The sequence below is a fragment of the Cryobacterium arcticum genome (assembly GCF_001679725.1).
In the GTDB taxonomy this organism is placed as follows: domain Bacteria; phylum Actinomycetota; class Actinomycetes; order Actinomycetales; family Microbacteriaceae; genus Cryobacterium; species Cryobacterium arcticum_A.
This window is the reverse complement of the sequence record NZ_CP016282.1, coordinates 3,827,799-4,049,187: the sequence shown is the minus strand read 5'-3', so window position 1 is coordinate 4,049,187 and position 221,389 is coordinate 3,827,799. Positions and strand designations below refer to the sequence as shown.

228 protein-coding genes, 3 tRNA genes and 2 pseudogenes (2 of these 233 only partly in view) are annotated in these 221,389 nt (G+C 67.9%); 85 read left to right on the top strand and 148 right to left on the bottom strand.

Going from position 1 to position 221,389, the window contains the following annotated elements; translation table 11 throughout:
* From PA27867_RS18570 to PA27867_RS18560, 3 genes are all read right to left on the bottom strand, one after another.
* Positions 1-567, bottom strand: partial view of an endonuclease/exonuclease/phosphatase family protein gene (locus PA27867_RS18570; RefSeq protein ID WP_066598530.1) — the 5' portion only. It extends 312 nt beyond the left edge of the window; only the first 567 of its 879 coding nucleotides appear in the window; it begins with the start codon at positions 565-567; its stop codon lies beyond the left edge, outside the window.
* A 294-nt stretch (positions 568-861) separates the two neighbouring features.
* Positions 862-1,917 (bottom strand): LLM class flavin-dependent oxidoreductase, encoded by a 1,056-nt coding sequence (locus PA27867_RS18565; RefSeq protein WP_066598529.1) that lies wholly within the window; start codon positions 1,915-1,917, stop codon positions 862-864.
* 46 nt (positions 1,918-1,963) lie between these two features.
* Positions 1,964-2,614: an NADPH-dependent F420 reductase gene (locus tag PA27867_RS18560; protein WP_066598528.1), complete on the bottom strand. Its 651-nt coding sequence runs from the start codon at positions 2,612-2,614 to the stop codon at positions 1,964-1,966.
* Between the two features lie 126 nt (positions 2,615-2,740).
* Here PA27867_RS18560 and PA27867_RS18555 point away from each other — a divergent pair, with 126 nt between their 5' ends.
* Positions 2,741-3,178, top strand: coding sequence for a winged helix-turn-helix transcriptional regulator (locus tag PA27867_RS18555; protein WP_084021310.1), 438 nt, complete (start codon positions 2,741-2,743; stop codon positions 3,176-3,178).
* 353 nt (positions 3,179-3,531) lie between these two features.
* Here the strand turns inward: PA27867_RS18555 and PA27867_RS18550 are convergent, their stop codons facing one another.
* The gene (locus PA27867_RS18550) at positions 3,532-3,954 is read right to left on the bottom strand and encodes a MauE/DoxX family redox-associated membrane protein (protein ID WP_066598527.1); all 423 of its coding nucleotides are present in this window, start codon (positions 3,952-3,954) and stop codon (positions 3,532-3,534) included.
* Between the two features lie 52 nt (positions 3,955-4,006).
* Positions 4,007-4,765, bottom strand: coding sequence for a hypothetical protein (locus tag PA27867_RS18545; RefSeq protein ID WP_157109297.1), 759 nt, complete (start codon positions 4,763-4,765; stop codon positions 4,007-4,009).
* Positions 4,766-5,186: 421 nt separating this feature from the next.
* Here PA27867_RS18545 and PA27867_RS18540 point away from each other — a divergent pair, with 421 nt between their 5' ends.
* Positions 5,187-6,083 carry a glycine betaine ABC transporter substrate-binding protein gene (locus tag PA27867_RS18540; RefSeq protein WP_084021309.1) on the top strand — a complete coding sequence of 299 codons (897 nt, stop codon included), beginning with the start codon at positions 5,187-5,189 and terminating at the stop codon, positions 6,081-6,083.
* A gap of 112 nt (positions 6,084-6,195) precedes the next feature.
* On the opposite strand, the gene PA27867_RS18535 is transcribed toward PA27867_RS18540, so the two are convergent.
* The 11 genes from PA27867_RS18535 to PA27867_RS18485 all read right to left on the bottom strand — a co-directional run bounded on the left by PA27867_RS18535 (position 6,196) and on the right by PA27867_RS18485 (position 24,038).
* Positions 6,196-12,882 carry an Ig-like domain-containing protein gene (locus PA27867_RS18535; protein WP_066598524.1) on the bottom strand — a complete coding sequence of 2,229 codons (6,687 nt, stop codon included), beginning with the start codon at positions 12,880-12,882 and terminating at the stop codon, positions 6,196-6,198.
* A 164-nt stretch (positions 12,883-13,046) separates the two neighbouring features.
* Positions 13,047-13,973, bottom strand: a complete 927-nt coding sequence (locus PA27867_RS18530; protein ID WP_236900765.1) for a carbohydrate kinase family protein — start codon at positions 13,971-13,973, stop codon at positions 13,047-13,049.
* Entirely contained in the window at positions 13,970-14,983 is a 1,014-nt protein-coding gene (locus tag PA27867_RS18525; protein ID WP_066598523.1) for a glycosyl hydrolase family 32, read from the bottom strand. Before PA27867_RS18525 ends, PA27867_RS18530 begins: the two co-directional genes overlap by 4 nt.
* A gap of 8 nt (positions 14,984-14,991) precedes the next feature.
* Positions 14,992-15,783 (bottom strand): carbohydrate ABC transporter permease, encoded by a 792-nt coding sequence (locus PA27867_RS18520; RefSeq protein WP_420480701.1) that lies wholly within the window; start codon positions 15,781-15,783, stop codon positions 14,992-14,994.
* Between the two features lie 176 nt (positions 15,784-15,959).
* A complete protein-coding gene (locus tag PA27867_RS18515) occupies positions 15,960-16,913 on the bottom strand; it encodes a carbohydrate ABC transporter permease (RefSeq protein ID WP_066598522.1) in 954 nt (317 codons plus the stop codon).
* A 57-nt stretch (positions 16,914-16,970) separates the two neighbouring features.
* Positions 16,971-18,206, bottom strand: a complete 1,236-nt coding sequence (locus PA27867_RS18510; protein ID WP_236900764.1) for a sugar ABC transporter substrate-binding protein — start codon at positions 18,204-18,206, stop codon at positions 16,971-16,973.
* Between the two features lie 167 nt (positions 18,207-18,373).
* Positions 18,374-19,393 carry a LacI family DNA-binding transcriptional regulator gene (locus PA27867_RS18505; RefSeq protein WP_066598521.1) on the bottom strand — a complete coding sequence of 340 codons (1,020 nt, stop codon included), beginning with the start codon at positions 19,391-19,393 and terminating at the stop codon, positions 18,374-18,376.
* Between the two features lie 262 nt (positions 19,394-19,655).
* Positions 19,656-20,459 carry an HIRAN domain-containing protein gene (locus tag PA27867_RS18500; RefSeq protein WP_066598520.1) on the bottom strand — a complete coding sequence of 268 codons (804 nt, stop codon included), beginning with the start codon at positions 20,457-20,459 and terminating at the stop codon, positions 19,656-19,658.
* A gap of 1 nt (position 20,460) precedes the next feature.
* A complete protein-coding gene (locus PA27867_RS20820; RefSeq protein ID WP_157109295.1) occupies positions 20,461-21,378 on the bottom strand; it encodes a hypothetical protein in 918 nt (305 codons plus the stop codon).
* Between the two features lie 194 nt (positions 21,379-21,572).
* Positions 21,573-23,072, bottom strand: a complete 1,500-nt coding sequence (locus tag PA27867_RS18490) for a toll/interleukin-1 receptor domain-containing protein (protein ID WP_167550870.1) — start codon at positions 23,070-23,072, stop codon at positions 21,573-21,575.
* 99 nt (positions 23,073-23,171) lie between these two features.
* Positions 23,172-24,038, bottom strand: coding sequence for an AraC family transcriptional regulator (locus tag PA27867_RS18485; protein ID WP_066598517.1), 867 nt, complete (start codon positions 24,036-24,038; stop codon positions 23,172-23,174).
* A gap of 90 nt (positions 24,039-24,128) precedes the next feature.
* Between PA27867_RS18485 and PA27867_RS18480 the strand changes: the two genes are divergently transcribed.
* The 5 genes from PA27867_RS18480 (at position 24,129) to PA27867_RS18460 (ending at position 32,223) form a co-directional block, all read left to right on the top strand.
* Positions 24,129-27,533 (top strand): DUF5107 domain-containing protein, encoded by a 3,405-nt coding sequence (locus tag PA27867_RS18480; protein WP_066598516.1) that lies wholly within the window; start codon positions 24,129-24,131, stop codon positions 27,531-27,533.
* A gap of 35 nt (positions 27,534-27,568) precedes the next feature.
* On the top strand, positions 27,569-28,612 hold the full coding sequence (locus tag PA27867_RS18475) for a substrate-binding domain-containing protein (RefSeq protein WP_208857275.1): 1,044 nt from the start codon (positions 27,569-27,571) through the stop codon (positions 28,610-28,612).
* Between the two features lie 152 nt (positions 28,613-28,764).
* The gene (locus tag PA27867_RS18470; protein WP_066598515.1) at positions 28,765-30,336 is read left to right on the top strand and encodes a sugar ABC transporter ATP-binding protein; all 1,572 of its coding nucleotides are present in this window, start codon (positions 28,765-28,767) and stop codon (positions 30,334-30,336) included.
* Between the two features lie 26 nt (positions 30,337-30,362).
* Positions 30,363-31,400: an ABC transporter permease gene (locus tag PA27867_RS18465; protein WP_198418635.1), complete on the top strand. Its 1,038-nt coding sequence runs from the start codon at positions 30,363-30,365 to the stop codon at positions 31,398-31,400.
* 10 nt (positions 31,401-31,410) lie between these two features.
* The gene (locus PA27867_RS18460; RefSeq protein WP_066598514.1) at positions 31,411-32,223 is read left to right on the top strand and encodes a hypothetical protein; all 813 of its coding nucleotides are present in this window, start codon (positions 31,411-31,413) and stop codon (positions 32,221-32,223) included.
* Between the two features lie 19 nt (positions 32,224-32,242).
* Here the strand turns inward: PA27867_RS18460 and PA27867_RS18455 are convergent, their stop codons facing one another.
* Positions 32,243-32,890 (bottom strand): class I SAM-dependent methyltransferase, encoded by a 648-nt coding sequence (locus PA27867_RS18455; protein ID WP_066598513.1) that lies wholly within the window; start codon positions 32,888-32,890, stop codon positions 32,243-32,245.
* Between the two features lie 196 nt (positions 32,891-33,086).
* On the opposite strand from PA27867_RS18455, the gene PA27867_RS18450 reads away from it, so the two are divergent.
* The 3 genes from PA27867_RS18450 to PA27867_RS18440 are packed head-to-tail and all read left to right on the top strand — an operon-like array spanning position 33,087 to position 35,333.
* Positions 33,087-33,638 (top strand): dihydrofolate reductase family protein, encoded by a 552-nt coding sequence (locus tag PA27867_RS18450; protein WP_066598512.1) that lies wholly within the window; start codon positions 33,087-33,089, stop codon positions 33,636-33,638.
* A 44-nt stretch (positions 33,639-33,682) separates the two neighbouring features.
* Positions 33,683-34,216 (top strand): NUDIX domain-containing protein, encoded by a 534-nt coding sequence (locus tag PA27867_RS18445; protein ID WP_066598511.1) that lies wholly within the window; start codon positions 33,683-33,685, stop codon positions 34,214-34,216.
* 4 nt (positions 34,217-34,220) lie between these two features.
* Complete coding sequence (locus PA27867_RS18440) at positions 34,221-35,333, top strand: hypothetical protein (RefSeq protein WP_066598510.1); 1,113 nt, start codon at positions 34,221-34,223, stop codon at positions 35,331-35,333.
* Between the two features lie 115 nt (positions 35,334-35,448).
* Here PA27867_RS18440 and PA27867_RS18435 read toward each other — a convergent pair whose 3' ends face one another.
* The 8 genes from PA27867_RS18435 to PA27867_RS18400 all read right to left on the bottom strand — a co-directional run bounded on the left by PA27867_RS18435 (position 35,449) and on the right by PA27867_RS18400 (position 44,237).
* Entirely contained in the window at positions 35,449-37,236 is a 1,788-nt protein-coding gene (locus PA27867_RS18435; RefSeq protein ID WP_084021306.1) for an HNH endonuclease signature motif containing protein, read from the bottom strand.
* A gap of 114 nt (positions 37,237-37,350) precedes the next feature.
* The gene (locus PA27867_RS18430) at positions 37,351-37,896 is read right to left on the bottom strand and encodes a nitroreductase family protein (RefSeq protein ID WP_066598508.1); all 546 of its coding nucleotides are present in this window, start codon (positions 37,894-37,896) and stop codon (positions 37,351-37,353) included.
* Between the two features lie 123 nt (positions 37,897-38,019).
* The gene (locus PA27867_RS18425) at positions 38,020-39,195 is read right to left on the bottom strand and encodes an alcohol dehydrogenase catalytic domain-containing protein (RefSeq protein WP_066598507.1); all 1,176 of its coding nucleotides are present in this window, start codon (positions 39,193-39,195) and stop codon (positions 38,020-38,022) included.
* Positions 39,196-39,372: 177 nt separating this feature from the next.
* Complete coding sequence (locus PA27867_RS18420) at positions 39,373-40,656, bottom strand: GNAT family N-acetyltransferase (RefSeq protein ID WP_066598506.1); 1,284 nt, start codon at positions 40,654-40,656, stop codon at positions 39,373-39,375.
* A gap of 59 nt (positions 40,657-40,715) precedes the next feature.
* Complete coding sequence (locus PA27867_RS18415; RefSeq protein ID WP_066598505.1) at positions 40,716-41,942, bottom strand: ABC transporter permease; 1,227 nt, start codon at positions 41,940-41,942, stop codon at positions 40,716-40,718.
* Positions 41,939-42,628 carry an ABC transporter ATP-binding protein gene (locus tag PA27867_RS18410; RefSeq protein WP_066598504.1) on the bottom strand — a complete coding sequence of 230 codons (690 nt, stop codon included), beginning with the start codon at positions 42,626-42,628 and terminating at the stop codon, positions 41,939-41,941. Before PA27867_RS18410 ends, PA27867_RS18415 begins: the two co-directional genes overlap by 4 nt.
* Positions 42,625-43,749, bottom strand: a complete 1,125-nt coding sequence (locus PA27867_RS18405) for a peptidoglycan-binding protein (protein WP_066598503.1) — start codon at positions 43,747-43,749, stop codon at positions 42,625-42,627. Before PA27867_RS18405 ends, PA27867_RS18410 begins: the two co-directional genes overlap by 4 nt.
* Positions 43,746-44,237, bottom strand: a complete 492-nt coding sequence (locus PA27867_RS18400; RefSeq protein WP_066598502.1) for a hypothetical protein — start codon at positions 44,235-44,237, stop codon at positions 43,746-43,748. Before PA27867_RS18400 ends, PA27867_RS18405 begins: the two co-directional genes overlap by 4 nt.
* Before the next feature lie 324 nt (positions 44,238-44,561).
* Here PA27867_RS18400 and PA27867_RS18395 point away from each other — a divergent pair, with 324 nt between their 5' ends.
* Positions 44,562-45,281, top strand: a complete 720-nt coding sequence (locus PA27867_RS18395) for a hypothetical protein (RefSeq protein WP_066598501.1) — start codon at positions 44,562-44,564, stop codon at positions 45,279-45,281.
* Here the strand turns inward: PA27867_RS18395 and PA27867_RS18390 are convergent.
* Both PA27867_RS18390 and PA27867_RS18385 read right to left on the bottom strand, forming a co-directional pair.
* On the bottom strand, positions 45,236-46,108 hold the full coding sequence (locus tag PA27867_RS18390; RefSeq protein WP_066598500.1) for a helix-turn-helix transcriptional regulator: 873 nt from the start codon (positions 46,106-46,108) through the stop codon (positions 45,236-45,238). The two genes, PA27867_RS18395 and PA27867_RS18390, sit on opposite strands and share 46 nt — an antisense overlap.
* Positions 46,109-46,266: 158 nt before the next feature.
* A complete protein-coding gene (locus tag PA27867_RS18385; RefSeq protein ID WP_066598499.1) occupies positions 46,267-47,190 on the bottom strand; it encodes a 5'-3' exonuclease in 924 nt (307 codons plus the stop codon).
* Positions 47,191-47,395: 205 nt separating this feature from the next.
* Between PA27867_RS18385 and PA27867_RS18380 the strand changes: the two genes are divergently transcribed.
* On the top strand, positions 47,396-50,374 hold the full coding sequence (locus PA27867_RS18380) for an esterase-like activity of phytase family protein (protein ID WP_084021305.1): 2,979 nt from the start codon (positions 47,396-47,398) through the stop codon (positions 50,372-50,374).
* A gap of 114 nt (positions 50,375-50,488) precedes the next feature.
* Here the strand turns inward: PA27867_RS18380 and arr are convergent, their stop codons facing one another.
* Positions 50,489-50,917, bottom strand: a complete 429-nt coding sequence (gene arr, locus PA27867_RS18375) for an NAD(+)--rifampin ADP-ribosyltransferase (protein WP_066598497.1) — start codon at positions 50,915-50,917, stop codon at positions 50,489-50,491.
* Between the two features lie 98 nt (positions 50,918-51,015).
* On the opposite strand from arr, the gene PA27867_RS18370 reads away from it, so the two are divergent.
* Together PA27867_RS18370 and PA27867_RS18365 are read left to right on the top strand one after the other, a co-directional pair.
* Positions 51,016-51,939, top strand: a complete 924-nt coding sequence (locus PA27867_RS18370; RefSeq protein WP_066598496.1) for an ABC transporter ATP-binding protein — start codon at positions 51,016-51,018, stop codon at positions 51,937-51,939.
* Positions 51,939-53,180, top strand: a complete 1,242-nt coding sequence (locus PA27867_RS18365) for an ABC transporter permease (protein ID WP_066598495.1) — start codon at positions 51,939-51,941, stop codon at positions 53,178-53,180. The genes PA27867_RS18370 and PA27867_RS18365 overlap by 1 nt, the downstream gene beginning before the upstream one ends.
* Positions 53,181-53,226: 46 nt before the next feature.
* On the opposite strand, the gene PA27867_RS18360 is transcribed toward PA27867_RS18365, so the two are convergent.
* Positions 53,227-54,366, bottom strand: coding sequence for a pyridoxal phosphate-dependent aminotransferase (locus PA27867_RS18360; protein WP_066598494.1), 1,140 nt, complete (start codon positions 54,364-54,366; stop codon positions 53,227-53,229).
* 120 nt (positions 54,367-54,486) lie between these two features.
* On the opposite strand from PA27867_RS18360, the gene PA27867_RS18355 reads away from it, so the two are divergent.
* The 4 genes from PA27867_RS18355 to PA27867_RS18340 all read left to right on the top strand — a co-directional run bounded on the left by PA27867_RS18355 (position 54,487) and on the right by PA27867_RS18340 (position 57,148).
* A complete protein-coding gene (locus PA27867_RS18355) occupies positions 54,487-54,984 on the top strand; it encodes a DUF6328 family protein (protein WP_066598493.1) in 498 nt (165 codons plus the stop codon).
* 108 nt (positions 54,985-55,092) lie between these two features.
* Positions 55,093-55,983: a hypothetical protein gene (locus tag PA27867_RS18350; RefSeq protein WP_066598492.1), complete on the top strand. Its 891-nt coding sequence runs from the start codon at positions 55,093-55,095 to the stop codon at positions 55,981-55,983.
* Between the two features lie 126 nt (positions 55,984-56,109).
* On the top strand, positions 56,110-56,484 hold the full coding sequence (locus PA27867_RS18345) for a thioredoxin family protein (RefSeq protein WP_066598491.1): 375 nt from the start codon (positions 56,110-56,112) through the stop codon (positions 56,482-56,484).
* Between the two features lie 16 nt (positions 56,485-56,500).
* Positions 56,501-57,148, top strand: coding sequence for a GPP34 family phosphoprotein (locus PA27867_RS18340; RefSeq protein ID WP_066598490.1), 648 nt, complete (start codon positions 56,501-56,503; stop codon positions 57,146-57,148).
* Between the two features lie 83 nt (positions 57,149-57,231).
* Here the strand turns inward: PA27867_RS18340 and PA27867_RS18335 are convergent, their stop codons facing one another.
* From PA27867_RS18335 to PA27867_RS18325, 3 genes are all read right to left on the bottom strand, one after another.
* Positions 57,232-57,471, bottom strand: coding sequence for a hypothetical protein (locus PA27867_RS18335; protein ID WP_157109294.1), 240 nt, complete (start codon positions 57,469-57,471; stop codon positions 57,232-57,234).
* 107 nt (positions 57,472-57,578) lie between these two features.
* Positions 57,579-58,355, bottom strand: coding sequence for an SDR family oxidoreductase (locus PA27867_RS18330; RefSeq protein WP_066598488.1), 777 nt, complete (start codon positions 58,353-58,355; stop codon positions 57,579-57,581).
* Between the two features lie 119 nt (positions 58,356-58,474).
* On the bottom strand, positions 58,475-59,755 hold the full coding sequence (locus tag PA27867_RS18325; RefSeq protein WP_084021304.1) for an MFS transporter: 1,281 nt from the start codon (positions 59,753-59,755) through the stop codon (positions 58,475-58,477).
* Positions 59,756-59,900: 145 nt separating this feature from the next.
* On the opposite strand from PA27867_RS18325, the gene PA27867_RS18320 reads away from it, so the two are divergent.
* Complete coding sequence (locus PA27867_RS18320; protein WP_066598487.1) at positions 59,901-60,758, top strand: LysR family transcriptional regulator; 858 nt, start codon at positions 59,901-59,903, stop codon at positions 60,756-60,758.
* Positions 60,759-60,862: 104 nt separating this feature from the next.
* Here PA27867_RS18320 and PA27867_RS18315 read toward each other — a convergent pair whose 3' ends face one another.
* Both PA27867_RS18315 and PA27867_RS18310 read right to left on the bottom strand, forming a co-directional pair.
* A complete protein-coding gene (locus tag PA27867_RS18315; RefSeq protein ID WP_066598486.1) occupies positions 60,863-61,123 on the bottom strand; it encodes a GlsB/YeaQ/YmgE family stress response membrane protein in 261 nt (86 codons plus the stop codon).
* Between the two features lie 86 nt (positions 61,124-61,209).
* The gene (locus tag PA27867_RS18310; protein WP_157109293.1) at positions 61,210-61,536 is read right to left on the bottom strand and encodes a hypothetical protein; all 327 of its coding nucleotides are present in this window, start codon (positions 61,534-61,536) and stop codon (positions 61,210-61,212) included.
* Between the two features lie 153 nt (positions 61,537-61,689).
* Here PA27867_RS18310 and PA27867_RS18305 point away from each other — a divergent pair, with 153 nt between their 5' ends.
* From PA27867_RS18305 to PA27867_RS18280, 6 genes are all read left to right on the top strand, one after another.
* Positions 61,690-62,238: a MarR family winged helix-turn-helix transcriptional regulator gene (locus PA27867_RS18305; protein WP_066598484.1), complete on the top strand. Its 549-nt coding sequence runs from the start codon at positions 61,690-61,692 to the stop codon at positions 62,236-62,238.
* A 22-nt stretch (positions 62,239-62,260) separates the two neighbouring features.
* A complete protein-coding gene (locus PA27867_RS18300; protein ID WP_066598483.1) occupies positions 62,261-62,764 on the top strand; it encodes a MarR family winged helix-turn-helix transcriptional regulator in 504 nt (167 codons plus the stop codon).
* Positions 62,765-62,863: 99 nt separating this feature from the next.
* Entirely contained in the window at positions 62,864-64,048 is a 1,185-nt protein-coding gene (locus PA27867_RS18295; RefSeq protein WP_066598482.1) for a CAP domain-containing protein, read from the top strand.
* Between the two features lie 215 nt (positions 64,049-64,263).
* A complete protein-coding gene (locus PA27867_RS18290) occupies positions 64,264-64,950 on the top strand; it encodes a response regulator transcription factor (RefSeq protein ID WP_066598481.1) in 687 nt (228 codons plus the stop codon).
* Positions 64,947-66,065, top strand: coding sequence for a sensor histidine kinase (locus PA27867_RS18285; protein ID WP_208857272.1), 1,119 nt, complete (start codon positions 64,947-64,949; stop codon positions 66,063-66,065). The genes PA27867_RS18290 and PA27867_RS18285 overlap by 4 nt, the downstream gene beginning before the upstream one ends.
* A gap of 137 nt (positions 66,066-66,202) precedes the next feature.
* Entirely contained in the window at positions 66,203-66,781 is a 579-nt protein-coding gene (locus tag PA27867_RS18280) for a M15 family metallopeptidase (RefSeq protein WP_236900762.1), read from the top strand.
* A gap of 31 nt (positions 66,782-66,812) precedes the next feature.
* On the opposite strand, the gene PA27867_RS18275 is transcribed toward PA27867_RS18280, so the two are convergent.
* The gene (locus tag PA27867_RS18275) at positions 66,813-67,631 is read right to left on the bottom strand and encodes an SDR family oxidoreductase (RefSeq protein WP_066598479.1); all 819 of its coding nucleotides are present in this window, start codon (positions 67,629-67,631) and stop codon (positions 66,813-66,815) included.
* Between the two features lie 134 nt (positions 67,632-67,765).
* Here PA27867_RS18275 and PA27867_RS18270 point away from each other — a divergent pair, with 134 nt between their 5' ends.
* On the top strand, positions 67,766-68,122 hold the full coding sequence (locus PA27867_RS18270) for a hypothetical protein (protein ID WP_066598478.1): 357 nt from the start codon (positions 67,766-67,768) through the stop codon (positions 68,120-68,122).
* 47 nt (positions 68,123-68,169) lie between these two features.
* Complete coding sequence (locus PA27867_RS18265; protein WP_236900761.1) at positions 68,170-68,955, top strand: aminoglycoside phosphotransferase family protein; 786 nt, start codon at positions 68,170-68,172, stop codon at positions 68,953-68,955.
* Between the two features lie 103 nt (positions 68,956-69,058).
* Here PA27867_RS18265 and PA27867_RS20815 read toward each other — a convergent pair.
* The 7 genes from PA27867_RS20815 to PA27867_RS18235 all read right to left on the bottom strand — a co-directional run bounded on the left by PA27867_RS20815 (position 69,059) and on the right by PA27867_RS18235 (position 74,917).
* A tRNA-Gly gene (locus PA27867_RS20815) sits at positions 69,059-69,157 on the bottom strand.
* 166 nt (positions 69,158-69,323) lie between these two features.
* Entirely contained in the window at positions 69,324-70,883 is a 1,560-nt protein-coding gene (locus PA27867_RS18260) for an SGNH/GDSL hydrolase family protein (RefSeq protein ID WP_066598477.1), read from the bottom strand.
* Positions 70,883-71,578 carry a hypothetical protein gene (locus PA27867_RS18255; protein ID WP_066598476.1) on the bottom strand — a complete coding sequence of 232 codons (696 nt, stop codon included), beginning with the start codon at positions 71,576-71,578 and terminating at the stop codon, positions 70,883-70,885. The genes PA27867_RS18260 and PA27867_RS18255 overlap by 1 nt, the downstream gene beginning before the upstream one ends.
* An 18-nt stretch (positions 71,579-71,596) precedes the next feature.
* Positions 71,597-71,821 (bottom strand): hypothetical protein, encoded by a 225-nt coding sequence (locus PA27867_RS18250; RefSeq protein WP_066598475.1) that lies wholly within the window; start codon positions 71,819-71,821, stop codon positions 71,597-71,599.
* Positions 71,822-71,823: 2 nt separating this feature from the next.
* A complete protein-coding gene (locus tag PA27867_RS18245; protein ID WP_066598474.1) occupies positions 71,824-72,237 on the bottom strand; it encodes a hypothetical protein in 414 nt (137 codons plus the stop codon).
* Between the two features lie 121 nt (positions 72,238-72,358).
* Complete coding sequence (locus tag PA27867_RS18240) at positions 72,359-73,099, bottom strand: M23 family metallopeptidase (RefSeq protein ID WP_066598473.1); 741 nt, start codon at positions 73,097-73,099, stop codon at positions 72,359-72,361.
* Between the two features lie 54 nt (positions 73,100-73,153).
* Complete coding sequence (locus PA27867_RS18235; protein ID WP_167550869.1) at positions 73,154-74,917, bottom strand: SGNH/GDSL hydrolase family protein; 1,764 nt, start codon at positions 74,915-74,917, stop codon at positions 73,154-73,156.
* Here PA27867_RS18235 and PA27867_RS20995 point away from each other — a divergent pair.
* Positions 74,916-75,347, top strand: coding sequence for a DUF732 domain-containing protein (locus tag PA27867_RS20995; RefSeq protein WP_066598471.1), 432 nt, complete (start codon positions 74,916-74,918; stop codon positions 75,345-75,347). The genes PA27867_RS18235 and PA27867_RS20995 overlap by 2 nt on opposite strands.
* Here PA27867_RS20995 and PA27867_RS18225 read toward each other — a convergent pair.
* From PA27867_RS18225 to PA27867_RS18205, 5 genes are all read right to left on the bottom strand, one after another.
* The gene (locus PA27867_RS18225) at positions 75,344-76,078 is read right to left on the bottom strand and encodes a hypothetical protein (protein WP_066598470.1); all 735 of its coding nucleotides are present in this window, start codon (positions 76,076-76,078) and stop codon (positions 75,344-75,346) included. The two genes, PA27867_RS20995 and PA27867_RS18225, sit on opposite strands and share 4 nt — an antisense overlap.
* Positions 76,078-77,229 carry a hypothetical protein gene (locus PA27867_RS18220; protein ID WP_066598469.1) on the bottom strand — a complete coding sequence of 384 codons (1,152 nt, stop codon included), beginning with the start codon at positions 77,227-77,229 and terminating at the stop codon, positions 76,078-76,080. The genes PA27867_RS18225 and PA27867_RS18220 overlap by 1 nt, the downstream gene beginning before the upstream one ends.
* Positions 77,226-78,005, bottom strand: coding sequence for a hypothetical protein (locus PA27867_RS18215; RefSeq protein ID WP_066598468.1), 780 nt, complete (start codon positions 78,003-78,005; stop codon positions 77,226-77,228). The genes PA27867_RS18220 and PA27867_RS18215 overlap by 4 nt, the downstream gene beginning before the upstream one ends.
* The gene (locus PA27867_RS18210; RefSeq protein ID WP_066598467.1) at positions 77,998-80,871 is read right to left on the bottom strand and encodes a phage tail tape measure protein; all 2,874 of its coding nucleotides are present in this window, start codon (positions 80,869-80,871) and stop codon (positions 77,998-78,000) included. The genes PA27867_RS18215 and PA27867_RS18210 overlap by 8 nt, the downstream gene beginning before the upstream one ends.
* Positions 80,872-81,063: 192 nt before the next feature.
* Positions 81,064-81,588, bottom strand: a complete 525-nt coding sequence (locus PA27867_RS18205; protein ID WP_066598466.1) for a hypothetical protein — start codon at positions 81,586-81,588, stop codon at positions 81,064-81,066.
* An 85-nt stretch (positions 81,589-81,673) separates the two neighbouring features.
* Here PA27867_RS18205 and PA27867_RS18200 point away from each other — a divergent pair, with 85 nt between their 5' ends.
* The 3 genes from PA27867_RS18200 to PA27867_RS18190 are packed head-to-tail and all read left to right on the top strand — an operon-like array spanning position 81,674 to position 82,304.
* The gene (locus tag PA27867_RS18200; RefSeq protein ID WP_066598465.1) at positions 81,674-81,856 is read left to right on the top strand and encodes a hypothetical protein; all 183 of its coding nucleotides are present in this window, start codon (positions 81,674-81,676) and stop codon (positions 81,854-81,856) included.
* On the top strand, positions 81,853-82,116 hold the full coding sequence (locus tag PA27867_RS18195; protein ID WP_066598464.1) for a hypothetical protein: 264 nt from the start codon (positions 81,853-81,855) through the stop codon (positions 82,114-82,116). Before PA27867_RS18200 ends, PA27867_RS18195 begins: the two co-directional genes overlap by 4 nt.
* Positions 82,113-82,304 (top strand): hypothetical protein, encoded by a 192-nt coding sequence (locus PA27867_RS18190; RefSeq protein WP_066598463.1) that lies wholly within the window; start codon positions 82,113-82,115, stop codon positions 82,302-82,304. Before PA27867_RS18195 ends, PA27867_RS18190 begins: the two co-directional genes overlap by 4 nt.
* A 46-nt stretch (positions 82,305-82,350) precedes the next feature.
* Here the strand turns inward: PA27867_RS18190 and PA27867_RS18185 are convergent, their stop codons facing one another.
* The 48 genes and pseudogenes from PA27867_RS18185 to PA27867_RS17955 all read right to left on the bottom strand — a co-directional run bounded on the left by PA27867_RS18185 (position 82,351) and on the right by PA27867_RS17955 (position 109,075).
* The gene (locus PA27867_RS18185) at positions 82,351-83,100 is read right to left on the bottom strand and encodes a hypothetical protein (protein WP_066598462.1); all 750 of its coding nucleotides are present in this window, start codon (positions 83,098-83,100) and stop codon (positions 82,351-82,353) included.
* Positions 83,101-83,201: 101 nt separating this feature from the next.
* A complete protein-coding gene (locus PA27867_RS18180) occupies positions 83,202-83,636 on the bottom strand; it encodes a hypothetical protein (protein WP_066598461.1) in 435 nt (144 codons plus the stop codon).
* Positions 83,629-84,021: a hypothetical protein gene (locus tag PA27867_RS18175; protein ID WP_066598460.1), complete on the bottom strand. Its 393-nt coding sequence runs from the start codon at positions 84,019-84,021 to the stop codon at positions 83,629-83,631. The genes PA27867_RS18180 and PA27867_RS18175 overlap by 8 nt, the downstream gene beginning before the upstream one ends.
* Before the next feature lie 9 nt (positions 84,022-84,030).
* A complete protein-coding gene (locus PA27867_RS18170; protein ID WP_066598459.1) occupies positions 84,031-84,372 on the bottom strand; it encodes a hypothetical protein in 342 nt (113 codons plus the stop codon).
* A gap of 9 nt (positions 84,373-84,381) precedes the next feature.
* A complete protein-coding gene (locus PA27867_RS18165; RefSeq protein WP_066598458.1) occupies positions 84,382-84,801 on the bottom strand; it encodes a hypothetical protein in 420 nt (139 codons plus the stop codon).
* A gap of 2 nt (positions 84,802-84,803) precedes the next feature.
* On the bottom strand, positions 84,804-85,109 hold the full coding sequence (locus PA27867_RS18160; RefSeq protein ID WP_066598457.1) for a hypothetical protein: 306 nt from the start codon (positions 85,107-85,109) through the stop codon (positions 84,804-84,806).
* 32 nt (positions 85,110-85,141) lie between these two features.
* Positions 85,142-85,214 (bottom strand) — tRNA-Trp (locus PA27867_RS18155).
* 50 nt (positions 85,215-85,264) lie between these two features.
* The gene (locus PA27867_RS18150) at positions 85,265-86,458 is read right to left on the bottom strand and encodes an SU10 major capsid protein (RefSeq protein WP_066598456.1); all 1,194 of its coding nucleotides are present in this window, start codon (positions 86,456-86,458) and stop codon (positions 85,265-85,267) included.
* A 9-nt stretch (positions 86,459-86,467) separates the two neighbouring features.
* On the bottom strand, positions 86,468-87,226 hold the full coding sequence (locus PA27867_RS18145) for a hypothetical protein (RefSeq protein ID WP_066598455.1): 759 nt from the start codon (positions 87,224-87,226) through the stop codon (positions 86,468-86,470).
* 333 nt (positions 87,227-87,559) lie between these two features.
* Positions 87,560-88,309 (bottom strand): HNH endonuclease, encoded by a 750-nt coding sequence (locus PA27867_RS18140; RefSeq protein ID WP_157109291.1) that lies wholly within the window; start codon positions 88,307-88,309, stop codon positions 87,560-87,562.
* A 78-nt stretch (positions 88,310-88,387) separates the two neighbouring features.
* Positions 88,388-89,602, bottom strand: a complete 1,215-nt coding sequence (locus PA27867_RS18135; RefSeq protein WP_066598453.1) for a phage minor capsid protein — start codon at positions 89,600-89,602, stop codon at positions 88,388-88,390.
* Positions 89,603-89,616: 14 nt separating this feature from the next.
* Complete coding sequence (locus tag PA27867_RS20990; protein WP_167550868.1) at positions 89,617-89,793, bottom strand: ribbon-helix-helix protein, CopG family; 177 nt, start codon at positions 89,791-89,793, stop codon at positions 89,617-89,619.
* Positions 89,794-89,932: 139 nt separating this feature from the next.
* Positions 89,933-90,460, bottom strand: a complete 528-nt coding sequence (locus PA27867_RS18125) for a DNA N-6-adenine-methyltransferase (RefSeq protein WP_066598451.1) — start codon at positions 90,458-90,460, stop codon at positions 89,933-89,935.
* A 68-nt stretch (positions 90,461-90,528) separates the two neighbouring features.
* A complete protein-coding gene (locus tag PA27867_RS18120; RefSeq protein WP_066598450.1) occupies positions 90,529-92,178 on the bottom strand; it encodes a phage portal protein in 1,650 nt (549 codons plus the stop codon).
* A gap of 21 nt (positions 92,179-92,199) precedes the next feature.
* Complete coding sequence (locus PA27867_RS18115; RefSeq protein WP_066598449.1) at positions 92,200-93,486, bottom strand: PBSX family phage terminase large subunit; 1,287 nt, start codon at positions 93,484-93,486, stop codon at positions 92,200-92,202.
* Positions 93,476-93,961 (bottom strand): hypothetical protein, encoded by a 486-nt coding sequence (locus tag PA27867_RS18110; protein WP_066598448.1) that lies wholly within the window; start codon positions 93,959-93,961, stop codon positions 93,476-93,478. Before PA27867_RS18110 ends, PA27867_RS18115 begins: the two co-directional genes overlap by 11 nt.
* Positions 93,962-94,197: 236 nt before the next feature.
* A complete protein-coding gene (locus tag PA27867_RS18105) occupies positions 94,198-94,476 on the bottom strand; it encodes a hypothetical protein (protein ID WP_066598447.1) in 279 nt (92 codons plus the stop codon).
* 246 nt (positions 94,477-94,722) lie between these two features.
* Entirely contained in the window at positions 94,723-94,956 is a 234-nt protein-coding gene (locus tag PA27867_RS18100) for a hypothetical protein (protein ID WP_066598446.1), read from the bottom strand.
* A 267-nt stretch (positions 94,957-95,223) separates the two neighbouring features.
* The gene (locus PA27867_RS18095; RefSeq protein ID WP_066598445.1) at positions 95,224-95,868 is read right to left on the bottom strand and encodes a DUF7341 domain-containing protein; all 645 of its coding nucleotides are present in this window, start codon (positions 95,866-95,868) and stop codon (positions 95,224-95,226) included.
* The gene (locus PA27867_RS18090) at positions 95,865-96,248 is read right to left on the bottom strand and encodes a hypothetical protein (protein WP_066598444.1); all 384 of its coding nucleotides are present in this window, start codon (positions 96,246-96,248) and stop codon (positions 95,865-95,867) included. Before PA27867_RS18090 ends, PA27867_RS18095 begins: the two co-directional genes overlap by 4 nt.
* Entirely contained in the window at positions 96,245-96,442 is a 198-nt protein-coding gene (locus PA27867_RS18085; protein WP_066598443.1) for a hypothetical protein, read from the bottom strand. The genes PA27867_RS18090 and PA27867_RS18085 overlap by 4 nt, the downstream gene beginning before the upstream one ends.
* A complete protein-coding gene (locus PA27867_RS18080) occupies positions 96,435-96,869 on the bottom strand; it encodes a hypothetical protein (protein ID WP_066598442.1) in 435 nt (144 codons plus the stop codon). The genes PA27867_RS18085 and PA27867_RS18080 overlap by 8 nt, the downstream gene beginning before the upstream one ends.
* Positions 96,866-97,243, bottom strand: coding sequence for a hypothetical protein (locus PA27867_RS18075; protein ID WP_066598441.1), 378 nt, complete (start codon positions 97,241-97,243; stop codon positions 96,866-96,868). Before PA27867_RS18075 ends, PA27867_RS18080 begins: the two co-directional genes overlap by 4 nt.
* Entirely contained in the window at positions 97,240-97,629 is a 390-nt protein-coding gene (locus tag PA27867_RS18070) for a hypothetical protein (protein ID WP_066598440.1), read from the bottom strand. Before PA27867_RS18070 ends, PA27867_RS18075 begins: the two co-directional genes overlap by 4 nt.
* Entirely contained in the window at positions 97,626-97,838 is a 213-nt protein-coding gene (locus PA27867_RS18065; protein ID WP_066598439.1) for a hypothetical protein, read from the bottom strand. Before PA27867_RS18065 ends, PA27867_RS18070 begins: the two co-directional genes overlap by 4 nt.
* Positions 97,838-97,999: a hypothetical protein gene (locus tag PA27867_RS18060; RefSeq protein WP_157109290.1), complete on the bottom strand. Its 162-nt coding sequence runs from the start codon at positions 97,997-97,999 to the stop codon at positions 97,838-97,840. Before PA27867_RS18060 ends, PA27867_RS18065 begins: the two co-directional genes overlap by 1 nt.
* Before the next feature lie 71 nt (positions 98,000-98,070).
* Positions 98,071-98,628 (bottom strand): HNH endonuclease signature motif containing protein, encoded by a 558-nt coding sequence (locus PA27867_RS18055; protein WP_167550867.1) that lies wholly within the window; start codon positions 98,626-98,628, stop codon positions 98,071-98,073.
* A 121-nt stretch (positions 98,629-98,749) separates the two neighbouring features.
* Entirely contained in the window at positions 98,750-99,280 is a 531-nt protein-coding gene (locus PA27867_RS18050; RefSeq protein ID WP_066598436.1) for a single-stranded DNA-binding protein, read from the bottom strand.
* A 2-nt stretch (positions 99,281-99,282) separates the two neighbouring features.
* Entirely contained in the window at positions 99,283-99,597 is a 315-nt protein-coding gene (locus PA27867_RS18045; protein WP_066598435.1) for a hypothetical protein, read from the bottom strand.
* Complete coding sequence (locus PA27867_RS18040) at positions 99,594-99,884, bottom strand: hypothetical protein (RefSeq protein ID WP_157109289.1); 291 nt, start codon at positions 99,882-99,884, stop codon at positions 99,594-99,596. The genes PA27867_RS18045 and PA27867_RS18040 overlap by 4 nt, the downstream gene beginning before the upstream one ends.
* A 10-nt stretch (positions 99,885-99,894) precedes the next feature.
* Positions 99,895-100,692, bottom strand: coding sequence for a hypothetical protein (locus PA27867_RS18035; protein WP_066598433.1), 798 nt, complete (start codon positions 100,690-100,692; stop codon positions 99,895-99,897).
* Between the two features lie 103 nt (positions 100,693-100,795).
* Positions 100,796-101,461 (bottom strand): site-specific DNA-methyltransferase, encoded by a 666-nt coding sequence (locus tag PA27867_RS18030; RefSeq protein ID WP_208857271.1) that lies wholly within the window; start codon positions 101,459-101,461, stop codon positions 100,796-100,798.
* 323 nt (positions 101,462-101,784) lie between these two features.
* The gene (locus PA27867_RS21255; protein ID WP_066598431.1) at positions 101,785-102,006 is read right to left on the bottom strand and encodes a hypothetical protein; all 222 of its coding nucleotides are present in this window, start codon (positions 102,004-102,006) and stop codon (positions 101,785-101,787) included.
* 36 nt (positions 102,007-102,042) lie between these two features.
* Positions 102,043-102,219, bottom strand: a pseudogene (locus PA27867_RS21405) (HNH endonuclease); the annotation flags it as partial.
* Between the two features lie 263 nt (positions 102,220-102,482).
* Entirely contained in the window at positions 102,483-102,950 is a 468-nt protein-coding gene (locus tag PA27867_RS18015) for a hypothetical protein (RefSeq protein ID WP_066598429.1), read from the bottom strand.
* Positions 102,934-103,251: a hypothetical protein gene (locus tag PA27867_RS18010; RefSeq protein WP_066598428.1), complete on the bottom strand. Its 318-nt coding sequence runs from the start codon at positions 103,249-103,251 to the stop codon at positions 102,934-102,936. Before PA27867_RS18010 ends, PA27867_RS18015 begins: the two co-directional genes overlap by 17 nt.
* Entirely contained in the window at positions 103,248-103,715 is a 468-nt protein-coding gene (locus PA27867_RS18005) for a hypothetical protein (RefSeq protein WP_066598427.1), read from the bottom strand. The genes PA27867_RS18010 and PA27867_RS18005 overlap by 4 nt, the downstream gene beginning before the upstream one ends.
* A complete protein-coding gene (locus tag PA27867_RS18000; protein ID WP_066598426.1) occupies positions 103,708-104,589 on the bottom strand; it encodes a hypothetical protein in 882 nt (293 codons plus the stop codon). Before PA27867_RS18000 ends, PA27867_RS18005 begins: the two co-directional genes overlap by 8 nt.
* On the bottom strand, positions 104,589-105,179 hold the full coding sequence (locus PA27867_RS17995) for a hypothetical protein (RefSeq protein WP_066598425.1): 591 nt from the start codon (positions 105,177-105,179) through the stop codon (positions 104,589-104,591). Before PA27867_RS17995 ends, PA27867_RS18000 begins: the two co-directional genes overlap by 1 nt.
* Positions 105,180-105,264: 85 nt before the next feature.
* The gene (locus tag PA27867_RS21140) at positions 105,265-105,678 is read right to left on the bottom strand and encodes a hypothetical protein (RefSeq protein ID WP_066598424.1); all 414 of its coding nucleotides are present in this window, start codon (positions 105,676-105,678) and stop codon (positions 105,265-105,267) included.
* Positions 105,675-105,974: a hypothetical protein gene (locus tag PA27867_RS17985; RefSeq protein ID WP_066598423.1), complete on the bottom strand. Its 300-nt coding sequence runs from the start codon at positions 105,972-105,974 to the stop codon at positions 105,675-105,677. The genes PA27867_RS21140 and PA27867_RS17985 overlap by 4 nt, the downstream gene beginning before the upstream one ends.
* A 2-nt stretch (positions 105,975-105,976) precedes the next feature.
* Entirely contained in the window at positions 105,977-106,666 is a 690-nt protein-coding gene (locus tag PA27867_RS17980) for a hypothetical protein (protein WP_066598422.1), read from the bottom strand.
* Positions 106,663-106,827 (bottom strand): hypothetical protein, encoded by a 165-nt coding sequence (locus tag PA27867_RS20810; RefSeq protein WP_157109288.1) that lies wholly within the window; start codon positions 106,825-106,827, stop codon positions 106,663-106,665. Before PA27867_RS20810 ends, PA27867_RS17980 begins: the two co-directional genes overlap by 4 nt.
* A complete protein-coding gene (locus tag PA27867_RS17975; protein ID WP_066598421.1) occupies positions 106,827-107,147 on the bottom strand; it encodes a hypothetical protein in 321 nt (106 codons plus the stop codon). The genes PA27867_RS20810 and PA27867_RS17975 overlap by 1 nt, the downstream gene beginning before the upstream one ends.
* Positions 107,144-107,599: a hypothetical protein gene (locus PA27867_RS17970; protein ID WP_157109287.1), complete on the bottom strand. Its 456-nt coding sequence runs from the start codon at positions 107,597-107,599 to the stop codon at positions 107,144-107,146. The genes PA27867_RS17975 and PA27867_RS17970 overlap by 4 nt, the downstream gene beginning before the upstream one ends.
* Before the next feature lie 123 nt (positions 107,600-107,722).
* Positions 107,723-108,172 carry a hypothetical protein gene (locus PA27867_RS17965; protein ID WP_066598419.1) on the bottom strand — a complete coding sequence of 150 codons (450 nt, stop codon included), beginning with the start codon at positions 108,170-108,172 and terminating at the stop codon, positions 107,723-107,725.
* Positions 108,173-108,605: 433 nt separating this feature from the next.
* The gene (locus tag PA27867_RS17960; protein ID WP_066598418.1) at positions 108,606-108,812 is read right to left on the bottom strand and encodes a helix-turn-helix transcriptional regulator; all 207 of its coding nucleotides are present in this window, start codon (positions 108,810-108,812) and stop codon (positions 108,606-108,608) included.
* Positions 108,812-109,075, bottom strand: a complete 264-nt coding sequence (locus tag PA27867_RS17955; RefSeq protein ID WP_066598417.1) for a helix-turn-helix domain-containing protein — start codon at positions 109,073-109,075, stop codon at positions 108,812-108,814. The genes PA27867_RS17960 and PA27867_RS17955 overlap by 1 nt, the downstream gene beginning before the upstream one ends.
* A gap of 154 nt (positions 109,076-109,229) precedes the next feature.
* Between PA27867_RS17955 and PA27867_RS17950 the strand changes: the two genes are divergently transcribed.
* The 3 genes from PA27867_RS17950 to PA27867_RS17940 are packed head-to-tail and all read left to right on the top strand — an operon-like array spanning position 109,230 to position 110,906.
* A complete protein-coding gene (locus PA27867_RS17950; RefSeq protein WP_066598416.1) occupies positions 109,230-109,583 on the top strand; it encodes a helix-turn-helix domain-containing protein in 354 nt (117 codons plus the stop codon).
* Positions 109,580-109,765: a hypothetical protein gene (locus tag PA27867_RS17945; protein WP_066598415.1), complete on the top strand. Its 186-nt coding sequence runs from the start codon at positions 109,580-109,582 to the stop codon at positions 109,763-109,765. Before PA27867_RS17950 ends, PA27867_RS17945 begins: the two co-directional genes overlap by 4 nt.
* 55 nt (positions 109,766-109,820) lie before the next feature.
* Positions 109,821-110,906 carry a tyrosine-type recombinase/integrase gene (locus tag PA27867_RS17940; RefSeq protein WP_167550866.1) on the top strand — a complete coding sequence of 362 codons (1,086 nt, stop codon included), beginning with the start codon at positions 109,821-109,823 and terminating at the stop codon, positions 110,904-110,906.
* A 63-nt stretch (positions 110,907-110,969) separates the two neighbouring features.
* Here the strand turns inward: PA27867_RS17940 and PA27867_RS17935 are convergent.
* Positions 110,970-111,043: transfer RNA gene (locus PA27867_RS17935), tRNA-Gly, on the bottom strand.
* 69 nt (positions 111,044-111,112) lie between these two features.
* Between PA27867_RS17935 and dcd the strand changes: the two genes are divergently transcribed.
* On the top strand, positions 111,113-111,718 hold the full coding sequence (dcd, locus tag PA27867_RS17930; RefSeq protein WP_066598413.1) for a dCTP deaminase: 606 nt from the start codon (positions 111,113-111,115) through the stop codon (positions 111,716-111,718).
* Between the two features lie 134 nt (positions 111,719-111,852).
* A complete protein-coding gene (locus tag PA27867_RS17925; protein WP_066598412.1) occupies positions 111,853-112,374 on the top strand; it encodes a hypothetical protein in 522 nt (173 codons plus the stop codon).
* Between the two features lie 6 nt (positions 112,375-112,380).
* Here the strand turns inward: PA27867_RS17925 and PA27867_RS21250 are convergent, their stop codons facing one another.
* The gene (locus PA27867_RS21250; protein ID WP_066598411.1) at positions 112,381-113,535 is read right to left on the bottom strand and encodes a haloacid dehalogenase type II; all 1,155 of its coding nucleotides are present in this window, start codon (positions 113,533-113,535) and stop codon (positions 112,381-112,383) included.
* A 300-nt stretch (positions 113,536-113,835) separates the two neighbouring features.
* Between PA27867_RS21250 and nrdD the strand changes: the two genes are divergently transcribed.
* The 5 genes from nrdD (at position 113,836) to heR (ending at position 120,176) form a co-directional block, all read left to right on the top strand.
* A complete protein-coding gene (gene nrdD, locus PA27867_RS17915) occupies positions 113,836-116,085 on the top strand; it encodes an anaerobic ribonucleoside-triphosphate reductase (protein WP_236900760.1) in 2,250 nt (749 codons plus the stop codon).
* 9 nt (positions 116,086-116,094) lie between these two features.
* Complete coding sequence (gene nrdG / locus PA27867_RS17910) at positions 116,095-116,697, top strand: anaerobic ribonucleoside-triphosphate reductase activating protein (protein WP_066598410.1); 603 nt, start codon at positions 116,095-116,097, stop codon at positions 116,695-116,697.
* Positions 116,698-116,831: 134 nt separating this feature from the next.
* Positions 116,832-118,121: an endo-1,4-beta-xylanase gene (locus PA27867_RS17905; protein ID WP_157109286.1), complete on the top strand. Its 1,290-nt coding sequence runs from the start codon at positions 116,832-116,834 to the stop codon at positions 118,119-118,121.
* A gap of 174 nt (positions 118,122-118,295) precedes the next feature.
* Complete coding sequence (locus PA27867_RS17900; RefSeq protein WP_066598409.1) at positions 118,296-119,306, top strand: TerC family protein; 1,011 nt, start codon at positions 118,296-118,298, stop codon at positions 119,304-119,306.
* A 66-nt stretch (positions 119,307-119,372) separates the two neighbouring features.
* Positions 119,373-120,176: a heliorhodopsin HeR gene (heR, locus tag PA27867_RS17895; RefSeq protein ID WP_066598408.1), complete on the top strand. Its 804-nt coding sequence runs from the start codon at positions 119,373-119,375 to the stop codon at positions 120,174-120,176.
* A 23-nt stretch (positions 120,177-120,199) separates the two neighbouring features.
* On the opposite strand, the gene PA27867_RS17890 is transcribed toward heR, so the two are convergent.
* The gene (locus PA27867_RS17890) at positions 120,200-121,018 is read right to left on the bottom strand and encodes an SDR family oxidoreductase (protein ID WP_066598407.1); all 819 of its coding nucleotides are present in this window, start codon (positions 121,016-121,018) and stop codon (positions 120,200-120,202) included.
* Positions 121,019-121,124: 106 nt separating this feature from the next.
* Here PA27867_RS17890 and PA27867_RS17885 point away from each other — a divergent pair, with 106 nt between their 5' ends.
* Positions 121,125-121,736 carry a TetR family transcriptional regulator gene (locus PA27867_RS17885; RefSeq protein ID WP_066598406.1) on the top strand — a complete coding sequence of 204 codons (612 nt, stop codon included), beginning with the start codon at positions 121,125-121,127 and terminating at the stop codon, positions 121,734-121,736.
* A gap of 57 nt (positions 121,737-121,793) precedes the next feature.
* Here PA27867_RS17885 and PA27867_RS17880 read toward each other — a convergent pair whose 3' ends face one another.
* From PA27867_RS17880 to PA27867_RS17870, 3 genes are all read right to left on the bottom strand, one after another.
* The gene (locus tag PA27867_RS17880; RefSeq protein WP_420480679.1) at positions 121,794-123,272 is read right to left on the bottom strand and encodes an MFS transporter; all 1,479 of its coding nucleotides are present in this window, start codon (positions 123,270-123,272) and stop codon (positions 121,794-121,796) included.
* Positions 123,273-123,458: 186 nt separating this feature from the next.
* Positions 123,459-124,232 carry an isocitrate lyase/PEP mutase family protein gene (locus tag PA27867_RS17875; RefSeq protein WP_066598405.1) on the bottom strand — a complete coding sequence of 258 codons (774 nt, stop codon included), beginning with the start codon at positions 124,230-124,232 and terminating at the stop codon, positions 123,459-123,461.
* Between the two features lie 81 nt (positions 124,233-124,313).
* Positions 124,314-124,982, bottom strand: coding sequence for a GntR family transcriptional regulator (locus PA27867_RS17870; protein WP_066598404.1), 669 nt, complete (start codon positions 124,980-124,982; stop codon positions 124,314-124,316).
* Between the two features lie 344 nt (positions 124,983-125,326).
* On the opposite strand from PA27867_RS17870, the gene PA27867_RS17865 reads away from it, so the two are divergent.
* Genes PA27867_RS17865 through PA27867_RS17850 form a run of 4 tightly spaced genes read left to right on the top strand, consistent with a single transcriptional unit; the run spans position 125,327 to position 130,697 of the window.
* Entirely contained in the window at positions 125,327-126,490 is a 1,164-nt protein-coding gene (locus tag PA27867_RS17865) for an NRAMP family divalent metal transporter (protein ID WP_236900932.1), read from the top strand.
* A gap of 28 nt (positions 126,491-126,518) precedes the next feature.
* Entirely contained in the window at positions 126,519-127,304 is a 786-nt protein-coding gene (locus PA27867_RS17860) for a LamB/YcsF family protein (protein WP_066598402.1), read from the top strand.
* A 13-nt stretch (positions 127,305-127,317) separates the two neighbouring features.
* Positions 127,318-128,958 (top strand): 5-oxoprolinase/urea amidolyase family protein, encoded by a 1,641-nt coding sequence (locus PA27867_RS17855; RefSeq protein ID WP_066600289.1) that lies wholly within the window; start codon positions 127,318-127,320, stop codon positions 128,956-128,958.
* A complete protein-coding gene (locus PA27867_RS17850; protein WP_066598401.1) occupies positions 128,955-130,697 on the top strand; it encodes an acetyl/propionyl/methylcrotonyl-CoA carboxylase subunit alpha in 1,743 nt (580 codons plus the stop codon). The genes PA27867_RS17855 and PA27867_RS17850 overlap by 4 nt, the downstream gene beginning before the upstream one ends.
* Positions 130,698-130,795: 98 nt before the next feature.
* On the opposite strand, the gene PA27867_RS17845 is transcribed toward PA27867_RS17850, so the two are convergent.
* The 5 genes from PA27867_RS17845 to PA27867_RS17825 all read right to left on the bottom strand — a co-directional run bounded on the left by PA27867_RS17845 (position 130,796) and on the right by PA27867_RS17825 (position 134,387).
* Positions 130,796-131,248: a VOC family protein gene (locus tag PA27867_RS17845; RefSeq protein WP_066598400.1), complete on the bottom strand. Its 453-nt coding sequence runs from the start codon at positions 131,246-131,248 to the stop codon at positions 130,796-130,798.
* Between the two features lie 88 nt (positions 131,249-131,336).
* On the bottom strand, positions 131,337-131,675 hold the full coding sequence (locus tag PA27867_RS17840) for a nuclear transport factor 2 family protein (RefSeq protein WP_066598399.1): 339 nt from the start codon (positions 131,673-131,675) through the stop codon (positions 131,337-131,339).
* A 37-nt stretch (positions 131,676-131,712) separates the two neighbouring features.
* The gene (locus tag PA27867_RS17835) at positions 131,713-132,555 is read right to left on the bottom strand and encodes an SDR family oxidoreductase (protein ID WP_084021296.1); all 843 of its coding nucleotides are present in this window, start codon (positions 132,553-132,555) and stop codon (positions 131,713-131,715) included.
* A gap of 72 nt (positions 132,556-132,627) precedes the next feature.
* A complete protein-coding gene (locus tag PA27867_RS17830) occupies positions 132,628-133,443 on the bottom strand; it encodes a MerR family transcriptional regulator (protein WP_066598398.1) in 816 nt (271 codons plus the stop codon).
* 53 nt (positions 133,444-133,496) lie between these two features.
* Positions 133,497-134,387 (bottom strand): aldo/keto reductase, encoded by an 891-nt coding sequence (locus PA27867_RS17825; RefSeq protein WP_066598397.1) that lies wholly within the window; start codon positions 134,385-134,387, stop codon positions 133,497-133,499.
* 158 nt (positions 134,388-134,545) lie between these two features.
* Here PA27867_RS17825 and PA27867_RS17820 point away from each other — a divergent pair, with 158 nt between their 5' ends.
* Entirely contained in the window at positions 134,546-136,507 is a 1,962-nt protein-coding gene (locus PA27867_RS17820) for a glycosyltransferase family 2 protein (protein ID WP_066598396.1), read from the top strand.
* Between the two features lie 3 nt (positions 136,508-136,510).
* On the opposite strand, the gene PA27867_RS17815 is transcribed toward PA27867_RS17820, so the two are convergent.
* Positions 136,511-137,113: a TetR/AcrR family transcriptional regulator gene (locus PA27867_RS17815; RefSeq protein WP_066598395.1), complete on the bottom strand. Its 603-nt coding sequence runs from the start codon at positions 137,111-137,113 to the stop codon at positions 136,511-136,513.
* Positions 137,114-137,146: 33 nt separating this feature from the next.
* Here PA27867_RS17815 and PA27867_RS17810 point away from each other — a divergent pair, with 33 nt between their 5' ends.
* The 4 genes from PA27867_RS17810 to PA27867_RS17795 all read left to right on the top strand — a co-directional run bounded on the left by PA27867_RS17810 (position 137,147) and on the right by PA27867_RS17795 (position 140,491).
* Complete coding sequence (locus PA27867_RS17810; protein ID WP_084021295.1) at positions 137,147-138,151, top strand: DMT family transporter; 1,005 nt, start codon at positions 137,147-137,149, stop codon at positions 138,149-138,151.
* A 66-nt stretch (positions 138,152-138,217) separates the two neighbouring features.
* Positions 138,218-139,342, top strand: a complete 1,125-nt coding sequence (locus PA27867_RS17805) for a DNA alkylation repair protein (RefSeq protein WP_066598393.1) — start codon at positions 138,218-138,220, stop codon at positions 139,340-139,342.
* A gap of 55 nt (positions 139,343-139,397) precedes the next feature.
* Entirely contained in the window at positions 139,398-139,985 is a 588-nt protein-coding gene (locus tag PA27867_RS17800; protein WP_066598392.1) for a TetR/AcrR family transcriptional regulator, read from the top strand.
* Positions 139,986-139,996: 11 nt separating this feature from the next.
* On the top strand, positions 139,997-140,491 hold the full coding sequence (locus tag PA27867_RS17795) for an FBP domain-containing protein (RefSeq protein ID WP_066598391.1): 495 nt from the start codon (positions 139,997-139,999) through the stop codon (positions 140,489-140,491).
* A 10-nt stretch (positions 140,492-140,501) separates the two neighbouring features.
* Here PA27867_RS17795 and PA27867_RS17790 read toward each other — a convergent pair whose 3' ends face one another.
* From PA27867_RS17790 to PA27867_RS17780, 3 genes are all read right to left on the bottom strand, one after another.
* Positions 140,502-141,587, bottom strand: coding sequence for a carboxylate-amine ligase (locus PA27867_RS17790; protein ID WP_066598390.1), 1,086 nt, complete (start codon positions 141,585-141,587; stop codon positions 140,502-140,504).
* Positions 141,588-141,740: 153 nt separating this feature from the next.
* The gene (locus tag PA27867_RS17785; protein WP_066598389.1) at positions 141,741-142,541 is read right to left on the bottom strand and encodes an isocitrate lyase/PEP mutase family protein; all 801 of its coding nucleotides are present in this window, start codon (positions 142,539-142,541) and stop codon (positions 141,741-141,743) included.
* An 84-nt stretch (positions 142,542-142,625) separates the two neighbouring features.
* On the bottom strand, positions 142,626-143,276 hold the full coding sequence (locus PA27867_RS17780) for a DNA-3-methyladenine glycosylase (protein ID WP_066598388.1): 651 nt from the start codon (positions 143,274-143,276) through the stop codon (positions 142,626-142,628).
* 127 nt (positions 143,277-143,403) lie between these two features.
* On the opposite strand from PA27867_RS17780, the gene PA27867_RS17775 reads away from it, so the two are divergent.
* From PA27867_RS17775 to PA27867_RS17765, 3 genes are all read left to right on the top strand, one after another.
* The gene (locus PA27867_RS17775; RefSeq protein ID WP_066598387.1) at positions 143,404-143,670 is read left to right on the top strand and encodes a hypothetical protein; all 267 of its coding nucleotides are present in this window, start codon (positions 143,404-143,406) and stop codon (positions 143,668-143,670) included.
* A gap of 410 nt (positions 143,671-144,080) precedes the next feature.
* Positions 144,081-144,383 (top strand): hypothetical protein, encoded by a 303-nt coding sequence (locus PA27867_RS17770; RefSeq protein ID WP_066598386.1) that lies wholly within the window; start codon positions 144,081-144,083, stop codon positions 144,381-144,383.
* 4 nt (positions 144,384-144,387) lie between these two features.
* Positions 144,388-144,933, top strand: coding sequence for a hypothetical protein (locus PA27867_RS17765; protein ID WP_157109285.1), 546 nt, complete (start codon positions 144,388-144,390; stop codon positions 144,931-144,933).
* Positions 144,934-144,957: 24 nt separating this feature from the next.
* Here the strand turns inward: PA27867_RS17765 and PA27867_RS17760 are convergent, their stop codons facing one another.
* The 3 genes from PA27867_RS17760 to PA27867_RS17750 form a co-directional block, all read right to left on the bottom strand.
* Positions 144,958-146,280 carry an MFS transporter gene (locus tag PA27867_RS17760; RefSeq protein ID WP_066598384.1) on the bottom strand — a complete coding sequence of 441 codons (1,323 nt, stop codon included), beginning with the start codon at positions 146,278-146,280 and terminating at the stop codon, positions 144,958-144,960.
* A 75-nt stretch (positions 146,281-146,355) separates the two neighbouring features.
* On the bottom strand, positions 146,356-146,859 hold the full coding sequence (locus PA27867_RS17755; RefSeq protein ID WP_066598383.1) for a GNAT family N-acetyltransferase: 504 nt from the start codon (positions 146,857-146,859) through the stop codon (positions 146,356-146,358).
* A 9-nt stretch (positions 146,860-146,868) separates the two neighbouring features.
* Complete coding sequence (locus tag PA27867_RS17750) at positions 146,869-147,333, bottom strand: VOC family protein (protein WP_066598382.1); 465 nt, start codon at positions 147,331-147,333, stop codon at positions 146,869-146,871.
* A 101-nt stretch (positions 147,334-147,434) separates the two neighbouring features.
* Here PA27867_RS17750 and PA27867_RS17745 point away from each other — a divergent pair, with 101 nt between their 5' ends.
* The 4 genes from PA27867_RS17745 (at position 147,435) to PA27867_RS17730 (ending at position 150,134) form a co-directional block, all read left to right on the top strand.
* A complete protein-coding gene (locus PA27867_RS17745; RefSeq protein ID WP_066598381.1) occupies positions 147,435-148,439 on the top strand; it encodes a helix-turn-helix transcriptional regulator in 1,005 nt (334 codons plus the stop codon).
* A 156-nt stretch (positions 148,440-148,595) separates the two neighbouring features.
* Positions 148,596-149,102 (top strand): hypothetical protein, encoded by a 507-nt coding sequence (locus tag PA27867_RS17740; protein WP_157109284.1) that lies wholly within the window; start codon positions 148,596-148,598, stop codon positions 149,100-149,102.
* Positions 149,103-149,115: 13 nt separating this feature from the next.
* The gene (locus tag PA27867_RS17735) at positions 149,116-149,373 is read left to right on the top strand and encodes a hypothetical protein (RefSeq protein ID WP_066598379.1); all 258 of its coding nucleotides are present in this window, start codon (positions 149,116-149,118) and stop codon (positions 149,371-149,373) included.
* 137 nt (positions 149,374-149,510) lie between these two features.
* Positions 149,511-150,134 (top strand): hypothetical protein, encoded by a 624-nt coding sequence (locus PA27867_RS17730; protein ID WP_066598378.1) that lies wholly within the window; start codon positions 149,511-149,513, stop codon positions 150,132-150,134.
* A 138-nt stretch (positions 150,135-150,272) separates the two neighbouring features.
* Here the strand turns inward: PA27867_RS17730 and PA27867_RS17725 are convergent, their stop codons facing one another.
* Positions 150,273-151,175: a LysR family transcriptional regulator gene (locus tag PA27867_RS17725; RefSeq protein ID WP_066598377.1), complete on the bottom strand. Its 903-nt coding sequence runs from the start codon at positions 151,173-151,175 to the stop codon at positions 150,273-150,275.
* 72 nt (positions 151,176-151,247) lie between these two features.
* Between PA27867_RS17725 and PA27867_RS17720 the strand changes: the two genes are divergently transcribed.
* Together PA27867_RS17720 and PA27867_RS17715 are read left to right on the top strand one after the other, a co-directional pair.
* Positions 151,248-152,186, top strand: a complete 939-nt coding sequence (locus PA27867_RS17720) for a DMT family transporter (protein ID WP_066598376.1) — start codon at positions 151,248-151,250, stop codon at positions 152,184-152,186.
* A gap of 81 nt (positions 152,187-152,267) precedes the next feature.
* Positions 152,268-153,056 (top strand): hypothetical protein, encoded by a 789-nt coding sequence (locus PA27867_RS17715; protein ID WP_157109283.1) that lies wholly within the window; start codon positions 152,268-152,270, stop codon positions 153,054-153,056.
* 101 nt (positions 153,057-153,157) lie between these two features.
* Here the strand turns inward: PA27867_RS17715 and PA27867_RS17710 are convergent, their stop codons facing one another.
* From PA27867_RS17710 to PA27867_RS17700, 3 genes are all read right to left on the bottom strand, one after another.
* Complete coding sequence (locus PA27867_RS17710; protein WP_066598374.1) at positions 153,158-153,532, bottom strand: hypothetical protein; 375 nt, start codon at positions 153,530-153,532, stop codon at positions 153,158-153,160.
* Positions 153,533-153,760: 228 nt separating this feature from the next.
* Complete coding sequence (locus PA27867_RS17705) at positions 153,761-154,297, bottom strand: DUF1697 domain-containing protein (protein ID WP_066598373.1); 537 nt, start codon at positions 154,295-154,297, stop codon at positions 153,761-153,763.
* 223 nt (positions 154,298-154,520) lie between these two features.
* On the bottom strand, positions 154,521-154,997 hold the full coding sequence (locus PA27867_RS17700) for a MarR family winged helix-turn-helix transcriptional regulator (RefSeq protein WP_066598372.1): 477 nt from the start codon (positions 154,995-154,997) through the stop codon (positions 154,521-154,523).
* Positions 154,998-155,059: 62 nt separating this feature from the next.
* On the opposite strand from PA27867_RS17700, the gene PA27867_RS17695 reads away from it, so the two are divergent.
* Complete coding sequence (locus PA27867_RS17695) at positions 155,060-156,328, top strand: multidrug effflux MFS transporter (RefSeq protein ID WP_066598371.1); 1,269 nt, start codon at positions 155,060-155,062, stop codon at positions 156,326-156,328.
* A 102-nt stretch (positions 156,329-156,430) separates the two neighbouring features.
* On the opposite strand, the gene PA27867_RS17690 is transcribed toward PA27867_RS17695, so the two are convergent.
* The 5 genes and pseudogenes from PA27867_RS17690 to PA27867_RS17670 all read right to left on the bottom strand — a co-directional run bounded on the left by PA27867_RS17690 (position 156,431) and on the right by PA27867_RS17670 (position 160,671).
* The gene (locus tag PA27867_RS17690; RefSeq protein ID WP_236900758.1) at positions 156,431-157,396 is read right to left on the bottom strand and encodes a sugar kinase; all 966 of its coding nucleotides are present in this window, start codon (positions 157,394-157,396) and stop codon (positions 156,431-156,433) included.
* Positions 157,389-157,628 (bottom strand): annotated as a pseudogene (locus PA27867_RS17685) (keto-deoxy-phosphogluconate aldolase); the annotation flags it as partial. The gene PA27867_RS17690 and the pseudogene PA27867_RS17685, both read right to left, overlap by 8 nt.
* Before the next feature lie 81 nt (positions 157,629-157,709).
* Entirely contained in the window at positions 157,710-158,246 is a 537-nt protein-coding gene (locus PA27867_RS17680) for a 2'-5' RNA ligase family protein (RefSeq protein ID WP_157109282.1), read from the bottom strand.
* 53 nt (positions 158,247-158,299) lie between these two features.
* Positions 158,300-159,904 carry a sensor histidine kinase gene (locus PA27867_RS17675; RefSeq protein WP_066598368.1) on the bottom strand — a complete coding sequence of 535 codons (1,605 nt, stop codon included), beginning with the start codon at positions 159,902-159,904 and terminating at the stop codon, positions 158,300-158,302.
* The gene (locus PA27867_RS17670; protein ID WP_269465870.1) at positions 159,901-160,671 is read right to left on the bottom strand and encodes a response regulator transcription factor; all 771 of its coding nucleotides are present in this window, start codon (positions 160,669-160,671) and stop codon (positions 159,901-159,903) included. The genes PA27867_RS17675 and PA27867_RS17670 overlap by 4 nt, the downstream gene beginning before the upstream one ends.
* A 217-nt stretch (positions 160,672-160,888) precedes the next feature.
* On the opposite strand from PA27867_RS17670, the gene dnaK reads away from it, so the two are divergent.
* The 5 genes from dnaK to PA27867_RS17645 all read left to right on the top strand — a co-directional run bounded on the left by dnaK (position 160,889) and on the right by PA27867_RS17645 (position 166,570).
* Positions 160,889-162,754 carry a molecular chaperone DnaK gene (gene dnaK / locus PA27867_RS17665; protein WP_066598367.1) on the top strand — a complete coding sequence of 622 codons (1,866 nt, stop codon included), beginning with the start codon at positions 160,889-160,891 and terminating at the stop codon, positions 162,752-162,754.
* Complete coding sequence (locus PA27867_RS17660; RefSeq protein ID WP_066598366.1) at positions 162,754-163,440, top strand: nucleotide exchange factor GrpE; 687 nt, start codon at positions 162,754-162,756, stop codon at positions 163,438-163,440. Before dnaK ends, PA27867_RS17660 begins: the two co-directional genes overlap by 1 nt.
* Positions 163,433-164,446, top strand: a complete 1,014-nt coding sequence (locus PA27867_RS17655; RefSeq protein WP_066598365.1) for a DnaJ C-terminal domain-containing protein — start codon at positions 163,433-163,435, stop codon at positions 164,444-164,446. The genes PA27867_RS17660 and PA27867_RS17655 overlap by 8 nt, the downstream gene beginning before the upstream one ends.
* A 9-nt stretch (positions 164,447-164,455) precedes the next feature.
* Positions 164,456-164,869: a heat shock protein transcriptional repressor HspR gene (locus tag PA27867_RS17650; protein ID WP_066598364.1), complete on the top strand. Its 414-nt coding sequence runs from the start codon at positions 164,456-164,458 to the stop codon at positions 164,867-164,869.
* A gap of 765 nt (positions 164,870-165,634) precedes the next feature.
* Positions 165,635-166,570: a LysR family transcriptional regulator gene (locus PA27867_RS17645; protein WP_084021293.1), complete on the top strand. Its 936-nt coding sequence runs from the start codon at positions 165,635-165,637 to the stop codon at positions 166,568-166,570.
* A 14-nt stretch (positions 166,571-166,584) separates the two neighbouring features.
* On the opposite strand, the gene PA27867_RS17640 is transcribed toward PA27867_RS17645, so the two are convergent.
* The 7 genes from PA27867_RS17640 to PA27867_RS17610 all read right to left on the bottom strand — a co-directional run bounded on the left by PA27867_RS17640 (position 166,585) and on the right by PA27867_RS17610 (position 172,647).
* On the bottom strand, positions 166,585-166,887 hold the full coding sequence (locus PA27867_RS17640) for a putative quinol monooxygenase (protein ID WP_066598363.1): 303 nt from the start codon (positions 166,885-166,887) through the stop codon (positions 166,585-166,587).
* 94 nt (positions 166,888-166,981) lie between these two features.
* Positions 166,982-167,842: an aldo/keto reductase gene (locus PA27867_RS17635; protein ID WP_066598362.1), complete on the bottom strand. Its 861-nt coding sequence runs from the start codon at positions 167,840-167,842 to the stop codon at positions 166,982-166,984.
* 28 nt (positions 167,843-167,870) lie between these two features.
* On the bottom strand, positions 167,871-168,872 hold the full coding sequence (locus PA27867_RS17630) for an NAD-dependent epimerase/dehydratase family protein (protein ID WP_236900757.1): 1,002 nt from the start codon (positions 168,870-168,872) through the stop codon (positions 167,871-167,873).
* Positions 168,869-169,840: an aldo/keto reductase gene (locus tag PA27867_RS17625; RefSeq protein ID WP_066598360.1), complete on the bottom strand. Its 972-nt coding sequence runs from the start codon at positions 169,838-169,840 to the stop codon at positions 168,869-168,871. The genes PA27867_RS17630 and PA27867_RS17625 overlap by 4 nt, the downstream gene beginning before the upstream one ends.
* A 116-nt stretch (positions 169,841-169,956) precedes the next feature.
* Positions 169,957-170,928: a hypothetical protein gene (locus PA27867_RS17620; RefSeq protein ID WP_066598359.1), complete on the bottom strand. Its 972-nt coding sequence runs from the start codon at positions 170,926-170,928 to the stop codon at positions 169,957-169,959.
* Positions 170,929-171,082: 154 nt separating this feature from the next.
* Positions 171,083-172,015, bottom strand: a complete 933-nt coding sequence (locus PA27867_RS17615; protein WP_066598358.1) for a carbohydrate kinase family protein — start codon at positions 172,013-172,015, stop codon at positions 171,083-171,085.
* Positions 172,016-172,083: 68 nt separating this feature from the next.
* Positions 172,084-172,647, bottom strand: a complete 564-nt coding sequence (locus PA27867_RS17610) for a dihydrofolate reductase family protein (RefSeq protein WP_066598357.1) — start codon at positions 172,645-172,647, stop codon at positions 172,084-172,086.
* A gap of 227 nt (positions 172,648-172,874) precedes the next feature.
* Between PA27867_RS17610 and PA27867_RS17605 the strand changes: the two genes are divergently transcribed.
* The 3 genes from PA27867_RS17605 to PA27867_RS17595 all read left to right on the top strand — a co-directional run bounded on the left by PA27867_RS17605 (position 172,875) and on the right by PA27867_RS17595 (position 177,161).
* Positions 172,875-174,152 carry an NtaA/DmoA family FMN-dependent monooxygenase gene (locus PA27867_RS17605; protein WP_208857270.1) on the top strand — a complete coding sequence of 426 codons (1,278 nt, stop codon included), beginning with the start codon at positions 172,875-172,877 and terminating at the stop codon, positions 174,150-174,152.
* A complete protein-coding gene (locus PA27867_RS17600) occupies positions 174,153-175,454 on the top strand; it encodes an NtaA/DmoA family FMN-dependent monooxygenase (RefSeq protein ID WP_066598355.1) in 1,302 nt (433 codons plus the stop codon).
* 120 nt (positions 175,455-175,574) lie between these two features.
* The gene (locus PA27867_RS17595; protein ID WP_066598354.1) at positions 175,575-177,161 is read left to right on the top strand and encodes a carboxylesterase/lipase family protein; all 1,587 of its coding nucleotides are present in this window, start codon (positions 175,575-175,577) and stop codon (positions 177,159-177,161) included.
* A 662-nt stretch (positions 177,162-177,823) separates the two neighbouring features.
* On the opposite strand, the gene PA27867_RS17590 is transcribed toward PA27867_RS17595, so the two are convergent.
* From PA27867_RS17590 to PA27867_RS17560, 7 genes are all read right to left on the bottom strand, one after another.
* The gene (locus PA27867_RS17590; RefSeq protein WP_066598353.1) at positions 177,824-178,735 is read right to left on the bottom strand and encodes an ABC transporter permease; all 912 of its coding nucleotides are present in this window, start codon (positions 178,733-178,735) and stop codon (positions 177,824-177,826) included.
* Positions 178,735-179,775 (bottom strand): ABC transporter permease, encoded by a 1,041-nt coding sequence (locus tag PA27867_RS17585; RefSeq protein ID WP_167550865.1) that lies wholly within the window; start codon positions 179,773-179,775, stop codon positions 178,735-178,737. The genes PA27867_RS17590 and PA27867_RS17585 overlap by 1 nt, the downstream gene beginning before the upstream one ends.
* Complete coding sequence (locus PA27867_RS17580; protein ID WP_066598352.1) at positions 179,768-180,586, bottom strand: ABC transporter ATP-binding protein; 819 nt, start codon at positions 180,584-180,586, stop codon at positions 179,768-179,770. The genes PA27867_RS17585 and PA27867_RS17580 overlap by 8 nt, the downstream gene beginning before the upstream one ends.
* Positions 180,583-181,455 carry an ABC transporter ATP-binding protein gene (locus PA27867_RS17575; protein ID WP_066598351.1) on the bottom strand — a complete coding sequence of 291 codons (873 nt, stop codon included), beginning with the start codon at positions 181,453-181,455 and terminating at the stop codon, positions 180,583-180,585. The genes PA27867_RS17580 and PA27867_RS17575 overlap by 4 nt, the downstream gene beginning before the upstream one ends.
* A gap of 50 nt (positions 181,456-181,505) precedes the next feature.
* Entirely contained in the window at positions 181,506-183,143 is a 1,638-nt protein-coding gene (locus PA27867_RS17570) for an ABC transporter substrate-binding protein (protein ID WP_066598350.1), read from the bottom strand.
* Positions 183,144-183,366: 223 nt separating this feature from the next.
* Entirely contained in the window at positions 183,367-184,005 is a 639-nt protein-coding gene (locus tag PA27867_RS17565; protein ID WP_066598349.1) for a UTRA domain-containing protein, read from the bottom strand.
* Positions 184,002-184,883: a GntR family transcriptional regulator gene (locus PA27867_RS17560; protein ID WP_157109281.1), complete on the bottom strand. Its 882-nt coding sequence runs from the start codon at positions 184,881-184,883 to the stop codon at positions 184,002-184,004. The genes PA27867_RS17565 and PA27867_RS17560 overlap by 4 nt, the downstream gene beginning before the upstream one ends.
* A gap of 262 nt (positions 184,884-185,145) precedes the next feature.
* Here PA27867_RS17560 and PA27867_RS17555 point away from each other — a divergent pair, with 262 nt between their 5' ends.
* Positions 185,146-186,438 (top strand): NtaA/DmoA family FMN-dependent monooxygenase, encoded by a 1,293-nt coding sequence (locus PA27867_RS17555; RefSeq protein ID WP_066598347.1) that lies wholly within the window; start codon positions 185,146-185,148, stop codon positions 186,436-186,438.
* A gap of 12 nt (positions 186,439-186,450) precedes the next feature.
* A complete protein-coding gene (locus PA27867_RS17550) occupies positions 186,451-187,734 on the top strand; it encodes an NtaA/DmoA family FMN-dependent monooxygenase (protein WP_066598346.1) in 1,284 nt (427 codons plus the stop codon).
* 843 nt (positions 187,735-188,577) lie between these two features.
* Here the strand turns inward: PA27867_RS17550 and PA27867_RS17545 are convergent.
* Entirely contained in the window at positions 188,578-189,216 is a 639-nt protein-coding gene (locus PA27867_RS17545) for a polysaccharide deacetylase family protein (RefSeq protein WP_066598345.1), read from the bottom strand.
* Between the two features lie 131 nt (positions 189,217-189,347).
* On the opposite strand from PA27867_RS17545, the gene PA27867_RS17540 reads away from it, so the two are divergent.
* The 3 genes from PA27867_RS17540 to PA27867_RS17530 all read left to right on the top strand — a co-directional run bounded on the left by PA27867_RS17540 (position 189,348) and on the right by PA27867_RS17530 (position 191,986).
* Positions 189,348-190,655: an NtaA/DmoA family FMN-dependent monooxygenase gene (locus PA27867_RS17540; RefSeq protein ID WP_066598344.1), complete on the top strand. Its 1,308-nt coding sequence runs from the start codon at positions 189,348-189,350 to the stop codon at positions 190,653-190,655.
* A gap of 129 nt (positions 190,656-190,784) precedes the next feature.
* Positions 190,785-191,441 carry a hypothetical protein gene (locus PA27867_RS17535; protein ID WP_066598343.1) on the top strand — a complete coding sequence of 219 codons (657 nt, stop codon included), beginning with the start codon at positions 190,785-190,787 and terminating at the stop codon, positions 191,439-191,441.
* Between the two features lie 167 nt (positions 191,442-191,608).
* A complete protein-coding gene (locus PA27867_RS17530; protein ID WP_066598342.1) occupies positions 191,609-191,986 on the top strand; it encodes a cupin domain-containing protein in 378 nt (125 codons plus the stop codon).
* Between the two features lie 100 nt (positions 191,987-192,086).
* On the opposite strand, the gene PA27867_RS17525 is transcribed toward PA27867_RS17530, so the two are convergent.
* The 3 genes from PA27867_RS17525 to PA27867_RS17515 all read right to left on the bottom strand — a co-directional run bounded on the left by PA27867_RS17525 (position 192,087) and on the right by PA27867_RS17515 (position 196,922).
* Positions 192,087-192,587 (bottom strand): glutathione peroxidase, encoded by a 501-nt coding sequence (locus tag PA27867_RS17525; RefSeq protein ID WP_066598341.1) that lies wholly within the window; start codon positions 192,585-192,587, stop codon positions 192,087-192,089.
* A gap of 120 nt (positions 192,588-192,707) precedes the next feature.
* Entirely contained in the window at positions 192,708-193,556 is an 849-nt protein-coding gene (locus tag PA27867_RS17520) for a DUF1206 domain-containing protein (RefSeq protein WP_066598340.1), read from the bottom strand.
* A 3-nt stretch (positions 193,557-193,559) separates the two neighbouring features.
* Positions 193,560-196,922, bottom strand: a complete 3,363-nt coding sequence (locus tag PA27867_RS17515; protein WP_066598339.1) for a DEAD/DEAH box helicase — start codon at positions 196,920-196,922, stop codon at positions 193,560-193,562.
* Between the two features lie 112 nt (positions 196,923-197,034).
* Between PA27867_RS17515 and PA27867_RS17510 the strand changes: the two genes are divergently transcribed.
* Entirely contained in the window at positions 197,035-198,192 is a 1,158-nt protein-coding gene (locus tag PA27867_RS17510) for a class I SAM-dependent methyltransferase (RefSeq protein ID WP_066598338.1), read from the top strand.
* A gap of 314 nt (positions 198,193-198,506) precedes the next feature.
* On the opposite strand, the gene PA27867_RS17505 is transcribed toward PA27867_RS17510, so the two are convergent.
* Together PA27867_RS17505 and PA27867_RS17500 are read right to left on the bottom strand one after the other, a co-directional pair.
* Positions 198,507-199,118: a histidine phosphatase family protein gene (locus PA27867_RS17505; RefSeq protein ID WP_066598337.1), complete on the bottom strand. Its 612-nt coding sequence runs from the start codon at positions 199,116-199,118 to the stop codon at positions 198,507-198,509.
* A 47-nt stretch (positions 199,119-199,165) separates the two neighbouring features.
* A complete protein-coding gene (locus PA27867_RS17500) occupies positions 199,166-200,479 on the bottom strand; it encodes a glycosyltransferase 87 family protein (protein WP_066598336.1) in 1,314 nt (437 codons plus the stop codon).
* Positions 200,480-200,857: 378 nt separating this feature from the next.
* Between PA27867_RS17500 and PA27867_RS17495 the strand changes: the two genes are divergently transcribed.
* Both PA27867_RS17495 and PA27867_RS17490 read left to right on the top strand, forming a co-directional pair.
* Positions 200,858-203,125: a fibronectin type III domain-containing protein gene (locus PA27867_RS17495; protein WP_084021289.1), complete on the top strand. Its 2,268-nt coding sequence runs from the start codon at positions 200,858-200,860 to the stop codon at positions 203,123-203,125.
* A 71-nt stretch (positions 203,126-203,196) separates the two neighbouring features.
* Entirely contained in the window at positions 203,197-207,372 is a 4,176-nt protein-coding gene (locus PA27867_RS17490) for a metallophosphoesterase (protein ID WP_066598334.1), read from the top strand.
* 81 nt (positions 207,373-207,453) lie between these two features.
* Here PA27867_RS17490 and PA27867_RS17485 read toward each other — a convergent pair whose 3' ends face one another.
* Genes PA27867_RS17485 through PA27867_RS17470 form a run of 4 tightly spaced genes read right to left on the bottom strand, consistent with a single transcriptional unit; the run spans position 207,454 to position 213,420 of the window.
* Positions 207,454-208,995, bottom strand: a complete 1,542-nt coding sequence (locus PA27867_RS17485; protein WP_066598333.1) for an APC family permease — start codon at positions 208,993-208,995, stop codon at positions 207,454-207,456.
* Between the two features lie 35 nt (positions 208,996-209,030).
* A complete protein-coding gene (locus PA27867_RS17480; RefSeq protein WP_066598332.1) occupies positions 209,031-209,903 on the bottom strand; it encodes a universal stress protein in 873 nt (290 codons plus the stop codon).
* On the bottom strand, positions 209,900-211,981 hold the full coding sequence (locus tag PA27867_RS17475) for a primary-amine oxidase (RefSeq protein WP_157109280.1): 2,082 nt from the start codon (positions 211,979-211,981) through the stop codon (positions 209,900-209,902). The genes PA27867_RS17480 and PA27867_RS17475 overlap by 4 nt, the downstream gene beginning before the upstream one ends.
* A complete protein-coding gene (locus PA27867_RS17470) occupies positions 211,978-213,420 on the bottom strand; it encodes an aminobutyraldehyde dehydrogenase (RefSeq protein WP_066598331.1) in 1,443 nt (480 codons plus the stop codon). Before PA27867_RS17470 ends, PA27867_RS17475 begins: the two co-directional genes overlap by 4 nt.
* 249 nt (positions 213,421-213,669) lie before the next feature.
* Between PA27867_RS17470 and PA27867_RS17465 the strand changes: the two genes are divergently transcribed.
* The 8 genes from PA27867_RS17465 to PA27867_RS17430 all read left to right on the top strand — a co-directional run bounded on the left by PA27867_RS17465 (position 213,670) and on the right by PA27867_RS17430 (position 220,838).
* Positions 213,670-215,049 carry an LLM class flavin-dependent oxidoreductase gene (locus PA27867_RS17465; protein ID WP_066598330.1) on the top strand — a complete coding sequence of 460 codons (1,380 nt, stop codon included), beginning with the start codon at positions 213,670-213,672 and terminating at the stop codon, positions 215,047-215,049.
* A gap of 37 nt (positions 215,050-215,086) precedes the next feature.
* A complete protein-coding gene (locus PA27867_RS17460) occupies positions 215,087-216,109 on the top strand; it encodes a methionine ABC transporter ATP-binding protein (protein ID WP_066598329.1) in 1,023 nt (340 codons plus the stop codon).
* On the top strand, positions 216,106-216,870 hold the full coding sequence (locus tag PA27867_RS17455) for a methionine ABC transporter permease (protein WP_157109279.1): 765 nt from the start codon (positions 216,106-216,108) through the stop codon (positions 216,868-216,870). The genes PA27867_RS17460 and PA27867_RS17455 overlap by 4 nt, the downstream gene beginning before the upstream one ends.
* Before the next feature lie 243 nt (positions 216,871-217,113).
* The gene (locus PA27867_RS17450; RefSeq protein WP_066598328.1) at positions 217,114-218,025 is read left to right on the top strand and encodes a MetQ/NlpA family ABC transporter substrate-binding protein; all 912 of its coding nucleotides are present in this window, start codon (positions 217,114-217,116) and stop codon (positions 218,023-218,025) included.
* A gap of 214 nt (positions 218,026-218,239) precedes the next feature.
* Positions 218,240-219,232, top strand: coding sequence for an intradiol ring-cleavage dioxygenase (locus PA27867_RS17445; protein ID WP_066598327.1), 993 nt, complete (start codon positions 218,240-218,242; stop codon positions 219,230-219,232).
* Positions 219,233-219,274: 42 nt separating this feature from the next.
* A complete protein-coding gene (gene tatA / locus PA27867_RS17440; RefSeq protein ID WP_066600270.1) occupies positions 219,275-219,508 on the top strand; it encodes a twin-arginine translocase TatA/TatE family subunit in 234 nt (77 codons plus the stop codon).
* 44 nt (positions 219,509-219,552) lie between these two features.
* On the top strand, positions 219,553-220,311 hold the full coding sequence (gene tatC, locus PA27867_RS17435; protein WP_066600268.1) for a twin-arginine translocase subunit TatC: 759 nt from the start codon (positions 219,553-219,555) through the stop codon (positions 220,309-220,311).
* A 41-nt stretch (positions 220,312-220,352) separates the two neighbouring features.
* Positions 220,353-220,838, top strand: a complete 486-nt coding sequence (locus PA27867_RS17430) for a hypothetical protein (RefSeq protein ID WP_066598326.1) — start codon at positions 220,353-220,355, stop codon at positions 220,836-220,838.
* On the opposite strand, the gene PA27867_RS17425 is transcribed toward PA27867_RS17430, so the two are convergent.
* The gene (locus tag PA27867_RS17425) at positions 220,822-221,250 is read right to left on the bottom strand and encodes a hypothetical protein (RefSeq protein ID WP_066598325.1); all 429 of its coding nucleotides are present in this window, start codon (positions 221,248-221,250) and stop codon (positions 220,822-220,824) included. The two genes, PA27867_RS17430 and PA27867_RS17425, sit on opposite strands and share 17 nt — an antisense overlap.
* Positions 221,251-221,382: 132 nt before the next feature.
* Positions 221,383-221,389, bottom strand: the 3' end of a protein-coding gene (locus tag PA27867_RS17420) for an SDR family NAD(P)-dependent oxidoreductase (protein ID WP_066600265.1). 746 nt of this gene lie beyond the right edge of the window; 7 of the gene's 753 nt are visible here — the last part of the coding sequence; its start codon lies off the right edge, out of view; its stop codon occupies positions 221,383-221,385.

Genomic DNA, 221,389 nt, shown 5'->3' with positions numbered 1-221,389 from the left:
GTCGCCGGTCACCGCGACAGTGGTGGCGGGGTCGAGGCGGTACGCGTCGCGCACCAGGGTGAGAATGAACCCGGCCGAGCGCAGCCGGGAGCGGCGGGAGAGGTGGTCGAAGTGCGTGTTGACCGCCAGCACGGAGGCCCCGGTGGCGGTGTCGGTGAACGAGGCCGCCACCGCGACCCGTCGGGTGAGGTTGCCCCAGGATCGGGAGCCGTACTCGTGCGGCGTGTCCGAGAGGGCGTGCTGCCGCCAGCCGGTGAGCCGCAGCCGCGTGGCGTCGTAGAAGATCGGGTTGTGCTCGTCGTGTCCGGCGGGGTGCCGGCCGCGGCCGACCCAGTCATAGCCGGCGCCGAGGGCGTCGGAGAGGAACTCGACCTGGTCGGGCAGTGCCTCCTGCACGCCGATCAGGCTGGGCTGCTCGGCCGCGAGCAGGCGCCGCACCAGTGCCTTGCGGGTATCCCACCGGTCGGGACTGCCCGGTCGCAGGGTGGGCAGCCGGCGACGGATGTTGAAGGTCATCACGTGCAGATCGGGTGCGTTCACCCTGCCGATCAGCGCTGCATCCGCCATGCACTCAGCGTACGCGCGCCCTGCCGCGACCGCACGACGCGCCGTCGCTCGGACCTGGTCGCGCCCACTTGGGTCAACGTTGACTATCCCCGCGTCGTCGGTCGTGCTTGTCGAGACCTCGCAACCCGGTCTCGGGTTCGTCCCCCCGTCGTCGGTCGAGCTTGTCGAGACCTCGCAACCCGGTCTCGGGTTCGTCCCCACGTCGTCGGTCGAGCCTGTCGAGACCCGGTGACCCGGCCTGCCCGACGGATGCCGCGCACGGGATCTCGACAAGCTCGATCAGCGAGTAACTGCCTACTTCGCGGCGAGCAGCCGGGCCACGCGAGGCTTCACCTCGGTGGCCAGCAGCGTGAGCGACTCCAGCAGGTGCTCGTGCGGCAGGCCGCCGAGGTCGCCCTGCAGGAAGTGCCGCATGTGACCGAGGTAGCCGTGCAGGTGCACGATCCGCTCGGCGACGTCGTCGGGGTCGCCCACGTAGTACGCGCCCGGTGCGTGGCTCTGGGCCAGGTACTGCCGGCGGTCGGGTGCACCCCAGCCGCGCAGTCGGCCCATCTCCACGTTGAGGTTGTGCCAGCCCGGGTAGAACCGGTCCAGCGCCTCCTGCTTCGTCGGCGCGACCAGGCCGAACGTGGCCACCGACACCTTGATGTTCTCGGCATTGACGCCCTCGGTGTGCCCGGCCTGCGCGGCCGAACGCCGGTACAGCTCGGTCAGCGGAGCGAACCGGTGCGGCTCACCGCCGATGATGCCGTACGACACCGGTAGGCCGAGCTTGCCGGCCCGGGCCGACGATGCCGCGTTGCCGCCCGTGGCCAGCCAGATCGGCAGCCGGCCCGCGACCGGTCGGGGCACGACGGCCAACTCGTCGAGCGTCGGGCGCACGGTGCCCGACCAGCTCACCGTCTCGGTGGGGCTGTTGTTGATGGTCATCAGCAGGTCGAGCTTCTCCGCGTAGAGCCGGTCGTAGTCGGCCAGGTCGTAGCCGAACAGTGGGAACGTCTCGACGGATGAGCCCCGACCCGCGGTGATCTCCACCCGGCCGCCGCCGGAGATAGCGTCGGCGGTGGCGAGCTGCTGGAACACCCGCACCGGGTCATCCGTGCTGATGATGCTGGCCGCACTGCCCAGGATGATCTGGCTGGTGGCCGCTGCTGCCGCGGCGATCACGGCGCCGGGGGAGGACGCGGGCATGCTCACGGTGTGGTGCTCGCCGATGCCGAAGTAGTCCAGTCCGGCCCGGTCGGCGACCACGATGGCGTCGAAGAGGTTGCGGATGCCCTCTGCCGTGCTGCGCGGGCTGCCGTCGGGGTTCAACGGGGTGTCGCCGAAGCTGTAGGCGCCGATTTCCATGGGTCTGTCCTCTTGTCTGTGCTGGAGCGGGTCTGGTGGATGCCTGTTAGGCGGCTTCGGTCTCCTGCGCGGCCAGCTCGAGCTCGGCGGTGAGCTCGGCCGCGGTGTGCCGGCCGCCGAACACCGGCGAACCGGGCTCGAACGCCACGCCGGCCTCGAGCGGACCGGCGTACACGGCGTCGAAGCCGAAGCGCTCGATGACCTCGGCCACGACGGATGCGGCATCCGCGTCACCGGCGATGGCCAACGCGTGCCGGTCGGCCGCGCCGGCGGGCCGGGCATCGGTCTCCAGGTCGTGGTACCCGATGTGGTTGAGGGTCTTCACCAGGCGGGCGCCGGCGAAGTACTCGGCGACTACCTCGCTGCTGCCGCGCGGGTCGCCCGCGAACTCGTCGAGCTGTCCGTCGATGGGCTGCCAGTAGTTCATGGTGTCGAGCACAAGGCGGCCGGCCAGGGTGGTCGGGTCGACCGAGCGGAACTTGTGCATCGGCACGGCGAGCACCACCAGGTCGGAGGTGGCGGCCACCTCGGCGGCGGTCATCGCCACGGCGCCGGGGGTGACGATGTCGACGATCAGCTGGATGTCTTCGGCCGGGCCGGAACCGGCGATGTGCACCGCGTAGCCGGAGGCCAGGGCGGTGCGGGCGATGGCGGAGCCGACGCGGCCCGCTCCGAGGATGCCGATCGTGGTGACCATGGGGGCCTTTCTGCAGGAACGCTGGCGCCCGAGTGCGAACGCCGATATTCAACGATGGCAAACCTCGCGACCAAGCGCCAACCGGTGGTAAGCTGCTAATCATTAGTTAGTGAGCAGGGGATCAAAATGAGCCAGACCGTAAACCGCTCCGTCGAAGGCAGTGTTCTCAAAGGCAGTGTTCTCAACGGCAGTGTTGCCAACGACCGTGTTGCCAACGACAGTGTCAGCGACTCGACCTTCGCCCTCGACGAGGAAGAGTGCCGCCGGTTTCAGATCTCCGTGGAGCTGGCCGGCCGCAAGTGGAGCGCCGCGATCCTCATGGCCGGCGCCCGCGGAGCCCGCCGGTTCTCCGAGTACCGCGCCCTCGTGGAGGGCATCTCCGACCGGCTGCTCGCCGCCCGGCTCAAGGAGCTGGAGCAGGAGGGCCTGATCGAACGCGATGTGCAGCCCACCACCCCGGTGTCGATCAGCTACAACCTGACCCCGTCCGGCCTCCAGCTGATCTCGCTGCTGCACCCGCTCGTCACCTGGAGCCGCACCCGCCAGGGCGTAGGGGCGCCATAGATTCGCAGGTTGTGTCGCCTGGTTTCGACAAGCTCAACCAACGTGTGGGCGGGACTATCTCGTCGGTCGAGCTTGTCGAGACCCCGTGAGCCGACCTCGATGCGCAGGCTGTGTCGCCTGGTTTCGACAGGCTCAACCAGCGTGCGGGCGGGACTATCTCGTCGGTCGAGCTTGTCGAGACCCCGTGAGCCGACCTCGATGCGCAGGTTGTGTCTCCTGGTTTCGGCAGGCTCAACCAGCGTGTGGGCGGGACCATCTCGTCGGTCGAGCTTGTCGAGACCCCGTGAGCTAGTGTGCGATTCGCAGGTTGGGTCTCCTAGTTTCGACAGGCTCAACCAGCGAGGCTTCCGCCGCTACTTCGAGCGCCGCACCAGAGCCGCCGTCGACCACAGCGCCCAGGCCACCAGCAGCGGCTGGCCGAACAGGCGGCCGATCCGCTTGGCGTCGGTGTCCAGCCCGAACGCATCCTTGTGGTGCACGGCCTGCGCGATGTTGCCGGGGAAGATCGCGGTGAAGAACGTGGCCGCGAGCAGTCCCACCTTGCCGCGCAGGCTGGTCGGGGCGAACAGCAGCGCGCTGCCGAGTGAGATCTCGGCCACGCCGGAGAGCAACACCGTGGTGTCTTCCTTCAGCGGCACGAACTCGGGCACCTGGGCGCGAAAGTCCTCCCGCGCAAAGGTGAGGTGACTCGTGCCCGCCAAGACGAGAATCGCGCCGAGCGCGATCCGGCCCGCGGTGCGTGCCTTGGATGCGGGCGGGTTGCGTCGGTTCGTCATGGGGGCTCCCTGTCGAGAGGTCGGATTGGGTCTATGGGCGGACGGGATGCGGCTAGCGGATGCCTGCGATGCGCTCCAGGCCGGCCCGCAGGATGAGCTCCTCGGGGTCGGCGAGCAGATGGTGGTTGAGGTAGAGCCCCTCCAGCCACTCGAGTACCTCGGCCTCGGGCAGCCCGACGGCGTCCCAGTCCACCCCGGGCCGGGCGAGCACGGCGGGCTGGCCGCTGGTCGGGTCGGTCCAGGCGGAGGCCAGGGGCAGGTCGGGTTCGTCGTGCTCGGCGTTCCAGAGCAGCGCGATCGGGTGGTTGGGTCCGTCGATGTGGTCGTGGCCCACGTGCCCGGCGCCGAGCCACGGCAGCATCAGCTGTTCGCCCTCGAGCTCGAGGTCCACGACCTCCAGCTGCACGGGTTCCTCCGGGCTGGTGGCGTAGACGGTGAGGCCCAGGGCGCTCCACTCGGCGGCCTCGGCGGCATCCATGGTGAGTTCTTCGAGCAGTTCGCTCACGTGGTTCACGAACGGCACGGCCCACGCCAGCAGCTTCGCGGTGTCGGCGCGCGGCCACGGGCTGATGTCGCTGTCGACGCCGTCGGCGTTGTGGAAGTGGTGCTCGATGCCGCGCTCGGTGACGTCGAAGTGCAGCTCGCCCTCTTCGAAGCCGATGTAGACCGCGGCGCCGTCTTCCAGCCACTGCGCATCCAGCACCGGGTACGCGAAGCGGGGCGGCAGGGGAGGCGCCACCAGGGGAAGCACGCCCAGGTTGAGCACCGCGCAGAACTGCGTGTTGGGCAGGCGAAGGCTGGGGTCTGACACCGGTCTCATCTCCGTGAATCGTGGCGGGCGGATGCCCATCCATCCAAGTATGGAGCAGGTCGCCGACGCCGCAGGATGCGGGGGGGCCGCCAATCCATGGCCTCCCGCCTGTAGCGGCAGTCGCACCATTGGTCGAATTCGCGTCGCCGCTGCGGGCCTGACTACGGTTGCACAGGTCGAAATGGCCAACACAGCTAGGACGCGAGTGCAGGACGGGGCCTCACAGCCCCGCGCCTGAACGCGTACGGTGCGGTGGCAATCGGAGCCATTCGGGCCCCGAATCGGGACCCTCCCCACGCGTGACCGGGGGAGCGGCCCACGCGATCCACCCGTCCACGAAGAGAGCACCGCGCCCGGGCTTGCCCGCGGGGTGCTTTCTCGGCCGCACGCACCCGTGCGGCCAGAAACGGACACCAATCACATGAAGTCACGACATATTGCCGCGCTCTCCATCGCCGCTGTCGGCAGCTTGGTTCTTGCCGGATGCAGCGCCGACTCCGGCTCCGACGGCTCAGCAGGGGCTGACGGCGAAGCGAAGGACCTCTCCATCGCCGTCGTCTACGGCTGGGACGAAGGCATCGCCGTCTCCGTTCTCTGGGAGGCGATCCTCGAGGAGAAGGGCTACGACGTCACCCTCGACTACGCCGACATCGGGCCAGCCTTCGCCGGGCTCTCCACCGGAGACTTCGACGTCTTCATGGACTCCTGGCTGCCCAACACCCACGCCGCCTACCTCGACCAGTACGGCGACGACATCACCGAGCTGGGCGTGTGGAACTCCGAGGGCCGCAACACCATCGCGGTGAACGCGGATGCCCCGATCGACTCGCTCGAGGAACTCGCCGAGAACGCCGACCTCTTCGACAACCGCATCGTGGGCACCGACCCCGGCGCGGGCCTGACCAAGATGACCGAGGAGAACGCGATCCCGCAGTACGGGCTGGAGGACATGGACTTCGTCATCTCGTCGTCGCCGGCCATGCTCACCCAGTTGAAGGCCGCGACGGATGCCGGCGAGAACATCGTTGTCACCCTGTGGCAGCCGCACTGGGCCTACGACTCCTTCGACCTGAAGAACCTCGACGACCCCAAGGGCGCCATGGGCGGCAGCGAGGACATGACCAGCTTCTCGCGGCTGGACTTCGAGAAGGACTCTCCGCAGGCGGCCGAGTGGCTCTCGGACTTCGAGATCGACTTGCCGACGCTGACCTCGCTCGAGTCGGCCCTGCTGGTGGACTACACCGGTGACGACTATGACAAGCCCGTCGCTGCCTGGATCGAAGAGAACCGCGAGTGGGTCGACAGCCTCACCCCGTAACAGTCGCGGGGCGATGAGCGGTGCCCCGCACAGTGTGTCACCGCACCTCGTATGGGCCACCGCGCCCGCTATAGCGGGCGCGGTCACCTGTAAGAGGTGCGGTGAGCGCTGCTCAGTAGCCTGAGGTGTACTTCTTGGCACCCTCCGACAGGCAGGACCCGACCACGTCGGGCAGGTCGCTGTAGTTCTGGATGCTGTTGCTGGCGTAGTTGCCGATGTTCGTGGCGAAGGCGGTGGCCACCTTGTTGCGTTTGGCCAGGGTGTTGAGACCGACCTCCGCGCCCGCATCCACCGACGATTCCAGGTACCGGCTCAGCTGGCCGGTGATGTCCGACCCCGTGAACGCCGGCGGCGGCGGCAGCACCTTCACAGGCGTCTTCGACGAACCGCTGGACCACTTCTGCATACACGTCGACATCAGTTTGATCATCTCCACCTGTTTGTCGATGATCTCGGCGCCCTTATCCAGCGCGTCGAGAACCTTGCCCTGAACGCCCACTGAGTGCAACGCCGTTGTGACGCCCTTCAGTGCCAAGGAGATCCCCTGCACGATGGCAAGCTTGGACAGGAGCGCTTCGGTCAGGAGAGTCACCACAAGGCTCATCCCACGCTGCACAGCATTCGTCATGGTGTTGACAAAACGCACGCCCTGGCTCGGCCTGTCGATGTGCGCGGCCACACTGCGATCCTCCGATGCGACCACCCACGCTGTGAAGTCCGAGGTCTGGGCGGCGCCGGTCCACCCGTTGAATGTCTCCAACTCATCGATTTCCGTCTGCATCTGCACGACGCTGCCACGAAGGAACCGGTTGGACCCTCCGCCGGGGCAGTTGCTGGGCGTGACGAACCAGGCGTCACTGAGGTTCACGGTCTGGCAACGCACCTTCAGTCGCAACGGCAGACCTGCCGAAGCGATTAGATTGCCCTGAGCGTCGAGCGTGACCTGAGGCGCAGCGCCGTCGGAGTTCTTGATCAGGGTGTAGCTGTAGTTGCCCGAGCTGGAGAGTCCGATTCCGACTTGCCGGCCGGGCTGGGACCAGCCGGGCGGGCACCCGCCGTTGTCACCCACGTTCTGATAGATGTCGCCGGAGAACTCGTTCGTGGCGTCCTTGTCGTCGACCTCATAGACCTCCAGTTGTAAGGGGGCACAGTATTCAGCGCGAAAGTTCAATTGCTGCAGCACCGGGCTCAGGTGTACGCCCCAATCAGACTGGGAATACCAGCGGCCGTCTGCGGCCGGGGTGAACTCCTTGGCCACCTCGGGGTACCGGTCCGGCCAGGGGAGCGCGTCTATCGAGAAGATCCGGGAGAGGTTGGGTGCGTCGGGAAGAGGGTCGGCCTGGATCCACCCGGTTTGCTGCCTCGGGCTCATCTCGCCTTCCGGGCAGAGATCGGCCGGCTGCAGTTCCACGATCACAAAGGTGCCACCCTGCGGGTTCTTCACCGGCAATTTGCAGTCCGAGGCGTACCAATCAGCGGTGATGGTGAACCCCGGGTCAACATCGGCGAGGCTGATGACCGGACCTGTCCTGCCGCCTTGCACGCCCTGTCGGGTCACCGGTTCGCCTCTGTTGGTGCCCCAGTTCACGACGGAACTGCCACTCTTTCCGAAGCCGATGCTGGAGTATTCCGTCGATACGGCGATGCTCCCGGACTGAACGAGCCAGACCGACTCCGTGCGTTGCACCGAGATGCCCTGAACATAATCGCTGGATGTGGACTTGTTGCCTCCGCAACCCACCTCGGTCGACCCGTCGTCGCGCGTCAGGGCCAGGCTGACTCCCGAGACTGCTTCGCGGGCGGCAGAAACCCAATTGCCGTCACTCGTCCTGTAGTCATCAGTCGCATGGCTCTGGCCGATCTGGGCGTTCGTGACGCTTGTGATCTGCACACAGCGGATGGCCGCGAACTGGGCTCCGAGGAGGAGTGATTTGTCGACCGTCACAGAGAGGGTGGAGGTGGCGCGCTTGAGTTTCTCCGAGCCCACGATATGCAGCGGAAAGCTGGGGAACACGAGGTCACAGCGGGTGGAGGCAGGATTGGCACAATGCCCGCCCGCCTCGCCGATCGACTCCAGGAATGTATCGGCATCCGCGGTCGCCCGCAGCGTCACCCGGGTGCCCGGCACAAATCCGAGGTCACCGGAGGCGGTGGTGCAGGCGCCCGATGACGGCTGGTAGTCGAGAGAGGTGTACGGCCGTTGGGACGAGTCGACGACGAGGGTGCCGCCCTCGTTCTTTTCGATACTCACGGCCAGGCACTCATGCACCTTGAAGGTGGCCGTCACGCTCCGGTCCTGGTCCATGACCACATGGGCCCAGTGTTCGCTCCCGTCCGTCATGTCTGCACCGTCGAGGTCCACCAGCTCGAGACTCAATCCGCTCCCGGGCACAGCGGCGTTGGCGATAGGGGAGCTCGGGATGGGGTAGCCGGCGAAGAGCCGCACGTCGGTTCCCGCCGCGTAGCGGGGCTTGCCCGCGGCCTGGGCGGCCAGTTCCTCGCTGGTGGGTGTCTTCGGGTCTGCGCAGTTGGGCGGGGTCAGGGACGTCAGCTTGCCGGCCTGAAACGTGTCAGCGGCGGCGGGGCTGAGCGTGAGCGTGAAGCAGATCGGTTTGTACTCGAGGCTGAAGCTCATCCGGTAGTCGTTTCCCACGGGGAGCGTGTAACCGTTGGTGCCGGGGACTGTCCGGATGTAGTTGTCGCCGGCGGCCAACCCTGTCACCACATAGTTCTGCGGAGGAGTATCCGGGGTCACGGTGATGACGCTGCCCGCGGTCACGCCGGGCCGACCGTTGCGCTCGCAGGTTGTGGCCCCGGTCAGGTCGATGGTTCCTCCGCTCACCGTGGGGTGGAAACAGCCCTGGGGGACGACCGTGCCCACGTACCGGGAGACCGACGGTGCGTCATCCGTCGACGTGAAGGCGATGGAATAGCCGACGGCGGTGCTGTATGCCCCGGACTTCCGCTCGGGGATCTTCAGCACGCAGCTGCCATCGACAGGGCGATCTTCGCAGGAGGCATCGCCGATGCGGGCAGTGACCAGACCGGCGGGGTCCGCGCCGTAGGTGGTGGTGTTCCAGCTGACCGTGACGCTGGAGCCGTCCAGCCAGAGGTCGGGGGTCGGGGAGTAGCTGACGTCGAGATTGCTCCAGCGAGCCGCAGCTTGGATGTCGAAGCGGCCCTGGCTGGCCTCGTAGTTGGCATCGCCGAAATAGGTGGCCAGTAGCGTGTTCGTGCCGGCGCGAATGGCCGCGCCCGGCAGGATGCATGGGGTCACCGGGGTGGCGGTGCACGAGAGCCCGGACCCGGAGATGCGCACGGTGCCGGACGGGGCGACGAGGGCAGCTGTCGGGTTCGTCACCGGGAGGATGTTGGCGCCCACCTGGAGGTCTCGTCCGGCCGCCTCGAGCCCGGTCGTATTGATGTGCACACTGGTCGCGCGACGGGCAACATCGAGACCGTTCCGGGCGTCAGCGTCGGCGATGTTCACGTCGTCGCCGGCGAGGTGTGCGGTGACTGTGTAGGAGCCCGCGTACCCCATTGGCAGACGGAAGGATCCTGACAGCGGCCCGGTGTCTGAGGAACGGGAGATGGTCACGACGTGGGAAAGTTCTGGAAGGGCCTCGCCGTACAGGTTCTTCCCCGTCAGGTTCACCTGCACGGACGCATTCCGCAGGCTGCTGCTGAACCCGGCGGGCAGGTAGGCAGTCACCTCGGTCGTGAGGTACTCGCCCACGACGGTGCCGGTGCCGGGAACCACGATCAGCTCGGTGACGGGCGGCGGGACGGTGAGGTCCAGGGCTGGGCTCCGGATCGGCCAGTTCCACACTCCGTAGGTGGCACTGGCCCGCAGCGTCAGGATGCCGCCGTGCTCGGGGGCCTGCAGCTGCACGCTGCCCCGCAACCCCTCCGGGCTGGTGACCAGCACCACTGAGAGGCCATTGACCGTCACCGTCGTTCCACTGGCCAACCCCGTGGTGGTGCGCCCCGGCAAGGTATGCGCGGTCACGACCACGTCGATGGGCTTGCCGGGCAGAATCTGGTCGGCCGGGGTCGTGGTGGTGACCCGCAGATCGGGCACGAGTGCCGGCAACACATCGATGCGCAGGGGATCGCTGGTGGTGCTGGGCAGCGCGGTGCCGGCAACATAGGTCACCTCGACCGTCAGATCGTGGGCGCCGGGCGCAGGGAGCATCACTGACAGCGAGCCCTTCCCGTTGGCATCCAAGGTGACCACGCCGACGGGGCCGGATGAGTCCTGGCTCTGGTCGGTCACGGTTACGCTCTTGATGCTCGTCAGCGGAACGCCGTCCACCGCGACATCCACGCTGAAGGCTTCGCCGGAGAGCGGCTCGGTGATCGGTGCGGTGACGGTGATCTTCGGTTTGTAGGCCTCCGCCACCTGGTACAGGTCGATGTCCAGCGGGGCGAACCAGCTGTCTCCCGAATAGCGCGCGGTGTACCAGGCGGAACCGGGGACCGGTTTCACCGAGGTGGTCAGAACGCCGTCCACCAGTGTGCCCAGCCCGGCGACCCCTCCGTAGTAGTCGTACAGCACGACAGTGCCGGTGGGCTTGGGCAGGCCGGCTGCGCCCCCGTAGACGATCTCGAGCTGGGTGTCGGTGAGCGTCAGATCGCCGAACCACCGCGGCATCCACGAGGCGCTGGACAATTCGACGGTGCGGCTCACCGCTGAGCTGCTCGAGGATCCGAAGATGCGGGGCGTGGCCGTGTCGGTGTACGCCGCGGTGATGGTGAGCGGGGAGAGGGAGCTCGGCGTGAACGTGGCGGTGGCCATGCCGTTCGACCCAACGGGCGCTGGGGTCTGCGGGCTGCCGTTCACGGTGAAAATCACCTCGCCCGGCACGGATGCTCCGCCGGAATTCGTGGAGGCGACCGTGGCCTCGAGAGTGAGCGGTCGGCCCACCAGAGCCTTGGTCGGCGCTTCGCTGGGGCCGGTCACGGTGAGTGCGACGGTGGTGGGCGCTTCGGAAACACGGATCGAGTATTCATCGGTGCCCGCGGAGGTGCTGTTGGCGGTGGCGAGGACCTCGGCGCGGTACTTGTGAGCGCCCGGTGACAGCACCCGGGTGAGGTCCATGGAAACCGTGGCCGCGCCATCCGTCACCGTGAATTCGACCCGGGCGACCTCGGGGCTGGTGGAGTAGACGCCGTCGCGCACAACCAGGGTGCGGGGGCCGTCGACCTCTGTGGTCACGGCGGCGCTGAGAGTGTGGCTCTCGCCCCACACGATCTCGTTGCCGGAGGACGGGTTCGCGGTGATGCGCAGGGACGTGAACGCGGCCTGCATGTCGACATCGGCGGTGGTTTCGGAGCCCAGGAATCCGGCGCCGGGAACGAAGACGAAACGCAACTGGAGCGGCCCGGCGTTCAGGCTGCTCGTGGGCACGTAGAGGCCGTACTGGGTTGATGCGAGGGCTGTGCTGATGAGCAGGGTGGTGCCGTCGTAGACCTCAACGTCGCCGGTCAGGCCGGTGGCGGTGGGGTTGTCGGGGGTGGAGACGGTCAGGGTGAATGGCATGGCAGCGCCCACGCGACTGTCGCTCTGCAGGGTGGCCGTGATCTCGGTGCGTTGGGCGGCCGGGTCCGCGCTCGCCGACAGGGGAGAGACGAGGGTGGAGCACACGGCGACCGCCAGGGCCATGGAGAGGATGCGCAACGCGGGGAAAACCCTGGCGAATAGACCTCCGCCGGCGCCGCGCTCGCTGGCAGGCCCGGCGGGGTGTGCGGTGGGAGCTGACAGGACGCGGGTCGAAGTGAGCCGGTGCGCGATCCGGAACACCGGGGCCGGGTTCGGCGTCGGGGTCAGCGTTGTGCGGACGACGGGACGGGCCGATGCTGGGCCGCTTGCCGCGAGGGCAGCGCCGTCGGAGTTCGGCGGGACGGTCGTGGCAATGACCGCTCCCGCGAACGCCAACTGAGCGCTGGTGAAGACGACGAGGAGCAGGAAGCTGAGAAGGGCTTCCGGTGACACCTCACCGGCAGATTCACCGTTTTTCACGGCTGCGGCTGCGGCGGCCCCAACCAGGCCCAGAGCCACCGTCACCGAGCCGACCACGAGCGTGAGCAGCGCGAGAGACCGTTTGCGGGTGCGCACGATGAGTGTCGCGCTCTGGAGTAGGGCCCGCACCGATCTTGGACGGGACAGGCTGGCCGGCACGACAGCGATCATGAGGCTGACGGCGGCCACCAGCGGAAGGAAGGGGATTGCGCAGACGAGGGCGCGCCGAACGCCGCCTGAGGTGCGCGAGCGAGTCGTCACCGCGTTCGGGGTGTCGCCGTCGGGGGCCGTGCCGGCCGGAGTGCGCATACGTCGCCAGTGTCTGAACTGCAGCACGAGTGCGCTGACGAGCGCGATCAGGGTGAGGGGCAACCAGCCCACGACCGCGACGAGAGCGGCGACAGTCAGCACGAGCAGGGCCGCGACCAGGCGGGGCGCGACGAGGATCGCCCGCTTCAGCGCCGAGAGCACACGGAGCCGGTCACCGGTCTGAGCGGATGCGTGCAGGAACGCTATGGACAGCACTCCGAGCACGGCGGCCAGGATCGCGGCGCCGTAAACGATGACGTTGACCCCAGCGCCCTCGATGAGTGCGCCCGTGGCGGTGTCGGACAGGTTCTCGCCGCCGATGAGTGCCAGCACGAGCAGGGCCACCAGCGCGCTACCGAACGCGATGATCATGGCGAGTGCCGCGAGGCCCGCGGTGCGGCCCAGGATGACGGGAGAAAGGCTCCGCCGGATGCGATCGCGCAGGTTGGCAGGGGAGGGTGCGCTCATGTCGGGCCTATCGGTAGGGCAGAGCGCGGGGGAAAAATCGCTCGGAGATGACGATCAACGGCTCGGCGCACGCGCCGTTGCACGGGAGATTCCCAGCAGAAGTTCAGCGATCATGACCCTAACGTATGCGGAGGCATACAGATGTTAATTTTTGGTTGCCGCTTTTAGGCGGCGTCGAGCTCCCTCCGGGTGGGCGGGTCGGCGCCGGGGCGGGAGACCGTGATGGCCGCCGCATCCGCGCTTTTCCGCATGATCTGCTCGAGCAGCCCGAGGGGCAGCTCGCGCAGGGCGTCGCGGCGGTCGGCACCCACCAGGTCGGCTTCGAGCAGCCCGTCGATGAGCGCTCCCATGAAGGTGTCGCCGGCGCCGACGGTATCGACCACGGTCACGAGCGGGGCCACGATCGACACCCGGCCAGCGTGAGTGAGCGCGAACGCACCGTTGCCGCCGAGGGTGACCACGACAACGGATGGCCCGGCCGCCAGCCACGCGGCCGCCGCGTCGGTCAGGCTCAGGTCGGGCTGCAGCCAGCGCAGGTCCTCATCGCTGACCTTCACCACATCGGCCAACCCCACGAGATGATCCACTTGGGCGCGTGCCGCGTCGGCGTCGTCGATCAGCGCCGGGCGCACGTTCGGGTCGAAGCTGATCGTGGCCGTCGAGCGCCGGTCCGACACCAGGCGGGCCACTTCGGTGGCGCCCGGCTCGATTACCGTCGCGACCGACCCGATGTGCACCAGATCCGCCGCGCCGGCCAGCGACGCATCCACCGACCAGGCCAGGTCGAACTCGTAGCTCGCGGCGCCGGTCGCATCCAGCACCGCGGTGGCCGTGGACGTCGACCCGGCCGCGCTCGCCGTGACCCGCACGTGCGATTCCTCCAGCCAGCTGCGCACCAGGCGGCCGCGGTCGTCGTCGCCCAGATGCGTGAGCAGCTGCGGATGCCGACCCAACCGCCCCAGCGTCAGGGCCACGTTGGCCGGGCTGCCGCCGGGTGCCTCGTGCCGGGAGCCGTCGGCTCGCTGCACGAGGTCCACCAGCGCCTCGCCCACCACGAGCACCTGGCGCCCGGACGCATCGCCCCCGGTCACAGCGCTGCTGCGGCGAGAGCGTCGTCGGCGACGGCGGTAGCAGCGATAGCGGCACCGGCGACAGGCCGGTGCACCAGCCCGAGCACCGGATCCGCCGTGACCGGGATCGGGTCGCTCAGCGTGCCGACGAACTCGCCGTCGACGATGTTGATGAAGCCGAGCAGCACCCAGCCGCCGTCGGCGTCCCGCAGCAGCCGGGAGGCGTAGAGGTCGGTGCGGTCGAACAGCACCGAGCCGGTGAAGTCCACCTGCTCGAGCCGGGCATCCACGGCCACGCTGTAGACGCCGCCCGCCTCGCCCGCGGCCTGGCGTTCAGGGGAGAGCTCGGAGACGCCGCAGCAGAACAGCAACACCGGCACGCCGTCGACGATCTCGAACTGGAACACCTCGAGCTGGCCGAAGCCCTGGCCGGGCTGGCTGAGCGGCGGCTGCACCGTCCACTCACGGAGGTCGGGGCTGGTGGCGTGACCGAGCACGCCGCGCACCCGCGGGTCGCCGGAAGAAGAACGGGCCGTGATCAGCATCTGCCAGGTGCTCTCGCCGGGGAAGCGGAACACCCACGGGTCGCGCCAGGCCTCGTCGTGCCAGACCGACAGGTCGAGCTTCTCGTAGTAGGCGGGGTCGGCTTCCACGAGCGGTTCGGTCGACACCTTGGTCCAGGTGAGCAGGTCGGCCGAGGTGGCCGCGCCCACCCGCTGCACCATGGTGTCTTCGGCGCGGGAGGTGCCGGTGTAGAACATCCACCAGAGGCCGTCGTCGTCCTGCACCACCGAGCCGGTCCAGGTGGTGCCGTCGTCGAAGGCGGGCGCATCCGAAATAATGAGCGCGTCTTGCACGACCGTCCAGTTGGTGAGGTCGGTGCTCACGGCGTGGCCGACGATCGGATGCCGGTGCCGGCGGTCCGGGTCACCCAGGGCCTTGCTGGCGTGTAGGTAGAAGGCGTGTGTGACGCCGTCGACCTGGACGTACCAGGAGTCCCAGATCCACTTATCGGGCAGTTGGAGCGACATAACCGGGCCTAACCTTTCACACCGCTGGACGCGATGCTGTTGACGAATGAGCGTTGGAACGCGATGAACAGGGCCACCACGGGCAGGGTGATCAGCGTGGAGTACGCCATCACCTCACCCCAGGAGACGTTGAGCTGGAAGAAGTACTGCACGCCCACCATCACCGGGCGCAGCTCCTCGGTTTGCACCACCATGAGTGGCCAGAGGTAGGAGTTCCAGGCGGGCAGGAAGGTGAGGATGGCGACGGTGGCGATGGCCGGGCCGGAGAGCGGCATGACCACCTGGCGGTAGATGCGGAACCAGCCGGCGCCGTCCATGCGGGCGGCTTCGTCGAGCTCCTTGGGGATCGACTCGAAGTACTGGTGGAAGAGGTAGATCGAGAAGGCGTTGGCGATGAACGGGATGATCTGCACCTGGTAGGTGTCGATCCAGCCCTTGGTGAAGAGGAAGCCGAACTCGGTCAGTTCGAACGAGGGCAGCTGATTCACCCACCACACCAGCGGCAGCGCGAGGGTCTCGAACGGCACGATGAGTGTGGCGATGATGAGGGTGAGGATGACGGTCTTGCCGCGCACGCGCATCCGGCTGAGGGCGAACGCCGCGAGGCTGTTCACCAGGATGCCGGCGACCACGGTGATCGCCGAGATGCCGATGGAGTTGACCAGGAACCGGGCGGCGGGCACCCGGTCGAACACGGCCGCGTAGTTGTCCATCGAGATGTTGCCGATGGGCAGGAACGCCGCGATCGAGGAGAGGTCGCCGAAGATCTGCTGGTCGGGCTTCAGCGAAGACACGAACATGAACAGGATCGGGAAGAGGAACAGCACGGTGAGGGCAATGCGGAGGATCCAACCGCCGACGCCGATCACACGCTTCTTCTTGGCCGTCTTGCGGCCCACCACTGAATGCGGGGCGGATGCCGGGTCGGCTGTGCCGGTGGCCACTTGCGCGACGGCCACGTTGGAGATCGCCATGATCAGGCCTTCTCTCTGCTGAGGAAGCGCTGCACGACCGAGATCAGCAGCACGATGACGAAGAACACGAGGGAGATCGCCGAGGCGTAGCCGGTCTCCTGCTGGGCGAAGCCGCTGCGCACGGCCTCGTAGACCACGGTGGTGGTGGAGTTGAGCGGGCCGCCCTGGGTCATCACGCTGATCTGGGTGAACAGGCTGAGTGCCTGGATGGTGATGGTCACCAGGATCAGGCTGCGTGTGGCCGTGAGGCCGGGCCAGGTGATGTACCGGAAGCGCTGCCAGCCGGTGACGCCGTCGAGGTCGGCGGCTTCGTAGAGGTCGGCGGGGATGGTCTGCAGTCCGGAGAGCCAGATGATCATGTGGAAGCCCACGCCCTGCCAGACCGACATGAGGATGATCGCCGGCATCGAGGTGGAGGTGTCGTTAAGCCAGTCGGGCCCGGTGACCAGGCCCAGGGTGACCCGTTCGATGATCACGTTGATCAGGCCGTCCTGGCGGTACATGAACAGCCAGAGCAGCGAGACGACGACCATGGAGGTGACCACCGGCAGGAAGTAGACGGTGCGGAAGAACGTGGTGCCGCGCACCTTCTTGTTCACCAGGATCGCCATGACGAGGGCGAGGCCGGCCTGCAGCGGGACGACCACCACGGCGAAGTAGCCCACGTTGAGCAGCGCGCGGAAAAACGCGGCATCCGCGAACAGCCGCACGAAGTTGTCGAGACCCACGAACACCGCCGGGTAGGGCGAGATGAGCCGGGCGTTGGTGAAGGCGAGCCCGAATGCAAGGATCGCCGGGACGAAGATGAACAGGGCCAGCAGCAGTACCGCGGGGGCCAGCATGGCCAGCCCGGCGACGTTCTCGGTCTTGCTGGTGCGGTCCCGTTTAGGCCGGCGAGGCCGGGCCGGGCCGCCGGCGGCGCGAGCCGCCGGGGGTCGTTCGATCGTGCTGGTCATGAGAGTCTCCCTGTGCGAGGGCGGGGGTGCGGCTCGGAGCCGCACCCCCGCGGTCGACTACTTCTGCGTGTAGCCGCCGTTGGACTTGATGTTGGCGTCGATGGCCTTGACCGCCGAGTCGAGGGTGCCCTGCGGGTCACCGCCGTTGATGATGTCCTGCGTGGCCTTGGTGAACTCCGTTGCGATGAACGGGTAGGCCGGGGTCTCGGGGCGCAGCACCGCGCTCTGGGCGGAGAACTCGCGGAAGATGGCGAGGTTGCCGCCCTCCTCGAAGCCGGGCACCAGGGCGGCGGCGGCATCCGTGGCGGGGATGGTGGCGGTGGCCACCGCGACCGCGGCGATGTTCTCGGGGGAGAGCGAGTAGGAGAGGTAGTCCATGGCTGCTTCGGGGTCGGCGCAGCCGGTGGTCACGCCCCACTGCCAGGAGCCGCCGCCGATCTTGGTGCCTTCGCCGAGGTCGACGGAGGGCATCACGGCCAGGTCGTCGCCGATGGCGGCGGCGTTGTTGGCTGCGGCCCAGCTGCCGCCGTACTGGATGGCGGTGACGTTGTTCTGGAAGTCGAGGGCGGAGTCGGCGCCGCTCTTGGTGGCGATGTAGCCGTCGGTGGCGAGGGACTGCATCCACTCGGCCCACTTGAGGGCTTCGGGTCCGTTGAGCGCGCCGTCGGCCGACTGGTAGTCGTCGCGGTTGATCAGGTCGCCGCCGAAGGACTGCAGCAGAGGGGAGAACGCGTAGGGGTACCACTCGCCCACGTCGCCGGTGCCGATGTCGAGCGGGTTCTTCCAGGTGCCGGTGGCCTTGAGCTTCGCGAGCGCGTCGTCGAACTCTTCCTGGGTCCAGGGCTGGTCGATGGTGGCCTGGCGGATGCCGTTCTCGGCGAGCACCGACTTGCGGGCGAACATCGCCAGCGCCACGTCGTAGTAGCCCACCGAGTAGGTCTCGCCGTTCCAGATGCCCAGCGTGCTGGGCAGGTTCTCGTCCAGGTCAACGCTGAGGTCGAGCGGGGTGAGGTACTTGGCCCAGGCCCAGTTGGGCACGTTGGGGCCGTCGATGTCGACGATGCAGGGCAGCTTGCCGGATGCGGCGGCCGCGATCACCGAGTCGTTGTAGGAGGCCTGCGGGAACGCCTGCAGCTTCACCGTGGTCTTGTCCTGGCTCTTGTTGTAGCCGTCCACGATGGCCTGCACGGCGGCGAGTTCTTCGGTGTTGCCGCCGTTGTGGGTCCAAATGGTCAGTTCGCCGTTCTTGCCGTCGGAGCCGCTGGCGGCGGTGCCGTTTGCGCAGCCGGCCATGCTGGCAACGAGACTCGTGGCAAGTAAACTCGCAACGATCAGGCGCTTCTTTGCGTGTCTCATCTTCATTCCTTCTTTATCGGTTGGGTGGGGTGTCTCGGCGAGGGGTGCCGATCGTCGTGACCGTTCCAGCGGTCGCGAAGTGTGGAGGTGGGCTCGTCGCCGCGTTAGCGCGGAGGCGGGCCGACTGACTGCCGGTGAACGAGCGGGCAGGGCATCCGTATCTGCTGCGGTGCCGAGTCGGCGTCGCCGGCGAGTTCGGCGGCGAGCCGTTCCACGGCCCAGCGGCCCATCTCGTAGTGCGGCAGGGCGATGGACGTGAGCCCCGGCAGCAGCGCGTCGGCCAGGAGTTCGAAGTTGTCGACGCTGACGATGCTTAAGTTTTCGGGGATGCTCAGGCCCGCCAGCTGCGCGGCCTGGTAGGCGCCCATCGCCATCCGGTCGTTGAAGCAGAACAGCGCGGTGGGCCGGTCGACCAGGGCCAGCAGCTGGCCGGCGGCATCCCGGCCCGGGCCGGTGGTGGACTCGGTGGTGGTGACCAGGGTCTCGTCGAAGGCGATGCCGTTCTCGGCGAGCACGGCCTTGTAGCCGGCGAGGCGGCCGTGGGTGGCGGGGATGTCGTCGATGTTGTTCAGGTAGCCGATGCGGCGGTGTCCGGCGGCGACGAGGTGCTGCACGGCGGTGCGGGCGGCGCCTTCTTCGTCGGGCACCACCGAGGAGAGGTCGGCCCGGTCGCTGTATGCGTCGAGCAGCACGATGGGTACGCCGGTGAGGGCCTCGGGCAGCTTGACCGCCTGGTGGTACATGCGGGCGTAGATGATGCCGTCGACGCTGTGCTGCAGCAGGGCGTCGATGCCGCGGCTTTCGAGGCGGTCGTCGCGGCTGGTGTTGACGATCATCAGCACCTGGTCGTTGGCGGCGGCGGCTTCCTGGGCGCCGAGCAGAACGCGGCCGGCGTAGGGGGTGGTGGAGATCTCGTCGCTGATGAAGCCGATGATCTGCGAGCGCTTGCTGCGGAGTCCGCTGGCGAGTCGGTTGGGCGTGTAGTTGAGGCCCTCGGCCACTGAGCGGACGCGTTCCCGGGTGGCGTCGCTGAGCTGTCCGCCGCCGCTGAGCGAGTGCGACACGGTCGTCACGGAGACGCCGGCCGCGGCCGCGACCTCTCGAATACCCACACGCTTGCTCATCGTTGAACCCATTCCCAAAAACGTTTTTGTTGATGTGGGTGAGAGCTTACATAAACGTTTTTGTGAAAGTCAAGTGTCCATTCACCCGTGTCTAGGGAAGACTATGTTCAGAGCGCAGAATCACTTGCCGTGTGTTGCCCGGCTCAAGGCATTGCACCGGGCGCTGCGGGGTGAGGAGCTAGCTCCGGATCGGCACCGTGACGGCGCCACGGAGTTCTTGATGTGCGCTTCTGAGGTGGAGCGGGGCTTTCTTCAGCTCGCCCTAAGCGGCGGTCCTCCACGAAGGGCCACTGAAGAACGAGAAGTCGCTGTCTGCGTTGATCGTCAATCGAGCCATCAATCGAATGTGCCAGGGGGCGTCCGGACCGTTTACCCGTTCAACTTCCACTGCGACGACAGCGTCGTCGCCGAGCAAAGCGATGTCCTCACAGAGAACATGGGGAAGGTAGCCGAGCGGCGTCGTCGATCCATCCACCACTAGGGAGGCCGATGAATGGTAGGTATTTGTGGGCTCGGGGAGCAACGAAAGTGGGTCCCCAGGCTGCAGTCTTCCGAGTGCTGCCTCAACTTCGGACTGAGTCAGGTGAAACTCCATTCCATCGGCCGTCACTGCTTTGGCCCAAAGATGACGAATTCCATTAACGAGGAATGAGCAGGAAATCACTTCACCATCCCGAACGGGCATGGGGAAGAACTGTAAAGTGTCTCCTTCGCGACGGCCTCCAGAACGCGCAATCTGTTCCCAAGGTGTTGTGTCGGCCGGGAGGCCCAACTGCTCGACATGTCTGCTGAAGTCAGCTCTTTGGGGGTCGAGTGCGCGCTGGGCAAACAGCGAGAAGAGGTTGGCCGACGTGTAGCGCCGCCGGATGTCTGGAAACCCGAATAGAGGCTGGAACGACGCAATGTCGCTGACCCGTTCTAGGTAGACGAATGAGTAGACGGCACTCTCGAGAGCGAGGATTCCGATGGGCTCGATTTCACGCGAATCAGGGTCCTGCCATAGCACCACGAGCCGGCGCCCGGCGTCTTCGACGTTAGGTTGGTTGGCCGTGACGTCGGTGACCATGCTAGATGCACTCATCGCGAAGCCTCTCAAGGTTGGTAGTCAGTAGATCAATTGCAAACGTACTCGCAGCGTCTGACATTCCACCGCATTGCTCGACCACAGCTCTCGTATTTTCGAGATCGATCTCGTGCAGCCGCGTGATCCAGAAGTCTTTGGTCTCTTTTGAGACAAGGGACAGGGCGTCAGCGGCCAAAGCAGTCAGCGACTGGATCGGCGCGCCCAGAACATGCTCAAAGCGCCACGCTGTTCCTCGTTTGGCCCAGTCTTGCACGTTGCCAGCAGCGCCGGAGGAGTATCCAGTTCGTTTCTTGTCGGTCAGGTTGAATCCAAGGGACCCTGCATGGTCATATGAGCCACTGAGTCTGTAGCTCATTCCAGGTTTCCTGGGCTGGAGTATCGACCAGTTCTCGTCATGGCGATCGCGGTTGGCGATCCACGCGTCCAGAAGTAGATAACCGCAGAGCACATCTTTTGCTTGAAAGTGAGAGGGAAACGTGCTGCCGGGTGGTGTGCCGTACGATTCGAGCACGGCGAAGATGTTTCTAATTGAGTGCCCTGGGCGCCCTGGGGTATTGCCGCGCACGTAGCCGACCACGCCGTGGACTTCCATGGCGAGAAAGCCGGGATGCATGTCGTAGTCTTCGGGGGTCAACTTCAATGAAATCGATCCCTCGACGCCACCACGAACGGCTAGTTCTACTTGTGCGCACGGTACTCCCAGACCGAGCCCGAGCAACGAAGAGACCTTCTCTGCCCAATCTTCCCCTTGCCGATTGCCGTTCTTAATAGTGACGGGCTTATACAGCCACCGACTGCCTTCGTCGTCGCTCAGCCAAGACTTTGCGTCGGCTCCACCAGCCTCGGTGTTCACAACCTCCCAATTAGAGACGTCAACACGCTGGCTTCGGTGATCGGACATGCCTTCACCCTAGGGGAGGGCACCATCACGATCGCACTGGGGGCTCAGGCGTTCCTCTTGGGCAACTTAGTTGGAGTCGTGGTTCCTCGTTGAATTATGTCGACGGCAAAGGGACGCCAACGGAGTCTGTAGCCAATCTGGATCCGCATGCCCCACAAGTAAGGCTTCAATTGCGATTCAGTCAGCGCCGTGTCTCACCAGTGTTGGCTTCGGACCCGGGCGGCGGTTGTTTTAACAGACTCGAGAGCTGCCGTCGCCCGTTCAACGCTGCCCCCAAACAGGCCGTCTAGGATTGGCCGCCATGCTTCGCCCTGACTGATGACATCTGCCAGCATCTGCGCCTCAACTGGCATGTCAACGTGCCTGTGTCTCCAGGTGTACCTCCCGTAGCCACCGGCCCACCCGGTCGCACGGTCGTGTTGAGCTGCGGCATCCGCTACCAATGCGTCAAGGAGAACCTCCGCCCGGTCGAAAACGTCGGAATAGTCACGTTGGTCCGGTAGCTCGTCCCGGAACAAGTCACGGAGCAAAGTATGGAGATGATCTGAGATGGGGGTGAGGCGCCCACCCACCGCTTTGGAGACGAGACCTTCGATAAGGGCTGGAAGGACCTCTGTACCGTCATCCGCCATGGCGAGAGCTGATGCAATCGGCTCCACATCTTGCGCAACCGATCGAACATTCGTGTATTGAACGAGCGGAATGGATTCCCTGGAGTTGTACTGATCTCGAATGGTTGGCGTGACGACTAGTCCAAGAATCGGCACATAGTTGTCGCGAGAGGTGCTCGCAATCGAAGACACGTACAAAAGGACCAAGGCAGGGTATGCGCGAAGGTTTATTAGTGCGGCATTCCCGTTTCCACGAACAATCTGCGAGGTGAACTGGCGCATGAAGCGCTCCCACGCGGGGTTGTGCTGAACCTGCCCGTAGCTGGCAGCAAGCCGGACTAAGTCAAGTGCTGGCTCTAGCTCCTTTTCGTAGTTGCGAAGCTGGGCCAGCCAGACGTCGGCGAATGGGGCCCAATTTACGTCGGGAGTGGTGCTCGGGTAGTTGTCTTCATTTGACAGGCGAGTCCTGATCTCTGTTGCGATGGAGGACATGAAATCTTCCAAAGCAATGTCGGCAGCTGGATCCCGCAGCAGTTGTTTAAGCACTTCTGCCCTGGAGCGCCCGTCGGAAGTTGCCTTCTTCGCTTCGGCTACTGCCTCGGTTGCGATCGTGGGGCTCGATGGCGGGTTCGTCACTCTCCCCACCGCCTGCGAGAGTCGAACAGTTTGGACAGTTTTGTTCGGCCCGAACAGGTCCGTACGTTGAATTGTGGAGTCGAGCGTCCTTCCGCCTCCAAGGTCGAACTCTGGCACGGCGCAGTCGTCAAAGCGGACGGTAAAGAGCCACGATGTTTTCGGACGCCTCTGCCGATATTCATCGACCGCTAGTGTCAGCTCCTCGTATTGGTAGGACTTTTCGCGAGTCTCGCCAGCAGCTGAAAAACAGGCAATGAAAGCGATGCTGTCGGACTTTATCGCGGCACGAATCTTCGCCTGCCAGTCCTCTCCCGGCCAAAGGTCACGGGTGTCACGCCACACCTGAATCCCAGCAGCCTCCAGCGCCTCCTGGAGTTCGTCAACATGGACTTTGTCCTCGTGTATGTAGGACAGAAACGCGTGCCGCTGTGAAAGTGGAAGTTGCATAGTCGCGAGTATGGCAGCATCGTGGCGGTCCGCACCGTACCGCATCGGGTTCAAAGTTGAGGGCGTTTGCGACGGAGGCCTGGACCGATCACGCCGCTTTTACCCCTTCCGCTGTCCCCGATACCCGAACGGCGTCACCCCGTGCACCTTTTTGAACTGGCGGGCGAAGTAGAAGCTGTCGGGGTAGCCGGTGGCGGCGGCAACCGCGGCGATGGACTGGTCGGTGGTGTCCAGGAGTTCGCGGGCCCGGGCCATCCGGAGCTGGGTTTGGTATTGCAGGGCGGGGTAGCCGATGCGGCTCTTGAAGAGGGCGGCGAAGTGGGAGCCGCTCAGCCGCGACATGGCGGCGAGCTCGGCGACGCTCACGTGGTCGTCGATGTGGGTGCGCAGGTATTCTGCGGCGCGGTCGATGGCGGCATAGCGGCCGTCGCCGGTGGAGCGGTCGGAGGCGAGCAGGGCCATCAGGTGCCAGGCGGCGCCGGCAGCGGCGAGCAGGCTCGCGGTGGTGGTGTCGCGCTCCATCCACTGCAGCACCTCGGCAATCAGCGCCACCACCCGGTACACGTCCGACGGGGTGCGGATCGGCGCATCCGGGGTCATGCCGGCGGCGGTGAGAAACTCCGGCAGGTCGCGGCCGGTCACGTGCAGCCACCACAGCGTCCACGGGGTGTCTTCGTTCGAGCCGTATGAGTGCGGATGCCCCGGCGGGAGGATGATCACCTGGCCGGCGGTGACCGGGAACCGGCCGGCCGGGGTTTCGCACCATCCGCCGCCCTTGGCGCAGACGATGATCACCGCCTGCGAGATCGGGGTGGTGCGCACCCGGCCGTGCGAGTGCGCCTCGGGAAAGTAGCCGCAGTCGGTCACCACCAGGTGGGAGGTGCCGGGCTGCTGCAGGGCCTCCCGCACCCGGGGGCGGGGGAGCACGAGCATGCGCTGGCCTGGGAAACCATCGGCGATCGTCATCCGCTCAGTGTGACGGAAAATCAGCGTTTCGTCCAGAAAGCCCGGATAAATCTCCTACGTATCCGCAAAAGTGCCTCGTAATGTTGCACCATGCTCAAAGCCGAGAACGACTTCCCCGCGACGCCTGACCGCGTGATTCCGCCGATTGACGGCGAAACCTCGGTCACCGATGGGGAGTCGACGATTGAGCTTCCGCCGGTTCCGGCGGAGTTCGCCGGCGACAAGGTCGCGGCCTGGTCCGAGCCCCTGATCATCGATACCTACCTCCCGGTCGAACCGGAGGACTACCCCGCCTTCCTGGAGAACCGGGTCTACCAGGGTTCCTCGGGCAAGGTCTACCCGCTGCCGTTCCACGAACGCATCGAGCAGGAGAAGCGCCCGTACGCCTGGGACGCCATCCACCTCGAGAACGAGTGGGTGCGCCTGGTGATCCTGCCGCAGCTCGGCGGCCGCATCCACATCGGCTACGACAAGGTGGCCGACTACGACTTCTTCTACCGCAACAACGTGATCAAGCCCGCCCTGGTGGGCCTGGCCGGCCCGTGGATCTCGGGCGGCGTCGAGTTCAACTGGCCGCAGCACCACCGGCCCGGCACGTTCCTGCCCACCGACTGGGAGATCGAACACGAGACCGACGGCGCCATCACTGTCTGGTGCAGCGACCACGACCCGATGAACCGGATGAAGGGCATGCACGGCATCCGCCTGCGCCCCGACAGCTCGGTGGTGGAGGCCCGCGTGCGGCTCTACAACCGCACCGACGCCACCCAGACCTTCCTCTGGTGGGCCAACGTGGCCGCCGCCGTGAACGACGACTACCAGTCCTTCTTCCCCACCGACGTGGAGTTCGTCGCTGACCACGCCAAGCGCGCCGTCGCCACCTTCCCCGCCGTCGACGGCCACTACTACGGTGTCGACTACCCCGCCCAGGTCACCGCCGACCGCCCCGACGGCGACCGGCTCGACTGGTACCGCAACATCCCGGTGCCTACCTCTTATATGGTCGTGGCCACCCAAGACGACTTCTTCGGCGGCTACGACCACGGCCTCGAGGCCGGCTTCGTCTACTGGGCCGACCACACCGTGGCACCGGGCAAGAAGCAGTGGACCTGGGGCAACGCCGAGTTCGGCTGGGCCTGGGACCGCAACCTCACCGACGGCGACGGCCCCTACGTGGAGCTGATGGCCGGCGCGTTCACCGACAACCAGCCCGACTTCAGCTTCATCGCCCCCGGCGAGACCAAGACCTTCAGCCAGTTCTGGTACCCGATCACCCGCATCGGCGCCGCCCACCAGGCCTCCCGCGACGCCGCCGTGCGCCTCGACGTCACCGCTGATGCGGACGCTGGCACCACCGTGGTGATCGGCGTGGCCGCCACCCGGGTCGTCGCCGGCGCCACCATCGAGCTGACGGATGCCGGCGGCCGCGTCGTCTTCACCGCCTCCGCCGATCTCGCCCCCGGCCAGGCCTACCGGCAGGAGCTGAGCCGCGACGGCGGCTACCGCCCCAGCGAACTCACCCTCACCGTGCGTGATGGCGACACCGTGCTCGTCACCTGGACCCCGCGTGATCCCGCCGAGGACACCGTGACCCCCGCCCCGGCCACCGAACCGGCCGACCCCGCGAGCATCGCCTCGATCGACGAACTCTTCTATACCGGGCAGTACCTCGACCAGTACCGGCACGCCACCCGCGCGCCCGAGCCGTACTGGGAAGAGGCCCTGCGCCGCGACCCCGGCGACGTGCGCTGCAATGTGGCCCTGGCCGCCCGGCGGGAACGCGCCGGCCGGCACGCCGACGCCGAGACGCACCTGCGCACCGCTATCGACCGGCTGCTCGCCCGGGTGCCCAACCCCGCCGACGGCGAGGCGCACTACCGGCTCGGCATCACCCTCGTGCACCAGGGCCGCGACGCCGAGGCGAAGGACTACCTGGCCAAGGCCACCTGGAACGACGCCTGGCGGGTGCCCGCCGGCCACGCCCTGGCCCGGCTGCACGCCCGCGCCGGCGACCTCGCCGCCAGCCGCGCCGCGCTGCTCGAACTGCTGCGCCACAACCCCGAACACCTGCAGGCCAACGCGCTGCTCGCCCTCACCCTGCGCGGCAGCGGTGCCGTCGCCGAAGCTGACCGGGTGCTCGCCGAACAGCTGGCCCGCGACCCACTCGACCAATGGACCCGGCACCTGGCCGGCCTCGAGCTCACCACCGACGCACCCACCCTGCTCGACGTGGCCCTGGAGTACGCCGAGACCGGGCACACCGACACCGCGATCGAGCTGCTGGCCACCGCCGTGTGCGCCTCCACCGACACCGCGCTCGGCCAGGTGCAGGTGGCCCCCCTCGCGCACTACCACCGCGCCCGGCTGCTCGACGCGGCCGGCCGCCCCGACCAGGCCGCCGCCGCCCGGCAGGATGCCCGTGCCGCCGACGCCCGGCACTGCCTGCCCTCCCGGCTCGCCGACGTGGCCGCGCTCGAGGCCGCCCTCGCCGCCGACGGCACCGACGCCCGCGCCGCCGCGCTGCTGGGCTCCTGGTACTACGACAAGAAGCGCTACACCGACGCCATCACCGTGTGGCAGGCCGCCGCCGAGCACGCTCCGGATGCCGCCACCGCAGCGCTCGTGCACCGCAACCTGGGTATCGCCGCCTACAACGTGCAGCGCGACCCGGCCGCCGCCCTCGAGCACTTCCAGACCGCCGTGGGCCACGCCCCACAGGACGCCAAGCTGCTCTACGAATACGACCAGCTACTCGCCCGCACCGGCGCCACCCCGGTCGACCGGCTCGACCGGCTCGAGGAACACCGGCAGCTGGCCGGCCGCCGCGACGACCTCACCGTCGTGCACGCCGGCCTGCTCACCGCCGTCGACCGGGCCGGCGAGGCACGCGAGCTCATGCTCGGCCGGGTGTTCCAGCCCTGGGAGGGCGGCGAAGGCCAGGTGCTCCTGGCCTGGCAGAACGCCTGCACCGCCCTGGCCGAGCAGGCCCTCGCCACCGGGGACCCGGCCGCCGCGCTGGAGCACGTGCACGCGGCGATCACGCCGCCGGAATCGCTCGGCGAGGCGCGGCATCCGCTCGCCAACTCGGCCGATCTGCACTGGCTGCTCGGCGAGGCCCTGCTTGCCGCGGGCGACGACGAGGGCGCCCGCGCGGCCTGGACCGCGGCCGCACACGCCACCGGCGATTTCATCGACATGACCACCCGCCGGTTCAGCGAACAGACACTGTTCTCGATTCGTGCCCTGCGCCGTCTCGGCGACCACGGTGCGGCGGTTACGCTCGTTGGCGAATTCGACGACTACCTCGTCGAACTTGCGGCGACGCCCGCCCGCGTCGACTACTTCGCGACATCGCTGCCAGCGATGCTGCTCTTCCACGACGATCCCCAGAGCGTGCACGACACCTACGTGCACACCCTGCGCACCAGATTGGGCGAACTCACCGCGAGTTCAACCGCTTCGGCCGCCTCGGCGGCCGCCCCTCACCGGCAGTGACGCTGATGAGCAACCTAGGGAAGAAGGAACACAGCATGAACGTAATCAGTAGGAGCTCAACCCGGCAGCGACGCCGCATGGGCGCTCTTGCCGTCGCGGTGATCGCGATCGTGGGGCTCAGCGCCTGTTCGTCGGGCATGGAGACCAACGAGGGCCCGGCCGCGGCCGGACCCAAGAGCGGCAAGCTCACCATCGCGTACCTGCAGAAGCAGGGCGACCAGCAGTACTTCGTCGACCAGGCCGACGGCGCCAAGGCCGCCGCAGCCGAGCTCGGCGACGTGGACATCAAGGTGGTGAACCTCGGCACCGACTCGAACAAGGCCATCAGCGAGCTCGATTCCGTAATCGCCCAGAAGGTGGACGGCATCGTCATCGTGGTGCCCGACCAGCAGATCGGCCCGCAGGTGATCGAGGCCGCCAAGGCCGCCGGCATCCCGCTGATGGCGTCGGACGACATCATCGCCGACGCCAGTGGCGCCGAGGCCCCGTTCTCCGGCTTCGACGGCACCTCGATGGGCGAACTCGTCGGTGGCGAGGCCGCCCGCCTCTACGCCGAGGCCGGCTGGACCGCCGCTGACACCCGCATCATCTCCGCGTACAAGCAGGACCTCACCGCGTGCACCCAGCGCGTCGAGGGCGCCGCTGCGTCGTTCGGTGAGGCCGTGTCTGACATGCCCGAGGTCGTCGACATCGGTACCGACAACTCCGCCACGGATGCCCAGAACAAGGCCGGCGCCATCATCACCGCCAACGCCGGCGTGAAGAACTGGGTCGTCTGGGGCTGCAACGACGAGAGCGAGACCGGCGTCGTGACCGCGTTGCAGAACTCCGGTGTGGCACCGGCCAACATCATCGGCGTGGGCCTGGGCGCGTACCTCACCTGCAAGGACTGGGCCGCTGGTCAGGACACCGGCAACAAGGCGTCGCTGTTCATCTCCGGCGCCGAGGTGGGCAAGGCCGCCATCAACTCGATGGTGGGCCTGCTGCGCGACGGCACCGCCCTGCCGCCCGTGTCGATCGCCAACACCGAGATCGTGAACGCCGACAACTGGGAAGAGAAGGGCGTGGTCTGCACCTAGGCCGACCTGCTCCGCTCGATTGAGCAACCGTATGTGAGTCACGGGGCGGGGACGATCCGTCGCCCCCGCCCCGCGCTCGTCGCTTCACCCCCGTTTCACCCCGGCTTTCCCCGCACCTCAGCCACCCGGCTACCCGAAAGGCACATCCAGCCATGGTCAAGACACCTGCACCGGCGGCATCCGGCATCGACCCGGCACCGCCCGGCACCGTGATGCTCAGCGCCGCGGGCATCGAGAAGAGCTTCGGCCCGGTGCGCGCGCTGCAGGGCGTGCAACTCGAACTGCGCGCCGGCGAGGTCACCGCGCTGATGGGGGAGAACGGCGCCGGCAAGTCCACCCTGCTCAAGATCCTCACCGGTGACCTGCAGCCGGATGCCGGCACCCTCACTCTGGCCGGCACCAAGGTGCGCTTCACCGATCCCCGGCAGTCCCGGCTCGCCGGCCTCCGCGTGATCGCCCAGGAACCCGAGGTGCTGCTGCACGTTTCGGTGGCCGAGAACATCTATGTGGGGGCGCTCGGCCGTCAGGGCCTCATGTTCAGCCGGGCGGCCCTGTTCGCCCGCGCCGACCGGGACCTGCGCCGCTACGGCTTCGAGAAGGTGATCCGCCCGGAGACCCTGGGCAGCGCCCTCTCGCCCGCGCAACGCCAGATCGTGGAGATCATGCGGGCGCTGGTAGACAGCCCCTCGGTGATCTGCTTCGACGAACCCACCTCCTCGCTCGGCGATGAGGAAGTCGTGATCCTGTTCAAGCTCATCCGCCAGCTGCGGGATGAGGGCGTGGCCATCGGTTACGTCTCGCACCGCATGCAGGAGATCTTCGAGCTCTCCGACAACATCACCGTGCTGCGCGACGGCAAGTTCGTAGGCACCAAGGTCACCGCAGACACCAACCACGACGACCTGGTGCGGATGATGGTGGGCCGCGACCTGTCCCAGTTCTTCCACCGTGACCCTGTCGTGCCGGGGGAGACCGTGCTCGAGCTGCGCGGAGTCACCAATAGCCACGTCACCGACATCCACCTCGAGGTGAAGGCCGGCGAGGTCGTCGGTGTCTCCGGGCTCGTCGGCGCCGGCCGCAGCGAACTCATGAAGACCATCGTCGGCGACCTCCGCGTCGACAGCGGCGAGCTGCTGATGGGCGGCACCATTATGAGCTTCAAGGCCCCGGCGGATGCGATCGCCGCCGGCATCGGCTTCGCCCCCGAGGAGCGCAAGGCCGAGGCCCTGCTGCTCAAGCGGTCGGTGCGCGACAACGTGGCGCTCGCCCGGTTGCGCAGCCTGAGCCGCTGGATCTTCGTGAAGTCCGCCGACGAGAAGGCGCTCGCCGCCGAGTACATCGCGCGGCTGGGCATCCGTACTCCCTCCAGTGAACAGCTGGTGGGCAACCTCTCCGGCGGCAACCAGCAGAAGGTGGTGCTGGCGCGGTGGCTTGCCACGCATCCGCGCCTGCTGGTGCTCGACGAACCCACCCGCGGGGTGGACGTGGGCGCCAAGTCGGAGATCTACGCGATCATCGACGAACTCGCCCAGGCCGGTGTGGCCGTGCTCGTGGTCTCCAGTGAGCTGCCCGAGGTGATCGGGCTCTCCGACCGCATCTACGTGATGGCCGGCGGCCGGATCACCGGTGAACTCGCCCGCGACCACGTCACCGAAGAGCAGATCCTGGCGCTCGCCATGGACGAAGCAGCCGCCGACTCCGATCTCAGCACCTCCCTCTCATGAGCCGCCCCCTGGAAAGGAGCACTCCGGTGCCCACAACACAGTCCACCGCGACACTGCGGTCGCAGCCTCCCATCGAGACCGGCGCCCGGCCGGGCGTGTTCCGGCGGGTGCTGGAGGTCGTGGGAGTGCAGAACATCTCCCTGCTCATGGCCATCGCCCTGGTCGTGGCCGTCATCGGCAGCCAGAACGCGCTGTTCTTCACCGTCGGCAACCTGCGCGTGATCGGCACGGCCATCGCGATCTCGGGCCTGCTCGCCGTGGTGCAGACCATCGTGATCATCATGGGCGCCCTCGACATCTCGGTCGGGTCGATCGCCGGCCTCACCTCGGTGTCGTCGGCCATGATCTTCACCGCCACCGGGCCGTTCCTGGGCGTGGTCGGTGCGGTGGGCATCGGGATGCTCTGCGGCCTGCTCAACGGCTGCATCATCGTGTTCGGCCGGGTCAACCCGGTGATCGCGACGCTGGCCACCCTCGCCGCCTACAAGGGTGTGGCGCAGCTGATTTCCGACGGCCGCGCCCAGGGTTACACCGGCGCCGACGGCTTCTTCGTCTTCCTCGCTCGTGGCTCGATCCTCGGTGTGCCGACGCTGATCCTGGTGCTCGTGATCATCGCCCTGCTCGCCCACGTGGTGCTGCGCTACACGAGCATCGGTCGCAACATCTACGCCGTCGGTGGCAACGACATCGCCTCTCGTCTGGCCGGCATCAACATCAACCGCTACCTCATCGGTGTCTACGTGGCCACGGGTGCTGTGGCGGCCATCGCCGGGGTGCTCATCACCGCCCGCACCGGGTCGGGGCAGCCGGTTTCCGGTTCGGAAGGCCTCGAGCTCGAGGCCATCACCGCGGCTGCGCTGGGTGGTGCGGCCCTGAAGGGCGGCAAGGGCACCATCGCCGGCACCATCCTCGCGGTGATCCTGCTCGGCATCCTCACCAACGGCATGACGTTGCTCGGCGTCAACTCGTTCTGGCAGAACGTGGCCAAGGGCGCCCTGCTGGTGCTGGCGGTGGTCATCCAGCAGCTGCGCTCGGGCGAACGCCGCATCGGCCTGCCCGGTTGATGCTCCTCTGATGCTCACGGTGCGCGGCGGCGGCCTTGCCGCTCAGGTCGACGTCGCCGACGGCGCCCGCATCACCAGTCTCATCTCCGGCGGTCGGGAGTGGCTCGCCCCTGGCGGCCCCCGGTCGCCGGGGGTGTTCGTACAGCCCGGGAGCGGCGGCTGGGACGACGTGGTTCCCACCGTCGCGGCGTGTACTCTGCCCGCCGGCACTGCGTTTCCGGGCACAGTGCTCGCCGACCACGGCGACGCCTGGCAGACCGAGTGGACGCTCGACTCCAGCGATGACACCCACCTGCAGACCAGTGTGCGGCTGCCCAGCCTGCCGATCACCCTCACCCGTCGCATCGAGGCCCTCGCGTCGGGCCTCCGGCTGTCGTGGGAGGCGAGAACCGACGGGCCCGGCCCGGTGCCGCTGGCCTGGTGCGCGCATCCGCTCTTCGCCGCGGATGCCGGTACCCGGATTGTGCCGGCGAAGCCGGAATCCGCGCTCATCGAGGAGTACCCGCGCGACCGGGTGCCGCGCGACTGGCCGGACGCCGTGGGTTCTGCGGCGGTCAAGGCCTTCGCCGCGGAACCGCAGTCGACCGCCTCGGTCGTGCACGGCAACGGCGACAGCCTCACCCTCGGCTGGGACCCGATGTTGCTGCCCTATCTCGGGCTGTATTGGGACGGCGGGGAGTTCACCAGCACGCCCGTCGTGGCGATCGAGCCGTCGACCGCGTTCGGCGACTCGGCGGCCCTCGCCATAAACGAGGGCCGCATCCGCATGCTCGAGCCCGGCCGACCGTTCAGCTGGTGGCTGCACGTGTCCGTTACTCGTTGACGACGGTGTCGACGACTGGTTAGACGGCTGAGCGGCGGGTGGCGCGCACCACGACATCCTGCAGCTGCATCCCGTGACCGCCCATCGAGCGGGTGTGGGTTTCGCCAGCGTCGACGGTCCAGAGGCCGGCATCGAAGCCGGCGATGATGTCCGCGAGGGTGACGGTGGCCTCGTGCGGCGGGTGATGGCCGTGCTCGGCCGGGGACGTGCCTGAGCCAGTGTGCGGTGCAGGAGCCGGTTCGTGCAGGTGCCCGACGATGAGGAGGGTTCCTCCGGGCGCCACCCAGTTGGCGATGTGGTCGTAGAACGCGAGCTGGGGCATCGCCGGATGCGCGTAGTTGGTCATGACCAGATCCCAGCGGTCCGTCGGGGTCCAGTGGGTCAGATCCGCCTCGAGCCAGGTCACCGAGCCCGACAGGTCTGCCTCGTGCGTGCGCTCGGCGGCCACGGCCAGAGCGGCAGCGGAGATGTCGGCTCCCGTGACCTGCCACCCGTCGGCGGCCAGCGCCAGCGCCTCGGCGCCCGTGCCGCAGCCGGCATCCAGCGCTCGGCCACGGGGCAGATCGTGGGTCTGAGCGAGCACGTACGGATTCGCGGGCGTGCTGCCGCCGAGCGGGGAGGCCTGGTCCCAGTGCTCTTCCCAGTAGGCCTTGTCGAACGAGTGCATAGTTGCGGGTCTCCTTCTTGGTCGGCCGCGCATCCGGGGCAGTGCGGTCTTGGCCGAGCATGGCAGAGCAATGCGCGAGAGGCGAGTTGGCTTGCCAACTTGGCAAGATCGGATGTCTTGGGGCCCGGGATGTCTTGTCTCCCGCGCTGTTCGATGGGAGGGTGAAGCGATCAGCCTCGCCGAATTGGAGTCCGTTATGCGCAAACTCACTGCAGGCCTCTTCTACTCCGTTGACGGAGTGGTGGAGGCGCCGAACCTCTGGCAGTTCGACAGCTTCGATGCCGAGATGGGCGAGGAGATGGGCGCGGTGATGAGTCGCGTCGACACGGTCTTGCTGGGGCGAACGGGCTACCAGGAGTGGTCGGGCTACTGGCCGAGCGCCGGCGCCGACGATCCGTTCGGCGGTTTCATCAACCCGGTTAAGAAGTTCGTCGCGTCCCGCACACTCACCGGCGATCTCGAGTGGCAGAACTCCCGGCTGATGGATGCGCCGCTGGAAGACTTCGTCACCGCGCTCAAGCAGACCGAGGGCGGCGAGATCAGCGTCATGGCCAGCATCTCTCTGGTGCGGCAACTGCTGTTCGCCGGGCTGCTGGACTCGCTGACCCTCATGATGCACCCGGTGATCGCGGGGCAGGGCCGGCATCTCTTCGAACCCACCGACCCCGTCACCCGGCTCAGCCTGCAGAACTCCCGGGTGACCAGCGCGGGTAACACCATCCTCAGTTACGGGCTGCGTTCCGAGTAGCGCGCCAGCGGGGCGTGGTTGGATGGGACCGAAAGGCGGTGCCCATGATCGAAGCCCTGTCAACGCGGGAGGCTTATCGCAATGCCTGGATGACCGTGCGCGAGGATGTCGTGCGCCGGGAGGACGGCTCGACGGGCCTCTACGGGGTGGTGGACAAGCCCGACTTCGCCATTGTCGTGCCGTATTCCGACGGGGGCTTCTGGCTGGTGGAGCAGTTCCGCTACCCGGTGATGCGCCGGGCGTGGGAGTTTCCGCAGGGCTCGTGGCCGGCCGACAAGGGCGGGAGCCAGGAAGACCTGGCCCGGGCCGAGCTGCAGGAGGAGACCGGGTTGCGGGCCGCGGATGTGCGCCATCTCGCGCACTTCTACAGCGCTTACGGCCACAGCAGCCAGGGCTGCGACCTCTACCTGGCCACCTCGCTCGCCGAGGGCGCCCCGGAGCGTGAAAGCACCGAGCAGGACATGGTGCACCGTTGGTTCAGCGAGGCCGACTTCGTGCGCATGATCCGCGAGGGCGAGATCGTGGATGCGGCGACGATCGCCGCTTACACCTACGTGGTGCTCGACCGGCAGGCCTGAGTCCATGGGGCTGAGCGCCGCCGACCTGCTGACCGGGCCCCGCGGGCGGCGGCTGTGCCTTGAGTTGGCGCTCAGCCAGCCCACCACCGAGAGTGTGGCCACCGAGGCGCTCCGGACGGCCGCGTTCTACGCTGCCTACGACCTCGACCCGGGGCGCGGGTCGTCCGTCGTGCTGTTCGGACCGGGAGTGGATGAGCTGTCCGGGCCGCCGCCCGCGCCCTCGCCTCAGGAGGTGGCACGGTTGCTCGATGACGTGCCGTTGCCCTCCTGTGACGAACGCACCCTGTTGCTTGCGCTCCAGACTGCCGTGGACCGGGCGTTGTATTGGCAAGAGCCCGACGGCGAGGATGTGCTGGCCGGTTCGCCGGAGATGCGCGCGGGGCTCGCGCGAGTGGCTGCATCCGTTGCCGCTGCGCCCGGTGCCGCCTGGTGGTCGGATCCCGTGGACCGGCGCGAGCAGTGGGCGGTCAGCTTTGTGGATACAACCGGCTCGGCACCACTGCCTGTGCGCACCGCCCGGGAGGCGCTCGGGGCGTGGGAGACCGCTCAGACTGAGGAGGAATCGCTGGCGCAGCGGGACTGGCCGGCGGATCCCACGGCGAATTTCGGTGGGCCCTGGTGGTCGAAACCGCCTAACGCGCTGACGAAATCGACCCGGATGCTGCCCGGTGGTACTCCCGTGGGGCTGCAGTTCGTCGAGGACAGCCTTGGCTGGGAGGACGCCACGACCGAGCGGGTGCGTGTGCCCGACGGCGCCCGGGTCTACGAAATTGACGGCCCCGACGCGTGGGCAGAGCTGAACCGTCGCTATCCACTGCAGGTCACGGCAGCCCGACGGCAGGTCTGGTACCTCACGACGGGGCGTGCGGGCACATGGGTTCTCCCCAACTGGGCGCAGGTGCAGCGCGACTTCGATGCCGTACACCTGTCGGTCGCCGGTTACCTTGCCACGGCCGGTGTCGCCATTCCCATCGACGACAAGCGGTCAACCGTACTCGCCGGGTGGGATCCGGACGCGACCCATTGGCTGTGTGATGTCACTCACGACGAGGCAACCCGTCAAGAGTGGCGCCACCCGCGGAATGCCGACGCGTGGGAGCTTTCGAGGAGCGAGTAATCGCACCGCGAGCTTTCGCGAAAGCGGTCTTTCGGTCACCTCACGATTCTGAGCTGACCACTTGGCCGCTCTCGCGACCTCATGTTCACGTTGCCGCGCTCACGTTCAGCCCCCGTCAGAACGGTGGGTTTTCGGGGACCGGGGTGATGGGGCGCCGGATGGGTTGGTGGCGGGGTTGCAGGTAGCTGTCGTCGGCGGGGCGTGTCCGGGTTTTCGGGCCGGTGGGTGGCGGCAGGGGCCGGGGTGGTGCCACGGGGTTGGCGGGGTCGGTGCGGTAGCTGCGTTGTCCGGGTGAGGTCCAGAGCAGGATTCCGCCGGGTTCTTGGGTGACTCGCCATTGGGAGAGGTGTTTGATGCGGTGGTGGGGTTCGCAGAGGTGGGCGAGGTTGTCGCTGTCGGTGGTGCCTCCGTCGGCCCAGGGGTCGGTGTGGTCGACGTCGCTCTTGACGGCGGGGCGGGAGCAGCCGGGGAAGCGGCAGGTTTCGTCGCGTATCCGCAGCCATTTGCCCATGGCTTTGGTTTTTTTGTACTGGGTTTTGCCCAGGGAGAGCACCACCCCGGATTCCGGGTGGGTGAGCAGCCGGGTGAAGCCTGGTGCGTTGCCGGCGATCTCGCGGGCGGTTTCGGGGGAGATCGGTCCGTAGCCTTCGAGGGTGGCGGGTTCATCGTCCAGGCCGAGGAGGGTGAGGACGGGAACGGTGATCATGACCTTGCCGCGGATTCCGGCGCCCATTCCGTCGGGGGTGATGCCGTCCAACAGCAGGGCGCGGGTGATGTCGGCGCGCAACTGGTCGAGCGTGCGGCGCTTTTCCTCCTCGTCCCTCATCGCGGCCGTGCCCAACCCGAAGCCCGTGCCGGCACCCGGGCCGAAGCTCTCGCCAGCTCCGGCGGCGGCTGTTGCTGTCGCATCCGCTGCGGCGTGGTCGTCGGTCTTTTTCAGGCTCACGGCCATCGAGTCGATGCGCTCGAAGGCGGCTTTGGTGTCGTGGGCGGTGCCGTACCAGTGCAGCCAGCCCATCCCGTCGGGTGCGGCTTCCCAGTAACTGCGGCGGTCGGCGAAAGCGTTCCTGTTACGGATCGCGATCGATTCCGGATGCGTCCGCTCCCGCACCCGGCGGGCCTTGTCGTTGAACCGGCCCACAGGGAGGACCTTCGCGGCCGGGAGGACCGCTTCCACGAACGCGGCCTGGTCCTCGTCGGGGAGGGTGCGCATCTGGTCCAGGAGCACGGTCGCGTGGCGGTAGCTGATCTCACCGGCGGAGAGGGCCTGGAACGCGGCAGGGGTCGAGAGTAACCAGAGGGACTGGTCGAGCAGCCGTTCCACGGCCCGTTCGGCGAGCTTGAGCAGGCACGCGAGTTCGCTCACGATGGTGCGGCGGGCCACCTCCCCGTCTTCCCACCGGGAGTACGCGGCGGCGCGGGCCTGGTACGTGGTCATGGTGGCCGTGTTCCGGTCGGCCGCCCGGATGGCGTCCGGGTCGTTATGCAGGCGGGAGGACACCTGCGGGTCCTCGCTCCAGCACTGCAGGTCAGCGAGGTGCTCGGCCTGCCGGGCTTGCGCTTGGGCGATGAGGCGGGCGTCGGCCGCGACCAGTTCGGTGCGGCGGGTCAACTCGCTGCGCACGAACTCGTCCCGAGCCTCGTTGGGCATGTAGGGGTCGTCCTCGTCGGGCTCAGCTGGTTCGTTGGGTGGCGTGGGCTCGACGGGCTCGGCTGGGTCGGTGGCCCCGGCGGTCTCGGCGGGCGGGGCCGAAGTGGTGCCGTGACCCAGCGCGTCGGGTGGTGTTGGTGTGACGTTGTCGGTCGGGGTTGCAGCGGTGGGGGTGGTGCCAGGTGGAGCGGACTCCGGAGAGTAGTCGTCATCGTCCGGAGTGGGCGGTGGTGCCTGGTCTGGGCTACTCATGGTGAGATCGTCTCACCTACCACTGACATTCCGGCGGCCCACAGGCTCACCCGACACACGCATCCGCGAACTGCGAGTTGAGCCGCCAAAAAACGCGTCTGATCGGTGCTTAAGTCACAGTTCCTTGGAGGGGCGCTGGGGGACTGCGGTAGTCAGCAGCGTCTGGGTCGGGAGCCGGCCGGTCGGCAGGGCGCGGGTGCCCGTGACGGTGGCTCCGGGGTAGCCGAGGGAGATCGCGTGCCGGGGCAGCCATCCGCTATCGAGGTGCAGCAGCCGGGACGCCGCCGCCACATTGGGGTCGGGGTAGAGCGTGGCCAGGCAGCTCCCCAGGCCCAACGCCGTTGCCGCCAGGATGACGGTCTGGGTCACTTTGCCGAGGTCGAACTCGGTGTCTTGAAAGCCGTTGTCGGCCGAGAGGAGCACCAGTGCGCAGGGTGCCGACGCCAGGTGTTGGGCGTACGCGCCGCAGCGGCCGAGCTCCTCCAGCGTGGGGCGGTCGGAGACGGCCACAAATCGCCACGGCTGCCGGTTGCGGGCCGACCCCGTCCAGCGGGCCACTTCGACGATCTGCTCCACGAGCTCGGGCTCCACCGGGCGACTAGAAAACGAGCGCACCGAAGCCTGGGCGGTCAGGGAGCGGAGCAGCGCCAAGGAGTCCATGCTCCCAGCCTTCCATTACCTGCGCCCAGCGGATGCGCCGGACCGCCTCAACGTGCCGAGCCAACCAGAATGCCGAGCGGCCCCGGAAATCCGGGGCCGCTCGGCATGAGGGGAAACGCTCCGTTAGGGCTTCAGCACGACCTTGATGCAGCCGTCGTCCTTGGCGCTGAAGGTCTCGTACATCTCCGGCGCCCGGTCCAGCGGCACCTTGTGGGTGACGAGGTCCTCCACACCGAGCGGGTCGGTGGGGTCCTCGACCAGGGGGAGCAAGTCGTCGATCCAGCGCTGCACGTTGCACTGGCCCATCCGCAGCTGGATCTGCTTGTCGAACATGTTCATCAGGGGCATCGGGTCGGCCACCCCCGAGTACACGCCGCTCACCGAGACGGTTCCACCGCGACGCACGAGGTCGAGTGCCATGTGCAGGGCGGCGAGGCGGTCGACGCCCACCGTGGTGAAGACCTTCTTGGCCACCTTGTCGGGCAGCAGTCCCGCGGCGTACTGGGTGAACGCCGCGCCGGGGTTGCCGTGCGCTTCCATGCCCACGGCGTCGACCACGGAGTCGGGGCCGCGGCCATCGGTCGCGTCGCGCAGGGTGGTGACGAGGTCGTCGGCGAGGTCGAAGACCTCCACGCCGTAGCGCGCCGCCATTTCACGGCGCTCCGGTACCGGGTCGACACCGAGCACCCGGAAGCCCAGGTGACGGCCGATGCGGCTGGCGAACTGGCCGACCGGACCGAGGCCGATCACGGCGAGAGTACCGCCCGCCGGCACATCCGCGTACTGCACACCCTGCCAGGCGGTGGGCAGGATGTCGCTGAGGAAGAGGTAGCGCTCATCGGGCAGGTCGGCGCCCACCTTCACGGCGTTGAAGTCCGCGAACGGCACCCGCAGCTTCTCGGCCTGGCCGCCAGGAACGGAGCCGTAGAGCTCGCTGAATCCGTAGAGGCTCGCGCCGGTGCCGGAATCGCGGTTCTGGGTGGTCTCGCACTGGGAGGTGAGGCCCTGGTTGCACATGAAGCAGTCGCCGCACGCGATCACGAAGGGGATGACGACCCGGTCGCCCACGCTCAGCTTGCTGACATCGCCGCCCACCTGCTCCACGACACCCATAGTCTCGTGGCCGAGCACGTCATCCTGAGCCAGGAACGGACCCATCACGTTGAACAGGTGCAGGTCTGAGCCGCAGATGGCGGCGGAGGTGACGCGGATGACCACATCCGTGGGCTTCTGGATGACGGGATCGGCGACGGTCTTGACCTCGACCTTTTTAGTGTTCTGCCAGGTAAGTGCTTTCACGGGGTCCTCTTCTTGGTGCGTTCGGGCCGGATTGTCAGGCGTGCCCGGATGGGGCGAATCTGACCAGCCTTATGCAGCAGGAGAGGGATTTCAAGCAACCTGGAAGTATCTCCAGGCTTGCGGTGGAAGCGTGACGAATCCCGGATTTCTCCGTCTCACCAGCGCCGCAGCGTCGTTCTAGAAGTGCGTCAGGCAGTGCGCCGGGCGCTCGAGGGCGAAGAGCCTCGCGGCCAGGAACGCCGCGCCCTCGGTATGCTCCTGCACCCGGCCCGCCGCCGCCAGCGAGACCGGGTTCACCGCGCCCAGGTAGATCGACGAGAGGGCGGTGATGTCCAGTTCGAGGTCGGGTGCCGCGGCGGATGCGCTCACCTGTGCGGATCCATCGCGCACCTCGACCGAGAACGTGCCCGCGGTGAGCCCCAGGCCATCGGCGACCCGGAGCACCAGCGTGCCGTCGGCGGCGAAGGCGCGCGCTTCCAGCGCCTGGCGCACATCGAGGATACGCAACCAGAGCAGGTCCCGGGGGTTGGCCGCGGCGACGCAGCGCGAGTCGGTCAGGGCCCAGGTGAGCGGGTTGTCCACCGGCGCCTCGTTCCAGGTGACGCGCTCCACCAGGTCGATGGCCGCCAGATACTGCCAGAGCTCCAGGTAGGCGGCCGGGGTCGCCGCCACCAGGTCAACGATCTCCATGGTTGCCGGCGTCTTGTCCCAGCCGCCGAATCGGTAGGACACGTAGCCGTCGACTGTGCCATCAAGCGCATAGTGCAGCGCCGCCTTCACCTTGGCGTCGGGGCCGCCCTCGCGGCTCGACGCCCCGGCGGCCAGCTGACGGTAGAACTCCTGCCGACCGATGGATCCCGGCTGTTCGTTGTGCAGTCGGGCGAAGACCTGCGGGGCCAGCTCGAGGAGCACCTTGGGGTCGGCGACCTCCACGGTTCCCACCGGAGTGTGGTTGAGCTGGAACTTCGCGGAGGTGTCGACCGTGATGCTCTGCTCCGCGGTGGCCACGCCGAAGCCGAACCGACCGTAGATCGAGGCTTCCGACGCGGTAAGTGCGGCGATCGCGATGCCGTTGCCCTTGGCCAGGGTGAGGTCCTCGGTCATCATGCGGCGGAGCAGCCCGCGACGCCGGTGCGACGTGCGCACCGTCACGCCGGTGATCAGATGCGCATCCAGCAACCGGCCGAAGCCGATGTTGAGTGTGCTCGGCTGGGACCCGAACGTGGCCACCGGTACCTCGCTGCCCAGCGAATACGGGGCCGGCTGCCCGGTTTGGTAGGCCCCCGTATAGACGGCGCCGTCCACACGGCTCCTGGCGATGGACTCCTGAACGCGCTCGTCGGTGCTGCGCTCCTCATGGAAGCCGAACGACACCGCGCTATCCCAGGCTGTCGCTTCGGGGTATCCGGGCTCGCCGGGTGCTGCCGGCTCGAACCGACGGATCTCGTACTCTGCGTTCATCGGGGACATGCATCCGAGTGTACGGAACCCCGTCTCGTCAGGCCCAGGGGGAGGGTGGGTCAGCTGTTCAGAGCGGCCGTCGGCGGGGTTCGGGCAGCACGGATGGCCGGGTAGAGCCCCGCGACGGCACCGACCACGAGAGTGGATGCGGCACCGACGATCAGCACCAGCGGCGGCACGACCGGTGGCCAGCCGCTCGCCAGGGCGACACCCCAGGTCACGAGGTACCCGATTCCGGCGCCGGCGACCCCGCCCATCGCGGAAAGCACGAGGGCTTCGGTGAGGAACTGCAGCCTGATGTGACGGCGGGTGGCGCCGAGGGCACGCCGGAGGCCGATCTCACGTCGTCGTTCGATGACCGAGATGACCATGGTGTTGGCCACCCCGATGGCGCCCACGAGCAGCGCAATCGAGCCGATGCCGACCAGCATGCCGGTGAAGCTCTCGTCGACGGCGTTTATGGCGGCGAGGGCATCCGAGGGACGTGACACCGCCACGGCCGCCGGGGCGGCCGGTTGCACCGCAGGGCCGATGAGCGTGCGCACCTGCTCGACGGCGGAGTCATCCACTCGTTGGTAGAGCTTCGTGGGGTTGCCCGCAAACGCGTGCTCGACAGTGGCGACCGGTACGCCGATGAGGGCTGCGACATCCAGCTCGGGCGCGAGCGGAACGGGATCGAGGATGCCGACGACCATGGCGTTCTGCCCACCGAGCCAGACGAGAGTGCCGGGTTCGGTGACGCCGAGACGCATGGCCGCGGTGGCGCCCAGCACCGTGGTGGGGAACGCGGCGGTGGTGCGATTCAACCAGCCCCCGGCCCGCACGCTGCCGGCGACGGTGTCGAGAAGATTCAGTTCGGCGGCGGTGACCGTGAGCCCGCCGGTGCGGTCGGGATCGCTGTACGAGCTGCGGTACACGTGCACGTCCGGCAGATCGGCGATAGCGGAGGTGTCCTCGATGCCGGGCAGCCGGGCGAGGCGGTCGGTGGCATTCACTGGCAGCGGGATCGGGTCGCCCGACGACGGAGGGGCGACGGTGGCGGTCAAAAGGTTGGTGCCGAGGGCGGCGAGCCGGGCGTTCAGGCCCGCCTGGCTGGAGGCGGAGATGCCGAGAACGGCCACCATGGCGGCGACACCGATGGCGATCCCCAACGCCGAGAGGATGGCGCGCGCCGGCTTGGCGCGCAGCCCTGACGAGCCGAGGGCGAGCAGGTCGTCCGGGCGCAGCCGGGAGGGGGCGGTGGCCGGCGGTTGGTGGGTGGACCGGCGAAGGCGTGACGCGCTCATACGAGGGCTCCAGAACTGGAATCGGAAAGGACAACGCCATCGCGGATCGCTACCCGTCGAGGCAGGCGAGCCGCGAGAGCCACGTCATGGGTGATCACGACGATGCTGGTGCCCAGGGCGTGAAGGGAATGCAGGAGCTCAACGATGCTCTCGCCGGAACCGGAGTCGAGGTTGCCGGTGGGCTCGTCGGCCAGCAGGAGCGGCGGATCGCCGATCACCGCTCGGGCGATCGCCACGCGTTGCCGTTCACCGCCGGACAGCTGGTGCGGCAGATGCGTGAGCCGGTGGCTCAACCCCACCCGGTCGAGTGCAATGCGGGCGCGCTCCCGGCGTTCTGCGCGAGGGGTGCCCGTATAGAGGAGGCCATCGGCGACATTCTCCAGAGCGGTGACTCCGTCCCGCAGGTGGAACTGTTGGAAGACGAACCCGATGCGCCGCGAGCGCAGCGCGGAAAGCTCGGCGTCGGAGAGGGTGCCGGTGTCCAGGCCGCCGATACGGATGCTGCCCGCGGTGGGCCGGTCAAGGGTGCCGATGAGGTTGAGCAGCGTCGACTTGCCCGACCCGCTGGCCCCGACGATGGCGACGAACTCACCCTCATCAATGGTCAGGCTCACGCCCGCGAGGGCCGTGACGGGTGGGGAACCGTAGCTGCGAACCACATCCGTGAGCTGGATCAGCGCCGTCATCGCGCTGGCACCACGACGGACAGCCCGGCGACGATCTTCGCGCCGGAGATTTCCACCAGCCCCGATGCGAACGCGCCCACCGTGACGGGGATGAGCGTGCGTTCGGCTTCGGGATTCTTGCGGGGCAGCTCGACGGCGAACTGGGTGTCGCTGATCGGAACGAGGGCATCCACCGGAACCGTGAGCACATCGTCTGTCACCGCGCCGGCAAAGCTCACGGTGACACCGGACAGGGCCAGGTCGGCCACCGCGGGCTGATCGGCCACCGTGATGCGCACGGGCACGACGATGCTGCTGCCCGAGCCGTCGGCATCCGGCTTGTTCACCGGCGCGGCGACGGACTCGACGAGGCCGTCGGCGGTCACCCCGGTCGGCAGGGACACGGTGACGGTGCCCCCGACGACGGCCACCTGCCGGTCGGACGACTTGACGTTGACCTCGACGACCAGTTGCCGGCTGGTGGCCCGGTACAGCGAGGAACCGGCGTCCACCTGCGCGCCGACGCGGCTGTCGACGGCGTCGACCCGCAGATCCTGGTCCGAGATCAGGATCATGGACCGCTCCAGCGTGCCGGTGCGCTCCACGCCGAGGGACTTCTGCCAGGCGCGGATGGCGACGGTGGTGTCCCAGGTGAAACGGTTGTCCGGTTCGCCGCTGAAGACACCCAGGGTGCGGAGGTTCTGCTCCAACTGGCGCACGTCCTCCCCGTCGGACATATCCGAGGAGAAGTCGCGCCAAGCCGGCACGGTCCCGGAGAGCATGATGACCGGCCGGGTATCCACTCGGTAGACGACCGCACCGACGCTGAGAGTCGTACCCGGAGCGGGCAGTTCCGTGACCACCCCGGCCAGTCCGGACGTGATCGGCACAGTGCTTGCGTACTGCACGGTGCCGGCGACCTTCGTCTCGGATGCGACGCTACCGGTGGTGACCTCTGCCGTGGACACCGTGAGCGGTGGAGGAGCTGGTTCCTCCTGGCCGGGAGCCCAGACGGCGTATCCGGCGATAAGGGCCGCGAGGGTGACGCCGGCGCTTGCAATTCCCCAGCGGCGCCTGCCGCGGCGAGTCGTCACCGGCTCGTGCGGCACAGGAGTGCCCTCAGCATCGGACGAGTCGTTCACAGCGTCGGATCCGTGCAGGCTGCCGTGACCTCGGCGGAGGCATCTTCGGGCACGACGAAGGCCTGGCCGCTGACGGGCTCAGCAACATCGAACCCGACCTCACGGAAGCAGTCCGCCCACTTGAGGTACATGCTGAGGACTTCGGCGTCGCTCATCGTCGTTGCGGGGACGGGCGGATCGCCGATCTCGCGCATGCAGGTGGAGGCGGCCTCGTTGATCTCGGGGCTGCTCTCCTGGATTCCCTGACCGGGCTGCGGATCCTTGACGTCCAACCCCTTGTCGCGCAGGCACTGCGCGAGCTTGAGGTCGTAGGCGTCACGGGCGGCCTGGAACTCCGCATCGCTGACCGATGCGCCGTCCCCACCGGATGCGCTGGTGGGACCGCTGGTTTCGGCCGGCGCGGCGCATCCCGCGAGGGTAACCAGGATCGCTGCCGTGGCCGCGAGGCCGGCCAGAGAACGGGACAGAGGGGTGAGGAGCAGTTTCATGGGGTGTCCTTCTGTTGAGCAGTGCTGTTGGGAGGTGGCGTTGGGAAGTGGCGTTCACAACGCCGGTACACACCAGCCAACCGGTGCCGCTGTTGCGGCACCGTAGAGGGTTTTTGAGACGCTCCCGATATGTCTCCCGCAGTGTCTCGCGAGGGGGAGGGTAGCGGCTGAGGCGCCGGATGGGGGTAGTCGTGAGTCGGTCGACTAACAGCTGGCCGATCTTCTGGCGTGAGCGCCGCCGAGGTAGAAGAGTCATTCCCGTTCCCGGGAAGCGATGAACCAGTTCCGGGGAGCGACCGCACATCGAATTGGTTAGGACACGTCATGCACACCGACACGAACACGATGACACCGACGCATTCCCCGGCACGCTCGTCGACGCACACCCCGACGAAGGGCCGCCGCCGCCTCGCCGCCGCCGCGGGCATCGCCGGGCTGGTGCTGGCCGGCGCCCTGGTTCCCGCCACCGCGGCCTCGGCCGATGACCGATTCGGCCCCGACAACCTCAACCGCGTCTGCAACGGCGACGCCGGCATGTACACGAGCGGGATAACCGGCGACTGCACCTTCGAGGTGCAGAGCGAATCCGGAGAGCGCGTCGACTGGTTGCGCTACGGCGAACCGGTCAGCAACTGCAACGAGGGAACCACCACCGCGATCAGCTCACAGGTCGGCGATGTGCGTTCCTTCGCCGAGACGTGGAAGTCCGGCGGCGGTGTGAGCCTGGAGATCAAGGACGTGCTCACCATCGAGGGCGGCGCTGAGTACTCGCAGACCCGCACCACCACCAGCGAACGCCGCGATACGGTGACCGCCAATCCGGGCCGGAAGACCGCCGTCACGCTCGGGACCGGGTTCGCCGAGCAGACCGGACGCATCCGCGTGGATGTCGACACGTGGGACAACGGGGCGCGCTGGGGACCGCGCTGGACCGGCACCAAGGCGTACTACATCGATGACGTGCACCGCACGGTGCCCACCGGTTACACCGAGAAGGGTCAGGACGAGGTCGGCTGCGACAGCGACTTCCGGGTTCCCGCCTGATCTGACGCCGGCAGAGCCCGGGGTGCTCGGGGCGCGGATCGCGCTACGAGCACCCCTTTCACGAACGCCAGCGCCACCAGCGCCGTGCGGTTGGGCGTCTTCCAGGCCCGCATGATGCGGGACAGGTGCCAGCCCACGGCCTGGCGGCTGTAGCTGGTGGCCCGGGCGATGTGGTCGTTCGAGTGCCCGTAGGCGGCGAGGGTCAGCATCCGCGCTTCGGCGTCGCTGAGGTCGGGGTCGGCTGCTACCAGTTCGATCGAACCGCCGTCGAGAGCCGTGACGGATGCGCGCGGCGGGCCGGTGACGGATGCCGCCGGCACTGGAGTGGGTGTCGATGCCGGCGCCGGCTCGGGCACAAGGTGTCCCTTGGTCGCGCGAGCGTCGCTCCACGCCTCCACCCAGCAGCTGCCCAGTTCGTGGGCTACTCGGGTGGCCCTGGCCATGGCGAGCACGGTCTGGCGGGGATCGGCCGGCGCGGTCTCATGCATGAAGGCGGCGAACACGCGCAGCGCCGGCAACGCCCCGCGGAGGATCACCGACAACTGCACATCCGTGTCGCTGGCCGACCCCGCCGCCACCGCGCGCAGAGCGCGCAGGCACTCGGCCGGAAGCGGCTCACCGGACTCGACAGAGTGCAGCGCCGCGGGCAGCACCAGCGGCACGATTTCTGCATAACAGCGCTGCAGCCAGGCCTGCCCGTCGTCCCGAACGTCGCTGAACGACGGGTTCTGCAGCAACCGGGCGAAGTCGTCGACCCGATCGGGAAGGCCGAGACCGAGGTGTTCAGGCGCGGCAGCGAGGGCCGATGCGCTCGTTCTGGTGGTCATCGTGTGTCCTCCCGACGGCAGGAACCGCACATCTGCCGTGTAGAGAACCCTAGGCCACCGCCGTGAACGCTCGGCCGGAATTCCTTCTCGCCCAGGGCCTTCGACACCTCCGCGAACTGCGAGAGAAGTCCCGAGAATCCCGGAACTCCCGGCCCACGTCAGAGTTCGCGGGCGGCGAGGGCCTCTTGGGCTCGGGTGAGGGAGGAACCCAGGCCCCAGCGGGTGTCGAGGCGCTCGAGGTCGGCCAGCTGCTCGGGCGTTGCCGGGCGGATGCGGGCGTCGAACGCCGGCAGCTGCAGGTCGCGCACCACATTCACCACCTTCGGCGCCACGAGCAGGTAGTCGGCGGCAGCCACGATCTTCGCCCGCACGGACGCGCTGAGCTTCACGTCGGGATCGGCCGCGGCCGCGACGATGCCGTCGAGGTCGCCGAACTCGGCCAGTAGCGTCGCCGCGGTCTTCTCGCCCACCCCGGCCACACCGGGCAGCCCATCGGAGGCGTCGCCGCGCATGGCCGCGAAGTCCGCGTACTGCGCCGGGGTGACCCCGGTCTTGGCCGTCAACGACGCATCCGTGAGGATCTCCAGCCGGGCCATGCCACGGCCGGTGTAGATCACCCGCACGTCACGGCTGTCGTCGACGAGCTGGAACAGGTCGCGGTCTCCGGTGACCACATCCACCGGGATGTCGGAGTGCGAGGCCAGGGTACCGATCACGTCGTCGGCCTCGTGGTGCGCGGCGCCGACCACCGGGATGCCGAGAGCGGCGAGCACCTCACGGATGACCGGCACCTGCGGGCTGAGCAGGTCGGGCACGGTCTCGATCGCGGTGTCGGCATCCGTCGCCGGTTCGGCGGCCACCCGGTGGGTCTTGTAGGTGGGGATCAGATCGACCCGCCACTGCGGGCGCCAGTCGTCGTCCCAGCACGCCACGATCTCGGTGGGCCGGAATTCGGTGGTGAGCCGGGCGATCATGTCGAGCAACCCGCGCACGGCGTTCACGGGCTCGCCGCCCGGCGCGACAACGGTGTCGGGCACCCCGTGGAAGGCACGGAAATAGAGGGCGGCGGTGTCGAGCAGCATCCGGCGTGCGGGTTGAGTGGTCACGGCAGGAATCCTGCCACATCGAACAGTGCACCGGAATAGCCGCTGCGCAGACCCGTTTGCCTGTCGTACATCTTGCCGTCGCCTCGCGGACCCTTCCGGGTCACCCCGACGTTCCCGGCGACCAGCACGCTCGACGAGTACCTGTGAACTCGCACAGGTAACGCTCGCGACAAGGGAACCCATGACTTTTTCGAGACCAGCCCGCCGCATCACCTTCATCGCGGCGGCGGCTGTCATGGCCAGCTGCGTGGTCGTCGCCCCGGCGCTCGCCGCGGCCCCTGCGCCCACGACCTCGGCGTTCCACCGCACCGCCACCTACCCGGTCTACCTCAACGCGCCCGCCGGCGTCAGCCCGGCCGACACCACCGCCGCCGAGATCTCCGGCGTCACCGACGATGGCAAGACCGTCATCTACACGGATGCCCCGGGCAAGCGCATCGGCTTCCTCGACATCTCCGACGTGAACAAGCCCGTCGGCGCCGGCAGCATCTCCCTGGCCGACCTCGGCCACGCCGACGACCAGCCCACCTCCGTGGCCGTCTACGGCGACTACGTGCTCGTGGTCATCGACGAGAGCGGCGGCGACTTCGTCTCGCCCTCCGGCCGGCTCGACGTGATCCGCATCAGCGACCGCACCCTGGTCACCAGCCTCGACCTGGCCGGCCAGCCCGACTCGATCGCCATCAGCAAAGACCACGCCTACGCGGCCATCGCGATCGAGAACCAGCGCGACGAGTCGGCCACCCCCGCCGGCGGCAAGAAGGGCGACCTGCCCCAGCTGCCCGCCGGGTTCGTTCAGGTGATCGACCTCAACGCCGACCCCACCACCTGGGTGACCACCCCGGTGCCTTTCGTGGCCTCCGACGGCACGGCACTGCCCTCGTTCACGGCGGCCGGCCTCGACTCGCCCACCGACCCCGAGCCCGAGTACGTCACCATCAACAGCGCCAACCAGCTGGCCGTCACCCTGCAGGAGAACAACGGCATCGTGCTCGTCGACCTGCCCAGCCGGGCCATCACCAAGGTCTTCAGCGCCGGCACCGCCACGGTCACCGGGATCGACACCAAGAAGGACAAGGTGATCAACCTCACCGGCTCGATCACCAACGTTCCGCGCGAACCCGACTCCATCGCCTGGGTGGACGACACCCACCTGGCCACCGCCAACGAGGGCGACTGGAAGGGCGGCAGCCGAGGCTGGACCATCTTCGACGCCAGCACGGGCGCCGTGGCCTGGGATGCCGGCAACTCCTTCGAGCACCTCGCCGTGGCCGGCGGCCTGTACGCCGACAGCCGTGCCGACAAGAAGGGCAGCGAACCCGAGGGCCTGATGGTCTCCACCATCGACGGCACCCGCTACGGATTCGTCGCCTCCGAGCGCAGCAACTTCGTGGCCGTCTACGACCTCACCGACCCGGTGAACCCGGTCTACCAGCAGATGGTCTTCGCCACCAACGGGCCCGAGGGCCTGTTGGCCGTGCCCAGCCGCAACCTGCTCGTCGCCTCGAGCGAGACCGACGACGCGAGCGTCGGCGTGCGCGCATCCGTCGCCCTGTACGAGCTCGGCGACGGCGGCAGCACGGCGGGCCAGCCGAGCATCGTCTCCGACGACGTCGCGGGCCTGCCGATCGGCTGGGTCGCGCTCGGCGCGCTGAGCGCCAAGCCCGGCGACACCGAGCGAATCTACACGGCCAGCGATTCGGCCCTCTCGCCCAGCACCATCTTCACGGTCGACGTCACAAAAACCCCCGCGCGCATCGACTCCAGCCTGGTCGTCACCGAGAACGGCAAGCCGGCCGTCTTCGACATCGAGGGCCTGCACGCCCGCGAGCAGGGCGGCTTCTGGCTCGCCGCCGAGGGCGTCACCGGTGCCGGCAACCTGCTGTATCGCACGGATGCCGCCGGTGCCGTTCAGGAGACCGTGGCCCTGCCGGCCGACATCTCCGCGCACATCTCCAAGTGGGGCTACGAAGGCGTCACCGCGACGACGGATGCGGCCGGGCACGAAGAGCTCTACGTCGCGATCCAGCGCCCGCTGTGGACCGACCCCGCGGATCCCACCGCCACGGTGGACGGCAATGGTGTGACCCGCATCGGCCGGTACGACGTGACCGAGAAGACCTGGACCTGGTTCGGTTACCAGCTGGAGGCCGACGCCGGCGGAACCGACTGGATGGGCCTGTCCGAGATCGTGGCCGTGGACGAGAACACCCTCGCCGTGATCGAGCGGGACAAGCTCAACGGCCCCGCCGCCGCCGTCAAGCGCATCTACACCGTGGCCCTGCCGGCCACGGATCCCGCCCCCGGCGTGCTGCCGATCCTGCGCAAGAAGCTGGCCTACGACGTGCTGCCCGACCTCCAGGCCACCAACGGCTGGACCCAGGAGAAGCTCGAGGGCCTCACCATCGGCGCCGACAAGAACGTCTACGCGGTCACCGACAACGACGGCCTGAAGGACGCCACGGGCGAGACCGTGTTCCTCAAGCTGGGCACCGCGGCCGATGTCTTCGGTCTCGTGGCACCGACGCCGGACCCGACGCCGACCGGCACGCCGACAGCCCCGCCCACGACCGGGCCGACCGTTCCGCCGACTGCGGAGCCGACCGCTACGCCGACGACCGAGCCGACCGCGACCCCGACCGCCACGCCGACGACCCAGCCGACCGCGACCCCGACCCCGACCCCGACGGCAACTCCGACGGTGTCGCCGACCCCCACCCCGACCGGCACGGCCGTACCGTCCCCGGCCCCGACCAACACCGGCAGCGCACCGTCCGTCGTGCTGGGCGACGCCGACCTGCGGGTCACCGCGGGCAGTGCCGTCGGCATCTCCGGGCGCGGCTTCGCGGCCAATACCGCACTCACGGTGGCGCTGTACTCCACCCCGGTGCGGCTCGCCACGATCACGAGCGCTGCGGATGGCTCCTACGCCACCCAGGTCACCATCCCGGCGAGCACGGAAGCCGGCGCGCACCGCATCGTCGTGACCGCCGCCAACGGTGACAGCGCCGAGATCGCCTTCACGGTGGTCGCGGCGGGCTCAGGGTCCACCCTGGCCAGCACCGGCGTCGGATTCGTCACCCCGATGCTGGGCGGCGCCCTGGCGCTGCTGGCCGCGGGAGCCGGCGCCCTGTTCCTGCGTCGCCGCCAGCAGGCCTAACGCCGCACGCTGCGCCGCACGCTATAGCGCTCACCGCGGATGAGCTGCCCGAATACACCGGGCAGCTCGTCCGCGAAGGAGCGCGGGAGCACCTTGGCCGTTACGGTCGGGGAGTCAGTCGTAGATGACCGCGCCGCCGTTGCGCTCGAGCGCGGCGAGGCCGTCCCGCATCGCCTGCAGCTGAGCAGGTGTGTGCCCCACCCAGTCCGTGAGCTCGCCGATCACCTTCACGGGCTCGCGGGTGCGGTACGACCGGGTCGGGTTGCCGGGAAACTTCTTGTCGGTCACATTGGGGTCGTCTTCGACGGCGCCGAGCGGTTCGACGATATAGATGTGGCCGCGGCCCTCGCCGGCGGCCAGTTCGGCGCCCCAGGTCGCCGCATCCAGGGTCCCGGTCACGTAGACGTGGTTTGCGGTTCGCCCCACGCCGAAGTTCGACTGCCGGCCGGGCAGCAACAGGTCACCCACCGCCAGCTGTGCCTTGGTGCCGTGGAACAGCGCACCGGACTCGTGCACCTCGAACGGTATCGGTTCACCACTCATGATTCCCCTTCCTGGTTGACGTGCGGAAGTCTAAACCGCACCAGCGTCGGCTCGCACGCTCGTGTCGGCCGCAACCACCACAGCGTTAGGGTGTGGGCATGACGCTTCAAGAAGAGCCTCTTGTTCACATCGAGCATTTTCGGATGGACTTCGCCAGCACCACTGTCATCGAGGACCTCTCCTTCGATGTGCGACGCGGCGAGACGTTCGGGTTTCTCGGCTCCAACGGGTCGGGAAAGACGACCACCCTGCGAGCCCTGCTCGGAATCTATCTCCCCAGTGCGGGGGTGCTGCACATCGACGGCCGCCCGTTCACCCCGGAGGCCGGCAGCCGGCTGGGCTATCTCCCCGAGGAACGCGGACTCTATAAGAAGGAGTCCGTCATCGCTGTCATGTCGTACTTCGGCGCCCTCAAAGGTCTGAGCAAGAAGGCGGCGACCGCCTGGTCGATGGACTACCTCGAACGGGTCGGTCTGGCCGACAAGGCCAAGACCCGGGTCGACAAGCTCTCGGGCGGGCAGCAGCAGAAGGTGCAGCTGGGCGTCACGATCATGAACGACCCTGAACTGCTCATCCTCGACGAACCCACCAAGGGGTTCGACCCGGTCAACCGGCGGCTGCTCATGGACATCATCGAGGAACAGAAACGCAATGGCGCCACCGTGCTCATGGTCACGCACCAGATGGAGGAGGTGGAGCGTCTCTGCGACCGCGTGATCCTGCTCAAGAACGGACGCGCGGAGGCCTACGGCACCATCCCCGAGGTGCAGAACCAGTACGGCGGAACCATGATCCGCATGAGCTACTCCGGTGACATCCCGCCCTCGACGCACTACGAGGTCAGCACCCGGGACCGCAACTATGCCGAACTCACCCTCACCGACAGCACCGACGAAGCCCTCATCCTGCGCGACCTGGTCGACGCCGGAGTGCTGGTGCGCAGCTTCGCCACCAGCAAGCTCTCACTGGACGAGATCTTCGTGAGCGTCTACGGCGAACAGAACGAAATGGCGGCACGCTGATGGCACGGCACAACCTGCGCACGGTCATCGGATTCGAGGTCGGCCGCACGCTCAGCAAGCGGCGGTTCTGGATCACCACCCTGCTGGTGCCGGTCGGCATCGCCATTGTGATGACCCTCATGATCATCGGCAACACCTCGGCCGAGAGCACGAGGGATGCCCAAGCCGACGCCGCGATCACGTTCACCTACAGCGATGCATCCGGCTATGTCGACCCGGCCGTGGCGTCGAAGATGGGCGGCACGGCCGTGACGGATGACGCCGCCGCGATCGCCGCCGTGAAGGCGGGCACCGAAGACGCCCACTTCGTGTACCCGGCCGACCCGAGCACCGCCGCCGTGCAGGTGTCCGGCGTCGACAAGGGACTCTTCGGCAACGGCGCCTACGACGCCGTGGCCAAACAGCTGCTCGTCCTGAGCGCGCAGAACGAGATCGGGGATCCGGCGTTGGCCGAACTGGCCCGGGGCAACGTCTCGGTGGACGCCACCACCTACAACGACGGGGAGAAGGCCGCCGGCTTCATGGGCGTGATCCCGCCGCTGATCTACGTCGTGGTCTTCTTCCTCGTGTTCACCCTGCTCTCGAACCAGATGCTCACGAGCACCCTGGAGGAGAAGGAGAACCGGGTCACCGAGATGATCCTCACCACCCTCAACCCCACCACGCTGATCACGGGCAAGATCATCTCGCTGTTCATCGTGGGGTTCACCCAGGTGCTCGTGTTCCTGGCCCCCGTCGCCATCGCCTACGCCTTCTTCCGCGACTCGCTCAACATCCCGGAGCTTGACTTCTCGGCGCTGACCTTCGACCCGGCGCAGATGATCGTGGGAGCGTTGCTGGCCATCGGCGGGTTCGCCCTGTTCACCGGCACGCTGGTGGCCATCGGGGCGATCATGCCCACGGCCAAAGACGCCGGCAGCCTGTCGGCCGTGCTGATCCTCCTGCTGATCATGCCGTTGTACGCGGTCTCCTCGATCGTCTCGAGCCCGCACAGCTTCGTGGTGCAGATCTTCACCTACTTCCCGTATTCGGCGCCGCTCACCGCGATGCTGCGGAACGCATTCGGCACCCTCAACGGGTGGGAGGCGGCCGTCATCATCGTCGAGTTGTTCCTGCTCGCCGCAGTCGTGCTCCAGCTGGCCGTGCGGCTCTTCCGGTACGGGTCGATTCAGTACACCAGCCGGGTGTCGCTGAAGACTGTGTTCGCCCGCACCCGCGCCGACGTGGCACCGACCGTCTGATCGCCAACGTAGTGGGGCGGGCTGCGCGGATGCCCCGCTCCGCTGCTTAGACGGCGGGCAACCGGGACAGCGCGGTGAGCAGCGGCTTCCGCTGGCCGGCGGCGCAGATCCGGATCCAGCCCTCTCCGCCGGCGCCGAAAGCCGAACCGGGCGCCACGGCCACCCGTTGGCTGAGCAGGAACTCCTCGGCCCACTGGGCGACGTTTCCATTGGAGCAGTACGAGACGTTGACCCAGAGGTAGAACGCCCCGTCCGGACGGTAGTACTCGATGCCGCGGGCATCCAGGGCCGCCCCGGCTGCCGCGAGGTTTTTACGGTAGTGCTCCCGCGCATCCGCTATCGCCGACTGGTCGCCCTCGATCGCGGCCAGGGCGGCGAGCTGTGCCGGGGTGTTCACACAGCTCACGATCGCCTCCTGCGCGGCGCGGAAGGTGCCCGCCACGCCGGGCGGGGTCACCAGGTAGCCGATCCGGCCGCCGGTGAGGCCGTACGTCTTGGAGAGCGAGTAGACGCTGAACACCCGGTCGTTCGGGTCCAGGCTCGCCACGCTCGTGTAGCCGCCATGGAAGGTGAAGTACTCGTAGACCTCGTCGCTGATCACCCAGAGGTCGTGCCGGGCGGCGAAGTCGAGCAGTTCCCGCAGCACCTCCGGCTCGAAGACCACGCCGAGCGGGTTGGACGGGCTGTTGATCAGCAGCACGCGGGTGCGCGGGCCCACCCGCTGCTCGAGGTCGTCGATGCGGGGCCGGAAGGCGTGCTCGGCAGTGAGCCGGTAGGGCACGGGAACGGCGCCGACGAGCCGGGACGCCATGGCGAAGGTGGCGTAACCCGGGTCGGGAATGAGGATCTCGTCGCCGGCGTCGAGGGTGAGGAGCATCGCCATGTGCAGGGCCTGCGAGCCGCCGGCCGTGATGTGCACCTGATCTTCGTCGACCGCGTACCCGTTGAATTCGCCGAGCTTGCTCACGATGGCGGACCGCAACAGCAGCAGGCCACTGTTCGGGGTGTAGTTGGTGGCGTCGTTCTGCCACGCTCGGGCGCCCGCGTCGAGAATGTGCGGCGCCACGCGTTCCTCGGGTTCGCCCACACTGAGCTGGATCACGTCGGGCAGGTCGGCGGCGAGCTCGAAGATGCGGCGGATGCCCGACCCGGGAACCGACCGCGCCGTGGACGAAAGTTGGGGCATGACAACTCCAAACTCTGGCCGGGGCCGTGGGTGCGGGCCCTGGGTATGGTGGATTCGACCGGGTGGGGTCACGTATATTCTCCCAAACCCGCCAAGCCCCGGCTCCGGAAAGGCTCACCGATGACCGATTCCCCGCTTCCGGACGAGCCCGACGCGGACCACGACGGCCGCGACGAAACGCTCACCGAACGGTTGGACCGCAACTGGAACGAGTTGCTGCAGGAACTGCGCGTCATCCAGACCGGCACCCAGATCCTCACGGGCTTCCTGCTGGCCGCGGTGTTCCAGTCCCGGTTCGACGAGCTCGACGACTTCCAGCGCGATACCTACCTCGTGCTCGTGGTCACCTCCATCCTCACCACCCTGGTGGGGCTGGCGCCCGTGAGCCTGCACCGGGTGCTGTTCCGCCGGCAGGCCAAGGGCACGATCGTGCGGTACACCAACCGCTTCGTGGAGGTCACGCTGGCCGGGGTCGCCATCACGGTCGCCGGCATCGGGCTGTTGATCTTCGACCTGGTGCTCGGCCGGGCCTGGGGCATCGCCTTCGCCGGGTTCATCTTCATGGTGGTGCTGGTGATCTGGATCGTCGTGCCACGCCTCATCCGTCGCGGCATTTAGCGCACCGTTGGTCCCCGGACGCGCCGCACACCGAATCCAAGGCCGGTTGGGGGAAATCCCTCAGGTGGAGCCGGGAAACTGGGGACTCGTCAACTTGAGGGGCTTTCCATGAGCAATTTCCAGCGCATTCTGAACATGGCATCGAAAGCACTCGGCACGTCCGGCCAGTCGACCGCGAACGGCAACGGCAACGCCGACTGGCGGGACGTGGTGCGCGCCGCCGCCGACAAGGTCACCGGGGACACCCGGCCCGACGGTGCGGCGAGCGGTTCCAGTGCGCCGGCGGGCTCCGCTGTGCGACCGGGTACCGGTGCGCCGGCGGCCTCAGCCGCGCGCCCGGCAGCCGGCCGTCCGGCATCCGCGCCCCAGCCGGCCGCGCAGCGTCCGGCCAACCCGGAGGATGCCGCGGCCGTCGCCCGGTACGAGTACCTGCTCAAGACGGCGCAGCCGGAACAGCTCGAGCAGGTGCACCGCGACGCCTTCGCCCGCCTCACACCCGCGCAACGCGAACAGGTGAACGCGCAGCTCACGGCCGAGCTGCCGGCGACGGAACGGCCCGCCTCGGCCGAACCCGCCGACCTCGCCCGCGCCGCCGCCCGCGGTGAGGCCCACAACCCCGGATTCCTGCGCTCGCTGTTCTCGAAGCCGGCCGGTCGCGGCGGAGCCGGTGCGCTCGCCGGGGCGGGCCTCGGCGCTGTCGCCGGCGCCGGAGTGGGCGCCGCCGGTGGACTCCTCGCGGCCGTGGCCGGTGGCGCCGTGCTCAGCAGCGTGGCCGCACCCATCCTGGAGCAGGCCGCCGGACTGGGCGTGGACTTCGAGAACCTGACCGGTGGCCTCGGCGACGTCACCGCGGGCGCCGAAGAGTACGTCGGCGGCCTCGGCGAGCAGGTGACCGACCTCGGCTCCAATCTCGATACCTCGGGTTTGTCAGACGCCGTGTCGAACTTCGAGATTCCGGGACTCTCCGACCTCGGCCGGCTGTTCGGCCGCGAAAGCTAGGCCCAGGCCGGCCCACAGGGCCCCGCGCCAAGCTGAGGAGTGACCGAGAGGCGGAATAGCCGCGGGGCGGAGGCGTTGCATCCAGTACCGCGGTGATGCCGAATTCGCTGTGGCAGGAAGCCCGCAATGCACACAGCTCCACGCCCGCTCACCGCGGACCCAGCCGTGCACTTCGAGCTGTTCTCCACCTCGTTCTGCGGCGCCTGCCGCACCACCCGGATGGCCCTGGACCGGGTCCTCCAACTCGTCCCGGGATCGACCCTGGCCGAATTCGATGTGGCCGGCGACTCGCAACGCGCAGAGTCGCTGAACATCGAGCACACCCCGACGACCATCATCCGTGCCGCCGACGGCCGCGAAGTGTTCCGTGCCGCCGGGGTGCCCTCGCTACCCCAACTTCTGGTGGCCACGGCCCGCGCCCGCGAAGCGACGCAGCCCGGCCCGGCCGCCGAACCATCCCCGACTTCCCTGATCGACGGCGCTCAGACCACCACACGATGATCAGAGGAGCCCACCCGTGCCCAACTGCGACCTGAATACCCGTGCCGATGTCACGACCACAACATTGAGCTTGCCCGAAGAACTGCAGCTGGCGCTGCCGCCCCTCACCGGACACCTCCGCTTCGGAGCGATGGACCTCGCCGTCGCCGCGATCATCGACCTCGCCCTGCGCGGCCGGCTCGTGGCCAAGAAGTCCCGCTTCGGCCAGCCCTCGAGCGCCGCCCTCACCGTGGTGGATGGGTCACCGACGGGCAACCTGCCGCTCGACGCGGCGTTGGAGGCGTTTGTGGCCCGCGGGAAGCCGTGGAAGGTGTACTTCGCCGTGACCGACCTGTGGGCATCCGTCTCTGAGGCGACCACCGCCAGCCTGGTCGACCGGGGTGTCTTCGTCGTCCACGGCACCCCGCGTGGCCGCGACGGCCACCTCGAGCCCGTCGACGTGTACCTGCGGGAAGAAGCCGTAGCCCGCCTGGAGCGGGAACCGTCGCCGGATGACCCGCGCGCGGCCATGCTGCTCGACATCCGCCGGCACTCGGCCTGGGGCTGGAGCCCGAAAGGCGGGCTGCGCAGGCCTCCGGTGCTCGGCGACTACCCGGAGAACGTCGCCATCACCGCCCGGGGCGCCCTGAGCGCGCTGTACATCGCCACCGGCTCCGCCGTCTAAGGAAGCCCGCCCGTGCGCCGTGAGGCGGGCAAGGCAATGCCGCGGTAACGCGGAGCAGGCAGCTCAGCCCACTGCTGCTGTCGCTACTGCTCGGAGAACTTGTTGGGCTTGAGCCCGGCGATGCGGTGCGCGTGCTCGCGGAGGACCTCGTCGGTCATCTCGTGGCCGCCATCGGCGAGACGTTCCCGCAGCGCATCCAGAACCTCGGCCTCATCGTGGCCGGCCAGGTCGGCCTCGTGCTGCACCAGGATGCCCGCCACCATGTCGTCACCGGTGAAGCTGTGCTGGTCCTGAATCGGTTCGTCCTGGGTGTCGCCGCTCATGCTGTCCTCCATTGGAACTCGTCTGCCTATTCTGCCCCACGACGGGGGTCATCGTCGCCACAAGGGGCAGGACGGCCGTCAGCGGACCGGATGCGCCGCCGCGCCGCTCACCAGACCGTGTCGGAGCGGGTCAGCGCGTCGTAGCCTCCGTCGATGAAGACGATCTGGCCGGTCACATGGGAGTTGCCCTCGCCGAGCAGCCAGCAGAGGAGATCGGCGACCTTCTCCGGCTCCACCGGCCCGTTCAGCGGCATCGGCACCATCTCCAGCAGGGCGGCGACGGACTCCGGCGTGGCCATCAGGTCGCGGGTCATCGGCGTGATCACCACGCCGGGGCCGACCCCGTTCAGCGCGATGCCCGCGCCGGCCCAGTCCGCCGACGCGGCGGTGCGCCGCAGCCATCGGGACAGGGCCTGCTTAGAGGACGCGTAGATCTGGTGGGCATCCGCGCCGGCAGCCAGCACCTCGGCCAGCGCCAGGGCGCCGGCTTCGTCGCCGGCCAGCATCAGCTCCACCAGGGCGGTATCGGCCGGCTGCAGTGAGGAGATCGAAGAGACGGCAACGGCCCGTGGCGCCGGGGACGTGGCCAGCAACGGCCGGGCGCCGACGAGGGTGCCGATGGCGCCGAAGTAGTTCACCGCCACGGTTGCCGCAATGGGAGCGGCCAGGCCGGCGATCGCCGCGACACCGTCGAGGCTGCCGCCGCTCAGCTCGCCGGCCCGAGCGATGAGTTCCTCCCGCCCTGCGGCGGTGGACAGGTCCACCTGGATGTCGGCGTCGTGGAGGTCGGCGCCGATGACGCGGTCGCCCTGGCTGCGGAGGCGTTCGGCGGTGGCCTGGCCGATGCCGGAAGCGGCGCCGGTGACGAGATACGTGCGGGACATGTGGGCTCCTTGGCTCCCCCGCTCAGGATGCTCGCCGGGGGCGGGCGATGGCCCCGACCTGCCCCTCGATCGTAACCAGGATCGGGAATCCGGCAACGGTCGCCGTGAACGGCTTCGGGTCAGTTCCAGTGCCGCGGAGCGAGCAGCGGCAGCGCCGTCGCCAGCGCCAGGGCGATGATCATGGCGGCGAACCCGACGAGCGCCGCGGCGAGGCTCACCGTGAGCGTGGCCACCCCGATTCCCACCACGGGCAGGGTGAGGCCCACATATCCGATCAGGAAGATGCCCGCGAGCACCTCGCCCCGGTTCGCCGACGAAGCCAGCGAACCGGCCACGGCCAAGGCCGCCTTGAAGAGGATGCCGGCACCTGCGCCGGCGACCACGCCGCCGAGTACGAACAGCAGGACGTTGCCCGCCGCCACCACCACGGCGGCGACCCCGGCGAGGCCGACCGTGAAGAGCACGGTGCCCACCAGGATCTGGGTGCGCGGCGTCAGGCTCCGCACGGCGACCTGGGAGAGCGCGGCGGCCGCAAAGGTGCCGAACACGACGAGCCCAGCCACGGCATGGGAACTGATCTGCAGCCGGCCGGAGACGAAACTCGGTGCGAGGGAGGTGAACAGACCGAGCACCGCGAAGGCCACGAACGCGAGGCCGCCGGCGAGCAGGAACCGCCCGGTGTGTGCGGGCACGCTCACCCGCTGTGGCCGGTACCGTGGCGCCACCGCCGGCCGATTGGCCGTCTCGGGCACCAGCAAAATGCCGACGAAGGCGAGGGCGAGCAGCACGAGGAACACGACATACGGCGTGACGAGAGGCTCGGGTGCGAACTGGGCGAGGAGGCCCGACCCGAGGGCGCCCACGCCGAAGCCGCCGAGATTGGCCATGCCCGAGACGATCTGCCCGCGGGTGGGGTCGGCGGAGGAGCGTGCGGTGAGGTGCAGGTCCACGATGTGAGCCGTCGCGGTGGCGGTCAGCATCCCGATGCCGAGGCCGGAGACGACGCGAGCCGTGATCAACCCCGCCAGTTCGGGCCAGGCGATGAACATGACGGCCGACACGATCTCGAGCGCGAGGGCGACGAGCAGCAGGCGGCGCCGACCGACGGTGTCGCCCAGGTGCCCAGCCAGGAAGAGGCTGACCACCACGCCGACCGCGTACGCGGCGAAGGCGATCGTGATGGCGAAGGTGGAGAAGCCATCCCGCACCTGATACAGCGACCAGAGCGGCGTGGGCACCGTGCTGTAGGCCATCACGATCAGGAACGCGACCGCGGCGATCCAGAACCCGGTTCCGTGGCTGACCCGGCCGTTGCGCGGCCCGGCGGACGGCGCCTGGCCCGAGGGTGCGGCGGCCGTGGCGGGAGCACTGGGGGCGTTCAAGCCGGAGAGTGTGTTCATCGGAGGGCCTTTCAGACGGAGCCGAGATGTGGCAGTGATGTCGATGCCACGTCTGATCCAAGCGTCTCTGGGCTCCGGATAGTCCTCGATTCCGGTGATGATCGGAGATAAGGTGTATCTCAAGATCAGATGACCAAGGGGTGCTGTGGAGCTCAAGCAGCTGGAGTACTTCGTGGCCGCGGCCGAGGAGCTCAGCTTCACTCGCGCCGCGCGGCGGAGCCATGTGGTGCAGTCCGCGATCAGCACGCAGATCAAGGCCCTCGAGACCGAGCTCGGGGTGTCGTTGTTCGAACGCTCCACGCAGAAGATCAGCCTGACCCAGGATGGCGAGCTGCTGTTGGAGCGGGCCCGCGGCATCCTGAGATCGGTCGACGAAACCCGGGAGCTGCTCGCGCCCGATCGGGCCGAGATTCGCGGGCGCCTCGCCATCGGCGTCACACAGGGCGCCTGGCGGGGGATGATCGCCGCCCTCACGTCGTATCGCGCCGCCCACCCCGCCGTGCGGATCGAACTGCGTCAGGCCCCGATCATGGACCTGTTCGCCGCGGTGAGCGAGGGCGCGCTCGACGTGGCCGTCGTGCCGTTGCGGCGCGCCAAGGAACCGGGGTTGCTCGTGCGCGAGCTGCACAGCGAGGTGCTCACGGCGGCGGTCGGGCCGATGCATCCGCTGGCGGGGCGCGAGTCAGTGTCGCTGGCCGAACTCGCGGGGATCGATCTGGTGGGATTCACCTCGACCTGGGCGCTGCGGGCCATGACGGACCGGGGATTCGAGCGTGCGCGGGTGGCGCCGCACCTGGCCTACGAGGTGAACGATGTGAACACGGCGGCGGACATCGTGCTCAGCGGGCTGGCCGCAGTGGTGCTGACCACCCACCTCGCCGACCGATTCGAGAACCTCGTGCACGTGCCGCTGGTCGAGACCATTGAGTGGCGGGTGGGCGTCATCGCCTCGGAACGCCGGTGCACACTGGCCGCGGCGGCCTTCATGGACGTACTGGCCTGACCCATCGGACCCGGACAGGCCGGCAGTTCGGCATGGCGGTTAACTGACGCGGCACCGACCCCTGAGGGGCCGGTGCCGTGACGTACTGAGTAGTGCGGTGCTGCCTAGCGGCGGCGTCCGGTGAGCGCGCCGTAGATCACGAGCACGATGATCGAGCCACCGATGGCCAGGAGCCAGGTCTGCAGCGAGAAGAAGTCCTGCAGCGGTGCGTTGAAGAGCAGACCGCCGAGGAACCCGCCGAGCAGTGCGCCGACAACGCCGAGCACGAGGGTGACGACCCAGCCGCCGCCGTCCTTGCCGGGGAGGATGAGCTTGGCGATGGCGCCGGCGAGGAGGCCGAGAAGAAGGAATCCGAAGAAGCCCATGAGTGTGTCTGCTTTCTGATCTTTGGTGCGATGAAGGGTGGTGCGGTAAACGGTGATGCTGTGAAGGTGGTGCGGGTTGGGACGAGTTAGGCGGCGATGGAGTCGCGCAGGTAGACCGGACGCGGCTCCCGTCGGAAGAACGAGCGCGGCGGCACCGAGGTGGGCGCGTCGATGTAGCGGGCCAGCGCGGCCTGGGCGGCGGGGATGCTGCTGGTCTCGGCCACGACGGATCCCGTGCTGCTGCGAACGGTGAAGTGTCCGTCGACGAACTCGACCATCCCGGCGTGCTCGCCGTTCGCCGCGGCGACCCAGAGGTTGCCTTCGGGGTTATACCAGGCGATCTCGGCGGTCGGGACAGCCGTGGGAACAGCCATCGGGGCATCCGTGCGTGGCCTGGTGTTGATAAGCGTCATTACTTTCCCCTTTAGCTAGATGGTCTATTAGTTCGGCTGTCTAGTAATAATTTACACGAAGGAAAAAGAAATGCAAATAACACTCACCTTCGCCTCCTTCATGCCATCGGGGACACCTGTACGACAAGTTGTTAGATGAACTAGTATTTATAGATGGCATATTCGGTTCAGGACGCGGGAACGCATTACTGGTACTCCGACGACGCCCAGCGCGAGCGGAGCGTGGCCGTGCTCGAGGCCATGAGAACGTATCGGGCGGCGGAATCCGCCATGCGCAGCCGCACCCAACGCGCCATGGGTCTCGGTGAGAACGACCTGCTGGCGCTGCGTTACCTCATCACGGCGAAGCAGGACGGCCGCTCCATCGGTCCGAAGGAATTGACCACCTACCTGGGCATCTCCAGCGCCTCGACCACGGTGTTGATCGACCGCCTCGAAAAAGCCGGTCAGGTGCGGCGCGAGCACAGCCCGTTTGACCGCCGGGCGCTGATCCTGATTCCCACCGCTACGACGGATGCCGAAATCCAGGCCGCACTGGGCGACGTGCCCGAGCGAATGGTTGAGGTGGCCAATCGGCTGGACCCCGCTCAGGCCAAGGTTGTCGTGGACTTCCTGCAGAACATGCGAGCGGCGGTGGACGAAATCGACGCGCACGTCGACTCCGACGTACCGCCTGCCCGGTCGGCATCCGCTCAGCCCTAACGGACCGTAATAAACTTTCTGCATGGAAAATGTCCCCCACCAACCGGACGGTCTGACCGGTCCGGTTAGTGCGCCACATGCCGACGAGGTGATCGCGACCCTGTTGGACTACCGACTGGCAGAAGAAGCAATGCGCCGGCGCACCCGCGACTCCATGCGGATGGGCACGACGGACCTCCAGGCGCTCCGGTTTCTCATCAAGGCGCAGGGCGAACAACGAATCGTGTCGGGTCGCAACCTCGCCGACCACCTCGGTATGACGAGCGCGTCCGTGACCGCTCTGCTCGACCGGCTCACCAAGAGCGGCCATGTGCAGCGCACCCCACACCCCACCAACCGCCGCAGCAACATGATCACCGCCACACCGGGTTCCGACGAAGAGGTGCGCCAGACCCTGGGCGCCATGCACTCCCGCATGATCGAGGCGGCCCGGGCACTCAGCCCGGACGACGCGGCCCTCGTGCGACAGTTCCTCGAGTCGATGACGGCCGCCGTCGACAGCGTCGACGTGGTCAACGCGCCCTAGCCGGGTTCCCGCCGATTCCTGGCGTGGCCGACCCGTACTGTGTCATGCTCGGGGGCCCGGTGCCGCGATGGTGTCCAGGCGCGAAGCCCTTGGAGAATCATGCGCACCAGACTCACGCTGAAGCTCGGCGCCGTGCTCGTTGCCCTGTCGGTTCTTGCCGGGGGAGTGGGAGCGGCGAACGCGGCCCCCGCCGACGAACGGTCCGCGGTGGTGCGCCTCACCAACGAGACCCGCACACGGGACGGCGGCATCCCGCTCGTCGAGAGCGACGAACTCAACCGGGTGGCTCAGGCCTGGGCCGACGAGATGGCCGTGTCGGGCTACCGGCACAGCGACAACACCTGGCGCTCGGATCGCCTGACGCAAGGCTGGGACACCAACGGCGAGAACATCGCCCAGGGCTACCGCGACGCCAGCCAGGTGATGGCGGGGTGGATCGCCTCCAGCGGCCACTACGCGAACATCATGAACGACCGCTACACGCGCATCGGCGTGGGCTACAACCCCAGCCAGAAGCTCTGGGTGCAGATCTTCGCCGGCTACCCCGCCGACCGCACCGCGACCCCTCCCGCCCCCGCTGGAGACACCGCGGCGGCCGACGCTGTCACGCTCGCCAAGGTCGTCTACGACTCGACGATCTTCGAGATCGTGCCCGGCGCCGACGGCAGTGAAACGGCCGTCCCCTTGAGCTTTGCGAAGTGGCGCGACGTCTACAGACTCCGCACGCCGACACCGGCGTCGACCGACTTCGTGAAGTATCCGTGGTCGCCGACCGTATACGCGGTGACGTTCTGGCCCGGCGGCGAGAGCAAGTGGATGTGGACGCCGCTGTCCTTCCCGCAGTGGCTCACCGCCGGCCAACCGGCCCCGCGCGCCGCGGGGTGGATCAAGGACAGTTACTACTACCAGTGGGGCACCTCGGCGGAGATCTTCGTGGAAGGTGCCGACGGCGTGAACCACAAGCTCAGCTACGGCGAGTGGGCCGCTTCCGGCTTCCGCACCCAGGTGCAGCGAAGCAACGAGGGCTATCTCAAGCTGAGCTGGGCTCCCGAGTTCGCCCGCATGCTCGACCTCGGCACAGGCGCCGGCCGCCCGCTCGGTTACGCCGAATGGCAGGCGGAGGCCTTTCCCACACCCCGGTCGGTGCAGCGGATGCCCGGAGACACCTTCTACTCCTACCGCGGCAACTCCACGATCTGGTACGCCGGCCCCGGCATGAACCGCCCCGTCACCGTGCAGGAGTGGCAGGCCGCCGGATCTCCCGCTCCCGCCGTGCGGGGCTGACCCCTCCCGACTACGAACGTGTCGCCATCGCCTGGGCGATCCTTTTGCAGTGCCGGTGAGACCACGATTCGGGACTCGAGGTTGACCGGGCACTCGTTAATGCGCAGCGCCCGGACGGCGTCGCCGGGCCGCGCTCCTCATCGGCCTCGCCGTCCCAGCCTCAACCGGCGCGCCCGCATACGCTGACGATAACCTCCGCTGCCTACGATGAGGGGATGCGCGTACTGATCGTCGAAGACGAGCCCTATCTGGCCGAGGCCATCCGCGATGGTCTTCGGCTGGAGGCCATTGCCTCGGACATGGTCGGCGACGGCGACACCGCGCTCGAATACCTGGCGGTGAATGAGTACGACGCCGTCATCCTCGATCGGGACATTCCCGGCACCCACGGCGACGACGTCGCCCGCTGGATCATCACGACCGGGCTGCCCTGCCGCATCCTCATGCTGACCGCGGCGGACCTGCTCGACGAGAAGATCCGCGGCTTCGAGATCGGCGCCGACGACTACGTCACCAAGCCGTTCGAACTACGTGAACTCGTCATGCGCCTGCGGGCGCTGGGCCGGCGCCCGGCCGAGGGGGCGCCTCCCGTGCAGGAGTATGCCGGGCTCAGACTCGACACCTTTCGGCGGGAGGTCTACCGCGACGGACGCTACGTGGCCCTCACCCGCAAACAGTTCGCCGTTCTCGAGGTTCTCCTGGCCGCCCGCGGCGGAGTGATCAGCGCCGAGACACTGCTCGAACGGGCCTGGGACGAGAACGCCGACCCGTTCACGAACGCGGTGCGCATCACCATCTCGTCGCTGCGCAAGCGGCTCGGCGACCCCTGGCTCATCCACACCGTCGCCGGTGTCGGCTACCGGCTCGACACCGCGGAAGCCGCCGCTCAGGAGCACTTGTGAGCGCCCGGCTCCGCCTCACCCTGAGCTATGCCGGGTTCCTGCTGGTCGCGGGCATCGCCCTCATGGCGCTCGTTTTTTACATCCTCCGGTTCGTGCCCGACGGCAACATCGACAACGGCGGGCCGTTCGTGCCCAATCGCGGCGACCTGCTCGCCGCGCTCTGGCCGCGCACCTGGCAGGTGCTCGTGGTGCTCCTGGTGATCGGATTCGGCGGCGGCTGGCTCCTGGCCGGCCGGATGCTGCGCCCGCTTCAGCAGATCAACGGGGTCGCCCGACGCGTCGCCGCGGGCTCGTTCGACCACCGGGTGCACCTGGGCGGCCCGCACGACGAATTCCATGAACTCGCCGACACCTTCGACTCGATGCTCGACCGGCTGCAGACCTCATTCGACAACCAGCGCCGGTTCGCCGCGAACGCCGCGCACGAGCTGCGCACCCCCTACGCGATCGAACGGTCGATGCTCGACGTCGCGCTGGCCGACCCGGCCGGCCTGGACATCGAGAAGCTGCTGCGCCGGCTGGACGAGACGAACCGGCGCGGTATCGAGGTGGTGGAGGCGCTGCTGTCCCTCGCGACCATCGACGAGGGCCGCGCGATCGCCCGAACCCCGCTCGACCTGGCCGAGATCGCGGGCGACGTGATCCGGGAACTCCGTCCCCTGGCCGACGAAGCCGGGGTCACCATCACGAGTGAGCTCGGTGAGGGGGACTTCGACGGCAGCGGCACGCTCGTGCGCCAGCTCACGGCCAACCTGATCCTCAACGGCATCCGCCACAACACGGCGCCGACCGGCTGGCTCGAGGTGCGCACCGAGACCGTGGCGGACGGGGCCGTGCAGCTCACGGTGAGCAACTCCGGCCCGGTCGTGGCCGCCGAGATGCTCGGAACCCTCACCGAGCCGTTCGTTCGTGGGGTCGCCCGCGTCGGTACCCGCTCAGCCGGGCCGGGCCGCGCGCCGGTGGGCAGCGGCCTCGGCCTCGCCCTCGTCGCCCGGGTGGTCGACGTGCACGACGCGGTGCTCGACATCGCGGCGCGCCCCTCCGGCGGACTGACCGTGACGGTCCGGTTCCCCGGCCCCACTGCTACGACCGCCGCCATAACCGCGGGCGGTTGACCGGCGCTGCTGTCTAGTGGTGCTGTCCGGCGTGGCTGACCGGCGGTGTATCGGGAGCGTATGCGCTTTCCGCAACGCTGCGGCAACGGCCGCGCTGGTGGACTGATGTCTCCGATCGATAAGAAGGAGACGCATCCGTGTCGAAGACGAAAACACTCACGATTCTGAGCCTGGTGCTGGTCGGCGCCTTGGCGGCCGGAGGGGCGGTTCTGGCCGCACTGCCGCGCGATGGCGCATCCGCCAGCGGGGTGCTTCGGAGCGCGGACCCCCACGTGATGGGTGCCGCGGACGGCCTGATCGAGGAGGGCGAGGCCGTGTCGCCCTTTGCCGACGATCTGCCCGCGATCGCCAACCTCGACCCCGATCTGCGCGCGGCCATGCAGAATGCCGCTCGCGACGCCATCGCCGACGACATCGACTTCGTCGTCACCAGCGGATGGCGGAGCGCCGCGTACCAGCAGTCCCTGCTCGACGCCGCGGTGATCGAGTACGGCAGCCTGGAGGCGGCGGGGCAGTTCGTGCTGTCGCCCGAGCAGTCCAGGCACGTCACCGGCGAGGCCGTCGACATCGGGCGAACGGATGCGGACAGCTGGCTGAGCCAACACGGCGCCGACTACGGGCTCTGCCAGATCTACGCCAACGAGATGTGGCACTTCGAACTTGCGACGGAGCCGGGTGGGGACTGCCCCGAGCAACTGCCGAACGCCGCCGGCTAGCGTTGTCCGACAGTGGCGCCCGCCCGAGTGCTCAGTTGCCGTGAGCCTCGATCGAGACCGGCTGCCATTCATTCCACGTGGACAGACGGGATTCGTAGTCCTTCGTCGCAATCGCGAGGGGTGCGCGCCCGAAGAAGATGCGCAGGGGCGGTGTCTCGGCGTCGACGACCTTGAGGATCGCGCTCCGGGTGGCCGTGGGGTCGCCGGGGTCCATGGCGGACGGGCGACTCGCGGCGGCCTTCCGTACTTCGGCGTACTCCGGCAGCTCTTCGCTGTGTGAGGCGGACGGCCCAGACCAGTCGGTGGAGAACCCGCCGGGTTCCACCAGCGTCACGTGGATGCCGAAACCCGCGACTTCCTGGGCGAGCGCCTGAGAGAGGCCCTCGAGCGCCCACTTGGATGCGTGATAGATCCCCACGGAGGGGAAGGCGCTGATGCCGCCGATGCTGGACACCTGGATGATGTGCCCGGAACCCTGCTCACGCATGATGGGGACCGCGGCCTGGGTGACCCAGAGCGCACCGAACAGATTGGTTTCAAGCTGGGCACGCGCCTCGCCCTCTGCCAGTTCTTCCACCATGCCGAAATGGCCATAGCCGGCATTGTTGACAACAACGTCGAGCCGCCCGAAGTGCTCGGCGGCCCGCTGCACGGCCGCGAAATCGGCGTCCCTGTCGGTCACGTCCAGGCGCAGCGCTAGGAAGGTCTCGGGGTACGTGTCCCGCAGGTCGTCAAGCGTTTCCAGCTTTCGTGCGGTGCCGGCGACGGAGTCCCCGCGCTCCAAGGCTGCTTCCGCCCATTCGCGGCCGAAGCCCTTCGATGCTCCGGTGATGAACCAGGTTTTGCCCATGGCATGTTCCTTTCGATCGCGTGTCTTGTGGGAAACGCCCTTTCGTGGCGGGGAATTCCTGGCTGAATGGTCGCTCAGAGAACGGATGCGGGCAGCGGTCTGGAGTTCTCCTCCGCCTGCTAGCGTCGGGGAGCATGTTGCCCGAGCACTGGATCGAACACCGCCGCGAGGATCGCGAGCCGGTGGGCTGGATCGTGCCCGAGGGCGACGGCTTCCGCCCGGTGGATCGCCTGGGTCGTTGGGTGACTGCGGAACCGGTCGACTGGCTGGAGGCCGAGGAGACCCTGGAGGAGCTGGGAATCGGTTTCCTGGCCGATCGGTACCTGTTGCGGCTGCCGGACGGCACTGAACGACCTGTGCGCATCAGCGAAGCGAGCGGCGACGGGATCACCGTGGTGGCCGACGAGTATGGTGCCGCGTCCGCGGTGGGCGCCAACAGCGACCGCTACCAGCTGCCCTTTCCCGCGCCGGACGAGCTCCGCCCCGCGTGAGCCGGCTCGCCCGTGCCCGGTTCGGGCCGGTCGCGTAGCCTGTGCGGATGGACTCTGTGCGGATGAACCACGTGCCGATGAACCCTGTGCCGATGACCCCTGAGCCTTCGACCACCGTTCTGGCTGGCGGCAACATGAACGAGGTCCACCGCGACGGCGACACTGTGCTGCGCACCGGCGGCCCGTGGACCCCGACCGTGCACGCCTACCTCGACTACCTCGCTATGGCGGGTGTCGACTGGGCGCCGAGGCCGCTTGGGGTGGACGGCGACCGCGAGCGGTTGACCTTCATCGACGGTGACGTTCCGGTGTACCCGCTGCCCGACTGGGTGTGGGCGGAGAACGTGCTCACCGAGGGCGCCCAGTTCCTCCGCCAGTTGCACGATGCGAGCATCGGCTTCGCCTTGGACGACCGCATCTGGCAGTCGCGCGCGAAGGTGCCCAGCGAGGTGATCTGCCACAACGATTTCGCCCCGCACAATCTCGCGTTCACGGATGGCCACCTCACCGGCGCGATCGACTTCGACATGTGCTCACCCGGACCGCGCCTCTGGGACATCGCGTACTTCGCCACGCGGGCCGTGCCGCTCACCGGGGTGACCCCGCCGAACGCTCCCGGCATGGAGCACGCCCGGCGGCGCACCCAGCTGATCCTCGACGCCTACGGGTCGGACGCGTCGTGGGCGGATGTGCTGCGAGTCGCGATCATCCGCCTGCACGACCTGGCCGACATGTCGAGGCTGAAGGCCGACGAGCTGGGCAAGCCACACCTGCTGGATGAGGCCGAGGGGTACGCGAGCGACGCCGCGTTCCTTCGTGCCTGGAACGGCTGAGTGCGCGGCACGAACCCGAGTTCGCTCGAAACAGCGTGTAAATCGCTGATTGCGCGAAAAATCCGGTCCAACGCAATGGCTGGCGGGGCACGCATCCTAGATCTGGAGCGGATGACGGGAATCGAACCCGCGCTATCAGCTTGGGAAGCTGAAGTTCTGGCGTGCCGCATGCCGCAACCGTCTGAAATCTGCCACAACCTGCACATTCCCTTGCGTGACCGTCCGCAATCTGCCGTGGTTTGTGGCGGCCTGCCGCCCAAAACAGCGAGTAAGTAGCGAGCGAGGACGCAGAAAAGCCCCGGCCACCCTCCGAAGAGAGTGGCCGGGGCCGGTGAATCGATGATGCAATCTGGGTCAGGTTGACGGGCTTAGGAGGCGCGCACGAGCAGGACGCCGAGCATGTAGACCGTGTCCGGGTTGTTGTCGAGAGCGCTACCCAGTCCCAGCCGCTCGATCTTGAGCAGGTTGCCCCAGCCAAACTGGTAATCGGTGGCCGAGTAGGGCTTGCGCGCAAGCTGATCAGTCATGATGAGCTTCGCGTATGTCGACCATGTTCCAAGCAGGGTGGCGTTCTGTGTCGATTCGGCTCCTACAATCCAGCTACCCGTTACGCTCACTGAGTTTTCGAGTTGCAGGTCAGATGGGCCGATCATCTGCCTGCGCGTGGACGGCCTCCACGTAACGGTGCGGTTCGACCCAGAGGCATAACCGAGTGCCGTCGTCCACACCACGTACACATCCATCGTCTGCCAGTGCGAGGGCGGCGTGCACGAAGCGACGACGGACTGATCCAAGTCTGTCGCGAAACCCCATGCACCCGCCTGTCCGTTTACCACCGAGTAGGCAGGTATGCCCGTCAGGGCATCGAACGCCTTGGCAGGGATGAACATCTTCGACTCGCGCGGGACGACCGCCACCGGCGTGTTCTTAGCGGAGGTGCGAAATGCAGACCAGAGCAGATCGAAGATGACCGAGTAACCTGCCGCGTTGGGGTGGAGCCCATCACTGACCAGCCACTGGGTGGCGTAGTCCGGGTTCGCGAGGAACGTGTCTAGGGCATTTACCAGGCCCAACCCCTCGGACGCGGACAGTGCTTTCACGACCCGCGCCCTGACCAGATCATTGGCGTAGTCGTTGTTGTACGAGTCCCCGGATGCTCGTCGCGGCGACTGTGCGAGGTTGATGATGCCCGCACGCGGGAAGAAGTCTTGCAGTGTGCGGACGAGGGTCAGGTGGACTTTTCGATATTCCGTCGTCATGCCTGCCGAGTTGTGCCCGTGGTCAATGATGATGAGATCGGGGAAGCTGCTCGGGATGCCGGTCATGGGGAACATCGTGGCGAATCGGGCAACTGTCGTCGTGGGGTAGCTCGCGTTCGCACCTGAGCGTGAAGCGTTGTATACATCAAGGATGTACGGGCCGACCGTGATCGACGTTCCTGCTCCTGCCGCGGTCGCGTTCGCGCTGATCGTCACTTTCGTTGCAGAGATGTACGCCGAAATTCTGGCACCTGCGGGGATGTTCGTCCCGGCAATGGCCCGGCCGACATCGGTGGGCTTGAACGCCACGGTTGCAGACTCAATGGTTGGACTTGCGCCGATCGTAATGCCGTCCGACACCGACCGGGAGTTGACACCCGCCTGAACGGTTGTGATCGCGGGATAGGTCTGCGAGGTGTCGTCCCACTCACGGAAGAGAACGCGGAGAGCCGGGTACTTGGCTGCGAGGGACTGCGCGATCCTCAGCGGGGTCTGTACGACCGTTCCGGTGATGGTGTCCACGAACGTCGAGTCGCCGACGAAAACCAGCGTTCCGCCCTCGACGCCGGTGGCAAGCTTGTCCATCAGGATTGCGGCGTGAGCGCGGGTCGCGTCGTCTATCTTCTTGCCAGCGTCAGCCTTTGCCATGCCGAGCGTTACAACGTCCATCAGTTTGCTCCCGTCACGTTGCCGTTGGCATCGTAGGTGAATGTGCGCGTGGTCCCGGAGCGGGTCTGCGTTTTAACCGTGCCGTCCGTGTTGTACGTGAACGTGGTGAGCACGCCGTTCTCCGTGGTCGATGCCACCGAGCTGTCACCGTTGTAGGTCACGATGAGGGTCGGGTTCGATGCGACAAACGTGGCGGTTAGTTGCTCCTCGGTGGGCACCCTCGCAGCGGCGTCGATAGCCTCCTGCCGGGCGCTGGCCGCGTCCGCAGCGCTCTGCCCAGCAGCGCTAGCCGATCCAGCCGCTGAGGCTGCTACGAGGACGACAGCCCGCCCAGCCTCCTCGACCTGCACAAGGATCTCAGCCACGGACGGCGGGATCTCAGGGAGGGGCAGAAGAGTGGACACGTCCACCCGGTAGCCCGCGATGAGATCCGCCAGGCCGATCGGGCCAGTGGGCGGGGTGACGGCCCACGATTCAGTGAGGCCGCGCACACCCCGGGGCACCAGGAGGATCGCACCACCAACCGGCGCCGCACCCAGGGTGATCTCCCCGTCAGCAAGACGGTACTCGGCCGCCCGAGCCTGATCAATCTGGCCGTCGATGGGAGTGAGCGCCCAGACTTGCATGAACCCGGACAGGGGCAGGCTTCCACCGAGGGCGAGAATGTCGGCCGCGGTGATGGTGACAACGGTCATATGGGGGGCTCCTGGTGCTTAGGCCGAGTGGTCGCCGGTGGGCGTCGGGGTATTGGGGAATCGCCATACACTGAACGCGGTGAGGACGGCGAGGCCGACTGTGGCGTAGATCGCCCACTCGGTGGGGATCAGGGACGACCCCACAGTGAGCGCGCCACCGACACACGCGGCGACGAACTTGGCGTAAGCCTGCGCCTCGGCGATCTTGGCCTTGATCTTGGCGATGTTGGATTCGGCGGACATAGCTACTCCTTCGTGCCGGGTGTACCGGCGATGGTGGATTCGAGGTGCTTGGAGAGGCGTTCCCGGTCTTCGCGGGCCGCCTTCGTGTGTTCGAGGTCGGCGTCTGCGAGCCGGCCGATGTCGCGCTGGAGCCCGCGCTGGGATGCCTTCACGTCGTCGATGCTGCGCGCCTGCTCGGCCTGCTTGCCCTGGATCCCTTCGAGGGCGAGCATCACCGCATCGTGTCGGGTATCGGACTCTTCGCGGAGGTTGGTGGTGTGCGAGTTCTGCACCTGCTCTTTGGTGGCCGCGGAGTCATCGGCGGCAGATTTTGCGTGGCCGATGGCCTTGTTCACTCGGACCCCGAGGTATGCGAGCAGGGCTGAGATGACTGTTCCGCCGGTGATGATGGCGGCGACGGTCACGGAGTCGCTCAAAAGATTCTCCGCGGGCAGGGGGTGATGTCGAGTAGCGTCATGGCTACTCCCTTCGTGTCAATGCATGGAGGGGGAGCCCCCGGCCGGTCCTTTGGAGATCAGCCGGGGGTGCTTGCAGGTTCTAGAACTCGCCCCCCGCCAGGGCTACCTCGATGTCCCAGTGCGCCTTGTCGAGGGTGACGAAGTTCGCAGGGTTGCCCTCGTTTGGCGGAATCACCACGCTGAGGTTGGGGTAGAGCTTGGCGTAGGCCTGCACGGACTCGCGGTGGAGGGTGTAGTCCTCGCGCGAGCCGAACAGCCGGACGCCGGCGCCGAAGCGGCCGATCTTTCCATCCCAGCGGCGGTAATACTTGACATCCATCTCGACTCCTCGTCGTCGTGCCGGGTTGACCGGCGTGGGTAGTGCGGTGGCGTTGCTGGTGGCCGAGGCCACGGAGGCTCCGAGCGCGGCGCTGATGTAGGGCCAGGGGTCCTTGGTCGTTCCCATCCACGGCATGCTGCTCGCGTTGGAAACGGTGAGGTGCACGTGGGCGCCGTCTGACAGGGTGCCCGTGTTGCCGAGCGGACCGACCGGATCGCCCAGGGCCACATCCGCGCCGATGCCGAGGGGCGATTGGGACTTCATGTGCGAGTAGCCGAACCACTCGCCGCGGGCGTAGGTCACGAGCACCCAGCCGAGCGCCCCCTGCCACTCGTTGCGGACGACGACACCAGCGCGGAACGCCGGGATCTGTGTACCGGCCGGCCAACCGTTGACGTCGAAGCCGCGGTGCCCGGTGGGTCCGTAGTACTTCGAGTTGGGCAGGATGCCGAACGCGCCCCCGCGGTGGGCAGGAGCGTAGAACTCTTGCATGGTGGGCATGTCTCTCCTTCAATGGGGAACGGGAGCCCCGAAGGACTCCCGTTCAGATGTGGGTTACGACGGGCTGAGGAAGTTCGCCATGAAGTCGGCGTACATCGCGTGGCCCTTGTTGTTCGGGTGGTTGCCGTCGAACCAGACGTCGGTCGTATCGCCGTCCTTTGCGTGCACGCGCAGGGTCATGTCAGCGACCAGCGTGTTTCCGTCCGTGGCCGCGAGCTCGTACATCGCAGTCACGAACCCCTGCCATGAGGCCGTCCGATCGCCCGACGCCCCGTACGGCATGAGTACAATCGGCTGCCAGGATGCGAACGAGCGGACAATGGTTAGCAGGTTGGTCATCGCCGCCTTGTACTCAGCTGCCGTCTTGTCCTGCGCCTGATCGTTCACGCCGAGCGCGAGGATGAACACTTGCGGCTCAACCGTCTTATACGCGGCGGGCCAGTTCGAAACCGTGTTGGCCGAGCCTGCCGCCCACTGGTCGGAGCGCCATCCGGAGTGGCCGCCGTCGTGCACCGTGATGCCCGTGGCCTGATCGCCGTCGCACTCGATCACGCCGTCGATGAACGATGAGGTGCCGCCCGTGAGTACGAGGGTATGCGCACCGGACGAACCCAGCGAGATGCCCGTCACCACGCCATCCTTCGCCGTAGCGGAGGTCTGACTGACGGTGACCGCCGCGCCGCCGTCAAGCGAGTAGGTGAACGAGGTGAACGTCGGGGCGGTCGGGTACATGATCCACGCGTAGCTACCCTTGAGCGCGAAGGTGGCCGTCTTGCCGCCGGCAATGTCAACCACACTGCGCTTCAGCCCGTAGTCCGTCGACCCCACCGTCACCCCGGCGCTGAGTGTGCAGGGCCATGTGAACGAGGCAAAGTCGCCCGTGTACTTCGCGCCGATGTAACCGCGCCCACCAGGGGACCCGGCCACGGGGAACTTGTTACGCAGGTTCGCGGCGAGCTTCGTCACCCACCGCTTCTCGATGGCAGTTGCGCCGTAGCCCTCAACGATGGAGTCACCGATCACTGCCACCTTCGCCGTGGTGTTGTCCCGGTTCGCCAAAGCTGCATACCAGGGCTGGAGGACTGTCGCGGCGTTCTGGTTGTGCGTACCGTCACGGGTGAGAGCGAGAACGTTCGCGGGGATAGCCGGCTTCGCGAAGAGTTCGTCGAGAGCACCCCGGGTATCCGAGGTGGGATTCTCCACGTAGCCTGCCGCAGCGGTATCGTTCGCTACGGCGTTCACTCCGTCGAGTCCCCGCGGGCCTCCAGGCCCCTCGGGGCCCTCAGGGCCGACGATGTTGCCGAGGTATTCGATCTGGTTGTTCATGTTCATCCTCTTCGCATCTCCGGTCGTTGTGTTCACCCAGACCCAGCCCACGGGCCAGGGAGACGGCTCTGATCCCTGCCAGAAGACCTGGGCGGGGTTCCATGTGGCGAGGTCATCTCGCATGCCCGCGATCTCGCCGCCGCCAGCGCGGGCGAAGAAGGTGAAGAGGTCCATGCTGCTGTAGCCCTGGATGGGGTCCAGCCACTCGGCTCGGGCGATGTACCGGCCGTTGCCTTCGCCCAAAAGCTCGTCCGAGGGCTGCAATGCGACGAAGAACGTGCCGTCGTAGAGGATCGTGGCGGGGACAGGCTTTCGTACAACGAGATAGCGACCGCTCGTCGCCTCGTTCTCAAGGCGAAACGTCAGCTGCGGGGCACTGGCGGTGATCGGGTTCAACCCGGCATCAGCCAGGGTGCCTGTGTATGTGGCGGTAGCCATGTGCCCTCCAAGGGGGTGATCGTAAAGTGTGCGTGTGGTATAGGCTTCGGCCATGTTCAAGATCGGGAAGCTCGCAGGATTCGCAGCGGTTGCAGTGCTCGCGTTGAGCGGGTGCAGCGCTGCGGGTGCGGGTGCGGGTGCGGATGTCGCGCGGAGCGAGGCGCCCGAGGTGGCGGCGATCACTGCGCCCACGGAATCTGCCACGCCTGTCGCCGAATCCGGGGAGGCCGAAGATGGCGAGGCGCGGTTCCTGCGCTCCATGCACAACGGGTCAGTGGCCGACCTGCTGGGCGCTACTGACCCGGAACTGCTTGCGGCGGGGCATCTGGCGTGTGCTCAGATGACAAATGGAACGGCCATCGATAGCGTCGACGTAATCCAGGGTGACGTTCCAGGCGAACAAAACCCGGGCTGGACCGACCGATCACTAGCCGGGATCGCCAGCGAAACCTTGTGCGTCGAGTTTGATCAGACCGCCAACTAGCCTGTTGCCTTGAACAGCCGCCCGGCCGAATCGATGTAGACGTTCGCGGCGTTGGCGCTCTCCGTCAGCCCACTAGCAAACGTCGCGCCGTCCGTAACCCGCACCGCCCGTGAACCCGAAACTAACTGCGCGCTGTTGGTGCTGGCCTCCACATATGGCGACCCACTGCTCACCATCCGCGCGCCGGTAGATGTGCCCTCTAGTGAGGCTCCGCTGCCGAAGTACAGAGCGGGGAGCCCGTTCGGGCCGACACCGAGTGTGATCGGTGCCGAGCCGGCTATCGTGATCTCTCCCCCTGGGCCAACAACTACGTCTCCGGTTAGGAGGACATTGCCAAGGATCTTGAGCAGACCAGCCATGTCAACATCGCCGGTGAAGTCGGACGCGCCGACCACATGGAGCGGCCCTTGCTGAGTCGTGTCCCCCTCGAACCGCGTGGTGCCGCGCGAGGTGAATGCCCCAGTGAAGAGTGCCGTGCCCGACGAGATCAGGTTGCCCGTCATCGTCGTAGCACCCTCGAGCAGGAACGCGCCGACCACCTTGAGCGTGCCGGTGACGATCAGCCAGCCCGACACCTTCTGCGAGCCCTTGACCAGCAGTGACTCGTTGCCGTTGAACTCCGTGTGCCCGTCCGTGACGGACGTGCTCCGGAGAGTCGGCGTCGTGCCCAGGTTGCGGGTCTTGACGGCCTGATCCTTCTCTGCGTTGCGGCCCAGAATGTCTCGCTGCATCAGGCGCCGCCGATCAGTTGGAATCCAGGGGTAAATGTGTCGCCCACGTCGCCATCGAGTGTGACGAGCTCGTGGCGCGACCACCCGTCAGCCATCAGCGGGTCTCCGGCGGAGTGGAGCATGAGGATGTCGCCCATGCGGAACGCGTTGACGTTCGGGGCGATGACGCCCTGCGAGTCGCGCAGTCCGCCTGTGAGCATCGTCGCCGTCCACTGTTCGGTCGCGTCGGTGTACGTTGCGAGGTCGGCGTCAGCGTGAGACTGCAGCGCCTCCGTGCCGTCCTCCTTGCCCTTGTACTGCTCCTGCCCCTCAAGGGCGACGCTCGCGGTGACCGTGCGCGCCGTCTTGACCGGCAGCAGCATCTCGCTGCCGATGCCGATGGCGAACGACACGTTGCGCATCTTCACGCCATCGATGTCGAGGTTCACGTCCTTCACCGCGGGGGTGTCGGAGTCGAGGTCGAACCACCACGTGTTGCCGGCTAGCCTCGGGTTACCGACGCGCAGGTTGATGTAGAACCAGCCCCCGTCCGGGTCCTGCTTGGGCTCCAGGTCCACGTCGGGGCCGTTGGGCATCGTCTGGACTTCCTGCAGCGCGTCCTCGACGGTGGTGAAGTTCCAGTCGTTGAACTTGCGGGTGAACGGGCCCGACTGGTCCCCGGCGGTGCTATTCAGCGCCAGGCCGGTCTCGGCGCGGATGGGCAGCCCGTAGTTGGATGATGCCCCTTGCGTACCAGACCAGACGATCCAGGGAATCATCGACCGCAGCGACCGGTTGGTCAGGTCGAGGATGTTGTCCACGGTGTCGCCCGAGTAGCCGTTGGTGCCGAACGTATACCGGCGGGCCAGGATGGCGCGGAAGTCCACGTGTCGGACCGTCCACTCCTTCCGTGTGCGGTTGTACTTGGCGCCGATGATGATGCCCCAGTAGATCGGGACACCGTTCCAGGAGGTGACGATCGACACGTCCCACGGCTTGCACGTTGAGCGCCAGTCGTAGCCGGGCGAGTTCGAGTCGCCCAGTTGGAACACGGTGGTCTTCTGACCGGCCGCGATTCCCAGCGCCCGCCCCCAACCCGATGCTGAGGGCTGGTAGACGGACACGATGGGCTGACCGGTCGCGGTGTTGACGAACTCGTGGGTGAACGTCATGCGTAGGTGTCCCTCCCGGAGTAGCCGAACGTGCCCGAACCGCTGACCGGCACACAGGTCATCTCGGCTTTCCACCCGCCAGGGATGGCCCACTGGTCGAAGCGGTCGACACCGTTGAAGAGCACCTCCCCGTTGATGCGGAGGAGGCGGGCGCCGAGGTCGATGGTGTGCGGCTGGTCACCGCTGACTGCACGGCTGACGATGATCGCCTTGCCGTCCGGGCCGTTGATGCGGTAGCCGCTGGGCATGTTCCCCGCGATGACGAGGACTACCGAGCCCTCATGGTTCCCGCGATTGATGGCGGTGAGCGTGGCGCCGGTCGCCACGGTGTCGCCGTTGAGCCCGCCGAACTGCTCACCCTTCGGGCAGTACAGCAGCAGCGAGAACGTCGCCTCCGGGAACTCCCCTTGCGGGGTGAACTTCGGTGCCGTGGTGACCTTCGCCGGCGCGAACCGGCTATCACCGAACTGCTTGACCACGAGAGGCTGCAACGGCTTGCCCTGCACACTGCGCAGCGCATCCCGCATCTGACCCAGGTCGCCGAGGTTCTTCGCCAGGGCGTACCCGCGGATGACCGGGGAACGGGATGACAGGGTGCCCTCGAGGTCGTAGTACCCGGAAGCTCCGGGGATCTTGATCTCTTCGACCTCGAGGTCCACGCCGTCTGTCCAGTCGCTCATCTCGGTGATGTGCCAGCCGTACGCGTTCGCATCCCCGCCGCCGAACATGCGCAGCGGGCCGTACGTGACGTCTAGGCCCTCGAGTGGATCAGCCATTTGCGCCCCTTAGAACTGCTTGAACTTCGTCACGCACGAGCGCGCCGATCCGGGCAAGGTCACCGCTAGCACCGTTGATGTTGACGTCGCCGGCCCAGGTCACGCCGCCCATTGGGACAGCCGCGGTGGAGCCTGCACGACCGCCACCTGCGAACGACTGGGCGCCGCTGGGGACAAGCTGGTAGCCGAACTCAGACGCCGCCTGAGCGAGGATCTGAGTGGACCGTCCGCGCTTCTCAGCAGCCGCGGGGATGTACCACTCCCCACCCGTCTCCGGTTCCGCCCAGACGCGCATCGTGCCCGCGCGGGCGAACTGTGCGACGTGGTTCTCACGGCCGCCGTTGGCGTAGAAGTTGACCTTCCCGCCGTCCGCCTTCGCGAGCACGCCGAGCCCATTGCCTGCCGTGCCGCTCGCGCGACCGGGGCTGAGTGCGTCCCGGACCGACCATGCGGCAGAGCGCAGAGCAGCGAGCTTCGCCTCGGCGTCCTGCGTATTGATGTACGCAGCCCACTCCGTCTCGGACGGAATCTTGAGGATCTTGTCCGCGAGATCCTGGGCAGCCTGACCGCTGATGCCCAGGTCGCCGATCCGGTCGAGCAGCGCTTGACGGCTTCCGTCGAGCGATGCCTTGTAGTCGGAGTAGCTGCCGCCCGAGTCGACGATTGCCTGGCCGGCGTCGAGCGCTGCCTGGGCGATATCGTCGAGCGCGGACTCGTTGGCCCGGCCTGCCTCGGTGGTGGTGTCGAGGGTCTGGCCGTTGTCGATGAGCGACTGATCGAAGCTGTCGTAGGCCTCCTCAAGCGCCCGGGCGGCCTCTCGTGCGTCGAGGTGCTGCCCGTTGAGCGCGTCGAGTTCCTTCGCGAGGTCAGTGATCGACGACACGACACCATCGACGGCATCCTCAACGGCCACGTAGGCGGGAGTCGCCTTGTCAGCCTCACCGGTGGACCCGGCCATGGCTTCCTTGTGCTCCTGCCACTTCACCCGTGCGTCCGCGAGCTCGCCCGAGGTGCTGGCGATGACCGCTTCGACGCTGTTGAACGAGTTGCTGAGCTGGCCGCTCTGGATGCCACTCTTCTCAGCTTCCGCACGGTGCTGGGCAAGGATGCCCGAGACCTCCTTGACGGCCTTTCCTTCGCCGAGTGCGGCGTCGGTCAGGGTGCCGAGGCTGATGCCGAGGAGCTTCGCGGTCTTCGCGGCGCCCGTCTTTTCCAGGTTAGAGATGACGGCCTCACGGGTGTTCTTCGTGAACGCGCCGGTGTTCTCGTCGAGCGAGTCGGTAAGGGTCTGCATCCGTGCGGCAGCGTCGGCCTGCTGGGCGCCGAACGCACCGAGGACGAGCACTGCGGCGGTGATCGCGACACCGATGAGGCCCGCGGCCGCCGCGGTCCCCTTCATGGTGGTGTTGAGCGCGCCGATGGCCGTGCGGAACTCGACGATCTTCGGCACAGCGAGCAGCGCCGTGCCACCGAAGAGCAGCACAGCAGCCGTGCCCACGCCGATCGCGAGAGCCGTACCCTGTGCGCTCTCATCGAGGGAGCCGTACCAGTCGGTGAGGCCGGTGATGATCTGCACCATGTCGCGCAGTACACCGTTGGCCTGCCCGCCGGTCTTGATGAGGATCGAGTCGAAGGACCCGCCGAGTCGCTCGAGGTCGCCCGTCAGGTTGTCGGTCTTCTTCGCGGCCTGCTCGGCGGCGTAGCCCTGGTCGTTGACGTTGTCGGTCCAGGTCTTCACGCCGGAAGCACCGGCCTTGTAGAGGATGCCTGCAGCGCTGGCAGCCTCAGCGCCGAAGATGGCACCGAGGGCTGCGGAGCGCGTCTGCTCGTCGAGCCCACCGAGGCCCTGTTTGAGCTGCTCGGCTGCACCCTGCATGCCGATGAAGTTGCCCTGGGCGTCGAACACGTTGATGCCGTAGGTCTTCATGGCCTCGGCGCCCTTGGCGACCGGGGAGGTGAGCGAGGAGATGACCGAGCGGAGGCCCGTGCCGGCCTTCTCGCCGAGGAGACCGTTTGCGGCCAGCAGTGCCAGCGTGCCCACGGTATCTTCGAGGGGGATGTTCAGCCGCGCGAAGGAGACGCCCACGTAGCCGAGGCCGAGTGATAGGTCTTCGACGGAACCCTGAGCCTTGCCAGCGCCCGCGGCGAGGAGGTCGGCAACATGCCCGGCCTGGTCACCCTTGAGCCCGAACACTGTGAGCGTCGTGGCGGCGATTTCAGCGGCCCGGGCTACAGCGAGTTCACCCGCGGCCGCGAGGGCCAGAGAGCCCTTCAGGCCGCCGCCGAGGATGTCGTTGACCGACACTCCCGCCTTGGCGAGTTCCGTCTGTGCGTCTGCGGCTTCCTTCGCCGAGTAGATCGACGCGGCACCCTGCTCGATGGCGGATGCTTTGAGCTTGTCCTGCTGCTCCTTGGTCGCCATGGTCGCGGCGGCCGTCTTCGAGGTGGCCTCGTCGAACTTGGCGTAGGTGCCGACCGTGAGCGCTGCCACGGCGGCAAACGCTGCACCGACACCGAGGGCTGCAGTGCCGAGGGTCTTCGCTGCGTCGTCCGATTCACGCTTGAGGCGTTCGACCTCCTGGGCTGCGGCCTTGACCTTTGCTGCCGCTGCTGCTGCCTCAGCCGCCAGGCGCTTTGTGGCCTGCGCCGCCGACTCGACTGGCGCTTTCGACTCCTTCGACGACTTGGAGGTCTTGTCGATCTCCTTGCTCAGGGGTGCGACCTTCTGGGCCGACTCCTGCGCGGTCTTGCCAACCTGAGCTACTGATTTCTCAGCGGAGTCCAGGTCCCTCTTGAAGACTTCCGTCCCCAGAGCTTGAATGCGGAACCCGATCGAGCCCGCTTCGAATGTTGCGCTTCCGGACAAGGGCCATCACCTCTTTCTGGAGCCATGACGACTCGTCGGAGTCGAGCAGGCGGTTGATGGCTGAACGGACGTAATGCCACGTCCTCGTGTCGAGGGCGCGGTCGAGGTCCGTGATGAGTCCGTGCTGAGCAAGGTCGAGTTCGACCTCGCCGAAAAGCTGGGGTAGTGCGAGCCCGTACAGCTCGACCGCGGTCAGGCTTGCGGCTTGGCGGGCTTCGGCTTCTTGGGCGCCTGCCGCTTGTTTGCTGGCAGCCTGTCGCGCGTCGTAGTAGGCCTGGCGGTAGGCAGGGTAGGTACCTGTGACTGGATCAGGGTCTCCAAGACCCCACTGGGCGCGGTCTGCGTTGGTAAGATCCCCAAAGTCAGGGCCAGGAGCTCCAGCGCTTTTTTTGCGCCCGTGAGTCCTTCACCCCCCGAGATGTAGGCGTTGACGCCGTGCATGCCGAGGACGGTCTGCCAGTAGAACGCGGGCAGGAGGATGTCCTGGGATTCGTTCAGGGATAGCTCGGTCTGCACGCGCTCGTAGACCTCCGCGCCAACTGCGCGCTGCAGCAAAGGTTCCATGCCCTCGGCGGGCAACGCGCCGATGGAGATGCGCAGGAACTCGTCTGTGAGAGCCTTGCCGTCACGCCCTCCGAGGGGTTCGATGATGAAGTCTTCTTCGATGCCGCCGAGGTGGAGGTGAAGGTTCCGGCCGTTGAGTGATGCGGTGATCATGAGCTTTTCTCCCTGCAGAGGTTGGTGTATATACATATTGCGGATTGTGTGCTACCTTGGTGCATATACACCAAGGAGATAAAACATGAAGCGCTCGACCATCCAGCAGGCCCCGTCCAACTCGGACAACACGATGAAGTTCTCTCTCGAATACGCCCACGAATGGTGGATGCGCTTCGGGGAGTCGTGCCCGATCAGCGGTGACGCCATCGCCCGCCGAAACGGGACCATGCTCGGCTCGTCCTTCTGGGCCGGAGTCGAAGCGTGAGCGCCGACGTGGTGACCATTGAGCGGGTGGACAAGCGCGCTTTCGAGAAGGCCTTCAAAAACGGAGAGCGAGTCGCGATCGTCAAAGACCCGAACTACTGGAAGTTCCCCTGGGACAACCAGATCGGCGGAACCCACCAGGTGCCCGGCCCGGTCGGCTTCACAAACGACCGCCTGACCCTCGAAGACATCTACTCGGATGGGCCGTCGCGCCCGGGCGAGGCCTTCCGCTACTGGGTGGTCGCTGAGGAGGAGGCATGACTGGGTGGTCCGACACTGCCAAGATGAAGCCCATGCCCAACAAGCCCAAGACCCCCCTGCGCGCCATCCGCATCTCAGACGAGGTGTGGGTGGCCGCTCAGGAGCGAGCGCTGGAAGATGGGCGCACGGTCTCGGACGTGGTTCGCGAAGCGCTCGTGAAGTACGGGAAGAAGCCCCGCAAGAGGTGAGTGGTGGGCGGCTGGCTCTCGTCAGCCGCCCATGTGGCGCTAGTGGTCAGGCCCCACGCGTATATGCGTAGGCAGTCGAGGCGCCGACCGCGTTGGTGACGATGATCGGAGCCGAGCCAGCGGAGCCGGCCGGGACCTCGAGCACGACGATGTTCGGCTCGCCGGGGATCTGCGAGATGGATGTCGCCGCGATGCCGCCGATGGTGGCCGCCGTGATCGCGCTGACGTTGTACCCGCGGCAGTACACATTGGCCGAGGCCACAGCGTTCAGCGGGAGCGCCGACGCGATGACCGGGATGCCCGAGCCGTTGATGGGCGACGTGATCTGGCGCACGACACCATCGGAGGTGAGCGTGAACTTGTACCCGCCCTTGTCGGCGAACCCGGTGGCGAGGTCGGCCACCTCGACGGTGAAGCTGCCCTCGATGGCTCCCAGTGCGGGGTCCTTCGCGTCGAACAGCTGGAAGTCGGCGAGGTTGCTGGACCCGCTGGCCTTGGCGACGTTGAGCAGGTCAATGAGCCACGCCTGGGCGATGGCCCCGGTGTTGTCTCGAACGGCCTCGGCGTCGAAGGTGATCACCCAGTTGTCGCCCAGCTTGCGCTCGGACGTGCGGCCCTTGTTGCCGTAGTTCTCGCGCTGGGCGGTGATCTTGGTGGGCACGGCGGTGACGTTGTTGAGGTCGCCGGTGATGTTGGCGAACGTGCCGCTGCGCTTGAACTGCAGGATCTTCTCGTGCGCGAGCGCGAGGGTTCCTGCGGTCTGGACGGTCGTGTCATACAGGGTCGGATCGGCCACGTGGGACTCCTTAGATTGTGGGCGAGGCCCAGGTGGGCCGTGGGTCTGGCGGGTCGCCAGGAAGCGCCACCGGGTGGGTGACGCTGGATTGTGGGGGTGGGTTACAGGCCGCGGCGGCCCATGAATGAGAAGGTCTGGAACCCGCCGTTGCGGCCGGAAGAATCGGCGCTGAGCGGCAGGTATGAGTACAGCGAGCACCATGCGATGTGCAGTCCCGGAGGCGTGTTCTGCTGCTGGTCGAGGATCAGGTTCAGGCCAGCGGCGAGGTTCTCCGCGTCGATGCCCGATCCCTTGATGCGGGACTCGATCTGCACGCGATAGAGCATGTCGGCGCGGCCGGTGGATACTGAGGCGAGGGAACGCAGCACCAGGGCGTTGTCCGATCCCGCGACGGTGGGCATGTTGCCGGTGGTGTAGATGCCTCGCTCACCGCTGACGTACGGCGCGGTGGGCTTGTACACGCCCATGCCCTGGTCGTGGATGTACTGGGCCAGGGCTCGCCGCAGGGTGACGTTGGGGGAAATTGGATCAACCACGTCCTGCCTCCATTGCGATTATCTTGCCGAGCTCGTCTTTGTTCTCTTCGGCTGGGCCGGAGAAGTAGTGCGAGGTTCGGTTGTTCTGGAAGTCGGAGTTGCCGGGGTAGCGGCGGCCGAGGGAGTCGACGAGCGCGCCGTCTTCATGCCATCGCTGGGCATACGGGGTATCCGCGATGACTCCGGCGTCTTCGCCAGGGTTGTCGGCGTGGACCGCGGCAATGCTCCCAACGAGCGTGCCTTCGTCGTCCATCGGCGCACGCGCAGCCGACAGCTTGACGAGTTCCTCGGCGGCCATGTTCTGCCCGCGCACGAACCCCGCCAGGATGCCGTCTGTGATTCTGGGGAAGTGGCTGGACAGGTCTACGTCAATGCGAACGCCCATCGTCGCCTCCTACAGGTAGAGCTCGACGTGCGAGGGTGTGCGCGGGTAGGAGTAGAACGCTGACGAGAGCACATCCGCTGTGCGTTCCCGCGGGGTGCCCTTGTAGACGGTGACCTGCGAGCCGGGCAGCACGTCGTCGTCGGTGAGGATGACGATGAACTCGCTGCTCGTGACCTCGGCGCCGGCGGTGGAGGACGTTGAGCGCCGATCCACGATCAGCTTCGACTTCTGCTCGACGTACGCGGGCCGGGAGAGCACCGGAGCAGCCCAGACTGGCCCCTCTGCGCCCTCGCCGGTCAGCCGGGTGATGTCGATGCGGTGGGGGAGGTGTCGTGCGCGCAGACGAGCCACAGGGACCTCCTACGTGTGCGAGATGATGGCGGTCAGGAGGCCCGCGTTGCTGAGGATGGCGACGGCCTTCTCACCGATGCGGGTGGTGAGCTTGTCGCGCGGGCTCGCGGCCGTCTGGTTCGACGACGTGGTGCCGAGCGACACAGAGCCGATCTTCACCGCGCCCTGCTGGGCTTCGGCGCCGGTCGGGTCGTCCGTGATCTCCCAGTGCTCGACGATGGCGACCGTGGCCTCGGTGAAGGCGTCGGACACGTCGGCGTCGGTGGGGTACCCGTCGCTGTCCACGTTGAACCGGGAGAGACTGGTCAGCCCCTCGACCTCAATGGACGCGGACCGGAGCCGCTTGCCGAGCTTGATGGGGTCACCATCGAAGGGCTCCTCGGCGAGGTTGCCGTAGTCGGCGCTGGTCGCGTAGACGCGCTGGGCCATGGTTAGGCCTTCCGGGTGCGGCGGGGCTTGGGGAGCGTGAACTCCTCGTAGACGCGCGGCTCGCCCTCGACCGCATCGGGCAGCGGCGGGAGCGGGTCCACGGTGCTGTTCTCGTCGCCGAGCCACACCTCGAACATCCCATCGGCGTCGGGGGTCAGCTCGACCGTGTAGCCGTGCTGAACCAGCGCGGCCGAGAGGATCGGCTTGTCGCTCAGGTCGACCTCGGCCACACCATCGGTGAACTCGATGCCGCCGAGACGATCCGTGACGATGCCGACCTGGGGCTGGGGGTGGAGTACGCGGGCCATGATGTGCCTCCTCGGCGTGGTGGATGGGGTTGCGAAGTGAGCAGGAGTCGAACCTGCGACCGGCGGGTTTGGAATCCGCAGCTCTGGCCTCTGAGCTATCACTCCAAGTGCCGGCCCCGAAGCGGTGGAAGACGCCTCGGGACCAGCAGGTATTGCTAGGCGAACACGGGCAGGCCACGCAGCTGGGCGTGAGCCTTCTCGTTGCCGTACTCCAGGCCGATCTCGCCGTAGATCTGGGTCCGGTCAGCAGCGCCGACCTTCGCCAGGGGCTCCTCGAAGAAGTGGCCCTTGCCGTCGACCTCGAGGAAGAACGGCGCGAGCTGCTCCAGCGAGACGATCGCGAGAGCATCCTGGGGCAGCTGACGGTCGAGCATGATGTTCAGCGTGCCGAAGTCAGTCTCGATGGTCGTCAGGTTCACCCCGCCGACGTTGCGGGTGCCGGCCATGGGGTTGGCCTTGCCGTACGCGGCCGCGTAGGTCGCGGTCAGGTTGCGCTTCTGCGAGGAGTTCACGGCGATGGTGGCCGAAACCACGTCGCCGAGTCCGCCGTTGTCGTACGCCTTCTGGAACAGCGTGTTGTACGTGTCCAGCGTCGGGGCGGCCGAGGACACCGGGATGACCTTGACGCCGGTCGCGGTGCCGATGATGATGGCAGCGCCGCCCACGGTCGCAGCGACCTTGAACGACACGGTGGTGGCGACCGACTGCACGAAGTACACGCGGCCGATGACCACGGCGCCCGAAGCACCACGGCTGGTGAAGATCACCTTGTCGCCGACGCTCAGCGAGTGAGTGCCGGTGATGGTGTCCGTCGCCGCGGTGGCGAGGATCTCCGCGTTGCCGTAGATGACACGGTTAGTGGCGATCGCCTGGAGCAGGCCGCGAGTCTTCCGCACGGTCGTGTTGTCGACCGGCTTCTGGTACTCGCCGTTCCAGAACGCGTGGTTCACGTCCTTGGCGATGGCCTTGAGCTCGAGCAGCACCTGGTGGTCGTGCTCGCTCGTGACCGGGTTCTCGCCGGCGACGCCCGCGGTGGTCGTCTTCTGCGGGGTGGCCTGCTTGGTGTAGCTGGTCTCCACTGCGGAGTGGTGGATCTCGGCGATGTTGGTCGCGTTCGCGCGGACGCGAGCCTGACCCTGGGGTGCGTTGGCACCTTCGAGAGCGACGTTCTGGTCGCTGTCACGGAGGTCCTCAAACTGCCACTCCTTCTCCACGGTCTTGACGGACACGCCGCCAGTGAGACCGCCGATTGCGGAGAGCAGCGGGGTGGATTCGGGGGTGACCTGGAACAGTTCACCGACGAAGTTGGGCAGGTTGTAGGTCGTACTCTGACCAGTGATACCGGGCATGTGTGCTCCTTATGAGCGTTTGGCGTCGGCGATGCGGCGCTTGAGAGTGATGGAGAGTTGCATGTCGCCGGCCTTCGTCGCTGCAGCGAGCTGCTTCTCGAGGTCGGGGACCTGCCCACCCTGGTGATCCGTGCTGCCTGAGCTCGGCGGGGTGGTCTTAAGCGCTGCGTTCGCCTGGATTGCAGCTTTGATTTTGGCCGTGATGGCCGCTTCATCGGTCGGTTCTACCGAGGCGATGGAAGTCTTGAAGTCCTCGTTGGCGAGGAGGAGGCGTGCGGATCCGCCGAGGCCGTGGGATAGGATGGCGACGGCGGTGGAGAGCTGGCCGGCCTTGACCGACGCCTGCGCCTTGGTGAGGTCGCCGTCCTTCTCGGTGATCTTCGACGTCAGGTCGGTGACCTTGGCCGCGAGCTTCACCGGGTCGGTTTCCTCCTGCTCGCCGCCGCCGAGGAGCTTGGCGAACTGGGCCAGCGTGTCCTTCTGCGCCTTGTCGGCTGCAGCCTGGATCGCGGCGTCCGTCTTGGTCTTCGCGGCGGCAGCGTCGGCGCGCAGGTTCTCGACGAGGCGGAAGGCGCGCTCAGGGTCGAAGTTCTCCTTCGTCCACGGTGCGTTGTCGCCGCCCTGGTCGTTCTGCTGCTGCTGGCCGCCCTCGTCGCCGCCCTCGCCTTCGCCGTAGCGGATGCCCATGAGGGCGTGGCGGGTGCGGCCGATGACCGCGAGGCCGTCGATGTCGGCGCGGACGGGGATGGTGCTGGTCTTGATGTTCACTGTGTGCTCCTCTGCGCCACCTGGACGCTGTTGGATGAAGCACCGGCCCTGCGCCGATGCGAACCCACCCCGCCCTGTGCAGGCAGAGCGGGGTGAGTGTGTTGGTCGTCGAGGTGGGTCGGAATCTGACCTCAGCGAGCTAATTGCATACTGAGTATTTGATTTAGTCCACGGGTTGACACGTGTGCTACTCGGAATTCCTTTGTAGGAATCCACAGCGCGACATCCGAGAGGGCCAGATTCCGACCCATCTCGACGAGTCAGCGGCCGTCAGCCGCGGGGCACGCAAAAGCCCCGCAGAGCGAACTGCGGGGCTTGTTGGTGGGGGATTGGTCAGGCGGCGAGGTTGAGCTTCACGAGGGCAGGCACTGTGACGCCGGGGGATTCCCACGTCGCCTTCTTGCTGCTGTTGCAGCTAGTGCAAGCTGGCCTCAGGTTCGATGGCCAGTTCGATCCACCCTTGCTCAGCGGCTTCACATGGTCGATGCCCTGCCATGCGGCACCGCACATCCAGCACTTGCCGCCGTAGTAGGCGACGCGAGCGGCTACCTGCGCGATCGTCGAGTGTCCGGGGGCATCCCGCTTGAGCGCCTTCCGCCTACTGGTCAGCACGCGCACCCTGTCGCGGTTCGCCAGCTTCCATGCAAGCGTCACAGCAGCCGTCTCGGCGAGGTGGGCACGCCTGTAGGCGCGGTCACTTGCACTCTTGGTCGCTTTCCGGTGAGGCTGGTCGCGAGCGGCCTTGAGCTTGTCCGGGTTAGCCCGCACCCATGCAGTTGCGGCGGCGATCGAGGCTTCCCGGTTGGCCGCGTACCAGGATGCGTGGTGAGCGCGTTCCTCTTCGAGGTGGTTCGCCCGGTAGTCGCGGTCGTGCTGCGCCTTCGCGCCCGGGTTGGCGGCGTACCATGCCTTCTGGTCTTCCCGGCGCTTGTCCATGTTCAGGAGGCGCCATGCGGCGAATGCGGCCGACCTGCACGCTTTGCACTGGGATTCGTGACCGTCTTTGCGCTGCCGGTTCTTGCTGTACGCATCCAGGGACTTGGACTCGCCACACTTCGTGCAGGACTTGGTACTGTTGGCCATGTCGGCCACCGCCTCAATCGGTAGGTCGAAAGGCCTCCTCGGTGCTACAACACCTTGGGGGCCGCTTGTACTTCTAGGCTACCGCCCATCTGCGAACGACAGGGCCTCGCGCGCCGAATTCCTTTTTCTGCCGGTGAGGTTGAGGTGTTCTCGAAGTTGGGCCTGCTTGGCCCGGATCTTCGCCTTAGCGCGCTGTGCAGTCACCGGGTCGCCCGCAGCGGCCTGCTTGCGCTTGGCAGCGCGAATGTCGACCTCGAGCTCGCGCTGCCTTGTGCGTGCCCACTCGGCCTTCGGGTCGTACTCGAACCCGGCTTGCGGGATCGACAGGCCGGGCAGGTACGCGGTGAACTTGTGCGAGCAGTTCGGGTGCATGAGGCCTGCGTTGCGCGCGCCATCCGTGGTCCCGGCGATGTTGACCGTGACCTCGGTGTCCTGCGTGGCGTGCGGCAGGATGACCGTGCCCGTCGTGCCGTCCGTGGAGAGGATCTTGCCGACCCACGGTGCACACTTCGCACACGACGAGTCACTGCCCTGCACGGTGACGAGGTTGATGCCCGACTGCTGCATCCGCCACACGCCGGCATCGTTGAACGCCCGTGCGACGGTGGTGCGGCCGGCCATCTCGGCGTACGTACCGATGCGCCAGTTGCGTCCGCCCCGGTCGGTGAAGCCTTGGATGCCCTCGGAGAGGAACTGCTGCACGTTGGCGTTCTGCGCCTGGAGCTTCGTCTGCACACCGAGGAGCACGTTGGACGAGTTCATGGCGACGATGCGCTGGAACGCATCGACGGGCAGTCGGGTGATCCTCTGGTTCAGGATCTCAAGGCTGGACTGGAGCGAAAGCTGTGTAGCCGCTGTCGCCTGTGTGGCCGTGCCGTTCAGTGTGGTCCGTGCGGGCAGCCTGCGGGCCATGGAGAGCCGTGCAGCAGCCTCCGCTTCCCCCTGGGTGGTAGCGGCGCTGATAACGTCCCTGGCGAGGTTTTCCGCCCTGAGCGCATCCGCCGTGGTGAGCGCCAGGAGTCGAAGCTCGCGGAGTGAGCGCGCCCGGTGACCGTCAAGCTCAGCGAGCGCCCGGTTGCGGTCGATCGCGTACCGAAGACCGGCGACCCGATCCGACCCGGCAGCGACCGCCGCGTTGAGCTTGGCCTGCAGCTCCACATCCCGGTACGCCCGGACTGCGACAGCCCGGAGCAGCGTGTCCTCGGCGGTTTGGTACCTCTCGGCCAGGGTGCGGCCGAGGTCGGAAATGAGGTCTTCGGCGCTGATGTTGGGGTCCGGGGCGAAAAGAGCCATCCGGACCCCCGATGCTATTGCGCCTTCGTAGCGCGGTTGGTGGCGCTCCTGCGAGCGTTGTACCGTTCGAGTGCCTCGCGTACGACCTCGCTGACCGTGCGGCCTTCAGCAGCCGCGTTTTGCTGAGCGGCTTCCCATAGCTCGTCCGAGATGCGGATGGAACGCAGCGGGGTCTTGGGCTTGTTGGGCATGGCCTTCATTGTCGCAGGCGTGAAGACCTCGAAGGCCGCCACTAGACGTCGTCCCTTCGGTCGTCCTTGTACATGAGCATCGACACCAGCGCTCCCACCGCGAGTCCGACCAGGATCGCGGCTGGGATGTCGTAGGCGCTCATACCATGGCCCCCATCTGATCGCGACCCCAAATGAGGAGCGCGCAGCCGAACGGTGGGCGCTCATTCGGCCCGATCTCCGTCTGGCCCGCCTTGATGAACCGGAGACGACCCGGCAGGAACTCGACGGTCAGCGGTGAGTTGGGCCGGTCGCGGAAGGGTTCCACGAGCTCCTGCCACCACTTCTGCTCGACACGGTTGGCGGGGAGCAGCATGACGATTCCGCGCGTCTCCGGGTACTCGGTCCACGCCTTGTCCACCCACGAGTACAGATCAGAGTAGGGCGGGTTGCACCAGACGCGCTCACCGGTCCACGGCTGCATGAGCCCGTCGTCGGCGCGGGTGAAGTAGCGCTCGCACTTCGCGTTGTGCGCGGCAGCGGCGGCATCGAGCGTGAAGCCGCCGAACCGCTCGTTCCACGGGTCGAAGTTGATCGGGTGCGTGCCGCGATCGTCCACTTCGTCCAGCGCGCCGCGCTTGCCGATCTGCTGGGGATGATTCGACGCCTTGAATCCAACTACGCTCACTGTGATCTCCTTTGGTGTATATACACCAAGCTAGCACGGATGCTGCCTCGATGCATATACACCGCGAGTCAATCTGTAACGTCGGGTGCAGCGGGGTTAGCCTCGTCCAGTGGCCCAGTGATGAGCGTGGGATCAGCCTCGGGCCCCATGCCGCGCTCCTCCTGGATCAGCTTGACCTCTTCGTCGACCTTGCCCTCATCCCAGTCAGGACGGACGTCCATGACCTTCTGACGGGTCGAAGCAGCACCGGCTACGTCGAGAAGGCCGACGATGCGGGCGATCTTCTCCGGGTCCATCTGCGACACCGGGGCGAACGTCACATCGGGCAGCTCGTCGTAGAACTTGCCGCCCTCAGCGGGGAACACGGTGCCGTCGATGGCGAGAGCCACCTGGGCGAGCCGTGCGAGCGCCGGCTTGAGGTAGAGCGCCTTCTGGTCGCGGGTGGCCTCCGACTCGGTGTAGTCGGCGGTGACCTCCGTGGCCGTCTTCGCGCCCTGCTCGGCCTTCAGGCCGAGGTGGGCGGGGGAGATGCCGCACTCGTTGGCGATCTCGTGCTTGATGGCCGCGATCGCTGCGAGGTGCTCTTCGTAGCGGATGTCGAACTGCGAGATGGTCAGCTGCGAACTCAGCGAGTCGCTGGACTTGCCCAACGCCTCCAGGCCCGAGTAAACGGTCCGTTCGATGTCGAGCTTGCCGCCCTTGCCGCGCCCCATGTTCTCGAGGTACGCCTCGGGGGCGGTGATGCGGCCCTTGCCCAGGTCGAAGTCGATGTCCAACGAGGACCACCACTTGTCGATCTTGTCGAACAGCGGCTCCTTGCCCGCGAAGTCCGACCGGCCCAGGTTGGCGAGCACACCCATGCGGCGCCACTCGATCTGAGGCAGGTTCGGGTAGTAGACCACCGCGAGCTCGTCGACACCGGTGGCGACGATGACCGTCTCGTCCCACGAGGTGGGGTCTTCGATCGCCATGTCAAGCTCGCCCTGTGTGCGCAGGCCGTTGTAGTGCGCTGTCTCCGCGAGGGAGCCCAGCGGCACCACAGGGCCGAGGGTCTTCGTGCCGCCCTTGTGCAGGGTGAACGAGATGAAGCCGCGGTCGTGCCGCTCGAGCAGCCGGAACACGTCATTGCCGTGCACGTGCTCGGTCCACAGGGTGACGCTGGTGAGGATGCCGTCCTGGAACTCGGGGATGGCACAGTCGGCCGCATAGCTGCGGATGCGCACGTGCGAGCGCAGGCGGGCGTTCCAGGTGACAGCGAGGAACCCACCGCCGAGCGCCGCAGCCTGCTCGGTAGACTTGAGCAGTTCGGCCTTGGTCTCGTCGGACTGCATGATGACGTCGAGGCGCGCCTGGCCGGGGTGAACCCACGGCTTGTCCTTGTCCACCACCACGTCGTCGGGCTTGCCGTAGGCGATCTTCACACCCTCGCCGACGAGCAGCGTGGCCGAGAGCCGGGCGAGCACAGCGGGCACACCAACGTGCATGCGCGCACGATCCTCGCCCTCGACGACGGGCTGGCCCACCCACATCTTCGCGAGGTTGCCGAGCACGCCGCCCTTGTACGCACGACCCTTGACGGTGTGCGTGGCCGTGCCGACGCCGGCGTAGAGCTTCTGCAGGAACTCCATATCACCTGCCCACCAGGCGTCGTGCTCGCTGTAGCGGGCCGCGGCGAGGTCGAACGGGGCGGGCGGGAACTGGTCTGATTCGGAGGCCATGTGTACTCCGTTCAGAGTGGGTTAGGCGGCGAGCTTCACGTGTTGGCGCCAGATGGATTCGGTGGTCTGCAGGGCGTAGCGTGCGGCGTCCTGCGAGTGGTCGTTGGCCTTGACGGGCTTGTCCTCGCCCTTCTCAGATGACTTCGCATCCCACACGTACTCGGTGACTTCCTTCTGCCAGCCAGGGCAGCGCTCAGTGACGAGCAGCTTCCCGGCAGACAGCACTGAGGCGACCGTACGAATGCCGTTGAGCACGTCGTTGTCGGCCTGTGTGGAGAGCAGCCCGTCCTGCTGCAGTTGCACCCGGAAGGATGCGGCAGACGGGTCGAGCACGATGTAGTCGGGGGTGAGCTGCATCTGGTTGGCCGGCAGGTGAGGGTCAGCGAGCCATCTGCGCAGCCGGCGTGAGAGTTCGACGTCGGTGAGCTTCTGCTTCTCCGCGATGGACTCGTAACGCCACTCGTCGACGAGGTACAGCTTCGAGTGCTCTTTGCCGTACAGGTCGGTCTGCGTCGCCATGCCGAGCATGAGAGCAGCTGTGGGGTTCGTGGTGCCGTAGTCGATGCCGACCGCGATGAGCTTGCGCATGGGGGGCAGGTCGGCCCACGGGATCGTGTGCTTCGCCGGATCCCACATGTCGAAGATCGCGCCCTCAGCGTTCGACCACTTGCCGAGGATGAACCGGTCGTAGAACGCCCCGGTGAACGAGGCCTTCATGTCAGCCACATACTGGGCGGTGAGCGAGGGGTTGTCGTCCATGACGAACTCGAACACGATCATGTTCTTCGCGTCGGCGTTGAGCATGTACTGCTGACGCAGCCAGTGGTTGAACGAGCCCGGGTTGGTCGTGGCGAGGAGTCGAGCAGTGGGGACGCGCAGACGAGTCAGCAGCATCTCCCAGAAGCCCACAGGTAGCAGGGTCGCCTCATCGACGTAGGCGATCTCGATCGTCGCGCCGCGGATCTTCTCCTCAGAGCGGGCATCGTTGGCGCCGACAAGGTGCACTTCACGGCCGAGGATGGTCGCAGTGTTCGACCCTCGTGTGTGTAGCACCTGGCCGGCCAACGCGCCGAAGAGTTCCACCTGCTGCAGCGGGTCGATGATGTTGCGCTCGATGGTCTGCAGCGTCTTGCCGACGATGACGATCAGGCCGGTCCCTTGCGCCTCACGCACAGCGATCAGGAACGCGAAGTTAGCCGCGATGGTCTTGCCGCCAGAGACAGCGCCGACCCACAGGGCGATCTTGCGCAGCTTCGACCGCACGATGGACGAGATCTGCTTGCGAGACAGGCTCGGGCTACTCAACATCGGTGACGTCCTGAGCCTCGAACCCTGCAATGAGCGCATCCACCAGCGAGTTCGCCGTGATCACGCCTGAGGTGTCCTTCTCGAGCACCTTCGTGAGCTTGTCGAACACGATGGCCGCGGACGTGACGATCGTGCGCCGAGCCTCAACAGGCGCCGAGTCCAGTGTCGCCTCAGCGAAGGTGTTGTCCTTCCCGCCGAAGTTGAACACCGTGAAGGGCTTGTCGATCATGTCAAGCATGTCGTTCGCCGCGGTGTTGAGCCGATGGGCAAGAGTGAGCCGGGCGTCAGCGAGATCCACCGAGCGGGCCGCTTGTGCGTCTTTTGTGCTTGACCGGTCAAAGGTGCGGTCATTCGCTGCGCAGACGTTGGTGACTGATCCTGCACTGACACCGGTTTGACGGGCGATCTCGTTGCGGGCTAGCCCCTTGTCGTGCAGGGAGAGGATCTCGTCTCGCTGGGCGTCGGTGAGTGCCATTGGTCATCACCTCGATGTGCGCCGCCTGGACGCTACGGGAGAGGCTGGGCCTCGGGTCGAATTGGTCACTCCCGCGTCTTTACGGGGTTTTCGTTCTGGCGGGGTGGTCTAACCCCGTGTTTCTGGAGACCTTGGAGCGTCGGAACGGTCAGATGTCGGCCGGATCGCAGCACTCGGCAGCCTGGAGAGGCGATGTCGCTTCACTCCCGCAGGTCCCACACGGGTAAAGCGTGCGCTCAGGCATCGGCTTCATCACCTTCGTCATACTCAGCGTCTACGAACGTGACGGTGGGCATGGCGCCGGCGATCACGTCGTCCATTGCCTGGGCGAGGAGTCCGCGGGTGATGAATGCCCGTTGCCCTGCTGGGGTGAGGACGTTGGGGTATTCGCGTTCGCCGGTCTCTGCGTCGGTGGTGATGACGTAGGTGACGTAGGCCACGATGGGGTCGCCGTCGTCGTCGTTCTCCGCGAGGAGGGCCCGGAGTGCGTCTTCGTACTCACTGAGCAGGCTCATCGCAGGTCCTCTCGAAGCGTTTGTTCCGCCACCCTCGCGCAGGTGCGCCAGCCCGTACAGAATCCGGGCCTTGGGGCGTCCTTCGCTGAATGCGGGCAGCGTTGACGCTTGGATGGCGGAAGTCGGTCCCGCGCCGCACCCTGTTTGCTTTCAGTTGTTCCAGTCACCCGCTCGCGATGTTTCCGGCGTCGGCGTGTGAGGTCTAACTGGTTGGGTTGGGCTACGACGCGGAAGTGTTGGGGTGCGCTAGACCTTCATGCGCTTGATCGGCCCGCGCTGTGCAAGCTCGAACGATGAGACTTCGGTGTCGTCACCGAATGCCCGGTACCAGTAGCCGCTTGCCACACCGCGTCCGGGGGTGCCGCCCTGCTGCCACGCATGGCCGTAGGAATCGAGAATCACGGCGTTCGCGGGCATCTTGTCGAGCTCGATCTGCGCACGGTGCAAGGCCGGCTGCAGTGTCATGGTGCCCTTGCTCATGCGGCCTCCTTAGCTGATTCGATTGACGGGTGTTGCGAAGGGTTCCCCAATGTGAGCCGTCGACCGCCTGGGTTATGGGCTCGGCGCTTGGCGCTGGCCTTCAGTTGGTGAGCGGGTGTGGCTACATGGGGAAGATTTGGGCACAAAAAAAGGGCCTCAATCCGAAGACTGAGGCCCTTTCTCTGCGAAGTAGGCGCACTACTGGAGCGCACCCTCATCTTATGCCCTCACGAGAGCGTTTGTCCACCTGATTTCATCGGCGTGTCGTCAGGCTGTTTCTTGGACCTGTTCAGCAAGTTCGAGCTCGTATTGCAGCTCCCTAGCCTTCCACGTCTCGCCGCATGCCCGGCAGACACCAGTTGCGTCGTCGGTCATGCTGGGCGAGTCGGGCCGGTACTTGATGACCAGGGGCCGGTAGTAGCGCTCCTTGGTCTTCGGGTCCCACCATTCCCCGGCGCCGCATGACGGGCAGTGCTGGGGCAGATCCTTCTCCTTCGGCGGGTCGAGCAGGGCTAAGATCTGACCCTCCCACTTCACGATCTGGTTGGCGTACCAGTTGACCATGCCGTCTTCGTGCTGGCACTCGTTGAACTTCACGTACCAGCGCCGGAGCGTGACCGTCATCGATTGCTTGTCGATCACCGCATCCACGCTTCGGCACCAGCTCATGACGGTGGAGCTGATCTGCATCAGCTTCATCAGTGCGCCGGCGTCCACCAATGATCTGGTGGCGGGGTCGGAGCCTCCCGAGGTGGTGCCGCCCATGTTCGAGCGAATCGCCTCGTCGAGCGCGTCGAGCAGCGGGGGCAATTCGACGGGTGAGGTGCAGGTGATCCCGGCCTCGTTGGACTGGACCACCTTCGAGACGCGGGGCTTGGTGAGCAGGTCCACCGATTCGAGCAGAGTAATCATACTTCCCTCCCTGCCATGGCGTTCCTGATCTCGTGAATGCTGACCTGCCCGCCGAGAACGATCTCGTACATGCGAGAGTCGAACCTGCCGGTCTTGAGCTCCCACGCCCGAATGCGCTTCTGCATTGCCTCGGTGGGCAGTGATCGGGTGAGGGCGAACCAGAGCAGCGCCTTGACCGGGAACCCGGAGACGTAGCCGAAGGCGAGATCCCAGACGAGGCCGAAGCGGCGTTCTGGGTTGTAGCAGAACCCGAGGTGCACTGGGTTCTTCGTCCTCAGCTCCGCGCGCTCGCTTCCGAACCCGACGTACCCGCACACGTACTCGTCGGTGGCGGGATCGCGGCGAAGCTCGACCCCCGTCACGTCCATGACTACGCTCATCGTCCCTGCTCACTCTCTGCGCCTACGGGGCGCTCTGGTGTGTACGCCCGTTTGAGCCGGGTCACGGCTTCGTCAACGAGCCGATCGAGGCGCGGCACGTCGTTGTCCTCTCCCCAGCGCATGACTTCGGGCCAATCGAGGTTGATGGAAAAGTCGCCATCTTTGGTGTCGAGGTTGATCGTGACCCTAGCCATTGCTCTCTCCTTCGTCTCCTGCGCCCGTTTCAGGCGTCGTGTGCGTGGTTGTACGGTTGTCTGCTCCTGTGGCGGGAGACGGCGGGTGGGGGGTGGGCGTGGGCGTTTCGTGCCAGCCCAGCGCCCACGTCTCCTCGTACGTCGGTTGGCGGCCGTGCTCGGCTTCGTACTCCGCGCATAGGGCGTTCATGCGTGCGGCCTCGGCGTTGAAGAACTCCGCCATCCCGGCGTAGTGCTCAGCCATCGCCTGTTCGATGCGGGCTTGCTCAGCGAGCTCGGCCACGGTGAACGGCTTGAACCGGTGCCGGGGCCACTCATCTCCGAGTTCGCCGTAGTAGTCGACCGTGCCGCAGATCAACTGCTCGTTGCGGATCGCACCCCGCGTCTCGTCACACTGCAGGCATTTGTCGGCAGCCCGGGCGCTCACGTCTCGCTCCCTGCGTCGGTGGGGGTGTAGATGATGGTGGCGGGGCCGTCCCAGATGATGTCCTCCGCGAGCGTTCCCAGTTCGGAGCCGACCTTCTCCCAGAACCCGCCAGTGGGTGGCGAGTACGCACCAAGTGGCGGTTTTCGCGCCACGACTGTCTCGCCGTCGCTAACGCTCATGACGACGCTCCCGTGTGGCAGCGCGTCCAGTTCCTCGACGGTGGTCACCGTGCGCGGCTTCTTCGTGTAGCCCGCCGCCAGGATGTGGGTCGCCAGCCTCTCGCAGATGCTCATGATCTCCGGGGCGTCATAACCCCAGTGATCTGATTCCCTGCTGCTGAAGATGACCTTGCTCAGATCGCTGTGCTCGCTCACGTCTCGCTCCCTGCGGGGGTGGGGGTGAAGCGCCTGACCTCACGCTCGCGCTCGTTCGCGTCGTACATATCCTCGCGGTGAGCCTCCATCTGCATCATCGCGTCAGCCTTGCGCGGCCCCCAGAAGACGGCCCGGCACCACTCGCACTGGACCACGTACTGGCGCGGGTTGGTGATGTGATCCGTGCCAGCGTCCAGCGTCGCGTCCACGTGCCACCCCGCGAGGGTGAACCCGGGCGGCTGGTTGGTCACCTCTCGGGCGTAGCCTGCCGAGATCAGCGCATCCGCGACGACGTTCGCGCCCATCACGGAAATGCTGCCCTCGTCAGCCCGGGAGGTTTCCCAGATCCGTTGCGCCAGCGCATCCCGTTCCTCGTTGGTACTCATGATTTGCCCTTCTTGTCTCGGTTGATCTGTTCTCGTGTGGCAAGGAACGCCCGGGCGCGAACGGCACCCGGAGCGTTGGGGCAGGGAATGGCGCTGAGACCGTAGGGGCCGTAGCAGTCCGCACACCGATGCTCCGTGGGTGCCGGGTCCTTGCCCTGGGTTTCGGGGGAGTGGCGGCCGTCGATCTGGCCGACGATGTAGGTAGCCATCAGGCGGCCTTGTGCTTCCGCACGGTGTCGCGGTACACAGCGGCATAGAGCTTGCAGAGGTTGCCGCCCTCTACGCGGGTGAGCTTCTTCTTCCGCTTGCGCCCGACGACGCCGGCCAGCTTGAAGTGCGACCTCACGTAGCGGTACATGTAGGTGTTCATGTTCCGGCTCTGGTTGTCGAACGGGGGGTTTCCGGTCTTCGTGTTGAATCCGGGCCATCTTGGGTGCGCCATTAGGCTGCCTTTCGTTTCTTCTCGGCGTAGCGGAGTTGGGCATCGCGGTGCCCGTTGGGGTTTGCAGCGGTCCATCGGGCCTGACTGTCTTTCATGCACTGGCGACACGTGACGCCCCAGCGGCGCTCACCAGACTTAGTGCGCCTTGCCATGCGCATCAGGTCCGAGTTCGGGTGGCCGTGGCGACACCCGCCCATGGGGAAGTCGTCTCCCTGGTTGCGGCGGGCATTCTCGATGTTCGGCAGAAGCCGAAGGTGAGCGGGGTTCACGCATGGCCGCACTTTGCAGGTGTGGTCGAGTGTCATGGCCATGGGTACTTGCCCATTGACGGCAACCCACGCGGCCTTGTGCGCCAGAACCAGCCCCCGCACCCCGCCGTCCTGCCATCCGACCTGGGCGTATCCGTGGGTGCCGATGGAGTACGTGCTAATCCAGCACCCGTCTTCCTGCTTGACTACGCGGGTGATTGCTCTCTGCGCCACGCGCTCGGGGACCGGAACTGTGTTCCATCCGTCGGGGTGGCGGTGGTTGCTTGAGGCGGCATGGGTAGAATCCATGAAGCCCTCCAATCGGTGAAGTCGATTTGTGGGGGTCAGTCCCCGCCGCGTGCTTCCAACACGCTGCGGGGACGTTCTTATTTTAGCTGAAACACGTTCTAATTTCCAGCTAAATCGCAGGTCAGAACGGTATTTCTTGATCTGCATTGCCCGGCGCATTCCACACGTCGCCACCTCCTAAGCCCTGTGCGCCCGCCTGAGCGTTCGGCGCCGCATTCTGGGTTGCTGCCCACGGTTCATCTGCCGCGCCGCTGGTGCCCCCACGCTGCCCCGCGCTACCCCCACCGGAGCTCGCCCGAGTGAGTGAAGCCGTCGCGTATCTCAACGACGGGCCGATCTCGTCGACCTCCAACTCGAACGACGTGCGCTTCTCGCCCTCCTTGGTTTCGTAGGAGCGCTGCTTCAGGCGGCCGCTGGCGATGACGCGGGAGCCCTTCGTCAGGCTGCCGGCCACGTGCTCGGCGAACTCGTGCCAGACGGATGCGCGCAGGAACAGTGCTTCGTCGTCCTTCCACTCGTTCGTCGCCTTGTCGAAGTGCCGCGGGGTGGATGCGATGGTGAAGTTCGCCACCGCGAGCCCGTTCTGCGTGTAACGCAGCTCCGGGTCGCTCGTGAGGTTGCCAATGACAGTGATTACGGTTTCGCCGGCCATGATTACTTGCTCGCTTTCGGTAGTGGTTTGCGCCCACGGGGATCGTGGGAGCGGAGTTGCATGTCTGCTCGGTGGTAAGACACCCGCGAGCGTTTCTCGTCGAGCGCCTCGGCGATCTGCCGGTCAGTGCGGCCGGTGGAGTGGAGCTGACGGATGTTGTGGCGCAGCTGGTCGCGAAGTGACTGCTGCGACGGGGTGAGTGCCTTGGACACCAACTGCTCGATGAGGTGGTGAGTCTCGACGTGACGGGTCTTCGCGTGGGCCAGGAGCAACCGGTACTGGGCGTCGGGGACATTGATGCTTATCTGCACGCTCACGACCTCGCCGCCTTCTCGGCCCGGTGCTTCTCGATGGACGCCTGGGTGTCGCGCTCGAACTTGGCCCGGTCCAAGGTGATGACGTTGCCGGTGAGGGCTCTCGGTGCGTCGATGCGCTCTTGGCGTTCCCTGCGATCCCTCACACGGCGTGCGCCGGCGATCACGTGCCCCGGTTGCAGCCACACGTCCGGGCGCTCCTGGTAGTGCAGCTTCAGCGCGCCCACGGCATCCTCGAGCGTCACCCGTTCGAGGTCATCCGCCCACACCATTGCGACGGACTGAGACACTGTGCGGTTGTCACGCGCTGAGGCCAGCGTCAATAGCTTGAATGCTTCCGGCTCGTTCATTTCCACCTCCGTAGATTCGTTGAAACTCGGCCGCGTTCTGGTCGGCCTTGGTCGGGCGCAGTGCCCATTCGGTGTTGCCGCGCTTGGGCTTGGCGTCGCCTTGCTTCCGCCGCATCCAGTTGCGCCACGTGGACTCCCAGTTCGTCTTGACACCCTTCTGCCCGGGTTGGGCAATCCAGTAGTCGATGAACGTCGCGTGCTCGGCCCGGTGGTCGACGTTCGGTGCGTCCTTCTTCGCCGTTGCAACAGACGCAGCAGATGGCATCCAGTCGGGAGAGAGACGAGATCCGCGCGTAGCGGGTCTCTCTTTTACTACTTCGTTAGAAGTAGTTGTCTCTGTCTCTGTCTCTGTCTCTGTCTCTGCTTGGATTTCGCTAACCGACTTGCTAGCGACTCGCTTAGCGCGGGCTATCCCGCCCTTGCTACCATTGGCCGCGTTGCGTGATCGACGGGCCTCAACTTCGGCCTTCGTGTCCTGATGTTCGGCGTAATCGTGGATCATCCAGCCCCCATCGACCGCCAAAAATGACGGTTTTAGTGGGTCATTCGTAGCCAATTCACCCAAGGCGGCTAGCGACCACTTAGCGGTGGCTAAGCGAGTCGCTAGGAATCCATCGGTGAGCATGCGGCGCGAGTAGAGCGTCGCCTCGACCAGGCACCGGAACGCAGCATCAGACAGGGGCAGGATTTTCGGGTTGTCAGCGAAGTCCTGGGTGAACTTGCCGTAGAGCCTGTCGTCCTTCGCCATCAGTCAGCCTCAGCGTTCTGGTGCTTGAACACGGCGGCCACGTAGACATAAGCGCCGCCGACTGAGGCGAGGGACTTGGCTATGGCGTCTACGAGTTCGGGCTTCATGCGATCGCCCCGAAGTCGAATGTCTGCTGCTGGAGGCGCTTGGCGATCAACTCGCAGTACTTTTCCTCCATCTCGACGCCGATCGACTTTCGCCCAAGGTTGCGCGCCGCGATGAGCGTTGCCCCGGACCCGGCGAAAGGGTCAGCGATCACGCCCACCGTCTTGGCGATAAGGACTTCCATTAGCCCGATCGGTTTCGGTGTCGGGTGGTCTGGCCTCGCCTTGTCGTTCGACATGAGCGTTTGCGCGCGGATGACGTTGCCCTCGCGCTTGCCGATGAACCCGGAGCCGAGGACGTAGATCTCTTCCTCGGCCGCGCCCCACGGCAGGGACAGGTCGCCCATAAAGCCGCACGGTGACTTATCCCAGATCAGGCGCATCCGGGTTCTGTCGGGGCGGGGCACATTCCAACGCCCGAACACTAGAGCAGGCTTGTCGTCACCCCAAAGGATCAGCGCGGCGTCCCGATCCACCGGTGACATGTCACCAGCGACGCGCAGGCGACCGGACTCCCGTCGGGGCTCGCCATTCCTGCCCCCGAATCCCGTGTAGTCCATCCCGTACGGCGGGTCGGTGATTAGGGCGTCGGCCTCGAGCCAAGGCTGCAGGTGGATCGCGTCACCGTGGTAAAGCGTGACCAGATCGTCGGTGTAGTACGGCACCGGTCCGGTCGAAATTGGTATAGTCATATTTGGTTGTCCTTAGGCTTGAAACTGGAGGATGACCCGAAGGTCAGTCGTTTCCGCGACTGGCCTTCACTCGTTAACCGAGGCAGGTCCAGTCTAGTCGAAATGTTCGGTTTAGTCAGGGGTTTCACCTCCCGACACGTGCGGAGTTTTGTTCGAATCAGGTTCGCCAAAATCCCCGCGCTCGATCCGCGTCGCCAGTCCTGCATAGGTGGCGCCGATGATCGGTTTGGGGTGCTCAGCCCGCGCCCGCAGATGGGCGAGGAGAGCGGGTCTGTCCAGTGGTCTGTTCAGCGGCATCAGAAGACCTTGCCGTCACCGGACATGCGCCGCTTGGCCTCGTGCGCGGGGATCTCCACCCAGTCAGCGACACCCTCGGCGTTGATCGGCAGGTACAGGCACCAGATGAGCTCGATGCTGTATTCACCACGCACCAGCCGGCGGGCGGGCCACTCGGCAGGATCGCCCCACTGTGGGACGCAGAAGCCTTCACGCTCGGCCTCAGCCGGGTGCGAGGTCATGCGGCCATGACATCCGTCAACGCCAGACCCACACAAAATCTGCAGGTTCTGTACGTCAGTGCGGCCGCCCTGGGATCTGTTCTTGCGGTGATCACGGGACATCGTTCCGCTCTTCCCACAGCGCACGCACCGGTTGTGATCCCGTTCCGTCGCCGCGAGATACGCCGCCTTCTCCTCGGCCCGGGTGGGTCTCGGGAGCTTCGGGGTGATCATGCGGCCGGCCGCCAGACGAGCTCGGCGTGCTCTTTCGCCATCCACTCGGACCGGAAGGCACCAGTGCCCGTCCCGTACCAGAGTCGAACCATCCCCTCGTAGCGATCTCCGCGGCCGTCGATGAACGGCTCGTTACTGCGGACTACCACACATCCGCTGGGCAGCTGGTCGAGCTCCTCCTTTGTCATGTCGTGCCTTCCTGTTCATGTCGAAGGCCCCCACCGTCGCGGTAGGGGCCCTTGGTTTTGCGGGGTGGGGGATGGTCACTTGCGCGCTTCGAGCACGCGATCGAACGGGATCTTGTCCGTCCACGAGTAGGGCGTCTTGACGCTGACCGTCATGGCGTTGAGCTTGACCACGGCATGCCAGCCGAACTCGTCGCGGATGGCGCGAGCGCCGAGCAGATCCGAGCGGACCAGCAGCACTCGGAAGCGCTCGGCCGTGGCGGCCTCGAGGGCCGACTCCAGCCGGGCTACTTCCTTCTCTGCGTCGACCTGGGCGATGCTGATCGTTGCCTCTCGGTCGTACGCGTTGAACCGGCGGGCGTCGGCCTTCGCGTTCGGCTTGCGTCGGATGCCTGAACCCTGTGCGGGGTCCGTGTTCTCCGTCGCCTTCCGGGCGTTGATCGCGTCGTTCGCCTTCGTCATCAGGGCCAGGTGGGCGCGCTCCTTCATCAGCTGCGCGGTGAGGCGTTCGACCTTGCGGGCGTTGACGTCATCGCGGGAGGTCATTGTTTGCCACCGTCCAATCGCGAAGGCCTTTGTAGACGCCCTCGGAGAGGCTGACCTTTGCCGTGTAGCTGACGTGCCACGGGTCGGCCTCCATGATGAGATCGGTCACGTTCTCTGCCCGGATAAACCCCGCAGCGGCCAGTGCTCGGTCCCGCCTATCGAGTTCCTCGCGGTGCCGCTTGTCCTGCGCGCTGAGGTCTTTCCCCATCGCGTCGACGCGACCGGTCAGTTCGGCGATCTGCTCCTTCTTGGTCGGCTTGCGGACCGGCGCGCAGCACGGGAAGTCATCGGGGGCGGTCATCGTCCGACCCCGTTCTGCGTGTTGTAGGCCGCTGCGATGCTCTTGTTGATGTTGAGCATCGAGTAGATCTTCGTGCGCAGCGCCTTCTCGGTGTCCTCGGCGTAGTGGTATTCCGCCTTGGTGTTGTGCCACACCTCGAGTTCGGGCTGGGCGTCGACCTCGGCCATCGCTCGGGCGAAGGAGACGTTGTTGCCCTGCCTGCCGTAGAACGCCATTTGTGTGTTCTTGCGCAGGCCGTGCGCCCGTTCGGCGTTGTACCTGCGGGTGTTGATTTCGAGCAGCACGTCAGGCATCTGCTCGAGCAGGGCGTTCGCTTCACGGATGAAGAACTCCATCTCGACGGGGTTCGTCGGGGCGAAGTTGCGCAGCTGGTCAGCCTTGCCGGCGAACTCGGCCTTGACGACCTCGACGGCGTTCGGCTGGTCGGTGACTTCACCGGACTCGGTGTTGGTGAACTCAACCATTGGCCTGCTGCGCTTCGTACTCGGCGGCCGACTCGCGCTCGTAGCGCTGCTCTTCCGTCTCGTCGGTGGGCGCATCATCCTCGACCACCTCGGCGTCGACCACGTTCTCATCCGGTGCCGGCTCGGGGGTGGGCTCGGCTTCCTTCTCGGCGCGGCTCAGGACGCCCGCTCTGGCGAGGAACAGCGCCCGGTTGGGCAAGTACTCCTCGACGGCCTTTGCGCGATCCCTGACGCCCATGAGGTCCTCCGTGGACTTGGCTGCAGCGACCAGCGCCGCCCAGTCCTCGGACGGTTCGGCCCTGTCGACCGTGGCGACCATCTCGCCGCCGTTGTCGACCAGGCCGCCCATCTCCTCCGGGGTGTAGGAGACGCCCATGAGGCAGTCCTCCGCGCCCTCCCGGCAGACTTCGGAGATGGCCCGCGCCTTGCACATGGCCTCGCCGTACTTCTTCCACACGTCCTTGCCGGCCAGGCCGGCGGTGGTCGCCCGGGCGATGGTCCAGGTGGCCGAGTAGGTGAAGTCGAGGTCATCGGATCGAGTGAGGGTCGCGGTCGCGGCGAAGTCGTTCGTCTTGATCGACCCGGACGTGGTGACGCGCAGCTTGTGGCCCGCCTTCCGCACCAGCCCCGACATGAGGCCGGGGGAGATGGTGGCCTTGCCCTCGATAATGTGGATGCCGCCCATCGCGGCCATCGGGTGGATGCCGAGCATGGCGCCGGTCTCCAGCACCAGCAGCACCTTGCCGGGGGAGGGGTGGCCCGCGTCGTGCAGGCCCTTCGGGATCAGGCTGCCCGCGCTGGTGAGCGTCTGCACGTAGCGCATCTTCTCGTCCAGGCCCGCGGCCTCGTACTGGGTGACTTCCTTGGATGCCATTACATTCCTCTTTCGAATTCGAGCGCAGCGGTCAGCCGGGCGGATAGTTCAAGGGCTATCGGGAGCAGGTCGGCGAGCACCTGCGCGACGTCGGCGGGGTAGATGCGCAGCGACTTGGGTTCGTTGGTGCGCATCTCGCCGTTCACGATCTCGGCCCAGATGAACTCCGTGTAGAGGACGTCTGGGCCGATGCAGTGCTGCTGGAATGCGACCTGTCTGAGTTCGCCGGGGGTGGGCCCGTTCACGATGCGGTCGTGTTTGGCCTTGACCTCGGCGAGCACGATGCCGTCAGGCCGCACGAGCAGCCCATCCGGCGTCGCGGCGAGGCCGGGGGTGGCCTCCGCGTGGATCAGGAGCGTGTTCTGCGGGATGCCCGCCCACATCAGCATCAGCGGCTCCCAGAGGTTGCCCGACTCGGTGTAGGCGTTGCCGCCGAACGACTGCGGCTTGAGCTTGGATGCCGTGTACTTGTCGATGGACTCGGGCTTGGCGAGCTTCGCGGCATCCGATGCCCCGACAATCGGCTCCCGGGCCAGGAGCCACGCGGGCCGATCGGTCGAGTCGGCGAGCACCCTGTCGAGGTAGCTCATCGCGACGCCGCTTCCTGCTCGGGCAGTTCGTCGTAGTCGTCGACCGTGCGCTCGGGGGTGTCCGGGTTCTGTCTAGCCCAGCTGCTCACGAGGGCACCTGCGTAACGGTGAACGTGAAGCACGCCAGGCGCTCCTTCTTCGGCACGAAGATGATGGTGGGCATCATCTTGACCATGAAGCGAGGAACGTCATCCTCCACCACCTCGGCGTCCACCAAGCCGTCACACAACGCCTTGAGCACGGGCACGATGTTCTCTTCGTCGCGGCGGGTGTGGCTGTTGACCCACCAGACCAGTTCGACCCGGCATCTGCCCAGGTCGGGGATCCTCCGGGCCTCGGCGTGCATGAGCGAGCGCAACTCCTTGACGATCTTCGCCTCCTGCATCTTGTGCATCTGGTAGTTCAGGGACAGGGGCGCTTTGGTCCACGGGAAGGTGAACGTGGTGCTGAACAGTTCCGGCGCCACCCGGACGGGGAGGGTGCTGTAGTCGGCGGTCATGCGAGGCCCAGCGCTTCCCGGATCTGGCGTTCGTCCTCGGGGCCGGGGACCTCTTCGATGATGGTGAGGTAGGCCAGCAGGTTGCGGATCCGGGCCTGCTCCACCAGTGCTTCGGTGAATTCAGCCTGAGCGATGGCGGCGAGCAACCGCCCCTCGGCCACGGTCCCGGCCATGTAGGGGCTGTCGGACACCAGGAACTCGGCGTCAGCGGCCTTCTTCTTGGCCTCATCCAGGTAGTCGATCTCGGGCATGGGCATGCCGAGGATGTTTCTGATGGCGGGCATTGCGTCGGTCATGGTCAGTTGCCTTTCGCGGCGGGTCGGAACGGGAAGGTCGGAAGCATGGGTTGGATGATCGCTTCGGCGTAGGGCGTCTCGCCAGGGTTGTCGGTGAAGGCCATGTAGAGAGGCCCGGGCTTGTTCGGGTTCTCGCTCGCCGTGAACTTCAGCGCAGGCGGGAACTCCATGTGCTTCGCCAGGGTCCCGGCCTTAGCGATGTAGTCGAACCTGACGCTCGCGGTGGGGGCGGCATCGGCCGTGCGCGCCTTCTCGATCAAGGTGAGCACAGGGGGGAACTTCCCCTTGGGGATGTCCCCGTTCCATGAGACGGCGGGGGAGTCGTCCCCGTCGAAAAGGCGCACGCTGATGGTCAGCTTGCCCTCGGAGGTGGTGGCGATCACGACTCGGTGAAGCTCCGTGTTGTAGCGGCCATGGAAGGCCACGTTCTTATCGAGCCATTGCAGCGCGTCGCGGGGGATGCTGAACTCGTGTGCCTTCGCTTTCGCTTCGAGAGTGAACGCGGCAGTGTGGACGCGGTACCGGTCGGTGGCAGTGATCCGGACGGCCAGGCCGTCGACGGTGACCAACCCGCCCTGGAGAACGGGCGTCAGGTCATCGCGCGTGCAGGCCGATAGAGCCGCCTGGGCGAACCGTTTCGCGTCGTCGCGGTTGAGGGTGAACGCATTTCTGGTGATCTTCGGGGCGGTCATGGCTGGTCACTGCTTTCTGTTGGGTAGATGAACGGGAGGATCAGGAGCGGGCTGATCAGGCCCAGGGTGGGGAGGATGATCATGAGGTGCGGGAGGACGAGCGCCGAGGAGACGAACGCCCAGAGAACGCCGAGGAGGAAGAGGACCCACAGGACGCGCATCAGCGCTCTTCCTTGAACTGGTTGGCGTGCTTGTTCCCGCACTCCCAGGTGGCCCAGTCGTCGGAGTCGATGTGGACCTCCACCAGCCCGGACCAGAAGCAACGGGTGTCGATGCCGAAGTAGATGACCTCTTTGCGGCAGGTCATTTCGCGTTCGACGGTCACGGTTCTCTCGCCTGAGGTCGCCACGGTGGTCCTTTCGGTTAGACCGTCCATGCGGTCGAGGTTGGAGAGGTCGCCGGGAAGGACGGGGATCCATGTGCGGCGGCGCTTCGGGGGCTTCCGGGCGAGACGTTCGCCGCGGGTCTCCATGCGGGTCATGGGGTCACGCCGTACTTGGCGGCGATGGCATCAAGATCCGGGCTGCCGAACTTGATGACGTGGGGAAGCTCGGCGACGTAGGGTTTTGTGACGTTCGCATCGCGGATGTCAGCCAGCACCTCGGCGGCGACCTCGGGGACGGGGCGCAGGAGAGTGAAGGGGGCGAATCGGGCCATGTGCTCGGCGGTAAACCATCCGTGAGCGGGCTCCGCGAGGATTGCGAGGTATCCGTGCACGCTGAAAGACCACACGCCCCCGTCCTTGTCGAGGTAGATGCCCGGCTCAGTCGGCAGCGGCACGGGGCGGCTGATGAGTTCGTAGGTCTTACTGATCTGCTCGTTTGCCTCGGAGCCGCCGTCTGCGGTGTACTCAATCGCTTCCGTGCGTCGAATCCGATCACCCTTCTGGATGTCTTCGTACTTGATCGGCACGGGCGTATTCTGTTCAGGCATTACGGTTCCTTCCGTGGAGCAATGTGAAGGCCCCCTGTTCGTGCAGGGGGCCGTTGTTGTGGGGAGTGGCGCCGGGAGGATTCGGACCTCCGCAATCCCAAGAACGACTCGGCGCCGGTGGGGTTAGTTGCAGTTGTCGGCGTTGTACTTGACGAACTCCATGACGCCAAACCCGCGGAGGTCGGTGAGTGAGATCGTCTCGCCGTCTGCGGACTCGACGATGGCGATCACGTGCTCAAGTGCCCGCTCTCTCGCCGACCGTTTGCGCTGCGGCGGAACGAGCGACGGCGCGGCGGCGGCAGCCTTGAGCTGCGCTTCGAACCTGCTGTCGCGGTAGCCGTTGTAGTCGTTGCGGAGCGGCGCAACGGCGTTGAGCACCGCGGCGAGGTCGTCGCCGGCAGCGATGACCTTTGCGAGCGTTGCCTTCGCCTGCTTGACTGCGGCCTTGCTCTCCTGGCGGGCCGTGTTCCAGGCTGCGAGTTCGATGTCGAACTTGTTGTCTGCGTTCTGCGTGGCCCGCGTGAGTTCGTCACGCACGCCGCCGAGCACGATGGACTTGTTGAAAGCTGCCATTGGGCATCTCCTTCTGTTGGTTGGGTACTGCGAGTGCCGCGCCCGGGGTACGATCCCGGCGCCTTCAGCCGAAGCGTCTTGGCGGTCCGATAGTGCGCGGCGGTGAAACTGTGCGGCTCTCGTTGCCGCTGGGTGGATTGCTTACCGGGCCACCTGCCCCCGGGGTGCCTTCGATCTCGCTGGTGCGGTCATCGACGGCCGGTATCCCCTGCATTACAGGGGGATCTGCGGGTTCTCCTACCCGCTCCCGACCGTTTTGCTATGCGGCGGGCATCCCTTCTCATTTCGTTCGGGATATCAATGTGGAGTTGTCAAGGTTCGTGCGCCCCCTCCTTCACGCGGACCCGGAGGCGGCGTGTGGCATGGGGTTCATCAGGGCGTGCGGGCACGCCGGCGGATGCCCCTCAAGACGAGGGGCAAGAATGTGGGGGTGTTACGCGGAGGCTTTGGCCTGTTCCGCAATCCACGCGTCAACATCGTCTTCGTAGTAACGAACGAGACGACCTAGCTTGAACGAGCGAGGGCCGACGAGCTTGCCCTGCTGCTTGGAGAGAGTGCGCCAGTGATACAGCGTCTGTACCGCATGGCCCGTCTTTTCGCGGACCTGCTCAGGGCCGAGGATGATCCGGGAGGCAGACATTACGCGGCGATTTGACCGGCGCGGGCGATCAGATCGAACGGGCTCATGCCGAGGGCGTATGCGGCCTGCTCAACCTGAGTATCGGTGATCCGTGTCTTGCCCGAGAGCTTGACGGAAACGGCCGGCTGGGTAACACTCCATGCATCACAGAGCGTTTTCTGCGTGAGGCCCTGCGCCAGAAGCTCGGCGCGGATTGCGACGGGCAGCAGCGCCGCCAGGGTATTGGCCGGCGCCGTAGCTGCCGGGGGAGTCGGTGTGTTCATAAGAACATTTATAGCAACAGGTTTATACCAGTCGCTACCACTCCGACCGCGTGTCGCAGTTTCGTTCCTCTCTACTCAAAAAACTTTGAAAGTTTCCTGAACGGGGGCCATCGAAGGACTATTGTGTTTATATAAATCCGTTTATGGTGGGGGAATGAAAGAAACGCAGACCAAGCCCGGTTACTTCTCACGGGCCATCAGCCTGGAGATCGCGGCACAGCGCAAAGCTCACCCCGACATCACCCAGCAGGCCATTGCGGCAGCAATCGGAACATCCCAGGTAACCGTGTCGCACCGTGTCAACGGGCGCTACTCCTGGACCACGAAAGACATCGACGCGATCGCCCGCCTATTTGACCTGGACCCGTTCGAATTCGTCGCGCTCGCACGCCGCCATGTCGGCACCCTCCCGGATACTCCTGATAGCCCCTACGACATGACCGCAAGTCAGATCGAGGCGCTGTCGAACGCAACCGCAACACCGAGAGAGAAGTCGACCCTGCAATGAAGCACCCCGACCCGGCCACACCCCGTGAGCGCGCTCAGGCACTCGGGGTTGGCATCATCTACCGCAAGCTCACCGACGCCGCCTCCATCTGGCTGGCAGATTTCGACACCATCGTGGTGCACGACGGGCTCACCCCCGACGACGAGGAAGCGGCTATAGCTGCGGCACTCGAATATGCCTAGACCACCCCTGCCCCTGGACACATGGGGCAGCATTCGACGCACGACGATCAAGGGCGTGCCGACTTCTGTCGCCTACTTCCGAGATGCGGATGGGGTGACACGGAAAGCACAACGATCCGGTGCCACCCCATCCGCCGCTGACAACGCGCTGCGCGAGGCCCTGCGCGACAGGCTCGCGCCATCGACCGAATACCTCACCAGGGATTCCCTGATGTCTCAGCTTGGCGCACAGTGGCTCGCGGAGATTCAGAAGTCCAAGCGGGCAGCCGCGACCAAGGAACGCTACGCTGCGACCGTCCGGGCGCACGTGGACAAGTCCATCGGGTCAGTGCGGATCCGGGAAGCATCCGTGCCAAGAATGCAACGCCTGGTCGATCTCGTCGCGGTGAAGTCCCCCGCGCAGTCGCGGATGCTCGGGGTAGTTCTGACGGGCATGTTCGGGCTCGCTGTCCGCATGGGCGCCGCGGAGGCCAACGTGGGCAAGAGCCTGCTCCTGCCGTCCGTCGAGACACATGTGGTCCGTGCGCCGGCCGTCGAGGACGTGCGGGCACTCCGGGTTGCCCTGAGGGCGTTCGACAATCGCGGGGGCGGGCGTAGTGACGCCATGCACGACCTCGCTGATATCGGCGACATGCTCGTGGGGTCCGGGGCGCGTATTGGCGAAGTCCTCGCGTTGCGCTGGGCGCACGACGTTGACCTCGCAAACGGAACTGTCCGGATCACGGGCACAGTGACGCGGGTGCGCGGGGTGGGCATCGTCCGCCAGGAGATACCCAAGTCCGACTCGTCCAACCGCACGCTGTCGCTGCCACAGTTCGCTGTAGACATGCTGGTGCGCCGGCGAGTGGAGTCGCACTGCCCATGGGTGTTCGGCTCCGCGACGGGTACACTCCGCTGGCCCGAGAACGTGCGCGCACAGTGGGCGGTCGCGGTCAAGGGAACAGCCGTGGAGTGGATGACCACGAAGGCGTGCCGGAAGGCCGTGGCAAACCTGCTCGAGGCTGAGGTGGACATGGAAGCGGCAAAGGATCAGCTTGGGCATAAGGACGTGGCAGTGACCTCGAAGCACTACGTGGAGCTGCACATGGCGCGGCCCGACCGGGCATCTGTGCTGGATGTTTTCGCTGAAAACAGCGAGTAAATAGCGGATCTACATGAAAAAGCCCCTCCAGCCCGAAGGCCGAAGGGGCTTGCATCCCAGTCGTGGAGCGGATGACGGGAATCGAACCCGCGCTATCAGCTTGGGAAGCTGAAGTTCTACCATTGAACTACATCCGCGCGTCCAGGCCGCCGAAGCCGCATGGAACCGTGCCAGCCTATCAAGACTTGCGCCTATAGGCTGGCAGCGTGCTTCTCTCGGATCGTGACATCAAGGCCCAGATCGACGCGGAACGAATCGCGCTCGCCCCCTACGACCCAGACATGATCCAGCCGTCGAGCATCGACGTGCGGCTGGACCGGTTCTTCCGGTTGTTCGACAACCACAAGTACCCGTTCATCGACCCAGCCGAAGACCAGCCCGAACTCACCCGGCTGATCGAGGCCAAGGGCGACGAACCCTTCATCCTGCACCCGGGCGAGTTCGTGCTCGGCGCCACCTTCGAGTCCGTCACCCTGCCCGACGACGTGGCCGCCCGTCTCGAGGGCAAGAGCTCTCTAGGACGGCTAGGCCTGCTCACCCACTCCACCGCCGGGTTCATCGACCCGGGCTTCACCGGGCACGTCACCCTCGAGCTGAGCAACGTGGCCACCCTGCCGATCAAGCTGTGGCCGGGCATGAAGATCGGCCAGCTCTGCTTCTTCCAGCTCAGCTCGCCGGCCGAAAAGCCCTACGGCTCGGCCTCCTACCTCTCCCGGTATCAGGGCCAGCGCGGCCCCACCGCATCCCGCTCGCACCTCAACTTTCACCGCACCGACACCACCGCAACGGATGCCGGCAGCCTCGGCGCCTAAGCCCCTCGCGAACCCCCTCGCGAACTGAGAGAAGAGCCCCTCCCGGGGGTGTTTTTGGGTGCTTTTCTCGCAGTTCGCGGGATGCGGAACACCCTGTTCATGCGCGTGTTACGTGCGCCCGGTAAAATCGGGGCATGACCACCTCAGAGTCCCGTTTTGCCGAGGCGCTGATCGCCGACGGTCCGACCCCGGAATACCCCGGGCGTATGCGCCGCTTCGGCCAGCTCGTGGGCACCTGGGCAGCCCACGGCAGCCGGCTCGACGAGGCCACGGGGGAGTGGACCGAACGGGACTTCACCTGGATCGTGCAGTTCATCCTCGACGGCCGCGCGGTGCAGGACGTGGAGGTCGTGGCCAGCGACACGCATCCGTCGGGCTTCGAGACCGTGGCGACCGCCGTGCGGGTCTACGACCAGCTGGCCGGCGCCTGGCGGGTGAGCTACTTCGCCCCGACCCTCGGCGAGTACTGCCACCTCATCGCCACCCCGTACCGCAACGGCCTGCGCCAGGACGGCACGGGCACCGACGGCCGCCCGGTGCGCTGGAACTTCACCTCCATCACCGAGGACGGCTACACCTGGGAAGGCTGGGTGAGCGACGACGAGGGCGCGACCTGGCATCTCGTTGAGCACAACGAGGCCGTGCGCGTCCACTGACCGTTCTTATTCGGATGCGTCCGCGACGGCGGTGTGCACGATGATCTCCGAGTGCAGCGTGCGGTGCACCGGGCACTTGTCGGCGATCTCGGCCAGCCGCTGACGCTGGTCCTCATCGAGGTCTCCCTCGAACCGGAGGACCCGTTCGATGTGGTCGATCTGCCCGACCACGGTCTCGCAGTCGGCGCAGTCCTTGGCGTGCACCCGGTTGTGCCGGAGGGTCACCGTGACCTTCTCCAGCGGCCACTTCTTGCGCTCCGCGTACATGCGCACGGTCATCGAGGTGCACGCACCGAGGCCGGCCAGCACCAGATCGTAGGGGGACGACCCGGTGTCGGTGCCGATGGGCCGGGGCTCATCGGCGGCGAGCCGGTGCGGGCCCACGGTGATCTGCTGGGCGTAGCCGCCCGATCCGCTCTCGGTGACGACGACGAGGCCCTCGGCCGGGTCGTCCGGGGTGGAGTCCGGCGCATCCGGGGTGGGCGCATCCGCCAGCAGGGTGGCCAGCTCGGCCAGGCGGGTCACCGTGTAGTCGGGGGCCGTGAAATAACTCGGGTAGGTGTCGCCGGCGCGGTTCAGCCAGGCGGTGGCCAGGCCGGCCTCGGCGGCCCCGTGGATGTCCCAGGGGTGCACCGCCACGAGCAACAGCTCGGCCGGACGCACGCCGCAGGCCTGGGCCGCATAGTCGTACGCGGCCCGCATCGGCTTCCACGCCCCGGCGTCCTCGACGCTGAGCAGCGCCTCGAAGTGGCCCTCGAGCTCGGCCGCGGCCAGCAGCGACCGCGCCACCTCCGCGGACCCGTTCGACAGCGTGACCAGGCGCATCCCGGAGCCCATCAAAGCGCGCACGCCCTCGGGCACATCGGAGTGCAGCTTGAGCAGACCGAACCCGGCCATGATGTGCTCCACGGCTTCATCGGGCTCGCGCATGAGGGGCACATCGCGCAGCACCTGGCGCAGCAGTTCGGACCCGATCACCGAGAACGGCGCCGTGCCGCCCGCGGCGGCGAGGGCGAAACCGTCCCGCAGCAGTGCCGCAAACCAGGCCGACGCGAGGTGGGCCGGCGCACCGACCTGCACGAACCGGGCCTTCATGGCCGACATGTCCGAGAGGGTTTCGTTGACATCGAAGACGATCACGGCCGGGGTGGTGCGGGTCATGGGATCGGTTCCTTTCCGGTGAGGCAGTTGCGCTCAGACGATGGTGCACGGCCAGCTTCTGCCCCTTTCCATCCTTGCCGCTCCGGCTGACATTCGGGCATCGATCGAACCCTCAATCTTTGTGGATTTGAGACACGCCGAGGCGTGTCAGATGCACACATGTGCAGCGGAGCGCGCGGCCGGATCGTGCGGCGTGTTTCCGGCCATCCGGTCGACCCGACCACTACATGTAGCGGCACTAGGGACCAAAGGCACCCAAATATAGTGATTTTGCGGCTGCCTCGTCCCTATGCTGAGAGCGTGAATTCACCGACCAGCGCCCCGGCCCCGACCACTGCAACTCGCGACGACGCCGTCGCCCACACGCTCGCGGCGCCGGTGCTGAATGCCATCCAGGTCGTCAAACGCGACGGCCGCCGGGTGCCCTTCGACAACACCAAGGTGTACGAGGCCCTGGTCAAGGCAGCCGTGGAGATCCACCGTGAAATGACCCCGCTCGTGCACCGGGCGATCGTCGACATCGTCGCCGCGGTCGACCGGGAGATCGCCGGCCGGTTCAACACCGACATCAAGATCTACGAAGTGCAGAACATTGTGGAGCACGCGCTGCTCGAAAGCCACGAGTACGACCTGGCCGAGAAGTACATCGGCTACCGCACCCAGCGTGACTTCGCCCGCAGCAAGTCCACCGACATCAACCACTCGATCATCAACCTGCTCAGCAAAGACTCCAGCGTGGTCAACGAGAATGCCAACAAAGACAGCGACGTCTTCAACACCCAGCGCGACCTCACCGCCGGGGCCGTGGGCAAGGCCATCGGCCACAAGATGCTGCCGCCGCACGTCTCGAACGCCCACCAGAAGGGCGACATCCACTTTCACGACCTGGACTACAGCCCCTACGCGCCCATGACCAACTGCTGCCTGATCGACTTCACAGGCATGCTCAGCCGGGGTTTCCGCATCGGCAACGCCGACGTGGAGCCGCCCCGCTCCATCCAGACCGCCACCGCGCAGATCTCGCAGATCATCGCCAACGTGGCCTCCAGCCAGTACGGCGGATGCTCCGCCAACCGCACCGACGAACTCCTGGCCCCCTACGCTCGGGCCAACTTCGCCAAGCACCTCGCCGACGCCCAGAAGTGGATCGCCGACGAGTCCCAGCACACTGCCTATGCCCAGGAGAAGACCCGCAAGGACATCTACGACGCGATGCAGAGCCTCGAATACGAGATCAACACGCTGTTCACCTCGAACGGGCAGACCCCGTTCGTGTCGCTCGGCTTCGGCTTGGGCACCGACTGGTTCGAGCGGGAGATCCAGCGGGCCATCCTGCAGATCCGCATCGACGGCCTCGGCAGCGAGAAGCGCACCGCGATCTTCCCCAAGCTGATCTTCACGCTCAAGCGCGACCTCAACCTCGCCGAGGGCGACCCGAACTACGACATCAAGCAGCTCGCGCTGGAGTGCTCCACCAAGCGGATGTACCCGGATGTGCTCAGTTACGACAAGCTCATCGACATCACCGGCAGCTTCAAGGTGCCGATGGGCTGCCGCTCCTTCCTCCAGGGCTGGACCGACGCCGAGGGGAACGACGTCTCCGAGGGCCGGATGAACCTGGGCGTGGTCACGGTGAACCTGCCTCGCATCGCGCTGGAGGCCGCCGGCGACCAGGCGAAGTTCTGGAGCATCCTCGAAGAGCGCCTGGCCATCACCCGTGACGCGCTGGTCTACCGCATCGAACGGTGCAAGCAGGCGACCCCCGCCAACGCCCCGATCCTCTACGTGTACGGCGCGTTCGGTCAGCAGTTGGCCCGCACCGACTCGGTCGACACCCTCTTCAAGGACGGCCGCTCCACGGTCTCGCTGGGATACATCGGCCTCTACGAGGTGGCCGCGGCCTTCTTCGGCGGCGCCTGGGAGGGCGACGCCGAGGCGAAGGCGTTCACGCTCGACATCCTCAAGTCCCTCGACGCGCACACCAAGGCCTGGACCGCCGAGTACGGCTACCAGTTCAGCGTCTATTCGACTCCGAGCGAGAGCCTGACCGACCGGTTCTCCCGCCTCGACAAGGCCAAGTTCGGCTCGGTGGAGAACATCACCGACAAGGATTACTACACGAACAGCTTCCACTACGACGTGCGCAAGAACCCGACCCCGTTCGAGAAGCTCGACTTCGAAAAGGACTACCCGGTGTTCTCCTCCGGCGGCTTCATCCACTACTGCGAGTACCCCGTGCTGCAGCAGAACCCCAAGGCCCTCGAAGCCGTCTGGGACTACGCCTACGACCGGGTGGGCTACCTGGGCACCAACACCCCCATCGACCGCTGCTACAAGTGCGACTTCGCCGGCGACTTCACCCCCACCGACCGCGGCTTCGCCTGCCCCGACTGCGGCAACGACGACCCGGCCAGCTGCGACGTGGTCAAGCGCACCTGCGGCTACCTCGGCAACCCGCAGGCCCGCCCGATGGTGCACGGTCGCCACCAGGAGATCGTCTCCCGGGTCAAGCACATGGCCGGCGCCACCGGCAGCAGCGGCTCGCTCTAGGAACCCGGCATGCGTCATCCGCAGCCCGGCGAGTGGCTCGCCGACAAGCTCAGCCAGGGCTTCGTCGGCGACTACAAGCCGTTCATGTTCGTCGACGGTGAGGGCGTGCGCTGCAGCCTCTATGTGAGCGGATGCCTGTTCGCCTGCGAGGGCTGCTTCAACCGGGCCACCTGGAACTTCCGTTACGGCACCCCCTACACGGCCGAGCTCGAAGACCGGATCCTCACCGACCTGGCCCAGCCGTACGTGCAGGGCCTCACCCTGCTCGGCGGCGAACCGTTCCTGAACACCGGGGTGTGCCTGTCGCTGGCCCGCCGGGTACGCGCGGAGTTCGGCCCGGCCAAGGACATCTGGTCGTGGACCGGGTACATCTTCGAGGAACTGCTGCTCGACAGCCCCGACAAGCTCGAGCTGCTCGGCCTGATCGACGTGCTTGTCGACGGCCCGTTCGACGAGGCGCTCAAGGACCTGCGCCTGCAATTCCGGGGCAGCAGCAACCAGCGCATCATCGACGTACAGAAGTCCCTGGCCACCGGGCAGACCGTGCTCTGGGCGGCCCGGGTCGACGCCAGCCGGAGCTACGAGCAGGTGGAGAAGCGCCCCCTGATCTAGCGCTCGCGCCCGGTGCAGCGGGAGCCGCCCGAGGCAGCGCCCACACCTCGAAAGTGCGCCGAAAAGCCTGGGTTGCTCGGGCGCCGGCCTGTAGGTTTCAGGGAGATCGCCCCCCCATACCGAAGGACACCGTCGTGCCTGAACTCACCCACCGCTGTGCGGATGCACGCGTTCGCCTGCTCGATTCGCTGGGTCGGCCCGTTGCCGACAGCACGGTCTCCGTCGAACAGACCCGGCAGGCGTTCGGGTTCGGCAACATCGGCTTCGACTTCATCGACTGGCTCGGCGGGCCCTCCGGCTCTGTCCCGGCCGGCTCTGTCCCGTCCGGCTCCGAAACGGTAGCGCCCGACGTGGAAACCCTCGCCGAGGACTGGCTGGGCCTGTTCAACACCATGACGCTGCCCTTCTACTGGCGCGGCTTCGAGCCGGAGCGCGGCCGGCCTGACACCGAGCGTCTCCGCCGCACGGCCGAGTGGTTCGCCGCGCGCGGGGTCACCGTGAAGGGGCACCCGCTGGTGTGGCACACCCTGGCCCCGGAGTGGCTGCTCGAGCTCGACGACACGGCGGTCGAAGCGGCCATCCGTGAGCGAATCCGCCGCGAGGTCACCGGTTTTGCGGGCGTGGTGGACCTGTGGGACGCGATCAACGAGGTCGTGATCCTGCCGGTCTTCACCGCGGAGGACAACGCCGTGACCCGGCTCGCCCAGCGCCGGGGCCGGGTGGGGATGGTGCGACTGGCGTTCGAGGAGGCGCGGGCCGCGAACCCGAACGCCCGGCTGGTGCTCAACGACTTCGACCTCTCCGCCGACTACGAGAGGCTGATCGAGGAGTGCCTGGGCGCGGGCATCCGGATCGACGCGATCGGACTGCAGACCCACATGCATCAGGGCTACCGGGGCGAAGAGCAGGTGTGGGGGATCCTGGAACGGTTCGCCCGGTTCGGACTGCCGCTGCAACTGACCGAAACGACGCTGCTGTCCGGCGACCTGATGCCCTCACACATCGTCGATCTCAACGACTACCAGCCGGAGTCGTGGCCGTCGACACCCGAGGGGGAGGCCCGCCAGGCCGACGAGATCGTGCGCCACTACCGAACGGTGGTGTCGCACCCCTCGGTGGAGTCCCTGACCTACTGGGGCCTCACCGATCACGGGGCGTGGCTCGGCGCTCCGTCCGGTGTGATCCGCCGGGACGGCAGCAAGAAGCCCGCCTACGACGCGCTGCACGCGTTGGTGCGCGGCGAGTGGTGGCACCCCGAGACGCGCGCGACGACGGATGCCGACGGTGTCGTGTCGGTGCGCGGCTTCGCCGGTCGGTATCGACTCGAGACCTCGGCCGGGTCGGCGGAGGTGGACCTGGAGGCCGGTGCCGGTTCGGTGACCGTCAGGCTGGACACGGTGCCGGCGGCACTCAGCGGATTCTGATCCTGGCCTCTTGACCGGTCGGGAAAACCCATGATCTGATTGGTCTCAGGAGGGGAGTATCCCCGAATCACATCATCGCCAGTACGGCCCCACGGCTCGGTGATGTGAGCTCGACCCGAGCGGGAAAGACCTCCGAGACGACGCACCGTGCGTCCTCTCGGAAGGGTGCTTACCGTGAACGTTCCGCTCTGGGCTTGGCTGTCCGTCGTCGCCGTCATCCTCGTGATGCTGGCCATCGACCTCGTGGCCCACCGCACCGCCCACGTGATCAGCCTGAGGGAAGCGGCCGGGTGGTCGATCTTCTGGGTTGCCTCGGGAATCAGCTTCGGTGTGAGCATCTGGCTGCTCTTCGGCGGCGAGCTGGGCCAGCAGTATTTCGCCGGCTTCCTCATCGAAAAGTCGTTGGCCATCGACAACGTGTTCGTGTGGGCCATCATTTTCGCCAGCTTCGGTGTGCCGGCGAAGTACCAGCACCGCATCCTCTTCCTCGGCGTGCTGGGTGCATTGGTGTTCCGCGGCATCTTCATCGCCGCGGGCGCCACGCTCATCGAGAGCTTCGGATGGATCCTCTACGTCTTCGCCGCCCTCCTGGTGGTCACCGGCATTCAGATGCTGCGCCGCCGCAACGAACACGCCGACCCCACCCAGTCGCGCATCTACCGAGCCTTCCGCCGAGTCGTCCCCACGACCGACGTCTTCTACGGGCAGCGACTCGTCGTGCGCACCGGCGGGGTGCTCGTGGCGACACCCCTCCTGGCGGTGCTGGTGCTCATCGAATTCACCGACATCATCTTCGCCATCGACTCGATTCCCGCGATCTTCGCCGTCACCGACGAGGCGTTCCTGGTGTTCACCGCGAACGCCTTCGCCATCCTGGGGCTGCGCGCCATGTACTTCCTCTTGGCCGACCTCATCCACCGCTTCATCTACCTCAAGATCGGATTGGCGGCCATCCTGATCTGGGTCGGCGTCAAAATGGCGCTGCACGACCTGGTCAAGGTCCCCACCACGGTCTCGCTGGCCGTCATCATCGTGATCCTCGCCGCGGCGGTCGGCGCCAGCCTCATCGCCACCCGCGGGCAAGGGCGGCGAGCGGTCGAGCCGACCGGAGCCCAGATGTTCCGCGACGCCACACCGGACGAGGTCGCCAGCCTCAGCCCGGTGGTCGCCCGGCGGACCCGATAACCGCAGTGAACTGCCAAGATGACCACACGGGCGGGTTCCGCCCGCCGGATGCAAAGGAGTCGGCCCATGGTCAAGAGGGACTACACACCGGATCAGCAGATCGATCGGCTGCGCATCTACAACGTCGTCGCGGGGAGCCTGCACCTGGTGCAGGCCATTGCTTTCGCGGTGATCCTCACGCTGCTCAGTTCGCAGGTTCTCTTCGCCGTCACCACTGACTACCTGGCGGGCCCGCCTGGAGTGCCGATTCCGCCAGAGCGGGTCACCCTCTTCGAGGTGAACATCGGTGTCGGTGTCGTCGCCTTCCTCGCGCTCAGCGCCTTCTTCCATTTCCTCATCTCCAGCCCCTGGTTCTTCACGCGCTACAAGACCGGGCTCCTGAACAACCACAACTACTTCCGCTGGGTCGAGTACTCCCTCAGCTCATCGATCATGATCTGGCTGATCCTGGCGATCAACGGTGTGACTGACATCGGGGCGCTGTGCGCCGTCTTCGCGGTCAACGCGGCCATGATCATGTTCGGCGCGCTGCAGGAGAAGTATGAGCAGCCGGGGTCCGGTGGAATGCTGCCCTTCATCTTCGGTTCCATGGTCGGCATCGTTCCGTGGATCCTGATCCTGATCTACTTCCTGCGCCCGGGCAGCGCCAGCGACGTTGCGGCCCCCGGCTTCGTGGTCGGCATCGTGATCTCGCTGTTCGTGTTCTTCAACACCTTCGCGATCAACCAGTGGCTGCAGTACAAGCAGGTGGGCAAGTGGAAGAGCTACCTGCAGGGCGAACGCACGTACATCACGCTGAGCCTCGTGGCCAAGACTGCGTTGGCCTGGCAGGTGTTCTCCGGCGCCATCATCCCCGCCATCGCCAGCTGAGCCGGGCCGCGACCGCCCCGGCGCTACTTGCCTTCAGCGAGAAGTGAGACGGGGGCCCACTCGGCCAACTCGGCGAGACGCTGGTTGAGCAGGTGCGGCACGGCCTGCGTAGCCATCTCGCCGAAGAAGACGCGGCGCGGCGCGGTCTCGGCGTCGACGACCTTAAGGATCGCGGCGCCGAATCCGACGGGCTTGGGCTGCACGCTGGTGGCCCGCTGAGCGGCCATTCCCTCGTGCAGCGGGGCGTATTGCGGCTGGGCGTCGGCGACGACGGCGGATGCGCTTGACCAGTCGGTGTCGAATCCGCCGGGCTCGATGAGCGTGACCTTGATTCCGAAGCCGGCGACTTCCTGCGCGAGAGAGTCGGAGAGCGCTTCAAGCGCCCACTTGGAGGCGTGGTAGCCGCCGAGGTTGGGGAACGCGACCAGGCCGCCGATGGAAGAGATCTGGATGATGTGTCCGGACTTCTGCTCACGCAGGATCGGCAGAACGGCCTGGGTGACGTGCAGCACGCCAAACAGGTTGACGTCGAGCTGGTCACGAAGCTGCTGGTCGGTGATCTCTTCTACCGCACCGAAGAGTCCATACCCGGCGTTGTTGATGACGACATCCAGGCGTCCGAAGGCCTCGTGGGCGGTCTTGACCGCTGCGAATACCTGCGCGCGGTCGGTGACATCCAGGCTGATCGGAAGCACGGCATCGCCGTACTTCTCGACCAAATCGGAGAGGGTGTCGGTGTTGCGGGCGGTCGCGGCGACCTTGTCGCCCCGCTCGAGGGCGGCGAGGACGAACTCCCGGCCGAAGCCCTTGGACGAACCGGTGACAAACCATACTTTGCTCATTGTGCTGCTCCTCGTTGACTGGGCGCCGCTCGACGCCACAAACGCAACTATATGGCTTTAATGACACTTGGTGTCAAGTTCGCATCCGTGGGGCTATGCTGGGCAGATGTCCGAGACGCTGCCACTGTCCATCCGTGAGAGAACACGCCGTCTCGCCCAGACCGAACTGACCGTCGTAGCGCAGGATCTCTTTCTCGAGCACGGATACGACGGCACCACCGTGGACCAGATCGCGGCGGCCGCCGGTATGTCCAAACGCACCTTCTTTCGTTATTTCGCCTCAAAAGATGACCTGGTCATCGGCAAGTACGACCTCTTCGGCGACCGGGTTGCCGAAGCGCTCGATGCCCGACCGGTGGACGAACCCGTCTGGGAGTCCCTGCGGCGGGTGTTCGACCTGACCCTGGAATACGTGGAGGATGACCGCGCTCGAGCTCGGAACGACGCGATGGAACAGATCGTGCGCGGCAGTGCCCAGCTGAACGCCCGCTACCTGGAAAAGATGCAACGGGTGCAGGAGATCCTTGTCGGGCGGGTCGCCGACCGGCTGGTGAGGCAGGCGCAGGGGTCCAATGACGCGAAACCGATCGCGATCGTCGGCGCTGCCTTCGCGTGCATGCAGGCGGCCCGCACCGCATGGCTGGCGTCAGACCAGGCGCAACCCTTCGGCCGCTATTTGGACGACGCCATGTCTGTCTTCACCGTCAACGAGGGGTGACTGCGCCCCTGCTTTCGGTCTGAGCGGCCGGGCCACGCCGCACCCGGTCAAGCCCTCTCAGGTCAGGCCAGCCGTCCCAGCAGAAGCGCGGGCGAAGCCGATCCCGACGAGCACTGCTGCGAGGAAGGTGAGGGAAAGCCCCGCCACTGTGACCGCGGTCTGGAACTGCACGGTCTGGGCGGCGCTCCAGGTCGTGTCGGCGATGCTCCCGGTGAAGAGCGCGGCGAGGATCGTGCCGGTGATGGCGATGCCGATGGCCGTGGCCAGCTCACTCGAGGTGTCCACCAGTGCCGCGCCCATCGAGGTGCGGCTGGCCGGCAGGCCCCGCAGCACGTTGGTGCCGGCGACCACACCGACCACACGCATCCCCGCGGCGACGAGCACGAGGGCGACGAGCACCCCGCCGTACCCGAGGTTGCCGAACAGGGCGAAGACGGCGAGGCCGACCACCACGGCGGCGGCGCTGATCCACGCGGCCCGGCCCAGGCCGAGCCTCTGCACCACCGGCCCCACGAACCGACCGCCGGCGAGGAGCACCACCACCTGCGGCAGCATCCCCAGCGCCGCCAGGGCCGGCGGCCAGCCCCAGGCGAACTGGAGCTGCAGGGTCACCAGGTAGCCGAGGCCGGCCACGGCCAGCCCGGCCGCTGCCTTGTACGCGAGTCCGCTCGAGACCAGCGGCAACGCGAGGAGCCGCAGATCGAGAAGGGGCGCCCGGGCGGAACGTTCCCGCACCACGAAGGCGATCGCCAGAGCGACCGTTGCGCCGGCGCCAGTCCACGGCACCCAGGAGCCGGACCCCTCATCGACGTACAGAGTCGGAGTGACGAGAGCGAGCACGATCGTCGCGGTGCCGAGAACGGCTCCAATAATGTCGATCGGATCGTGATGCAGCTCCGCCGCCAGGTCGGCAGCGATGCCGAGGCGGATGCCGACGAAGGCGAACGCGGCGATGGGCACGTTCACCAGGAGCAGTACCTGCCAGGGCGCGACCGCGAGCGCCAACCCACCCACGGTCGGGCCGATCGCGAGCCCGACGAGGCCGGCGGTGGAGATGAGCGTGAGCGCGCGGACGCGCAGGTCCTCCGTGTCGAACAACCGGAAGGCCAGCGCCATCGACCCCGGGGTCGTCATGGCGGCGGCGACCCCCATGGCCGCACGCACCCAGATCAGGTGGTCCGCGGTGGTGACGAACCCTGTGGCCAGACTCGCCGCTCCGAGCAGGACCAACCCGACGAGCATGATCCGGCGGCGGCCGAACCGGTCGGCGATCGCGCCGAACACCAGCATCAGCCCGCCGAACACGACGGCGTACGCGCCGGTGACCCACTGCAGGGCCGTCGTCGACGCGTGCAGCTCTCTGCCGATGGTGGGCAGCGCCACATTGAGGATCGAGTTGTCGAGCATCTCGATGAGGAACACGGCCGACAGGCCGGCGAGCGCGAGCCAGGCGCCCCGCAAGGTTGGGGCCGGGTCGGGCCCGGTCGTGGACGCTCGTGCGTCGAGTTGTGGCTGGTCGGGCGTCAAGGTGCACACTCCTTCATAGTGAAGAAGTGGCGACTCGTTCGATGCCGCGTGTGTGCGCAGGCCAGCAGGGCTGGGATGCGTTTTTACCTCAGGTGCTCACGCTACACCGGTCGGGCCCGGTCAGGTCAAGCGTTCTGACAGCAGCACGGTCACGGTGTCCCCGAAGGCTTCTTATTCCCTCCAGGTGTGACGCCGTTAGTCGCTGAATGCCTCGAGGCGCGACTGCATCTCCCAGTAGGACGTCGCGGCCGGCGTCTGCTGGTTGTCGCGGAGTGCCACGGCGACGTTCACCGCCGCATCCACGGCTGCTCGGTAGGGCAGGGAGCCTGAACTCACCCGGCGGATACCCAGGGCGCCGAGTTCGGCCACCGTCAGGGTGGGGTGGGCCAGCACGTTGACCGGCAGGTCGATGCCGGCGGTGATGCTGCGGATGTCCACCGGATCAGTCACTCCGGGCACGAAGATCCCGTCGGCCCCGGCATCGGCGTAAGCAAGAGCGCGGAGCAGGACGGCCTGCACCGTGGCCTCCTCGTCGAACCAGAAGTTGTCCACCCGGGCGTTCACGAAGACGTCGGGGCTGTGTCGCTTGATCGCGGCGACCTTGGCGGCAAGCACCGCGGGATCCACCAGGTGCCCGTCCCGGCTGTCCTCCAGATTGACCCCGACGACCCCCAGGTCGGCCAGTTCGGCCACGAGGTCCGCGACCTCGGCCGGGTCGTCGGAGTACCCGTCCTCGATATCTGTGGTGATGTGCACGGGCAGACGGCACAAGAGCGCCGCGAGGGCTATTGTTGCCGCGCGGGTTGACCCACCGCCGTCGGGCAGGCCGGTGCTGGCCGAGATGCCGAAGCTGGTGGTGCCGATGGCGGCAAAACCTGCCGCTTCGAAGGCCAGGGCGGAGCCGACATCCCAGGCATTGGGCAGCAACAGCGGGGCGTCAGCGGTGTGGAGTTCCCGGAACGTGTCCATTCGCGTTTCCCTTCCGTACCAGCGATGCCTTCTGTCACGCTACTAGCGTGCCGCCCACGCGCAAGAGGCCGCAGCGTCAGGTCAGGCGGGCAGCTGCCGCGCGTAGGCGGCCACGATCGTGCGCTCCGAGAGCAGCAGGTACTCATCCAGAACGGATGCGGCCTCGCCCGCCTCGCCCGCCAGGTAGAGCTCGAGCACGGCCACGTTGCGGTCCACGTAGGGGCGGTGCAGGTAGTCCGGGTCGTCAAGCAGCCCGAAGGCCAGGCGCAGCTCGGCGGAGATGTTGGCGTAGAGCCTGTCGAGGTGGTCGCTGTCGGCCAGGGCCACGATCGCGGAGTGGAACTCCATGTTGGCGGTGCCCACGGCGATCCAGTCGTCTGCCTCGCGGCTGGCCAGCGCAGACTCGACGGCGGCGCGCATCCGTCGGCTGGCGGGATGCCGAGCGGGAGCGGCCCGCAGCGCCTGGCACTCGATCATGCGGCGTACCCGGTAGATGTCGATGATCGACGCGAGCGACGGCACGGCCACGAACACGCCCGCGTGCGGCTTGTGCACGAGCAGGCGTTCGTGGGTGAGCACGCGGAACGCCTCACGCAGGGTGTTGCGGGAGACGCCGAGGCGCTCGCTCATGGCGCTCTCGGAGAGGCGCTGGCCGGGCACGAGGTCGCCGACGATGAGCATCCGGCGCAGTGTCTCGGCGGCCTGATCGGCGCGCGAATTGCCGTCTTCAGCATCGTCGAGTTGGGCCACGACGCCACTCTACCCACACCGGCCCCAGCCCCGGCAGCGATGCGCTGCCCTCCGTTCACCGAAACATGACTGAAACACACTATTTACTCGACTGATTGTTCAACAATCACTAACCTGTCGTTCACGCGCTTAGGCTCGTTGCGTGGGGTTCCGGTCCCCGCGAGTAGCAGTACACCCGCAGGATCCTTCCCCCCGACGAAATGGATGTGCCCGTGACCGACCCCCGCAAGACCACCGCACCCGCGGACCCCACCGCACAGAACACCGACCAGAACACCGACCAGCCCAGCGTCCGCAGTGTCGCCAAGAGCCGCCGCGCCGCGCTTATCGGCGCCCTGTTCCTGATGGCCACCTCGGCCATCGGCCCCGGCTTCATCACCCAGACGGCCACCTTCACCGCGCAGATGGGTGCGGCGTTCGCGTTCGGTATCCTCGCGTCGATCCTGATCGACTTCGCCGTGCAGCTGAACATCTGGCGCATGATCACGGTCAGCGGCAAGCGCGCTCCCGAGCTGGCCAACCTCGCCATCCCCGGCAGCGGTTTCGTGCTCGCCTTCCTCGTCATCCTCGGCGGACTGGTCTTCAACATCGGCAACATCGCCGGTGCGGGCCTGGGCCTGAACGTGCTCACCGGACTCGACGCGAAGATCGGCGGCCTGCTCAGCGCGCTGTTCGCCGTCGCGATCTTCCTCGCCAAGCGGGCCGGCGCTGTCGTCGACCGCGTCGTGGTCATCGCCGGGCTCGTCATGATCGTGCTCACCGTGATCGTGGCGTTCATCTCCCAGCCGCCCATCGGGGACGCGCTGCGCCAGACCGTGCTGCCCGACGAGATCAACTTCGCCACCATCACCACCATCGTCGGCGGCACCGTGGGCGGCTACATCACCTACGCCGGCGCCCACCGCCTGCTCGCCAGCGGCACCGCCGGGGTTGAGCACGTCAAGGAGGTCTCCCGCGCGGCCTTCAACGGCATCCTGGTCACCGGCATCATGCGTTACGTCCTGTTCCTGGCGATCCTCGGCGTGGTTGCGAGCGGCGTCGTCATCGACACGACGGGCGCCGCGGCCAACCCGGCCGCCCAGGCGTTCCAGGCCGCCGCCGGCGAATTCGGCCTCCGGGTCTTCGGCGCGATCTTCTGGATCGCCGCGATCACCAGCATCATCGGCGCCGCGTACACCTCGGTGTCGTTCCTGCCCGTCTTCTCCAAGAAGATCGTCGGACGCACCGCCGACCTCGCCACGATCGCCTTCATCGTCGTCTCCCTCGCGGTCTACCTGCTCATCGGCACCGCGCCGGCCACCCTGATGGTGTTCGTCGGCGGCTTCAACGGGCTGATCCTGCCGATCGGTCTCACGATCTTCATGTACATCGGCTGGTTCCGCGGCGACCTGATGAACGGCTACCGCTACCCCAAGTGGCTGCTGATCATCGGCACCCTGGCCACGCTGCTCACCTGGTACATGGCTGTGATGGCCGTCGGCCCGATCTTCGCGCTGCTCACCCTGTAACCTCCCGGCACAACCGAAGGACACCCCCATGAGCTTCATCGACCTGAACAGCGACCTCGGCGAAGGCTTCGGCCGCTGGAGCCTCGGCGACGACCTGGAGATGCTCGGCATCGTCACCAGCGCGAACATCGCCTGCGGCTTCCACGCCGGCGACCCCCTGGTGATCCGCGAGACCGTGCTCGGCGCCCGGGAGGCCGGGGTGTCCATCGGCGCGCACGTGGGCTACCGCGACCTGGCCGGATTCGGCCGGCGCAACATGGACGTCTCCAGCGCCGAACTGATCTCCGATGTGATCTACCAGATCGGTGCGCTGCAGGGCGTCGCCCGGGCGGCCGGCACCACGGTCACCTACGTGAAGCCGCACGGCGCCCTCTACAACACGATCGTGCACGACGCTCGTCAGGCGCAGGATGTGGTGACGGCGATCAGTGAGATCGACCCGACCCTGGCCATCCTGGGTCTGCCGGGCTCAGAGGTGCTGCGGGCGGCGGATAAGGCGGGCCTCCGCAGCGTGACCGAGGCGTTCGCCGACCGCGCTTACACGCCGGCCGGCACCCTGGTGTCGCGGAAGGAAGCCGGTTCGGTGCTGCACGACGCCGCACTGGTGGCTGCGCGAATGGTTCAGCTGGCCACCGAGGGCACCCTGACCGCCATCGACGGCAGCACCATCACCGTGGTGGCGGACTCGATCTGCGTGCACGGCGACAGCCCGGGTGCCACCGAGCTGGCCCGGCAGGTGCGTGCCGCCCTCACCGCGGCAGCCATCGACATCACCGCGTTCGCCCCGCGGGCGGGCGACCCGGCGGCACCCTAGGGTGAACACCACCATGCGGTTCCTCCCCGTGCGCGACGACGCGCTGCTGATCGAGCTTGACGACCTGCCGACGACCCTGGCGCTGTTCGACTCGCTCAGCAGCGACCCCATCGACGGCACCGGCGAGCTCATCCCGGGCGCCCGCACCCTGCTGGTGTTCTTCCGGCCCAGCGCCGTGAGCCCGGCGCAGATCGTGCAGGCCGTGCGCTCGCGCGACCTGGGCGGGCGGGTCGCGGGCGAGGGCTCGCTCATCGAGATCCCGGTGACCTACGACGGCGAGGACCTCGACGAGGTCGCCGGACTGCTCCGAATCGGCGCCGCCGAGGTGGTGCGGCTGCACACGGTGGCGGAGTACGCGGTGGGGTTCACCGGGTTCGCCCCGGGCTTCGCGTACCTCTCCGGCGGCCACCCGGCCCTGGACGTGCCGCGCCGCAGCTCCCCGCGCACCCGCATCCCCGCCGGCTCGGTGGCGCTCGCCGGCACCTTCAGTGGGGTCTACCCGCGCGAGAGCCCGGGCGGCTGGCAGCTCATCGGCACCACCGAGGCCCGGATGTGGGACCTGTCGCGGGACCGCCCCGCCCTGCTGCTGCCCGGCGACCGGGTGCGGTTCGTGGACGTGGCCGGTGGCGGGCGGGCCACCGCGACGGTCTCCAGCGAGACGGCCGTGTCGACGCACCCCGCCCCGGCTGCGGCCGAGGCGAGCCACGCGCTCGAGATCCTCGACCCCGGCATGCTCACCCTGCTGCAGGACCTCGGCCGGCCCGGCTATGCGAGCATGGGCGTCTCCAGCTCCGGCGCCCTCGACCCGGTGTCGCTGCGTGCGGCCAACCGGCTGGTCGGCAATGACAGCGGGGCGGCCACCCTCGAGACCACCTTCGGCGGTCTGCGGCTCCGGGCTCGCGGTGAACAGGTTCTCGCCGTCACCGGGGCGGCCGTGCCGCTGAGCATCCGCGCTTCGGTGCCTACTGATGGCGAGGCCCGCACGGTCCCGTTCGGCGCCCCCTTCGCCCTCGGCGCGGGCGAGGAACTCATGATGGGCCGCCCCACCGCCGGGCTCCGCAGCTACCTCGCCGTGCGCGGCGGCTTCGCCCTCGAGCCCGTGCTCGGCAGCCTCTCCACCGACGTGCTGGCCGGTCTTGGCCCGGCTCCCATCACGGCCGGAACGATCCTTCCCGTCGGCACTCCCGCGCGCGGCCTCGCCGCGGTCGCCCTGCCCGACGGCGGCACGGCCGACCCGGTCGGTAGCGCGCTCGGCAGCGCACCCACCGAGGTAGTGCTCGACGTCGTCCTCGGCCCCCGCACCGACTGGTTCTCCAGCGACGCCATCGACGTTCTCACCGGACAGAGCTGGCTGGTCAGCTCCCGCTCCAACCGCGTGGGACTACGCCTGGAGGGCGAGTCACTCACCCGTGTCGTCGACGCCGAGCTGCCCAGCGAGGGCACCGTGTCCGGAGCGATCCAGATCCCGCCGAACGGCCAGCCCGTATTGTTCCTCGCGGATCACCCGCTCACCGGCGGGTACCCGGTGATCGGGTCGGTCGCCACCCACCACTTGCCGCTCGCCGGCCAGCTGCCGCCGGGCGCGCGCATCCGATTCAACCCCATCGGTCCATTCGACGAGTACTCCGCAGTCAACCCCGAGGTCACACCATGAAGAAAGTCCTGATCGCCAACCGCGGCGAAATCGCCGTGCGCATCATCCGCGCCTGCGCCGACCGGGGCCTGGCCACCGTGGCCGTCTACGCCGACAGCGACGCCGATGCCGTGCACGTGCGCCTCGCCGACGAGGCCTGGGGACTGGACGGCGACAGCCCGGCGGCGACCTACCTCGACGCCGAGAAACTCATCGCCCTGGCCATGAAGAGCGGCGCCGACGCCGTGCACCCCGGCTACGGATTCCTCTCGGAGAGCGCGGCCTTCGCCCGCCGGGTGATCGACGCCGGTCTCACCTGGATCGGCCCGAGCCCGGAGGCCATCGACCTGCTCGGCGACAAGATCGCCGCCCGCCAGCTGGCCGCCAGCGTCGGTGCGCCCCTCGTGGCCGGCACCCCCGACCCGGTGGCCACCGCGGCTGAGGCGGTCGCCTTCGCCGAGGAGCACGGTCTGCCCATCGTGATCAAGGCCGCGTTCGGCGGAGGCGGCCGCGGCATGCGCGTGGCCCGCAGCCTCGACGAGGTGGCCGAACAGTTCGACGCCGCCGTGCGCGAGGCCGTCACCGCGTTCGGCCGCGGCGAGTGCTTCGTCGAACAGTTCCTCGACGCGCCCCGGCACGTGGAGGTGCAGGTGCTCAGCGACAGCCACGGCAACGTCGTGGTGCTCGGCACCCGGGACTGCTCGCTGCAACGCCGCAACCAGAAGCTCGTGGAGGAGGCCCCCGCGCCGTTCCTCACCGATGAGCAGCGGGACCGTCTGCACAGCTCGGCCGCCGCCATCTGCGCCGCCGCGCACTACCGGGGCGTGGCCACGGTGGAGTACCTGCTCAGCGTCGACGGCACCATCTCGTTCCTCGAGGTGAACACCCGGCTGCAGGTGGAACACCCGGTCACCGAGGAGACCACCGGTGTCGACATCGTCGCCGAACAGCTGCGCATCGCCGAGGGCCTGCCGCTGTCGGTGCAGGCCACCCCGGCGCCCACCGGGCACTCGATCGAGTTCCGCATCAACGCCGAGGATGCCGCGCGCGGCTTCTTGCCCACGCCCGGGCTGCTCACCCGGTTCGAACCGCCCACCGGGCCCGGCATCCGCGTCGACTCCGGGGTAGAGAGCGGCACGCTGGTCTCCGGCCGCTTCGACTCCATGATGGCCAAGCTCATCGTCACCGGGCCCACCCGCGAGATCGCCATTCGCCGCGCCCGCCGCGCCCTGGACGAGTTCGTACTCGAGGGTGTCGCCTCGGTGCTTTCGTTCCACCGGGCGGTGCTCCGCGACGACGACTTCGCCGGCGGCGAGGCACTGAACGTGCACACCCAGTGGATCGAGACGAGCTTCGCCGAGCGGATCGCCGCTGACACTCTCCGCCCGGAGCCTGTCGAACCCGGCGTGACCGGCAGTTGGATCGAGATCGACGGCCGCCGGCACACCCTGCGGATGCCCGCAGGCACGGCCCCGGCGGCCCTCCCGAACGCCGCACTTGCCGGCGCCGGGGCTCCCGTGCGCGACGCGGCCGACGCGGCCGCGGCATCCGTGGCGGGACTGGTGGCGCCGATGGCCGGCACTCTCATCACCTGGCTGATCGGCGACGGCACCGAGGTGGCAGAGGGAGACGCCGTTGTGGTGATGGAGGCCATGAAGATGGAGACCACCATCGTGGCCACCGGCCCGGGCATCCTGCGGCACCAGAGCGCCCCCGGCGACTTCCTCGCCGCGGGGGAGCAGCTCGCCTCGATCGACTGACCGGGCCCGCACGTAGAAAGGCAAAAGTGAGATTGACAGGGTGCTTTCGGCAATCGCGTCCTGGAAAACTCACTATCTCCTCATGAACGGCCGGCGGGTCACCCGGCCGGATGCCCGGCGCGAGCGGCCTCCCCGTCGGGGGTGGCGTCGGCGAGCACCTGCAGATAGTGCGGGTTGGTCATCACGCCGAGCACGTTGCCGAACGGGTCGAGCACGGCCGCCGTGGTGAAGCCCTCGCCGCGCTCGCGGATCTCCTCGCGCATGGTGGCACCGAGCTCGAGCAGCCGGTCGAGGGCCACCCGGATGTCGTCGACGTGCCAGTTGAGTACCGCGCCGCCGGGCACATCCGACCACGGTTGCGGGGCGTACCTGGCGTCGATGAGGCCGAGCTCGTGGCCATAGTCGCCGACCCGCCACTCGGCATAGCCGGGCATCTGGAAGTAGGGCGGCATGCCGAGCATCTCGGTGTACCAGGCCGTCGCGGCCGCGTGGTCGGCGGCCCAATAGCTCACGTTGCTCATGCCGCGCAGGATGCCGGTGGATGCGTTCATGGTGCGATCCTCTCGAGTGGGGTCCGGATCGTCCACGCTACGCACGGTCGCGAAGAACGCTAGGGGTCAGAGCAGCGGGGCGACCCGGTCACACCGTGATCAGCAGGCTCTCGATCAGCCCCGCGGTGTCCAGCGCGAAGATATTGCGCAGGTCGACGAGGCCGCCGGGGAAGTTCCCCTCGAGGCGCGTGGTGACGGTGACGGTCTCGCCCACGACCTCGGTCGACAACCGGGTGGTGGTGACCGTGTACTCGCTGGCGGCGGCAGCGAGCCAGGCGGCGATCTGGTCGCGTCCGCGATAGCTGTGGCCATCGTCGGTGACCACGGCATCCGCGGTGAACAGGTCGATGATGTCGCGCTTCTCGGCGGCGTCCATCCGGGTGAAATACGTAGTGACGGCGGCGGGCAGTGCAGTGGTGGGGGTCATTGTTCTTGTCCTTATCTTGTGGTCGTGCTGGGGACGGTTAGGCGGTCTTGACGGTGCCGCCGTCGACGGTGATGTCTGCGCCCACCACGGAGGCGGCGCCCGCGGAGACGAGGAACCCGATCACCTCGGCGATCTCGGCCGCCGGCGCGAACCGGCCGTCGGGGATGCCGCCGAGCGAGTCCATCAGCAGTTGCATGCCGTCGGCCTCAGTGAGGCCGCGGGCCTCGGCGATGCGCTGGGCGAGAGCGTTGGAGCTCGGGCTCTGGATGCCGCCGGGCGAGACGGTATTCACCCGGATGCCCTGCGGGGCGAGTTCATTGGCGAGACCCTTGCTGTAGGTGCGCAGCGCGGCTTTCGCGGCGGCGTAGCCGAGAGTGCCGTTGAAGAGCGGCATCCGCCCCTGGATCGAGCCGACGTGCACGATGGTGCCGGTGCCCCGCTCGAGCAGCAGCGGGGTGATCGCCCGGTCGACCCGCACGGCGGCGAGGAGGTTGCGGGACAGCTCGTCGTCCCAGTGGGCGTCGGTCATCGTGGCGTGGCCGCCGCCGGGAGTGGAGGAGCCACCGACGACCTGCACCAGGATGTCGAGGCCGCCTTCTTCGCGCACGACCGTGGCGATGAGGTCGGCGCTGCCGGGTCGGGTGGCATCCGCGAGGATCGTGCGAGCGGCGGCGGTGGTATCAGAGGCCGTGGTGTCTGGGGCCGTGGTGTCTGGTGCGGTGCGGCCGACCGCGAGCACGCGGGCGCCGGCGTCGGCCAGCCGGCGCACCACGGCGGCGCCGAGGCCCGAGGTTCCGCCGACGACCAGGGCTTGGCGGCCGGCGAGCGAGAGGGCGGGCGGGTAGCTGGCGGGTGGAGAACTGGGGCTGAGAGTGGTCATGCATTCAGACTGGGCCTTCCCCCGAGGGGAGGGTCAAGCTCGGTGTGAATACGTGCGCGTGGCGGCCGGAGGTCAGCGGCCGGTGCGGAAGATCGGCCAACCGATCTCCGTCGTGGCCACCCCGTCTGTCGTCTCGTCCAGGTAGGTCTCCCGGATCGGTCCGTCGATGCCCAGCTCATGAGCGGTGACATACTCACCGAGCGCGCCATAGACCTGCGCGATGGTGTCGTCGGTGCCGTGGTGGGTGGCCACGGCCAGGTCCACCGCCGGCAACAGCTCGAGCCGCGCCCGGCCGAGCGGCTCCCCGGGCTCGTCGAGCGACGTGACGGGCACGAACAGGATGGCCTCCCCGCGCTCGTCGAGGAACAGCTCGGTGCTCCAGATGCCGCCGCGCGCACCCGCGGCACTCAGGGCCGTGCTCTGCAGCAGCCGCTCGAGCTCACGGGTGGCCGCGGTGTAGAACCTGCCGAGTTCGGCCAGGTCGATGGTCTCGCGGATGATGAGCGCCGGCATGTCGGGCACGCTGCGGTGGGACACCGCCAGCGGGGTCGTCGACGCCGTGAGTAAGCCCTGCAGTCCGGCCACGGCCGCCCGGGTCTGCTCGAGCCGGTCCTGCAGCCGGCCGAGGTGCCCGGCGATCAGCTCGTTCCGCCGCTCGACTCCGTGCTCGGCGAGAACCTCACCGATGAGCTGCACAGGCATATCCAGGGAGCGGAAATGACGGATCACCTGGGCATCCGCTATCTGCCCCGCACTGTACATGCGGTAGCCGTTGCCCGGATCCACCTGGGCCGGAGCCAGCAGTCCCACCCGGTGGTAGAACCGCAGCGTCTTCGCGCTGAGTCGCGTCGCCCGGGAGAAATCCCCGATCGTCATCATGGTGGTCATCCGTCTATCCTCGCCCTTCCCCCAAGGGGAGGGTCCAGGCGCCCGGCGCGGGCTCAGTTCTCGGGGATGCTGAACTGGCCGGGCGGGCGCACCGCGTCGGGGTCGGGGCCGCTGCGCACGCCCAGGTCCAGCGCATCGATCTGTGCGAGCTGGTCGGTGCTGAGCTCGAAGTCGAAAATGTCGAAGTTCTCGGCGATGCGCTCGGGGCGCACGGACTTGGGGATGGCGCTGCGCCCGTGCTGAACGTGCCAGCGCAGCATCACCTGCGCGTTGCTCTTGCCGTGTTCGGCGCCGATCGCGGCGATCATCGGGTCGTTGAGCGGGTTCTTGCCCGTTCCGTCGTTCCAGTTGCCCGGGTAGAAGGTGATGCCGCCGATGGGGGACCACGCCTGCGTGACGATGCCGAGGGCGGTGTTGGCCGCCTCGTTCTCCTTCTGGGCGAAGTAAGGGTGCAACTCGATCTGGTTCACGGCCGGCACCACGGTGCGCTCCGCCATCAACCGCTCCAGGTGGGCCCCGGTGAAGTTGCTGACTCCGATCGCACGCACCCGGCCGTCGTCCAGCAGGGTCTCGAGCGCCCGGTAGGCCGCGAGGGTGCTGTCGAACTGCCACGGGGCCGGCTGGTGCAGGATCAGCAGGTCGAGGGTGTCGACGCCGAGCTTGCGGGTGCTCACGTCGAACGCGTGCAGGGTCTGGTCATAGCCGTACTGGCTGATCCACACCTTGGTTTCGATGAAGATCTCGTCGCGGTCCACCCCGGATGCGCGGATCCCCTCACCCACCTGCCGCTCATTCAGGTAGGCCGCCGCCGTGTCGATGTGCCGATACCCCGTGCGCAGGGCGGACTCGACGGCCGCGGCCGTGTCCTCCGCAGAGCTCTGGAAGACGCCGAGCCCGAGGGCAGGCATCCGGACGTCGTTGTTGAGAGTGATGAAATCAGTCATGACTCCACCGTAGAACCCCGGCCGGGCCCGAGGGAGGCCCAGTTGCGGCCTGCCTCGCTGCGCCGGGCGCGGTGCACCCGAATCGTTCATCTCGACGACGTTTCCGGCTGCTATCGTGTGCCGACTTCCGACCCCAGGCCCGATTGGACGAGACGCGCATGGTCATCTTCGAGACATCTGATTCTCTGGCGACGCCGTCCTCAAAACGGCGGTTCCCCGCCGCGTTCCGCGGCCAGCGGGCCGACCGACCGCGCCGGCCGGAGCGGCAGTCGACGGGTCCCGCGACGCTCTCCAGCGCCGACCTGGGCGTTACCGTGCAGTGGGCCGATTCCCGCCGTGCTCACGATCTGCTCGCCGCCCGCGCCACCACGGACCGGGTGGCCACCGGGGAGTTGCTGCGCCGGTTGCGCGAGGCCGTGCCGACGCCCTCGCCCACCCGCCACCAGGCGCACGCGCTCGTGGCCCTGGCCGGGGTGCTGATGCACGAAGCCACCAGCCCCGCCGGCTTTGCCGACGCCGCCCTGCTCTACGAGGCCGCGTTCACCGCCCACGGCGCCCGGGTTCTACCCGAGGAGGCGCAGCACCTGTTCGCATCCGCTCTGATCGGCGCCGGCCGGCACGTGCACGCCGATGCCCTGTACGCCACCTGGTCGCACACCGACCAGGCGCAACGCCAGGTGGACGCCGACCGGCAGAACCCGCACCACCGCATCGAAACCCCGGTGTCTCCGGATGCCTGGCGGCACGCCTTCAACCACGTCTTCGCGGCGGCCGGACTCGAACCGCCCCGGCACGCCGAGGCCACCCTCGACGGCGCCGAGACCGCCGGGCACGCGTTCGACCGGCTGCGGGCACCCCAGGTGACGCCCGTGCAGGGTCCCTTGGTGACCGTGATCATGAGCTGCTACCGGCCCGGCCCCGAGATCCACACGGCCATCGCCTCCATTCGGGCGCAGAGCTGGCAGAACCTCGAACTGCTCATCATCGACGACGGCTCGCCCGCCGAGTACGACGGCATCTTCACCGAGCTGGCCGCGCTTGCCGTGCTCGACCCGCGCCTGCGCCTGGTGCGGCAGGAACGCAACCGCGGCACCTACGCCTGCCGCAACATCGCCCTCGACCTGGCCTGCGGTGACTTCGTCACCATGCACGACTCCGACGACTGGGCCCACCCGCGCCGGCTCGAAACCCAGGCCACCCACCTGCTCGAGAACCCGGATGCGCCCAGCAACTCCTCGCACGCGCTGCGGGTCACCGACAGCCTGGGCCTGCTGCAACCGCGCGGCCGCGACCTCAAGCTCTGCGAGCCGTCACTGATGTTCCGCCGCGAGCGGGTGCTCGGCCTGGTGGGGTACTTCGACACCGTCACCAAGGGCGCCGACAGCGAGTTCCGCCGCCGCATCCAGGCCGCGTTCCACCGGCCCAGCGATCTCGTGCGCCCGGACGCGCCGCTGACCCTGCAGCGCTACCGGGACGCGACCCTCACCGGCGAAGAGATCCGGCCGTTCTGGATGCATGACTCCCGCATCGCCTACGCCAGCGCCTACCCGCTCTGGCACGCCGCCATCACTGCCGGCACCACATCGCCGTACCGGAGCACCGCGGTGAGCCCGCGGCCGTTCCCCGCTCCGCGCGACATCGTTCCGGGGGAGCGCGGCAAGGAGCCCCTGCAGCTGGACGTGCTCTTCGCGCTCGACCTGGTCACCCGTGAGCGCGACCGCCGGGACTTCCGGGCGCTCGAGCTGCGCATCCGGGCACTCGCGGCCACCGGTCAGCGCGTGGGCCTGGCCCACCTGTGGGGCATCGGGCCCAAGCCGCTGCTGCCGGTGCACTTCGACCCCCGATTGCAGGCGCTCGTGGCCGAGGGCGTGGTGCAGCAGGTGCTCACCGGCACGCCCGTGATGGCCGGCCGGGTGGTGCTGCCCGACCCGTCTGCCCTGCAATTCGCCGCATCGACCCCACTGCCCTGGCTGGTGGGCAACGTCGTCGCCGCCGCGCGGGTGCCCCGGGCGCTTCGGCACCGCGGCCACGTGACCTGGCGGCGGCGCGACGTCGTGCAGCGGGCCACCGAGCTGTTCGGAGTGACGCCGATGTGGGCAGATGGGCGCCGGCGCCGCTAGCTCCTAAACGGCAGCGAGGATTGCCGCCGCCGCGGCGCGACCAGCCGCGAACGGGTCCGCGAACGTCTCCATGCCCACGGTCACCAGGGCGCCCTCGTAGAGCAGCATCAGAGTGTTCGCAACGCGATCCGCGTCACGCACAGCCGCCTCGCGGCAGAGCCGGGCGAACACCTCGCGCATCCACTTCTTCTGGCGAATGGCCTCGAGGGCGATCGGATGCGCCGCATCGTCCATCTCGGCGCGCGCGTTGATGGCGCTGCAACCCTTTGAGCTGTCGGAGATGGCCCAGCGGCCCGAGACGTCGAACACCGCGAGGATCCGCTCGACGCTTCCGGGCGGCTGCAGCGCGAGCTCACGCTCCAGGTGCTCCCGCCACCGGGCGTCGCGCCCGCGGAGGTAGGCAACGGCCAGCGCCTCCTTCGACCCGAACCTGTCGTAGAGGGTCTTCTTTGTCACCCCGGCCGCCGCGGCGATCGCGTCCACCCCGACCGCGTGGATGCCCTCCCGGTAGAACAGTTCGGAGGCCGCGGCGAGCAGCTTCTCGGCGCCGGGCGTGTAGTGCGGGTTCACCTCGGGCGGAGTAACGGGCGGAGTCGCAACGGTCATGCGCCAACTATACCGTTCTGTATAGTCGTTGGAATGAGTAAACAGATCGGTATACCTTCTCGGCTTCTCCTGGCCGGCGCCGCGGCCGCCTTCGTGCTGACCTGGAGTTCGGGATTCATCATCGCCAAGATCGGCACCGAGACCGCCCCCGTGCTCACGGTGCTCGTCTGGCGTTTCCTCGTTGTCGGCGGCCTGCTGCTGGCGGGGATGGCGGTGCTCAGGCTGCGCAGTGCCCCTGCCGCGATGCCGCCGTGGCGGGACATCCGGCCGCACCTCACCATCGGGCTCTTCGCCCAGGTGGGCTACGTGCTGCCGATCTACCTGGCCGTGGCCGCCGGCGTCTCGTCGGGCACGACGGCCCTCATCGACGCGGTGCAGCCGCTCCTCGTGGCCACCCTGGTCGGGCCGATCCTCGGCCTCAGGGTACGCGCGGCCCAGTGGGTGGGCCTGGCGCTCGGAGCACTCGGGGTCGTGCTCATCGTGGCGGCCGACGCCGCCGGCTCGGTTTCCCCGACCCCGGCCTACCTCCTGCCGCTGGCGTCGCTGGCCAGTCTCGTCACCGCCACCTTCCTGCAGCAGCGCACCACCTCCCGGCTCGGCATCTTCGCCACCATGGCCACCCATGCCGCCGTGGCGCTGGTGGCCGTGACCGTGCTGGGCGCCCTCACCGGAGCGCTGGTTCCGCCGGCCAGCCTGGGTTTCTGGGTCACCACGGTGCTGATCGCGGTGTTCCCCACGCTCACGGCGTATGCCCTGTACTGGTACCTGCTGCGTCGACTGGGCATCACCGCGCTCAACGCGCTGCTCTACCTGGTGGCCCCCACCACTGCCGTCGCCGGCGCGCTGCTCTTCGGGGAGCCCTTCACCCTCGCCACCCTCGCGGGTCTCGTGCTCGGCGGGGCCGCGGTGGCGCTGGTCATCGCGCCGGCGCGCGGCGCGGCATCCGCTGAACAGGAGGGCATGGATGGAGGCGGAGAGGTCCGGGAAGCGCCGGATCGGGAGGCCGTCCACGCGGCGAGGCCCGAAAAGCCCGCCTGAACTGACGCGGCGTGGTCGGTGTGCCACGCTGGAGACCGACCACACCCCGTCCTCACCTGGAGCAGCATGCCCTTCGCCGACGAACTCATCGGAGTCTCCGCCGCCCGCGCGCTCGCCGCGGCGATCCAGGCCGCCGCCCCGCAGGCCGAGCTGCCCACCCTGCACGCCGCGGCCATGGCACTCGCGCCGCTCTCGCTGCGGGAGCGCAGCGACCTGCTGCGAGACGCACTGCTGGCCGACCTGCCCGGCGATTACGACAGCTTCGCCGGCACCATCCGCGCGGCGGCCGCCGGCCCGCTTCCCTTCGACGGCTGGCTGATCTGGCCGGTCACAACCGCCATCGCCCGCAAGGCCATCGACGAGAGCACCGGGGCGGCGTTCGACGATGCCATGCGGATGCTCGCGGCCCTCACCCCGCGGCTCACGGCCGAGTTCGCCATCCGTTTGCTGCTCGACCACGACCTCGCCCGGGCCCTGCCGATCGTGCTCGACTGGACCGGTTCCGCCGACCCGGCCGTGCGCCGGCTGGCCTCAGAGGGCACCCGGCCGTTCCTGCCCTGGGCTATCCGGGTGCCGGCCCTGCTGAACGACCCCACCGCCACCCTGCCGGTACTGCACGCGCTCTACCGCGACGACGACGAGGTGGTGCGCCGGTCGGTGGCCAATCACCTCAACGACCTCAGTCGGCAGCAGCCCGACCTGGTCACCGCGACGACGGCCGCCTGGCTGGCCGCGCCGGACGAGAACACCGCCCAGCTTGTGCGGCACGCGCTGCGCACCCTGGTCAAGAAGGGCAACCCGCAGGCGTTGGCCCAGCTCGGCTTCCACCCTGCCGAGCTGGAGGTGCGCGGGCCGGAGCTGGATGCCACGGCCGTGGACTTCGGCGGCACGATCGGCTTCACCGTGAGCATCCGCAACGCCGGCGACGAGTCGTCCCGACTCGCGGTGGACTACGTCATGCACCACCAGAAGGCCAACGGCACCCTGGCCGGCAAGACCTTCAAACTCACCACCGTGACCCTGGCGCCGGGCGAGCAGGTGGAACTCCGGCGCACCCACTCGTTCCGGGCCATCACCACGCGGCGCTACTACCCGGGCGTGCACGCGCTCGAGGTGCAGGTGAACGGGGTGGCCTCGGGCCGCGCCCAGTTCCGGCTGCTGGCGGAAGCCGGCGACGCGAAACTCGACTGAACCACAACTTACCTATAGGGTGTAGTTAATCCACTACACCCCATAGGAGTTCGGCATGCAACGACCGGGACTGACCGAAGCACGACTTGTCGAGGCCGCCGCCGAGCTGGCCGACGCCAGCGGGCTGCCGGCCGTGACGGTGTCGGCGCTCGCCCGCCGGTTCGATGTGCGGCCGGCCAGCGTCTACTCGCACATCGCAGGGCTCGACGCCCTGCTCGATGCGACCGCGGCCTTCGCGCTCGGGGAGCTCGGCGACCGGCTGGCCGAGACCCTGCCGGGAAAGGCCGGCCGGGACGCCCTCTTCGCGTTCGCTGACGCGCACCGCGACTACGCCCGCGCCCACCCCGGCCGCTGGCAGTTCGCGCAACGCCGCGCCGCCCCCGACACCGCGGCTACCGTCGCCGGCGGCCGGATGGCCCGGGCGGCCCGCGGGATCGTGAGCGGCTACGGCCTCGCGCCCGACGACGAGGTACACGCCGTGCGCCTCATCGGCAGCGCCATCAACGGTTTCGTCGCGCTCGAGGCCGGCGGCGGCTTCGAACACTCCACGCCGCCGGCCGCCGAGAGCTGGGCGCGGGTGCTCGACGCCGTCGACACGTCGCTGCGCAACTGGCCCACACATCCCGTCGACCCCACCAACTGATTGAGAACCCGATGCTCCCCCTCACCCCCGCCACCATCAAGGGCTCGTTCGTGAACGCCTCCCGCAAGGTGGTCGCGGACATCACCCTGCCGAAGAGTTTCGACGAGATCGACTGGTCCGCTCAGGACTTCCTCGGCTGGACCGATCCCAAGATGAAACGCCGCGCCTACGTGGTCGTTCCCGTCGACGACGGCGAGCCCGTCGGCATCGTGCTCCGGCAGGCGGATGTGCCGCCGACCCGCCGCGCCCAGTGTTCCTGGTGCCGGGACGTGACGCTGCCCAACGAGGTGGTGCTCTTCAGCGCCCAACGCGCCGGGGCCTCCGGCCGCAACGGCAACACCATCGCCACCTGGGTCTGCGCCGACTTCCAGTGTTCCGTCAACGTGCGGAAGCTGCCCTCCATGGCTTACATCGGCTTCGACGTGGACGCCGCGCGCCTGGAGCGCATGGCCATGCTCCGCACCCGCTCGGCCGGGTTCGTCTCCGAGGTTCTGGCCGCCGGGTAGGTACCCCGCATCAGGCGCGCGCCGGGTCGTACAGCCCGCGCAGGCCGGCGAGACCATCGCTCTGCAGCGCGTGCCGCTGCGCCTGGGCACCCGTGCCCGTCACCCAGAGCCGGTCGAGCAGGGCGGCGACCCGCAGCCGGTCCCCGGCGATGGTCAGGGCATCATCCACCTGGTGCAGCAGGCCGTCCACCACCGTGCGTGCCGGTGCCAGCTCCCGGGTCACGGGGTGGAGCAGTCGGCCGCCGATGCCGTCCCTGGAGGCGTGGAAGAGCGACGCGTCCAGCAACTCCGGCTCCAGCTCCGGCGGCGGCGCACCCCGGTCGGCGTCGGCCAGGCCGGTGACGACCAGGCCCCGGACGAGCGCCGCCAGGAGCGCCGTCGAGGCGGGGTCGATCTGGGCGTCGGCGACCCGCACCTCCAGGGTGGGATAGCGCTCCGACAACCGGGCGTACCAGGCCACGGTGGCCGTGTCCACGGTGCCGGCCACGCCGACCAGCCGGCCGATGCGCCTGTCGTAGTCGGCCGCGTCCGTGAACGCGGGCGGGCATCCGGTGGTGGCCCACCGTCGCATGATCACGGCCCGCCAGGACTCGAACCCGGTGTCACGGCCCCGCCAGAAGGGCGAATTTCCGCTGATCGCCATCAGGGTGGGCAGCCAGACCCGCACGTGGTTGAGTGCCTGAACCCCGGCCTCGCGGTCGGGCACGCCCACGTGCACATGGGTGGCGCAGATCTGGTGGTCCCGCACGATATCGCCCAGGCCGGCCCGGATCTGCTGATACCGGCTCGACCGCGTGACGGCCGTCACGGCCTCGGCGTCGAACGGGGTGCCCGTTGCGACGGCCAGCACACCGTGCGACCGGGCCGCGGAGGTGAGGCGTCCGCGAAACCGGGCCAGGTCGGCCTCGGCCTCGTCGAGACCGGTGAAGACGGGGGTGGCCCGTTCCACCTGGGAAGTGAGGAATTCGTGTGTGACGAGGCCGGTCGCGGTCGTCTCCGATGACAGCTCGTCCAGAACCGCGTCCGCCGCACCGACCGGCCGGAGGGTGTGCGGGTCGATGAGGAAGTACTCCTCCTCAACGCCAAAGGTCGTCATGCTTCCCCCTCGAGAGATCGGCTTGCCCACCGCTCGAATCGAGGTGCACGAGACAGGCCGGGCAGCAGCATCCTGACACCGACCGGTCACGAGGGAAACGGGCCGCCCCTGCCCCGGCCGCGTCGCGCGTCGGCCGGGGGAGGCGGCAACCGGCTAGATCTCGAAGGGGAAGCCGAGGTCGTCGGGGTAGTCGCCGAGGGCGGTGAGCTGGGTAGCAGCCCGCTGCAGCGCGGCGAGGGCCAGGCCCAGGGTGCCGGGGCCGAAGCTCACCCGGGAGACGCCGAGCTCGGCCAGCCGGGTCAGCGGCACGGCGCCGGGGTGACCGATCACCGAGATGCGGCCGTTCACCTCGTCGAGGGCGCGCTTGACCTTGTCTTCATCTCCGAGGCCGAGGAAGAAGATCACGTCGGCGCCGGCATCGAGGTAGGCGTTGGCGCGCTGCACGGCTTCGGCCCACTCGCCGCCGCCGGCCAGGGTGTCCACCCGGGCATTGATCACCAGGGGAACGCCTGCCTCCTCGGCACCCGCGCGGGCGGCCGCGACGCGCGCTGCGGCGGTGGCGATGTCGAACTGCGGAGCCTTCGGCGCCCCCACCGAGTCCTCGAGGTTGATGCCCGCGGCACCCGCCTCCTCGATGAGGCGACGCACGTTCCGGGTCACGCCCGCGGCATCCGCTGCGTAGCCCTTCTCGAAGTCGATCGAGACCGGCAGGTCGGTGGCGCCGGTGATGATGCGGGCGGCGATGATGGCCTCGTCCACGCTCAGGCCCTCGCCGTCCTGCAGCCCGCGCACGTTGGAGACGGAGTGCGAGGCGCTGGCCAGGGCCTTCACGCCGGGAGCTTCGGAGACGATCTTCGCCGTGATGGCGTCCCACACGTTGGTGACGACGAGCGGCGTGCCGGGCACGTGCAGAGCGTTGAGGAGTTCGGCCTTCTGGATGAGTGAATTGGTCATCGGACCAGTCTGCCCCGCCACACCGCGCCGGCGCCGGTGGATTTCGGACCATGACGTAATGATCAGGCTGCGTTCAGCGAAACGTCAGGCTACCGACGAAGGGCGGGCCTTCTTGTAGGCGGAGACCGAGGGCTCGCCGGGCAGCCAGTAACGCCAGGGGAAGTCCTCGGTGCCGCTTGGGCCGCTCAGGCCCACGCGCGGCCCGGTGAGGTGCGGCACGGCGACCGGATGCTCGGGCACCCAGACGCTCCACGGTCCGCCGAACAGGTCGTCGCCGTCGTTGTCCCGCGTGGCCGCCAGACTCTGCGCCACGCACGCCGGGCCGCGGGCCAGCTCCCAGTCGCGCAGTGGGCTGCTGCGCGGCTTCTTCAGGCGCCGGGCGAGGGCCAGGTCGGCACCCGCCACCACCTCGCCGGCGCGGATCAGGCAGCCGTACGGTTGCCCGGCCCGGCCGGTGACGAGGTTGATCGCGTGGTGCATCCCGTAGGTGAAGTAGCAGTAGAGGTGCCCGGCTTCGCCGAACATGCTCGCGGTGCGGGCCGTTTTGCCCCGGTAGGCGTGGGCGCCCGGGTCGCGCTCGCCGCCGTACGCCTCCACCTCGGTGAGACGGATGGCCACGGTGCCGTGCGCATCCGCCCGTTGCAGCACGCAGCCCAGCAGCTCGGGCCCCACCTCGAGCGAGTCGCGGGCGAAGAAGTCCCGCGTCGCCGGCCGGAAGCCCGTGAGATGGTCCATCGCTCCACCGTACCCGCGAGACCGTACCCGCGAGCCGCCCGGTCCAACCACGCGCGGCTGGGCGCTGTCAAGCTGTATACACTCACGTTCTTTAGGCCTAGCCTGAGGTGTCGATCGAGGAGGCGTGATGCAGGCGTATACCCTCACGGTCGGCGATCGCCCGTTCCGGTTGCACAGATCGTGCGATGTGGCCGAACTCACGACGGCACTGACCAGCGCGGTGCGAGCCGGCGGCGGAATGGTCTCGCTGCCCGTGGCCGGAGACGTAACGGTGGCGGTTCTCGTGTCGCCGGGCGTGTGCGTGGTGCTGGAGATCCACGAGGTGGAACTGGCGACGGGCGTGGCCGGCGAGGTCGACTTTCCCTGGCTCGCCGCGGACGACCTCGAGTACTGACACTCACGCTTTCGCCGAAATCGTATGCAATTCGGCCACCTAGACGGGCGCTCGATCGGGCGACAGCCGGCGCCCGGGCCCGTCGAAATCCGGCCGGACCGGCCCCGATTCAACACGCCCGGGAACGATCGTGCCTGTTATCGGGGCCTTGACTGCGGTTGACTGAATCGATGGGGAACACACGGAACACCTGTCGAACCGTCTTTGTCTCTCTCGGGGGAATTGCCCTCGCGGCTGGATTGGCCGCCTGCACGCCCGGTGAACCCCAGCCCACCGCCAGCGCTCCGGTCGCGGCGAGCGCTTCTCCCGCCGCGACGGCCACGCCCGCTCCGACGGCCTCCATCGATCCAGCCGAAACCGCCGCTTGGGCCGCCGGCACCGTGCCCACCAGCGGGTCGGACGGATTCAAAATGGCCCAGAACGGACGATTCCAGGGTGGTGCGCCGGGGTCGTTCTCGCTCACGGCGTCGACTCTGCCGGCCGGCAGCTACTCGGTATACCTGGCGTGCCGAGGCGACGCAGACACCACCGTGACCGTCAGCGCGAACAACGCCGCCGGTACGACGCTGACCAGCGGATGCTCAGACGTCTCCTCGGGCATGACGTTCTCCACCACCAGCGATGGTACGGAGTTCACCCTGCTCAGCGACAGTGAAGCGCCCGTGGAATGGGCCCTCGCTGTCACCGAGTTGCTGCCCGGTGCGGAAGGGTGATGCCGTGAGTCGCACGCAGAGAAGTTCGCGCACCTTCATCGGCGCCCTGGGGATCCTGATCGCGACGGTGGGACTGGCGGCGTGTAGCAGCCCCGGCGGACCGGCGGCCGGCGGCACCCCCGCGCCGGTTCCCAGTACCTCGGCCACTCCGACGGCAGCACCCACCCCGACTCCAGCCGCCACCTGGAACTCCGAGGCGTCGGCAGACTTCGCCGGCAAGGTGTTCCCGATCACCGGAACCGACCAGTACGTCTTCTACACCAACAGCCAGATCACGGCCGCCGAGGAGAGCAGGTCCGGCGTGACCGCGGATGTCGCTCCGGGCAGCTACGCACTGCAACTGGCCTGTCAGGGCGGCGAGGATAATTCGATCACCGTCACCGCGACATCCGCGGGCGTCGAAGCCACTGAGGTCACCGCGTCCTGCGACGAGACCATACAGTCGGTGCCCTTCACCATGGTCAACACCGGGGCCACGCTGAACTCGGTCGGAACCGGAACCGACCCGGTGCTCTGGGCCGCGGTCATCGCGACCCTGCCGGGCGGGTAGGAGCCGGGCGGTAGGCCGGCCGGCTCAGGCCATGCGGCTGGGCTTGGCCCGCACGGGTAACAGCAGGAGCAGCCCTACCAGCAGCACGAGCATGATGCCCAGGATGCCCCAGTAGGTTTCGCCGAACAGCGTCACCATGAGGGCGAACGCGGTGGGCGCCAGGAAGCTGGCGGCCCGGCCGGTGGTGGCGTACAGGCCGAACACCTCGCCCTCACGGCCGGCCGGGATGATGCGGGCCAGGAAGGTGCGACTGGCGGACTGGGCCGGGCCCACGAACAGGCAGAGGGCGAGTCCGGCCGTCCAGAAGACGATCTGGCCGCCGTCGTGCAGCAGGAACACCAGGCTTCCGCTGACGATCAGGCCCACCAGGGCCGTGATGATCACGGGCTTGGCGCCGAGCCTGTCGTCGAGCACGCCCACGCTGATGGTGGCGATGCCGGCGACCACGTTGGCGGCGATGGCGAAGATGATCACCTCGCCGGGCGAGAACCCGAACGCCGAGGCCGCGAGCACCCCGCCGAACGTGAACACCCCGGCCAGGCCGTCCCGGAACACGGCGCTCGCCACGAGGAAGTACACCGTCTGCCGGCTGGTGCGCCAGAGCCGGGCCACGTCGTGGCCTAGCTCGACGTAGGACTGCAGGAAGCCCACCTTGGCGCGCCGTTCGGCATCCGGAGCCTGGTACTCGGGCACCCGCAGCAGCAACGGCAGCGCGAACAGGCCGAACCAGGCCGCGGCAATGAGCATGGTCACCCGCACCGCCAGGCCGTTCTCACTCGTGACGCCGAACAGGCCCACCTCGGGGTTGATGAAGCCGAAGTAGACGATGAGCAGCAGCACGATGCCGCCGATGTAGCCCATGCCCCAGCCGAAGCCGCTGACCTTGCCGATGGTGCGCGGGGTGGACACCTGGGCAAGCATGGCGTTGTAACTCACCCCGGCCAGCTCGAAGAACACATTGCCCGCGGCGAGCAGCACCAGGCCCAGCAGCAGGAACTCGGGGGAGGCCTGCACGAAGAACATGGCGGCGGTGAGGGCCACCACGATGAAGGTGTTCACGCCGAGCCAGTACTTGCGCCGGCCGGAGGAGTCCGAGCGGGCGCCGGTGACGGGGGCCAGCACCGCGATGAGGAAGCCCGCGATGGCCAGCGCCCAGCCCAGCTGGGCGGCGATGACGTCTTTGTCGCCGAACGACGAGCCCGTGAGGTACACGGCGAAGACGAAGGTGGTGACCACGGCGTTGAACGCGGCCGACCCCCAGTCCCACAGGCTCCAGGCGAGCACGGCCGCGCGGGTGGGGGTGGGGCCGGCCGGGCTGGAGGTGGCGCCGTCGAGTGTCTCGGTCATGAGGCCAGACTAAGGCCGCACGGTGAACAGCGGGCGACGGATGTGCCCGCGCCCACGATCGGATTCCGGCCGGGCTCAGGCCGGCAGGGGCGTCTCGAGGGAACGGTACATCACGTGCAGGCCCACCGGACCGTTGACCGGGTGCCGGAATGCGGCGGGAACCGTGGCCAGCACGGTGAAACCCAGCGACTTCCACAGACTCACCGCGTTGTGGTTGGTCTCGACCACGGCGTTGAACTGCATGGCGTGGAAGCCCGCGTTCGCGGCCTGCACCAGCACGTGCTCGGCCAGGGCTCGGCCGATGCCGCGGCCGGCGGCCTGCGGGGCCACCATGAAGCCGGCGTTGGAGACATGGCTGCCGGCCGCGGGCTGGTTGGGGTGCAGCTCGGCGGTGCCGAGCACCTGGCCGTTGTCGTCCGCCACGAACACGCGCCCGCCCGGCTTGGCCATCCACCAGGTGTGGGCGGCCTCCTCGGTGGTGTCGCGCGGCCAGCAGTACGTCTCGCCGGCCGCCACGACGTCGCGCAGGAACGGCCAGATCTGGGCCCAGTCGTCCGCGCGTGCTTCCCGAATTTCCATCCCCCTAAATTACCGGGTCTCTGGGGCCGCCACGTCGAGAATCCAGGTGACGCCGAAGCCGTCGGTGAGCATGCCGAAGCCGGGGCTCCAGGCGGATGCGCCGAGGGGTTCGACGATCGACGCGCCGGCCGAGAGTGCGGTCCAGTACCCCTGCACCTCGCCCAGGGACTCGCCGCGCACGGAGACGAAGAACGGCTGGTCGGTGATGGTGACACCGTTCTCCCGGTGCGCGGAGCCCGAGACGGGGGCCGAAGCGCCGGACTGCCCCGGAATGTCGTACGCCATCACCCGGAAACCGTCGGGGGAGTCGACCTGGCCGAAGACGACGTTGTCGGCGCCCGGCGCATCCGTGGGCATGCCGAAGTCGGCGTAGCTGGCGATGGTGAGCCGGCCTCTGAACACGGACTGGTAGAACTCCAGGGCCGCTCGGGCGTCGCCGCGGAAGTTGAGGTGGGTGGTCGTGGTGATGGTCATCTCTGCTCCTAGTGAGAACGTGCCGGGCGTGATCCCGACAACAGCCACTCTGGCAACCGTCTAGGTCTGTTTCGGTCCTACACTCGACCTACGATCGAGACATGACCACGACCACCTCCCGGCTGCTCACCCTGCTGTCGCTGCTGCAGACCCGGCGCGACTGGCCCGGTGCGCTTTTGGCCGAGCGGCTGGCGATCAGCCACCGCACGGTGCGCCGCGACGTCGAGCGCCTGCGCGAGATGGGCTACAGCATCCAGGCCACGATGGGGCCGGATGGCGGGTACCGCCTCGACGCCGGAAGCGAGCTGCCCCCGCTGCTCTTCGACGACGACCAGGTGGTCGCCCTCACCGTGGCCCTGCAGGCGGCGGCCGTGACCGGGGTGGGGATCGAGGAGGCGGCGCTGCGTGCCCTCACGACGGTGCGGCAGGTGATGCCGGCGCGCCTCCGCCATCGCCTCAACGCCCTCGAGTTCACGACCCTGCCGCGTCGGCCGGGTGACCCGGCACCCCAGGCGGTGTCGACGGATGTGCTCATCGCCATCTCGACGGCCGTGCGCGCCCGCGAGGTGCTGCGCTTCGAATACGCGGGTCGAGACTGGGGCAGCGAGGGCCATGCTGTGCCGCCCCGACGCGTTGAGCCGCACGACCTGGTGACCAGCCAGGGGCGCTGGTACCTCGTGGCGTGGGATCTCGACGCCGACGACTGGCGGCTCTTCCGCGCCGACCGCATCACCCCGCGCATCCCGACCGGGCCGCGATTCACCCCCCGCGAGATCCCCGGCGGCAGCGCTACCGACTACGTCGCCGGCCGCTTCACCGGGTCTGACCAGGCCGGCCGGTGGCCCTGTGTCGGCACCGTGATCCTCGGCCGGTCCGCCCGCGACGTGCTCCCCTTCGCCGGCGACGGCATCGTCGAAGACCTCGGGCCCGACCGCTGCCGCCTGGAGACAGGCTCGTGGTCGTGGATCGCGCTCGCCGCGTCGCTCAACCGCTTCGACACGGACGTGGAGGTGATCGGCCCGCCCGAGCTCAGCGCCGCCTTTGGCCGGTTGGCCGCGCGCAATGCGGCCACGGCCGAACAGGCTCCGGACGACTCTGGTCGGTAGCGATGCAGCGGCCGGACGATGCCGGCGGCAGGACCGCGCCGGGCGGCACGTGCGTAGTATGGGCGATTCGGTTGCAACGCATCAGGGGGACCCAATCAGCGCTACCGCCAGAATTCTTGACACAGTCGAACGTCGCCGGTCGATGGGCCACCCTGCATGAGAAACGCAGCGTGGGCGCTCGCCGGAGTTGCAGTCAGTCTCGTGTTCGTCTGCGGAATCGGAATTCTCACCATCCAGAGAACCGGTCTGCTGGGCGGTGCCGTCTACAACCTGAGCAATCAACTGGTGTGGGTGACCACGCCTGGGCCCGCGCTCCTGCCGCTGCTCGCCGTCGCAGCTTTGAGCGTTCTCGTGGTGTTCGTTCTTGTTACCGCGATGCGGAACCGCCCCAGGCGATCGCAATCGCTGTTTCGAGTGAGCTTCGCCGTGGCAACGGCCGCGCTCATCGGTGTCTCACTGTGGTCGCTGGTGGCCGGCTACGCGGAGAACGGACTCACGCGGGGCTTCTCGCTGGGAGTGCTCGGCTGGATCGAAGAGGGCGGCGCCAGTTCGGTGGTGCATGTGGTGCTGCTGTTCATGCTGGCGGTGCTGTGGGTGCGACGTGACACGGGGCGGACCCCGCGGGGGCTCCCGGCCGATGCAGAGTCGGCCGCCGGCCGTTGAGGGAGGGACAACCGTGAAACGGTGGATCGCCGGGGCGGCAGCCCTACTTGGGCTGAGCCTGCTCGCTCTGGCCGTCGCCGTCATCTACGGGAATCTCGGGCTCTCGCGTGGGGAACAGTGGGGCAGCCTGGACGGCCCTGAGCCGGTCTGGCCGGCGGTCGTGGGATTCGGCGCGCTCTGGGCCATACCGATCAGCGCGATCATTCTTGTTGGATTGGTCGCGGTAGCGATTGTGCGCGCCTACCTGCCCAAGTCGGGCTCCGACAGCTAGCGCGACTCAGCACGGTTCCCGCAACGAAATTCGGTCTGACGTTGGCGTAGCGTGGCCGTGCTGCCCGGCTTCCGAATGAGCCGTGCTCGTACGAACACCCTGCTCCGCACAGCTCCGTTGAGACCAGAGGTTCACAGATGACCGACTCGTTCTTTCCCGAGATTCCCGCCCGTTCATATACCGACGACGACGACTTGACACCGTTCGATGTTGCCGGCTGGATGGGGCCGCGGTGGCACGAGATGCCCGTGTCCGTCGGAACGCCCGTAGAGCTGGGCCGGTCCGACTCCACGGTGATCCTGGTCGACGGGTTCCGCTGCTTCAGCGAGGGATTCCTGCTTCGTCTGAACATCCGTATCAATGAGGTCGGACTGCAGGCGCGTCAACGAGTCTTCGCGTACCTGAACCGGGCGCACGGTCGCGGCCACATGGATCAACAGTTCCAGCCCGATGGGCTTCGGTGGGGCATCCAATACAGTGACGGGCGGATGGTTTCCACCCAGAGTGAGTCACCGTGGGCCGGCACGGGGGAGATCGAGACGCTCGCCGGCGACGGACCTGTGATCGAGGGCATGGACCGTCCCCAGGTCTTCATGGATTCCTGGGCACGCGACTTCTGGATCTGGCCGACGCCGCCTCAGGGCGAACTCCTGATCGGCGTCGAATGGGCCGAGCGGGGGATCGCGGAGACGGTCACTCGTTTCGACGCCGAGCCCCTGCGGGAAGGGTCGCGGTTGGTTCGACCCCTGTGGCCGCGTTGAGTTCCGGCCGGCCCTCCTCATCTCAGCCCATTCAGTGGCTTGGCACGGCCTGCGAATCACTGAGCTGACCATTGGCTCGTTGACTGGTCGACAGGTAGGAAGGGCCCGCCAGAGAGCCAACGAAAACAGATCGAATGATCATCGGACGAGAGCCTCGGCGATGGTCCTGATCTGCGACAGGACCGCCTTCGTGTTGGCACGCTCCAGGGTTTCCGGTCGCGCCAGGCAGTCGATGTGCCGACCGAGGTCGGTGCGGGCGAGCGGGCGAAGAACCAGGTTCGGATGGTCGCGAAGGTCGGTCGTGTACCGGGGCATCAGTGCGACGCATCCGCTCGCCTCGACCACCGAGGCCGCAACGGCGAACTCGTTGATCTGGTGCAGTACACGTGCCTCGCGGCCGCCGATGCCCGCGATCACCGACAGGGCCTGCCGGAGGGGGAACCCCTCGTGCACGGCGACCCAGGCCTCGTCGTGGAGATCCGCGGGCTCGATCGCGGCCCTGGAGGCAAGCGGGTGATCGCGACGGACCGCGATATCGAGCGGCTCGTACAGGAGCGGCTCGACCCGGACCGATGTCGGCCAGCGCGGGCTGCCGACCATCCGGTGGGCGAGAACCAGATCGTGATCGGTGGTGAGGAGGGGGAAGTCCTCCTGGGCCACGTCGAAGTCGCTCACCTGCACATCGGGCCGGTCCGGGCTCAGGCTGGCGGCGATCAGCGGTCCGAAGACGGCCAGCCCCACACTGTGGAAGGCCGCCACCGATACCGTGCCCAGCTGGTCGCCCTGGAAGCGAGCCACTGCCTGTCCGGCGCGTTCCAGCGCCACTTCCACGTCGATCGCCGCCAGCGCCAGCGCCCGCCCGGCGTCGGTGAGTACCGTGCGGCGACCGTGTCTGGCTGTCAACGGAGCGGCCGAGGTGCGCTGCAGGGCGCTGATCTGTTGCGAGACCGACGAGGGCGTCACATACAACGCCGCTGCGACGGCGGCAATGCTGCCGCGGTCGCCCAACTCACGCAACGCTCGCAACTGACCCAGTTCCATAAGCTCAAACTAACGTATTGCGCCCGAAACCCCTCTCTTGTCTTAGCCAAGCTCGTCCCGGACGATGGTGACATGCCCGTCCTCCTCAGCCCCTTCCGCGTCGACCTGCTCCTGCTCCTGGTCGCCGCCAGCTGGGGGTCGACCTACCTCGTCGGCAAAGAACTCGTCACACCCCAATCCGTCGTCGCACTGCTCGCGCTCCGGATGTTGCTGGCCGCCGGCATCCTGGCCGCAATCGTGGCCGGGCAGCGGCGCCGCGTCACCGCGAGCGAACTGCGGGTGGGGGTGCTGCTCGGCGTGGTGCTGGCTGCCGTGTTCGTGTTCGAAACCTTCGGGATCGCCCACACCTCGGCCACGAACGCCGGGCTCATCATCAGCCTGACGATCGTGTTCACGCCGCTTCTCGACTCGGCGGTCTCCGGTCGCCGACTGCCCGGCCGGTTCTCCGCCGCCGCCACGATCGCCATCGTGGGCGTCGCGCTGCTGGCCAGCAACGGCGTCTTCCAGGCACCGAGTCTCGGGGATGTGCTCATCCTGATCGCAGCGATCATCCGCGCCGTGCACGTCACCTCGATGTTCGTCCTATCCGGCACTAAGCCGATGGACTCGCTGCACCTCACCACCGTGCAGCTGGCCACCTGCGCGATGATCTTCTCGGTGGCGTCCCTCTTCTACGGCGACTCCATCCCGCACTTCCTTGGCCACCTCGACCCGGGACGCTGGGCCTTGTTCCTCTATCTCGTCCTGGCCTGCACGGTCTTCGCGTTCCTCGTGCAGACGTGGGCGGTGCGGCGCACCTCGCCCTCGCGGGTGAGCCTGCTGCTCGGCACCGAGCCGATCTGGGCCGCCGTCGTGGGTATCACTGTCGCACGTGACGCCGTGGGCCTTGCCGGTTTCCTCGGCATCGCCCTCATCCTCGCCGGCACCGCGTGGGGCCGGTCCATCGAGGAACGGCACCGCCTCGCCCCGAGTGTTCGGCTGGCGGCACCCGCGACCGCAAGCGCGAGGTGACGGGCGTGGGTCGCTCGAGCGGGCATCCGTTCGCTGCGCGCGACCGGCCGCTGCCGAGCGAGCGCACGTTACGTTAGCCCTATGGATAGACCATCCGTCGCAGGACGTGCCGTTGCCGGCATGCTCGTGGCGTTGACCCTCGCGATCACCGTGACCTCCTGCGCCCCGTCGCCGACGACCACCTACCGGGCCGATAGCGGGGAAACGGTTACCGTGGACTGGGCCGACTATCCGGGACACGCCGGTATGGACGCCGCGGACGTACTGCGAGCTCCTCCTGCCGAGGAGATCAGGACGGTGTCGGCCAGCATCCTGGGAGAGATCGAAGCCCACCTCAGCGATGAATTCGCGCTCGAATGGGAAGACGGGCCGTATGGCAACGAGGGCAGGCTCTACTCGCCAGAGGGCAACGGCTACGGCGGCGAATCGCTGTACGTCACGTTCAACTCCGGCGAACGCGAGAGCTTGGGCATCCCCTCGCGTGTGGAGGACTGGACTCGCATCATGGAGCTCATCTCCGACGTGACGAGCGCGCACGGCCTGGGCGCACTGAAACGTGAAACGATCGACCCCGAACGCGCGGCCGAGAATGCTGAGCGGTCCGGGTCGGACGACCCGGCCGCACAATGGCAATGGTCCGGCAGCGCATTCGGGGATTCGCAGTGGTTATCGGTGTCCATGAACGACATCGACCGGGATCGGTCCGGCAAAGCCGCAGGGAAGATTGGGGTCGACGACGGCTGGAACCCTCGGTCGGTACAGATCTCCTACGGTGCCACGACCTTGGGGTCGAAGGATCGAGTCGCCTTCGTCGATCGGATCGAACCGTTCGAGGGATTGCCCCTACCGAAGTCCACTACCTCCGACTGAGCGCTGCCGCGGGCAAGCCCCTGCGCGCCAGTCGGAGACGGTCCGGTTGCGGGGCCGGGGATTGTCACGATCCTGCCCAACGGGGTGGTGCCGGGCGCAGGTCAATGCCAGAAAGTCGAGCTCAGCAGCCGTACGACGATCACGGGAGCGCCGTTCATGCGGTCCGACAGGATTTGGGCTTGGTGCACCGCGTGACCGATCGAATTGTCGACCCCAACCCTCAGATTGCCGGATGTGTTGCCCTCCGTGACGGCGTAGTAGGCGGACAGATCTGTCCCGGCGCTCGGTTCATAGCGGCTTGGCCACAGCCGTACGAGTTGACCTTCGCTGATAACCGCGCGCTTTTCGAGAAGGTGCAGATTCGTGTAACCCATCGGAATCGACTCCCTCGGTTGTTCAGGGTCGAATTCGCCGAGGATGGTCGGCGACAGGCCGCTGTTGGTTTCGTACAGGCGGGCAGCGACTCCGCTCGCCATTCGGTGTCTTCTCTCATCGACAGGATCGGTGGCGCGGATGTCATTGCCCCAGTCAACAACATCTGGGCCCGTTCGGCACTCGCTGATGCGACCACCTCACGTGTCCCGCCCTCCGAGTCCGTCTTCGGAGGACGCAGCGACTCGTGAACTGTGAGCAAGAAGCACAGATCGTGATCGTGTTGCCTTGGGCGACTGGGTCTAAACAGGCCGCGTCAGAGACCCCGTAACTCAGGTGTCCAGTAGTTTCAGGAGCCGGGTCGTGACCCGCCAGGTCCGCACGGTCATCTGCTGGAACATGGGCATTGCATAGAGCCGTTGGATGCGGGTTGTGGTTGCCCGGGCGGCGACGCGTGAGAAGTAGAGCGCTCCCGGTCCGGGCGCGATCGAATCCACTCCCTCGCGCAGCTCGGGTAGCTCAGCGAAAGCAGCTTCGGCCGTGAGCGGGAGTTTGAGGAAGAACACGTCGCTGCGCAATTGATCCGAGCCATGATCGGCGGGTGCTTGCGCTACGGTCGCGGCTAGTTCTTGGTGCGAACGAGTCAAGACGAGGATCGGGACGTTGAAACGCTCGTGGAGCATGTCCTCGATGGTGTTTTCGAGTTCGATGCCCCCACTGTCTGTTTCGAACAGGACGTTACCGCTTTGGCCATGTGTGCTGACGTTCGTGTAACCGGCCGCTCGAAATTCCGTCACAACGTCACTCATTGCGATCAGGTTGTTACCGCCCACGTTGATGCCACGTAGGAGTGCCACGAACGAAGTCACGGCGTGCTCACACGGGAACTACTCATCGCAAGGCGTCGCTGATGGCGGCGGCATGGCTAAACGCGGGGCTGGACACGAGATCCTCAGGCCGAAAACGTCGAATCGAGGTCATGATCCACGATGATACGCATCACCCAAAAAGAAGCTAGGGAGGCAAATCGCAGCGAGAGCGATGATCTCTGGGCAGCAATCCTTGACGAAGTCCGGATCCGCGTCAGGTGGTCTACGACCGGTGGGCTCTGCGGGCTTGAACGAGGCCGGCGGTCAGTCGCTCGATGAGCGCCGTCGTGTCCTCAACGCCGGCGAGGTCTCCGAGTGCGTCGCGCGCGTGTTCCCCCCATCCGGCTCGAATGACGGCGAGGTTGCGCGCGGCGCGTTCGGTGGGAAACAGTTGCACGCCGCGTCCGTCGGCTGGGTCGCTTCTCCGCTCGACGAAGCCGAGTCTTTCCAGCTCTCGCAACGAGGCGCTGAGGTTGCTGCGCAAGACACCGGTCGCGTCAGCGACATCACTCGGTGTCGCACCGGGGTTGCGATCGATGTACCGCATCACGTTGGCGTTGGCCGGCGTCAGGGAAATCGTTCCAGAGTCGCGATGTTCGCGGAAGCTCAATTCGCGCGCCGCCCGCAGAATGACTTCAGCCAGGTCTGCATAGCGATCCACGTCAGTCGGGATGGGGGAGGCGGGTGCATTCGGGAACATAATTTCAGTCTATCTTGTTGTGGAGATATAGTTACTTATTCACAACTACTTGAAAGAGCGTCATGTCCTCACCACAGCCACGGGCCACCGCGCCTACCTCAAGTCCTCTCAGTACCAAGTCAGAGGTCTCCAATGCTGGCGGAGTGTCCGCGGCCCTTCTTGTCGTCCTCGCTCTTCTCTCCGCGTTGGCACCGTTCGCCATCGACATGTATCTGCCGGCCTTCCCGACCATGACGGCCGATCTGAACACGTCTGCCACATCGATTCAACTCACACTCACTGCCTTCTTCATCGGAATCGCTGCCGGCCAACTTGTGTTCGGGCCGCTCTCCGATCGGTTTGGGCGCGTTCGCCCACTCGTGATCGGGAGCATCCTTCTGATCCTCGCCAGCGCGGCCGCTGCGCTTGCACCGACAGTGGGCATCCTCATCGTGGCCCGCTTCGTGCAGGGGTTGACCGGCGCCGCCGGAATGGTGGTGGGCCGGGCGATAGTGTCAGACCTCGCCGTCGGCAAGCCGGCGGCGCGCGCGTTCAGCCTGATGATGGTCGTCAGTGGAGTCGCACCCGTGCTCGCGCCGTTCGTTGGAAGTCTGCTGGTCGGGCCGGTCGGCTGGCGCGGAGTGCTGTGGGTGGTAACCGCATTGTCGGTTCTGATGCTTGCCGCCGTGCTCCTGGTTGTGAGGGAATCGCACCCAGCGGAACGCCGCGCTCACGCGCGAATCCGGGTGCCCGGAGAGGCGTCACCTATGCGGGCGCTCTGGTCGCGAGTATTCATCGCGAACACTGTCACGTTCATCTTCGCCTTCGCGGTCATGATGGCCTACATCTCGGCATCGCCGTTCGTGTACCAGGTGATGATCGGAATGGGTCCCGTCACATACGGAATCACCTTCGGTGTGAACGCCCTGGGGCTGGTGGGTGCTAGCGCGTTCTCCGCTCGACTCGCTCACGCCGTCGGTCCGGCCCGGGTGCTGCAGATCGGGATCGCGGTGATGTTGGTCTCAACCGCGGCCCTGTTCGTGCTCGTCGTCACGGGTGCACCGGCAGCTACCTTCATCGTCCCGATCTTTATCGCCGTGGCGAGCGTTGGCCTGGTTCTCGGCAATGCCACGGCGCTCGCACTGGGCGCGGTTCCCAAGGCGGCGGGAACCGCATCGGCGGTACTTGGCGCGGCCCAGTTCGCTCTGGCCGCCCTCGTGTCACCGATGGTGACCATAGCCGGTGAGGACACAGCACTCCCACTGGCGATCACGATGCTCGCCGCCGCGGTCATCGCGTTGATTGGCATCATTACCGCTCGCAACTCAACGCGCGAAGCCATCCGCCGCTAGGAGCGTGCCGTGGCGATTGCCGGCACCTCGACCGCCGGATTGAGGCGAACATCCCTGCTGACCGGTTGAAGTCAACGTGGGCGACGTTCGGATTGCGGCCGGTCAGCGGCTCACCGGCTCGGCCTGGTGCAGCAGGGCGAGCTCGTGCCGGCGCGGCATGCCCTCCCAGTCGCCGGGGGTGAGGCAGGCGAACGCGCCCGTGGTCACGGCGGTGCGCAACCGCTCGGCCACCGGCCGCCCGGCCACCAGTTCGGCCAGGTACCCGGCCACGAAGGCATCGCCGGCTCCCACGGTGTCCACCACCCGCACGGGCACCGCCGCCTGCCGGTGCTCGGTGCCGTCGACCAGGGCGAGGCAGCCGTCGGCGCCGAGCTTGATCAGCACCTGGTCGGGGCCGAGTGCGGCGATCGACCGGGCGAGGTCGGCCACGGAGGCAGTCTCGTCGGCGCCGGTGAGCAGCCTGGCCTCGTCCTCGCCGGCGAAGACCATCGTCGCGCTCGCCGCAACCTCCCGGTAGGCGGCGGCGGCGGCATCCCGGTCGCACCAGAGCGAGGCCCGATGGTTGACGTCGAACGACACCGGCACCCCGGCGGCCTGGGCGCGGGCCACGGCGGAAAGCACCGTGTCCCTGGCGCTGTCGGAGAGGGCGAGGCTGATGCCGGTGACGTGCAGCAGGGTGGCCTCCTCGATGAGGCCGGGCGCCACATCCGCCGGGGTCAGGCGGCTTCCGGCGCTACCGGAGCGGTAGTACCAGACCTTGACCGTGTCGCTCGTGCGGCGCTCCTTGATCATCAGCCCGGTGAGTGCCTCGGGGTCGACCGTGCCGTGCACATCCAACCCTTCGGCGCGGAGCTCGCGTAACACGCGCTCGCCCAGGCTGTCGGCACCCACCCGGCCCACCCAGCTGACCGGGGTGCCGAGCCGGGCCAGCGCGATCGCCAGGTTGCTCTCGGCGCCGCCGATGCCCAGCGCGAGCTCGTGCACGTGGGCCAGCGGAGCCGGTGTCTCGGCGCGCAGCAGCGCCATGGTCCCGCCGAGCGTGACAATCCGGCCGGTGCGCTCAACCACCGTGCACCGCCAAGGCGTCGACCGTGCGGCGGCAGAGGGCCGTGATCTCGGCGAACCGGCCGGCACCGATCAGCCCGCGCGGCACCATCCAACTGCCGCCGACGGCGAAGACCGACGGATGCGCGAGGTAGTCGGTGGCATTCCCGGCCGTAACCCCGCCGCTGGGCATGAAACGCATGGTGGGGAACGGCCCGGCCAGGGCGTCGAGCATCCCCAGACCGCCGAGCGCCCCGGCCGGAAAGAACTAGTGCGGCACGTGCTCCGGAGCGGCATGGGTAGTCATCCGACCATTTTAGCCGCCGCGGACAGCGTTTTATGCCCCCAGTGAACCCGGTTTTCTAGGGCTTAAGTCACAGTTCGCGAGGGGTTTTGGGGCGAGGAAGGGGTGGGCGGCCAGGACCGTGCGGCCGGCGGCGTGCGCGCGGGGGAGCATGTCGACCAGGGCGATCTGGCTCAGCGTGAGCGTGTCGCCGGGATGCAGTCTGGCGGGAGGTTTGTGCGTCACGTGGGCGCGGAAGTCCGGGCCGGCGAAGGCCGGTTCGTCGGGGGCCGTGGCGAACGGGCGGATGGCGTCGACCACGGCGTCGCGCAGCCGGTCGAGCCCGGCATGTGCCAGGAGCAGCGTGACGGGGATGTCGTGCCGCCGCCCGAACAGCTCGTCGGCGCCGGCGACGAGGGTGAGGGGCGGCTGGCCGGCCACGGCCGCATGGAGGGCGTCGCCGATGGCGGCGGGGGCGGCATCCGTCTGGAAGGGCGCCAGCACCGTGACGTGCAGCGGCCACTCGGCCACGGCGAAGCTCGCGCCGACCGTCAGCGGCGCCAGCGGGAGCACGACAACGAGGCGAGGCATGCCCAAACGTTACGCGAGCTGTGACTTAAGCACAGGGATTTCCGGGGCTTGGTTCACAGCTCGCTGGAGGGGCGGGAGGGGGCGGGCGGGAGCGGAATGGCGACCGTGAAGGTGCTGCCGGCGGGGGAGGAGAAGGCCCGGATGGTGCCGCCGTGCGCCTCGGCGATCGACTGGGCGATCGCCAGGCCGAGTCCGGTGCTGCGGGTGCCGCCGGATCCCGTTGCCCGGGAGGCGTCGCCGCGGGCGAACCTCTCGAAGATCACCGGGAGCAGGTCGGCGTCGATGCCCGGCCCGTTGTCCCGCACACTCAGCTGCACCGGCAGGCCCGGGCCGTCCACGCGCAGCGTGGTGGTCACGACGCTGCCGGCCGGGGTGTGGCCCTGTGCGTTGGAAAGCAGGTTCACCAGCAGCTGGTGCAGCCGTTCCCGGTCACCGCGCACGACGACCGCCGTGTCCGGCACCTCCGCGATCCAGGTGTGCCCCGGCGCGGAGGCCCGGGCATCGTTGACCGCGGTGAGCAGCAGGTCGGCAAGGTCCACGTCGTCGACGTGCAGGTCCTGTCCCTCGTCGAGGCGGGCGAGCAGCAGCAGGTCGGCCACGAGCGAGCTCATCCGCCGGGCCTCCGACTCGATGCGCGCGAGCGAGTACTCGGTCACCTCGGGCAGCTCCGCGCTGTCCTGCCGGGTGAGTTCGGCGTAGCCCTGGATGGCCGCGAGCGGGGTGCGCAGTTCGTGCGAGGCATCCGTGACGAACCGGCGCATGCGCCGGTCGGTCGCCGCCCGCACGCTCAGTGCCGTGTCGACGTGGTCGAGCAACTGGTTGAGCGCCTCGCCCACTTGGCCGGCCTCGGTGCGGGGGTCGGTGTCGGCGGGCGCCACGCGGGGCGCGATGCCGTGATCGCCCGCATCGAGCTTGAGCGAGGTGACGGCCACGGCCGTGTCGACCACCCGGCCGAGCGGGCGGAGCGCCAGGCGCACCACCACGATGGTGCCGACGATGGTTCCGATCAGGGCGAGCACGGTCAGGATGGCGATGGCCACTCCCTGACGCAGCTGCGCCTGGTCGGCCGCGGCCAGCGGCACGGCGGCCACGAGCACGTCGCCGTCATTGACCACCGTGGCCAGGCGGTAGCGACCCAGCTCGCCCAACTCGAGGGTGCGGTTGGGCGCCGTGCCGCCGGAGGCCTCGACCGACCGCGCGATGTCTGCGGCCACATCCGTGGTGAGCACCACGGCTCCGGTGTCGGAGAACAGGGCGGAGTCGACCACCTCGCCACGCCAGAGGATGGCGATCACGCTGCCGCGCCCGTGCCCGACGAAGTCGACGAGCGACTTGGTGCGCACCTCGCCGGTGTCGCGGGCGGCGGTGTCCGGATGACCGGCGCCCTTGTCGGTGTAGCCGCCCCCGCTGTAACCGGCGCCGCTGTGCCCGGCCCGGCTGTGGTCGGTGCCGTCCGTGGCACCGCCGGCGCTGTGGCCGAACTTGTCGACCGACCGGCTCAACGCCGAGATCGAGGCCGTCAGTTGCGCATCCGCCACCGTGATCGTCGACGTGCCCAGCGCCACGATGCTCAGGATGCCCGAGGCGAGCATCATGCTGGCCACGACGCCCGCGATGCCCACCACGAGGCGGCGCCGGAGGCTCCAGCGGGTGGTCACTCGGCAGCCCGCAGCAGGTACCCCACGCCGCGCACGGTCTGCAGCATCGGCGCCCGGTCGGCGTCGATCTTCTTGCGCAGGTAGGACACGTAGAGGTCCACGATGCTCGCCCTGCCGGCGAAGTCGTAGTTCCAGACCTCGTCGAGGATCTGCGCGCGGCTGAGAACCCGCATCGGATTGCGCATGAAGTAGCGCAGCAGGTCGAACTCCGTCGTGGTGAGCATGATGTCGGTCTCGCCGCGCCGCACCTGGTAGCTGGTCTCGTCGAGGCTGAGATCGCCGACCACGAGCCGGGAGCCGTCGTCGGGCGCGGCCTGCACGGCGCGGCGCAGCAGCCCGCGCAGCCGGGCCACGAGCTCCTCCAGGTTGAACGGCTTGGTCATGTAGTCGTCGCCGCCGGCCGTGAGACCGATGATGCGGTCGTCCACGGAGTCCCGCGCGGTCAAGAAGAGGGTGGGGGTGCTCGACCCGTTGTCGCGCAGGTGCCGCAGCACGCTCAGCCCGTCGGTGTCGGGCAGCATGATGTCCAGGATGATCACGTCCGGCCGGTTGGCGCGGTACGCGCGCAGCGCATCCTGACCGGTGTGCGCCACATCGACCAGCCAGCCCTCATAGCTGAGAGCGAGGCTCACCAGAGTAGTGAGGGTGTCTTCGTCGTCGACGAGCAGAACCCGGATGGCCGTTCCGTCGAGCCGGGAGATGCGCGGAAGCTTGGCGAGCACGGCGCGCCGGCGCACGGAGTCCGCAATCGGGTCGGGCGGGGGCAAGGCTGGCACACGATATTGTCTCAGGATTCGCCTGGGAGTGCCTCCCACGGGTATCCGGGGCCCTGAGCTTGTGAAGATGCTGAGAGTTGAGCCTCGTGGACTCAAGTTTGTCCGCATCAACTTGACGAGTTTTTCCGCCGGTGCCACACTTGAGTCAGCAACACTCAAGTCTTAGCAATACGCCTTGAACCCCATCTTTTGAAGGAGATACTCTCACATGGCTCGTGCAGTCGGCATTGACCTCGGAACCACTAACTCGGTGGTGGCCGTTCTCGAGGGTGGAGAACCCACCGTCATCGCAAACGCTGAAGGTTTCCGCACCACCCCTTCGGTGGTCGCATTCACCAAGGACGGCGAGGTTCTCGTCGGTGAGACCGCCAAGCGCCAGGCCGTCACCAACGTGGACCGCACCATTTCGTCGGTCAAGCGCCACGTCGGCACCAACTGGACCGTCGCCATCGACGACAAGAAGTACACCCCGCAGGAGATCTCCGCCCGCATCCTGGCCAAGCTCAAGCGCGACGCCGAGCAGTACCTGGGCGACAAGGTGACGGATGCCGTCATCACCGTTCCCGCCTACTTCAACGACGCCGAGCGTCAGGCCACGAAGGAAGCCGGCGAGATCGCCGGCCTCAACGTGCTGCGCATCATCAACGAGCCCACCGCGGCCGCCCTGGCCTACGGCCTGGACCGCGGTAAGGAAGACGAGCTCATCCTGGTCTTCGACCTCGGTGGCGGAACCTTCGACGTCTCCCTCCTCGAGGTGGGCAAGGACGACGAGTTCTCCACCATCCAGGTGCGTTCGACCGCCGGTGACAACCGCCTCGGCGGCGACGACTGGGACCAGCGCATCGTGGACCACCTGATCAAGAAGTTCAAGGAAACCACCGGCGTCGACGTCTCCAAGGACAAGATCGCCAAGCAGCGCCTCAAGGAAGCCGCGGAGCAGGCCAAGAAGGAACTCTCCTCGAGCATGTCCACCAGCATCCAGCTGCCCTACCTCTCCCTCACGGAGAACGGCCCGGCCAACCTCGACGAGACGCTCACCCGCGCCCAGTTCGAGAAGATGACCGAAGACCTGCTCGACCGCACCAAGAAGCCGTTCCAGGACGTCATCCGTGAGGCCGGCGTCAAGGTCGAGGACATCGCGCACGTCGTTCTCGTCGGTGGCTCCACCCGTATGCCCGCCGTGTACGAGCTCGTCAAGGCCGAGACCGGCGGCAAGGACCCGAACAAGGGTGTCAACCCCGACGAGGTCGTCGCCGTCGGCGCCGCCCTCCAGGCCGGTGTGCTGAAGGGCGAGCGCAAGGACGTTCTGCTCATCGACGTCACCCCGCTGAGCCTCGGCATCGAGACCAAGGGCGGCATCATGACGCGCCTCATCGAGCGCAACACGGCCATCCCCACCAAGCGCAGCGAAACCTTCACCACGGCCGACGACAACCAGCCGTCCGTGGCCATCCAGGTCTTCCAGGGCGAGCGCGAGTTCACCCGCGACAACAAGAACCTGGGCACCTTCGAGCTCACCGGCATCGCGCCGGCTCCGCGCGGCATCCCGCAGGTGGAGGTCACCTTCGACCTCGACGCCAACGGCATCGTGCACGTGTCCGCCAAGGACAAGGGCACCGGCAAGGAGCAGTCGATGACCATCACCGGCGGCACCGCGCTGGGCAAGGAAGACATCGAGCGCATGGTTCGCGAGGGTGAAGAGCACGCGGCAGAGGACAAGCGCCGCCGCGAGGCCGCCGAGACCCGCAACACGGCCGAGCAGCTCGCCTACTCGATCGAGAAGCTGATCAAGGAGAACGACGACAAGCTTCCCGAAGAGGTCAAGACCGAGGTGCAGGGCGACGTCGACGCTCTCAAGTCCGCTCTCGCCGGTGACGACGACGACGCGGTGAAGACCGCGTTCGACAAGCTCAACGAGAGCCAGGGCAAGCTCGGCGAGGCCATCTACGCCTCCAGCCAGGCGGATGCCGCGTCCGGCGCGTCCGAGAACGCTGAGCCCGCCGACGCCGGCAAGACCGACGAAGACGTTGTCGACGCCGAGGTTGTCGACGACGAGGACGAAGCGAAGAAGTAATGGGCGACTCCAAGCGCCCGGACGAGAACCGTCCCGAAGAAGAATCCGCCTCTGCTGCGGGAGCGCCCGACTCGGGCGCCCCCGCGGCGGGCGGGTCCGACGCCGCAACGGACGCGGAGGCCGAGCTGGCCGCCGCGGTCGGCGCGACCGAGGCATCCGAGGTGAAGCAGGGCGAGAGCCCTGACGCCGCGAGCGCCGAGGGCATCGAAGAGGACGAGCTGACCGTGCAGGACATCCTGGACGCGGCCACTCTCGAAGCCAACGACCCCTCGAACGAGCACCTCGCCGACCTCAAGCGGGTCACCGCCGAGTACGCGAACTATCGCAAGCGCACCGAGGCGAACCGCGAGATCGAGCGCGAGCGCGTCACCGGAGAGGTCGTCAAGGTGCTGCTGCCGGTGCTCGACGACCTGTTCCGGGCGGAGAAGCACGGCGACCTCGAGGGCGACACCGCCTTCGCGACCATCGCCGCGAAGCTGCGAGCCAGCACCGAGCGCATCGGCCTCAAGCCGTACGGTTCGGTCGGCGACGTCTTCGACCCCACCGTGCACGAGGCCATCTTCCAGCAGCCCAGCCCGGACGTCGAGGTGGAAACCGTCGGCGATGTCGTCGAGACCGGCTACTACCTCGGTTCCTCGCTGCTGCGGGTCGCCAAGGTCGTCGTGCAGGTACCGAGCGATGGCTAGCCAGGACTGGTTCGACAAGGACTTCTACAAGGTTCTCGGGGTCTCGAAAGACGTCTCCGCCGCCGACCTGAAGAAGGCGTACCGCAAGCTCGCTCGGAAGTACCACCCCGACTCCAACCCGGGTAACCCCGCAGCGGAGGCGAAGTTCAAGGAGATCAGCGAGGCCCACTCGGTGATCGGCGACCCCGAACAGCGCAAGGAGTACGACGCCGTGCGCGCCATGGGCGGTGGAGCTCGCTTCACCGCCCCTGGCCAGGGTGGCCAGCAGGGTGGGTTCGACGACGTCTTCGGCGGTATGTTCGGCGGGGGAGCCCGGCAACAGGGCTACTCCTATGAGCAGGCCGGCTTCGACGACATCCTCGGTGGCATGTTCGGCCGTGGCGGACAGGGTGCCGGCGCTGCCGGCGGCCGGTTCGGCACGCCCAGCGGCGGCTACCGCGGTTTCGGTGGCCCCAGCAAGGGCCGCGACGTCATCGCGTCCACCACGGTCGACTTCATCACGGCCACCCATGGCGATCAGATCACCCTGCAGACGCAGGAGGGTCGGCCGATCAAGGTAAAGATCCCCGCGGGCGTCGCCGACGGTCAGAAGATCAAGCTGCGCGGGCAGGGGCAACCCAGCCCGGATGGCGGCGAGCCCGGCGACATCGTGCTCACCGTGACCGTGCGCAAGCATCCGGTCTTCGAGCGTGAGGGTCTGAACCTGCGTGTGAACGTGCCCGTGACCTTTGTCGAAGCCGCCCTCGGCGCCACCATCGAGGTGCCCACCCTGGGCGGACCGCCGGTGAAGCTGCGTGTGGCACCCGGCACCCCCAGTGGTCGCGTGCTGCGGGTCAAGGGCCGCGGCGTCGTCACGCCGAAGGGCACCGGCGACCTGCTCGCCGTGGTGCAGGTGGCCGTTCCATCGCACCTCTCGAAGGACGCCGAGGAGAAGCTCCTCGCCTTCAACGAGGCCCTGCCCAAGGAGAACCCGCGCGACGAACTCATCGCCCGGGCCAAGGGATAACGAACGTCAATGGATGAGAACACCCGGGTCTTCGTGATCAGTACCGCCGCAGAGCTTGCCGGGATGCACCCGCAAACTCTGCGGCAATACGACCGCCTGGGCCTCGTCAGCCCCGACCGCACGCCGGGCCGCTCGCGCCGTTATTCCATGCGCGACGTGGCCCGGCTGCGGGAGATCGCCGACCTGGGCGCCGAGGGCGTGAGCCTGGAGGGCATCCGCCGTATTCTCGCGCTGGAGGACACCGTGCGCTCGCTGCAAAGCCGCGTCGGGGACCTCGAAGCGGCCCTGGCCGACGAGCTGCTCAACCGGCCGGGCCGCCGCGTCTTCGCGGCCGGTTCCGCCGGCGAGGTCATCTCGATGCGCGCGGGAACCCGCACCCGCCGCTCCAACCAGATCGTGATCTGGCGCCCCCTCGACAAGTAGAGACCCGATCCGGCGTGTAGTCGCGCCCTTCTCGTCGGTCGAGCTCGTCGAGACCTCGTGGGCCGGCCTGTCGTCGTGCGTCGCCTGGTTTCGACAAGCTCAACCAGCGTGTGGGTCGCGCCAGTCTCGTTGGTCGAGCTTGTCGAGACCTGGTGGCCCTGTTTGTGCTCGTTCCCGTCTCGTCGGTCGAGCTTGTCGAGACCTCGTGAGCCGACTTATCGTCGTACGTCGCCTGGTTTCGACAAGCTCAACCAGCGTGTGGGTCGCGCCAGTCGCGTCGGTCGAGCTTGTCGAGACCTGGTGACCCTGTCTGTGCTCGTTCCCGTCTCGTCGGTCGAGCTTGTCGAGACCTCGTGGGCCGGCCTGTCGTCGCAGGTCGCCTGGTTTCGACAAGCTCAACCAGCGTGTGGGTTGCGCCAGTCGCGCCAGTCCCGTCGGTCGAGCTTGTCGAGACCTGGTGACCCTGTCTGTGCTCGTTCCCGTCTCGTCGGTCGAGCTTGTCGAGACCTGGTGAGCCGGCCTGTCGTCGTACGTCACCTGGTTTCGACAAGCTCAACCAGCGTGTGGGTCGCGCCAGTCGCGTCGGTCGAGCTTGTCGGGACCTGGTGAGCCGGCCTGTCGTCGCAGGTCGCCTGGTTTCGACAAGCTCAACCAGCGTGTGGGTCGCGCCAGTCCCGTCGGTCGAGCCTGTCGAGACCTCGCGACCCAAGCTCGATCAGCGTGCCGTCTTCTGATTGCAGCCATACTCAGTCATAGACTTGCACAATGGAATTGCGCCAGCTTGAGCACTTCGTGACGGTCGCCGACGAACGTCACTTCACCCGGGCAGCCGAGTTGCTGCACATCTCCCAGTCGGGGCTCTCCGCGTCCATTCGGGCGCTCGAGATCGAGCTGGGCACCTCGCTGTTCATCCGCAGCACCCGTCGGGTCGAGCTCACGGCCGCCGGCCAGGCCCTGCTGGCGGATGCGCTGCGCACGCTCGCGAGCGCCTCCGCCGCCCAGAACGCGGTCGCCGCGGTGCGCGGCCTGATGCGCGGCCGCCTCACCGTGGGCGCCGAGCCCTGCCTGGGCTCCGTGGACCTGCCCGCCGAACTCGCCCGCTTCCGCACCGCCAACCAGGGCGTGGAGGTGCGGCTGCGCCAGGTGGGCTCGGTCGAGCTCATCGAGGGCGTGGCGAGCGGCACCACCGACGTGGCCCTGGTCGTCGTCACCGGCGACACCCCGCCCGGGGTGCGGCTGCACCGGTTGAGCAGCCAGAAGATGGTGGTGCTCTGCCACCCCGATCACCCCGTGGCGTCCCTGACCGAGGTGGACCTTGAGACCCTCCGGGCCGAGCCCCTCGTCGGATTCCAGGCCGGCTGGGGTGCCCACATGCTCGCCCGGCGGGCCTTCGCCGCGGCCGGCTTCGAGTACCGCGCGGCGCTGGAGGTCAACGACGTGCATCCGCTGCTCGAACTGGTGGGCTACAACCTCGGTGTGGCGATCGTGCCCACAAGCTTCGCGCAGAAACGGCCCGACGACCTCGTGGCCGTGCCGCTGCCGGCCAGCGTGCCCGAGTGGACCGTGGCCGTGGCCGTGGCCGACGAGCCGAGCCCGGCCGCGTCGGCGTTCCTCGAGCAACTGCTCGAAGACGTCGCCGCCGCGCGGACCGGTGCCGAGGTTCTCGGTGCAGCAGACGACCGGGTGGGCACGGCTGCCTGAGCAACCGTCGGGGGCTACAGGCCCAGCGGGATCCGCTCGGAGAAGACCGTCTTCACGGGCGGGGCCGCGAGGATCTCGCCGAGCCGGTTGACGCCCTCCGGGGTGGTGCGCCACTCGGCGTAGGCCGCGTGGTCGGCCGCGCTGGCCCAGGACTCGACGACGATCACGTGTGTCGCGTCGGCGTCGTCGACGATCACCTCGAGTCCCTCGTTGCCGGGCCAGGCGCGGGTGGCCGTCAGGGTCTCGGTGAGTACCGCCGCTGCGCGATCGAGCGCGTTCGGGTCGAGTTGCAGGGTGAGGTGAACGGTGGCGGTCATGGATGCTCCAGTTTCGGTTGTACTGACAGACAACACGGCGGCCGGAACAGAATTCCCGGCCGCCGTGCTGGTCGTGCGGTGAGCTCGGTGCGGCTCAGGCCGCGTTGAGCGCGGCCAGCTCCTCGGCCGTGAGGACGAGGTCGGCCGCCTGGGCCGAATTGCGGATGCTCTCCGGCCGGCTCGCCCCGGGGATGGGGATCACCCGGGGCGAAGCGGCCAGGTGCCAGGCCAGCGTGACGACCTGCGGGCTCACGCCGCGGGCATCCGCCACCTGCTGGAACGGGGCGAACCTGGTGCCGAGGTCGGCGGCCGACTTGATGCCGCCCAGCGGGCTCCAGGACAGGAAGGCGACCTCGAGTTCGGTGCAGAGGTCGAGCTCGGGCTGGCTGCTGCGGAACGCCGGCGAGTACTGGTTCTGCACGCTGGCGAGCCGGCCGCCGAGGATCTCGTAGGCCTCACGGATCTGCTCCGGGTTGGCGTTGGAGATGCCGGCCAGGCGGATGGCACCCTCATCGAGGAGGTCGCGGATGGCGCCGATCGAGTCGGCGTACGGCACCGCCGGGTCGGGCCGGTGGTGGTGGTAGAGGTCGATGGCGTCGCCGCCGAGCCGCTGCAGTGACGCCTTCGCGGCTTCCTTGAGGTACTCAGGCCGGCCGTCGACGTACCAGCTGCCGTCGCCGGGGCGCAGGTGCCCGCCCTTGGTGGCCACGACCACCTGCGAGGTGTCGCCACCCCAGGAGGCGAGGGCGCGGGCGATGAGCGACTCGTTGTGCCCGACCTCGTCGGCGTGCAGGTGGTACGCATCCGCCGTGTCGATCAGGGTCACGCCCTCCTCGAGGGCGGCGTGGATGGTGGCAATGGAGCGGGCCTCATCGGGTCGGCCCTCGATCGACATGGGCATGCCGCCCAGGCCGATGGAGCTCACGGTGCGATCGCCGAGCTGGCGGGTCTTCATAGGGTGTCCAATCTTGTGTAACGGATGTTCAGGAACGGGTGGAGTGCGCGCTCACGAGCCGGTCGAGGGTGGCGTTCAGCGCCGCATCCACGACCTGCTGCTCCGGATGCGCGTCGTACCAGGCGATCGCCTCGCGGAAGCCCAGGGCCACCGGGGTGGTGCAGACGAAGTCGGGCACGAGTGCCTTCACCTTGGTGTTGTCGAAGATTACCGAGTGGGAGCGGTCGCCCAGCAGAGGCCCGCTCCACTCCGGGTTCTCGGCGGCCATGGTGTCGCTGGCCACGTGCACGATCTCGGGCGCGGGGGCGCCGGCGGCGCGGGCGTACTCCGCGTAGAGGGCATCCCACGGCAGGTACTCGTCCGAGGTGATCGTGAAGCTGTCGCCCAGCGCCTGCGAGCGGCCGAACAGGCCGACCAGGGCCTTGGCGAAGTCGGTGCTGTGCGTGAGCGTCCAGAGCGAGGTGCCGTCGCCGTGCACCACCACCGGCTGCCCGGTGCGCATCCGGTGGATGTCGGTCCAGCCGTTCAGCAGCGTGATCTGGGTGCGGTCGTAGGTGTGTGAGGGGCGGATGATCGTGACCGGGAAACCCTGATCGCGGTAGGCGTCCAGCAGCACGTTTTCGCAGGCGATCTTGTCGCGGGAGTACTGCCAGTGGGGGTTGTGCAGCGGTGTGGACTCCCGGATCGGCAGCGCGGCCGGCGGCTTCTGGTACGCCGAGGCCGAGCTGATGAAGACGTACTGGCCGCATCGATCGGTGAACTGCTCGATGTCGGCCCGCACGTGCTCGGGCGTGAACGCGACGAAGTCCACGACCACGTCGAAGTGGCGCTCGCCGAGGGCGGCCCGCACCGCGGCGGCATCCCGCACGTCCGCGGTCAGCAGCTCAGCGGCGGCGGGCACGGCCTGCAGGTCGGACTGGCCCCGGTTGAGCACGGTGAGCCGGTGCCCACGGGCCACGGCCAGCTCCGCGGCGGCGGCGCTGATAACGCCGCTGCCGCCGATGAACAGAACACTCAGTGTCGCGCTCACCAGGCGTAGTCTTCCGGCGCGGTCTTGTAGCCGGGGAAGATCTCGTCGAGCCGCGTCAGCGCGGCCTGGTCGAGCTTCACGTCCACGGCGCGCAGCCCGGCCTCGAGCTGGTCCATGGTGCGCGGGCCGATGATCGGTGCGGTCACGGCCTTCTGGTGCATCAGCCAGGCCAAGCCGAGGTCGCCCGGCTCGGTGCCGAGCTCGGCGGCGAAGTCCTCGTAGGCGCCGATGGCGTCGCGGTTCTTCTCGAGCTTCTCCGCGTTGGCACCGGAGGCCCGGCGGCTGCCGTCGCGCTCCTTGCGCAGCACCCCACCGAGCAGGCCGCCCTCCAGGGGCGACCAGGGCAGGATGCCCATCCCGTTGGCCTGCGCCGCCGGGATGACCTCACGTTCGATGTCACGCTTGAGCAGGTTGTACAGCGACTGCTCGCTGACCAGCCCGGTGAAATTGCGCTTGCGGGCCTCGGCCTGGGCGGTGGCGATGTGCCAGCCGGCGAAGTTGCTGCTGCCGGCGTAGAGGATCTTGCCCTGTGCCACGGCGGTTTCCATGGCCTGCCAGATCTCGTCCCACGGGGTGTCCCGGTCCACGTGGTGGAACTGGAACAGGTCGATGTGGTCGGTCTGCAGCCGCTTCAGGCTCTCGTCGAGCGAACGACGGATGTTGAGCGCCGACAGCTTGCCGTCGTTGGGACGGTCGGACATGGTGCCGAAGACCTTCGTGGCCAGGACGGTGTCCTCGCGGCGCGCGCCACCCTGCGCGAACCAGCGGCCGAGGATGCTCTCGGTGGCGCCGCGGCTCAGCTTGGAGCCGTAGACGTTGGCGGTGTCGAAGAAGTTGATGCCCGCCGCACGGGCGGCGTCCATGATGCCGAACGAGGTGGGCTCGTCGGTCTCCGGTCCGAAGTTCATGGTGCCCAGGCAGAGACGCGAAACCGACAGGCCGGAGCGGCCGAGGTGTGTGTATTCCATACCCTCAGGCTGCTCCTCGCGCCACGTCGCTGTCCAACAGGAGAACCGGATGCAATCCAGCAGTCCGGCTTCTCAATCGGACGGATCGGGTACGACGTGGTGCTCGGGCGGGCCGGTCAGTCGGTGTCGAGGCTGCCGGATCGCGGGTGTTCGGCGGGGTGCGCGGTGGGTTGCCGGGTGGCGGTGACCGCGAGCAGGTCCAGAGACAGCCGCGGGTCCAGCCGCAGCGGCAGGTCGACGACCGACCGAATCTCCCAGCGCACGTGCAGGTTGCCGATCGAGAGCGACGGGGCCGGCAGCCCGGCAGGCGTCTCGACCGCGAAGGGCAGGTCCACCACCGTGCCGGGGGTCAGGGTTCCCGCGGGAGCCAGCGTGACGGCGGCCATCACCGCTTCGGAGTGCCGGTATCCTTCGGATTCGCTCGCGTCCGGGTTCGCCTCCTGGCCGGGCCCGCCCCAGACCTCCTCGCAGCGCACGAGCTGCACCCGTACTCCCCGGGTGGCGACGGCGTCGTGGGCACGGAGCCGCAGGACCCCGGTGAGCGGGGTGCCGGGTTCGAGCACCCGGGAGGAGAGCGCGATGAACTCGAGGGCGACGTGGCCCAGGTTCTCCCCGACCGGCGGGTGGCCGATGTCGGTGGCGCTGGTCTGGCCCCAGGACTGCACGTCGATGAGGCGCTCGCGCTTGATGATCTGCCCGCCGGCGGCCCGAAGCACGCACCGCACGGACCAGCCCACGTCGATGAGGTCGCCGCGCACGGAGGCCGGGCCGTCGCCGGGGATGTTGAGGCTGCCGGTGAGCACCCGGGACTGGCCGGCCGGGATCGCGCCGGGCGGCGGCACCGTGACCGCCGCGAGCACCTCGGTGCTGCGTTCCCGGGCGGGGAAGACGCCGCCGTAGATGTTGCCGCGGCCGTAGGTGTAGTTCACCTTGCGGATCAGCGAGATCTCGGCATGGTCGATCATCGCGGAGCGGAGCGCGGTGATCCGGATGGTGACCCCCAGCGAACTGCCTTCGATCACCACGCCATCCGAGGGGGTGAGTTCGACCGAGACTTGCACCGCGGTATCGGTTGTTGTGACCACCATGTCGCACCAGACTTCCTGTATCCCGCTGTCGGAGACCCGTAAGACGGGGACAACGTACGCACAGTAAAGCCAGGCTCTGCCCCACGTTCAAGGGGATTGACTTGCCCGGTACGGTCTGCTTCGGCAGGCCGGCGGCAGGCCGGCGGCAGGTCGGTCAGCATGCCGCGAGCTCCGCCACGGTGGGCGGGTTCGCGCCGGCGCGCGACACCGTGACCGCGGCACTGGCCAGGGCGGTCTGGCCCAGCCGGCCGAGGTCGGTCGCGTCCAGCGTGTTCTGCAGCACGGCCTCGGTGGTCCCGCCGGCGAGGATCGCGTAGAGCAGGCCCGACATGAACGAGTCGCCCGCACCGATGGTGTCGATCACGGCCACCGGATGCGCCGCCAGCTCGGCCGTGGCCCCGCCGGCGCGGAGTATCGCGCCGTCGCCGCCGCGGGTGATGGCGACCAGGGCCACCCCCGCCGCCACGTAGTCCCGTGTGATCTGGTCCAGGTCGCGGCCCGGGTACAGCCACGCGGCATCCTCGTCGCTCATCTTCACCACGTGGGCGGCGACGGCCAGCTCCTCGACGGCCCGCACCACCTCGTCGCGGCTGCCCATGATGCCCGGCCGCACATTGGGGTCGTAGCTGAGCAGGGTGCCGGCCGGGGCGCTCGTGAACGCGCTGAGCACCGCCCGGGCGCCGGGCTGCAGGATCGCGGCGATCGAACCGGTGTGGATGAGGGTGCACGGAGCCGGCAGCGACAGCTCCGGCAGCTCCCAGCGCAGGTCGAAGTCGTACGTGGCGGCACCGGTGGCGTCGAGGATGGCGGTGGCGCTGGAGGTGGCGCTCGCCGTGACCGACCCGGGCAGCAGGTCGACGCCGGCGGCGCGCAGGTGCCGGGCGATGAGGTCACCGAACGGGTCGGCGCCGATCTGGGTGACCAGGGTGGTGGGCACGCCCAGCCGGCCGAGCCCGTACGCCACATTCATCGGGCTGCCGCCGGCGTGGCTCACCGGCTCCGCGCCGGGCCGCCGCACGATGTCAATCAGGGCCTCCCCGATCACGAGGGCGCGGGTGGTGGCGGGGAACGAGTGGTCAGGCGTCATCGGCTGGTCCTGTCGGTGGTGTGCGGGGCGAGAGCCCCATTATCCCGCGGCCCGTCCGCCCGGTGCCGTCACCGGCGCACCCGGTAGCCGAGGTACACCACGCCGTTGCGGAAGGAGTACTCGTCCTTCAACTCGAGCGACAGCGACAGATGGTCGGGCAGGAACCTCGTGCCACCGCCTACGACCACGGGCGATACGAACAGCTGCACCTCGTCGACCAGCCCGGCCGCGAAGGCCTGCGCGGCCAGGTTCGGGCCGCCCACCGACAGGTTGCCGGTCGCAGTTCGCTTGAGCTCCCGCACCGCCTCCGGGTCGAAGCTGCGCTCGATGCGGGTGCGCCGGCTGGAGACCTCGGCCAGGGTGCTGGAGTAGACGATCTTGTCGGCGGCCTGCCAGATCGCGGTGTAGTCGCGCATCACGGCGGGCTGGTCGTCGTCGTTGAGGTGCATGGTCTCCCACGCCACCATCACCTCGTACAGCCGCCGGCCGTAGAGGTAGGTGCCCACCGACCGCTCCAGGTCGTTGACGAAGGTGTGCACCTCCTCGCTGGGCACGCTCCAGTCGAAGTTGCCCTTCTCGTCGGCCACGTAGCCGTCGAGTGAGGTGATGCCCGTGCAGATCAGAATGCCCATTCGTGTGCTCCTCCCGCGGTGATGCCGACCCCGGTGAGGTGCTCACCGCGGCGTGGCGCATCCATTCTGCTCGCCACTGCCTGCTCTGGCCAGCCCCGATCCGACGCCCGGCCGGGCCGGCCCGGGCGGCGCAATACAGCGGTAACCTCCGGTCACCTTTCGGGAAATGCGCCGCCACTTGAGTGGGAGAAGTCATCGAAGAAGGGCAGGGCGGGCGAATGTTCCACATGGGCTGGTTTCTCAACTACACGCTTCCGGGCTGGGGCAAGGACTGGTCGGGCGAGGCGGCCAGGGACTGGACGAGCCCCGACCTGTACATCGAACTCGCCCGCGCCATGGAGCGTGCCCGGTTCGACTACATGATGCTCGAGGACGGCGCGTTCATCCCCGACGCCTACCAGGGCACCGCCGAGTACTACCTCGCCAAGGCCAACCACGCGCCCAAACACGACCCGGCCATTCTGGTGCCGTTGATCATGCAGGCCACCCGGCACCTGGGCGTGATCATGACCATCGCCACGCCCTACTACCCGCCGTTCGCCGCGGCGCGGCTGATGGCCAGCCTCGACCACCTCTCGCACGGCCGCGCCGGCATCAACCTGGTCACCGCCCACAACGTGCGCACCGCGCAGAACTTCGGCCGGGACGTGCACTTCGAGCACGACCTGCGTTACGAGATGGCCGATGAGTGGATCGACCTGGTCAAGCAGCTCTGGGCGTCCTGGGAGCCCGACGCCGTCGTCGCCGACCACGAGGCCGGGATCTACGCCGACCACACCAAGGTGCACCCGGTGAACTTCGAGGGCCGCTTCTACAAGTCCCGCGGGCCGCTGAACACCATCCCCTCCCCGCAGGGCAGCCCGGTGGTCTGCCAGGCGGGTGGCTCCCCGGCCGGCCGGGACCTCGCGGCGAGGCACGCCGACACCGTCGTCGCATCCGTACCCGGCATCGCCGCGATGAAGGAGTACCGCGCCGACATGACCGAGCGGCTGGTGCGGTTCGGCCGGGACCCGAAGGACCTCAAGATCCTGTTCACGATCTCCCCGGTCTTCGGCGAGACCCACGACGAGGCCGTGGCCAAGAAGAAGCGCATCGACGCCACCACGGTCGAGGACGCCCTGGCCCGGCTGTCCTGGACCAGCGGCATCGACTTCTCCCAGTTCGACCTGGACGCGCCGCTGCCGACCATCAAGACGGATGCGGCGTCCTCCACCACGCTCGGCATGCTGCAGGGCTCCGACCCCACCACCACGTTGCGCCAGATCGCCGAGCGCCCGGTGCGGCTCGGGTCGCTCGAAGTGAGCGGCACCGTCGAGGAGGTGGCCGACGCGATGGAGGAGGCAATGGACGAGGTCGGCGGCGACGGCTTCCTCATCGCCGGGCAGCTGTCCCGCCGTTATATCAGCGAGGTCACTGACGGCCTGGCGCCCGTGCTGCGCCGCCGTGGGCTGATCCGCAGCGAATACACCGGGGCCACGCTCCGCGACAACCTCAGGGAGTTCTGAATGTTTCACATGGGCTGGTTCCTCGGTTTCGGATTCGGGTCGTACGGCTGGAATCAGCAGTGGTCGGGCAATGCGGCGGCGGACCTCGCCAACCCGCAGCTGTTCGTCGACCTGGCCACGTCGCTGGAGCGCGCGGGCTTCGACTACATGATGCTGGAGGACTCCTCGGTCATCCCGGACACCTTCCGCGGCACCATGGAGGAGTCGCTGCGGGCCGGCATCGTGCGGATGGACCCGATGCCGCTCATCCCGCTGCTCGCCGCGGCCACCCAGCACCTCGGGCTCGTGGCCACCGCTGCCACCACCTTCTACCCGCCGTTCCTCGCCGCCCGGCTGCTCACCACCCTCGACCATCTCAGCCACGGCCGGGTGGGCGTGAACCTGGTGACCGCCAGCCCGGATGCGGCCGCGCAGAACTACGGGCTGGCCAAGCACTACGAGCACGACCTGCGCTACCGCATGGCCGACGAGTGGGTGCAGGCGGTCACGGCGCTCTGGGACACCTGGGAGCCCGGCGCGCTCACCCTCGACGAGGAGAGCGGCATGTTCGCCGACCACACCAAGGTGCACCGCGCCGACTTCGACGGCGAGTTCTACAAGACCCGCGGGCCGCTCAACACGGTGCCGTCGCCGCAGGGGCACCCGATCATCTGCCAGGCCGGCGGGTCGCCGGCGGGCATGGACTTCGGCGCCAAGCACGCCGACACGATCCTCGCCTCGGTGGCCGGTGCCGACGGCATGAAGCGCTACCGCGACGACATCTCCCGCCGGATGATCGGCTTCGGCCGCGACCCGAAAGACGTCAAGGTGCTGTTCCTCGTGGAGCCGGTGCTCGCCGACACCGACGCCGACGCGATCGAGAAAAAGCGCCGGATGGACGCCGCGAACCAGGGCAACATCGAGGCGTCGCTGATGCGGATGTCCTACATCTCCGGCCTGGACTGGTCGAAGTTCGCCCTCAACGAGGAGATCCCCGACCTCACCGGCAAGCACAACGGCCACCAGAGCGTCGTCGACGACTTCCTTGCCGCGTCCGCGGGTAAGACCCTGCGCGAAGCTCTCGCCTCCCAGCGTCGCGGTACCTCCTCGGTGCAGTTGGTCGGCTCGCCCGACACCGTGGCCGGCCAGATGGACGAGGCCATGCAGGAGGCCGGCGGCGACGGGTTCCTGGTGGCGTTGCCGGTGACCCGCAAGAACATCACCGAGGTCTGCGACGGCCTGGCCCCGGCGCTCCGGCGCCGCGGCCTGATCCGCGAGGAGTACCTGCCGGGCACCTTCCGCGACAACCTGTTCGCGTTCTGAGCCCGGGTCCCGTGGCCGGGCACCGGGTGGCTCGCGCCGGGACGGACCGGGCCTCATCGGGCGGTCCGGTAATCTGGTCGCCGTCACGCCCCTAGCTCGCACCACTCTGGAAGGCCACCGATGGATACCGTCGACGTCAGCACCACAGCCGGGGTCGTCCGCGGCCGTCAGAGATTCGGCTCCGCGGCCTTCCTCGGTATCCCGTACGCGGCCGCGCCGGTGGGCGAGCTGCGCTTCGCGGCTCCCGTGCCGCATCCGCCGTGGCCGGGCGTGCTGGATGCCGGCAGCCCCGGTGCCACCCCGCAGCGCATCGACGGTGGCGACACCACCCTCGTGCCCGAGCCCAGCTTTCCCGGCGAGTCCACCCTGAACGTGAGCGTCTTCACGCCCGATCCGACCACCTCTGCTGAGGGGGCGGGCCTGCCGGTGCTGGTCTACATCCACGGCGGCGGCTACACCTCCGGGTCGGCCGCGAGTCCCTGGTACGACGGCGCCGGCTTCAACCGGCACGGTGTGGTCACGGTGAACGTGTCGTACCGGCTCGGCTTCGACGGCTTCGGCTGGATCGAGGATGCGCCGCTGAACCGGGGCGTGCTCGACTGGCTGCTGGCGCTCGAGTGGGTGCAGCGCAACATCCGTTTCTTCGGCGGTGACCCGGCCCGGGTCACCATCGCCGGTCAGTCCGCCGGCGGCGGGGCCGTGCTCACCCTGCTCGGCTCGCCGCGCGCGCAACCACTCTTCGCGCGGGCCATCGTCATCTCCGGCGTGGCTACCCACCTCACGCCCGACCAGGCCGAGCAGATCGGCCGGCGCGTGGCCGAGCTCGCCGGTGTGGCGCCCACCCGGGCCGGCCTCGGCGCGCTCACCGAGCAGCAGATCCTGGCGGAGCAGCCGCGGGCCACGGCCCTGCCGGCGGATGGCCCGGCCGGGCCGCTCGGCGAGATCGCTAACACCCTTGTCGGCGGGCTGCCGTTCGGCCCGGTGATCGACGGGGACCTCGTGCCGCTGGCCACCGGTGCCGCGGTGCGGGCCGGCATCGGCGCTGACAAGCCGTTGATGCTCGGCAGCACCGACCACGAGTTCAACTTCGCCATGAACGACCTCACCGACGAGCTCGCGGGCGAGGATGCCGCCGAGATGCTCGTGCGGCTCGGCGTCGCCGGTCCCGCCGCGCGCGCCTACGCCGCGGCCCATGACGGGCGCGGCACCGCCGACATCCTCGGCCAGTTCGCCTCGGACCGCGCCATCCGCGGCGTGATGCTGCAGGTCGCCGAGGCCCGCACCGCGGTCGCGGCCGACCGGGCCGCCGCCGCATCCGTCACGCTGGGCGTTGCGGCCTCGGTCGGCGTCGCCGTGGGCCGGGCAGCGGATGCCGCACCTACTTGGCTGTGGGCGTTCGCCTGGCGATCGCCCACGTTCGGCGGGGCGTTGCACTGCCTCGACCTGCCGTTCTTCTTCGACGCGCTCGACGCCCCACGGGTTGAGGTGCTGGCCGGCCCGGCGCCGTCGCAGCGCCTGGCCGACGAGGTGCACGGCAATGCGGTGGACTTCATCGCCGGGGGAGACCCCACCTGGCCGGCCTGGACGGCGGGCGAGCCCGTCGAGGGCCAGCCGGTGATCCGTTACGACGCGGCCCCGGCCGGCCCCACCGAGGTCACCACCGTTGCCGCCACCTACGCCGGCGCGGCCCTGGCCTTCGCCGGCTGACCTGCGCGTCGCCCGGGTTGGGCGGGTTCGTCGCCTGGTTTCGACAGGCTCAACCAGCGTGTGGGGTGCGTTTTGCGGGCCGTCTCGTGGTCGCACCATCTCGGTGGTCGAGCTTGTCGAGACCTCGTAAGTCGCCCAGGCCGCGCAGGTCGTCCGGTTCCGTCGCCTGGTTTCGACAGGCTCAAACCAGCGTGTGGGGTGCGTTCCGCGGGCCGTCTCGTGGTCGCACCATCTCGGTGGTCGAGCTTGTCGAGACCTCGTAAGTCGCCCAGGCCGCGCAGGTCGTCCGGTTCCGTCGCCTGGTTTCGACAAGCTCAACCAGCGTGTGGGGTGCGTTCCGCGGGCCGTCTCGTGGTCGCACCATCTCGGTGGTCGAGCTTGTCGAGACCTCGTAAGTCGCCCAGGCCGCGCAGGTCGTCCGGTTCCGTCGCCTGGTTTCGACAGGCTCAACCAGCGTGTGGGGTGCGTCTTGCGGGCCGTCTCGTGGTCGCACCATCTCGGTGGTCGAGCTTGTCGAAACCTCGTAGGTCGCCCAGGCCGCGCAGGTCGTCCGGTTCCGTCGGCTGGTTTCGACAGGCTCAACCAGCGTGCGGGTGCGTTTTTCGGGTTGGTCGCCTGGTTTCGACAGGCTCAAACCAGCGTGTTGGGTGCGCGGGACGGGGTCAGTGACCCCCGGCGGAGGCGCCCTCGGGACGGCCGAAGAGGGCGTGGGAGGCGTTGGCGAAGGCCCACACCGTGATCATCAGGGCCGCGGCCGGGAAGGCGGCCGGCCACCAGCGTCCGGAGAGCGCGTCGTTCGTGGCGGAGGAGAGCATCGAACCCCACTCCGGGGTGGGCGGCTGCAGGCCCACTCCCACGAAGCCGAGCGCCGCGGTGAGCAGCATGCTCGCGGCGAAGAGGAACGACATGTTCTCCAGCGCCACCCAGACCGAGTTGGGCATCACGTGCCGCAGCATCAGCTGCAGCTCGGTCTGACCGCTCATGCGGGCCGCGTCGAGGTAGGCCTCCTTGCGCACCCGCAGCACCTCGATGCGCACGAGCCGCATCTGCACCGGGGCGAGGATGATGGCGGTTCCCACGGCCAGGGAGGTGATCGAGGCGCCGAAGAAGGTGACGATCACCAAGCCGATCAGGATGCCCGGAATCGCCTGCAGCAGGTCGAACAGCCGGGTGGTGCCGCGGGCGGCCAGGCCGCCGACGCTCCGCTCGGACTCCAGGCTGCCGATGACGACACCGAACACCACGCCGATCGCGGTGCACAGCACGGTGGCCGCGAACGCGATCGACAGGTTGTAGCGGGCGGCCGCCACCGTGCGGGCGAAGATGTCGAGGCTGGCGCTGTCGGTGCCGAACCAGTGGGTGCCGTTGGGCGCAGTGGACGCCGGACCGCTGGTCTGGATCGGGTCGAACGCCGTGAGCGGCGGGACGAAGATCGCGATGGCCACGATGATCAGCGCTGGCAGCAGCAGCGAGATGCGCACCTTGCGGCGGGGCAGCTTCGCGGCGTAGCGGCGGCGTTCGGCGCGGATATCCGCCACCGAGCGCGGTGCGGTGCGGGGGGCCAGTGCGGTCATCAGTTGCTCCCAACTGCACCCGGACGGCGCCGGGGGTCGATGATCATGACGGTGAGGTCGACGAGCATGTACACGATCAGGGTGATGGCGGCGATCACGAGCAGGAAGCCCTGGATCGCGGGGTAGTCCGTGGTGATGACGGCCTTCACCGCGAGCGACCCAACCCCGGCGAAGCCAAAGAGGGACTCGATCACGATGGTGCCGCCGACGAGGTAACCGAACATCTGCCCGACCAGCGTCACCACGGCGGGCGCGGCCCGGCGGTAGATGCTCAGGGTCGTCGCGGTACGGCCGCTGCCGGTCGTGATGCGGAACGACGTGGCCGGATCGCTGATGGCGCCCTGCAGCCCGGAGACCAGGAGCTTGATCACGACGGCCGACTGCGCGATCACCATGACGATCAGCGGCAGAACGAGGTGCTGGGCCATCGAGAAGGTGCCCACCCAGTAGCCCTGGATGATGGTGTCCAGGAACGGGAAACCGGTGATCCGGGTCTGTTGCGGCAGCCCGGTGTCGAGTCGGCCCAGCGGCGCGGGCGCCCAGTGCAGTACAGCGTAGAACACGAACAGCGCCACGATCGCGAGCACGAATTCGGGCAGGGCACCGGCGGCCCGCGAGTAGACCAGAACGGCCTTGGCGAGGATGTTGCGGGGGTGGAACACGGCCAGGTGCGAGAGCAGCACGCTCACGATGATCGTGAGCAGGAGCCCCTGCACGGCCAGTTCGAGGGTGCCGGGCAGCCGGTCCATCAGGCTGACGATGACGGGTTCGCCGGTGGAGATGGACTGACCGAGGTTGAGCTGGGCGAGGTTGGCCACGTAGTTGCCGAGCTGCTGCCAGACGGTGCCGTCCAGGCCGAGGCTCTTCTGCATGGCCAGGTAGGCCTCGTCGGTGTAGTTGGCGCCGAGCACCCCGATCACGGGGTCGCCGGGCACCATCCGCAGCAGCAGGAAGGTGATGATCGTGAAGACCAGGAGGTGCACGGGAAGCATCAGCAGGCGGGTGAACCACCAACGCTGGCGAGCCAGGAATTCAGGCAACGTGGGTCTCCTTTTCGGGGTACTGGTGCGCATCCGCGTCGCCGGTGTTGTGATAACCGGCGAGAAGCTTCTTGGTGTAGTCGTGCGCCGGGTTGGTGACGACCTCGCGGGTGGGGCCGTTCTCCACGATCCCGCCCTGGTACATGACCATGAGCTCCTGCGAGATGAACGCGGTGGCGGGCAGGCCGTGCGAGATGAAGATGATTCCGGCCGCGCGGGTGCGGCTGAAGGTCTTCAGAAAGTTCAAGATGCCGCCCTGCACCGACACGTCCAGCGCGGAGACGACCTCGTCGCAGACGAGGATGCGCGGCTCGACGATGAGGGCCCTGGCGATCGCGAAGCGCTGGCGTTGTCCGCCGGAGACGCTGCCGGCGGCCCGGTCGGCCATGGCCGGCGCGAGGCCCAGCTGCAGCAGCACCTCGTCGGTCTTCTCGTAGGCGTCGCGGCGGTTCAGACCGCCGAGGTTCATCGCCGGGTACATGATCGACTCCCGCAGCGAGTGCCGCGGGTCGAACGACGAGGTGGTGTCCTGCCCGATCAGCTGCACCTCGCGGCGGAACTCCTCGAGCCGGGGGCGGGACCGGCGGATGTCGGCGAGTTCTTCGCCGTTGAACCGGATGGACCCGGAGGTGGGGTTCTCCAGCCCGCAGAGCATGCGGCCCAGGGTGGACTTGCCCGACCCGGACTCGCCGATGATGCCGACGGCCTGGGTGTTGGAGAAGCGCGTGGAGACCCGGTCGACGGCCACATGGCCGTGCTTGGACCCGAACCTCTTGACGACGTTCTCAAGCACGAATTCGGCGGTGTTCATGAGGTCGCCTCCCGGGCGGACTGGGCTGACGGACCGTTCATGAACGAGTCCAGGGTGGGCAGTTCGTCGTCGTCGAGGTGCTCGAAGGAGGGCACACAGGCCAGCAGGCCCTGGGCGTAAGGGTGCACCACGGTCTGGGCGAGGGTCGCGGAGGCGCCGCGGTCGACGATGGCACCGTGGTACATCACCAGGGTACGGTCGGAGAATTCGGTGCACATCGCGATGTCGTGACTCACGATGAGCAGCGCCGTGTCGAGCTCGCTGCTCAGGCTGGTGAGCAGCTGCATCGACAGGCGCGACAGCGACGCGTCGAGCGCGCTGGTGGGTTCGTCGGCGATGAGCAGCCGGGGCGAGCCGGCCAGGGCGAGCGCGAGCATCACCCGCTGCCGCATGCCGCCGGAGAGTTCGTAGGGCCGGGCCGCCATGACCCGGTCGGTGTCGGCCAGGCCGACCCTGTCGAGCCAGTCCCTGGCGCGGGCGCGGGCGGCCTTCTTCGACATCCGTTCGGTGTTGCGGAGGATCGCGAGCAACTGCTCTTCGACCGTCCAGACCACGTCGAGCGAGGTGCTGGCGTCCTGGAACATCATGGTGACGCCGGGGACCCGGCTGGGCAGGACCGCCCCGACGTTGCGTTCGATGGGGGCACCATCAAAACGCAACACCGTGGCGGTCACGCCGATCGCCGGGTCGGTGAGCAGACCGGCCACCCCGCGGGCCAGGGTGGACTTGCCCGACCCCGACTCGCCGACCAGGGCGACGATCTCGCCCTGGCCGATCGTGAAACTCACGTCATCCACGGCATTGGTGTCCTGACCGGGGTAATGGATGGTCAGGCCTGCGACCTCGAGGAGGGGTGCGGTGCTGCTCATGGTGATCGTGCCTTTCGTGGTGCGGACGAGGTCGGCCGGGAGTGCCCGGGTCAGTCCTTGGTCATGACCGACAGGTCGACCGCGTGGTCGGTCCGCCAGGTCCAGCCCGTGAGGGTCGAGGCCACCGCGGAGTCGGAGCCGGTCTGGCCGAGGAAGATGTGCGGCACCTCCTCGGTGAGCCAGTACTTCTCGGCGGCGTTCCAGGCCTTGCCGCCCTCGTCAGAGAGCGGGTCGGCGACGGCGTCACCGGCGGCGACGAGGGCCTGGAAGGTGGGGCTGTCCCACTGGGCGTAGTTGGACGAGGAGCCCGGGGTGGTGAGCAGCTGCAGCTGGTACGACGGGGTGAGCGAGATGGCCTCACCGTTGCCGATGGTGGCCTGCACCTGTCCGCCGGCCGCCTTCTCCTGCATCTGCGTGGCCGGCAGGGCCTCCACTGTCACGTCGAAGCCGGCCGCCAGGGCGGAGCTCTTGATCGACACGGCGAGGTCGGAGATGGACTGGTTCTCGTTGCTGACGCTGATGGTCACCGGGACAGTGTCGGTGTACCCGGCCGCCTCGAGCGCTGCTTTGCTGGCCTCGGGGTCGTACTCCCAGTCGGGGAGTCCCTCGCCGTCGTAGCCGGGCGCATCCGTGGAGAGCATGGTGTTCTTCTTCACGGCGCGGCCCTGATAGACCTCGCTCATGATCTGGTCGTAGTCGATGGCGCTGGTGAAGGCCTTGCGCACGGCCAGGTCGTCGAACGGGGCGAGCTTGGTGTTCAGCGAGAACACCAGGTAGCCGTTGCGGGGCTTGGACGGTACGAGGACCGCGTCATCCGTCTCGAGGGAGTTCAGGTCGGCGGCCAACAGGCCCAGCGCCACATCCGCGTCGCCGTTCTTGAGCGCTTGCGCGCGGTTGCCGGCGTCCGGCACGACCCGCTGGATGATCTTGGTGATCTCCGGGGTTCCGAGCGCGTAGTTCTCGTTGGCCACGAGCACCATCTCGGAGCCCGGGTCGACGCTCTCGACCGTGTAGGCGCCGAAACCGAAGTCGTAGCGGCCCGAGGTGAACTCGGTGGCCCACGGGTCCTCGTCGGTCGCGTTCTCCTTGAGGTAGGTGGAGTCGTAGATGTCGCCGGTGATGTCGGCCATGGTCGAGAGCAGCGTGAAGCCGTAGGCGGGCTTCTCCACGGTGACCGTGACGGTGTACTTGTCGGTGGCGACGAATTGGTCGGCGGAGACGATCGCCGGCGCGGTGACGTAGGGAACGATGCTGGTGGGGGCGCCGAACTTGCGCTGGTACGACCAGACGACGTCCTCGGAGGTGAGCTCGTTGCCCATCTCGCTCATGATGCCCTCGCGCAGGTTGAACGTGTAGGTGAGGCCGTCCTCGCTCACCGTGTAGTCCTTGGCGAGCACACCCTCGAAGTTGTACAGGTCCTGTTCGGTTGTGCCGGCCTGCTCGCTGTCGATGTAGGGCTTGCGGATCAGGGTGGCGTTCAGCGCGAGTGAGGTGTCGAAGTACGAGGCGGTGATGGCGTAGCTGGTGTCGAAGGAGAGCTGGGTGGAGAGCTCGGGGACGACGACCACGACGGTGCCGCCTGACGCCCCTTCGGTGGAGGGGGCGAGGTTGCTGCAGCCGGTGGCCAGGAGGCCAACCGACAGCGCCACGGCGGTGGCCGAGAGGAGGCGTTTACGGAAAGAGGACACTGCGTACTCCGATGCGGTAGATGCGGTCACGCCTGCTGTGCGTGCCCGCTGAGGGAAGGAGAGTGTAAGTGGAAGGGGCCCTTGGGGCGCTTCCTGGTGAACTCGAGTGGGTGGTTCGAGCGGCTGCCTGCTCTTAGTGTGAGTGGGGGGTGTTACCGGTGACCGACTTAAACGTTTCCTCTTGATTTCGCTGCCCCGGCGTAAGCGGAACGTGGCGCGCGGCTCACTCCAGCGTCACGCGGTCGGCGCGGAAGTGCGTGAAACTGAGCTCCCGCACCCAGCCGTGCTCGTCGGTGAGCAGCATCTGGCGCAGGATCATGGGCGCCCCGACGCTCACCCGCATGGCCGTTGCTGTGCGCCGGTCGCTCCGCACGGCCTCGACGCTCACATCGTTGGAGAGCAGGTCGACGCCGAAGTGCAACCGGAACGACTCCTCCGTGGTCATCGTCGCCCCGGCCTGTGACGGGGTGCGTAGGCGTCGGGCGGTCGCCTCGAAATCGCCCACCAGGTGGTAGCTCACCCGCACGAAGAGCGGCTGGTCGCCGATGCTGCCCAGCTGCTCGAGCATCGACACCGCGAATTCGTCGGTGTGCATGAGCGCCTTGATGAGGGGAGAGGGGGCGACGAGGGCGTGCTCGACCAGGCGCATCCGCACGATCTCGGCGTCGGGCTGGTCGATGCTGCCGCCGCGCCGCTCCGGATGCTGGTCGAGGGCGATGCGGTGCACGGTGTTGCCCGGCACCATCAGGGGTGCCGCGTCCCGCCAGCCCTCCAACATGGTCTGGGCGTTCTGCGCGATCAGCTGCGGCTGTTTCGGCATGCCGTCGCCCGTCCCGGCGTCCCAGCCCAGCGCGGCGCTCATGCGGCGCCCCGCTCGTAGACGCGTCGGCTGGTGAGGGTGGCGCGGTCGCCCCGGTAGTGGGTGAAGCTGAACTCGCGGGCCACATTGTGGATGTCGTAGTTCACCTGTTGGCGCAGCAGCAGCGGTGAGCCCTCCTCCACACCGAGCAGCTTGGCCAGGTGCTCGTCGGCGCCGACCACTTCCACCCGGCTGCGGCAGTGCCCGAACGGCACCTCGAACAGGAGCTCGAAGACCCCCTCCATCTCGATACCGGCTGCGGTCCGGTCCCCGCCCGGTGCGCCGGGGGCGGCATCCGTGCCGGCAGCCGTGTCGGTGATGGCGGCCACGGCGGCGTTGCAGGAGGCGATGCGGGCGAAATACTCGTCGGCGTCGGAGACCAGCGGGGAGACCCCTGAGCGCACGTAGACGGGCTCGCCGTCGAAGATCGCCATCTGCTCGTAGCTCACGATGCGCTCCACCCGGGTGTCCAGAAGCTCGGCGATCAGCGGCGGTGTGGTGAGCACGGCCGACTCGAGGTCGAGCACGATCATGCCGTGCGTGGCGGTGCTCGGGTTCACATCGAACGAGCGCGGCAGCACCCGGTCCACCGGGAAGTCGATGATCTGTTTGGTGAGGATGGTGCCCCGGCGCGGACCCCGGGTGATCAGGCCGTCGGCGGCGAGCATGGCCAACGCCACGCGCACCGAGTTGCGGCTGGCGCCGAACTCCTGCGAGATGGTGAGCTCGCGAAACTGGGTGTCCGGATGCGTCAGGCCGGCCCGGATGCTCGCCCGCAGCTGCTCGTAGGTGCGCCGGGAGGAGGTGTGCAGAGTCGGTTGGGACAGGAGTCGCTGCCGCTGGAATTCAACCGCTCGAAGCTCGTTGTGGGTGAAAGACATCAGGACCACCTGTCGGATTCGGGGAAGAAACCTCAGAATACGGGCCCCCTTGTAGTGGGCACCACGGATCGATGATGGCGTAACGAGCGCGAAACCAGACTCTCGATTCTTCGTAATAGTGGGGCGGCCAGACCCGCCGCGGGAGCGTAATGCGCGGGAAACACGGTCAGCGATCGCGCGAAATACGCCGCGCTTCTACTGGTCTACATCGCGCATAACCGCACGGCGCAACACCCTCACCTCAGGCAGAAAGTGGTACGGCATGTTTCACATGGGATGGTTCATGGGCACCGGCTTCGGCGTCTACAACTGGAATCAGCGTTGGTCGGGCAACGTCAGCCAGGACGTCGGCAACCCCCAGCTGTTCGTCGACATGGCGACGTCGCTGGAGCGGGCCGGCTTCAGCTACATGATGCTGGAGGACTCCTCGGTGCTGCCCAATGTGCACCGGGGCACCTTCGAGTCGTCGGTGAAGAACGGCGGCACCATCCGGTTCGACCCCGTGCCGCTGATCCCGTTCCTCACAGCCGCCACCAAGCACATCGGTATCGTCGCGACGATCTCCACGTCGTTCTACCACCCGTTCATGGCGGCCCGGCTGTTCTCCACCCTCGACCACGTCACCAACGGACGCGTGGGCATGAACCTGGTCACCTCGAGCAACAAGTCGGCCATGCAGAACTACGGCCTGAAGGACCTCATCCCGCACGACGAGCGCTACGCCCGTGCCAACGAGTGGGTCGACGTCGTGAAGGCGCTGTGGGACTCGTGGGACGAGGACGCCGTGCTGATGGACGAGGTCAACGGTGTCTTCGCCGACCACACCAAGGTGCACACCGTCGACTTCGAGGGCAAGTACTACCGCTCCCGCGGGCCGCTCAACACCATCCCGGGTCCGCAGCGACACCCGGTGATCTGCCAGGCCGGCGGGTCGGATGTGGGCCGTGAGTTCGGTGCCCGCAACGCCGACACCATCATCGCCGCCGTCAAGGGCGTCGAGGAGATGAAGGCCTACCGCGACGACGTCTCGGAGCGCATGATCGCGCTGGGCCGCGACCCCAAAGACGTCAAGGTGCTGTTCCTGATCAGCCCGGTGCTGGCCGACTCCAAGGCAGAGGCCGAGGAGAAGAACGCCGCGATGCTCAAGGCATCCGCAGCCAACATCGACGCGCAGGTGGCCGGCTTCTCCTACTTCACCAGCACCGACTGGTCCAAGTACGACTACGACGCGCCGTTCCCGGACCTGTCGAAGAACGAGGGCCACCAGAGCACCATGAACGATTTCGCCCGCTCGGGCGCCACCATCCGTGAGGCCGTGACCAACCACCGCACGCAGGAATCGGTGCCGCTGATCGGCACGCCGGAGTCGATTGCCGAGGAGATGGGTGAGTACATGGAGTACGCCGGAGGCGACGGGTTCCTGATCGCCAAGCCGGTCACCCGGCAGAACATCACCGAGATCGCCGACGGCCTCGCGCCGGCGCTGCGTAAGCGGGGCCTGATCCGCCCGTCATACGAGCACTCCACCTTCCGCGACAACCTTCTCGCCTACTAGGAGGGCGCCGCCATGTTCCATCTCGGCTGGTTCCTCAGCTTCTCCACGCAGGCCTGGCATGCGCCGCACTCCGACCGCGGCGGGTTGTTCCCCAACACCGATGTGTACGTCGACTTCGCCCGGGCGCTCGAGCGGGCCGGCTTCGACTACCTGATGATCGAAGACGGCTCCTTCATCCCGGATGCCTACGGCTCGTCGATGGAGCACTCGCTGCGCACCGGGTTCGCCTCGCCCAAGCACGACCCGATGGCGCTGGTGCCGCTGCTGGCGGCCTCCACCGAGAAGATCGGCCTCATCGCCACGATGACGACGTCGTTCTACCCGCCGTTCCTCGCCGCCCGGCTGATGACCACCCTCGACCACCTCTCCGGCGGCCGGGTGGGCTTCAACCTGGTGACGGCGCACAACGACCGCACCGCGCAGAACTACGGCATGGACAAGCACTGGGACCACTCCGAGCGCTACGCCATCGCCACCGACTGGGCCCAGGCCGTGACGGCGTTGCTCACCTCGTGGGACGAGGACGCCGTGGTCGACGATGTGGCGGCGGGAATTTACGCCGACCACACCAAGATCCACCAGACCGACTACGAGGGCAGCTACTTCTCCAGCCGTGGCCCGCTCAACGTGCCGCCGGGTCCGCAGCGGATCCCGGTGATCTGCCAGGCCGGCGGCTCGCCGGTGGGCCGGGTCTTCGCGTCCCGGTTCGCCGACACCATCGTGGCTCCGAGCGGCTCGATCGAGTGGATGAAGCAGTACCGCACCGACATCCGTGCGGGCCTCGTCGACGCCGGTCGTGACCCGGATGCCGTCAAGGTGCTCTTCCTCACCGACTTCATCATCGGCGACACCCACGAGGATGCGCTGGAGCTGCAGCGCCGCCGGCACGCGGCCATGGTCGCCGACATCGAGGGCCGGCTGGCCTACATGTCGTTCGCCAGCGGCATCGACTTCTCCACCTTCGACCTGGATGCGCCGGTGCCGCCGGTCTCCACGAACGCGGCGAAGACCACCACAGCGCAGATGTTCGCCGGCCGGGAGCACCAGACCCTGCGGGAGATCGCGAGCACCATCATCCCGTCGCTGGAGATCGTGGGGTCTCCCGCCACCGCCGCCGACCAGATGGAGGCCGTGATGGCCGAGGTGGGCGGCGACGGGTTCCTCGTGAACAGCCCGGTCACCCCGCGCGCCGTCGCCGACATCGCCGGCGACCTGGCCCCGGAGCTGCGCCGCCGCGGCCTGATCCGCTCCGAGTACTCGGCCGACACCCTGCGCGGCAACCTCACCGCCTACTGACCCGGAAAGTCCGACATGTCCCACCTGGCTGGTTCGTGACCCGGTCTGCGTTCGTTCCCATCTCGTCGGTCGAGCTCGTCGAGACCCCGTGACGTGTGTGTGGGCGTGTGTGTCGCTGCCGCGGCATCCGTAGGTCGTCTCGCCGGTTCTCGACAGGCTCGACCAGCGGTGTGGTTGTGCCGGTCTTGTCGGTCGAGACCTCGTGACGTGGTCTGCGGTCGTTCCCGTCTCGTCGGTCGAGCTTGTCGAGACCTCGTGAGGTGCGTGTGTGTCGCTGCCGCGGCATCCGTAGGTCGTCTCGCGGGGTCTCGACGGGCTCGACCAGCGGTGTGGTTGCGCCGGTCTTGTCGGTCGAGACCTCGTGACGTGGTCTGCGGTCGTTCCCGTCTCGTCGGTCGAGCTTGTCGAGACCCCGTGAGGTGCGTGTGTGTCGCTGCTGCGGCATCCGTAGGTCGTCTCGCCGGGTCTCGACAGGCTCGACCAGCGGTGTGGTTGTGCCGGTCTTGTCGGTCGAGACCTCGTGACGTGGTCTGCGGTCGTCCCCGTCTCGTTGGTCGAGCTTGTCGAGACCCCGTGAGGGGCGTGTGTGTCGCTGCTGCGGCATCCGTAGGTCGTCTCGCCGGGTCTCGACAGGCTCGACCAGCGGTGTGGTTGTGCCGGTCTTGTCGGTCGAGACCTCGTGACGTGGTCTGCGGTCGTCCCCGTCTCGTTGGTCGAGCTTGTCGAGACCCCGTGAGGGGCGTGTGTGTCGCTGCCGCGGCATCCGTGGGTCGTCTCGCCGGGTCTCGACGGGCTCGACCAGCGAAAGGGCTCGACCGGCGGAGGGGGTGCGTCGCGCGCTGGTCAGGCGGCGAAGACGTCGCGCAGGGTCACCGGGGTGAGGCCCGCCGTCGTGATGGCATCCATCAGCGCGGGCAGGGCATCCTGCACGGCGTCGAAGTTCACGTGCCCGATCACGATGGCGCCGGCCCGGAACTCCCGGCCGGCCGACTCGATGAGCTCCTCCGCCGTGCGGTCGGGCCCCTCGGTGAGCAGGCCGCTCCACATGGCCTGCACCGAGTAGCCGGCCCGCTCGGCCACGGCATCCGTGCGCTCGTCGCGGGAGCCGTTCGGCGGCCGGAAGTAAGGCTTGGTACTGACGCCGTAGTGCTCGAGGAAGAACTCCTCGTTCAGCGTGAGTTCCTCGATGATCTCCTCGTCGGTGAGGGTGGTGAGCTCCCGGTGCGACCAGGTGTGGTTGCCCACCTGCACCTGGCCCGAGGCCACGAGCGGCCGCCACAGTGCCGCGTGCTCCGCCCAGCCCGGGTAGCTGCCGCAGGGGAACAGGGTCATGCGCACCCCCGTCGCCGCGGCGAACAGCGCCAGCCGGCGGATCGACTCGGCGTTGGTGCCGTCGTCGATGGTCCACGCCACCGTGCGGGCGGCCGGATCGAAGGAGTACAGGTTGGTGGTGTGTGGGCGGGGCGCGCCGGTGTCTGTCATGACCGACACGTTAGGCGGCCCCTGTTTCGACGGATCGAAGGTGTGTTGCCCCCGTATTGCGCCACCCATGCGTAATCACGCAGGTGCCTCGAGGCCACCCCGGTGAAATGCGCCGTTCCTAGCCTCTGGGCATGGCAAACAAATTCCACCTAGGCTGGTTCCTCAACTTCTCCTCCCCGTCCTGGCTCGGCCAGTTCGACGGCAACAACGACGAGAGCTGGATCGACGGTGAGTTCTACGTCGACATCGTGAAGATGATGGAGCGCGGCAAGTTCGACTTCGTCATGTTCGAGGACTCGCTCATGGTGTCCGATGTGCACGGCGGCTCGATGGCGACCGACCTGAAGTACAACATGTACGCCCCCAAGCAGGACCCGCTGCCGCTGATGGCCAAGCTGGGCGAGCACACCAAGCACATCGGCCTGATCGCCACGGCCTCCACGAGCTTCTACCCGCCGTTCATCACCGCACGGATGTACGCCACCCTCGACAACCTCACGCACGGGCGAATCGGCTGGAACGTGGTGACCTCCAGCGAGGACCGCGCCGCCCAGAACTTCGGCCTCGACCTGCACTACGAGCACGACGAACGTTACGAGATGGCCGACGAGTACGTGGAGGTCGTCAAGGGCCTGTGGAACTCGTGGGACCCGGGCGCCTTGGTGCGCGACCGCGAGACCGGCGTCTTCGCCGATCACACCAAGGTTCACCCGATCGACCACGACGGGAAGTACTACAAGGTGCGCGGCCCGCTCAACATGATGCCCGGCCCGCAGGGCCAGCCCACCCTGTGCCAGGCCGGTGGCAGCCCCCGCGGCCGTGCGTTCGCGGCCAAGCACGCCAACACCATCATCTGCTCCGCCACCGGGGTGTCAGAGATGAAGGCCTACCGGGACGACATCCGTGCCCGCATGGTGGAGGCCGGCCGCAACCCCGACGACTGCAAGGTGCTCTTTGTGGTGAGCCCGGTGCTCGACGAGACCGACGAACTCGCCCAGGCCAAGGCCGCCCGCCGGGCCGTGATGACCCCCGAGGGCATGGACGTGGCCCTCGCCCATCTGAGCGCGTTGACCAACGTGGACTTCACCCAGTTCGACCTGGATGCGCCGGTGCCCGAGATCACCACCAACGGCCACCGCACCACCCTCGAGGCGTTCCTCCGCAAGGGCGGCGACGCCGGCACCAAGACCCTGCGCGAGCTCGCCTCGATGCCGAGCCTGAACGCGGTGCCGTTCGTGGGCACCCCGGCCACCGTGGCGCAGCAGATGCAGGATGCCATGGAGCAGGTCGGCGGCGACGGCTTCCTGATCTCCGGTGCGCTCAGCCGCCAGGCCGTGGCCGAGATCGTGGACGGCCTGGTGCCCGAACTGCAGCGCCGCGGCCTGGCCCGCACCGAATACACGCACGCCACCCTCAAGGACAACCTACTGGCCTTCTAAGGCGCGGCCTGCCGCCACGGAGCGAACGGGGGCCAGCGCCCTCCGCCGCATCTCGGCTAGCCTCGGCAGCAAACGATGGGGGCTCGGATGACCGGCAGTGGCAGTGGCAGCGCGCGAAAAAGACTGATCGTGACCGGGGCGATCACCCTGGCCGTGGCGGTGGGCGCGGCGTTCGCCGTGCCACCGCTGCTGGCCGAGGCCGAAGACACCCCGGCGGCGGCGGCCGCGACGGCGACCCCGGTGATCTCGGCCACGCCGATCCCCGAGCCGACCCGCGCGCCGGTCGACTGGGACGCGCTGACCGAGGAAGAGGAGGAGGCTCTTTTCGCCGGCCAAGGTCCCAGAGGGAGCGCGATGGCGCTCGTGCAGGAGGCCTACCCCGACGACTTCGCCTACGGCTATATGACCGACGACGGATTCGGGGTGGGCTTCAAGTTCGACGCCCCGGCGGAGGCGCTCGCCACCCTCGACGCTGTCGGCGACCCCTACGACCTGCACGAGAACGTCGGCTTCACCGAGACCGACATCCAGCCGCAGGTCAGCCGGGTGTCCGCCCTGGTGCAGAAGGCCGTGCCCGAGGGCCAGACGTTCAGCGTGAGCGCGAACCCGTTCACCGTGACGGTAGAGGTCGAGCTCTACCCGGAGACCGCAGACGGCGGCGAGCACCCGGCACTCAGCAAGGCCGCCCTCACGGCGTTGACCGACGCGATCCGGCCCGGGCTCTACCCCGGCTTCGACATCGAGATCGCCACGGGCACCGGCCGGATCATCCCCCTCGCCGGGTAGCGCTCGCCGGGGAGGACGACCTCGCCGGCGCGGCCGGAACCGGTCCCGCCGGGGGCCTTTCCCCACGCATCCGCCGGGATTACGCTGGCTCGGTCAGAGGCCGGCAGCGTCACGGTGGGCCGCGCCTCCGGCCCCTCACCAGGCCCGCCAGAGTTGGGGAGGACACCATGTCCACCATCACGCACACCCTGCAGGTCAAGTCGCACGACAAGCCGGACGAGCGCCGCGCGCCCGAGAAGACCCTGCTGGAGCTCAACCACCTGGGCGAGTACTCGATCGGCCGCATGACCATGCAGCCGGGCTGGACCTGGGCGGATGACATCAAGCCGGTGGTGAACACCGACTCCTGTCAGCTGCTGCACGTGGGCTACTGCGTTTCCGGGGCGTTGGAGACGATGCTCGACGACGGCACGACGGCCACCATCAGCAGCGGGGACTCCTACGTGATCCCGCCCGGGCACAACGCCCGGGTGCTCGGCGACGAACCGTACGTCGCCATCGAGGTGCACAGCGCGGCCGACTACGGGGTGCCGAGCAGCAGCTGAGCGCCAACTGGTGCCCGATCGGACTTCTGCGCCCGGTGTGCCGGGTGCAGATGTCCGTTGGGGGGAGCAGCCAGGCCGGGAACGGCGGACCGGGCGCGGGTTACGCGGCCGGTTTCAGCTCGGCCAGGCCGGACTCGATCGCGGCGATGACCTCGGGGGAGTCGGGGAGGGTGGTCGGGCGGAAGCGGTGCACGTCACCCGAGGGCGAGATCACGAACTTCTCGAAGTTCCACTTCACCTTGCCGGCCTTGCCCGCGCCATCCGGCGTCTGGGTCAGCTCGGCGTAGAGCGGATGCTGCGAGCCGCCGTTCACCTTCGTCTTCTCCATCAGCGGGAAGGTCACGCCGTAGGTGGTGGAGCAGAACGCCTCGATCTTCTCGGCGCTGCCGGTCTCACCGAGGCCGAACTGGTTACACGGGAAGCCGAGGACGGTGAAGCCCTGGTCGGCGTAGGTGCGCTGCAACTGCTCGAGGGTCTCGTACTGCGGGGTGAGGCCGCAACGGGAGGCCACGTTGACGACGAGCACCACCTTGTCGGCGTACGCGGCCAGCGACGTGGTGGAGCCGTCGGCGGCGGTGAGCGGGATCTCGCGAATGTTCATGCCCACAGAGTACTTCGAAATTGAAGCAGATGACCCGGTCCGCATCCAACTCCCAGCCTTGCCCATGCTGAACAGATAGCGGATGCCGGGGCGATGCGGCAGGGCTCAGCGCGGCACGCGTCAGTGCCGGAGGAACGCCGCCCGGGCCACCAGATAGAGGCCGAAGGCGATGAGGCCGGCAGCCACCACGTTCAGCAGCACCGGCCCGGACTGCAGGGTGAGCAGGTAGCGCAACCCGGCGTCGAGCCCGCCCACCCAGCGGGAGTCGGCGAACACGGCCGCGGCCACCAGCAGGGCGCCGGTGACGAGGAACGCCAGGCCCTTGGCGACGTGGCCGAAGACGCCGAGGGTGAGCACCACGACCTTGGTCGGACCCCAGAGGTAGCGCAGCTCCTCGCGGAAGTTGCGCCGCACCCCGCGCCAGACCAGCCCGCCGCCGATGATGCCCACCGTGACGCCCACCACGAGCAGCAGGAACAGGCCCACGGGGCTCTCGACGATGGCGGCGTCGGCCTCCCGCACCACCTCGCTGCCCCCGGAGCGCGCGCCGAGCGCAACGGCGAACGTCACCAGACCGAGCAGCGCGAAGCCCAGCGCCTTGCCCACGTTGAGAGAGCGGCGGAACACCAGGACCCGCCGGTTGGGCGCCACGCTGAACGCGGCATTGGTGCCCTGCCAGAGCGCCAGGCCCCACAGGGCGATGGTGGACAGCCAGAGCACCACGATGCCGCCGGGCCCCGTGGAGATGGCCGTGAGGGCGCCGAGCTGGTCGGCCTCGCCGGTGCCGCCGTTCGCGACCCCCAGCGCGGTGCCGCCGATGAGGGCGTGCACCAGGCCGTTGGCCAACAGGCCGAGCCGAGCGGAGGCGCGCACCGACCGGTTGCGGTGGGCGCGCTGAGCGGCCTGCTTCAAGCGCTCGCGGGCCTCGTCGGCCCGGTCCGCCGCCGGTTCGGCGGACAGGTCGGTCATCGGTTACTCGAGCAGTTCGCGGATATCGGACGCCGTGAGCCCCTGGCCGGCGCCCTGGGCACCGCCGCCGTCGGTCATCACGTTGTCGAAGAGTTTGGCCTTGACGGCCTTGAGCGCCATCACCTTCTCCTCGATGGTGTCGGTGGCCACCAGCCGGTACACCATGACGTTCTTGGTCTGCCCGATCCGGTGCGCGCGGTCCACGGCCTGCGCCTCCGCGGCCGGGTTCCACCAGGGGTCTAGCAGGATGCAGTAGTCGGCCTCGGTGAGGTTGAGGCCGAACCCGCCGGCCTTGAGGCTGATCAGGAACACCGAGGTGTCGCCGTTCTTGAACCCGTCGATGGCCGCCGCCCGGTTGCGGGTGCGCCCGTCGAGGTAGGAGTAGCTCACCCCGGCGCCGTCGAGGCGGGCGCGCACCTTGGCGAGGTAGCCGGTGAACTGGCTGAAGATCAGGGTACGGTGCCCCTCGGCGACCACGTCTTCGAGAAGCTCCATGAGCACATCCAGCTTGCTCGAGGGGATGTCGGCGTATTTGTCGTCGTAGAGCGAGGCATCCAGGCTGAGCTGGCGCAGCATGGTGATCGACCGGAAGATCTCGAACCGGTTCTGGTTGAGGTCGCCGAGCAGGCCGAGCACCTTCTGGCGCTCCCGCTGCAGGTGGGTCTGGTAGACCCGCCGGTGCCGCGGGTGCAGTTCGAGCTGCAGCACCTGTTCCTGCTTGGCCGGCAGGTCGCTGGCCACCTGGTCTTTGGTGCGGCGCAGCATGAACGGGCGGATGCGCCGGCGCAGCTGGCTGAGCCGGTCGCCGTCGGCCTGGGTCTCGATGGGCCGCTGGTAGTACTCGGCGAACCGGGCGGCGCTGGGGAACAGGCCCGGGGCGGTGATCGAGAGCAGCGACCACAGTTCCATCAGGTTGTTCTCCAGCGGCGTGCCGGTGATCGCGAGCTTGAACGGGGCCTGCAACCGCTTGGCGCAGTGGTGCGCGCGGGACTTGTGGTTCTTCACGAACTGGGCCTCGTCGAGCAGCAGCCCGGCCCAGCTCACGGCGTCGTACTCGTCGAAGTCGAGCCGGAACAGCGTGTACGAGGTGATCACGACATCCGCCGTGGCCACGGCGTGCGAGAGGGAGGCGCCCCGTTTGGCCGTGGTCTCGGTGATGGCCGCCACGTTGAGGCCGGGCGCGAACCGGGCACACTCGGTGGCCCAGTTGTGCACAACGCTGGTGGGCGCCACGACGAGGAACGGTTTGCGGTCGGTCTGGCGTTCCCGGGCGTCGACGATGAGGGCGATGGCCTGCAGGGTCTTGCCGAGCCCCATGTCGTCGGCGAGCACGCCGCCCAGGCCGGTGTCGAAGAGGAAGCCGAGCCAGTCGTACCCGGTCTGCTGGTACGGCCGCAGCGAGGCGTTGACCGCGCCGGGCAGCGCGCGGTGCGCGATCTCGGCACCCTCGGCGAGTCCGGCGAGGGTGTCCCGCCAGGCGGCGGCTTCAGCCTCGGCGCTGCCGAGGTCCTGCAGCTCCTCCCAGAGGTCGGACTGGGCGCGGTTGATGCGCAGGGAGTCGTTGGGGGAGTCCTGCAGGCCGCGGGCCTCCTCGATGAGGTTGCGCAGCTGTTGCAATTCGGGCCGGTCCAGGCTGAAGTAAGTGCCGTCGGCGAGGATCATCAGCTCCTGCCCGGTGGCCAGGGCACGGAAGACCTCGTCGAAGGGCACGTCTTCGCCGTCGACCGTGACCCGTACCGACAGGTCGAACCAGTCCCGGCTCTCGGCACGCGCCGTGGTGGCGAAGGTGAGCGTGGGCGGCTCGGCGGCCTCCCGGTACTCCGGGGCATCACCGACGAACTGCACCAGGATGTCGTCGGCCTGCTCCAGCACCGGAAGCACGGTGTCGAGGAACTCGATCATGCGCGCGCCGTCGAGAGTCGAGTCGGCGCGGAGGATACCGGGGGAGCCGGCGGGGTCGGGCATTTCGGCGGTGTCGGCCGGGCTCGCGGCGTACAACGACGGCAGGTGTGCGGGGTACGCGGCAAATATGCCGTCCAGGGCATGCAGGATGCGGCCCTCGTCGGCGGTGTCCCGGTAGCCGGCCGGGGCGTCCTCGGTGGCCGGTCCACGCAGGGGCGCGACGGCCGGGCCGGCGGCGCCGGGGCCGCCCGTGTAGTGCCAGTCCCAGTGCAGCGTGATGCGCGCATCCGCCTGGGCGCTGATCGACAGTGCCAGCACCGGCCGGGCGGTGTCGGGCAGGTCGAACGACTCGTCGGTGCTGGTGAGGGTGAGCTGGCCGCGCAGGAACGGGTAGAAGTCGGCCAGGAAGACGTTCTCTTCGTCAGGCGGCACGGTGATGGGTTCGTGCGCCGACGCGAGCACCCGCAGGTCCCGGCCGAGCTGGCGGGCGAGCGGCGCAACGGTGAGGCGCACCTCGGTGCCGTGCGTTGTCCAGGTGAACAGCCCGTGCGCCGGGTCGCCGATGTAGCCGAGCGCGGCCCGGTCGAGCACGCGGCCGTCAAGGGAGACTGTGGGGGAGAGGGTGAGGCCGTCGTCGTCGCGGCGGATGTCGAGGGCGAGTTCGGCGGCCTCCGTCGACACCGTCACGGCGTGCTGGGCCGAGGTGGTGCCGATGAACGGGATGCCGGCCTCGCGCGCTTCGCCGAGCAACCCCCAGAGCGCCCGGTTGGCGAAGCCGTCCAGGTGCAGCCAGGGGTCGGTGACCACGTGGTAGCGCTGGCCGGAGGAGTACAGCTCGAACAGGGCCGTGAGCACGCGCAGCTGGGTGCGGTTGAGCATGCCGCGGGAGTAGGCGAGGTTGTCCCAGGTGAGGTTGCCGCGGATCCACTTGCCCTTCTTGCCGCGCACCATCGGGCGCACGCCCAGGCGGGCCAGCGACACGGCGGGGGCGGCGATCCGGGCGGCGCGGGGCGGGGGCAGCAGCTCGAACTGCAGGGCGAGGGCGGTGCCCGTGCTGGGTTCGGCCTCCGGGGCCCGGGTGAGCGGGGCCAGGGCGCTCTGCCAGGTCGCGGGCGCGGCCGTGACGCTTCGCTGGGAATCCGCCGCACGCGGCGCGCGGGCGAGGTCGGCGGCGCTGGATCGGCTGGCCAGGAGCAGGGCCACGACGTGTTTGCAGTTGATGCCCATCGGACAGCTGCAGGTGCCGGAGGCGCGCACGACGGTGCCGCTGGCGTCCTGCTGGAAGGTGACCACCACGTCGTAGGGGCGCGCCTGCGTGCCGCCCACGGTGCCGAGCAGACGGCTGCCGCCCAGCTGCCAGACCTGATCCTCGACCCGGCCCTCCTTGGCGTAGCGCACCCCGCGCGAGTACGCCTGTGGCCCGACGAGGCGCGCGATCTGCAGATCGCTGAGGTTGTGGGCCATAAGGTGCGGTGTCCGTGACGGTTCGGTGAACAGGGGTCTCTCATTGTCCCACGCCGCACCGACCTCCCCGAGCCGCGCGAGTTCCCGGCCGCCGGACGGCTATTCTGAGCGGATGCCTGAGTTTCCGTTCGAGAGCCTGCGCCGCCGGCCGGACGTGGAGGCCGCCAACCTCTTCGCCGTCGATGCCGGCGACCGGTTGATCCTCGACGAGGCCGCCGCGGCGCTGGCCGTGGCCGGGCCCGGTGAGGTGGTGGTGCTCGAGGACCACTACGGCGCGTTGACGCTCGCCGCCGCCGCCCAGGTGAGCGCCGGGGCGGACATTCGCGTGTACCAGGATGCGTTCTCCGGGGAGACGGCGCTCGATCTCAACGCGGCCGACCTGGCCGGTTCGGTGCCCGAACTTGTGGGCATCGTCGGGGCATACCGGCACCTGCCGCTCGGCGCTGAGCTGCTCACCGGCGCCCGCCTCGTGCTACTGCAGCTGCCGCGGAGCCTCGCCGCCCTCGACGAACTGGCCGGTACCGTCGCCCGCTTCGCCGCACCGGACGTGACCCTCGTGGCCGGCGCTCGCATCAAGCACATGACCGTGGCCATGAACGAGGTCCTGCGCCGGCACTTCGGCGAGCTCACGGTGACCCCGGCCCGGCAGAAGTCCCGGGTGCTCGTGGCCAGCCGGCCGATCCAGGGCGACGCATCCGTGGAGACCTGGCCGCGGTCGGTCGTGCACCCAGACCTCGGCCTCACCGTCTGTGCGCACGGCGCCGCGTTCGCCGGCACCACCATCGACATCGGCACCCGGTTCCTGCTCGACTTCGTCGACCGGATGAAGCCGGATGCGACCACCGCGATCGACCTCGGCTGCGGCACCGGCGTGCTCGCCGCGGCCCTCGCCCTGCGCCGTCCCGGCCTGCAGGTGCTGGCGACCGACCAGTCGGCCGCCGCCGTCGCATCCGCCACGGCCACCATGCGGGCCAACGGCGTCGCCGACCGGGTGCGGGTCGTGCGCGATGACGCGCTGAACGCCCAGCCGGATGCGTCGGCCGAGCTGATCGTGCTCAACCCGCCGTTCCACATCGGGTCGTCGGTGCACGCGGGCATCGCGCTCAAGCTCTTCGAGGATGCCGCCCGGGTGCTGCGCCCCGGCGGCGAGCTCTGGACGGTGTGGAACACGCACCTCGGCTACCGCCCGGCGCTCACCCGCATCGTCGGGCAGACCCACCAGGTGGGCCGCAACGCGAAGTTCACCGTCACGGTCTCCACCCGCCGCTGACCCGGTTGGCGTCGCCGGTCGCGCCATCCCGCTGGTCGAGCTTGTCGAGACCCGGTGAGGTGTGTGTGGGTCGCGCCCATTTCGTCGGTCGAGCTTGTCGAGACCCGGTGAGCCGACCTCTCGACGCACGTCACCTGGTTTCGACAAGCTCAACCAGCGTGTGGGTCGCGGCCGTCTCGTCGGTCGAGCTTGTCGAGGCCTCGTGAGGTGTGTGTGGGTCGCGCCCATTTCGTCGGTCGAGCTTGTCGAGACCCGGTGAGCCGGTTTCTCGACGCACGTCACCTGGTTTCGGCAGACTCAACCAGCGTGTGGGCCTAGAGGGCGGCGACGGCGTCCAGGGCGTCGTCTTCGAGGGCCTCGTTGTTGATCACCGACGCGGTCCAGCCGGCCTCCGGGCTGAACTGCACCACCGAGATCGCGGCGTTCAGGATCGGGGGGATCTCCACCTCGAGGGCGGCCGACAGGCTCAGCCGGATCAGGGTGCCGTGGCAGACCACGATGATGCGGGCGCCCGGGTAGTCCTCGGCCAGCTGCAGGAGAGCGCCGAGCCCGCGGGTCGACACGCTCACCTCGGACTCGGCCCCGCGGAAGCTGCCGTAGCTGCCGTCCACCCGCAGAGCGTCGAGCTTCGGGCCCGCGGAGAGTCCCTCGGCCGGACCGTAGTTGCGCTCGACCAGACCGGGCAGGTGGCGGGTGACCTCGAGGCCCAGATCGGTCGCGATGATGTCGGCGGTCTCGGCCGCGCGCGACAGCGGCGACGACACGACGAAGTCCCAGGCGTAGTCGGAGAGCGGTGCGACGGCATCCGTCGCCTGGCCCCGGCCCACGTCGTTGAGGGGCACATCCGTGGCCCCCTGGATGCGCCCGGCGGCGTTCCAATCGGTCTGGCCGTGGCGGACGAGGGCGAAGGTCGTTGTAGCAGTCACCCCCCTATTGTGCCGTGCGCGGCCGGGCCACCCCGCGTGAGGGGGTGTCAGTTGGCCGCCAGGCCGCGTGATGAGGCGGTCTGCCGCACCGACACGGATGCCGGCGAGCCCGCCCTGGCCGTGCGCCACAGCCCCAGCACCGACCAGCCGAGCATCACTACGAGCAGCCCGTTGCGCAGGGTCAGCAGCAGCAGGGCCCCCGCGTCACCGTGCACGAGCGGGAGGTAGAAGATGGGGAAGATCAGCGTGGTCAGCCCACCGATTCCGAGCATCAGGTAAGCCGGAACCCGCCACCTGGCCCAGTCGTGCGCCACACCCACGGCCACGACCGGCGCGATCCAGAGCATGTATTGCGGAGAGCCCACCTTGTTGAGCACCACGAACGTGCTGACCAGGGCCAGTGCGCCCATCAGTACAAGCTGGGCGTTGTCGCGGCTGCGTCGCAGAGCGAGCAGCAGCAGCACGAAGATGGCCGCCATCACCAGGAACATCGCGGGTGTCATGAGCGCGGCCACGAGGGTCGTGCCGGGCCCGCTCACCTCGCGGGTGGCTATGGCATGGTTCTGGTAGATGGTGGTGCCGTGCTGCCCCATGGCCGCCAGCCACACCCACGGCGTCGTCACGGGTGCCTCGAGCTGCAGCGCCCGGTCGGACTGCATGGTGACGAATCCCGTGAGGTACCGCAGCCCGCCCGCCGCCCAGACGGCCACGGCGATACCCGCCGAGAGTGCGGCGCCCGTGACGATCACGGTGATCCGGCGGCGGCTGACCGCCACGACGGCAAGGAACACCGCGGCAGGCCAGACCTTTATCCAGGTGGCAACGGTGAGCAGCGCCGCCGCGATCATCGGTCGGCGGGCCAGTAAAACCAGCCCCATGATCACCAGCGGGGCGCTGAGCCCCTCCAACCGCAGCAGCCCCACCGGGCTGAGCACCAGGCTGAACGCCAGCCAGAACCAGGCCGCTTTGTACCCATTGCGGTTGCGGCCCCAGTCGGTGAGGATGCCGACGGCCGTGGCGTTGAGCGCCATCGTCATCAGGAACCACAGCAGTTGGTAGAGCAGCGGGCCGGCGACATCCGCCAGCACCACGGGCACGAGCGCGCCGATGGGATAGACCCATTCCACGTCGATGCCCTGCCAGACCCCGTTGCGCAGGGCCTGCTCCGCCCAGACCCGGTACAGGGGGAGGTCGCCGAGCACCCGACCGGTGAGGATCGTGGGCAGCAGGGCAAAGAGGAAGAGCGTGTGCAGGCCGAGGAAGCCGAGGAGGAGCGTGCGCGGGCTCTGCAACCACACGCGACGTGCTGGGGTGAGTAACCGGCCCAGCCGGTGGTCGACCAGCTCAACGAAATAAGACATGCACACGTCGCTTTCAACCCGAACCTGGAGCACGCGGAGGCGGCTTCTGTCTGGAGTGTACGAATCGAAGGTGAAAGCCAGACAACGGGAGGCTGTCCATCAGGGTCGTTGACCTGAGAGTGCACTCAGGCCTGCACCGACGACGGTGAACGGATGGTGCCCGAACGGTAGCCGACGCCTGGCACCGGGCTTGCCCCGCGGTGGACCTCCCACGAACATTTCGTCGCCGTATGAACAGCTCCTGAACGTGCGCATCCGACACTTTCTGTGTGTTTGCACAGCCTCCTACAGTTGGCCTCGCCGAGGGCCCGTGTGCCCTCTGGCCTGTTTCCACGACCAGACGCGACGCGTCTCATGACCTAAGGGGCATCCACCCGGATGAATGGCGTTCTCACGCGCATGGTGAACTCACCGAAAAGGCGCAACACCGTGCTGGCGGGCGGCCTCATCGCCGCGCTGGCACTGACCACACTCGGCAGCGGCATCGCCTACGCGGCGGGCGGCCTGGCGCCGCCGGCCGTGAAGCCCGCCACCATCTACACCGCCACCGCCGTGCCGGACCGGGTCATCCTCACCCCGACCACCACCCCCGCCTCGTCCCAGAACGTGTCCTGGCGGACCTCGACCGACGTCACCGCACCCCAGGTGCAGCTCGCGGCCATGACCGACGGGCCCGTGGCGAGTTGGACCACGATCTCGGCCGTGAGCACCACCGAGTTCGCCACCGATCTGGGCTACCCGATCAAGTACCACACGGCCACCCTCACCGGACTGGCCGAGGCCACCAGCTACCTGTACCGGGTCGGCGACGGCGACACCTGGAGCGAGTGGTTCGAGTTCGCCACGGCGTCCACGACTCCGCAGCCGTTCTCGTTCCTCGTGCAGGGCGATGCCCAGAACGACGTCAAGTCCTACGCCTCCCGCACCTTCCGGGCCGCGTTCGAGGCCCGCCCCTACGCCAAGGCCGTCGTGCACCTCGGCGACCTCATCGACACGGATGTCGCCGACGCCGAGTGGGGCGAGTGGTTCTCCGCCGCCGGCTACGAGAACGCGTACCTCAACGTGATGGCCACCCCCGGCAACCACGAGTACTACCCCGGTCCGCTGCTGACCAAGTACTGGAAGGCGCAGTTCGAGTTCCCCGAGAACGGCCCCGCGCAGACCCCCGAGATCCAGGCCACCTTCAGCGAGAACACCTACTTCACCGATTACCAGGGTGTGCGCTTCATCTCGCTGAACGGCTCGCAGATCAACACCACCGACCTGGCCGCCCAGACCGAATGGCTCGACAGGGCGCTCGAGGAGAACCCGGGCAAGTGGAGTGTCATCTCGTTCCACCAGCCGGTGTTCTCGGTCACCTCCGGCCGCGACAACAAGATCATCCGCGAAGCCTGGCTGCCCATCTTCGAGAAGCACAACGTGGACCTCGTGCTGCAAGGCCACGACCACGCCTACGGCCGCGGCAACCTGTTCGCCAACGAGCAGAACCTGCCCGCCGGAGCCGACGCGGCGACCAGCCAGACCGGCCCGGTCTACATGGTGACCGTCGCCGGTCCCAAGATGTACGTGCCCGACGACCTGGCCACGAACAACTGGATCACCAACGGCGCCAACCTGCGCAGCATGAACCGCGACACCCAGATGTACCAGACCGTCGACGTGACCAACGACGAGATCTACGTGGAGAGCCGCATGGTGACCGGCGAGCTCTTTGACGCCTTCTCGATCACGAAGACGGATGACGGCGTCAAGCTCGTCACGGATGTCACCGTGGGCCGCGACTCCGGCCCCGGCTCGGCCCGCAGCACCGTCAACGCCCCCGAGCGGCCCACCCCGGTCGTGCCCGGCGCGGTTCCCACACCGGAACCGACCACGCCGCCCACCACGCCGCCGACCACACCGGAGCCCACCGCCCCGCCGACCCCGGAGCCGACCACCGCACCCACGCCGGAGCCGACGGCCGTGCCGACCAGCGAGCCCACGGCCGAGCCGACCGCCGGGCCGACGGCCGAACCGACCAGCGAGCCCACGGCCGAGCCGACGGCTGTGCCGACCACCGCTCCGACGACCGAACCGACGACGGAGCCCACGACGGGCCCGACCGCCGGGCCGACCGCCGGGCCGACATCGTCGCCAACGACGGCGCCCACAACGGCGCCCACAACGGCACCGACCACATCGCCCACCACCAACCCGCAACCGACGCCCACCTACACCCCCGGTGACCTGGAGCTCTCGGCGACCGGCGTGGCGGCAGGCGGTCAGATCAGCCTGAAGGGGTCGGGCTTCAAGCCCAACGAAGACCTCGAGGTGCAGCTGCACTCCGACCCGGTCACCCTCGGGTACCCCACCGCGGATGCCTCCGGCAACTTCGCCTTCACCGGCCGGATCCCCGCCGGCATCCCGGCCGGCACGCACACCATCGTGGTGCGCGGCCTGGAATCCGGCGTCACCGCGGAGTCGACCATGAAGGTCCTGCCGCTCGGTTCCCCGAGCACCGGCGTGCGGGACCTGGCCAACACGGGCGTCGTCGCACTGGGCCTGTGGCTCGCCGCGGCGGGGATCGCCCTGCTGCTCGGCATCGGCGCCATCCTGTTCGGCCGTCGCCTCAACCGCACCGGCGCCCGCCAGGGCGGCACGGCATGACCGGCCCCGCCGCCGCCGCGCCCACCCGAACGCACCCTTCGACAACTTCTTCCAGGAAAGGCCGTCATCCCATGGCGAATTCGTCCTCCCGGCGCACCCGGAGGCGCGGCCTGATCGCCGCGCTCACGGTGGCGACCGTGGCGGGTGCCCTGCTCGCGCCCATCGTTGGTGTTACCGCACCCGCATCCGCCGCCACGGTCACCCCGATCGTGCAGCACGGGCCGTCACGCATCCCCGACCGGATCGTGCTCACGCCGGCAGCCGACCTGGCCACCTCGCAGGCGGTGACCTGGCGCACCAGCACCGACGTCACCACCGCGCAGGCCCAGATCCGGGTGGCCACGGCCGAGCCGTACCGAATCGACTACACCGTGGTGAAGTCCACCGACACCGAGAAGGTCACCACGGAGGAGGGCTGGGAGGAGTCCTTCCACACCGTCAACTTCACCGGCCTGAGCGAGGCCACCCAGTACCAGTACCGGGTCGGCGACGGCACCAACTTCAGCGAGTGGCAGCACTTCACCACCGCCGCCGCAACCGCGGAGGACTTCTCCTTCATCTACCTCGGCGACGTGCAGAACGGCATCAAGTCCGACGCGTCCCGGGTCATCCGCAACGCCTTCCGCGACCGACCGGATGCCAAGATCGTGCTGCAGGCCGGTGACCTGATCGACGACGCCAACAACGACGCCCAGTGGGGCGAGGTGTTCGACGCGGCCGGCTACAATTTCGGCACCCAGAACTTCCTGTCGGCGGCCGGCAACCACGAGTACAGCGGCGAGGAACTCTCCCGCCAGTGGCAGGCGCAGTTCGAGTACCCCGACAACGGCCCGACGGCGCCGGAGGTCTCGGCGCTGCTGGACGGCACCGTGTACTACAGCGACTACCAGGGCGTGCGGTTCATCTCCCTGAACAGCAACGTCACCGAGGCATCCGCCCTGGCCGTGCAGACGCAGTGGCTCAAGGAGACCCTCGAGACCAACCCGAACAAGTGGACCGTGGTCTTCTTCCACCACCCGGTGTTCTCCCTCGACGAGGGACGCAACAACCGCGCCATCCGCGAGGCGTGGGTGCCGTTGTTCGAGGCGAACAACGTGGACCTCGTGCTGCAGGGCCACGACCACAACTACGGCCGCGGCAACACCTCGGCCGCCGAGGAAGGCAACCCCGCCGATTGGAACGCGGAGCTGAACTACGACGGTCCGGTCTACGCCGTCTCCGTCGTGGGCTCCAAGATGTACTCCGGTGCCGGCCCGCGCCTGTGGACCGAGAACGGCGCCACGCTGAAGAAGCTCGGCGGTGGAATCGAGCTCTACCAGCTGATCGACGTCTCCGGCGACGAACTGCGGTACGAGTCCCGCACCGCCGACGGCGAGTACTACGACGGGCTCACCATCGTGAAGAACGACGCGGGCAAGGCCGTCACCGACGACACCGCTCCGCAGGTCATCGACCCCGGAACCGGTCAGCCGTGCCTGGGCTGCAACCCGAACCCCGACCCCGGAACCGACCCCACCGACCCCGGCGAACCCGTCGCATCCGTGGACTACACGGTCGTCGGCGGACTCGATTCGGTGAACAAGACCAATGCGAAGCTGCCGGCCGGGTCGGCGTTCTCGCAGGAGAAGGACCGCCTGTATCTGGGTGACCAGAACGGCCGGACGATCTTCGAGTTGGATGCGGACACCGACGAGGTGACCCGGCAGATGACTCTGCCGGAGAATATCCGCGACCTGGGCATCGACGACGCGAACGAGTTGCTTTATGTGGGGCAACAGAACCGCAATTGGGTGGTGGTGTCGATCGCGGATGCCACGTTCGGCCAGATCGTGCGGGGCCCGTTCCCGTTCATCGAGTCGAACCGGTCGATCGACGTCGACCCGGTGCGCGGTTACGTCTATGGGGCGATTCCGTCCCGAGGTATCGAGGTGCTCGACGCGGTGACCGGTGAGTCGGTCGGTGTCATCGACGGCACGGCCGACTCGTACTACGTGGCGGCGGACCCGGCCAACGGGATCGTCTCGACGGTGTACTTCAGTGATGTGCCGGATGCAGTCAACATCGAGGCGTTCGACGTGGACAACGGCTTCGTGTCGCTGTGGGAGAAGACCAGCCGGGCCAGCCCGCGTCAGCTGGACGCGGACTCGACAAACGGACTGCTCTACGTGGGTTACACCGGCACGGCCGCGGGTTCAGGCGGCTTCTCGGTGCACGACCCCAAGACCGGCGCCCTCCTGGGCGACTTCGCGGATCCCTCCTATGGCAAGGACGGCTACGGAATCTCGGTGGACGAGGAGACCCAGCGGGTCTTCGTGTCCAACCGCGACTTCAGGCTCAACCCGCCCGGCTCCGAACTGGACGCGATGGCCGTGACCATCAGCGAGCGTGTCCTGGACGAGACGCTGGACTTCACCCAGGTCGCCAGCCTCGACTCGGTCAACAAGACCAATGCGAAGCTGCCGGCCGGGTCGGCGTTCTCGCAGGAGAAGGACCGCCTGTATCTGGGTGACCAGAACGGCCGGACGATCTTCGAGTTGGATGCGGACACCGACGAGGTGACCCGGCAGATGACCCTGCCGGAGAATATCCGCGACCTGGGCATCGACGACGCGAACGAGTTGCTTTATGTGGGGCAACAGAACCGCAATTGGGTGGTGGTGTCGATCGCGGATGCCACGTTCGGCCAGATCGTGCGGGGCCCGTTCCCGTTCATCGAGTCGAACCGGTCGATCGACGTCGACCCGGTGCGCGGTTACGTCTATGGGGCGATTCCGTCCCGAGGTATCGAGGTGCTCGACGCGGTGACCGGTGAGTCGGTCGGTGTCATCGACGGCACGGCCGACTCGTACTACGTGGCGGCCGACCCGGCCAACGGGATCGTTTCCACGGTGTACTTCAGTGATGTGCCGGACGCGGTCAACATCGAGGCGTTCGACGTGGACAACGGCTTCGTCTCGCTCTGGGAGAAGACCAGCCGGGCCAGCCCGCGTCAACTCGACGCGGACTCGACCAACGGGCTGCTCTACGTGGGATACACGGGAACCGGTGCCGGGTCCGGCGGGTTCAGCGTGCACGACCCGAAGACCGGCGAACTGCTGGTCGACAAGGCCGACCCGGCCTTCGGTAAGGACGGCTACGGCATCTCGGTGGACGAGGAGACCCAGCGGGTCTTCGTGTCCAACCGCGACTTCCGGCTCAACCCGCCCGGCTCCGAACTCGACGCCGTGGCCGTCACGGTGTCGCAGCGCGTCGGTGCCGCCACCCCGACCGACCCCACGGACCCGACGGACCCGACCGATCCGACGGACCCGACCGATCCCACCGATCCGACGGACCCGACGGACCCGACGGACCCGACGGACCCGACCGAGCCTGGGGCGCCGTCCGGGCTGGACTACACCCCGGTCGCCCTCACCGCGATCGCTTCCGCGGCCGCCAACCCCGACGCCGACACCAAGCCGGTCGGCTCGGTCGTCGACCCCGACACCGGGCACCTGTTCGTGGGCAACGAGCAGCGCCCGGCGCGGGTGCTGGAGATCGACCCGGTCACCGACACCGTCGTGGCGACGCACCTCATCCCGGGCGGCACCGCCGAGGGAGTGCGTGACGTGGCCATCGACACCGCGAAGGACGAGCTCTACGTCGCCTACGGTGCCGCCTGGGCCGTCGTGAAACTGAGCGACGACAGTGTGGTGCGCGGACCGTTCGCGTTCTCCGGGAACGTGCGCGGCCTGGACGTCGACCTCGCCAACGGGCGGGTCTTCGGCACCACCCGTGGAACCGGGTTCGACGTCATGGACGCCAGCACGGGCGCCCTGATCCAGACGGTGACGACGGACGGCGCCAACTGGCGCTCACACGGCATTGCCTGGGACCCGGTCGCCCAGCGGGTGTACGTCAGCAACTCCGACGTGTCCGGAGCCACGGCATCCGTGCGGGTGTACGACCCGGCTACGTTCACGGTGGAAGCCGAGGTGCTGACGTCGGCCGCGCCCGACCTGCGCAGCGTCGCGGTCGACCCGATCGCCAAGCGCCTCTACCTGGGGCACCAGAGCGATGCGTTCGATGCCAGTGGTGTGCTGGTGCTCTCCAGCACCGACCTCACGACCATCAAGGACTACCCGAAGACCGCCTACGGCAACAAGGTCTACGGCGTCTCGGTGGATGCGGCGAAGGGCGTGGTCTACGTCTCCGCCCGGGACCGGTTCCCCACCGGCCTGATCGCTCTGCACCGGTCGGAGAAGTAGCCCGGCCGGTCCCGGTCAACACGGAACATTCGACACCGAACACGGGTCCCGTCGCGCATGTGGCGGGGCCCGAGTGGCGTGTCAGGTGTCGCGCGAGGTGCCCTTCGTGAGGGTCTTGCCCTGGAAGAACGCCGGGTCGACGGCCCGCATGATGAACATCAGCACGATGCCGGCGATGAAGAGCACCATCGCCAGGATGAAGACCAGGCCGACGCCGCCGATCTCCGACCCGCTGCCGTACTCGGGGTTGGTGCTGTCGATCAGGGTGGTGGCGAAGATCACGGCCAGGATGATGCCGCCGATGAGCGGCGCAAGCAGCTTGAGCAGGAACGCCCGGGTGCTGGAGAACACCTCCCGGCGGAAGAACCAGACACAGGCGAACGCCGTCACGCCGTAGTAGAAGCAGATCATGATGCCCAGGGTGAGGATGGTGTCGGTGAGCACATCCGTGCTGAGCACCCGCATCACCGCGTAGAAGACCCACGCCACGACCCCGGCGATCACCGTGGCGAAGCCCGGCGACCTGAACCGCGGGCTGATCGCCGCAAAGCGCTTGGGGAAGGCCCGGTAGTGGCCCATCGAGAGCATGGTGCGCGCCGGCCCCACAAAGGTGGACTGCAGCGACGCGGCCGAGCTGGACAGCACGGCCAGCGACATCAGGATCGCGAACGGGCCCATCACCGGCCCGGCCAGCGCCGCGAAGACGTTGCCCTGGATGTCCTCGTTACCGAGGCCCAGCTCGCCGGTTCCGACGCCGGAGAACATCAGCGCCGAGACCGAGACCAGGATGTACAGCACGAAGATGATGCCCACCGTGAGGGTGGCCGCCCGTCCAGGGGTGCGCTCCGGGTCCTTGGTCTCCTCGTTCATGGTGAGGGTCACGTCCCAGCCCCAGTAGATGAAGATCGACAGCGACACCCCCGCGGCGAACGCGGAGAACGACGGGGTGAGGAACGGGTTGAACCAGCTGGCGCTGAAGCCGAGCGCGTCGAAGGCGGTGCCGTCGGCGAAGTGCACCAACGCGGCCACGCTGAACCAGATCAGCACGAGGAGTTGGAACGCCACGAGCACGTACTGCACCATCTTGGTGGTCTCCATGCCCCGATAGGAGACATAACAGGCCAACACCATGAAGACCAGACAGGTGAAGATGTTGATCCACACGTTCGCGGCCAGGTCGGCCAGATCCGGGTTACCGAACAACTGGGCGAGCATGAGGTAGAAGAAGTCCACCGCCACCCCGGCCAAGTTCGAGAGCACCACCACGGTGGCCACGATCAGGCCCCAGCCGCCCATCCAGCCCAGCCAGGGGCCGAACGCTCGCGTCGCCCAGGTGAAGGAGGTGCCGGCATCCGGCATGGAGTTGTTGAGCTCACGGTAGCCGAGCGCCACGAGCAGCATCGGGATGAACCCGACCATGAAGATGCCCGGCATCTGGGTGCCCACCGCCGCGACCGTTGGGCCGAGCGAGGCCGTGAGCGTGTAGGCCGGGGCAATGCAGGAGATGCCGATAACGGTGGCGCCGAGCAGGCCCACCGAACCGGCGCTGAGCCCCTTGGCGGAGAGACCGCCGGCGCTCTGAGCCGCTGCGGGCGTGGCATTCGAAGCGGATGACTGGGCCATGGTCTCGTCCTTTGTTCGGATCGAAGGGGTGCGGGTCAGCTGCGCAGCGAAGTCGGAACGACAACGAGCGGAACCGGCAAGGCATGCAGCATGCGGTGCGCGGTGATGCCGAGGAAGATCGTGCGCGGCGCCGCCAACCGGCTGGAGCCCACGAAGGCGATCTCGTCGGTGCGCCAGTCCAGCGCCTCCACGGCGTCCTCCACGTTCTTGCCGGTGCCGACCTCGGTGGTGATGGTGCCGTGGCTGCGGGAGTGCCGTTCGTAGTACGCCAGGACGGCGTCGAGGTGCGCGGTGCTGCCGGCCGCGGCCGGCGACTGCTTCTCGCGGCTGGCGTCCACCTCCACCAGGGTGACGAACCGCAGGCTGACGTCGAGGTTCTCGGTGAACGCCACGAGCGAGTCCAGCAGGGCCTCCCAGCCGGGCCGGGTGCCGATGGCGCAGGTGATCCGGCTGAGCCGCGCGGGAGCGCGGTAGCCGTGCGGGGCGAGCGCGACGGGCACCGGGGAGGCGTGCAGCAGCGCGTTCGCGACGCTGCCGATGGTGAACCGGTTCAGGATGCCGCCGCGGGCTGCGCCCACCACGATTCGGTCGGAGTCGAGGTCGTCGGCGGCCTGGATCAGGCCCTCCGAGGTGGAGTCCGCCCAGAGCAGGTGGGTACTGGCCGTGACATCGGCGGGAACCCAGCCGGCGGCCTGCTCCAGCCACGCCTTGGCCTGGTCGGCGAGCAGGATCTCGTAGTCACTGCTCGCGGCGTGGATCTTCGCCGGGGCGGCGCTGACCCGTTGCAACACCAGGCAGATGCGCAACTCCGCCGCGGTGAGCCGGGCCATGGCGATGCCCAGCTCGAGGGCGTCGCGGCCGTGGGCGGTGGCTTCGTAGGCCACCACGTAGTTCGGTGTGCGGGTCACGCTGTTCTCCTCGGTTCGGTGCCGGGCGCATCCGGCTCATGGCTGCCGTGCTCGTGCCCGGCGTGCTCGTGCTCGCTGTGATCGTGCTCGCCGTGGTCATGCCCGGCGTGCTCCATTCCCGGTGCGCAGTGCGCCGGGCTCGGCTCCACGTCGAGCGAGGGGTTGCGGTCGAAGAAGCCCACCGGCTTGAGCCAGAACGACACGATGTCGGCCGGCATCACGGGCCATTCCTCCGGCCGGGTGATGTGGTGGATGCCGAAGGTGTACCAGAGCACCACGTCGGTGTCGCGCACCGACCGGCCCGCTGTGATCCACTCGGGCAGGCCGTGGTCGACGCCGCTCTGGTTGACGAACTCGCCGCAGGGCCACCGTTCGCTCTCATCGTTGGGGGTGACCCACACCGTGTGGCCGATCACCTGAGCGCGGAGCAGCGCGGGCGCCGTGGGGTGGAAGAACGACGGGATCGCTCCGCCCGGCACGAGCTTGTACGACACCGGGGTGCCGAGCCCGTTCAGGGTCTGCTCGTTCACCACCTTCCAGGCCCGCTGGGTGTTCCAGTCGAAGTCGTCGAACCCCTCGGTCTCGATCGGGGTGTTCTGCTGGGTGATCGCCAGCCCGAGCGGGTTGGCCTTGTCGATCGGTTCGATGCGGGTCTCGCTGCGGTACACGGTGTTGGCCGGGCCGTCGATGTCCAGGTCCATCCGCGCCACCAGGAAGTGCTGGTGGAAGGGCGCATAGGTGCGCTCGTCGACCAGGGTGCCGTTCGGATGCGGCTGGCCGGGTTCGAGGTGGGTGACCACCATGATCCCGGTCGCGCGCACCTCGCACTCGATGTTGCCGTCCTGGTAGAACCGCCAGTAGACGAGGTACTCGTAGTTGGCCACGGTGACGTGGAAGGAGACCACCAGCCGGCGCATCCGGCGCACCTCGGCGCCGCCGTCGTGGTCCACGTGCTTCCACAGCACGGCGTTGTCCTCCTCGTGGATGCAGAACGCGTTGGGGATCGAGTACGGCTCCCCGGCACTGTTGTGCAGCACGGCGTCGATGTACCGGATCTCGCCCAGGCAGTCGCAGCCGAGCTCGAGCGAGGTGGTCATGAAGCCCAGTCCCCACTCGCCGATGTCGAACGCCGTGCGGCGGAAGTGGTCGACGCTCGGGTCACGGTACGGCACCACCATCTCGGCGAACGACAACCGGTTGGCGACCGGGCGCTCGCGGCCGGCATCCGTGTAGGTCACCCGGTGCAGGGTCATGCCCTCGCGGTAGTTGAAGCCCACCCGCAGCGACCAGTTCTGCCAGCGCACCAGGTTGCCGTCCACGGTGAAGCTCGGACCCTCGGGCTGCACGATGTCCAGCGGCTTCAACGGTGGTCGGGTACTGGCGTTGCGGATGCGCTCGGGCACCAGGTGCGGCACGTACTCGCCCATCCCGTTCGGCGGGTCCACCGTGAAAGTGTCCTCGATCTCGAGCAGGTTCATGGTGTTCACATCGATCACGAAGTGCAGCCCGCTGACCGGCCCGGCGTAGGGGTTAGCCCCGGCCTGGGCGCGCACCCAGACATCCGCCCAGCCCAGCCGCAGCCCCTGGTAGACCTCGGGGATCACGGCGTCGCCGTAGGTCCAGGTGTCGATGAAGACGTTGCTGAGGTCGGTGATGCCGCGTTTGGCGAGGGCCGCCACGACCTCCGGATGCGCCCGCAGCGCCGCGTCCGCCTCCTCCCACTCGTCGACCGTGAAGTTGGCCTGCACGCCGGGCACCTGCTCCCACTCGAGCAGCGCATCGGTGTCGAGCGAGACCACGGCCACCCAGGTGCGGTTCTCCGCGCGGTGCAGCACCACGAGCCGGGCGCGGCGCTCGGGGGCGACCCCGGTGGTCTCGAATGCGGCGACGGCGGCCTTGGCCGGTTCGACGAGTTCGATGGAGGCGAAGCGCCAGCCCTCACCCACTCCGTGCTCCCGGGTGAGGATGGCGGCGGCCTGGGTGAACTCCGCGCCGGTGAGCGGGTCGAGCGGGTGGAAAGTCATTGAATCCCTCTTCTGGTCGGCGTGCGTGGGGCTGGAGTCGGCGGGCGCGCTCATTCGAGTGCGCTCATCACGTGCTTGATGCGGGTGTAGTCCTCCACGCCGTACATGGACAGGTCCTTGCCGTAGCCGGAGTACTTGAATCCGCCGTGCGGCATCTCGGCCGTGAGCAAGATGTGGGTGTTGATCCACACGGCTCCGAAATCGAGGTCGCGGGAGACCCGCAGCGCCCGGGCGTGGTCGCGAGTCCAGACGCTCGATGCGAGCGCGTACCGCACGTCGTTGGCCATGGCGATGGCCTCGGCCTCGGTGCCGAAACTCTGCACGGTGATCACCGGACCGAACGTCTCGTCCTGCACGATCGCATCCCGCTGCCGCACCTGGGTCACCACGGTGGGTTCGAAGAAGTAGCCCGCCTCACCCACCCGGTGGCCGCCCGTGCTGATCACGGCGTGGGCCGGCAGAGCTTCGACCTTTTCGACCACATCGGTGAAGTGCCGCACATTGTTGAGCGGGCCGAAGTAGTTGTCGGCGTCGTCGGCGGAGCCGGTGGTGCGCAGCGCGGCTTCCGCCGAGAAGGCGTCCACGAACTTGTCGTGGATGGTCTCGTGCACGAGCACCCGGGTGATGGCGGTGCAGTCCTGGCCGGCGTTGTAGAAGGCGAAGTCGGCGATGGCGGACGCCACCTTGGCCACGTCCACGTCGGGGAACACCAGCGCGGGCGCCTTGCCGCCGAGCTCGAGGTGGGCGCGCTTGAGGGTGTGCGCGGCACCGGAGGCCACGGCCATGCCCGCCCGCACGCTGCCCGTGATCGACACCAGGCCGGGCACCGGATGCTCCACGATGAACGCGCCGGTCGTGGCGTCGCCGAGCACGATGTTCATCACCCCGTCGGGCAGGATGCCCTGACTGATGCGGGCCAGCTCCAGGGTGGACTCCGGGGTGGTGTCGCTGGGCTTGAGCACCAGGGTGTTCCCGGCCGCCAGGGCCGGCCCGATCTTCCACACGGCCATCAGGAAGGGGAAGTTCCACGGGGTGACCTGGCCCACCACCCCGATGGGCTCCCGGCGCACCCACGAGGTCATGCCCTCGAGGTACTCGCCGGCCGAACGGCCCTCGAGCAGCCGGGCCGCCCCGGCGAAGAAGCGCAGCTGATCGGCGCCGGCGGCCACCTCGTCGGAGGCGATCGTGGCCCGGGGTTGCCCGGTGTTGCGGTGCTGGGCCTCCACGATGGCGTCGCTGTTCGCCTCCACCGCATCGGCGAGCAGCAACAGCGCGCGCTGCCGGTCGGAGGGAGTGCCGTGGCCCCAGGCCGGGAACGCGGCCGCGGCGGCGCGCATGGCGTCGTCCACATCCGCCGCCGTGGAGATCGGCGCCCGGGCGACGATGGTGCCCGTGGTCGGATCGATCACGTCGAGATGAGCGGTTCCGGCCGGCGTGACAAATTGGCCGTTGATGAAATTAGACAGGATCGGGGTGCTCACGGTGCTCCTCATCGACAGAGAAATCGTGTCGGTGCCGCGGTCTCCCGCAACACCGCAGGCAAGATATTTCTCGGCCAGTATGGCACCTGGCCGGGCAAAAAGGCAGGTGCCTCTGAAGCCTGTCGGGATAGCGAAACCGAAGGATCTTGCATCCGCGCACCCAAGAGCGGGTCCGGAATGCAGATGCTTCGGTGTCGCCCAGTGTGACGCCGTGTTTCATGATGGGATGTGCCCGGTCTGCGAAAACGTGAGCATAGGTCCATGCCCAGACAGATCCGCTTCAACGCCTTCGACATGAACTGCGTCGCCCACCAGTCCTCCGGCCTGTGGCGCCACCCCGACGACCGGTCGCAGAGCTACACCGACCTCGCCTACTGGACCGAACTCGCCAAGCTGCTCGAGAAGGGCCGCTTCGACGGCATCTTCCTCGCCGATGTGCTGGGCACCTACGACGTCTACGGCGGCACCAACGAGGCGGCGATCCGCAACGGCGCGCAGATCCCCGTCGCCGACCCGCTGCTGGTGATCCCCGCGATGGCCTACGTCACCGAGCACCTCGGCTTCGGCGTCACCGCCGGCACCGCGTACGAGCACCCGTACCCGTTCGCCCGGCGCATGTCCACGCTCGACCACCTCACCAAGGGACGGGTCGGCTGGAACGTCGTCACCGGGTACCTGCCCTCCGCCGCTCGCAACATGGGCCAGGACGACCAGCTCGAGCACGACGACCGCTACGACTACGCCGACGAGTACCTCGAGGTGCTCTACAAGTTGTGGGAGGGCTCCTGGGAGGACGACGCCGTCGTGCGCGACACCGAGACCGGCGTCTTCACCGACCCGAGCAAGGTGCACTCCATCGGCCACTCCGGCAAGCACTTCCAGGTGCCCGGCATCCACCTCTCCGAGCCCTCGCCCCAGCGCTCGCCCGTGATCTACCAGGCCGGCGCCTCCAGCCGCGGCATCGCGTTCGCCGCGGGCAACGCCGAGGCGATCTTCGTGGCCGCGTCGACCAAGCATGTGCTCAAGGACACCGTCACCAAGCTGCGCGACGCCCTCGAGGCCGCCGGCCGCGACCGCTACTCGGCCAAGATCTACACGTTGCTCACGATCATCACCGACGAGACCAGCGAGAAGGCCCAGGCCAAGTACCTCGACTACCTCAGCTACGCCAGCGAAGAAGGCGCCCTGGTCTTCATGTCCGGCTGGATGGGCGTGGATCTCTCCGGCTACGCCCTCGACGAGCCCATCGGCAACGTCAAGAGCAACGCCATCCAGTCCACCGTGGCCAACTTCCAGGCCGCGAACCACGACGGCTCCGAGTGGACGGTAGGGGACATCGCCCGCGCCGGCGCGATCGGCGGACTCGGCCCGTTCATCGTCGGCTCCGGCAGCGAGATCGCCGACCAGCTCGAGGAGTGGGCCGACGAGACGGATGTGGACGGGTTCAACCTGGCCTACGCCATCACGCCCGGCACCTTCGAAGATGTGGTCACCTGGGTGGTGCCCGAGCTGCAGAAACGCGGCGTGTACCCCACCGAGTACACCGAGGGCACGCTGCGGCAGAAGCTGCACGGCCGCGGCGACCGCCTCCCCGACGAGCACCGCGGCGCGAACTACCGCGTCGGCGTGCCCGTCGTCTGATTCGCCAGCCCACCCATCCGCTCGACAGGAGCCCCGCATGATCAGCCTCGAACAGCTGACCAAGGTCTACGGCCACGGTGACGCGCAAACCGTGGTGCTCGACCGCCTCGACTTCAGCGTCGACGCCGGCGAGATCTTCGCCGTCGTCGGCCCGAGCGGGGCCGGCAAGAGCACCCTGGCGCAGTGCGTCAACCTGCTCGAGCGTCCCACCAGCGGGTCGGTGCTGGTGAACGGCGAGAACCTCTCCCAGCTCAGCGAGAAGCAGCTGCGGGTGGCGCGCCGCCGCATCGGCACCATCTTCCAGTCGGATGGCCTCTACTCGCGGCGCACCGCCGCTGCGAACGTGGCGCTGCCGTTGGAGTACCTCGGTGTGACCGCCGCGGAGACCCGCGCCCGGGTGGCCGAACTGCTCGACCGCGTCGGGCTCTCGAACAAGGCCGGGCACTACCCGCACCAGCTCTCCGGCGGCCAGCGGCAGCGGGTGGGCATCGCCCGCGCGCTGGCGCTGCGCCCCAGTGTGCTGCTCAGCGACGAAGCCACCTCGGGCCTCGACCCCGACTCCACCCGGTCGATCGTGGCGCTGCTCAAGGAGCTCCGCGACGACCTGGGCCTGTCGATCCTCTTCATCACCCACGAGATGGACACCGTGCTGCAGGTCGCCGACTCCGTCGCGCGCCTCGACCACGGTCGCATCGTGGAAAGCGGCCGCATCGTCGAGCTGCTGCGCAATCCAGCGTCGGGGCTCGGCCGGGCGCTGCGCCCGGCGCGCGCGCACGAGAGCGCTCCTGCCGACGCCACCGAATGGTTCGTCAGCTACACCTCCGCGCACGTGCCGGCCGACTGGCTCACCCGGCTCGCCGACCAGCTCGGCACCACGGTGTCGCTGCTCGGCGCCTCCATCGAGACCGTCGACGGCGCCACGGTGGGGCACGCCAGCATCGGTGTCACCGGCGCCGACCGCGAGCACCTCATCACGGTGGCCCGCAGCCTGGGGCTCGACGCCCGCCCGGAGCCAGCCGGTGAGTCCCGGCCGGCCGAGATCCTGGAGAAGGTCGCATGAGCATCCTGAACGGCGTCGTGCACCTGAACAGCGTGCACCTGAACAACAACGTCCCGCTGGCCGAGATCCCCGCGCTGGTCTTCCCCGCGCTGCTCGACACCCTGATCATGGTGGGCATCGTCATGGCGATCGTCGTGCTCGTCGGCATCCCGCTCGGCGCCCTGGTGCACAACCTCGCCCCCGGCGGCCTGTTCGAGAACCCCGCCCTGCACACCACGCTCAGCTGGATCGTGAGCATCGGGCGCTCGCTGCCGTTCCTGATCCTGATGGCCGCGATCGTGCCGTTCACCCGGTTCATCACGGGCACCAACATCGGCATCGCGGCGGCCGTCGTGCCCATGTCGATCGCCGGAATCGCGTTCTTCACCCGCATCGTGGAGAACTCCCTGCGCGGTGTGCCGCCCACCCTGGTGCGGGTCGCCAAGGCCTCGGGGGCGTCGCCGTTGCAGATCATCCGCACCGCCCAGCTCAGCGAGGCCCTGCCGTCGATCATCGGCGGCCTCACCATCAACACCATTGCCATGATCGAGTACTCCGCCATCGCCGGCACCATCGGCGCCGGCGGCATCGGCTACGTCGCGGTCACCTACGGCTACCAGCGCTTCGACAACACCGTGATGCTCGCCACGATCGTGATCCTCGTGGCGACGGTCGCGTCGGTGCAGCTGATCGGCGACCGCCTGGTGCGCCTGACCACCCCGCACGCCCGCACCGAGGCTCGCGCACCTCGCGCCGCCCGCCGCGAAGCGAGCCTGGTATGAACCGGCCGGCTGCCGTGACGACGCGGATGCCCGCCGTCTCGCCGCGCCGAATGCCCGGGGCGACCTGTCCGGCCTGCTGCATCTCCTGAGCGCCCGGCCCGACCCGCCCCCTCTCACCTGACTGACCCGCCCGGCGGGCCGGCACTCGCCTGCGCGCGCTTCCCGCGCCCGCCCGCGCTTTTCTCACCCGTTTTCCCACCCCGCACCCCTGCACAGCACGCAGACCACTCCGAAGGAAACCCCATGTCTACTCCCACCTCCTCCACGCCCGCCGCCGAGCCGCACGGCTTCGCACTCAAGAAGCGCCGCCGCTGGCCCTGGGTCGCCGGTATCGCCGTCGTGGTCGTCGGCGCCGCCGCGGCGATCACCGTCCCGCTGCTCAACCCGCCCACCTCCGCCAACGCCACCGAGGGCGCCACCCTCATCGTCGCCACCGCCGAGGGCAACGCCGCCGAGCAGGCACTGGTCAACTTCGTCGCCGAGGAGGTCGCGCCCAAGTACGGCATCACCGTGAAGTTCAAGGGCCTCTCCGACAGCAACACCATCAACCGCGCCGTGAGCGAGGGCGAGGTAGCCGGCACGGTCTACCAGCACAAGCTCTGGCTCAGCCAGGTTCTCGAGTCCAACCCCGACTTCAAGGAAACCGCCGCCACCCCGGTGTTCCGCTGGGGCTTCGGGCTGTGGAGCGACAAGTACACCAGCGTCGACCAGGTGCCCGACGGCGGTACCGTGTCGCTGTACTCCGATCCCGCCAACGAGGCCCAGGGCCTGTGGCTGCTGCAGGAGGCCGGACTCATCACGTTGAAGGACGGCACCACCGCCGGCACCGCCACCCAGGACGACATCGCCACCAACCCGAAGAACCTGAAGTTCACCCTGCTCGACTTCGCCGCGCAGTCCCGCGCCCTGCCCGACCTCGACCTCGCGGCCGGCTACACCGAGTACTACCTGGCCGCGAGCATCCCGATCGAGCAGCAGATCTTCGCCCCGGCCGCGCCCGACGAGTTCGCCGGCCAGCTCACCATCGGCAGCGACTTCGCCGACACCGAGAACATCAAGAACCTCGTCGCCGCCTTCAAGGACCCGGCGGTGCAGGAGTTCCTGGCCACCGACCCCACCGTGAAGGGCATCCTGCTCCCCATCGACGCGAAATAACCCGCGCACATCCCGCGAATGCGGCTGTGAACCTCGCGAAAGCGGTCGTGTGGTCACTTGGGGACACCCGAGGCGACCACACGGCCGCTTTCGCGCAACTGTTCCGCGGACACGCTCCATAGGAAAGGCATAGCCGGGCCATAGCAGGCTGCCTGGACAGATCCCCAGGATAGGTGACACGCAAGAACGACCGCCACCTATTCGAGAGGCAGCCATGAGCCGCATCCCTGAACCCGAATCAACCCCGGACGGCCCCGCCTACGAGGGCCGCCTGCTCGACCGCGTCGACGACGAGGTCGTCGACCATGGCGTCGCCTTCGACATTCGCACCCTGATCAGCCGCCGCAATGTCCTCAGCCTGATCGGTGTCGGCGCGGGCGCCGTGGCGTTGGCGGCCTGCACCACGGATGCCTCCGGGAGCAGCTCCACCTCGACGGCCGCAGCGACGGGCACATCGACGGGCACCGCCACGACCGCCACCGGCGAGATCCCCGATGAGACGGCCGGCCCGTACCCGGGCGACGGCTCCAACGGGGTGAACGTGCTCGAGGAATCCGGCATCGTGCGCAGCGACATCCGCTCCAGCATCGGCGGCGGGCTGACCGCCGAGGGTGTGCCCATGACGTTCACCCTCACGGTGCTCGACATGAACAACGACGATGCCCCCTTCGCGGACACCGCGGTGTACGTCTGGCACTGCGACGCGGCCGGTGGGTACTCGATGTATTCCGACGGCATCGAGGACGAGACCTACCTGCGCGGCGTGCAGGTCGCCGACAACGACGGGAAGGTCAGCTTCACCTCGATTTACCCAGCCTGTTACACGGGACGCTGGCCGCACATCCACTTCGAGGTCTACCCGGACATCGACTCGATCTCGGATGCCGCCAACGCCATCGCCACGTCGCAGGCGGCGCTGCCCGAAGACATCAGCAGCACCGTCTACGAGCTGGCCGCCTACGCCGGATCGACCGCGAACCTCGCGCAGGTCACCCTCGACAATGACAACGTCTTCGGTGACGACGGCGGGGCCCTCCAGCTCGCCAGCGTGACCGGCGACAGCACCTCCGGCTACATCGTCAACCTCACCGCCCGCGTGGACACCACCACCACACCCACCGCGGGCTCCTCGCCCGACGGCGGCGGTGGTGGCGGCACCCCGCCGAGCGGCGGCGCGGGCGGCGGCGGAACCCCGCCCAGCCAGTAATCGACCAGATACCTCTTAGATAAGGACCCCGAGCTCATGGGACTGCTCCAGAACCTCACCGGATGGCACGCCATCATCATCCTCGTCGTCATCCTGCTGCTCTTCGGCTCGACCAAGCTCCCCGCTCTGGCCAAGAGTGTCGGGCAGTCGATGAAGATCTTCAAGACAGAGATCCGCGAGGCCAAGACACCGGCCGACGCCGAGACGGCTGTCGAGCCCGACGAGCCCGTCGGCGAACCGGCGGCGCGGCCGGTCGTCGCGATCGACGGGCGCTGATCGGGATGGGCGTGCGGACGTCGCCGGCGACCGAGCCGGGACTGATGCCCCTCGCTGGGCATCTGATCGAGGCTCGCACGCGTCTCTTCCGCGCGTCCATCGCGGTCGCGGTCGCCGTGGTCGCCGGCTACCTCTTCTCCGACCTGATCCTCGACGTGCTCCGCGGCCCCGTCGTGGCCCTGGCCGAGTCGCGTAACGCCACCCTCAACTACGGCAGCGTCAGCGGCGCCTTCGAGCTCAAGGTGAAGATCGCCCTTTACGCCGGCCTCGTGCTGGCCAGCCCGGTATGGCTGTACCAGCTCTTCGCCTTCTTCGCACCCGCCCTGACCCGGCGGGAGAAGCGGTACACCGTCGGGTTCGTGGCTTCCGCCGTCCCGCTGTTCCTGGCCGGATGCGTCGCCGGGTTCTGGCTATTCCCGCACGTCGTGGAACTGCTCGCCGGATTCGCCTCCACCTCGGACAGCACCATCCTGGAGGCCTCCTACTACTTCGACTTCGTCATGAAGCTCGTGCTCGCGGTGGGTGTGGCGTTCGTGCTCCCGGTGTTCGTGGTGCTCCTGAACTTCATGGGCGTGCTGCCGGGCATCTCGATCGTGCGCGGCTGGCGCGTGGTGCTGGTGGCCATCGTGCTGTTCTGCGCCCTGGCTACTCCGGCCGCCGATGTCATGTCGATGTTCCTGCTCGCGGTGCCCATGGCGGCGCTCTTCGCCGCCGCGGCCGGGATCGCCCTACTCCATGACCGTCGGGCCGCCCGCCGGGTTGCCGCACTCGCTGCCGGAGCGCGCGCGTCCGTGACAGCCTGACCGTTCCTACCGCCCTCACGCCCGCCAGACAAGGAGACCCCATGCTCGGCCTCAGCTTTGAGAAACTCATCGTCGTCGCGATGATCGCCGTCTTCGTCCTCGGCCCCGACCGCCTGCCCCTCTATGCCGGCAAGCTGGCGGCGCTCGTGCAGAGCCTGCGGGGGCGCACCGACGCCGCCAAGGCCCGGGTCAAGCAGGAACTCGGCGACGACTTCGACATCGCAGAGTGGAAACAGCTCGACCCGCGTCAGTACGACCCGCGCCGCATCATCCGCGAGGCGCTCGCAGAGCAGCCCGCCCCCATGACGCAGCCTGAGCCTCAGCCGCGACAGGAACCACAACCGCAACCGCAACCGGAGTCGAGCATTGCCCGGCTCATGCGCACCTCGCTCAGCCGCGCGGCCGAAACCGCCGAGCGAACCGTCGAGCGACCTGCCGCCGCATCGGCCGCCGACGCCGTTCCCCTCCCGGAGAGCGCGGGCTCGGTCGAGGTTGTCGCGGTCGGGGAGGTCAGCCTCGTCCGATGATGCCGATGATCAGGTTGACGACCCCGATCGCGGCGATCGGGTAGGGCCAGAAGCGCACGGGGATGAAGAAGAACGTCGATGACGGGCGCGTCCAGATCTGCTGGCCGGTCTCCTGGTTCACCACGGCCACGGGTCGGTGGGTGACTTTCACACCACGCTCGTTGATTGCGGGTTCGGGCAGCTGCTGGTAGACGAACGACGGCCGGGCCTTGTCGAGGCGCGGTAACACGTACTTCGAGAAGGCCCACAGGGCCGCGGCGCCGAGAACGAAGCCGGTGCCGAGGAATGTGTTCGTGGCCGGCTCGTTCGAACCGACGGCAGGGGCGAACACGCCCTTGAGGGCGAATCCGAGCCCGACCGACAGGCCGAAGAAGACGAAGACGAGAATGCCCCAGCGGGTCCAGATGATCATGGTTCACGGTATCGGGGCACGTCGCTCCTCACCATGGGCAGCGGTACCCCCGCCGGTCACGCGAAAGCGGCCATATGGTCACTTCGGGTCACCCGAAGCAACCACATGGCCGCTTTCGCGACCGCCGTGGGGTTACTGG

Excerpts from the sequence above, each read along its gene's own strand:
- PA27867_RS18035 (WP_066598433.1), bottom strand. The coding sequence starts at position 100,692 with ATGGCGAAGGACGACAGGCTCTACGGCAAGTTCACCCAGGACTTCGCT.
- PA27867_RS17620 (WP_066598359.1), bottom strand. The coding sequence starts at position 170,928 with ATGGTGGTCACAACAACCGATACCGCGGTGCAAGTCTCGGTCGAACTC.
- PA27867_RS17605 (WP_208857270.1), top strand. The coding sequence starts at position 172,875 with ATGGGCTGGTTTCTCAACTACACGCTTCCGGGCTGGGGCAAGGACTGG.
- PA27867_RS17770 (WP_066598386.1), top strand. The coding sequence starts at position 144,081 with ATGGCCCAGAACGGACGATTCCAGGGTGGTGCGCCGGGGTCGTTCTCG.
- PA27867_RS17595 (WP_066598354.1), top strand. The coding sequence starts at position 175,575 with ATGGATACCGTCGACGTCAGCACCACAGCCGGGGTCGTCCGCGGCCGT.
- PA27867_RS17835 (WP_084021296.1), bottom strand. The coding sequence starts at position 132,555 with ATGACCACTCTCAGCCCCAGTTCTCCACCCGCCAGCTACCCGCCCGCC.
- PA27867_RS17725 (WP_066598377.1), bottom strand. The coding sequence starts at position 151,175 with ATGGAACTGGGTCAGTTGCGAGCGTTGCGTGAGTTGGGCGACCGCGGC.
- PA27867_RS17660 (WP_066598366.1), top strand. The coding sequence starts at position 162,754 with ATGGGCGACTCCAAGCGCCCGGACGAGAACCGTCCCGAAGAAGAATCC.
- PA27867_RS17820 (WP_066598396.1), top strand. The coding sequence starts at position 134,546 with ATGGTCATCTTCGAGACATCTGATTCTCTGGCGACGCCGTCCTCAAAA.
- PA27867_RS17525 (WP_066598341.1), bottom strand. The coding sequence starts at position 192,587 with ATGAACATTCGCGAGATCCCGCTCACCGCCGCCGACGGCTCCACCACG.
- PA27867_RS18215 (WP_066598468.1), bottom strand. The coding sequence starts at position 78,005 with ATGGCTGATCCACTCGAGGGCCTAGACGTCACGTACGGCCCGCTGCGC.
- PA27867_RS18430 (WP_066598508.1), bottom strand. The coding sequence starts at position 37,896 with ATGGACTCCTTGGCGCTGCTCCGCTCCCTGACCGCCCAGGCTTCGGTG.
- PA27867_RS18475 (WP_208857275.1), top strand. The coding sequence starts at position 27,569 with ATGAACGTAATCAGTAGGAGCTCAACCCGGCAGCGACGCCGCATGGGC.
- PA27867_RS21140 (WP_066598424.1), bottom strand. The coding sequence starts at position 105,678 with ATGACCGCCGACTACAGCACCCTCCCCGTCCGGGTGGCGCCGGAACTG.
- PA27867_RS17975 (WP_066598421.1), bottom strand. The coding sequence starts at position 107,147 with ATGACCCGCATGGAGACCCGCGGCGAACGTCTCGCCCGGAAGCCCCCG.
- PA27867_RS18335 (WP_157109294.1), bottom strand. The coding sequence starts at position 57,471 with ATGAGCGGCGACACCCAGGACGAACCGATTCAGGACCAGCACAGCTTC.
- PA27867_RS18525 (WP_066598523.1), bottom strand. The coding sequence starts at position 14,983 with ATGTCGCTCCAACTGCCCGATAAGTGGATCTGGGACTCCTGGTACGTC.
- PA27867_RS18120 (WP_066598450.1), bottom strand. The coding sequence starts at position 92,178 with ATGGCCTCCGAATCAGACCAGTTCCCGCCCGCCCCGTTCGACCTCGCC.
- PA27867_RS17890 (WP_066598407.1), bottom strand. The coding sequence starts at position 121,018 with ATGAGCAAAGTATGGTTTGTCACCGGTTCGTCCAAGGGCTTCGGCCGG.
- PA27867_RS18265 (WP_236900761.1), top strand. The coding sequence starts at position 68,170 with ATGGACTCTGTGCGGATGAACCACGTGCCGATGAACCCTGTGCCGATG.
- PA27867_RS17460 (WP_066598329.1), top strand. The coding sequence starts at position 215,087 with ATGATCAGCCTCGAACAGCTGACCAAGGTCTACGGCCACGGTGACGCG.
- PA27867_RS17875 (WP_066598405.1), bottom strand. The coding sequence starts at position 124,232 with ATGGACACGTTCCGGGAACTCCACACCGCTGACGCCCCGCTGTTGCTG.
- PA27867_RS17500 (WP_066598336.1), bottom strand. The coding sequence starts at position 200,479 with ATGTCTTATTTCGTTGAGCTGGTCGACCACCGGCTGGGCCGGTTACTC.
- PA27867_RS17830 (WP_066598398.1), bottom strand. The coding sequence starts at position 133,443 with ATGACCACCATGATGACGATCGGGGATTTCTCCCGGGCGACGCGACTC.
- PA27867_RS18015 (WP_066598429.1), bottom strand. The coding sequence starts at position 102,950 with ATGACCTCCCGCGATGACGTCAACGCCCGCAAGGTCGAACGCCTCACC.
- PA27867_RS17545 (WP_066598345.1), bottom strand. The coding sequence starts at position 189,216 with ATGACAGACACCGGCGCGCCCCGCCCACACACCACCAACCTGTACTCC.
- PA27867_RS18305 (WP_066598484.1), top strand. The coding sequence starts at position 61,690 with ATGGCATATTCGGTTCAGGACGCGGGAACGCATTACTGGTACTCCGAC.
- PA27867_RS17475 (WP_157109280.1), bottom strand. The coding sequence starts at position 211,981 with ATGAGCGCGCCCGCCGACTCCAGCCCCACGCACGCCGACCAGAAGAGG.
- PA27867_RS17425 (WP_066598325.1), bottom strand. The coding sequence starts at position 221,250 with ATGATCATCTGGACCCGCTGGGGCATTCTCGTCTTCGTCTTCTTCGGC.
- PA27867_RS18070 (WP_066598440.1), bottom strand. The coding sequence starts at position 97,629 with ATGAGTACCAACGAGGAACGGGATGCGCTGGCGCAACGGATCTGGGAA.
- PA27867_RS18165 (WP_066598458.1), bottom strand. The coding sequence starts at position 84,801 with ATGGCCCAGCGCGTCTACGCGACCAGCGCCGACTACGGCAACCTCGCC.
- PA27867_RS17520 (WP_066598340.1), bottom strand. The coding sequence starts at position 193,556 with ATGACCGACCTGTCCGCCGAACCGGCGGCGGACCGGGCCGACGAGGCC.
- PA27867_RS18360 (WP_066598494.1), bottom strand. The coding sequence starts at position 54,366 with ATGCCCCAACTTTCGTCCACGGCGCGGTCGGTTCCCGGGTCGGGCATC.
- PA27867_RS18500 (WP_066598520.1), bottom strand. The coding sequence starts at position 20,459 with ATGGTCACCGACGTCACGGCCAACCAACCTAACGTCGAAGACGCCGGG.
- PA27867_RS17745 (WP_066598381.1), top strand. The coding sequence starts at position 147,435 with ATGACCACGACCACCTCCCGGCTGCTCACCCTGCTGTCGCTGCTGCAG.
- PA27867_RS18440 (WP_066598510.1), top strand. The coding sequence starts at position 34,221 with ATGGGGCTGAGCGCCGCCGACCTGCTGACCGGGCCCCGCGGGCGGCGG.
- PA27867_RS17640 (WP_066598363.1), bottom strand. The coding sequence starts at position 166,887 with ATGACCGCCACCGTTCACCTCACCCTGCAACTCGACCCGAACGCGCTC.
- PA27867_RS17790 (WP_066598390.1), bottom strand. The coding sequence starts at position 141,587 with ATGACGACCTTTGGCGTTGAGGAGGAGTACTTCCTCATCGACCCGCAC.
- PA27867_RS18235 (WP_167550869.1), bottom strand. The coding sequence starts at position 74,917 with ATGGCCGAAGCCTATACCACACGCACACTTTACGATCACCCCCTTGGA.
- PA27867_RS17695 (WP_066598371.1), top strand. The coding sequence starts at position 155,060 with ATGTCCTCACCACAGCCACGGGCCACCGCGCCTACCTCAAGTCCTCTC.
- PA27867_RS18105 (WP_066598447.1), bottom strand. The coding sequence starts at position 94,476 with ATGAGCCTGCTCAGTGAGTACGAAGACGCACTCCGGGCCCTCCTCGCG.
- PA27867_RS18100 (WP_066598446.1), bottom strand. The coding sequence starts at position 94,956 with ATGAGCAAGGGCACCATGACACTGCAGCCGGCCTTGCACCGTGCGCAG.
- PA27867_RS17575 (WP_066598351.1), bottom strand. The coding sequence starts at position 181,455 with ATGAGCAGCACCGCACCCCTCCTCGAGGTCGCAGGCCTGACCATCCAT.
- PA27867_RS18555 (WP_084021310.1), top strand. The coding sequence starts at position 2,741 with ATGAGCCAGACCGTAAACCGCTCCGTCGAAGGCAGTGTTCTCAAAGGC.
- PA27867_RS17625 (WP_066598360.1), bottom strand. The coding sequence starts at position 169,840 with ATGGAATACACACACCTCGGCCGCTCCGGCCTGTCGGTTTCGCGTCTC.
- PA27867_RS18325 (WP_084021304.1), bottom strand. The coding sequence starts at position 59,755 with ATGAACACACTCTCCGGCTTGAACGCCCCCAGTGCTCCCGCCACGGCC.
- PA27867_RS18350 (WP_066598492.1), top strand. The coding sequence starts at position 55,093 with ATGAGCAATTTCCAGCGCATTCTGAACATGGCATCGAAAGCACTCGGC.
- PA27867_RS17775 (WP_066598387.1), top strand. The coding sequence starts at position 143,404 with ATGCAGGCGTATACCCTCACGGTCGGCGATCGCCCGTTCCGGTTGCAC.
- PA27867_RS17795 (WP_066598391.1), top strand. The coding sequence starts at position 139,997 with ATGCTCCCCCTCACCCCCGCCACCATCAAGGGCTCGTTCGTGAACGCC.
- PA27867_RS18205 (WP_066598466.1), bottom strand. The coding sequence starts at position 81,588 with ATGATCACCGCATCACTCAACGGCCGGAACCTTCACCTCCACCTCGGC.
- PA27867_RS17650 (WP_066598364.1), top strand. The coding sequence starts at position 164,456 with ATGGATGAGAACACCCGGGTCTTCGTGATCAGTACCGCCGCAGAGCTT.
- PA27867_RS17860 (WP_066598402.1), top strand. The coding sequence starts at position 126,519 with ATGAGCTTCATCGACCTGAACAGCGACCTCGGCGAAGGCTTCGGCCGC.
- PA27867_RS18460 (WP_066598514.1), top strand. The coding sequence starts at position 31,411 with ATGCTCACGGTGCGCGGCGGCGGCCTTGCCGCTCAGGTCGACGTCGCC.
- PA27867_RS18010 (WP_066598428.1), bottom strand. The coding sequence starts at position 103,251 with ATGACCGCCCCCGATGACTTCCCGTGCTGCGCGCCGGTCCGCAAGCCG.
- PA27867_RS17865 (WP_236900932.1), top strand. The coding sequence starts at position 125,327 with ATGGCCACCTCGGCCATCGGCCCCGGCTTCATCACCCAGACGGCCACC.
- PA27867_RS18520 (WP_420480701.1), bottom strand. The coding sequence starts at position 15,783 with ATGTTCGTGTCTTCGCTGAAGCCCGACCAGCAGATCTTCGGCGACCTC.
- PA27867_RS20995 (WP_066598471.1), top strand. The coding sequence starts at position 74,916 with ATGTTCAAGATCGGGAAGCTCGCAGGATTCGCAGCGGTTGCAGTGCTC.
- PA27867_RS17785 (WP_066598389.1), bottom strand. The coding sequence starts at position 142,541 with ATGACCAATTCACTCATCCAGAAGGCCGAACTCCTCAACGCTCTGCAC.
- PA27867_RS17510 (WP_066598338.1), top strand. The coding sequence starts at position 197,035 with ATGCCTGAGTTTCCGTTCGAGAGCCTGCGCCGCCGGCCGGACGTGGAG.
- PA27867_RS17470 (WP_066598331.1), bottom strand. The coding sequence starts at position 213,420 with ATGAGGAGCACCGTGAGCACCCCGATCCTGTCTAATTTCATCAACGGC.
- PA27867_RS18370 (WP_066598496.1), top strand. The coding sequence starts at position 51,016 with ATGACGCTTCAAGAAGAGCCTCTTGTTCACATCGAGCATTTTCGGATG.
- PA27867_RS18510 (WP_236900764.1), bottom strand. The coding sequence starts at position 18,206 with ATGGCCGGCTGCGCAAACGGCACCGCCGCCAGCGGCTCCGACGGCAAG.
- PA27867_RS17925 (WP_066598412.1), top strand. The coding sequence starts at position 111,853 with ATGACCACCTCAGAGTCCCGTTTTGCCGAGGCGCTGATCGCCGACGGT.
- PA27867_RS18115 (WP_066598449.1), bottom strand. The coding sequence starts at position 93,486 with ATGTTGAGTAGCCCGAGCCTGTCTCGCAAGCAGATCTCGTCCATCGTG.
- PA27867_RS18380 (WP_084021305.1), top strand. The coding sequence starts at position 47,396 with ATGACTTTTTCGAGACCAGCCCGCCGCATCACCTTCATCGCGGCGGCG.
- PA27867_RS17730 (WP_066598378.1), top strand. The coding sequence starts at position 149,511 with ATGACCGACTCGTTCTTTCCCGAGATTCCCGCCCGTTCATATACCGAC.
- PA27867_RS17955 (WP_066598417.1), bottom strand. The coding sequence starts at position 109,075 with ATGAACACACCGACTCCCCCGGCAGCTACGGCGCCGGCCAATACCCTG.
- PA27867_RS17560 (WP_157109281.1), bottom strand. The coding sequence starts at position 184,883 with ATGTCTTTCACCCACAACGAGCTTCGAGCGGTTGAATTCCAGCGGCAG.
- PA27867_RS18225 (WP_066598470.1), bottom strand. The coding sequence starts at position 76,078 with ATGCAGCGAGACATTCTGGGCCGCAACGCAGAGAAGGATCAGGCCGTC.
- PA27867_RS18190 (WP_066598463.1), top strand. The coding sequence starts at position 82,113 with ATGACTGGGTGGTCCGACACTGCCAAGATGAAGCCCATGCCCAACAAG.
- PA27867_RS18435 (WP_084021306.1), bottom strand. The coding sequence starts at position 37,236 with ATGAGTAGCCCAGACCAGGCACCACCGCCCACTCCGGACGATGACGAC.
- dnaK (WP_066598367.1), top strand. The coding sequence starts at position 160,889 with ATGGCTCGTGCAGTCGGCATTGACCTCGGAACCACTAACTCGGTGGTG.
- PA27867_RS17750 (WP_066598382.1), bottom strand. The coding sequence starts at position 147,333 with ATGACCATCACCACGACCACCCACCTCAACTTCCGCGGCGACGCCCGA.
- PA27867_RS17600 (WP_066598355.1), top strand. The coding sequence starts at position 174,153 with ATGTTTCACATGGGCTGGTTCCTCGGTTTCGGATTCGGGTCGTACGGC.
- PA27867_RS18315 (WP_066598486.1), bottom strand. The coding sequence starts at position 61,123 with ATGGGCTTCTTCGGATTCCTTCTTCTCGGCCTCCTCGCCGGCGCCATC.
- PA27867_RS17450 (WP_066598328.1), top strand. The coding sequence starts at position 217,114 with ATGTCTACTCCCACCTCCTCCACGCCCGCCGCCGAGCCGCACGGCTTC.
- PA27867_RS18000 (WP_066598426.1), bottom strand. The coding sequence starts at position 104,589 with ATGGCATCCAAGGAAGTCACCCAGTACGAGGCCGCGGGCCTGGACGAG.
- PA27867_RS17430 (WP_066598326.1), top strand. The coding sequence starts at position 220,353 with ATGCTCGGCCTCAGCTTTGAGAAACTCATCGTCGTCGCGATGATCGCC.
- PA27867_RS18260 (WP_066598477.1), bottom strand. The coding sequence starts at position 70,883 with ATGGACGTTGTAACGCTCGGCATGGCAAAGGCTGACGCTGGCAAGAAG.
- PA27867_RS17850 (WP_066598401.1), top strand. The coding sequence starts at position 128,955 with ATGAAGAAAGTCCTGATCGCCAACCGCGGCGAAATCGCCGTGCGCATC.
- PA27867_RS17635 (WP_066598362.1), bottom strand. The coding sequence starts at position 167,842 with ATGAAGACCCGCCAGCTCGGCGATCGCACCGTGAGCTCCATCGGCCTG.
- PA27867_RS18560 (WP_066598528.1), bottom strand. The coding sequence starts at position 2,614 with ATGGTCACCACGATCGGCATCCTCGGAGCGGGCCGCGTCGGCTCCGCC.
- PA27867_RS18055 (WP_167550867.1), bottom strand. The coding sequence starts at position 98,628 with ATGGATTCTACCCATGCCGCCTCAAGCAACCACCGCCACCCCGACGGA.
- PA27867_RS18295 (WP_066598482.1), top strand. The coding sequence starts at position 62,864 with ATGCGCACCAGACTCACGCTGAAGCTCGGCGCCGTGCTCGTTGCCCTG.
- PA27867_RS17590 (WP_066598353.1), bottom strand. The coding sequence starts at position 178,735 with ATGACCGCACTGGCCCCCCGCACCGCACCGCGCTCGGTGGCGGATATC.
- PA27867_RS18255 (WP_066598476.1), bottom strand. The coding sequence starts at position 71,578 with ATGACCGTTGTCACCATCACCGCGGCCGACATTCTCGCCCTCGGTGGA.
- PA27867_RS17580 (WP_066598352.1), bottom strand. The coding sequence starts at position 180,586 with ATGAACACCGCCGAATTCGTGCTTGAGAACGTCGTCAAGAGGTTCGGG.
- PA27867_RS18420 (WP_066598506.1), bottom strand. The coding sequence starts at position 40,656 with ATGAACGCAGAGTACGAGATCCGTCGGTTCGAGCCGGCAGCACCCGGC.
- PA27867_RS17715 (WP_157109283.1), top strand. The coding sequence starts at position 152,268 with ATGGATAGACCATCCGTCGCAGGACGTGCCGTTGCCGGCATGCTCGTG.
- PA27867_RS17550 (WP_066598346.1), top strand. The coding sequence starts at position 186,451 with ATGTTCCATCTCGGCTGGTTCCTCAGCTTCTCCACGCAGGCCTGGCAT.
- PA27867_RS17680 (WP_157109282.1), bottom strand. The coding sequence starts at position 158,246 with ATGCCTCGCCTCGTTGTCGTGCTCCCGCTGGCGCCGCTGACGGTCGGC.
- PA27867_RS17485 (WP_066598333.1), bottom strand. The coding sequence starts at position 208,995 with ATGGCCCAGTCATCCGCTTCGAATGCCACGCCCGCAGCGGCTCAGAGC.
- PA27867_RS17810 (WP_084021295.1), top strand. The coding sequence starts at position 137,147 with ATGAGTAAACAGATCGGTATACCTTCTCGGCTTCTCCTGGCCGGCGCC.
- PA27867_RS18160 (WP_066598457.1), bottom strand. The coding sequence starts at position 85,109 with ATGGCCCGCGTACTCCACCCCCAGCCCCAGGTCGGCATCGTCACGGAT.
- PA27867_RS18065 (WP_066598439.1), bottom strand. The coding sequence starts at position 97,838 with ATGGCTACCTACATCGTCGGCCAGATCGACGGCCGCCACTCCCCCGAA.
- PA27867_RS21250 (WP_066598411.1), bottom strand. The coding sequence starts at position 113,535 with ATGACCCGCACCACCCCGGCCGTGATCGTCTTCGATGTCAACGAAACC.
- PA27867_RS17615 (WP_066598358.1), bottom strand. The coding sequence starts at position 172,015 with ATGACGCCTGACCACTCGTTCCCCGCCACCACCCGCGCCCTCGTGATC.
- PA27867_RS17645 (WP_084021293.1), top strand. The coding sequence starts at position 165,635 with ATGGAATTGCGCCAGCTTGAGCACTTCGTGACGGTCGCCGACGAACGT.
- PA27867_RS18330 (WP_066598488.1), bottom strand. The coding sequence starts at position 58,355 with ATGTCCCGCACGTATCTCGTCACCGGCGCCGCTTCCGGCATCGGCCAG.
- PA27867_RS18310 (WP_157109293.1), bottom strand. The coding sequence starts at position 61,536 with ATGACGCTTATCAACACCAGGCCACGCACGGATGCCCCGATGGCTGTT.
- PA27867_RS17815 (WP_066598395.1), bottom strand. The coding sequence starts at position 137,113 with ATGACCGTTGCGACTCCGCCCGTTACTCCGCCCGAGGTGAACCCGCAC.
- PA27867_RS17740 (WP_157109284.1), top strand. The coding sequence starts at position 148,596 with ATGAGAAACGCAGCGTGGGCGCTCGCCGGAGTTGCAGTCAGTCTCGTG.
- PA27867_RS18110 (WP_066598448.1), bottom strand. The coding sequence starts at position 93,961 with ATGGCACTCACCGACGCCCAGCGAGACGAGATCCTCTCCCTGCACGAC.
- PA27867_RS18550 (WP_066598527.1), bottom strand. The coding sequence starts at position 3,954 with ATGACGAACCGACGCAACCCGCCCGCATCCAAGGCACGCACCGCGGGC.
- PA27867_RS18490 (WP_167550870.1), bottom strand. The coding sequence starts at position 23,072 with ATGCAACTTCCACTTTCACAGCGGCACGCGTTTCTGTCCTACATACAC.
- PA27867_RS18445 (WP_066598511.1), top strand. The coding sequence starts at position 33,683 with ATGATCGAAGCCCTGTCAACGCGGGAGGCTTATCGCAATGCCTGGATG.
- nrdG (WP_066598410.1), top strand. The coding sequence starts at position 116,095 with ATGCGTCATCCGCAGCCCGGCGAGTGGCTCGCCGACAAGCTCAGCCAG.
- PA27867_RS17495 (WP_084021289.1), top strand. The coding sequence starts at position 200,858 with ATGAATGGCGTTCTCACGCGCATGGTGAACTCACCGAAAAGGCGCAAC.
- tatC (WP_066600268.1), top strand. The coding sequence starts at position 219,553 with ATGCCCCTCGCTGGGCATCTGATCGAGGCTCGCACGCGTCTCTTCCGC.
- PA27867_RS17985 (WP_066598423.1), bottom strand. The coding sequence starts at position 105,974 with ATGACCGACGCAATGCCCGCCATCAGAAACATCCTCGGCATGCCCATG.
- PA27867_RS18540 (WP_084021309.1), top strand. The coding sequence starts at position 5,187 with ATGAAGTCACGACATATTGCCGCGCTCTCCATCGCCGCTGTCGGCAGC.
- PA27867_RS17945 (WP_066598415.1), top strand. The coding sequence starts at position 109,580 with ATGAAGCACCCCGACCCGGCCACACCCCGTGAGCGCGCTCAGGCACTC.
- PA27867_RS17780 (WP_066598388.1), bottom strand. The coding sequence starts at position 143,276 with ATGGACCATCTCACGGGCTTCCGGCCGGCGACGCGGGACTTCTTCGCC.
- PA27867_RS18505 (WP_066598521.1), bottom strand. The coding sequence starts at position 19,393 with ATGAGCAAGCGTGTGGGTATTCGAGAGGTCGCGGCCGCGGCCGGCGTC.
- PA27867_RS18355 (WP_066598493.1), top strand. The coding sequence starts at position 54,487 with ATGACCGATTCCCCGCTTCCGGACGAGCCCGACGCGGACCACGACGGC.
- PA27867_RS18345 (WP_066598491.1), top strand. The coding sequence starts at position 56,110 with ATGCACACAGCTCCACGCCCGCTCACCGCGGACCCAGCCGTGCACTTC.
- PA27867_RS17960 (WP_066598418.1), bottom strand. The coding sequence starts at position 108,812 with ATGTCTGCCTCCCGGATCATCCTCGGCCCTGAGCAGGTCCGCGAAAAG.
- PA27867_RS18135 (WP_066598453.1), bottom strand. The coding sequence starts at position 89,602 with ATGGCTCTTTTCGCCCCGGACCCCAACATCAGCGCCGAAGACCTCATT.
- PA27867_RS17540 (WP_066598344.1), top strand. The coding sequence starts at position 189,348 with ATGGCAAACAAATTCCACCTAGGCTGGTTCCTCAACTTCTCCTCCCCG.
- PA27867_RS17700 (WP_066598372.1), bottom strand. The coding sequence starts at position 154,997 with ATGTTCCCGAATGCACCCGCCTCCCCCATCCCGACTGACGTGGATCGC.
- PA27867_RS17825 (WP_066598397.1), bottom strand. The coding sequence starts at position 134,387 with ATGACTGATTTCATCACTCTCAACAACGACGTCCGGATGCCTGCCCTC.
- PA27867_RS17530 (WP_066598342.1), top strand. The coding sequence starts at position 191,609 with ATGTCCACCATCACGCACACCCTGCAGGTCAAGTCGCACGACAAGCCG.
- PA27867_RS18050 (WP_066598436.1), bottom strand. The coding sequence starts at position 99,280 with ATGGCCGGCGAAACCGTAATCACTGTCATTGGCAACCTCACGAGCGAC.
- PA27867_RS18390 (WP_066598500.1), bottom strand. The coding sequence starts at position 46,108 with ATGACCACCAGAACGAGCGCATCGGCCCTCGCTGCCGCGCCTGAACAC.
- PA27867_RS18385 (WP_066598499.1), bottom strand. The coding sequence starts at position 47,190 with ATGCTGCTCGACACCGCCGCCCTCTATTTCCGTGCCTTCCACGGGGTG.
- PA27867_RS18455 (WP_066598513.1), bottom strand. The coding sequence starts at position 32,890 with ATGCACTCGTTCGACAAGGCCTACTGGGAAGAGCACTGGGACCAGGCC.
- PA27867_RS17610 (WP_066598357.1), bottom strand. The coding sequence starts at position 172,647 with ATGGGCATTCTGATCTGCACGGGCATCACCTCACTCGACGGCTACGTG.
- PA27867_RS18200 (WP_066598465.1), top strand. The coding sequence starts at position 81,674 with ATGAAGCGCTCGACCATCCAGCAGGCCCCGTCCAACTCGGACAACACG.
- PA27867_RS18300 (WP_066598483.1), top strand. The coding sequence starts at position 62,261 with ATGGAAAATGTCCCCCACCAACCGGACGGTCTGACCGGTCCGGTTAGT.
- PA27867_RS17490 (WP_066598334.1), top strand. The coding sequence starts at position 203,197 with ATGGCGAATTCGTCCTCCCGGCGCACCCGGAGGCGCGGCCTGATCGCC.
- PA27867_RS18270 (WP_066598478.1), top strand. The coding sequence starts at position 67,766 with ATGTTGCCCGAGCACTGGATCGAACACCGCCGCGAGGATCGCGAGCCG.
- PA27867_RS18275 (WP_066598479.1), bottom strand. The coding sequence starts at position 67,631 with ATGGGCAAAACCTGGTTCATCACCGGAGCATCGAAGGGCTTCGGCCGC.
- PA27867_RS18175 (WP_066598460.1), bottom strand. The coding sequence starts at position 84,021 with ATGGGCGTTCGCATTGACGTAGACCTGTCCAGCCACTTCCCCAGAATC.
- heR (WP_066598408.1), top strand. The coding sequence starts at position 119,373 with ATGGTCAAGAGGGACTACACACCGGATCAGCAGATCGATCGGCTGCGC.
- PA27867_RS18410 (WP_066598504.1), bottom strand. The coding sequence starts at position 42,628 with ATGACGGCGCTGATCCAGCTCACGGATGTGGTTCGCAGCTACGGTTCC.
- PA27867_RS17950 (WP_066598416.1), top strand. The coding sequence starts at position 109,230 with ATGAAAGAAACGCAGACCAAGCCCGGTTACTTCTCACGGGCCATCAGC.
- PA27867_RS17720 (WP_066598376.1), top strand. The coding sequence starts at position 151,248 with ATGCCCGTCCTCCTCAGCCCCTTCCGCGTCGACCTGCTCCTGCTCCTG.
- PA27867_RS18085 (WP_066598443.1), bottom strand. The coding sequence starts at position 96,442 with ATGGCTAGGGTCACGATCAACCTCGACACCAAAGATGGCGACTTTTCC.
- PA27867_RS17965 (WP_066598419.1), bottom strand. The coding sequence starts at position 108,172 with ATGGCAGCTTTCAACAAGTCCATCGTGCTCGGCGGCGTGCGTGACGAA.
- PA27867_RS18140 (WP_157109291.1), bottom strand. The coding sequence starts at position 88,309 with ATGGCCAACAGTACCAAGTCCTGCACGAAGTGTGGCGAGTCCAAGTCC.
- PA27867_RS18415 (WP_066598505.1), bottom strand. The coding sequence starts at position 41,942 with ATGAGCGCGTCACGCCTTCGCCGGTCCACCCACCAACCGCCGGCCACC.
- PA27867_RS17655 (WP_066598365.1), top strand. The coding sequence starts at position 163,433 with ATGGCTAGCCAGGACTGGTTCGACAAGGACTTCTACAAGGTTCTCGGG.
- PA27867_RS18365 (WP_066598495.1), top strand. The coding sequence starts at position 51,939 with ATGGCACGGCACAACCTGCGCACGGTCATCGGATTCGAGGTCGGCCGC.
- PA27867_RS17845 (WP_066598400.1), bottom strand. The coding sequence starts at position 131,248 with ATGAACGCATCCACCGGCATCCTGCGCGGCATGAGCAACGTGAGCTAT.
- PA27867_RS17760 (WP_066598384.1), bottom strand. The coding sequence starts at position 146,280 with ATGACCGAGACACTCGACGGCGCCACCTCCAGCCCGGCCGGCCCCACC.
- PA27867_RS17755 (WP_066598383.1), bottom strand. The coding sequence starts at position 146,859 with ATGGAAATTCGGGAAGCACGCGCGGACGACTGGGCCCAGATCTGGCCG.
- PA27867_RS17980 (WP_066598422.1), bottom strand. The coding sequence starts at position 106,666 with ATGACCGCCCCGAAGATCACCAGAAATGCGTTCACCCTCAACCGCGAC.
- PA27867_RS18485 (WP_066598517.1), bottom strand. The coding sequence starts at position 24,038 with ATGACGATCGCCGATGGTTTCCCAGGCCAGCGCATGCTCGTGCTCCCC.
- PA27867_RS17800 (WP_066598392.1), top strand. The coding sequence starts at position 139,398 with ATGCAACGACCGGGACTGACCGAAGCACGACTTGTCGAGGCCGCCGCC.
- PA27867_RS17465 (WP_066598330.1), top strand. The coding sequence starts at position 213,670 with ATGCCCAGACAGATCCGCTTCAACGCCTTCGACATGAACTGCGTCGCC.
- PA27867_RS18450 (WP_066598512.1), top strand. The coding sequence starts at position 33,087 with ATGCGCAAACTCACTGCAGGCCTCTTCTACTCCGTTGACGGAGTGGTG.
- arr (WP_066598497.1), bottom strand. The coding sequence starts at position 50,917 with ATGAGTGGTGAACCGATACCGTTCGAGGTGCACGAGTCCGGTGCGCTG.
- PA27867_RS17885 (WP_066598406.1), top strand. The coding sequence starts at position 121,125 with ATGTCCGAGACGCTGCCACTGTCCATCCGTGAGAGAACACGCCGTCTC.
- PA27867_RS20820 (WP_157109295.1), bottom strand. The coding sequence starts at position 21,378 with ATGTCCGATCACCGAAGCCAGCGTGTTGACGTCTCTAATTGGGAGGTT.
- PA27867_RS17970 (WP_157109287.1), bottom strand. The coding sequence starts at position 107,599 with ATGCCTGAACAGAATACGCCCGTGCCGATCAAGTACGAAGACATCCAG.
- PA27867_RS17455 (WP_157109279.1), top strand. The coding sequence starts at position 216,106 with ATGAGCATCCTGAACGGCGTCGTGCACCTGAACAGCGTGCACCTGAAC.
- PA27867_RS18565 (WP_066598529.1), bottom strand. The coding sequence starts at position 1,917 with ATGGAAATCGGCGCCTACAGCTTCGGCGACACCCCGTTGAACCCCGAC.
- PA27867_RS18150 (WP_066598456.1), bottom strand. The coding sequence starts at position 86,458 with ATGCCCGGTATCACTGGTCAGAGTACGACCTACAACCTGCCCAACTTC.
- PA27867_RS17995 (WP_066598425.1), bottom strand. The coding sequence starts at position 105,179 with ATGAGCTACCTCGACAGGGTGCTCGCCGACTCGACCGATCGGCCCGCG.
- PA27867_RS17710 (WP_066598374.1), bottom strand. The coding sequence starts at position 153,532 with ATGGCGAGCGGAGTCGCTGCCCGCCTGTACGAAACCAACAGCGGCCTG.
- PA27867_RS18095 (WP_066598445.1), bottom strand. The coding sequence starts at position 95,868 with ATGATTACTCTGCTCGAATCGGTGGACCTGCTCACCAAGCCCCGCGTC.
- PA27867_RS18250 (WP_066598475.1), bottom strand. The coding sequence starts at position 71,821 with ATGTCCGCCGAATCCAACATCGCCAAGATCAAGGCCAAGATCGCCGAG.
- PA27867_RS17555 (WP_066598347.1), top strand. The coding sequence starts at position 185,146 with ATGTTTCACATGGGATGGTTCATGGGCACCGGCTTCGGCGTCTACAAC.
- PA27867_RS20810 (WP_157109288.1), bottom strand. The coding sequence starts at position 106,827 with ATGCGCGTCCTGTGGGTCCTCTTCCTCCTCGGCGTTCTCTGGGCGTTC.
- PA27867_RS18535 (WP_066598524.1), bottom strand. The coding sequence starts at position 12,882 with ATGAGCGCACCCTCCCCTGCCAACCTGCGCGATCGCATCCGGCGGAGC.
- PA27867_RS18220 (WP_066598469.1), bottom strand. The coding sequence starts at position 77,229 with ATGACGTTCACCCACGAGTTCGTCAACACCGCGACCGGTCAGCCCATC.
- PA27867_RS18480 (WP_066598516.1), top strand. The coding sequence starts at position 24,129 with ATGCTCAAAGCCGAGAACGACTTCCCCGCGACGCCTGACCGCGTGATT.
- PA27867_RS18470 (WP_066598515.1), top strand. The coding sequence starts at position 28,765 with ATGGTCAAGACACCTGCACCGGCGGCATCCGGCATCGACCCGGCACCG.
- PA27867_RS18515 (WP_066598522.1), bottom strand. The coding sequence starts at position 16,913 with ATGACCAGCACGATCGAACGACCCCCGGCGGCTCGCGCCGCCGGCGGC.
- PA27867_RS21255 (WP_066598431.1), bottom strand. The coding sequence starts at position 102,006 with ATGACCTCGCACCCGGCTGAGGCCGAGCGTGAAGGCTTCTGCGTCCCA.
- PA27867_RS18400 (WP_066598502.1), bottom strand. The coding sequence starts at position 44,237 with ATGAAACTGCTCCTCACCCCTCTGTCCCGTTCTCTGGCCGGCCTCGCG.
- PA27867_RS17565 (WP_066598349.1), bottom strand. The coding sequence starts at position 184,005 with ATGAGCGCCGCGCTGGGCTGGGACGCCGGGACGGGCGACGGCATGCCG.
- PA27867_RS17515 (WP_066598339.1), bottom strand. The coding sequence starts at position 196,922 with ATGGCCCACAACCTCAGCGATCTGCAGATCGCGCGCCTCGTCGGGCCA.
- PA27867_RS18395 (WP_066598501.1), top strand. The coding sequence starts at position 44,562 with ATGCACACCGACACGAACACGATGACACCGACGCATTCCCCGGCACGC.
- PA27867_RS18290 (WP_066598481.1), top strand. The coding sequence starts at position 64,264 with ATGCGCGTACTGATCGTCGAAGACGAGCCCTATCTGGCCGAGGCCATC.
- PA27867_RS17840 (WP_066598399.1), bottom strand. The coding sequence starts at position 131,675 with ATGACCCCCACCACTGCACTGCCCGCCGCCGTCACTACGTATTTCACC.
- PA27867_RS20990 (WP_167550868.1), bottom strand. The coding sequence starts at position 89,793 with ATGCCCAACAAGCCCAAGACCCCGCTGCGTTCCATCCGCATCTCGGAC.
- PA27867_RS18240 (WP_066598473.1), bottom strand. The coding sequence starts at position 73,099 with ATGCCCACCATGCAAGAGTTCTACGCTCCTGCCCACCGCGGGGGCGCG.
- PA27867_RS18060 (WP_157109290.1), bottom strand. The coding sequence starts at position 97,999 with ATGAACACCTACATGTACCGCTACGTGAGGTCGCACTTCAAGCTGGCC.
- PA27867_RS18005 (WP_066598427.1), bottom strand. The coding sequence starts at position 103,715 with ATGGTTGAGTTCACCAACACCGAGTCCGGTGAAGTCACCGACCAGCCG.
- PA27867_RS17855 (WP_066600289.1), top strand. The coding sequence starts at position 127,318 with ATGCGGTTCCTCCCCGTGCGCGACGACGCGCTGCTGATCGAGCTTGAC.
- PA27867_RS17805 (WP_066598393.1), top strand. The coding sequence starts at position 138,218 with ATGCCCTTCGCCGACGAACTCATCGGAGTCTCCGCCGCCCGCGCGCTC.
- PA27867_RS18090 (WP_066598444.1), bottom strand. The coding sequence starts at position 96,248 with ATGAGCGTAGTCATGGACGTGACGGGGGTCGAGCTTCGCCGCGATCCC.
- PA27867_RS17445 (WP_066598327.1), top strand. The coding sequence starts at position 218,240 with ATGAGCCGCATCCCTGAACCCGAATCAACCCCGGACGGCCCCGCCTAC.